We start from the raw sequence: 230,686 nt of genomic DNA, 5'->3' as shown, positions 1-230,686 counted from the left end.
CTGCCTGATACACCAAGGCGCCTAGTTCGCAGGCAAGTCTGGCTCTCATAGAGTTCAATTTGAACCCTGATCCCGCCCACAAAATTACGGCCATTGGCGCTAAGTGTCCCGTTGGCGTGTGGGCCACCCGTGGCGCTGGATAACGGCGCCAGGTGGTCCTCTGTGTTGCCTCCAAATTGCCCCGACTACAACGAGATGGCCACCCTCTCCGCCCCATAGCTGGTGCGGAAGGTGACGGCGTCTGTCGATACATCCAGCGCGCTAGGCTCGAACGCAGCGTGATCGATTTGGCCAACCCGTTGCTGCGCACTGAGTCGCTTACCTCGATCGCTTAAAAATGATGTTTCACAGATTCCGCTCATTTCAGCCGCTTCTTGAAAAAACACTTTGAACTGAAGCCTAAAACACTTTCGTGCGCATGCATTGCGCGGAGCGCTGGCAGGTGCTGCCTGGCCACTAAGAAAATAACCGCTTGACCTTGCCTCTCGGTTCTCGTTAACTTCACGCCACTTTCCTACCTTCCGGTAGGAAGTCAATCATGAGTTTGTTATGGAAAAGAGTCATTTCGGCAATCCTTCACTGAAGTTTGCCATTGCCTTGGGGGCCATCGCCGCACTGGGGCCCTCAGCCGTCGATATGTATTTGCCTAGCCTGCCCGAAATGGCGGTTGATTATTCGACCAGTGTTGCCAGCATTCAGCTGACGCTCACGGTCTTTTTATTGGCAATGGGGCTTGGACAATTGCTGTTCGGGCCGGTAGTCGACGCCTTGGGCCGTCGACGTCCACTGATAGCAGGCTTGTTGCTGTTCAGTTTGAGTGCGCTGGCTGCAGGAGCGGCACCAACCCTTGAGTGGCTACTCGTGGCACGATTTGCCCAAGGGATAGGCAGTGCTTTGACGTTGGTGGTCATCATGAGCATGGTGCGTGACGTCACTCAGGGCGTTCAGGCAGCAAAACTTTTTGGCCTGCTGCTGACCATTCAAGGTGTTGCTCCCATCATCGCCCCGGGGTTGGGTGGTTACATTGAGGCGCATTTCGGATGGCGGGCCGTCATGCTGGTACTGGCTGTTCTCGGTGCGCTGGTGGCGGTGAATTCGATGGCTTTTTTGCCTGAAACACTACCAATGCAAAAGCGCGAGCCATTGAATATGAGCCTTGCGATACGCACGTATGCGCGCCTCGCAAAAGACGGTCGTTTTCTAAGGCCAGCTTTAGCGCTGTCAGCCGTGTTCTTCTTTCTCTTTGCCTATGTGGGCGGCGCTACATTTGTTTATCAGAAGGAATACGGACTGCCTGCTGCCCAGTTCGGTACGCTGTTTGGCGCAACCGGCATCGCGATTCTCATAGGGGCCGTCGTGGCTACCAGACTGGTGGGCAAGTACGGTTTGGCCCGCATGGCAACGGCTGGAGCTTTTTGCATCTTTGCAGGTTCTGTCATGGCCTACGGCGCAGCAGTATCTGGTTCTAGTTTGTACTGGCTGGCTGCCGGTGTCGCGGTAGCACTGCTTGGATTGGGGATTGCAGAAACCTCACTGATGACGCTGGTGATGTCTTCGCAAACCACTGCCCTGGGTTCAACGGCTGCATTGCTCGGCGCGTTTCAGCTTGGCATCTCGGCCTTCGCCACACCGTTGACCGGTTGGGCGAGCAGCTATGGCGCCATTGCCTGGTGCGCATTCCTGTTAGTCTGCGCCGTTATGGTGGGTGCGCTGACCTGGGTCAGTGTGCGCGAAGGCAGGGCCGAGCACATCACCGCGTTAAATCACTGAATTAAAAGGTCATCCCGATGAAAGTGCTGAGTCCTTCCGCAAGCAGAATCTGTGATATCGCTCTGGTGCATTTCGCTGAGCGGGGATACGACGCCTCGTCGCTCAATGAAATCGCGGTCGTGGCAGGTATGCGCAAGCCCTCGTTATACGCGCACTTCAAGAGCAAGGATGATCTGTTCAACGCCGTGCTGAATCTGGCGCTGGCGACGGAGAGGCACTATATCGAAGAGATGTTTGCAAGCGTCCCGGCGAATGATGACGAGCCCGGCAAGCTGTACACGGACAATCTTTCAAACCGCTACGAGTCTTCCGCTGCCCTGCGTTTCCTGCTGCGAACGGCATTCTTTCCGCCTTCGGAGTTAAAGGCATCGGTGACAAGTGGCTTTGAAGCCTATCTGGACCGTCTTCGTGAACGCTTTGGCGCAAGCCTTGAGAACAGGTATCCAGCCCTGTCGGCGAACGAGATTTCAATGTTTCAGGATGCTTATATAGCGGTTGTCGACAGCCTTCATGTCGAGTTGATTTACTGTAGTGAAGGCACCTACTGTCGGCGTCTTACCGCTTTGTGGCGCATTCTTGGTGATTCGCTGTCTCTGGCTGTGGGGAAGGTGGCGCATGGATAAATCAACCATTCAAATTTTGCAAAAACATCTAAACGCTATCATCCGCCTTGCTCCCTTGCCCGCCTCCCGTGCTGCCTTTTTAATGAGAAACACACTCAGACAAGCACACTCTTTGCAGTACGGCCATCGCCTCTACGCATCAATGAAATAGCTCTGGCAAGATGGCGTATCAACGCGTGGCTCACTGGGGAAAGCTTGCGGGATGGGCGAACGATGATTCGCATTTCGGTACTGCTCATTGCCTCACATGCTAACGGGATCGCCTTGAACAACCCTGATGTCAGCTCGGAAACCAAGGGCAGTTCTGGCAGCACGGTACTGGCTATCCCTGCGCGGACCAGGTCCAGGATGACCTGTAGTGAGTTGGCGGTAACCACCGGCTCAATCGTAAACGGCTCATCCTTGCAAGCTTGAGTAACCAGCTCCCTAACGCGGTATTTGGGGCCAGGCAAAACCAACGGTGTATTGGCAAGATCTGTTAACGTCAGCACATGCTTTTTTGCCAACGGACTTTCCCTGGACACAATCGCACGGAGCGGCTGCTCGAACGCATACAAACTGCGGAGGGTGGCTGTGCTTGCTGGCGCAAAAGCAAGGCCAATGTGCGCTTCGTCATCTTGGATCATCCGCTGTACCTCAAAAGACGGCGCGATGATGATTTCGATATGAGCATCGGGGTATTGCTTGAAAAAGTTTTGCAGTTCCACGATTGCCTGGGAGCCCAGCAATCCTTCTCCGATGGCAATGATAGTCGTACCTAGAAAACGCCCTCGCAACTCGCTGAGCTGATCCAGCAACGCTTCATGCTGGCTAGCCCTGGCACGGTAATAATCAATCGCAACCTGCCCAGCCTCAGTCAGGCGAATCCGATGAGTGCCCTGCTCTACCAGATCAATGTCTAGTTCCGCCTCTAACTTGGCAATCTGTCGACTGATCGACGAGGGGGCAATGCCTAGCTCGTCAGCCGCTGCACGCATCGATCCGAGTTGATGGCTGAAGAAGAGATATTTGAGTTGTTGGTCCTGGAAGTCCAGTAGGACATTGGATCTCATTACTGTCACCGCTCATCAGGCTACTTTCTGTCCGACTAAGACGCATTTTGAATCCCGGACACGTCTCATCGCTTAGGTGGTTCACGTTTCTCTGCGCCAACCCTCCTGACCATCGAGACGCAGCACGGCCTTTTTGTCGAAGTTCTTGCATGCTCCCAACCAAGTAGGTACTGCCACCCCGTTTATACTCGCTGTCGGCCAAACCGTTATCGAAGTTCGTGCCGTCGCCGCAAATTAGAAAACCATCGCCGACCGTAACCCTCTGGCGGCCGAAGGACACGTCTGGGCCGTCTTTACGCAGTGCCTCGAACCGTTCGCCAGAGCGCAAGCCAGGCACTGATCACCACTGATTCCGTACTTGATATAACCTTCGCGCCTGGTAGACGAACCCTTAGACTTACTGCCGGAGTTCGAGTAGTTCTGCTGGCTGTTAAAGACACCGCACGTGGCTTCGAGGTTAGCGCTGAGGTGAGTATCTTCATCTGAGTAAAGTTCGTAGGCGCTGGTTTGTATGCTGCCAGCGATCAACGCTGCAAGAGTGGAAATACCGATGGCCAAGTTAATCGATTGAGCGTAGCGGGTAGGCGCTTACCAATGAACGCCTACCTTGCGCCCAGTTTTATTAGTCCATATCAGGCTCAAAAATACCCCGTTTCATATAAAATTTAACCCAGATAACGCTACAGATGGTGATGAACGAAAGCATGCCGCCAGTAATGGCATAAACAGAACTCGTCAACGCCGGCGAGGGGGAATTATTGATGGCCACATACAGTATGGCAACAATTGCAAAGATTTGCGGTAAAGGGAAGAACGGAGAGCGGTATGGACGTGGGTGATCCGGCATCCGCTTACGCAAGACAATCACATTCAGATGCGCAATCAAGTAGGCGATAAGGTAACTGGTGCTGGCCGCGATAACAAATAGGATGATCGAGTCAATATCAAGCGATAAGTAAGGAATAACTATCGAAATGCTCAGCACTACGGTGGCTACCCAAGGCACATTATAACGATTAACTTTTTTGAAAATGGGTAGCAACTGATTTTGTTCAGCCATCCCATGCATCATTCTTGGAACGGCTGCCAGTACAGTATTAACAGAACTGGAAGTCGCAGTAAGTGCAACAACGGCTGTAATCACCAAGCCGGTAGAGCTACCAAATACAGCCATGATAAAGTCAACATATGGCATTTTAGCACTAACCAAGGTTTCCGAGTCCATATAAAAGGTTATACCATAGCCAAACCCGACGAATAAGAAAAATATTACGAACAAGGAAAGATGCATGGAGCGAGGAACATTTTTATGTGGATCTTTTACCTCGCCTATCAGCGAGCAAATGTACTCTATGCCGACAAAACACCACATCGAGAGTGCAATGAATCCGATAAAACCGAAGTTAGTCACGCTAGCAAAACTCCAGTCAACCGGAGTACCCGCCAACTCTGGGTGTGGTTGTGCTGTTCCCGTGATAGCAACACATGACACCAGTGCAATTGCGCTCACCATGACTACAACAAGCAGGTTTTGTACTCGTGCAAATACGTCTGTCCCCATTAAATTAGTAATGGTAAGGCCGACCAGAATAAGTAGAGATATTGACTTAGTTGGCACGAAGCCAGGCAGCAATTTGGACACAATAATATCAATCATAAACATCTCAACCGGCACCGCCAGCACGGATACAACAATGTAACCGGCAAAAACGGCAACAATAGCTGGGACATGACCTAGTGCTTTTTGGGTATAGGTAGCCAGTGTTCCTTTTTGAGGAAACATCAGAGAAAGCTCGGCAAAACTCATCGCATTACATTGTGAAATTGCCAACGCTGCCACCATGGCAGCCAGAAATGTCATGGCACCAAAACCAACGCCCTGTGCCGTCGATATCATTGCGCCTTGAGCAACAACCAAGCCGATACAAATTGACATCATCGTGAGTAATCCGAACTTTTTGGATAGTTGCGGATTCGCACCAGCAGCCGTGAGATTGGAACTGGATATCTTCGTAGATTCGCTCATGTTTAGTGTCCATTTATTATTTAAGGGCCAATACTCGATTACTTCAGAGGCGATCAAACCGGTATGGAGCTGGGTCAACGAGTGGGGTCATATGGGTTACGAGGTCTGCTGCCAGTTGCCCAGCAGCGGGGCCGGTACCAAAACCATGACCTGAGAAGCCAGTGGCAATCGTCAGCCCAGGAATGGACTTAATATGGTCAATGACAGGGTTTGAGTCTGGGGTTATATCAATCTGCCCCGCCCAAGCTTCGCAAATGCTTGCGTTTTCAAAAATCGGCCAGGCCTTGCGAAGGTTGCTCAAGGCTTCCTGGATAAGGCTTTCGTTGACAGACGGGTCGAGTGTTCGAACGCGCTCAAACGGTGAGGTTTGGTCTGCACGCCAGCGGCGCTTTAGGGCAAGGTCCTGGAGGAAAGGTTTGCCTAAAGAAACGCGTAAAAAGGAACCTTGCCCACGAAGCAGACTGAGGTACCGGTGGCCAATTAATAAGTGATCCAAGGTTAGATTAGCGTCCAAGGCCGCGCGCTGGGTGATGATGTAACCACCCTCTATGTGTTTTCGAAATGAAAAATCAGGGCCTCCAACGGCAATATCAGTGGGACCCTCCATTGGGGTAGTGCGAAGCACGGAGCATGTGAGAGGAAGAGTTGGGTAACTAACTCCAACATTACCTAGAAAACGGCGAGACCAGGCGCCACCGGCTAATAGCACCTGATCACAGCGAATCTCACCGTGCTCGGTAACGACACCGCTAACTTTCCCACCCGTCGTTGATAGTGTTCTAACGGCACAGTGCTGAATTAAGACTGCCCCTTTTTCGATGGCTGCCTGTGCAAGCGCAGAGGTGGCCAGATGGGGCTCTGCTTTGCCGTCTGAAGGTGTGTAGAGAGCACCCGCCCACTCACCTTTGCCTCTAGGTACACGCTCATTAATCTCGCGTGCGCTAAGCATTTGGGAGTCTAAGGATAAAGACTCCACCGACTTCAACCAGCGTTCATGTAACGCTAAGTGCTCTTGATTTGCTGCAAGAAACATAATACCGGATTGCTGATAACCCACTTCGCGGCCAATGCGCTCAGGCATACCTGCCCATAAGCGATCTGCCGCCAGAGCTAATGGCACATCAGCTGCGTGCCGATTAGTCTTGCGCACCCATCCAAGATTTCGCGAGGATTGCTCGCCTGCAATATGCCCTTTTTCCAGGAGGACAACTGGAATATTTCGCTCGGCTAAGGTCAATGCCGCTGTCACACCAATAATGCCACCTCCGATAATGACGACAGTGGTGGATTTTGGTAATTGATCAGTAGTCCTCACTGACTCGAGAGTTTTCGTCATGACAATTTCCTGAGGTGCCCGCGAGAGTATCTGAAATGCTCAACCGTCGTTACTATAGTTCTACGTTAACTTTATTTAGATTTGACGTACCACGGTACGCTGTAACCTCCACCTCTACTTTGTATACGGTTGAGCCTAATGGTGGGCAAGTGATCGTCGTGGCCGGATTGATGCCTTTGAATTTCTGCGCGATGAATCCCATCACAGCATTTACATGCTCGGGTGATTGGACAAAGACACGAGACATCACGACGTCAGCCAGAAAAGAGCCCAGTGAAGCCAGGATCTTTTCAATAATCCGAAACACTTGCACAGCCTGCTCAACGGCATCCTCAGGAATTTCCTTAGTATCTGGATTACGCCCCGCAGTGAGAGATACATAAATCCAGTTATCTACCGCCACCGCTCGAGAGTAGCTGCCTAGCACTTAAAATTTTGAGCCGGTATTTACTTTTATAATATCTTTCATCATGAGAAACGCCTATGACATTAAATAATAAATTATATTTAACGAAGTACTGGCTCATCCCATAGATTAAGTTTTACCCCAATGCCTTTTTGAACTGCATTGCGGTAAATCACTGTCGCCCAAGCTACGTCCTCAACCGGCATACCGCCAACAGACAAAATGATGATTTCCTCATCGTTTTGGCGCGCGGGTGTTATGCCTGCACAGATGTCACCCAAGTCCTCCAGCGCATCGCGGGAAAGTTTTCCTTCCCCGACCAGATCCATAAATCGCATACCCACTAACGGGATCAGGTTATGGGCCGGCTTGGGTAGTTCTTCATACCACGCATCGTAAAGCCCTGTGTTATCAAGTACTTTGCGTACATCTGCTTGCTCCATGCCGTCGTCCAAACGGCAAAAGGCAGGCATCGCAAGGAAAGCACCCGGCTTAACCCACTCGCGCTTCACCAAGGGATACGTCGATGGATCGCCGACATCACCGGAGTTACAGTAAGTAATGATGTCAGCACCGCGGACTACGTCTTCAACTGTATCGACCACATTGACATTTCTGATTTGAGGAAACACTTCGTTAACCCACTTAACGAACCTATTTAAGTTGTTTTCTCCACGGCCTTTGATATTGATTGTGTCAATTTCTGGGCACGTCGACATAAATGCAGTGACCGATGTTTTGCCCATGACGCCCGGGCCTAACAAGCCAATAACTTTTGAATTTTTCCGCGCAAGGTGACGAGCGCCTACGCCAGGAACCGCCCCAGTTCGATAAGCCGACAACAGATTGGCTGACATATAAGCCAGTGGCGCGCCGGTATCGACATCGTTTAAAATGAACGTCAAAATTGAACGTGGTAAACCTTTTTCGCGATTCGCAACGTTAGAGCCGTACCATTTCACACCACAGGCCTGGAAGTCCCCGCCAAGGTAGGCGGGCATAGCCATTAAGCGACGATCAGGTGTAGGCTTCGGCATGTTGGGAAAGGGAGAATCTGCGGGAAATGTAATTTGTGAGCCATGAGAGTCATTATTAGCACCTGCCATGCGATAATCACCTTGCTGAAGCAGAATAAACATTTGCTCCATGGTGTTCACGCACTCAGCCATGTCCATCACTCCGGCTTTGATCATGTCCTGCTCGGAGAGATAAATGAAATCGATCTTGGCATTATGTTTTGACATAGTTTTTATCCGCAATATTATTATGTTGTAATTGGCATTAATTGAAAATCTGTTCGGATTTTCTTCCAGGCTTACGTCTAGGGGATGTGAGTCACATCTCCCGCACTTTATCGACGTGTCATCCACCCACTCAAAGACGCAAATTGCATTTCCAGTTTCGTAGTGCACCTGGTCATGCCAAGCGAGTAGCTATTCATATAAGGCTGACAGCCGCCTTCGCACTAGGCGGCCATTTTGTCGCTCAAGGAAATCTAAATCTTCCCCATCACTACCCACCCCTTCAGGATCAAGAAAAATTCTTAAACGGACTTGCTTTGAATTTTCCGGCTCAGGGCGATGAAAAATGACCCTGGCGTATTTAACGTCTCAAACAATCCTAAAGTTATTATTTGCCGGGATATTGAATTTTTGCGACATCAAATTGGTCATGCCCAGGCTTCAGCCTGCGTAGGATTGCCTGCTTGATCATCCGATCCCCTTCGACCATCAGCCGGGAGTTGCGCCGCAATCGAGAGCCCGTGACGGCTACTCGGCCCGCGTGGCCCAACACACCGTCATGAAGAACTGGATCCGATCGCACTGCAACTGACCAATGGGCCCACGTAAGCGCTTTGACTTCAGATGCCAAGCGAAGTTATGGGCAAGGTGATGCAGGACGCCATGGCGATGCGGTATGACGTTCAACCCTCAATTCAATAACCGTATTGCACTCAGCTCCCGCAACTGCCACGTATAAAGTCGATTCAAGAAATCAGTCGAGTTTCTTGCCTATAACATTACATTCAAGATAATCAAAAAAACCATGCACTGCACCTGCAACTTCTTTAAATTTTAATTCCATTAAAGGTATCCCGCCTCCCTTTATTTCTGCGCGGGACACGAAACAGGAATTACAATAAGCATCAACTACTACCTGAGCCCGAGAGTATGTTACAGGATCCTCTGTAGCTGCCAGAACCAACACCGGCGCCTTGACAAGGCCAACTCTATTTTCCATATCATATCTTGCAACTGCAAGATGCCCCTCTAAAGGAGTTACCCCAGGAGCAAGCGCATCTCGAATAAATCGATTTAACACATCAGTGTGCCCTGCTGGGTATAAATTCAAACGTTTTCGCCAAAGTTCCATGAGGTGTGAGCCATCCTCTCTCGTTTCAGCTACATCTACGTCCAGCGCCTCCATTGCTTCTCGAAACTCTGCATCAACAATATCACCAGCAGAAAGAACCACAGCGGTCACACGCTCTGGAGCGATAGCCGCCACCTCTGAAGCAACGAACATACCTGTGTGATGCCCAAGTATAGAAAACCTCTCTATATTTAACGCATTAACCAGTGCCAAAACACCTTGGGCATAGTGTTCAACCGTCTGTGGAGCAGCAAATTTTGCAGACTGCCCAAAACCGTACATATCCATAGCTATTGTACGCCAGCGAGTTGCCAACAGCGGTTGGACTTCAGCGAACTCATCCAGTGAGCGCGGTGTTTGATGCAATAAAATCATCACATCACCTGCACCCGACTCCGCGTAATGAAGTTGGCCCAGGTTCGTATCAATATAATTAAATATGCGCTGATCAGTGACGCCCTGAACAGAACAAGAACTTGAAATCGTCATATCGTTAACCGTTTTTATATTGAGACAACCATAAATCCGAGTCGGATTTCCCAAGAAAAGCTTCGTCAATTTGAAAATTTTCACGAACGTCTTCTGCATGTAGCGTAACAACTATGTTACGTCTGAAAACCAGTTGTAATCGATGCGTTACTGAATAGCGCCAATGCCACTTACACGATATATATCTTGAACAAGGCGCACTGAACTGGTGCGTGAACACCCACAATGGATCCTCGACCCCAGTATGGCTTTGTTACAGAACACCCCACTTGTAGAGCCTTTGTTGGTGCTGCGATGTGCCACCATCTGCCAGATAACCTTACCGCCATCATTTTCTGGAAGCTTTTCCAAACCAGTAGGCCTGACGGCCGCCTCCGCCCTTTACGACAGTGCGGCTCGTATCAAGCCAATCAAGCCCTTCCAGGGAGGCACTTGATCGAGCCCGATCAAGAACAACTCGTTACGGATCTGTTTGCGCCTGCCGGAGTGCTCGGCATCAACGAAGGTAACCTGCCTCACAGGAAGGCTCCGCTTTCAGGATCCTGATTGCTTGCCAAGATCAGGAATTTTTAGAGCCCCTTAGTGATCAAGCTTAGGCGCTGTAGCGATTTTTCGGCTGGAACAAACCTATAACTCTGATATTTTTAAGTATTGAATTTTCACGACATTTGCAAAATTTACTATCAACCAACATGGCACGATACCTGCTTGGACTCAGGTGATCATTTTAATAAGCAGGTGCAGGTTATGTCAGTATCTTCATTGGCTTGTCCCTATTTAAGCATGCACTCCCACCAACCATGGTTTGTGTTGCAAGCCGCTAAAGAATTTTCAGTTTCGATATCGGACAGTCCGTTAATTTCACACTTTTATAGTTTTGAAACAAAATTATCCTCGGCATTCATGCTGTCGGTTCCGGACGGCTGTATCGATATAATATTTGACTGTGATGACACCAATCCTTCTGTAAGCGTACATGGAACAATGCTGCAAGCCGGTTCTGTGGAATTTTGCAAGGGGCGCCGTTATGTTGGCGTGCGGTTTTCACCTGGCTTTGTTCCTGATTTTTTAAATCTTTCTGCGGAAGAGTTGATTGAAGGCTCTTTCGACCTTCTTGACGTTAGCGATAATGCCGAACGTGTCTTTGAGCAGGTAGTGCGTGAGAAAAGCTTTATAACGCAACTCACTTTTCTAAAGCAATTTTTCTTGACGAATACAGCTCCGCGAAAATCATTAAAGCTGACTCTTCCAGTCGTAAATATGATTTGCCAAGCCCAAGGGAATGTGTGTATTAAAAATCTGGAGTCGCTAACGGGCTATACCATTAGAACTTTACAGCGCTCATTTCACGATGATCTGGGAATGACACCAAAAATGTTCTGTCGCATCATTCGCTGCCAGTCCGCGATTTATAAAATTCATCATAATAATATTGGGTTTAGCGATTTAGCATTTGACTTGGGTTTTAGTGATCAACCTCATTTTTTAAGAGAATTCAAACGTTTGGTCAGTGTAACTCCGCTGGACTATAAAAACCGTATACTCAAGGAAAACTTTTTTAGCAGAATGCACTTCTATTAAAGCCATCTGCTTCGCGCAGTAGTTATTTCGCTCCGTTATGTATGCTGCGCTCCGCTCTCCTTCCGGAGCCAGCCCCGCCATGATGCGACCCGACGCAAAAGTCGAAAAAATGTACCCCTACCCCAAACCGGTGGACTTTTGAAAATCCATCGACGGCCTCGCTGCGCGGGTCGAAATGTTCCGACCGCTTGGGGACGCCGACTTTTTCAACAAAATCGGCCGATTGCTGCCCTTCGCGAAGGGCAGAGATCGGCCAAAGGCAGTCAGTCGGATGTTTCTACGAAGCTAGGCGCTTTGAGCCACGTAACACACAACGCGCTAACGAGTGAGTAGAGAGGACCACCAACAGCGAGCGCACGGCCCGCCGTTGCAGAAGTGCGACAGGGCTTATTTTTGCTGCACCACATTCCGGTCTAGGAAAAGGTGGATTTCGCCACTGATCTCGTTCAAGTGTGTTTCCAGCGCGAAGTGCCCGGTGTCGTAGAGATGTACCTCAGTTTTGGGAATATCACGCTTGAACGCGTTCGCTCCTGCCGGGAGAAAAAACGGATCGTTCTTTCCCCAAACAGCCAACATCGGCGGCTGATATTTGCGGAAATACGCCTGGAACTCGGGGTAGCGCTTCACGTTGGTAGCATAGTCTGCGAACAGGTCTAGCTGGATTTCATCGTTACCTGGTCGCGAAACGAACGCGTAATCCAAGGTGTATGTTTCAGGTGCGATACTGTCAGGGTCCGCTACGCCATGCGTGTATTGCCACTTGATTGATTCAGGTTTGAGCAGCTCGCGCAATGCGTTGCGGTTCTCGGCAGTGGGAGCGTTCCAGTAACGTTGAATAGGGTTCCAACCCTCGCTGAGGCCTTCAACGTAAGCGTTGCCGTTTTGGCTGATGATTGCGGTGATTCTATCGGGGTGTGCGACGGCCATCCGCCAGCCTACAGGCGCACCGTAGTCGAAAACTTGAAGCGCGTAGCGCTTCAGCGCAAGCGCTTCAGTAAACCCGTCCATGGTTTTGGCGATGTTGTCGAACGTGTATGAGTACTTCGCCCGATCAGGGCTGTCCGAGAATCCAAAACCCGGGAAGTCAGGGGCAATCACGTGGTAACGGTCCGCCAGCTTCGACATCAAGTCGCGATACATGAAGGATGAGGTAGGGAACCCATGAAGCAACACGATGGTTGGCGCCGATGGGTCGCCCGCTTCCCGATAGAAGATGCGGACCCCTTTTACCTCGACAAAATGGTGTTGGACGTCGCTTGCCCTTTGATGGCTAATGTCCGCCGCTTCGACTCCTGCGCTGACAAGCGCTGCACTGAGGGCCGTTGCCGCTAATAAACTTTTAATGCTCACGCAAATTCCTTGGACACTGAATGAAAAAGATAAGTGGTCTATCAGGCGGTGAGTTCATGGCTTGTCGAGCGTAAGGCGCACCCACTTGATAGGGCTATCTTGCCAGTTTCAATAAAAATGCATAATCCGATAATATCGGGAATCTCTCTACCAAATATTGGAACACTCCATGGACAGATTTGAGGCAATGAAGCTGCTCGTGGCTGCGATTGATGCTGGCAGCCTGACGGCGGCCGGCCGGCTAGCCGACATACCCCTTCCCACCATCAGCAGGAAAATTTCTGACCTGGAGATGCTGATAGGTAGCCGTTTATTGATTCGAACCACGCGCAGGCTCTCGTTGACCGATGCAGGGGTGGCTTATGTGGATGCGGCGCGCCGAATATTGGAGCAGTTGGAGGTGGCCGAACGCGAAGCTGCCGGAGAATTCATTGCCCCCAAAGGCGAGCTGGTCCTGACCGCGCCAATCATGTTCGGTCGGCTGCATGTGCTGCCGATCGTCAACGCGTTTTTAGGGGAGTTTTCCGAAATCAACATTCGGCTCTTGCTTTCAGATCGCAACGCGCACCTCGTTGACGACCACGTGGACATGGCGGTGCGCATCGGAACACTCGCTGATAGCGGCATGATCGCCACTCAGGTGGGGGCCATGAGAACTGTAATTTGTGCTAGTCCTAGGCTGCTGGAAGATTATGGAAGACCTGAATGTCCCGCAGATCTGCAGCATTTTCCAACCGTGCGACTTGACGCCCCTATGCCTTTTCAACACTCCAAACATGGCGTGGCGGAATTAACGAGGCGGATTACCCCGCGCTTATCGGTAACGACCGCTGAAGCCGCAGCACAGGCCGCCATTGATGGCGTTGGAGTCGTTCAGTTATTGCACTACCAAGTCGCGGAAGCGGTCAGCAAGGGACTGCTGGAGATTGTGCTGGATAAATATGAGCCTTTGTCGGCGCCTATCAACCTGATCCACATGTCACCTGGACACATGCCCCTGAAAATGAGGCGTTTTTTGGATTTTGCTGTTCCTCGGTTTCGTCAACGCCTGGATCAGTAAATTCAGCGATGGCGTGCGTCATCATTCAGATGGCATAAGACTTATATCGGGGATGTTGGCGCGAACACGCCGACGAAGTGGGCTAGAGGCCGAAAACCTCTAAGTTGGCAGCAATCGCGGGGATTCGTCATTTTTTCACAAGATAGTTAAGAACAAAATTAAGAGACTGGACCATCAACCACGATTACGATAACGACCAAAGCCGATTTGCCCCCAAGTTCCAGGAATTGTTCATGCCATTCATTGTTACCTGCGTTGTGTCCCTGTTTTTTTGGACTGTTGTTTCAGCAATCACAGGCGCTGCGGAGCCTTGGGACCTAGCTAGTTACTGGACCATCATCTATCCCGCCGCGCTAGTGTTGTCCGTGATCCTTGGAGCCGTTCTAAAAAGCTCACAGTGGTCCGCAGGCGGCATTGTAATGCTCTCTCAGATCCCCGTGGTTTTGGCGACTTCGGGTACATCCCCGTTGCTAGCTGCTGGTATCGTCATTGCGGCCTTTCTCTCAATTCCGGCGATAGCGCTGTCATGGCTCGCCGGCAAATTGCGCTCAGGTAAGAAAGGACGATGGACATCTGCGAAGAAATGAAGGCACCGTTCCAGGAGCACCCGCGACGAATACTGAATACACAATACAGATTGAGCCAGATAAAAAACGGCGGCAAGCTGGACAGTACGACGTAACCACCAACTCGCTCAAATACGACTTTGAGGTCATAACGACTAATGAGACCGCACATGGCCGAGAACTGTTGAGCGGCACCACCATGCCGCCCCATAAATGGGGCTCCAGAATGGTGGACACCTTCGTCCGGTCGTCCGGTGAACCTGTGAGGTTGCGTTGCGCGATTGCACTGATCCTGGCGCCTTGGCGAAAGGCGTCTGGCAACGTCACCTTCTCGACCCCTGCCGTTCACGTTAAATAGAAAGCATCGCCCTTAAGTCATCAGTTTTTTTGAACTCGCTGCGCTACATCTCAAAGCCACCGGCGCAAAAGTTGGGCTGCTTCACCCAGCACCACATCTTTGGCCTGCACCAAATAATAGCCCTTGCCAGTCTTTAGTAAAGATTCAAAGACAGGTACGAGAAAGCCTAGTTGTACGTCTTCTTCAACCAACCTAGGGCTGGTAAGCACTAAACCTTGATCGCGCCGGGCCGCGTCGATTGCCAGCTCAGACTGGTCAAATTTGAGGCTGCTGGAGAAGCTATCGGGGGACATGCCAACCGATGATAACCATTGAGACCAGTTGGCATGAGACGTCATGCGCGACGGAGAGCGCTTTAAGTAATTGCTTTAGGGAAATAAGCTTAACAGCCTTCGGTAGGAAGCTACTCATTAGCCTGCATCAGTTCCAGAGTGATATGATCTGGCCCGGTCACATATACAACTAGAGTTCCCTTGCGTGGGCCTGCGGGAATCGCTTGAGGCTTGCCTCTTACTTTCCAGCCTGCTTGCTCAATGCGTTCGAGTACGGCGTATATGTCTTGCACTCTCAATGCCAAATGCGCTGAACCAATCGCTGATGCCGTAGGTGGAGTGATACCGTGGCGGTCACCCTGCGAATATTCCAGCAACTCTACTCGGCTGCCATCCGGGCCTTTGACTATTGCCGTTCGCACGCTCGGATCGGCGGTGCCGGTTACTTGCAAAATGAATGATCCGCCCATTTCCGACTGACGCTCAAGAGTGAACCCAAGTCCAATTGTCCAGAAGCGAATGGCTTCTTCCAATGAACTGACTGCGAAGCCAATATGATCGACGGCATGCACCATGTGGTTAGAATTCATCAAATGATCCTTTAAAGATTCACGGGCCAAATAGGGAGGTGAGCTTGCGCATCCAGCTGTTACGGCCAAAACACAGAAAATAAATGTGTGAGAGGTACGCATAATCAGGCCAATCCAAGAGAAGCAACATTTGCGTTTTTTAGACATTGAGTATTCGTCTGACCGGTCTTATTCTCCATTAGGCATTCAGGATATGGCTACCTCAGATATGACATTGGATAACGTAAACCAGCCATGAATCGCGCGCTTATGCCACTGTTGGCGATAGAGCAACGCGACCGGGCGATCCGCGAAACGGCGCCCCACACTCATACGACAGGCCAACTAATCGCAAGCCTTGCCGGCCTGCTTTCCGTCAGCACTGACGGCGGCTCATGGGTAGTGCCAGCTACCCATGCCATTTGGATACCTCCCCGTGTCGCACACGCGATGATGTCACATGGCGCTTTTGCAGGAGCGATGGTCTATATCGCGGAGCAAGAGTGCGGATCCTGCATCAAATGCCATGCACATTTAGGGTCAGCAGTTTGCTGCGCGAAGCGGTAAGCCGCGCTGCATCGTGGGGACAACCACCCCGCAACGAAATGGAGTCGCGGGTTGCAGCAGTCATCTTGGATGAAATTGCTACCTCACCCGCTGAACCCATCGGTCTGACGCACCCCAATGACCCGCGCTTGAGGCGTATCACCGATGCGATACTTGCTCAGCTTGATGACAATAGATCACTTGAGGATTGGGCTGCTTGGTCAGGTATGGCACCTAGAACACTTGCCCGGCGTCTGGTCGCTGAAACCGGTTTTAGTTTTTCTGAATGGCGACAACGTGCGCGCACGTTGCGCGCTATTCAACTATTGGTCGAGGGGATGTCAGTGACGACAACGGCGATTGAGCTTGGCTACGAAAATATTAGTGCTTTCATTGCCATGTTCCGTCGGATAATGGGTGTTACGCCAGGACAATATGTGCGTGCGCAGACACTGATTAGCAAAGAGGCAATTTCTAGATCAAGTTGATGGGTGTAAGAACCGCTGTACCATCCAACCCGATCCTGCACGCTACAGGCTAGACCTTCAACCATGTGCCGGAACAGATGAAGAAAGAAATGCCAGCCACTTCAGGAGTCGCCAGAGCATCAGTTTTCTTTTAACTGGTGGGGCACTCACGCTGCACTCAGCTGGCGCTTGTAACTTCAACCGTGCTAGTTGCGTATTCCCCCCAATACCACCACAAGCACTCTACGAGCTGTTCGTTAGTGCATTGGCTCAGGCATAACGTTAGTGTACGCGAAGTCCATGCTTCGCCTAATTGTGCGGCGCCAAGTGCTAAGGTGCTTTTGTACAGAGCGCTGCGCGCACCACACGATAGCCTTGCGTACCCCGCAATGATGTCCATTGGGAAAAGAGAACAGATTTATTTCTCTGTTCTCAACGTCCGCTTCTGGCCGATTCTGTTGAAAAAGTAGGTTGTAGTGGTCAACTAATCCCGGACACGACGTTAAGTTTTTCCTCGGCCCGCGCTGGGGCCAACCCATCGTTGAATTGATGAGGCCTAATCCAGTTGTAGCGATGCATCAAAAAATGGCTGATATCGCGCTGTGCTTCCTGCGCAGTTCGATAGCCCACGGTCGGTATCCATTCTGTTTTCAAGCTGCGAAATACGCGCTCCATCGGTGCGTTATCCCAGCAGTTTCCTCGTCGGCTCATGCTCTGGCGCATGCGGTATCGCCACAACCGCTGGCGAAAGAGTCGGCTTGCATATTGCGATCCCTGGTCCGAGTGGAATAGCAGATCCGAAGGCCTGCCACGCTGCTCGTAAGCCATATCCAGCGCTTTGATCACCAGCTCAGCGTCTGGCTTTTCCGACAGCGCCCAGCCCACGATCCGACGCGTACAAAGATCCAGGACGACAGCCAGGTAATGCCACTTTCCTTGCGCCCAAATGTAGGTGATATCGCCGCACCAGACTTGATTGGGCGCTGGCACGTCGAACTCGCGGTTCAATGTGTTCGGGATATCCAGTCTTTCTACTGTTGCTCGTTTGTAGGCATGGGAGCCAGGTTGTTTGCTGACTAAATCAAGCTCGCGCATCAAGCTACGCACTTTGAATCGACCGAGTTGCTCACCGTCTTCACGCATCAGCGACAAGATGCTGCGACTGCCCGCAGAGCTGCGACTTTGCGAGAACAGCTCACTGACGCGACTTCGCAATCGAAGCCGTTCAACATCGGGCGTGCGGCGCCGCAGGCGCTGGGCGTAGTAACACGAGCGCGTGACGTCAAACACCTTGCACAGCCAATCAACCGGCTCATGTGCACTCAACTGGTCAATCAGCGCGAACGCTCGTGATCTTCCGACATCAAGAGCGCGGTAGCCTTTTTTAGTATTGATTTCTCTCGCTCAAGCCGAGCAATCCGGGCTTCCAGCTCCTGAATTTTTTGCTGTTCCGGAGTCAGAGCCTTGCTCTGCGGGGTGATGCCTTTATGTTCTTTCTGAATCTGGTCAACCCAGCGGCGCAATGCCGACTCACCAATGCCGAGTGAACGGCTGGCTTCGATGTAGCTGTAGTTTTGTTTGAGCACGAGGTCGGCAGCCTCGCGTTTGAATTCAGGAGTAAAGGAGCGGCGTTGTTTGGTCATCTGACACCTCGATCTGGCGAGCATTCTCGCCTAAATGGGTGTCCGGTTTCATTAGACCACTACAGTTCACTCCAGACGCGTGGCAACGCGCAGTACTTCTCGACGGTTCAAATTATCCTGAAAAGCTGCAGCTCGATAGGCTGAGCAACGTGGTACGCGCAGCCTTAAAAGCTCACCTGGCCGATCCAAACGCACCCTACGTGGTGTTCGAGGTAACCAAAATTGCCTCAGCGAGTGACACGAGTCATGAACCGTTGCTGCAACTGAGCCTCAGCCTGCTTCAGGCACCGGATCAGCCTGATGCCTTATTGATAGCGCTTGCAGAAGAACATCAACGCTAAACGCATACACACTCAGACTGCGCGCAGTCCTGCATCAATCCAACCCAACACCCACCGGGGAACCCTTTCCCGACGGGCAAGGCGTTCCTCCGCTTTCTCTCGAGGAAAATGCCATGCGTAATATCTACCAAGACGTGACAGATAAGATCGTTACCGCGTTAGGCCAAGGCATAGCCCCTTGGATCAAACCCTGGTCCTCAAGTGGCTCAGCCGACGTCCGTCAACACCAACCCTACCCCCTTAACGCCGTCACGCAGCGTCCCTATTCGGGCATCAATTTACCGCTGCTCTGGACCGAGGCTAGATTGCAGGGGTTCACTCAAGATCGCTGGCTGACTTTCAACCAAGCCAAAAAAGCCGGCGGGCACATCCGTAAGGGTGAGCACAGCACCCTGGCAGTGCTCTACAAACCGATGGAACGCGAGGAACAGACCGAATCAGGCCAACCCGTACTGGATGAAAACGGTCAGCCCAAGGTCGCTCACTTCGGCATTCTCAGGACACATTTTCTGTTCAACATCGAGCAAACGGAAAGGCTCGAAACGCTCAACGAAACTTTAATCGAGACGGAACCGAGCGATCCCTTCTTCCCCAACGCTGCTGCAGAAAGTTTGTTGCGAAGTTCGGGCGCAAATATCATTCATCGATTTTCCGACGAAGCCTTTTACCACCCGATCAGGGATCTCATCCAACTGCCGACAAAAGCGCAGTTTCACGATCAAGATGGATACTACGCCACCGCGCTTCACGAGCTGACGCACTGGACCGGACACTACTCTAGATTGCAGCGCGAAGGCGTAACCTCTCCGTGTCCATTTGGCTCGCCAGACTATGCATTTGAAGAGTTGATCGCCGAAATGGGGGCCGCTTTTTTATGTGCCTACGCCGGTATACGGGGAGAGCTTCGGCACGACGGCTATATCGACTACTGGCTCGGCCTGCTCAAGGCTGACAACCGCGCGATTTTCCGCGCCAGTGGCCAGGCCCGATGCGCTTCGGAGTATGTGCTCAACCTGGAGCAGCAACGGAAGCAGACGGTAATGGATGACTCGCGATGCATGAAAGATGGAGCTTGATCGTCACCTCACCGCTGCAAACGCTTCATAGGGTCCAACACGAGTTGGACCTTTTTTCTATGCCCAGAAAAATCCCCACACTGCGGAGCTCTGACGCAAAGAACATGAGGTAATCCCGTAACCGCAGTACACCGTTACGTATCCAGATTCTCAGCCAGGTAATCCACCAGCTCGAGCGGACTCCGACTGTCGATCACCTTGTAGATCAGATCGCGTTTGCTGCGCGGCAACTTCTTAACCACGCTCTTCGCCGAGGCCCTGACGGCTTCGTCTGTCCCATGGATACGTGCCGCGAGCAGCAGCACGAGCGTGGCGTCAGTGAGGTTCATGGCAAGGCCCGATAAAATTCGCACCGCAGTGTACCGACACTTTCCTTTTTCGTACCAGCACGCGCATCCAACAAAACGGCACCAGGACAAATCGATATTACGATTGCCGCACAAAGGGAAACACGTCAAAAGGACCAGTAAGGGTTGGAAGGGAATGGGAAATCAAGGGTAAGAGCCCTATCCGAAAAGGCTAAAAGGCCACTGACTCTGCCAGTTCCCGGGAGGACCATGATGCTCAGTCTGTTTCGGCACAAAAGGCAAAAGCCTCCTCCGCCACCAACCGTAAACGTCGCCGATGGGTACCTGCCCATCGAATCGTCCCAGAGCTTGTTAGCAGCCGAGCATCGCCGCCAGTTGCTTGATCGCATTTGGCAGTACACCGCCCTCTCCCATCCGCAATTCAGCCAGCTCTATTTAAATCCGATCCATCGCTACGCCGAGCTGGTCCAGCAGCTTCCAGCCAGCGAGACGCACCACCATGCTTATCTTGGCGGCATGCTAGACCATGGGTTGGAGCTGGTCGCTTGTAGTTTGAAATTGCGTCAGTCGTATCTGCTGCCGACCGGCGCCGCGCCCGAAGACCAAGCCGCCCAGACCGACGCTTGGTCCGCTGGCATCGCCTATGGCGCGTTGCTGCATGACATCGGCAAGATTGCCGTGGACCTGCTGGTCGAACGCCAGGATGGCCGTGTTTGGCATCCTTGGCAGGGTTCCTTGGATCAGCCGTATCGTTTTCGCTACCTCAAGGGTCGCGACTATCACCTGCACGGCGCGGCCGCAGGCTTGCTCTACATGCAGATTCTCGACCGCCCAATCCTCGATTGGCTCAGTGGATTTCCATCGCTCTGGGCTAGCCTGCTATATGTCCTGGCGGGGCAGTATGAACGTGCCGGCGTGCTCGGTGAGCTGGTGATGCAGGCAGACCGTGTTTCCACCGCACAGAACATCGGTGGCAACCCGAGCAAGGCGCTGCAAGCGCCGATTCATTCGCTGCAACATCACTTGATCAGCGGGCTGCGTCATCTGGTTCAGCACGAACTGAAACTCAACCAGCCAGGTGCCGCAGGATGGCTGACCCAGGACGCGCTCTGGCTGGTCAGCAAGACGGTCACAGACAAGCTGCGAGCCTATCTGCTGTCGCAATCGATTGAGGGCATTCCCTCGTCCAACCTCGCGGTGTTCGATGAGCTGCAATCGCATGGATTGGTGGAGTCCACGCCGGAAGGCAAAGCCATCTGGACCGCGCTCGTCGCACAGGGAAATTGGCAGCAGAGTTTCACCTTTCTGCGCCTTCAACCCGCACTGATTTGGGGAAACGAAGACCGGCCCAAAATTTTCAGCGGAACAGTGACCATGGTAGTCGATGACCACCCGACTGACGCTCCGGTATCACCACCAGTGCCCAAGGCAGGCGGAACAGGATCACATCAAAACCAATCGCTGGAAGATTCACTAGCGATGGATGCCGATTACCTCGGAACGTTGCTGAATATGTTCGAATTGGCAGAGCCCGAGACTCCTGAATCACCACCCGAAAGAGCTCTTGAAATCCGAAGCTCCCCTTCGGACAACCCCGGTCGGGCATTCCTGAAATGGGTCAAGGAAGGCATCCAGAGCCACAAGCTGATCATCAACGACAGCAAGGCTAAAATCCACACGGTGAGCGGCAGCGTGCTATTGGTCACACCAGGTCTCTTCCAACGCTATGTGCAGGAGTTTCCTGGTATCTCACAGGATTTCGATCAAGAGATTGAAGAATGGCGTTGGGTGCAGAAGCAGTTCGAAAAACTGAAGGTCCACAGGAAACGAGACGATGGCTTGAACATCTGGATCTGTCATGTCGAAGGTCCTCGGAAGAAAGCAAATCTTAAAGGTTATTTGCTCGAGACCCCGGCGTTGTTGTTCAATATTGTGCCGGCCGATAATCCTTTTCTTAAAATCGTAAATGCTTAGATTCCCATAGAAATCTATTGGATCCTACGACATTCTGCACCGCGAGTATTAGGACTGCCGAACTCATGGCCAGCCACAATACTGTGACGCCGTTGCAGTTTGAGAGACCGCACACTACAGCCTACACCGACGCGGTGAAATTATGACAGCGTGCCCCGGTTTGACACAGGGTCCGCCAGGGGGCTCCGTCTCTCTTCGCCCCCTTTCTATCTCATCCCTGAACCCGCAGATGATCACTAGTAAGGATGTTTGTCCACGCAGTCCTGAAGTCTCGCAACGCCTTGGATCGACTGGGCTCGCAAGCAGGCTGATCTCTTGGATCCTTTGCAGGGGAATCTGGCATTAATAACCACGTTGGACGTAGAGCTAGAAAGCTGGTTCAGTGGCTCACACTACGGACAGCCAGAGAAAGGTTGGTGGTCTGAGTAGTCGGCAACGATGTAGATCTCAGGAAACACGACTTTGAATGGCAACGTTTAGACAATTGGTCATCGCAAATTTCCCTACTGCTATGCTGTCCTCACACGGAGAATAACCAATGACCAATTCAGACCTGCTCCCTTCCCTGCTTTTCAAGATCAATCAAAACCAACTCGCCCTCGAAGCTGCCATCATGGAGCTAACACTTTGGGTAGAGCATCGCGGTTCTGCTGACGTCGCCGAGAATGTTCGCGGTGCGCTAGACACAATCAGCCAAAACGAAGAGTTCATCAGAATGACGCTCGCGGTACTTATGACCCCGGAGTGACCTCATATTAAGCTAACAGCGAGAATGGGCGTCATACTTTCAGCCGCAACAATCATCCTTATTGCAGCGATAAAACTAATACATTGAGCCACCACTAACAACAACCCTTCTCGCGAAGGGCGAATACTTCATGCAAGTCAAATCTAAATACCCACAAACTGTCACAACTAGCGAACCGCGATTCCCTCACTCACCTTCATGCCACTTAAGATACAGTCATTAGAGAAAGATATTAAAATGCTTGAAGTCAAATTGTTTTTCCCAACATAGGCCTCCGTAATTGGGGGTCTGCTCGCGTTCAATGAGTAACCACTAGGCGCTGGTCTAGCTATTTTCAATCGTTACCCGGTCAGGTAGCATAATGAAGCCAGATGCATGCAAACCTGATGAAGGCTTACGCGCCTTTGATTGTCAGGTATGATGTCGATAATCGACATGGATTGCTAGAGAAAAGAGGGGATAGGGATTGAACCAAAGGCTTACAAAAAATGCCTACATGGGCCTCCATTCTGACTCCAATGGCACGCCTCGCTCCTGCGTGTCACTTAATCGGTTCGAGAAACACACACGCAGTATTACCGTCTCCGGCTACCGATAATGCTGGAATCTCGGACAGCCCTAATCGCAGTTGAACTCCTGTACATCAGCATGAACGCCATAAAAAATTTACTTTTGAACAATACAGCGCTCAACACAGCTACCAACTTTTCGTCTGTGGCATATCTCCCACAAATACCTAACCATTTTGAGGCGTACAAATGAGCAGAAGACAAACTGCCGCACCTTTCCGGTATGAATTTGAGAAAGATGGTGCATTCGGTGTATTTAAAACCAACGGATCCGTCCCCATTGAATACTTCATGACATCTTTTAAGGTGGATGAACTATCCTATCTATCTTATGCAAAAGATGTGAACACTGACCTTAATTTTGATTATTTAATCCAGCGCGATATTGACGAAGATCGAGCAATCGCTGAAATTAGCCAATATCTAGCAAAAGAAGACGGAATCCAAAAAGATATTGTATTTTTACCTCCGCTACTCGTCGGCGTAGTTTTCGTAGACCAAGACAAACGTCTTGAGGACTACTACCCAAACTCCACTTACAGCTCGGGCAACGATGATTTAGGCAAGCTCCATATCCGTGAATGGCCGGGCGTACTAAAAGTTACCAATTACCATGTTGAGCAAGAAGACCCTCGGATCTTCTACTGCGGAGATGGAGATCACCCAGCAACTATCACGATAAATAACGCAAAGGTAGAAGTTAATATCACGCCTAACGGAATTAAAGGGGCTCGACTGGTAGTCATAGATGGCCAGCATCGACTATTTGCACTGAATGCGTTGCGTTCCAGTCATCGAGAATTAGTTAAAGACCTTACCCTGCCTATTTGTCTTGTATACCCTCCAAATTCCATTGAAAAAAACAACGACACACAACCTAAAGTACCAGAAGTACTTCGCCATCTTTTTGTTGATGTTAACTCCACTGTTGAGCGTGTCAGTGGGCACTTCCTCACCTTGCTTTCAGATCAAACCTTAGGTTCTATTATCTGTCGAGAATTTTGCAAAACAGTACTAGACCAGAAAAAAGGTGAGGGGCTCGGGCTTATCGAATGGAACACGAAAAACCACAAGCAATCATTGGAAATCTCTCGCGAGCACACATTAACAAGCATTGGGGTCATCAACAGCGCATTCGAGGAAATTTTCAAAACAAAAAATGGCGTTAAGCTATTAGCGGCAATTCTTGGGATTGACAGACAATCTAGTGATTTTGATTTTGACATTGATGAGTATGAAGAGATCCGTGGCGCACCGGAATACTTCCCTTGGCGTGATTTCCTTTCTCGCCATCGAGCCAAGCTTATACATTTGGTTAACGAGACCATCACGCCAGCTTTGATCGATATTTTTTTCAACACTCCATTCTATTCCGAATACTGCACTAAATTCAGAAATTACTTTATCGATCTCGAAGAAGAAACCAAGCGGGAGCGCCGAAACGAACAAGACGTATTCTCTCTTGTTAAAGGCCATATCCTTTTCAATGACATTCTTTTAAAACCCGGGCACGCAATGCATGCGAAGGTGAGAGAGGATTTGAAGTCCTTAGTGGACAGCACAATACCCGATTTTTCCCGCAAGGCCATATTCCAAAAAGCAATGATTGAGGCATGGTCATTACTCTGTGCAAAATTTATCGCCAATAATATCTCTATCTCGCGTGCTTCTTATTACGTGACTGTTTTTGTCGCAAACTCGTTCCCCAAAATCAGATTTATTTGATGAGCGTCACTTATACCTTCAAGATACAATATTTAGTGGCTCTCGCATAAAAGTAACTAAATCAGCAAAGCGCCAGATTGTTAGATTACTACTCTCGAACGCGGGCAAGGTAGTAGCTGAAAGCTCGAAAGAGGCACAAGTTATTTCTGAGCTTGCTAAAGAAGAGGTCGGAAGTTTTATCAATCAAATGCGCGAAGACAAGCGTAAAGTGTTTGAAAAATCTTACCGTACAAATTTTAACCTCCCTGCCTTTGAGCGCGAACGCTTGTACTCCGCTGAGCTCGATAAGCCGCGCCAGATGAAAGAATTTGGTGGTGACTCCTCAAGGACCGAATTTGACCGGGAGGTCGGACGATTAATATCTGAAAACCTTACCAACTCATTTGATGATCTGGCTCGCACCCTAAAGGCTAAGGACTTCATCTATTCGAAGAGCGAAGAGTTTGATGAAGAATTGTAATACGGTATATTTCTCCATACTGGATTGCGCTAACGCTGACGCAGCTCTAATCGAGCTGCTATGCGCCGCGACACTTGAGTATTCTGATTTTCTGATTATTTCAAATTCTCGCACCCTACTGATCGATACTGCTGAACAGATTTACAGTACTGTACAAATCCGGCCTCAAGGCTTGCTAGTACCTGCCGGTAGTGTGCTGGCAACGGCTGAGCACTTTCTAAAATATTCCTGTCGAGCAACATATACCGAAAGACGCTTTGTAAAATTTGATCCGTATACGGGACTTACCTCGGAATCCATCCAGTTCTGCTCTAAAGATCTGACAATAGACGCGCACAACCCTGTTTATCATTATAAAAATACAAATAAATTTCACCCTATTGTTAAGCATACGATTGAAACTGCCTGCGCGGAGCAAAATGAACTCAACCGCCATATCAGTCAACTGCTCACCAGGTGTAGCTTTTTGCCCGATTCTTTTTTAAAGAGCAAGAGTCTTGGCACTGATTTCGATGGATTACAACTACATGAACTTAAAGCTTTCACCGACATTTTAATTACACTAAAACCAAACCTCAGAGTTCTCAACACAGAAGTTGACGACCTTATACAGTACTGCAATACCTTGATGGCTGTGCGCCCAATAACTTCTACTGATTTATCCAACGCATACCCTACTGCCGCACTACAGAATGGCTTCCCTTGCGTCTACAAAGTAATCTCAATATTTCATTATTTGGCATACGAGCTTTCTCTTCGCCGCAAACTATACAACAAAGCATTTATGCATATTTTTAGAACTTACGAATGCTATGCTTCGGGCGCACTGTTTTTACGCAATGCAACAATTGCTAGCTACACAACGAAAAAAGGAACATTTCCCGACTCGTATATACTTGACGGGGACCGCGTATTTGGCTTTTCAAGCATTTATAAAGGGCTTGGAGTTCACTTCAATTTAACTCACAACTCAGATTACTCACTGTGCCAGCTCTATATTGACCTCCGCAACAAGTTTCATTACACACACGGTGATTTGAAACCAAGTCAGCACCTTACCCTCCAATTCGCACGAGCGATTATAAAGCAGATACTTAAAATTGAAAAATCTGAGGGTCAACTAAACTTTCGTTGGATAAAGGTTTATCGTCAGACCGCCCGTATGTTTCTGAATGATGATCATGCAAAAATTGCAAACGCTATCGTACGCCACCTTGGAATGCCGCCGCATACGTCCTTCTCAGAAGTGTGAAAAATCAATCCGTTCCACTCTCGGCTGAATACCAACGCTCAGTGAGCTTTGCACGAAGCCCCTTTGAAAACGTCCAAAGGACTCTAGAGCGATGAGATTTTTAGAGTTTGCACCTATCGAAGAAGAGAAATTCATTGATGGCACAGCTGTATGATCTCTCCGATGCGGCCAGGGATTTGGTGCGCATCTGCAAGGGGCCTCACGCCAAGTTGAACGGTCAACGGTGACGCCTGAACGATAGACCCCACGGCGTAGGTGCGACCCGCGCTCTGCAAGTGCCGGTAAAAAGGGAGCCTGAAGCGCCGCCAGTTCATGCATTCGAGCATAACCTGGGATGGCTCACGACGAAGATCCATATTTATTGGCATGTCGGATTGACAAGCCACCGACATCGCCTAAGCCCGATCGCTGCTGGAAGCGGTCTATATCCCCACCGCGCGCGAAGTCGCCCCAAAACTCACCGATGGCTGTCGGCAGACAGATTAAAGTGAACCGCCGCATCGTCACGCACTTCGATAAATCTCGCGAAAATTTATGCGGCGCAGGTCTAGCTGGCCTGTGCCAGTCGATGTTTTCGACAGTACCTTTCGTACGACGCGTAGACGTTATCAGGGAGGTAAATACCAAGGTTTTATTGCGTGTACGTTAAAAATATGCAAAATGACGTACTCACAGTAAAAACACGTTCTTAGCCATGAATATTTTCGTCCACTCCTTCCCATGCGTCAGGGGCATCCAGGCCGGACGGCCTTGCTACATTGCGATGTGCCCCATGCGTCTTGTGCCCAAAATATTCATTTTTAACGAGGAAAATGTGCCAGCCGATCTGCGCGCGCAGCGCACATTAAACCTCGCCAGAGTCCCAGAGATCTCAGCCTATTTGCTCGACAATCGCGACGATTACACTCTATCCGCGATCACGGCATCAGTGGATGGTGTTGTCCAATTCACCCCTGCTTCCGACACTGGTCTAGGGCAGAGCATCGGCACGCTTACAATACCAATGGAAGCTCCGATACTGATCAACGACGGTCAGCATCGCCGTGCAGCCATCGAGCAGGCGATTCGTGAGAACCCAGAGCTTGGCCACGACAACATCCCGGTCCTTTTCTTTATTGATGAAGGACTCAATCGCAGCCAGCAAATGTTCGCTGATCTCAACAAGCATGCCGTTCGTCCGAGCAATTCAATCAGCACCCTGTACGATCTCAGAGACCAGATTTCTGATTTGGCCAGGTATCTGGCAAAAAATGTAGAAGTCTTCTCCAGGATGACTGAGCTGGAGAAGTCCAGCCTCTCTCCTCGCAGCTCCAAGCTCTTTACCCTCAGCGCCATCAAGAATGCGTCCCGCGTCCTGTTGAAAAAGGGAAAAGGTGACCTCATCGCGCAAAACGAGAGAGAACTCGCGAAGTCTTTCTGGGAAGAGGTCTCTCTACAGATGCCCGATTGGATCAGGGCAAAAAACAAAGAGCTGTCGACGTCTGAACTGCGAGACAACTACATCCATGCCCACGGCGTGATGCTGCAAGCGATGGGGCTCGTCGGTGCTGAGCTGATTATCCGCAAAGAGTCCGAATGGAAAAAAACCATCAGTCAGTTGCGAGGCATCGACTGGTCCAGAGCCAATCCTGAATGGGAAGGCCGCGCCATGGTTCACGGCAGGATCTCCAAAGCCACAACGAACGTTGCACTCACCGCCAGTCTCATCAAGAAGAAGCTTGGTGTCCCGCTGTCCACGGTTGAACTAGAGTTAGAAAACAGGTTTCTTCAAAAATGAGTAATGATCAATTTCTCTATCCATCACACGATGACTTCGTCCAAGAAGCGATTATTGCTGGTAGACCATTAGCGGACGCTGTCCGCGAGCTTCAGAGCATTTACAAGGCTGATAATCGCCCTTGGGTAGTGGGGTTCAGCGGCGGCAAAGATTCGACCGTGATTCTTTCGCTCACTTACTACGCCTTGAAGATGTTGCCGCCTGAGGAACGCCATAAGCACGTGTACGTGGTCTCCTCCGACACTCGAGTGGAAACCCCTGTAGTCGTCGACATGATCCGCCAGGTGCTTGATTCGGTGAACGCTCAGGCGATTCAGGATCAGCTGCCCATGACAGCGCACTCTGTCACTCCTAAAGTCGGCGAGACGTTTTGGGCCAACCTCTTGGGTAAAGGCTACCCTGCCCCAACCAAAGCATTCCGCTGGTGTACTGAGCGGATGAAAATCGACCCTGTGAGCGAGTTCATCAAGGACAAGGTAGCTCGCTTCGGTGAAGTAGTGGTTGTGCTTGGCTCCAGACGAGAAGAAAGCTCCACGCGTGCCCAGGTAATCACACGCCACAAAATCGACGGTTCTGCATTGGGTCGACACACGACATTGCCCAATGCCTATACCTACATGCCTATTGAGCTGTGGCACGCGGATGACGTCTGGGAATACCTCATGAGCGCTGCTAGGCCATGGGGCGGCTCTAACCGAGTACTGTTTGAGCTCTACAAAGACTCCAATGCTGGAGAATGCCCACTCGTTATCGACACCAATACACCATCGTGCGGCAACTCGCGTTTCGGCTGCTGGACCTGCACAGTCGTGACACACGACAAAGCGATCGAGGGGCTCGTAGACAGCGGAGAGGACTGGATGCTACCGCTACTCCAGTTCCGTAACCAACTGCACGCCAGCTCCCTGCCCGAAAATAAAACTGAATTCCGTAATTATAAACGTCGTACCGGCAAAGTGACCTTCGCAAGAGGGGCTATCGATGACGACTCCAATGCCGCCACCAAGCACGTACCTGGTCCGTATTGGATGAAATATCGCCGTGAGTGGCTGAAGCTACTTTTGGAAATTGAGAAAGGCATACGTGAAACCGATCGCGAGATTGAGCTGATCGGTCGTGATGAGTTGCAAGTGATCCGCCAGCAGTGGCTGAAGGATCCAAATGAACCGGACTGGATTGATTCACTTCCTAAAATCTACGGTGAGGTTTACCCCGAAGATACGGTCGAATGGATCAAAAATGATGCCGGCGCGTTTACTGAACCTGATGCTGCCATTCTCAACGCACTCGAGGCTGAGCGCGGCGTTCCAGCAGTTCTGATCATGAAACTCATAGATACAGAGTTGTTGTTCTCCGGGCTCTCGCGCCGAAAAGGAATTCTGGACGAGCTGCAGAAAGTCCTGGAGCAAGACTGGGGTGGATTGGACGAAGCAATGGAACGACGCGCCATCCCTAAAGTTACCGACACGTACAAGACTGCTTTCGAATCTCTGAAAGCCGACCTAGATGGCTTGCTGCAATGATTATTGACTCCCTTTCAGTACTAGATTTCCGAGTGTTTAGCGGCGCCCATAACTTTGACCTGGCTCCCAAGATCAAAAGAGGCAAAAACGCGCCTATCGTTTTGTTTGGCGGCCTAAACGGCGGCGGCAAAACAACCATCCTGAGCGCGCTGAAGCTTGCCTTGTACGGTAAAGGTGTACTGGGCTCCGGCGCAACGGTTGCCGAGTACCATCAGTACCTCCGTGAATGCATACATAGAGCTCACAACAGCATCGCCAAGCCTACGCGTGCATCCGTTGAGCTGACCTTTCGCTATGCACAATACGGCGTTATATCGAGCTATCAACTGATACGCGATTGGTTTGTTGACCCTTCTGGGAAGGTAAAAGAAGGTCTGATCATTTCAAGGGACGGACAACCTCTGACCGAGCTTTCCTATGATCAGGCACAGGCGTTTCTCAACGAGCTGATCCCGATTGGCGTTTCCGAGCTGTTTTTCTTCGACGGTGAAAAAATCGCGAGCCTTGCCGAAGAAACATCCGGGGATGCGTTGCGAGAGTCGATCAACAAGCTTTTGGGCTTGGACCTAATCGATAGGTTGCACTCCGACCTCTCCGTTATCATCAGAGGGCGCTCGGTCAAAAAGGCTTCTGAAGATCGCAAGCAAAAAATTGCCAATGCAGAACGGGCGTATGATGATCTGAAGAAGCAGCTTGCAGAAATACGCGAAAAGCTTCTCCTCATGCGCGTGAATACTGTCGAGGCCAACAAAAACCTCAGCCACGTAGAGGCGAGCATCAATGCTCGGGGCGGCGCTTGGAGCGCCTCAAGGCAAGAGGAAACGGTTAATCTCGATTCGTTGGTTGGCGAAAAAAAGGCAATAGAACACACCCTGCATGACATGCTCAGCGGACTGCTGCCTTTTGCAATCACCCAAAGCCTCAACGAAAAGCTGCTTGCACAGCTAGACAATGAGCAGCGTGCGCAAAAAGCGCAGGTACTCTCCGAATACCTGCAACGTCAGCAAAGCAATTTTCTAGCAGAAGTTGAATCTACCTTTGCTATGACAAAGGAACAGCTCCCTGCCCTCCAGGATATTTTTCTTAGGACATTCGGCTCAGAAGTCGCGAGCAGCTTCCAGCACCAATCGCCAGTTCACGAGCTCTCCGACACTCAACGATTCAGCATCACTCATCGCCTACAGAACGATGTTGGCTCACTCCAACAACGAGCCGCTGGCTTGGTGATGACGCTTCAGGAAGCTGATAGCCAGATTGAATCCGCCCGGGAAAATATCGCTAGGGCACCTGACGAAAAAGTACTGATCCCACTGTTTAACGAACAGGGGCAGCTACAGGGACGGTTGTCCGCCCTAAAGGAGCAAAGATTCTGTAATGGTCGAGGAAGCTAAAGCCCTTCTCAACTGTTTGTCGATGGCCGCGCGCCAATTAGACGATCTCTACACTGAAATTGCTGAGTCCCAGGAAGAGGAGCGCCTGACCGGACTCGCACAAAACGCCAGAGATGTTCTTAAAGAGTTCTCTATACGCGCCCGAATTGAAAAACTCAAAGAACTTGAGTCGCAGTTTTACACCTCCTTCAATGGCCTTGCCCGCAAAGAAAATCGGAATCTCAGCATTCAGATTGATCCGAACTCCTTCGAGGTCGTTCTTATCGACGATGAAGGCGTAATACTCCGCAAGGAAGAGCTGTCGGCCGGCGAGAAGCAGATCTTTGCGATCTCTATTTTGGAAGCGTTGGCCCGGACTTCAGGGCGAAGCCTGCCAGTTGTGATCGACACGCCTCTTGGACGATTGGACTCGATTCATCGGAAAAAACTCGTAGAAAACTATTTCCCAAAAACGAGTCACCAAGTCATCATTCTCTCGACGGATACAGAAATTGACTACGCCTTTTATGAAGGCCTACAAGGAAGCATTTCGCACTCTTATCATCTTGTATACAGCCCAGAAACTCGCTCCACACAAGCAGAGGAAGGCTATTTCTGGCGGTGGGCACAAAACGCATGAATGTATTTCCGCATAAATTCAAAATATCCGCCTCGTCCACTGCGAAGATGAAGTACCTAAAATCAAAGACCGGGCTTACGCCTAATATTTTGAGTAGGTTTGCGATCGCACTTGCACTAGCTGACGAGAATGGTCTTGGCAATGCCAGTGTATCGGACTTGGATGGGCAAGAGTTCAATGCGCCGACCTTATTTGGTGAGCACTTGGATATCTACGAAGCGCTGCTCAGGCAGTTCACTTATCAAAGTTCCCTGGAGTGGGATCCCGTCAGACATGTCGCCTCTCTAATCGAGGTGGGTCTGCATAAAATGGGGCATGTACGTTCTCTGAAAGACGTAGCATTGCTGATAGCAAGCAAATAAAAAGAGCCCACCATCAGAGGTGGGCTCTACCGTTAACGAATCTGTATGGCGTTAATTTCAATTGAAAAGTACTAAGACTACATTCTAATGGTTGTTTTCCAAATATCTTTTATGATTCTGATTTTTTGACTATCGTGTTTACCCACTGCGTTTCACTTCGCCCAGCCAAATCTTTTGAAACCCATTGTTTAACAATCTGCGTATTCGCAATGAGCGAGAATAGGTCGGTAATTTCATCCATCTTATAAAAGCTGAACAACCTACCATCAGTGTTGCGTGCTTCGCCAACACCCTGCTTCAGCGAGAAGTACAAATGCCCACCAGTCTTGAGCGACCTCACGATTTTAGGCAAAGTGTCAAAAAATGCAGGCTTACACAGATGCATTAGGGACGCACAGGCCCAGATGCCGTCATATTCCTCTACAAATGCAATTTGCTCGGCAGCCAGATCAAATATCTTAGCGCCCGTCTTCAAACGTGCGCAATTAGCCATCGCAAGAGAAGGTTCTAAACCTTCCACGATAAAGCCCATTTCGAGAAAATGTTTTATATCTCGTCCGGTCCCACACCCCAAATCCAAAACTCTGCCTCCAGGAGGCAGCATGCTTTCAAATGACTTCCACTGCTCGCTCATGTCAATTGAGGAGCTAAATCTATCATATTCCTGATAGGTATCTTCATAGTACTTAAGCGTCGCAACATCAGGCACTAGTATTTTCAACTCCACTCCCGGCAGGTGCTTTCGCCTCTGACTCCCACTCTTCGATCTGCCTATTGATTTCATCATAATCTGCTTTGACCAATTCTTGAATCCTTCTCGGGAAGACAGCCGTATGGATCCGCGTAGAACCATCGGGATTTTCTTGCTCTGCTTGCTTGTATGCGTCAGTAAGCGCTGTGAGGTGAGCAAGGTATTTCCCCAGGCAACCACTCAACTCAGCGTTTTTAGGATTCGCGAGTCCAGAGGATTTTTCAATGAGCGCGGCCATTCGATCACCCACTGCAATAATAACAAAAACTTGAGGAAGCACGGCCTTGATATGTTGACCGAGATAGGGGAGCTCCTCAATAAGTCGCAACGGACGCTTATCAGTGCCTTCGTGAATAAACAACGTTAGCTTAACAACTCCCGGACTACTATCACTTTCAAACTTATAGCGAGACGGGTCAAACTTAGACAATTGTTCATGCAACTGAGTGCTTAACTCTTTGCTCTGAGCAAGGAGAACAAGTAACGGCCCATAAAATTCATTATTTTGTTTATTACGATACTCGAATAATTTTTGTCTAGCATCGAAAGAAAATTTCTCTTTTCGCTCACTTTCATTATGAGTCATCTGACGAGCTTGTAGAAAATAGTTTACCAACCCTGCAATCGCCACCCCCAAAACTCCAAATAATGCTGGATAAAGCCTCTCCCAGAAAGACTGCTTCAATGCGAATACTTGAGAGCTGATACTCGTTAAACTCTCATTAGCATCGTCTACTTTCTGGCTGACACGCAGAATTTTATCATTTTGGTCTAACACATATGCCGGGAATGCCACGCCAGCTACCGCCATAGGCAAAGCTGACTGAGGCACCGCTTCCGGCATAACCACCGCCTCCGAATCCGTAGAGCCTGCTGCAATCGCGCTCACGGACAAGGTGCTGAAACAGATTAGCAATAGCGTTACTGGGATCTGCCTCATGAGAGCCTCCTATAAGCTTGTAAGATGCTCTCGCATTTTGGGCACAACCGCAACAATTTATTGGACCAACACGCTGTAAGTATTGGAAGCACTACACAAGATCTGATTGGTTTTGCATATAACTATGTAAGCAGCTCTCGAGAGATGAGCTTTTGGCTTTTAGAGTTCAACTTAAGAAATCTTTTTTGCTTAGGCAACCATATCTATTATTTAGCACTGAGCCACCTAGATACAAATCCTCGGCAAGAATTTTTTATCAATGTATTTATTTCAACACTACCGAGCTCCACCCCTCAGATTATTATGTCATTTTATAAATCCCAACCCGCTGGCCTAATAAAAGGTGGCCACCGTCATAACCACCTCTGCAATCAGACACTAACGCCTTATTACCCCAAACCTTTTCAACTCAGGACAATACTTTAATGTGTATTCAAAAAACTCCACCGCCAACTGCAGAACGCCCTCATTACCCTTAAAACGGTAGCGATCCAACTGGAAAATTTTTCTCCAAGCTTATAAAGCACAACTTTTTGAACATTATCAATAAATACTGACGATTGAGGTAATGCTTACGCCGTCCCTAACCGGTCCTGTGTTAAAGGAAATGTTGTTTTCGCTAAACCGAGGGTACTCGCCAGACTCGATCAGCACTCTGGTCAAACAAGCAGAAATACAATCTTCATCCAACGATGATAATTGCAACTTTACTTACAAGTTTTGCCTTTTTATTTAGACTGTAAAAGCCTCTAGATCTAATTCTCCCATCTAGAGTGTTCGAGTGAGCAAAAAAAATGACACTGATTAAATCACGACCTACCGCCTCCTTTTTGTAAATCCCAGTTCTGCACACTCTCGTACTCACCCAGAGCAAGATCAAGTGCATAAGATGGAATAGAAATCATATCAACCTGAACTCCAAATCCTTTTTCAATCATCAATTCAACAATTGACTCTCCGTCAACGAGAATAATGGGGACCGCCCCACGCTTAATAGATGCAGACACAGCGCCTGATGAAAATGATGCTGTGGTGAAAAATAATCCCTGCTCAAAGTCTCCTTGAGCGGCCCCACGAAACCTATCTATTTCTGGACGTTGTATGTTGCCCTTAGTCCAACGCTTACACTGGAATGCAACATTTAAATTCGCCAATCCGACTTTCAACTTCCCGTGACCATCAATACCGCCATCACTGGATACTTTTGTGACGGCGGTATCATGAAACCCGTAGATATCCATTAACCTTTTCGCAAACAATTCAAACCCTGATGGCGACATCGACTTTAGATCATTCAGAATCTTCTTCTTAAATTCAACGATATATTTTTCATGCAAAAGCTGTAGCTCGCGCAGGCTCGCAGCGTGAGAGTCTGTATTGTTTTCGATCTTTGTTTGTTTCGGAAGCTGCTCCCTTGGTAAGCCAGGTAATCGTTCGGCCACTGGAATGTAACGATTCCCGTCAACGAGCACAAAATATTTGGTGGCAGAAGAACTAGGAAATACTATCCCTTCGCAGTGACGTCGAATTTGGCTACGAACAACATGACGGGGATTGTCGGCATGAAATGTATATAGGTCGGCGTGAACTATTGCATAATAAGCCTCATCAGCAGTCATAGGTGAGCCTTTCTTCATCATCACAAGACGAATAGCCTCTGTTATAGTCACTTATAACCCTCCAAAACTTCTCGCCATGTCCCTACACAAGATCCGCAGCCCATAGGGAAATCAACTAATTAGTCATCAAAAGACGCGCCAACCAAAAGCGATCGATAAATGTATGATAAATAACTGTAGCCTAAGTCCTCGCTCCTGAATGCGATATCTTTATTTTCTAGTTTGAAGTGAAACACTGGATAGCTTGACTCAAAAGCAACTTCTTCTAATTCGACCCAAAAACTTTCTGAAACAGCAATAATGTTTCCAACAAAATTAGAAGCAATTACGTCCTTGCTTCGAGCGGGGACAATGGCTTTATTGCGCCCCCCTGAGCCATCTGAAAACTCTACGGAATAAAACTTGGCTTTGGGAGGCTGTATGGCCTTATAAATAAGGCCGGATGTTTTAGAGACCGCATCTAACTCAGAGAAAAAACTATCTTTTATTCCAGACCTACTCAAAATTTTGATGTATTCACTTTCATCTATCACATCCCCGTACTCAGCCACTCCCGCCTTTACCGCTTTATTATACGCATCTCTCAACGCTCGCATTAGTGCAATAAGACCAACTGTTTTGTTTAAAGCGGAAGATTTATTCTCAACCCGCCAGCTTTCCGGCCATACTTTGGATGCTGCGGAGAAATAATTATACACATTGGCCGCTATAACCGAGTCATCTCCGTCTGCAAAATTTTTGCGGAAAGGTAGCCGGACAAAATCTGCATCTTCCATATCCGGAAGCTTCTTATCTTTCATTCCAAAGAATTTCTTCTTCCGCCCTAGCAAAATATCACGATCTAAACTAGGCTTCTTGGAAATTAGCTTTACCAAATTCTCGACAAATGCCGCCTGAGTAATTAGCTCGGTACTAACCCCAGGTGTTTTTAGCCCAAGTCTTTTTATACGCTGATAAAAAGGAGAACCCTTCTGCCCATTAAGCAAAGATGCTATCTGATGCGCTGACTTGGTAGGACTTCTTGCGAGAGCTAATGATTCAAGATCATATACTAAGCTACGATTTACTTTCGTCTGATTTTGGTTAACCATAGTAAAAACTTGAGCTTGCGTATGAAGATCAGCCTCTACAAAAATAGTAACTAACAGTTCGAAATCTTTCCTTTCACCGCTCGGCGAGCTATAACAAAAATCTGTTCCTTCGAACCCAGCTAGACGATGTTGTCCATCTAGAATTTTTGCTACGTTCCCCTTCTGATCATCATGATACTTGATGGATAATACATTCCCCTCTAAAGTCACATATTTTTCGCCAATAGCCACAATGATGGAGTTTGGAAAAGTCGCATCCACAGCAGTAATGTATTCTCCGATTTGTTTAACTCGAAAAGGACTTAATTCTCGCTGAATCCCAAGATAGGTATCCAAGCCTTCACCATCTTGCTCGTCCTCCAAACGTCTCACATCTGAGTACGATATGTCGTAGAGGTCCCGTGCTTTGAATACACTGCAATAAAAATCGCCTATTGGCTGAGAAACACGAATGCAACTCCCTTTGATCACATTCATTTCCCAGACTCCTTATTGATTAGATCGTTAAATCCGGCAAACAACTTCTGTTCTTGATCGCTTTGCACCTTACTAGGATCAATAAATGCTCTATAGCTAGGCCATATACTTGAGTACCACAGGAGGAGAGTTGCGATAACAATTGTATAGCCAAAGAAGGCTACACCATCTTCATGTACACTCATTTTGATCGGAATCAAAGTCTCTAACCGAACTGATACAAAAAGAAAAGCACCTGCTATTAGCGCATATAAAAATAGTAAGAACCGAATATCTTGCAGCATAGCTGGGCCGCTCTCTTTATATCGAATCAATATGTAAGGAGTCAAAAAAGCTGACGTATAAATAAACACCTCGCCGCTGCTGAAGTTTTTGGAAAGTGCGGATCCGAATTCAATCTCTGTCCACGTTGATGAAAGAGAGGAGCCGCACAATATTGGAAACAAAGAAAACAGAAGCGTAAAAAACAATTCTCTCGAAACCTTTGCAAACTGAACTAATATCTCCACAACCCCATCCTCAAATGAACAATCACGGCGTACAGGCTACAAGCTTGCAATCCTGCCAATACACACTTATAAAAATTTAAATTGCCTCGCCAGCACTTGGCTAGGCCTCTGCATGTACAGGCTTTGCACCTTAATAATCCGCATATTATCACTGTGCGCACAACTTTCTTAACCCGCCCGCATAAACAACAGGCACATTCCACGCATACTGCATCAACCTGGAAAACATGTTCTCTTCCGAGCCCTTTTTCGTGCTCCAGCTTCTAAGAAAATCTCGGTGCCCAAAAAAATAGAAGATGAAGCTTCGCTCTTGAGCACGCAACATTTAACCGTTTACGGTCAAGGATAAAGTTAAGATTCCCCTGAGTACGTACGCTGGAATAACAAACGATGTCCGCCTCACTTCCCTGAAACGCATCCACTGTATCAACAGCTATCGATAATTGACCAAGCTTCCCTTCCACCCATCCAATCTTGCGCAAGCTCGCACGCACACATTCTTTCTGCGCTCCATACGGCGTAATGACAGCCACCGAAATAGGCTTCGTTGTACGCTCTGCAAGATTAGCCAAAAAATGAGTTATCTCCTTAGCCTCTTCCCGATTTTCCTTGCTTTGCGAACCTTTCGGCTGAGATTGACGCCCTTTCACGTCGACCCAGTAAATCGATTTTTCGAGCACGTATCGCTCCTCGAAATACGCGTCATCTCGGCCATTGTGAAGCACACGTTTACCTTCACGCATGTAGAAGAGTTCTGCCACCAAATCCCCGATCGCCGGCGCCATTCGATACTGCAAACTCAAAGTCTCGCGGCACTGTGGCGGAAGGCGCTCAAACATCAATTCAAAAAAGCTGGTATCCAAGAAATTTTCACGTAGGAACCCAAGTTCTTCTGCGGCTTCATCCTCTCGGAGCAACGGAGCGATGCTTGGTGGAAGCTGGTAGTGATCGCCTACAAGAATCACCTTGTTTGATCGCAAGATTGGAATGAGGATTTCCGGGATGGTGGCCCTGCCAGCCTCATCAATGATTGCTACGTCGAACTGGAGTTGATCTATACCTCCCTTGTTCGTAGCCAAGCCTACACAGGTGGCACCGACCAGGTTGCGGTCGGCCAAGAGCGTAATAAAAAATTCGTCCTGGCTGGCGCGCGACTGTGAGGCTTGCTTGATCGAGGAAAGCCACATGTGGCACAACGCGGCTTCATTATCCGGTAGGCTGACGGCGCCGGCGATTGCGAGATCTTCGAGATCTGTAAGGTATTCACTGAATTGGCTGTCGAACCCTAGCGGTTTGATGACGCTACTCATCTTCTCAGGATTACCTATCCGAATAGTGCGAATCGCGTGGTCGAAGCCATCGGCATGCTCGGCTAGAAACTTCTTTAGGGCGTTGTCCACCGCAGAGTTTTGTTGCGACACCACTAGAATTCGGAGATCAGAGCGCTGACGGTAAAGCTGATACAAAATCTCAACAATAGCCGTTGTCTTACCAGCGCCAGGTGGTCCCTGAATTAACGCGACATTTCGCTCACTCAGCGCTAACTCCACCACTCGTTTCTGACTCTCATCCAGAGGCCCGGACCACGTTATGTCCCTACTCCGCTCTACCGGTTCGGCGAGATAGTGCTCTGGCGCAAGCAGGATGCTCTTGAGCGCCGGGTTAACCAGTTGATCGTTGAAAAAGTCTTCTAACGCTTGCGCCTGACGCTTGAGTGCAGCACTGGGTACAGTGACAACCAAACGCAGCATTGCATTTGGCTCTTCTGGCAACGAGAAAGCGCTCTCGATGCTAATACTGCTCTTAGTGCAAATGTACAAAGGACGCCGGCGGCGATCGCGGGAGACAACAGGCACAAACTCACAACGGTCCGCATCCCATAGCAAGAGTCGGACACAGTGGTCAGGATTAAGGAAGTTTTTATCTGACAGCACCTCGCGAAGCTTCTCGACTAGGCCTTCGAAAGCCTCGTGATCTGACGGCGGGAGACTGTCTCGTTGGAGTACAAGCACATCGTCTTCTTGAACAAGGAGCATGCTTGCTGAAAAATCCAGTACAGAAACTTCTTCCTGGCTGCGTTGATACGCGATGACCTGCTCCCAGCGCTGATAGAAACGACTGTGAGCCAAGCGCTCAGGTGAGTCTTTCATATCCATTGCAGTTTGAGAGCAGAAGCGAAGGAACTCTTCTACACCGCTTCGCCATCCAACCTGCGACATCGCCGCCAGCTTCTGATTAAGAAGCGTGAACCGAAATGGGGTATCGAGACCAATCTGCAGAGTCCCCGCCTGAGCAACCTGATGGACTTCGAGCAAGCTAAAACTGGTCGTCGGCGCGCACTCCACCCTCACTGAGGCTTTGCCCAGAGAAATCACTCCCGTCGCACCAGAGTAGCCGAGCAGTGTCCAAGGCTCGTCCTCTTCGAAAAACTGTTGGTCGGTCACACCCTCTAGATACTTCTCATCTACGGTCAAATAAAGCTGCTGATAGGACTGAACTCCACGAGCGCGATAGTTAAACTCGCTGACCTCTATATTGGTGCGTCCTTGCTCAAATGGATTACGTAGCAAACACAGATCGTACTGCGTCGGATGCACCAAGATCTTTTGGCCAGAGAGCAGTCGTACGCCAGGATGCTTAAGCTGGCTGACAGGAAGCGTGGCGCGCATCAGTCCATCAAACAACGTCCCAATCATCGATTGCTTCTGCTTTCGTTCAACAATGAAGGGTACGGGTTCACCGGTAATGATGTGGTTATAGTAGAGCGCGCCTCGGGCGACACAGCCATAGAAGGATCCATTGTCCCACTTGGTTGCAGACTTGATCAGTATGGGTATCTCATCGTTGAACGGCAGTGCTAACGCCTTTTGAGACACGTCGTCAGTACCGAACGAGATTCGATGCCCGAAGCGTGGGAGTGGCCTGCTAATTTCTTCCATCGCCACCAATACGAGCTTTCCTGGGTAAAGCCATTCCAGAGGAAGAAGCTTGTCTGCCGGGTCAAGCGCTAGCAGCAGCGCGTAATGTTCACCCACAAGCAAGGTGTCGACTTCATTCTCAGCGAATGTCAGATAGCGCTCGTACTCTTTCATGCGTACTACAGCATCTTCGACACGTGCGTACTCTCGACGAAGTGCTGACTTACGGTAGGGGCTGGAGGTCTTATCAGAAATTTCCCGGGCAACCATCTGCTCGAGCTTATTCAGCTCCTCTGGAATTCCAACTATCGCCTCGCGGTTTTCCCGGATAACTCTACGTAAAAGTTGAACGTGCTCAAGAACCATCTCCCGGTATTCTTCCCACGCCCTTTGCTCTTGACGTGCCTGAGCGGCAGCTGCCCGGCGTCGAATCTCGTCCGTACGGGCGTGCTCCTGCGCATGTTTTCGCTCTTCTTCCTCAGTCATGCTGTTAGCTAGCCAACTGAAGACTTTAGCAACCGCAAAAATCGCAACGCCAATACCGACAACGAGTGGAGCTGCCATAAACTTATTCCTGTCCGCCACCTAGCAACATGGCAGCGTTCTCTGCCGTGATTTTTCCAGACTCGAGCTGCTTGAGTACCCGGTCCTCTCTATCAGCCTTAGTCTCGAGCGTGGTCATTGCTACGTCGTACTGCTGATCGGCCTCTCGGCTCTGGTTTGAAAGCTCTTGCATTCTTGCCCAATGATCGCGCTTGTGTTGATCATCTTCGAGCTCGGCTTCTTTCAGCTGCTGCTCCCCAAGTAGAATTTGTCTCTGCCCTTCAATCACGGTCCGTTTGGTGACTTCTTCTTCTTTCTTGTAATCAACAAACGACTTGAATGCATCAATCGATGTGTTGGCCATCTGCATCGCTTGATTCACATTGAATCCACCTCCACCTTTTTTAGGAGCGGATTTGCCCGGAGTGGGCTTGGGGGGCGTAGGTTTGCGAGGTGCTTTCATGCGTTCTCTCCGATTGGGGTGAGCAGTAGTGCCAACGTCGCGTCAATGCACTGATCAAGGCATACCTGTAGGCCGATCAACTGCTGGAAATTACCTAGGTCCTGTCGTTCCTTTTGAAGCAGCACATGCACTCGTTTCAAGGTATCGAGTTGCTGGCGAACTTTCTTGAGGGTCAACAATTTTTGTTGATTGGAATGCTTCAACACCTGAGCTATTTGTTCCTTACGCCCAGAACGTTCGCGCTGCAGCTGTTGGAGTTGTTTTTCCCCAATACGCAGGTCTTGTGCGAGCGTTGCCTCGAGTGTTTTGTTGAATTCCCTCAGCTGTGCTGTGACCTCACGAGCCGCGCAGAAACGCAGGTAGCTGGCTGTCGCTTCGAGGACGGCGATTGCAGCGTCAACCCACACGGCAGTGGGATTCAGCTTCCCCAGTCCTCTTGCGCCTTGCGTGAGCAAAATGGTTCCGTAACGGCGAACCTGGGCGTCATCCACCATTTGCTCAGCCATATTGGCGAACACATCAACGACCTTCATTGATCATCCTCAATTGGATACACGCCATCTAAGTCCAGGCTTTCTTGAATCATTGCCCAGTTGAAGCCTAGATGCTGCCAACGTTCCTCTAGGGCATGGTGACGATTGAAAACCGATGAGACGTTTTCCTCAGCCAGCGCCAACTCTTGGAAGAGATGCTCAATGACTTGATCTTTGGTCGCTCGCTCGACGACTGGCCACACCCAGGAAGCTTTAGGATCATCAGTAAGCTCAAGCTCTCCTACTGACTCATCATCGTGTTCAACAAACGTGGTGAACCTGCAATGGTTAGCGGGGAGCAAACTGCTCAGATGTCCGGGCGCGCCTTCGGGCATATTGAATCGAGTCGAAAGGCAAAGGACTGGGCTAGCAAACGTGAAATCGTTGGGTCTCGCATGACGCAAAGAGTCAGTTTTGAGCTTTACTTCAATAGCACGGACGTCGTGTGATATTTCCGCTGCAACCCATACGGACAGAGCCCAATCTGACCTGACAAATTTCTGGTCTCGAAAACATTCGTTGAAACTCTCGAAAGCCACTGGCAGATACTGCTCTGGAACATCCCAGATTCGGTTTTTCTGCCGTTCACAATCCTCCCCCCAGTCACTACTCGGCCATAAACGTGGCTTACCTTCCCCACGATGCCATGGCCGAATCACAAACTCAGTTTCGTCATTAAGCTCTGACGTCTGCAGCGTGTGTACTCCGCAAAACGAGTGGCGTCTGTAGTCTCCGTCGAGCCAGAGGTATTTTGTTTGCGCATGCAGCAACCGCTTAGCCTTGAGAAGAGGCTTGGCGCGAGCGGTCAGATTGAAATTCTCCACCAACCCAAGCCCTTCGAGTCGGCGAATAATAGGATGCAGTTGCTGGGGATTGAGGGCTGTCCGTTCTAAAACCCACTCGATACCCCTGTCAGGCATCACATCGAGCGCTTCTAAAATCAAATGCGAAAAACCACCCAACTGGTCAAGTAGGCGGTGCTTGAGTGTTAGCTCATAAAGCCGAACTGGGACATGCACACGTAGACTGCCTTCAATGGCGCACGTGTATTGGCTATGGATCGTCAACCGTCGTACCTGACTATGCTCATGAGAACAATGACATTTTGACATCATGGTAACGCCGGTTGGCGTTCTTTGCAGCCCCAACAGCGATCAAATTTGCGCTATCAGCCAGATTAGCTGCAGATCACTACAGTTCTCGAATACGATCGAGTCGAGGGAGGCACCTCGCTGGATCGGGCGAAGTCGAGAAGCCATCTCCGCGTTCAGCCCGCCACGAAGAACCGCGTTGATCAGTAGGTGATCCCGCTTCTGCTATCTTGAAAGACTTCTTTCTCATGATATTTAAGGTAAGGCACAAGCTCCTTCGGGACAAAACGAAGCGGTATAGGCAGTCCTAAAGCCTCCCTGTGTTTTCCATCAAGACGTTTCGAAATGTGCATTTGGCCCAAGCTATCGAATGTAATTAGCCCTTTATCAAACAAAGCGTCTAAATTCGCAGACAATAGAAGGCCGTTGTGGCGGTCAAGGCGTTGTTTAGCAGTAGAGTCGATCCAAGGCTTCACATGTGAAGCACGAAGAATTTCCCTGCATGCCAACCCCGTTACCGAGCAAGCGCCGCCCCAAATCTGCATCAGGTCCTCACGAAACTTACCCTGTCCGCGTCGGGCATTAACTCGAGTAAGCACCTCTGTGATGGGCTCACTTCCCTCGGTGATGTCCTCGGCAGGCAATGGCTCGGAAGGAGCACATTGAATAGCGTCAATCAGGCGATCCCATTTTTCATGTCGCTGGGCTGCAGGTATGGCGTCCAGAATTCGTCCTACCGTCGGAAGATCCAGATCGGTGTAGGTACTGTACATTCCAAGCAATCTCTCCTTTCCCGTGATTATCCTTGGGTCCAGAGTAATTGGCTTTTCAAACCACCAGAAATAATCCTCTGGGCAGATCCAGTTTGGAATCCAGTGCAGGTCCTTCTCCCAAGCCTTCAGGAATTTCTTTTGGTTACCAGCGAACCGCTTTCGGACATTTTCAACATTCCAGGCGTCCTCCCAAAAGTCGCCCAGCGATAACTCGCGAACAATTTCTTCGCGCTGAGCAAGATGGTGGTCATCGAACAGACCGACTGCATTCCCTGCGATGCCCACTAGCTGTTGAATGCTGTCATGCGACGTAGTCAAAAACACGAATGTCTGCCCCGCGTTTTGGTCAATTGGTGCCGCGCCCACCCCCTCTGTATGAAACACTCGAAAACGATTCTTTCCACGCGAAAGGACCATTTTTGAAGAGTTATTCCACTCCTCATGGCCGTATCCGTTTGCTGCAGGGAAGCCACTTGTTCCAAGGACCCCGGAGGGCGCAAGGTACTGGTTTGTGTTCCAAAAGATAGGTTTCTGAATGAACAGCGCCATCTTCTTGCTCGTCCTTGTTCAATTGGTATCAATGGATCGTTTAGGTTTATCTTAAGGCGTTTTGCAGCACATCCTCAGGCGTACCGTGAACACACCTCACGAACTTCAGCATTAAGGACGAAAATGTCTACGTAATCTCACGCATCCCTGACTGCTGTGTCGTCGTCCTTAAGTCCTAGCAGACCGTTTCCGCGACCGTGTTTCATTTTGGATTGAACTCGTACACGACGCTTCCCTTCCCAACCGCCCGAAACGTTCCAGCACCTTTACTCGAGAAAGGATTGGCAAGGAGTGTAGGAGTCATCCGAGCGGGGTCTCCAACATTGGCGAGATATAGGATTCGGTACTTATGCTCGCTATCGCCACGATAGCGTTGTGCCGCAAAGATTTCGGTAGGACCCAGCTCGAATCTCAATGGATTTCCAGAACTCGCCTTAACCTCGTAGTAGTAAGTACGGCTCTTGGTCGCGACAATGAAGTCATAGCCCAAACTGTCCGAACCGCCGCTCGTGTTTAATACTGCATCGCGATAGCGGGATACCCATATGCTTTCGTCAACTGACTCTAGCTTGTGTCGGCGGCGAAGCCATTCGCGGGCCCATAGCTCTCCCATTAAACCTACCGCGAGCTTCTGCTCATCAGACATGCTCGTCTCGGAAAGCTTGGGCATACTTCCATTCCCACCACCGCCGGAAGTCCCGCTTGTCTTATAAAAGTCTATCGTTTGTAGCGTAGCCTCTTTCGATGAAACATGATTTAACGCGGGTGCTTGGGCTGCCGCCGCAACAACTGCAGCGGCGATGTCGATGTACCCCGCCGTGATCGCGGACATGGATACACCGTCAAACTCTACCTGCATGCGCCGACGTTGCTGTTCCAACCGAATATTCTTTGCCCGCTCCTCATTGCTAACCATGCTCTCCGCGGATAACCCCCAATACGTCAAATCCTTGCTTGCGGCTTTTCCAACAGGCCAGATACCAGCTTGGGACAACCACTGCACGATTTCACCATCATCCAATAAACGGAAGTCCAGCCAGCCACAATCACGCGCATGGGCGGTGCAGGTATCACGCGCCGCTTCTGGGGTACTCCATGTCTGGCGTACCAAGAGGGTTCCAGTGATTCCGCCAGCGCGAACCCAGGCCGACAGTATCGGTGCGTAATGAGTCAAAAAATTACGAAGTTTTGCGCCGTTGGACGCTCGACATTCAGTCAGAGTTAGGTCCATTGACGAATCCGAAGCGCTAGCAGGCATCGCTCCATCAATCCAGCTATCGATTTGGGTATCCATCACTGCTGCGGGTAATTCGTCATACGTTGTGAACCAAGTTGGCTGTGGAGCGATAGCAAGTACCCCTTCCCTAGCGGCAATGTATGCATCCAACCTCAGCTTCTTGTCGAATAAACCAAAGCTACGCTCTCGCAAGCGTTCGATTATGTTTGTCTGCTGTAGGCGCAAATGGCGCATCCAGGCCTCTCGATGCATATGCTCATTGCTGGCGAGCTCGTATTGGTCGCCAAGAACAGCAATGGCCTCATTGAGTTGGGCGATCGGAAGTAAGAACTCCACCTTGAGGTCGGACAAATCGGCCAGATGAATCATCCGAGCCTCAAGGTTCGCAAGCGGTATGCCAACCTCGAATGCCAACGCTTCAAATACCGCACGCAGATCTTCATCCTGAGGTTCGCTCTGTGTCGAAAGCTCTTGGAGGCGTGCCGTGGTTTGCGGTGACGCTTTACATGCTGAAAGCGGTATCGCGAGATGGAGCATTCCAATCAAATCACCACTTACGAGAAGCCGTGTTTGCCGGATTGCTTCCGGTTCCACCCCCAGAGCAGATGCCAAAATCGTATCATCGGGAGTTTCTTCGCCCCCATTCCGCATTGTGGAAGCAAGGCGCAACAAAGCAGCATCAAGACCATTTGCCAAATCTCGCGCCCCCAGAGCAACAGCCAACTGGGCTGATGCTCCTGCAACATGCTCTAGTGTCAAAGGTTCCTGCTCTGCTTGGATTATCAGTACGGGACCAGCCGCACGATTGAGAACAAGTGAACCACGCAGTGACAAAGGCATGGGTACCCATTTGTTGCCGTGGGCGATTTGAATTTTTTGCCCGCTAACCACCTCCAACGACAATGCCGCACGTCGAATTCGCCCAAGTGTTCTTTGGGTTGACTGCATGAATACACTGCTTTTGTGTTCTGCAACACACACAAGGAACTCGACAAACCATGACCCTATGACATCGCTCAGAAGACGACTTGGCGTACGGTCATCAAATCTGATGCCGTCGACGTAGACCTCAGCTGGCTCGTCAGAGATGAGTCGAAACCTTTGCGGAACACTGTTGTTCACCCAACCCCACACAGCTGCGGTGTCTCCCGGCACGAAGTCGAAAATAGGTTCTCCGACCTCCTCCAACAACTGCTTCTTTACCCCATCACGCTCATCATCGAAGTATGGCTCGATATCTTCTTCGATCGTCCTGGTGAGCACTCGAATTTCATTACCTATACGTACTGGCACAGAAGTGCCAGCCTCAGGTGTACCTTTCTTACGTGCGTGGATCCATAGGCGTCTAAACCACTCCTGAAACCGCCGCACGTCCCGAATATCGGAGATTCCCCCAGAAGCTGATTCGATGAGTGCGAGCAACGCACGCCCAGCATGCAACTCATTATTGAACAATCCAAACTTCGCTTCGCGTTGAAGCCATTCGAGCGATTGGGAGTCAATCGCTACCGCCACTTGGTGGGCCACGAACTCTACGAAGCGCGGGGGGCGCTCCTCTTCGCTGTTGAAATACCATGCATCTGAGGGTTTAACGAACCGTAACTTACCTCCCGGGTGAATCACCGGTAACCACTGAGCACCGGTTAGAAAGGCGATTAGGGGAGTTGATAGCCGGTGTACCTCTCCATTGCCGATCTCCGTCCGTACGGCGCGGAATGTACGGTGTTCGTCACTAAACGATCGCATAGCCAGCGCAACCTGTACTGCAAAGTCTCTCCTGACATCTGGCGGAAAGGACTCGCATTCACCCTGACCGGGAATACGCCAAGGCCGCATTTCTGCCCGGTAGTTGCGTGTAAAATACATTTGGGAACAGTCTTGCGTAATTTGCGCTTTCCAGTGGGAGCGCAACGTTTCGGTGATTCCTGGCAAATCGCGTGTGACGATTAATGGCAAAAGTGCGGGAAAGCCAATAGGATTGGCGGTGATGCTTTCACCGCCAATGGGGCGCAGGCAATCAACCACGCCACTGGCATTGAGAAAGCGAACCCATTCGGATTGGGTTCCATAACGAATTGGCCACGCAACGAATTCCGGCACCAAGCGAGCCAAAGAAACCTTCATATCGTCAGAGTCATCGGCAGTGATCCGTAGCAACGCTTGCAACTTGCTGCCATTCGGAACCTCCCAACCGGCGCCAAACATAGCTGTCTTTGCATCAACCCAGTCGTTGGCGGTCGGTACAAAGAAATCAGCCGAGCGCGTCTCCTTGTCGGAAAGCGACCGACCACTGCTCCATAATCTAAAGGCCCATTCGAGGGCCTGTTCTCGTGTACGGTCAGGAACGGATGAGCGAGTCACTCCGGCAAGGGTGCGAAGTACGTCTCGGGTGTCGTACTCGCGGGCCAGCTTACCGGCAATGAGGAAGGAACGGCCAGGTCGATGGCCGCCATCGTCCTTCAACCAGGGTATATCTCGGCTCAACAAGGCGAATCCCTTACGCAGCGTTGCGGGAAGTTGATCCAAAGGTAAAGCTCGCTTGCTGGCTTCATCGTCGACGTCTGCGTCGACAGACAGTACTGGCGCGAAATAGACATCCGCCGCCCGCCGGCTGCGGCCGGAGTTAGTGTTCGCAGGTAACTCACTGCTGATTAAGTCGCCACTGACGCTCAGCAGAAACTTTTTGCCGGAAAGATACGAAGCATGGTCCGCCATCACGGTAGACACTTCATCATAAAAATCAGCCCACTGCTCCGGGGCGGCGATCTGCTCATGCATTTTTACGGCGATTGCCTCAATCCAGCCCGAGATCACTTTGGCGGGAGGTTTAAAGTCAGACTGTCTAAGTCGTATATACAATCGATCCAATGCTGCTCTCTGCGACAGCGTGAGCGAATCGACTAATACCTTTCCGCCCCCAATCTCGCAAATTGCCTTAGTGGATAAACAGGCATTGCCGGGAGCTATCCATGAATACGTTTCCTTGGGCGATGCCCAAGAAATCGTTTCATCATTTCCACGTACAGGGAGAAACTCCCGATTCAAGATGCCTTGGCCGTCGTCGCCCATGCCGAGCTTCAACGCGGGTTGATACGCCTCGTCCCAACATAGAAGGCTGACGACCGCACTCGGCGCCTGCGCCCACCCACTCTTGACCATAAAGTCGATCAGTTGGCAGCTTAACCAGGCGGCCGTGCGCATAAAGAATTCGTTGAGGCCAATCGATACGTCGACAGTTCTTCGGTCCATCTTCGTGTAGAAGTTGGCATTGATGTAGCCGCAGAACGGTGCTTTGCCTTCCGCACCAAGCGGTAGGAAGCAATACAGCCTTCCCATCTCCAAGGGGGCACCTAGCGGGACCGCGATGCTGATCCTCGCGATACCGTCCCAATCCCTCCAACTTTCCGGTATCTCTTCCCTCTCAAGGCTTGCGTGCAACGCCTGCCTGAACAGCTGGTCATCGATGTCCCAATGAGCCGCGACAAACCTCGCATTGCCGAGGCAGAGCTTGGCCACAGTGATTGGCGAGTCCACCTTCAAGCCCTTGGGTATTACAGGCCAGGTCTCCTCTACCGACCGTTCCAGCACGAAAGGCTCGTTCATTCCAGAATCGATAGAAATACGTCCAACCCGATCCAAAAATAACTGAAGCGGTGTGGACAAGCTCATCAGTACGTCAATTTGCGCCCTTACGGATTGCAGCGCTTCTAGCGATTTCAAAGGTAAGCGGACAACGGTGGCAAAGCCTGCCTCGGCAAATCGTGTGACCTTGTCATCGGGCTCAGTGAGTACTGGTATATGCCAACAAGGTAGGTTGCTGGCCATCTCTTGAGAGGCATCGGCCGAGTGCACGTCCTTGTGTGCACGCAGATCATCAATGGTCGCAAACCGGAAGCACAATCCGTCGAAGGTGGCTCCTCCCCCTTCGCCACGAACCGAATAGATTTCGGGCCAACTGCACACCTGAAGCACACTTCGAAATCCCAGTCCCTTATTTCCGATACCGGCATTGACGGGTTTGCTACTCAGCGCAATGTTGGTGATAGCTTGCAAGTTTTTACCAGTAAAACCAGCACCACGATTAGCAACATACAGACAACCATGGCCCTCGGTAATGTCTAGAACTACGGCAATTTCACCATCTGTACGCGTTGGATCGTGAGCATCATGAGCATTCTGGATAAGTTCTACGAGAAAACGGTTGCCGTAGTCATCGGAGACGAACTGCGACATATTCCGTACGCTCTGATAGAGGCTGGGATCGTTGCGAGCAGCGAGGTAATTCGAGATACGTTGATTCATCAGCTTCGCGATTGATTCCGCAGGGCCGAGTTCTTGGTCTACTAACGGCATTTCAATACTTCCCGACATTCAACGTATACCTCCTTGTTATGGCACCGCTCACAGGTTTGTTGGGCCCAGCGTCTGTACCAGTCGTTCGCCAGTTTAGTAGCCCTAGCAGATTTTTAGGTCTTTATTTCAGCCAGTACAGAATCCTCAATTAACGTGATGTTTGGACCTGTACGCAAAGGGCAGCATATGAGATTCAGCAATCGGAATCTGGCGGCGTCAGTTGGCCTATTCCGAACATCTTGAATTGAGAGTTTGATATGTCGGCCCCCAAACAAGTTGTGGCGACATCACCATCTGGGCCGAGGGAAATGGCATTACCTAGCTGTCGTTCTGGATCTCTACCCACGCCGAATTGTGGGTAGGGCACTATCAAACAGCCGGGTGCGGATCTAGTCATCAAGGCGTTGGACATGGCTTGCGAGCAACGTTCTAGGCCTTAAGGGCTGCTGTTTGACTCAAATCAGGGCTGGCAATACGGCAGGCTGCCGCGCGCTCAGACTGAGAAAACTTAACATTATCTCCGGAATTAGTTGACCACTACACCCCATTTTTTTTGAGGTCCATTAGCCACCTTTGGCGTGATGCCATTCTGCTTTTTCCGGGCAACTCTCCACTCCCTCTCATTTGGGGGCTGACCCGAAAAAACAGGCAGCCCGACCCTTGTGTCGGTTTTTTATTGTGCGCTATCAACGCCCTATACGAGATCAACACAATTTCTAGGTCAGGTTTATACGTGTCGAGTCTGCATTATCCACCTCAACTATCCGCTCGACCGGATAGTGCTTTCCTGTAGCAAATATGAAGCGTGATTAGCTCAAAACGCAATGTTCAAGCGCTCGAAAAAGGCGGAAATTCCATTGAGAGCCAGTCGTTTTGTAGGGGTAAAAACGACAAAAAATAAAAAAGGGTCGCGAGATAAAATCTCGCAACCCTTTGAATTATATGGTCGGGACGGAGTGATTCGAACACTCGACCCCTAGCACCCCATACGTGGGATAGCTGAATTCCATGTTTATCCGCCAGCCGTACCTGCCGAACGCATAAAAAACCCGGCACGAGGCCGGGTGATTACCTGCCCCTCCGAAACGCAGCCCCCAAATGAGAGGGATGGAGAGCTGGCAAGAGAGTGCGGGAACGGGATACTGCCAAATGGTGCCTTCCTGCGCAATAGATTCCTCTAGCCGACCAGCTCCGAAACATCAGGCGACTTGTGTAGTCCCGCTAGATAGCCCCAAAGAAGCTGCGACATCCGTTATCACCGCACGAAACAGCTCCTCACCTTGGGCCCAGGGCACTGCAAACGATTCGTGCTGTCACGTCGAAATTCTCCAAAGTGAGCACATCGATTGGCGAACGCCCCTTCAGTCGCTCATGAGGCTCACAGACCGTCCGATAAAGCCTCCACCCATCGACATCCGGAAACCGCGCTAACGCAGCAAGTACCAACTTGTGCCGCAGTGGATCAAGCTGCCAATCTGGAATGCGCTGACCACGATTCCCCAGGCTCAGGGACAGCAGACGGCGAGCCTTGATATCACGGTTGATCTGATCTCGGGATTTGCCGGCCAATTTAGCGAAAACCAGTAACGGCAAATTACTAGCGGCCTCATAAATGGCAAGCATCTCGGCACGTTCTCGCTGGATGTCAGACACGTGAGATTGATGCGGCTTTTCAGTCGGGACCGGGTGAGGTACGACAGGCGACTGGTGCAACATAATAAGAGCTGGTTCGTCACTAACCGAAGCCTTGGGCACCGAGACGGTTGCCTTTGGAAAGGCTTCGTTATACTGAATGGGATTCGTGTTCACGTTTTCCAGCGACGGCAGCGAAGCGGCCCCCTCCAATCGGATGGTGAGCGGAGAGCTTGCCGCTTTCAGCTGGCCCTGCCCCCATAGATCCAGACGATTCGCCCAGTCCTGCATCATTGTCCGGCGCTGCTCGACATACTCCGCGTGATTGTAGGCCGCACTCACCTTGTCCGGATCAGCATGAGAAAGCTGAGCATCCACCCAAACCTTCGGATACCCGATCTCATTCAGCGCCGTCGAGATCGTCGCCCTCATGCCATGACCGGTGAGTTGATCGGCATACCCCATCCGACGTAACGCGCCATTCAGCGTATTCTCACTGATACGCTTGCTCAGGTCGCTTCGATGCGCAAACAAGTAGCGTTGCGCAGGGACCACCTGGTCCAGCAAGTGACGCACGATCTCCAGCGCCTGAACCGACAGCGGGACAATGTAGGGCGGTACATTTTGAATTTGCTTACCCGGCTTTCGCATCGCCAACTGGAGCTGTTTCACCACCTCCGCCGGTATGACCCACAAGCGCTTCTCCAGATCGAACTGGTCTGGTGTCGCCAGCCGCAATTCGCCCGTGCGGACACCGGTCAGCAACAACAACCGAAGGCCAAGCCGAGTTTGGTTGGCGCCACCGTAATTTCGAAGAGCAGCCATCAATGCCGGGAGCTCATCCATTCGGAGAAACGGATTGTGCGCTACAGGAGGTTTGGGAAGTGCGACCACATCAAGGTCTGAAGCCGGATTGTGTTCCAGCCCCTCGATCTTCACCAGCGCATAGCGGAACAATTGGTTGAACCAGGTCCGGCATTTTTCGGCGGTCGTTAAGGCTTTGCGCTGCTCGATCCTGCTCAGTAAATCCAGCAGATCGTGACGATTGATGTCGTAGATAGACCTCCCACCCAGTACGGGTAAGACGTCTTTGTTGAAGATTCGCAAGATCTGCGAGAGCGTGCTCTGGCGCCCTTCCTTCAGGCTTAGCCTGCGGAACTCCACCCACTGATTGAACACAGCATCGAAGGTGTGTTCCTTCGCAGCATGAACAGCAAGTCGCTGTTGTTTACGATGCTCGTAGGGGTTGATGCCTTGGGCAACTAAGGCGCGCGCCTCGTCACGTCGAGTGCGTGCTTCTTTGAGGGGGATTTGAGGGTAACAACCCAAGGACATGCGCTTCTGCTTGCCCGCCCAGTAATAACGGAAGAGCCAGACTTTTCCGCCTCTGGCCGTCACATTGAGCGTGAGACCATCACTGTCGCCGAGGGTGTAGTCATTACCGGTGATTCGGGCATGCCGAACTGTCATTTCTGAGAGTGCCATCGCGAGCTCCTGAACAGAGTCAGGGCCAGATGCTCATCTCGCTACACAATCTGCTCCAGCATTAAACCGATTCGGTGCTCGTCAGAATCCTGGACTCAATTCTGGACTTAAACGCACCGGATAGTGCTGGATTTCAGTGGTTCCCGCTGGAACGAAAAAGGGCCTAAAGGCCCTGATTTCAATCACTTACAGAATTCAGTGGAACTCTGTAGCGCAATATTTGGAGCGGGAAACGAGACTCGAACTCGCGACCCCGACCTTGGCAAGGTCGTGCTCTACCAACTGAGCTATTCCCGCTTGGTGATGCGCATTCTATAGAATCCAGCGCACCCGTCAAGCTCTTGATTCAAAAAAGTTTTATTTCTTTTCAACAGTGGTGCGCAGATGCGGCCAGGCGGCGCGCAGGTACTGGAGCATGGACCACAGGGTCAGGCCCGCAGCGACGAGCAGCAAGGCGTAGCCCAGCAGGACCCAGAAGGAGAAGTCAGACGGGTTGGCCAGCAGGATGACCAGCGCAAGCATTTGCGCGGCGGTTTTCCATTTACCCATGTTGGAGACGGCGACGTGGGCACGGGCGCCGATTTCGGCCATCCATTCGCGCAGGGCCGAGACGACGATCTCGCGGCCGATAATCACCGCAGCCGGCAGGGTCAGCCACAGGTTGCCGTGTTCCTGTACCAGCAGCACCAGGGCGACGGCCACCATGAGTTTATCGGCCACCGGATCGAGGAACGCGCCGAAGGGCGTGCTTTGCTCCAGGCGGCGGGCCAGGTAACCGTCAAGCCAGTCGGTGGCGGCCGCAAAGGCGAACACTGAACTGGAGGCCAGGTAGCTCCACTCGTACGGTAAATAGAACAGCAAAATAAAGATCGGGATGAGCAGGACGCGTAGAACGGTGATCAGATTAGGGATATTCATCGGCACAACTGGCTACGAGGTGGAAAGGCATTCTATTCGCTGTGCAGATTCGCATAAATCAACTCAGCAAGCTTTTTACTGATACCGGGTGCTTTGGCTATCTCGTCAATGCTGGCACGGGACAGCTCCTGCAAGCCACCAAAATGTTTAAGCAAGTCACGACGCCGTGTCGGGCCTACCCCCGCCACCCCTTCCAGGGTTGAGGTTCGCCGGGTTTTGCCGCGACGGGCACGGTGGCCGGTAATGGCGAAACGGTGGGCTTCGTCACGAATCTGTTGGATCAAATGCAGTGCCGGGGAGTCGCCCTTCAAAGTGAACTCATGGGCGGCATCATTCAAGTACAACGTCTCGAAACCAGCCTTGCGCGTGGCGCCCTTGGCCACGCCGAGCAGGATCAGGTCGGGCACCGCCAGTTCGTTGAGCACGTCACGGGCCATGGACAACTGGCCCTTGCCGCCATCCACCAGCAGGATATCCGGCAACTTGCCCTCGCCGTCCTTCAATTTGCTGAAGCGCCGCGTGAGTGCCTGATGCATGGCGGCGTAGTCATCGCCGGCGGTGACGCCTTCGATGTTGTAGCGCCGGTAGTCGGACTTGATCGGCCCTTCCGGCCCGAACACCACGCAGGAGGCTACGGTGGCCTCGCCGCTGGAATGGCTGATGTCGTAGCACTCCAGGCGCTGTGGCGGCTCGTCCAGGTTGAGCACTTCGGCAAGGGCATCAAAGCGTGCGGCGACGTGCTGTCGGTTGGCCAGGCGCGCGCTCAGGGCTTGCTCGGCGTTAGTGACGGCCAGTTGCTGCCAGCGGGCGCGGGTGCCACGCACGCGGTGGCTGATGTCCAATTCGCGGCCACGCAACTCGTGGATCGCTTCGATCAACGTGGGGAAGTCTTCATGCACCACGTTGACAATCAGCTCCGACGGCAGGTCGCGCTCGGGGCTGCTGACGTAGTACTGGCCGAGGAACGCGGCCATCACTTCAGCCACGTCTTCGTCGATACCGGTTTGCGGGAAGAAGTTCTTGCTGCCCAACACTCGCCCGCCGCGCACGCTGATCAGGTGCACACAGGCGCCACCTGGATTGACGAAGGCGGCGATCACGTCGACATCGCCGGTGCCGCCTTCCATGCTTTGCTGGTCCTGCACACGACGCAGTAGGGAGATCTGGTCGCGCAACTCAGCGGCCCGCTCGAAATCCAGGGTGCCGGCCGCCTCTTCCATGGCCGCGGAGAGCTCATCGGTCAGCGCATTGCTGCGTCCTTCGAGAAACATCACCGAATGGCGCACATCCTCGGCGTATTCCGCCGGCTCCACCAGGCCCACGCAAGGTGCCTTGCAGCGTTTGATCTGGTATTGCAGGCACGGCCGCGTGCGGTTCTTGTAGAAACTGTCTTCACACTGGCGCACAAAAAAGGTTTTTGCAACAGGCTCAGGCTTTCACGGATGGCCCCGGCGCTGGGATAAGGGCCAAAGTACTTGCCCTTCGCCTTCTTCGCACCACGGTGAATACTCAGCCGTGGGAAGTTGCCGTCGGATAAAAACACGTAGGGGTAGGATTTATCATCACGCAGCAGGATGTTGTAGGGCGGCCGCCACTCCTTGATCAGCGTCTGCTCAAGCAGTAGCGCTTCGGTTTCGTTGGCGGTGATGGTGGTTTCGACCTGAGCGATACGCGCCACCAGTGCGGCGGTTTTGGGCGCGAGACCGGTCTTGCGAAAGTAGCTCGCCAGGCGGTTTTTCAGGTTTTTGGCTTTGCCGACGTAAAGCAGGCGCGCCTCGCTGTCGAACATGCGGTACACGCCGGGGCGGCCACTGCAGGTTGAGAGGAAGGCACTCGGATCAAACGGCGTAGTCATGTCAGGCGCTGGCGTCCACCATGCCGTGGCGCACCGCGAGCAGGGTCAATTCAACATCACTGCTGATGGCGAGCTTCTCGAAAATGCGATAGCGGTAGGTGTTGACGGTCTTGGGCGACAGGCACAGCTTGTCGGAGATGGATTGGACTTTCTGGCAACCCACAATCATCAGGGCGATCTGGATTTCCCGCTCCGACAGCGCGTCGAATGGCGAGTCGCTGGTGGGTTGGAAAGACTTGATGGCCAATTGCTGGGCAATCTGCGGGCTGATATAGCGCTGGCCGGCGAACACCAGGCGAATGGCCTGCACCATCTCCGCCAAGCCTGCACCCTTGGTCAGGTAACCCGCAGCGCCCGCCTGTAGAAGACGGGTCGGGAACGGGTCTTCTTCGCACACGGTCACCACCACGACTTTGATATCCGGATGGCTGCGCAGCAATTTGGTCGTGGCACCAAGACCGCCGATCCCAGGCATCTTGACGTCCATTAACACCACATCGGGCTTCAACTCCCGGGCCTTGATCAGGGATTCCTCCCCCGACTCGGCCTGGCCGACTACTTGCAGGCCATCGATGTCAGCCAGCATTCGTGTAATGCCTGTACGAACGAGATCATGGTCATCGACTACTAGCACCCTAATCAAGCAGACACCTCGCGAAATGGTCTTATAGGTTGCTGAACACCTTAGCAAAAAACCAAGGCGCAGACCTAGCTGCAAGCGTCATATATATGGAGTTTGGGTAAGCGGCAGCCATCCGCCGGGAGGCAGACGGCTCAATTTGCTGGGCGAAGAGTCAGGAATCCTGGGCTTTCGGCTTGGCCTTTTCATTCACAGCAACGCAATGTTTGGCCAAGGTCGACGTCAGGCGACGGATCGCATCCTGGTCTTCCTTGAACATCGCACGGTAATCGCCGAGCACCTTTTCTTCGATCTGGCTCAGGTTTTCCAGTTGGATGGGCGTGGCCGTGCCGGTCAACACGTACAACACATCCACACCTCGTTCAGCGACGCGAGACAAATAGTCCGCTTTAGGCGCGCGCCCGCCACTTTCGTATTTCCCTTGTGCGTTGGCTTCAACGCCGCCGATCTCGCCGAAACTTTTTTGCGACAAGCCAAGTCGCTCTCTTTCTTGCCTCAAACGCGAACCGATTCCACTCATTTGGATGTATTATCCTGTCTGGCACACCCCAAGAGGTGACACACTCATCTCTTTATTAAACAAACTTGAACGGTTTTGAACTATGCCCGGAATCCGTACTGCCGCACAAGCCAAGGCCTGGCTGGAACATCAAGGAAAGTCAGTTCAAGCGTTCGCCCGTGAGCATGGCGTTGATCCGGCTACCACCTATCAAGTGCTCGCGGGGCGCAAAAAGGGACGGCGTGGAGAGGCCCATAAGGTCGCGGTCCTTCTGGGCATGAAAGAAGGGATCATCCTTGCTGAGGCTGATGGCCAAAACAATGATCAGGAAGTCGGCTCCTGAGAGCAGTATGCGCTTATTCGGCCTGTGCGCAGGGTTTAGCTTGAGCGGCAGACACGCTCCATTCGCCAGAAGTAGTCTTCTTCACCAACGTTACTGAACCCCATGCGCTCATAGAGCAGCTTCGCCGGGTTCGTCTTGAATACCGTCAGTCGCAACAGGCCAAGCGCCTGCGCCTTGAGCGCCATCTGCTGCAATACCCAGCTCCCTGCGCCACCCCCACGATACGCTTCGAGCATATGCAACTCGCGGATATACAGCGCGCGGCTGTCGCGGCTCAGGCTGACAAATCCCAAAACGACGTCGCCCCGGCAAATCAGCCAGTTTTCCCGACCGGCCCAGGCGGTATCGAAGCCATCGTTGGACCACCACAACCCGTACTCTACGTAGTAACGGGTCATGGCCTCGTGGGTCAGCGTTCGCGCAAAGGGCAGGTCCTGGTCCGTCGCAGCGCGTAGATAAAATGCCATTTACAGGGCGACCACTTCGCTGGCCCAACGCTCGCCATCGCGATGGGCGATCAGCAGCGCCTCACCCAGCCCTGGCACAGCGGCAAGCAAACCGCCATCGGTGCCCCAGATCGCACTGCGACCGGCACACGCCCAACCGCCCGACGGGCCGCCATGGTTGGCCATCAACACCAACAGGGCATGTTCAGCTGCATAGCCTCGGAGCAGCGCACTGTCCGTTGCGTACCCTCCCTCACTGATCAACACTCCGGCGGCATACACCGTAGCGCCCGCTTGCGCTGCAGCAAGCGGATGGCTGGCATGGGAAAAGTCTGCACACACTGCCAGTGCAACCTGCTCCCCCTCGAATTCAAGGGCCACACCGCCCTGCCCTGGGACAAACGCGGTCTCTTCGCCGTCGTGCAAATGCTGCTTGGTGTAGACCGCCAGGGAGCCATCCGCACCCAGTACCAGTGCAGCAATAAACACACCCGCCTCCGGCGCCAGTCGAATCGGCATCCCCACCACCGCCGTCAGTCGCAGTTCTTGCGCCATTTCGCGCAGGGGCGCCAGCACCCGGTCCTCTGGCGCAATCGCCAGTGCAGCGGCCAGCGCCGGCTCATAGCCTGTCAACGACAACTCCGGGAACACCAGCAGTTGCACACCCTCGGCCGCCGCCGCCCGCATACACGCCAAGTGGCGTTGGATATTGGCCCGCACATCGCCCGCAATGGAGATGGATTGAGCTGCAGCAACAGTGAAGGCAGTCATGGTCGCGTCCAAGCAATCGGTAACTAAGTATGACCAGCATATCGACACTCACCCCATAGCCGTAAGTCCCTTCACGCAATAGAAATTACTGATTGAATCTCCCCGCGTGCCTCTAGTAAGCTCCCCGCATCATTTGGAGACACACCATGTTGCAACTCACCCACACTCAGGTTTGCCCTGCCGCCAGCGCCCCGCGCTCGGTGTCGGCCAGCCGTGTGAACGGTTCGAGCGCAGCTGTCAGCTTTTATTTTGGGTATTGGTTTAGCCACTGGCGCGCCTGATACCTGAAATCGGCGCCCACCATTCAAGGGGTCGCCTGCCAGAGAAATCTAACCCCCGGTCGGCTCCCCGACCGGGGGTTTTGTTTTTCCAGGCCCCTGAACATTTTGTTTGATCAAGAACACTTAAAAGGACTCACGACATGAACTACGCCACCTATTACCGCTACGACACCTCCACTGCATGGCGATTTAGCCAGCTCCGCTCGGGACAGCCTGCCGCCTCCGATCGGTCACCTATTGGTGGCAAGCCAACACACCAGGCCAGTACGGCCAATTGTCGAACACCCCAGTAGGCCAAGCGCGCGGGAACAACCCGCCGCTTGCCCAGGAAGCCTTGAATATGAACTCGTCCATCGCCGCTCTGCCCGTTTCGAACCTGATCAGCGCCAATGAAGCCCTGACCCAGCGCCTGCCCAGCTCTCTTGAGCTCAAGCATCAGTTGCCCCTCAGCCCGTTCCTCAATGAACAGATCCACGCCCATCGCCAGGCCGTGCGCGCCATCCTCAAGGGTGAAGATTCACGCTTGCTGGTGATTGTCGGCCCGTGCTCGATCCACGACCCGGAATCGGCCATGGAATACGCTCGCAACCTGAAGAAACTGGCACTCGACGTCAGCGACCAGATGCTGCTGGTGATCCGCGCCTACGTCGAAAAACCGCGCACCACTATCGGCTGGAAAGGCCTGGCCTACGATCCGCACCTGGATGGCAGTGACGACATGGCCGCCGGCTTGACGCTGTCCCGCGAGCTCATGCGCGAAATGCTGCGCCTGGGCCTGCCGGTCGCCACCGAGCTGTTGCAGCCCATGGCCGCCGGCTACTTCGATGACCTGCTCAGTTGGGTCGCCATTGGCGCACGCACCACCGAATCGCAAATCCACCGCGAAATGGCCAGCGGCCTGGGCATGCCCGTGGGCTTCAAGAACGGCACCGACGGCGGCGTCTCAATCGCCTGTGACGCGATGCGCTCGGCGTCGCACCCGCACCGCCACTTCGGCGTCGACAGCCAGGGCCACCCGGCGATCATCCAGACCCCGGGCAACCCCGACACACATCTGGTGCTGCGCGGCGGTCACCGTGGGCCGAACTATGATGCAAAGAGCGTGGCGCAGATCAAGCAGGACCTGGCCACGTCCAAGGTCACGCCGCGGATCATGATCGACTGCAGCCATGCCAACAGCGGCAAAGACCCGTTGCGCCAACCGGCGGTGTTCAACGACGTGCTCGAACAACGCCTGCAAGGCGATACTTCGCTGATCGGCATGATGCTTGAGAGCCACCTGTTCGAAGGCTGCCAACCGTTGAGCCCCTCGATGAAATACGGCGTGTCGGTGACCGACGGCTGCCTGGGCTGGGCAGGTACCGAGCAGCTGTTGCGCAGTGCCGCCGAGCGCTTGCGGGCTCAGGGCTGATGGCCAGGGAAACCGAGCTTGAGCGCGGCCAGCGCTGGCTCAGCCCCAAGGCCATCGCACCGACGCGGGACTAAACCCCGGCCACGGGCCTGCGGGATAATTCCCGCAGCCACGGCAACACCCGCAGGCCCTTGGTGGCCTCGGGTGGGTCGATGATGTCCATGAAGTGTTCAAGGGTGACGTTGTCCGGCACGCCGGGCAGGCGTACCAGCACCGCCGGCGTTGCACCGGCAGGCTTGCCCAGGTCCAGATGGTCGTAGACCAGCACGTGGCGGACCTGGGGTTGCGGCTCACAGGCATTGACCGCCAAGCCCGCATTGATGATCAGCACATCAAAACGCTCAGCGGGGATGGCGGTGAGTATCTGGACTTCTTCAAAGGTTTGTACCGGGACAATCCGGTGGTACCCCAACTGGTTGAGCATTTTTTCGATGTGCAGTCGTTGCAGGTGCTGTTCATCGGCAATCAGGATAGACAGTGCTTTGTTCGGCATGGCAAACCCCTGGGCTGGCAGCGCTCGTCAGTAAGAGCCGATCATTTTCCAGACATATCCCGCAGACAAAATCAGCGATGTTCCCCCTTCGCGTAGGACTTATCCCAAAATCGCCAAATGGCTATCTACTGCCGTCAAGCCCGATTGCATTGCCGAAGCAGGCTGTGATGCACCTGCGCAATGGCCACGCCCAACGCCTCAACCGAAACGCCCAACGCCTCGGCATCCCGCCGTTCACATACACCCTCCAAGGCCTCGCAGCAAACCACCAGCCCCTCGGCCTTAACCATGCGCGCGCCGCCTTTTACCCGATGGGCCAAGTCATGCAGCTTGGCAAAGCTCACCGGGTTTTGCAGGGTCGGCAACAACGCGCCGTCCTCTTCCAGGCTGGCGAGCAAGGGCACCAGCAATTCGTCGAGCGCGGCCGTGTCCTCCCCGGTCAGCGCAATCAGCAGGCTTAAATCAATGACCGATTCAGCGGTGGCCGTGGCGGTCGTGCGCGATGCCAAGGCCAAGCGCAAGTCCTCAAGCCCGGTCGGTTTGAACAGACAGCCATCCATGCCCGCCTGGCGGCAGCGCTCAGCCTCCTCTGACTGGGCGTTGGCGGTAAAGCCCAGCAACAGGCAAGGAATCAGGCCGCGCTTGCGCTCTTGCGCGCGAATATCACGCGCCAACGCATAACCGTCCTTGAGGGGCATATTGCAATCGGTGATCACCCCATCAAACTGCCCGGCCTGCCACAGGGCAAGCCCTTGAATGCCGTCCTGCGCCGTGACGATGCGATGCCCCAGGAAACTCAATTGCCGCTCCAGCAACAGGCGGTTGGCGGGGTAGTCATCGACCACCAGGATGCTTAACGCACGAGCCGGCGGAAGAGACGGAACGGTCATGGCCGCCGGCGTTGCCGTGGTCAGCGCCAATGCCAACATCAGATCCACCCGCGTGCCCTTGCCCAGCACGCTGCTCAGGTGCAACTGGCCACCCATCATCTCGCACAGGTTGCGACTGATCACCAAACCAAGGCCTGAGCCGCTGCGCGCCGATTGTTCATTGTTGCTGCCCTGGATAAACGGATTGAACAAACGCTGCTGATCTTCAGCGCTTATGCCCATCCCGGTGTCTTCCACCCAGACCCGCAGGCTCAGATGGTCGTCGGACAATGCCGGTACGCCCTGGGCGCGCAGGCGTATCTGGCCGGTGGCGGTGAACTTGATCGCATTACCCAGCACATTGAAAATCACTTGTTTAAAGCGCAGCGGGTCGATCAACACCAGGCGGTCGATCAAGGGGTCCAATTCCACTTGCAGGACCAGCCCCTTGTCCCGCGCCAGCCCCTCGAACACTCGCGCCACCGAGGCCAGCAGCTCATGCACATTGGCCGCCTCCAGGCTCAGGGACAAGTGGCCGGATTCGATCCGCGCAATGTCGAGAATATCGCCGATCAACTCCAGCATGCTCCGGGACGCCACCGACGCCACCTCCAGCGCATCGCGGTCTGCGCGCCCTTGCTCGGCATTTTTCAGGGCCAGCTCAATCATGCCGATCACCGCGTTCATGGGCGTGCGGATCTCGTGGCTCATGGTCGCCAGGAAGGTCGTCTTGGCACGGTTTGCGGCGTCGGCCTCCTCCTTGGCCTCCTGCAACTGGCCCAACAAGCGCTGGCGCTCACTCACGTCCACCCAGCCGGCGATCATGCCCACCACTTTCTCGTCGCCATCGCGGTACGGCAACATCCACTGATAAATAGTCAGCACATCGCCATTAGGCACTTTGAGAATGCGGTCATGAATCTGCGGCTCGCCCTGTTCCATCAGACGCAAGTAGTCGGCATGGAACGACCGGGCCTGGGGCGGGTTGCCGGTATCGGTTTGCACCACGGTCTTGCCGATGACGTCTTCTAACTTGAAACCAAAGACGTCCAGGTAAGCGTTGTTGCAAGCCATCAATCGGCCCAGGCGATCACGCACGTAAATCGGGTGGGGCGTGCCGTCGATCAGCACGCTCATAAAGCGCATCTGGTCGCTCAAGGCCCGTTCGGCCTGGGCGCGCTTGCGGATCAGGTTACGCAGGTAAAGCACCCAGCCCAGGGTGATCAGCAGCAACAGTGCGGCCAAGCCAAAGCCCTGGATAATAACGTTGCGGTGACGCGTCCAGTAGCTGTCCTCGATGAGGATCTCGCTGCGCCAATGGTTGGTCAGTTCGTCCATCTCTTCGGGCGTTATGCTCAACAGTGCTTTGTCGAGGATCGAGTACAACTCCAATTGGCCGCGGTTGACACCAAACGCAATCCGCGCAGGCTCCGTACCCACCGTGCTGGTGATGCGCAGGCGGTCCCGATAGTTACGCGTAATCATGTAGCGTGCGCTGATCAGCGACAACAGCGCGGCCTCGGCCCGCCCTTTGGCAACCGACTCCAGGGCCTGCTCAGGATTCTCGACGTCGACAAACCCGATGTCTGGATAATCCCGGGCGATCTGCGCGGCAAGGCTATTGCTGCGAATGAGCGAAAGCCGTTTGCCAGCCATGTCTTCCAGGGTGATCAGGCGGTCATTGTCGGCACGCACCACCAGAACGTAGGGGTTGGACAGGTAAGGCCGGGTAAAGCGCATCTTGTCGGCACGCTCGACGCTCGGCGTGATCGCCGCCACCATATCTACCCGGCCGGCGTCCACATCATCCAGTTGCCGAGGCAGTGAACTGCCGCGTACCACCTCGAACTTCAACCCGGTGCGCAAGCTGATCTGCGACAGTACTTCGGCGCTCAGCCCTTCGAATTGCTCTTGTTCATTGAAGTACGACAGCGGTACCAATTTATCGAGCACAGCCACCCTCACCCAGGGGTGCTTCTCCAGCCAGCGCTGTTCGCTGTTACTCAAGCGCAGCCGCCCGGCCTCCAGGAAACCACTGCTGCCGGCGCTCCAGCGACGCAGGATTTCCATCTGTTGGTTGACCGGCACCACCGCCAGTGCGGCATTGAAAATATTCAACAGACGCGCATCGCCCTTGGCGAACGCGAAACCGAAGGGGTTGACCTCCAGCGCGGAAAAATCCGCCATGCGCACGTTGTTCAAATAGTTCTTGTTGATCAGGTAGCGAGTGCTGATGGCGTCGCCCAGGTAGACATCCGCCTGGCCGAATGCAACGGAGCCGATGGCTTCGAAGGTCGAGCCAAACAACTGCAACCGCGCTTTGGGATAAAACGCCTGGACAGTATTGGGCTGCATGTAGTGGTAGAGCATCGCAACGCGCTTGCCCGAAAGATCAGCTTTCAGCGCGTGATTTTCGCCGGCGCGGGTCACTAAGACGGGCTGATCGTTGGCGTAGGAGCGCGACAGCAGCAATTGCGGATCGGCTGCCTCATAACCGTTGGACGACCCCACGAAATCCACGGCACCGGTCTTGAGGGCTTCGATGACTTCGTCACGGGTATCGTATCGGCGCACCTCAATCGTGACATTCAGCGCCTGCCCGATCAGCGCGGCGTAATCGGCGGTAATGCCTTCCAGCTCGTTGCTGTTGCTCAGGTCAAAGGGCGCATAATCGGGCGCCGACACGCCCATCGACAGCGTGCGGCGCTGGCGTAGCCAACGCCAGTCAGCTTCGTCCAGCGTCAATGAAGGGTTTGCCAGGGTGGAATGCCCCAGCAGGCGCAGGCTCTGTGGTTCATCAAGGGCCACCGCCGCACCGGGCAACAGCCCCAGCAGCACGATGGCCATGCATTTCAGCCGCCGCGAAGTGGCCATTTCAGATCAAATGATTACGCTGGGCAAACTTGGACAGGTGTACCACCGACGACATGCGTAACTTCTCCTTAAGCCGCGTCTTGTAGGTACTGATGGTCTTGTGGCTCAACAGCATGTCCTCGGCGATATCCTTGTTACCCAGGCCCAAAGCCAGTTTTTGCAGCACAGTCAATTCGCGGTCGGACAACGCGTCCACCAACTCCTGCTCGGTAGATTGCAGATCATCGCGGCGCACCGAACTGGTAGGCAGGCTGGGGAAGCAACTGTAGCCGGAGCGGATCGCCCGGATTGCCTTTTGCAACTCATCGAGCTCTCCAGTCTTGGCGACAAACCCCATCGCTCCGGCGCGCATGCAGCGGGTGGAAAAAAACACCGCCAAGTACGAGGTCAGCACCAGGATCTTACAGGGCAGTTCCAGCGCCTTGATCCGACTGATCACCTCCAACCCGCCAAGCTTGGGCATTGCCAGGTCGAGGATGACCAGATCCGGCCGCTCTTCGCGTGCAACCTGCATGGCGTCGGCACCGTTACCCGCCTCGAAAATCGTATCGAAGCCTTCCTGCTTCAACAGATGCTTCACGGTGGCGCGTATAAAAGGATGATCGTCCACAATTAAAGCTTTATTGCTCATAAGACTCCCCTAGGAAGATCAGTACGCTTACATATCACGCGAGGCCCAACTACCTGTGAAAAGTAACAGTTCCGATAAACGGCACTGATTACGCTGCGCAACGCCTCAGGCAGTAAAAGCCCCTCATCTTGAAATCACAGTCACCACGTAACGCCGCACCTTGACTGCTGAGCAGGCGCAAGCGCGCAAACCTTAACAACGGCATGCCGTTTTGGATGAAGGGATAGTCTCGCGTAGTAGTAGGACTTTTCCTCGGCACAGTCAGCCTGCGCCCAGGCAGCTATTCGGTGGTACTGGGGCTCCAGAAGGCCTGTACCACCAAGGTTGATCTGGAGATCCGCGCCACCAGCGCATCCAGCTCGTCACCATCTACTGAGGTCACCGCCAATGTGGCTTCGATCTCCACTTCCTCGGTACCGAAGGGCCGCACATCGACATCGCTGGCCGGGTAGTTACAACGCGCCAACTCGGCTTCCAGCAATGCCAACACTGCGGTTTGCTGGGTCCGTCGCGCAATCACATAGAGGATGTTGGTGACCTCCGCCGACACCACATCCAGCGGTTGGCGGTTGATGTTATTGACGATGGGCCGCAGCAGGGTGTTGGCCGCCAGCACAAACAGCGTGCCCAGCAGCGCTTCAAGCACCAGATCGGCACCGGCGCATGCCCCTACCGCCGCCGACGCCCAGAGCGTGGCGGCGGTGTTGAGCCCGCGCACATTGCCTTCTTCACGCATGATCACGCCGGCCCCCAGAAAACCGATGCCCGACACCACGTAGGCGACCACGCGCACCGCGCCTTCCGCGCCACCGAGGCGGCTGGCCATGTCGACAAAAATCGCCGCGCCCACCGCCACCAGCACATTGGTGCGCAAGCCCGCCGTGCGCTGGCGGTACTGGCGTTCGAACCCGATCAGCCCGCCAAGGATAAACGCGGCGGTCAGGCTGACCAGGGTGTCGATGAGGGAGTCAAGGTTGATGTTGTTGATTGCTTGCATAAGCACTTTCCCTGTATGCCGCCGCCGACCCCTGCGGGGGCCGGGGGCATTTGAGCTGAGGTTGTTACTGCCAGCCGAATGTGCGGATGTAGTAGCCCTTCACGGCCTGGGTAAGCGCCATGTACGCCAGCAAAATCACCGGCAGGAACACGAAGTACAGCGACGGCAACGCCTGCAGTTTGAAGTAATGCGCCAGCGGCCCCATCGGCAGGAAAATCCCTACGACCATGATCACGCCGGTCATCACCATCAACGGCATCGCCGCACGGCTTTGCAGGAACGGGATTTTCGGGGTACGGATCATGTGCACGATCAGCGTCTGGGTCAGCAGCCCCACCACGAACCAGCCCGACTGGAACAGCGTCTGATGGTCTGGTGTGTTGGCATCGAACACGTACCACATGAGTGCGAACGTGGTGATGTCAAAGATCGAACTGATCGGCCCGAAAAACAGCATGAAACGGCCCACATCCCCAGGCTGCCAGCGTTGCGGCTTGGCCAGCATTTCGTCGTCGACGTTATCGAACGGAATCGCGATCTGGGAAATGTCATACAACAGGTTTTGCACCAGCAGGTGCATCGGCAGCATCGGCAAAAACGGGATAAACGCACTGGCCACCAACACCGAGAACACGTTGCCGAAGTTGGAACTGGCGGTCATCTTGATGTACTTGAGCATATTGGCGAAGGTGCGCCGGCCTTCCAGCACGCCCTCTTCCAGGATCATCAGGCTCTTTTCCAGCAGGATGATGTCGGCCGCCTCCTTGGCGATGTCCACCGCGCTGTCCACCGAAATACCGATATCGGCTGTGCGCAATGCCGGCGCATCGTTGATCCCGTCGCCCATAAAGCCCACCACATGCCCGTTGGCCTTGAGCAGGCGCACGATGCGTTCCTTGTGGCTGGGCGTCAATTTGGCGAACACATTGGTGACTTCAACGGCTTCTGCCAGTTCGGCGTCGGTCATGTCTTCGATGTCGTTGCCCATCAGCAGGCCCTGTTGCTCCAGGCCCACTTCGCGGCAGATCTTGGCGGTGACCAGCTCGTTGTCGCCGGTCAAGACCTTGACCGACACACCGTGGGCCTTGAGCGCCTTGAGTGCCGGCGCAGTGCTCTCCTTGGGTGGGTCGAGAAACGCCACGTAGCCAATCAATGTCAGGTTGTTTTCATCTGCCAGGCTGTAGGTGTCACGCCCCGGTGCCATCGGTTGCGCGGCCACGGCCACCACGCGCAGGCCTTCTTCGTTGAACGCCGCAGTCACTTGGCGAATGCGCGCCAGCAGTTCATCGGTGAGCGCCTCGCTGGTGTCGCCATGGCGCACGGTGTTGCACACCGACAGGATCTCTTCCACTGCGCCTTTGCAGATCAACAGGTGCGGCAAGCCTTGCTCGGCCACCACCACCGACATGCGCCGACGGTTGAAATCAAACGGGATCTCATCGACCTTGTGGAACGCCGTGCCCACCTTCAGCTCGCGATGCACCTCCACATGCTCCAGCACCGCCACGTCCAGCAGGTTCTTCAGGCCGGTCTGGTAGTAGCTGTTGAGGTAGGCCATTTCCAATACGTCGTCGGACTCTTCGCCCCACACATCCACATGGCGCGCCAGGAAAATTTTGTCCTGGGTCAGGGTGCCGGTCTTGTCGGTGCAAAGTACATCCATCGCACCGAAGTTCTGGATCGCGTCCAGGCGCTTGACGATGACCTTCTTGCGCGACAGAAACACCGCGCCCTTGGCCAGCGTCGACGTGACAATCATCGGCAGCATTTCCGGAGTCAGGCCCACCGCAATCGACAGCGCGAACAGCAGCGCTTCGGTCCAGTCACCCTTGGTGAACCCATTGATGAACAACACCAGCGGCGCCATCACGAACATAAAGCGGATCAGCAACCAACTGACCTTGTTCACGCCATGCTGGAACGACGTGGTCGCACGGTCGGTGGCCGTCACGCGTTGGGCCAGCGCGCCGAAATAAGTGCTGTTGCCGGTGGTGAGGATCACCGCCGTGGCCGCGCCGGACACCACGTTGGTGCCCATGAACAGAATGTTCTCCAGGTCCAGCGGATTACGCGTGTGGGCGTCCTGTTGCTGGGCGAACTTCTCCACCGGCATGGATTCGCCGGTCATCGCCGCCTGGCTCACAAACAGATCCTTGGCACTGAGCACGCGGCAGTCGGCGGGGATCATGTCGCCGGCCGACAGCACGATGAGGTCGCCTGGCACCAATTGTTTGATCGGCAATTCTAGGCGCTTGGCTTCATCGCGGCGCAGCACCGTGGCCGTGTTGCTGACCATGGCTTTGAGCGCATCGGCGGCCTTGTTCGACTTGGCCTCCTGCCAGAAACGCAACAGCGTCGACAGCACCACCATGGAGAAAATCACCGTAGCGGCCTTCATATCTTCGGTCAGCCAGGAAATCACCGCCAGCAACGTCAGCAGCAGGTTGAACGGGTTTTTGTAGCAGTGCCACAGGTGCACCCACCATGGCAGCGGCTGCTCGTGCTCGACCTCATTGAGGCCATGTTGCGCGCGCAGGGTCTCGGCTTCCTGAGTGTTCAGGCCCTCGATATGGCTGCCCAAGGTACCGAGCAATTGCACGCTGCTGCTGTTGGCCGCGACCACCAGGGTTTGCGCCAGGGTCGGCGGAACTTCGCGGCTGACGCTGGCATCGGTGACGGTCTCGAGCATGGCCAGGCGACGGAAATGCCGGGCGATGTGCCGGGTCCGCAGGAAACCGGCAAAGAACTCTTTCAACAGGGTGAGGTTCATGGTGTAACTCCTGCGCGAGGAAAAAACCGTCGTGCAGGTACCGCCCCTCCGCACCGCGCCTGTTACACAGGCACAGCCGGCTTGGCCCGCCCACCCTAAAAGGCAGGCGCGTCCGTCGCATCCCGAGGTTACCCAGGTGCTGGTCAGCGTCGATGAGAGGGAATCAAACAGCTGCCAGGACAGGCCGCTGCCGAGATGCCGCTTCTCGCTTTTTTGGCGAGACAACGGCATCGGATGAATGCGCGTTACCTTGCCAAGCCTGTGCCGGTTACCGAAACCGGCCGACTACTGTCACTCGAACAAGTACCCACTGAGGGTCTCCGCTATTGATGAAAACGCGCGAAGCTTACGCCCCGACCTCAGGAGAGTAAACCGTAGGAAAGTGTCCGAATGGTGAATAAGAAGATTCTTCAGGATGGGTTCAGGAACCGGCTTCTGGACACGCAGAAGATCAAACGTGCGGGCTTGTCCCGCTCACCACAACAGCCATTCGCCACAGATTCTTCGCTCACCGGCAATGGTGCACAGACCTATGCCCCTAGGGTGTGCCTGGTCGATCCCGTTCAACCAACGCCAGGTAGTCCTCAACCTTCCCACCCGCCAACGCCTTGACCTGAATCGACACCCTGTTCACCTGCCGCCCCATCCTAACCCCGTCACGCATGCGCACTGGCACATACCCAAGCCTGGGCCAGAAGCGCTCGGCCCTGGTGTTACCCACCACCACCGTCAACCGCAGCCATTGGGCGCCGCTTTTTGCCGCCCAACGCTCAAGGTCCGCATGCAGCCGCTGCGCAAGGCCAGTGCCGTGCCGGCGCGACTCCACCAGCAACAACCCGATATGCCATACCCCCTGCGCGAGCAGATCCGCCGCGATATTCACCACGGCGACCAAACGATTGTCAGCGTCGCGATAGCCCAGCCAGTACATCCGGCTGCAATGCCAGCCCGCCGGTAACTGCCCCTGCAATTCGTCATGCGCTTCGGTCGGCGTGGCAGGTTCGCCGTTGACCGCGATGAAGTATGCCGGCGCCTGCTCGAAAAAAATGCTGTAGCTCGGCTGCGTCGCCGGCAGTCAGCTCATCCACCCGAAGCCCCTCAACAGAGCACGTGATATCCATATCTGGCGTCTCTCTCAATCATCCCGCGTCAGCACTTCCAGCAACTCGATTTCAAAATGCAGATTGCTGTTGGGCGTGATATGCGCGCCCATCGACCGCTCGCCATAGGCCAAATGCGCTGGCACGAACAACGTGCGCACCCCGCCGACCTGCATGCCCATCAAGCCCTGGTCCCAGCCTTTAATGACGCGCCCGGTGCCGATCACACATTGGAACGGCTTGCCACGCGCCCAGGACGAGTCGAACACCGTGCCGTCTTCCAGCCTCCCGGTGTATTGGGTGGTGATCAGCGCGCCTTTGACCACGGCTTTGCCGGTGCCCAGGCGGGTGTCAATGATCTGCAGTTCGTCGTGGCTCATGGGGTTCTCGTTGAAGGCGTAAAGGCTGGGGTTTTCCCAGAATCGGTGGGGTTTGGCAAGTACAGCGCACAAGAACGTCCGGCGCAGAGGCAACGGCCTGCCGGGTGCTTGCATAGCGCGATCAGGGGCAGTTTCTCTGCACTATCCTGAAGCACGGATGTCGTATTCCCATGCGCCCAACCCCAAGGAGAACCCATGACTCAGGATGTGCTCGCCAAAGAAACCAACCGCCGCCAACTGCAGCAGATCATTTCCGGGTTGTCCGACGGGGTGATTCTGGCGGAGGTTGACCAGACCATCCTCTGGGCCAACGAAGCCGCGTTGAACATGCATGGGGTGGGTGACGTGATGGGCCTGGGCGCCAGCGGGCAGCAATATGTCGAGCGTTTCGCCCTGCGCTATCGCAACAACCATCCCGTGCAACCGGACAATTACCCGCTGGCCCGCGCAGCGGCGGGTGACGAGTTCAGCGACGTGGTGGTGGAAGTCACCCCCACCGCCGACCCGGACAAAACCTGGGTGCATCGTCTGCGCAGCCTGGTGATCAATGATTCTCGCGGCGAGCCGGAGTTGCTGGTGCTGATCCTCAGCGACGCCACCGAATGGGCCAGCGCCGAGCAGCGTTTCGAGAAAACCTTCAACGCCAACCCGGCGCCCGCGGTGATCTGCCGCTTGAGCGACCTGCGTTATATCAAGGTGAATCAGGGCTTTCTGGAAATGACCGGCTACAACCGCGACCAGGTCATCGGCAAATCGGTCTATGAGCTGGACGTATTGGAACAGGCCGAGCGCAAGGACCTGGCCATCCAGCGCCTGGGCGAAGGCTCGACCATCCCGCAGATGCAGGCGGAACTCAGACTGCCCGAAGGCGGCAGCAAACTGGTGATCGTGGCCGGCCAGCCGTTGGACATGAACGAAGAAGACTGCATGCTGTTTTCATTCATGGACCTGGAGCCGCGCCGCAAGGCAGAGATTGCCCTGCGCCAGAGCGAGGAGCGCTTCGCCAAGTCGTTCCGCCTCACGCCGGTTCCCACCCTGGTGTGCAACGCCGCCAACCGCCAGGTGGTGGACGTCAACGAAGCGTTCATGAGCATCACCGGCTATATCAGCGAAGAACTGATCGGCAAATCCATCGAAGACATCGACTTTATCGACAACGCCGCAGTGGGTTCGCAGCTGTTCGCCACCCTGGAAAAAGCCGGCAACCTCGACGGCCAGGACCTCAAGGTGCGTAAGAAGGGCCATGAGGTGATCGACTGCGTGGTGTCGGCCGACACGGTGATCATCCAGGACGTACCGTGCTACCTGTTGGTGCTGATGAATATTACCGAGCGCAAACGCTCGGAACTGGAGCTGGTGGCGGCGATCGAGGAAGTGATGCAGGACGCCTCCTGGTTCAGCCAGACCCTGATCGAAAAACTGGCCAACGCCAAGAGCGTCAACAGCCCCAATGCGCCCAACGTCAGCTACACCGACCTCACTGCCCGTGAGCGTGACGTGCTGGGCCTGATCTGCGAGGGGCTGGCCGACAAGGAGATCGCCTCGCGCCTGAAACTGGCGCCCAACACCGTGCGTAACCATGTGGCCACGGTGTACTCGAAGCTGGGGGTGCACAGCCGTAGTGCAGCCATCGTATGGGCCCGGGAACGCGGGCTGTTTGCGGGGGAATTACGGTTAAAAAACCAGCGTTGACAGTGCAAATGCACTAGTAGGGCTAGTGCGAATTCGCCTTATGGTGCTTGCGGGCAATCAATAACCTTTAAAGCATGAACCTATGCTTTGAAGGAACCCGAATGTTTACCCTCGCCCAACTGCGAAATTGCATCGAAGAAGGTTTGTCGCCCCTGACCTGCGAATTTACGCTGTGCCGGGATGCGTCCTTGACCCTCAAGGTCTACGACGCCGAAACCGGCCGGGTGGACCTGGTGGTCACCGGGATCAGCACCAACCGGCTGCAGACGCCGCAGGAAGTGGAAAAGATGGTTGAAGAGTTGCGCTACGAACTGCACAGCAACAACGTAGGCAAACTCACGCTGGAGGATTGGCCTTCAACGACGCCCCGATGAAATAGAACACCCCACCGCCGATGATAAAGGCACCCAGCATGTAGAACATGGAGTGCGCCGGCAGGCTGGCCAATACCAGCCCACACAACACCGGCCCCAATGCCGCGCCAAGGTTGGACAGATTCTGCGCCCCGTAGTACATGCCCCGCAGGTGGTCCGGGGCGATTCGGTCGATAAACATGTACTCGGCCGGGAACACGATAATCTCCCCTACCGTGAACACCGCCATCGCCAGCACCCACCACAGCACGCTGGTGGACAACGCAAAACCAATCAACCCCAGCATGAACATGCTCAAGCCGACAATCAGCCACTGGCTCAGATAACGATGGGAGATACGCTTGCCGATCAGGTATTGCAGGGCGATCACCAGCACGGCGTTGGTGGTGAGCACGGCACTGATCACGGTGTAGGTGTATTCGGCGGTGGTGGTGGTCACCAGGTATTGCGACAGGTATGCCGTGAACTGTCCGAACACCACCGCACTGAGCAGGCCGCCGAGGGTGAAGCACACCAGACGGTGGTCCTTGAGCAGCACACCGCCCACCGCCAGGAATGACACCGGTTTTTGTGCGACATCCACACGGGTCAGCGTGCGGTCGCCCCAATGCCAGTACAGCAGGAAGAACCCCGCCCCCAACAGCGCCGACAGCATAAATGGCAAGCTGATATCCAGCTTGGCCACCATCGCCCCGAAAAACGGCCCTACCGCATAACCGATATTGGTCAGGGTGTATTTGATGGAAAACACTTCGCTGCGTGCGTCTTCAGGCAACAGGCTGGCAAACCCGGCCTTTACCGCGATGTCGATGACCGCGTAGGCCAGGTTGATCAGAATCAGGCAGCTATAAAACGCCCAGATGGTCTGCGCCAGCAGCGTGCCGATAAACCCCAGCACAAACAGCAGGCTCATGCCGAGCAGCAAACGATAGTTGTTGATGCGGTCAACAAGAAAACCACCATAGACACTCAACAACGAACCGACGATCAGCGAACTGCCGATCACCAGGCCGACCTGGCTGATATCCAAGGCAAAGTGACGGGTGAGGTAGATCACCAGGTACGGAAACGTGATCGCTTTGGCCAGCGTCAGCAGCAACGTGGCACACAGCAACAGGTTTACGGTGCGAGGGTAATTTCTAAGGGTGGCAAGCATCCTGCTCTCATTCTTCCAGAGGTAACGCGACCATAGAGGCCGGTTACCTTAACGCAAGAACAGCGAAAAAGGAGGTCACTTTTTAACAGGCGTGATCTCCAGAATGGTGCCGTTGGTGGTTTTGAGCAGCACGTATTTATCGCCCACGCGGGCCCACTGGCTTTCTTCTTCCGGCTGTTTGAGGCCGCGTTTTTTCCAGTCGCTGATGGCCGACTCCTTGCGCATCAGAATATCCGGAGCACGGTCGCCCTCTTTTAAATCACGGGCGTTGATGTTGGAAGGCTGCACGGTTTCCTGGGGAGTATCACCGGCCTGCACCACAAAGCTGGCGGTGGACAGGCTGGCAGCGACTAAAACGCAGGCAAGCAGGGATTTGGACGTCATGCGGTACTCCTTCAATGAATGGCGCGTACCCAGGTTCCGACCGCAGGCGCGCGCAATCATTCACCGAATGAAATCGGCCTGGTATCGCGCGCTATGTTTGTGCCACTCCAGATTCCCTGCCACCCATGCCTTAAGCCCCATGAGGTAGCGTTGCAGCAGCGGGGTTGCGTCCGTCAATAGCGCACGCTCAACTGCTTCGTATTGATGCATCACGTCGTCATGGATATCGGCAATCCTGTTGATCGCTTCCTGAAGGGAGCAGTGGTGTTGTGCCGCCAGCAGATACGGCAGTTTGAACGTGCCAACCTCGTTCAGGTGCTCCTTGTAGGCCGAGTACAAATCGTTGACCAAGGTAGTAGCAAGGGACGCCAGGGCCGTGACACGGTGCACCTGCGGTTGCGAATACAGATTGGCCGGGACTTCATAACCGCCGACGGGGTCGATCAAGACCAGGCACGGCCAGAAGCTGTTGATATGCCGACTGGCAAGGTACTCGGCGACAGTCGGCCGGGTGCCATACACACGCCAGGCTCCCTCGGCGGCCATCGCTACAAACATTGCAATACTGATTTGGCGCACCCTGGCAACTTGGGACGGTGTGCAAAACTGGCTGACGCGCCGCATATACGCGCGCAGGCCAATCAGCACCGGATCGCAGTTGAGCTGAATGTCCAGTTGAGCATCAAAAGGCGCAGGCAGGTAAGCGGGGTCCATGGCGGCAATCGCAAACGATAAGCGCGGCGCGACTTGGCGGGGATCGCAGCCAAGTGAACGGTCGTCGCAATAATGGTCGTCGACGGCAAACAATGCCGCCAGGCATTGGCCCTGGAGCAGCAGCCGGTCGGGATCATCGGTATCCACATGGCACAACATGGCGTAGCGACCAAAATCCGAGGCGCGAATTTTGTCCCGTTTGCCGGGAAAAATACCGATATGTTCGATCCATTTCATAAGCCGCTCATTCACCTCCCGCCCCAATGCTTCGTCGATGCGGATGGGAGAGGGGCAATGAAGCGCCCGCACCGTAAAGGGCGGAATAACCGACGTTGGGTCAGCAGAACACTCGTTCATAGCAATATGCCTTTATCTTTGCGACTGGGCAGTACTGCTGACCCGACTGCGTGAAGGATGTGTATGAAAACTAGCGAATAACCTCTCGTTTCTCCATGGCGCGAATAGAACAATTGGCTCTATTAAGGTCAGCTCGAACAAACTGCGTGCGCCCGGCACGTCCGCCACCGTTCACCTGCTAACCTTGCGCCAGCCCTCTTCTCGAGTCTGACAATAATGAAAACCGCCCTGACCCGAACCAAACTCCTCGCCAGTTCCTTGGTGGTTATCGCCATACTCGGTGGCGCGACCTATTACCTGGTTGACCGTCACGTTGTCACAGGCTTGGTCAGCGGCCCCGACTACAGTGAAGAACAGCTCAATGAAGGGGCGGTGGACGACCTACATAGCCTGACACTGGAGCAAGCGAAAAAACGCCTGAACTACCTGGTGATGGATGCACGCGACAGCATCAACCAGATCGCAATGATCGAGAGCATGCGCCTGGAGATTTCGCCGGTAGCCGACACCGCCGCGTCGTCCGGCGAGAAAAAACAGCTGCGCTATGACGAGCCTTTCGTGCCCTTCCCCGCTGCCGAGCTGAAAACGGCGCTGGAAGCGCTCGCGCAGAAGATGCCTGTGTTCGAGCAGTTGTTCTTCGACAACCAGTCGGGGCTGAAACTGGATGTGGAGCCGATCCGCGAGGTGCTCAAGCGTGGCGCCCTGCCCGACCAGCGCGAGGAAGAACGTTATGCGGTACAAACCCTGTACTTTCGCGACGGGACGCAACAACACTTTGCCGCTGTTGGGGTCGACAACGCAGAGGAGCAGGACACGTCCAAAGTCGAACTCAAGGTCAATAAGCCGGTGGAGCGCGTCAGCGTCACTCTCACGTACCCGAGCTACCCCGGCGTCAAAAAAATCGTGCTGGACGCGAAACATCCGAAAGTCACCGGCGACGACGGTGAGGTCTACCAGTTGACTGCCCTGGCTGACGATCGCGCGTCCCTGCTGCTGGCCACCCCCAAGAACAAGAGCTACGTGATCGAGGGTCTCAGCGCCGACGGCAAGACGCTCTACAGCGGCGGTAACAGCAGCAACTCCTACCTACCGCCGAGCAAAAGGCCAACCTGCGCGCGTACTATGACGAACTGCTGCGCATGCAGGACAATTTCTCGCGCTATACCACCAGCGCCGCGCTGCAGGAACACCTGGAGCAATTCGTCAAAGGCCTGCCGGATAGCGCCGGCGCCCTGACCAACGTGCACGCCACCTACCAGTTCGAAGACACCCCGGCGAGCATCGTCATCTACCTGCTGGACCCCGCCCAACCGCAAACCCTGGCGCTGGAGATGCACAACAGCGTGCCGGCCCAGGCTCGCTATATCGCTTACGACAACGCCACGCAAAAAAGCGGCTTTATCGACAACCACGGGCAATGGGTGGTCAAGCCGCGCTTTGAGCGCATCGAGTACAGCCCGATGCCTGGTGTGTTCAACATGCAGGTGGGCCGCACACCGCAGAAAGATGGCTGGAGCCAGTTGCTGTTCAAATACTTTGCGTTCGTGCCCGGCGGGCATACGTTGAAGGAATTGCCGTTCGAGATTATCGAGAAACCTATCAACGCGGACCTGATGATCGTCGAACGCGAAACCAACGGCCCTTATGGCGTGTACGACGTGAAGAAACAGCAGGTGGTGGTGCCGATGAAATACGTCAATGTCGAGGTAGTCGGCGACCTGTTCATTGGCCGGCCCGGGCTGAAGACCTACGGGGGCGATTCGTCCTACGGCGTGTGGAACCTGGCCGGCAAGGAACTGCTGGCGCCGCGGTTCTCCAACATCGAAGTCATCGGTGACTTCCTCTACAGCACCTCCGATGACGGTCGCCAGAAAGACATCTACACCCTGCAACTGCAAAAGCTCAACCCACCCGGCAGCACGGCCATCGGGGCGTTTATCCAAGGCCAGCCGCAACTGCTGCAAGACCGCAAGAGCGGGAAGTACCGCTTCATCAACCCAGAAGGCAAAAGCGTGCCCATCAGCCTGCCCTATGACGAAGTCGAACCGTTCTCCAACGGCATGGCCGTGGTCAAAAAGGGTGAACACTACGGCGCGCTCGATCTCACCGGCAAGCTGCGCGTGCCCCTCAAATACACCCGACTCAACCCCTTCCAGAAAAACCTCGCCTCGGCGGAAATGGATGGTTTCAGGGGCCTGGTACTGATCGACAAAAACAACACCCTGGTGAAAAAGCTTGGCTCGTACACCACCTACAGCCTACCCACCAACAGCAACGACGCGACTTACAGCATCTGGGACGCGAAAAACGAAAACCGGGTGAATGTCTTCAATGCCGACGGGGAGCAGGTGGACAGCTACGAACGCGAGTAACCACCGCTGCGGTGAGGGAGCAAGCTCCCTCGCCACCCGGAGTCAACGACCTGGCTCGCCATTGCCAGCATGAAATTAATCCTGTATTTTTTCATGAAATTTTTAGACATAAATTTCATGACACCACAAGAAGAACTCGCTACCCTCGCGGCCTTGATCCACGATCTGCGCAAGCACAAGAAGCTGACCCTGGCCCAACTTGCCGAAAAAATCGAACGTTCGGTGGGCTTTGTGTCCCAGGTCGAACGTGGCCTGTCGCGCCCCACCGTGGCCGATCTCACCGCCATCAGCCACGCCCTTGATGTGCCCACCACGTATTTCTACAGCCAGCCCAAACCCAAGGCGGTCGACTGGATCACCCGCCCCAACGAGCGGCGCACGCTGTATTACGCCAACGGCATCACCGACATCCTGGTCTCCCCCAGCATGAACGGTGCCTTTTCCATGCTCGACAGCCTGCTGGCACCCGGCGCCAACAGCGGTGAACAGCCCATGAGCGACCGCGCCGAGCAAGCCGGTTTTGTGCTGGAGGGCGAGTTGACGCTGTGGGTGGAGGATGAGGCCGATGCGGTCACCCTCGGCCCTGGCGACAGTTTTCACCTGGCCAGTTTTGCGCATTGCCGCTATGCCAACCTGACCGACCTGCCCGCCCGCGTGCTGTGGGTCTACAACTAGGAGCAACACCCGTGAAAAGCCATTCCCCCGCGTTGCTCGCCGAAGTACGGACCTTTCGCCAGCAGCATCCCGACGTGCGTTATGTCGACCTGATCGCCCTGGATATACCCGGACACTTCTACGGCAAGCGTTACCCCATCGAGATGCTGGAAAAGGTCGCCGCCGGCAGCCCGTTGAAACTGCCGCAGAACGCAGTGCTGCTCGGGGCTCAGGGTGGCTTGTTCAACATCGGCGATTACTGCTTCAACGACGGTGACCCCGACGCCAACCGCCGCCTGGTGCCGGGAACGCTCAAGCCAGTGAGCTGGGAATCGCAACCCTTGGGGCAAATGTTGATCACCTCCGACGGCACCGAAGCGCCTATCGAATTCGAACCTCGGGAAGTGCTGGCCAAGGTGCTCGAGCGCCTGCGCCACAAAGGTATTCATCCGGTGGTCGCGTTTGAGCTGGAGTTCTACCTGTTCGACAAAAAACTCGACCACGGCCTGCCGCAGTTCGCCCGCGACCCACTGAGCGACGATGCCGATGACCAGCCCAACCTGCATATCGAACGGCTGTCGCGTTTCAGCGAGGTGCTCGATGACATGGCGCAGACAGCCAGGGACCAGGGCATCGACATCACGGTGATCACCGCCGAACTCGGCCCGGGCCAGTTCGAGATCAACTTCGGCCACCAGGACGACAGCCTGCGCGCCGCCGACTGGGCCGCACTGTTCTGCCGCAGCACCCGTGGCGTGGCGCTCAAGCAGGGTTACCGAGCCAGTTTCATGGCCAAGCCGTACCTGCAATTTCCGGGCAGTGGCATGCACGTGCATGTGAGTCTCTATGACGGTGCGGGCAATAACCTGCTGGCGGCCCACCAACAGCAACCGCTGCGCCATGCCGTGGCCGGATGCCTGGAATTGCTGCCGCACTGCATGCCGATCTTCGCGCCCAACCACAACGCCTTCCGCCGCCTGGGCGGCACCGTGAACGCCGCCACCCGCGCCTGCTGGGGGTTTGAAGACCGTGATGCGTGCGTTCGCATCCCCGAGTCCGACCCGCGTAACTTGCGTATCGAACATCGCCTGGCCAGTGCCGACGCGAACCCGTACCTGGTGCTGGCGGCGATCCTTGTTGGCCTGGAACATGGCCTTGAAGCCAGGCAGGAACCCATCGCGCCCCTGAACGAGGACCGCACCAGCGGCGCCGACTTCCCCGTGGAAATGCTCGACGCCGTGCGCGCCATGCAACATCAACCTGTGTTGCGCGATAAGCTTGGCGCCGAATTTGTCGACGTGTACTGCGAGAACAAACGCCAGGATCACCTGGCCTTTCAACAAGAAATCAATGCGCGCGAATACCGCTGGTTTCTCTGACGATGGCACTCCCATGACCGCCCACAGCGCCCCGGCTCTCAAGGAAGTCGTTAACGGCGTGCCACTTTCCCAGCCGGTTTTATCGGTCAGGCCTCGCCCAGCAACAGCTTTTGCTCGCGCGCGCACAACTCCACCACGTAATCCCACAACACGCGCAGGCGCACCGACTTGTGCAGCTCCCGGCGCGAACTGATCCAGTAGCTGCGCTGGATGCCCTCCTCGGGCAGCAATGCCACCAGGTCCGGGTCGCCGGCGGCCATGAAGCAGGGCAGCACCGCGATGCCCAACCCCGAGCGTGCCGCCTGTTGCTGGGCGATGACGCTGGTGCTGTGGAACACCACTTTGGGGTTCCGGCAGAAACTGCTGAGGAACTTCAATTCCTGGCTGAAGAGCAGGTCGTCCACATAATCAATCCACGAATGAGCCGCGAGATCTTCGCGCTTTTCAATCGGCGGATTGCGCTCCAGGTAGGCACGGCTGGCGTAAAGGGAGAGGCGGTAATCGGTAAGCTTGCGCGTGACCAGTTGATCGACGCTGGGGCGTTCGAGGTGGATGCTGATTTCCGCTTCGCGGTTGAGGATGCTCACAAAGCGCGGCACCGCCACCAGCTCCACTTCCAACCCCGGGTAGCGTTCGAACAGCCCACTCATGCGCCCGGCCAGAAACATCACACCCAGGCCTTCGGCCACGCCGAGGCGGATCTTGCCCAAGGGCGCGGCGCAATGGGTGAGTTCGTCTTCGGCCAACAGCGCGACGTTTTCCATGGCTTCGGCGTGTTTGAGCAGGGCTTCGCCGGAGGGGGTCAATTCGTAGCCTTGGGCGTGCTGCACGAACAACGCCGTGCCGAGGCTTTTTTCAATGGCCTCGATATGCCGCGCCACGGTGGCATGGGTGGTCTTCAAACGTTGCGCGGCGGTGAGCAGGCGGCCGCTGCGCTGCAACTCAAGAAAGAACCGCAGGTCATTCCAGTCGAACATGTCGCCTCCATTCCATCAGCCTGGGCAGCGCTGTTTAAAAACGCACAGCAGCTGGGTAAAAACTAACATTTTTAAGACGAAAACTAACAACTAGGATGGGGCCAATAAGAAAAACAAGCGAGACTCAGATGCCCATTGCAGCTGCTGAATATGATTACGTGGTAGTAGGCGCCGGCCCCGCAGGCTGCCTGCTGGCCAATCGACTGTCCGCCAACCCCGCCCACCGCGTGCTGCTGCTCGAAGCCGGTGGTCGCGACAATTACCCCTGGATCCATATCCCCGTCGGCTACCTGTTCTGCATCGGTAACCCGCGCACCGACTGGTGCTTCAAGACCGAAGCCCAGGAAGGCCTGCAAGGGCGTGCGCTGAGTTACCCACGGGGCAAAGTGCTGGGCGGCTGCTCGTCCATCAACGGCATGATTTATATGCGCGGCCAGGCCCGGGACTACGACGGCTGGGCGGCCGAAGGCAACTCCGGCTGGGCCTGGAAAGACGTGTTGCCGCTGTTCAAGCAAAGCGAAAACCACTTTGCCGGCAGCTCGGAGTTCCACAGCGACGGCGGTGAATGGCGGGTCGAGCAACAGCGATTATCGTGGCCGATCCTTGATGCCTTCCGTGAAGCGGCGGCGCAGAGCGGTATCGCGCCTATCAATGACTTCAACCAGGGCGACAACGAGGGCTGCGGCTACTTCCAGGTCAACCAGAAAGCCGGGGTGCGCTGGAACGCGGCAAGGCGTTTCTCAAGCCGATCCGCCAACGGCCCAACCTCACCGTGCTGACTGGCGTGGAAGTAGACCGCGTACTGCTGGAAAACGGCCGCGCCTCAGCCGTGGTCGGGCGCCAGCGAGGCCAGCAGGTGCAGTGGAAGGCGCGCAAGGAAATCGTACTCTGCGCCGGCGCCGTCGGTTCGCCAGGCATTCTGCAACGCTCGGGCATCGGCCCCGCCGGCGTGCTCAAGCCGCTGGGCATCGAGGTGCTGCACGACCTGCCCGGCGTCGGCGGTAACCTGCAGGACCACCTGCAACTGCGGCTGATCTACAAGCTGGAAAACGCCCGCACCCTGAACCAGATCGCCGGCTCCGTATGGGGCAAGATGGGCATGGGCCTGCGCTACCTGTATGACCGCAGCGGCCCGCTGTCGATGGCGCCCAGCCAGCTCGGTGCATTTGCCCGTTCCGGCCCGGAGCAGACCTCGGCCAACCTTGAATACCATGTGCAACCCCTGTCCCTGGAGCGTTTTGGCGAGCCGTTGCACGGGTTCCCGGCGTTCACCGCCTCGGTGTGTGACCTGCGCCCGCAGAGCCGTGGACGTATCGATATCCGTTCGGCCAACCCGGCGGATGCGCCGCTGATCCGGCCCAACTACCTCAGCCATCCCGAAGACCTGCGCGTGGCCGCCGATGCGATTCGCCTGACCCGACGCATCGTCGCCGCCCCGGCCCTGGGCCAGTTCAACCCGGTCGAATATCTACCGGGCGATTCACCGCAGACCGAAGCCCAACTGCACGAAGCCGCGGCGCGTATCGGCACGACAATCTTTCACCCGGTGGGCACCTGCCGCATGGGCAGCGACAAAGACGCGGTGGTCGATGCGCAATTGCGCGTGCATGGCATACCCGGCCTGCGCATCGCCGATGCCTCGATCATGCCGCGTATCACCTCCGGCAACACCTGTTCACCGACGCTGATGATCGCGGAGAAAGCCGCGCAACTGATCCTTTCGCCGCCTACAAGGAGCCTCGCCCCGGAGAAAGAACTGATTCATGCAATCTGAATAGCGGCGCCGTACCCGGCGCCGACAGTGGAACAACAATAAATAATCACTGTGAGGGCTACCCGATGTCAGAACACGCTCAAACCCTGGGCTCGACGCGCGACGCGAGCACCAGCAACGACTCCAAGAAAGTCATCTTCGCCTCGTCCCTGGGGACGGTGTTCGAGTGGTATGACTTTTCCTCTACGGCGCCCTGGCGGCGGTGATCAGCAAGCAATTCTTCGCCGGGGTCAACGACACCACGGCGTTTATCTTTGCCTTGATGGCCTTTGCGGCCGGCTTTGTGGTGCGCCCATTCGGCGCGTTGGTGTTCGGCCGCCTGGGCGACATGATCGGGCGCAAGTACACCTTCCTCGTCACCATCATCCTGATGGGCGTGGCGACCTTCTGTGTCGGACTGTTGCTCAATTACGCGAGCATCGGCATCGCAGCCCCGATCATCCTGATCGTGCTGCGCATGCTGCAAGGCCTGGCGCTGGGCGGCGAGTACGGCGGCGCGGCCACCTATGTGGCGGAACACGCGCCGGCCGGCAAGCGCGGCTTGCACACCAGCTGGATTCAATCCACCGCGACCATCGGCCTGCTGCTGTCGCTGCTGGTGGTGCTGGCCTGCCGTTACTTCACCGGTGACCAGTTCGAGGTGTGGGGCTGGCGGATTCCGTTCCTGTTCTCCATCGTGCTGCTGGGCATTTCCACCTGGATCCGCATGAGCCTGCATGAGTCGCCTGCGTTCCTGAAAATGAAAGAGGAAGGCAAGGCCAGCAAGGCGCCGATCCGTGAGTCGTTCGGCAAATGGGAAAACCTCAAGGTGGTGCTGATCGCGCTGTTCAGCATCAACGGCGGGCAAGCCGTGACCTTCTACGCGGCGCAGTTTTATGTGCTGTTCTTCCTCACGCAGTTCCTGAAGATGGACCCGGCGCTGGCCAACATGCTGCTGATCATCAGCGTGGTGATTGGTGCACCGTTCTTCATCTTGTTTGGCTGGCTGTCGGACAAAGTCGGGCGCAAGCCGGTGCTGATGCTCGGCCTGCTGCTGGCGACCGTGCTGTACTTCCCGATCTTCAAAAGCCTGGCGCACTACACCAACCCGGCGATGGACCAGGCCAGCCGCCAGGCGCCGATCACCGTGCTCGCCGACCCCGCCACCTGCACCTTCCAGTTCGACCCGGTGGGCAAGGCGCGTTTTGACAGCCCATGCGACAAGGTCAAGACCTTCCTGGTCAAACAAGGCCTGCCGTACAGCAGCGTCGCCGCACCTGCCGGCAGCCCGGTGCAGGTGAGCATCGGTGAGGTGCGCATCGACGGCTTTGACGAACAAGCCCTGCGTGGCGCCGTGACCCTGGCCGGCTACCCGAGTTCGGCGGATGTGGCGCAGGTCAACAAAGTGATGGTGGTGGTGCTGATCGTCGCACTGATCCTGATTGCGGCCATGTGCTACGGCCCGCTCGCGGCGTTGATGGTGGAGCTGTTCCCGACGCGTATCCGCTACACCTCGATGTCGCTGCCCTACCACATCGGTAACGGCTGGTTTGGCGGGTTCCTGCCGACCGTGTCGTTTGCGCTGGTGGTGTACACCGGGGATATCTTCTACGGCTTGTGGTACCCGGTGGTGATTACCGGGGTGAGCCTGATTGTGGGGTTGTTCTGCCTCAAAGAAACCCGGCATGTGGATATCGATAAGAACTGATTTGCCACACCGCGACCTCTGTGGGAGGGGAGCAAGCCCCCTCTCACATTAAAGTTCAACCAGCCACACACATTGCTGTACATCCATACAGATAATAGTTGCCGAATCGGCCTTGACTGCGCATCCTGCACAGCATCAACCCGATCTGATGTGACGACCATGCGGCTGTACCTCTGTGAAAAACCCTCCCAGGCCAAGGACATAGCGGCCGTGCTCGGTGCCAGCCGACGCGGCGACGGCTGCTGGCTGGGCAATGGGGTCACCGTCACCTGGTGCATCGGCCACCTGCTGGAAACCGCCCCGCCCGATGCCTACGACGCCAAGTACAAACGCTGGGTGCTGGCCGACCTGCCGATCGTCCCGGAAAAATGGAAAATGCAGGTCAAGCCCAAGACCGCCAGCCAGTTCAAGGCCGTCAAGCGCTTGCTGGGGGAGGCCCAGGAACTGGTGATCGCCACGGACGCCGACCGCGAGGGCGAGATGATCGCCCGCGAGCTGGTGGAGCACTGCCGCTATCGCGGGCCGATTCAGCGCCTGTGGCTGTCGGCGCTGGACGATGCCTCCATTCGCAAGGCCCTGGCGGCGCTCAAGCCCGGCGCGCAAACGTTCAGCCTGTATCACTCGGCCCTGGGCCGCTCGCGCGCCGACTGGCTGATCGGCATGAACATGAGTCGCTTGTTTACCCTGCTTGGGCGTCAGTCCGGCTATCAGGGCGTGTTGCCGGTGGGCCGGGTGCAAACGCCGACCTTACGCCTGGTGGTGGACCGCGACCGCAGCATCGCCGATTTCGTACCGGTGGCTTACTGGGCCATCGATGTGGACCTGCGCCACGCGCGCATGACCTTCACCGCGCAATGGCGCGCAGCCGAGGACGCCTGCGACGATCAAGGTCGCTGCCTCAACCCGCGACTGGCCCGCGAAGCCGCCGATGCAATGAGCAATGCCGCCAGCGCCCGGCTGCTGAAACTGCGCACCGAACGCATGCGTGAAGTGGCGCCCCTGCCCTTCGACCTGGGCACGCTGCAAGAGATCTGCTCCAAGAAGCTCGGCCTTGGCGCCCAGGAAACCCTGGACATCGCCCAGTCCCTCTATGAAACCCACAAGGTCATCACCTACCCGCGCAGTGACTGCGGCTACCTGCCCGTAAGCCAGCACAGCGAAGCGTCGAAGATCCTCGCCGCACTGGGCCGCGCCGATACGGCGGTGGCCGAACTCATGCCGCATGTCGATCCCCAGCGCCGCTCACGAGCCTGGAACGACGCCAAGGTCAGCGCCCACCACGGCATCATCCCCACCGGGGCCGGCAAGGAGGTGGGGGCAACTCAGTGGCAAGCATCGCGCGGTATACACGCTGATTCGCGCGCGGTACCTGGCGCAGTTCCTGCCCAACCATGAGTACGATCGCACCCAGGCGGATTTCGACTGTGCCGGGTTTGCGTTGCGAGCGGTGGGCAAGGTGGTGATCGAACCGGGCTGGAAGCGCGCCTTGCCCGAGGCCCTGGCGCCGATCAAGGGCCGCGAGGCACCGGCACCGCAAGCCTTGCCGACGCTGGTGCAGGGCCAGGATTATGCGGTAGCCAAGGTCAACCTCAAGGACCTGTGGACCCAACCGCCCAAGCCCTTTACCGAAGGCGACCTGATCAAGGCAATGAAAAACGTCGCCAAACTGGTGGAAGACCCCCTGCTCAAGCAGAAACTCAAGGACACCACCGGTATCGGTACCGAAGCTACTCGCGCCGGAATTATCCAGGGGCTGCTCGACCGTGGGTACTTGGTAAAAAACGGCAAGGCGCTGTCGGCCACCCCGGCGGCATTCAGCCTGATCGACGCGGTACCCCGCGCCATCGCCGACCCTGGCACCACCGCCATCTGGGAACAGGCGCTGGATATGGTGCAAAGCGGTGAAATGAGCCTGGAAGAGTTCGTCGCCAAGCAAGCGGCCTGGATGAGCAAGCAGGTGGCGCGCTGCAATGGCATGCGCATGACCATCACCGGCCCCGCCAGTCCGGCGGGCAAAGGCGCCACGCCATGGAAAAACAAGCGCAAAACCGCATCACGCAAAGCAGCGGCCAGCCCCAAGCGCGGTAAAAAACCGGTTATTGCAGGGTAAACGTACAAAAAAACCGGTAAATGACGTTTTTCGACGGGTTTAACGCCGCTTTAGATCTTGCCCCGACGCAGGCGGTCTAGGATTCTGTAGGTGACCCGCTGACGTCCCAATAACAACTCCGGAGTGGCTGCCATGAAAACCGTCGCACAATTGCTCAAAGCCAAGGACCAAAAAAACCAGGACGTCCACACCATCAAATGGGATCACACCGTGTTTGAAGCGCTGGTGCGCATGTCGGAGAAAAACGTCGGTGCCTTGCCGGTGGTCAAGGATGACGTGGTGGTGGGCATCATCAGCGAACGTGACTACGCGCGCAAAATCATGCTCAAGGGCCTGTCGTCGGTCACCACCAAGGTCCACGAAGTGATGAGTTCGCCAGTGATCACCGTCGATACCCATAAAAGTGTCGAAGAGTGCATGAACATCATGACCGACAGTCACCTGCGCCACCTGCCCGTGGTCGAAGACGGCAAACTGCTGGGCCTGCTCTCCATCGGTGACCTGGTCAAGGAAGCCATCGCGGAACAGGCTGACCTGATCAAGCAACTGGAGCAGTACATCCGCGGCGAATAGGAGAAACCATGCTCGATACCCTGGCACATCAGGAAGACCATCTCGATACCTTGTACCGAGCCATGGCCGATCGACGCTTTCTGGTGTTGACGGGGGCAGGCATCAGCACATCATCGGGAATCCCCGACTACCGCGACAGCGAAGGGGTGCGTCGAGGCAAGGCGCCGATGATGTACCAGGAATTCCTGGCCACCGCGCAAGCACGACGCCGTTACTGGGCGCGGGCGATGCTCGGCTGGCCGCGAGTACGCATCGCCCAGCCGAACAATGCCCATAGGGCGCTCGCGAACCTGCAACAGCGCCAGCGCATCACCGGCCTTGTTACCCAGAACGTCGACACCCTGCATGATCAAGCCGGCAGCCATGATGTGATCGAGTTGCACGGTAGCCTGCACCGCGTGCTTTGCCTGGATTGCGGGCAGTGCAGCCAGCGCGATGTGATCCAGCGAATGATGGAGCTTGATAACCCCTACCTGGCCGGCGTCGATGCCATGCAGGCACCCGATGGCGATACCCTGCTCGACCCGGCGTTTGAAGAGCGCTTCCAGGTCCCACACTGCCCCCACTGCGGCGGCCAACGCTTGAAGCCGGATGTGGTGTTTTTCGGCGAGAACGTCGCCCCACCGACGGCGGCGAAGGCAATGGCTGCAGTGGAGTGTGCAGAAGGACTGCTGGTGGTGGGCTCGTCGCTGATGGCTTATTCGGCGTTTCGCCTGTGCAAGGCCATGGTCGAGCAAGGCAAGCCGGTGATCGCTATCAACCTGGGCAAGACCCGTGGGGATGAACTGTTGCAGGTGAAAATCCAAGCCTCTTGCGAGGCGCTGTTGCCGCTGCTTGCAGAGCGACTCGGATAGGGCAAACAACACACGGCAATGAGGGGCTTGCGTGGAGTTTCCCCCTCGTTCAAGCGACCAACCGTTCCAAAAAATGACGCCAAGGTCACGTTTCCACGCATCCCACCGCCCCGCCTGAAATTTATGTAGTGCGCAAAAATAATCACTACATAACCGTTGACGTAACCTTTTTGTCCTTGCATGATCTAGACGTCTCCCGCATCGGGAGCGTTGGTAACAGATGTTTTGAAAGCGCTCGTCTGACCGCCGAGCTGTTTTTTCCGGATGTGCACTGCCCACAAGGCAGATTGATGAAGCTGACCGGTTCCGAAAGGAACGGGTACAAGAAGCTCAAAGGCTGCTTGTCTTCGTTATGAATGCATTGCGTAGCAGTTCATCAGCAAAACTACATGCATCAGGTTCAAGACCCTGCCCGTATTCGGCAGACCGTCACTGACGCCCGGCGTTTAACGCCGGAGACAACTAAGCAGTTTTAACGGAATCAACTGATAGATCGCCAACTGGTCAAGGGGCTTACACATGAATCTGAACAATCAACCTACTATCGATGAATTGGCTGAGATGTTCGCAGCGCAGAAAGATACACTCGACGATCATATTCTGTGGGTAGGAAAATCGGGCGAAGTGCAAATTGACTGCCTGGCGCCCCATACCGAAGAAGCCGAGTTTGACCGCAATCACCGTGAGCTGGCGGCGCGCCTGAAGATGTACCGCCGCGGCCAGGGTTATGTCGGCAAGAAGGCCGCAGCCGATCGCAACTTTATCGAGCAGGTATTCGACACACTTAACCATGCTTGGGACTCTTTCAAAGACAGCTCGCAAGTTAAAGTGATCGATCGTTACTACTAACTAAATCTCGACCTCAAGTGGGAGTTGGCTTGCCAACTCCCACTTGTGTTTGTTGGCACTTTTCAAAAAGTTGGAAACCTGCCTTGTTCCGCCTCACTGCGAAAAATATCGAATAACACCTGCGCCGCCGCCGACAGTTCATGCCCCGGCTTGGTCAACACGCCAATCGGTCGTTCGATCACCGGGCCATTCAATGTGATGCAATGGGCCCCCGCCTCCTCCATCTGCTGCGCGCATAACGCCGGCACGGCACTTACGCCCAGGCCGCTGGCAACCATCTTACCCACCGTTGCCAATTGATGGCTTTCCAGGGCCACGGGCAGTTTCATCTGCAAGGCACCCAAGTGCTCCTCCAGCATGACCCGCACGGTGGACGGCCGCTGCAAGGTGATGAAAGGCTGTTCCAGCAAGGTTTTCCAGGCGATCTCGTCACATTGCGCCAACGGCGAGTCACCCGGCACCACAGCGATGAAACGGTCCAGGTACAGCGGCGTAAACGCTAATGAAGACCCCTCTGCCGGCTCAAACGCAACGCCCAGCTCCACCTGGCGGTCGCGGACCATCTCCAGCACCTGCTCGTTGATCAGGTCATGCACCGTCACATTCACCTGAGGGTAACGCGCACGGAATATCTTCAGGATCGGCGGCAGTAAATTGCCTGCGAACGACGGCATCGCCGCCACCGTGACGCGCCCACGCTGCAAGGTAAAGCGCTGGCGCAGCTCATCTTCGGCATTGTCCCAGTCGGCAATCAATCGACGCGCCAACGGCAACAAGGATTCACCTTCGGGAGTCAGCGCCACGTTGCGGGTGTTACGGCTAAACAGGCGACCGCCCAGCCCTTCCTCCAGCCCCTTGATGGTCAGGCTCAGCGCCGACTGGGACAGGTGCAGGCGCTCGCAGGCAGCGGCAAAACTCAGGCTCTGGGCCACGGCTAGGAAGGCACGCATTTGTTTAACCGTCATGGCGCTGCTCCGAAAGGGATGGACTATGCTGTTTTCTAAATCAATCGACCTAAAAAAACAACTTAACAAATCAATGCGTCGGCGCAACACTCGGCTCATTGGCTGGCCCACACATAATAAATAGAGGTGCATGCACATGGCAGGTTTCGACAAACGCGTGGCGTCCTACGAGGAAGCACTGGCAGGCCTGGAAGACGGCATGACCGTGCTTGCCGGCGGTTTTGGCCTATGCGGCATTCCGGAAAACCTCATCAATGAGATCAAGCGCAAAGGCACCCGCGACCTGACAGTGGTTTCCAACAACTGCGGCGTCGACGGTTTTGGCCTGGGCGTGCTGCTGGAGCAAAAGCAGATCAGCAAAGTGATTGCCTCCTACGTGGGTGAAAACGCCCTGTTCGAGAAGCAATTGCTCAGCGGCGAAATCGAAGTAGTCCTCACCCCCCAAGGCACCCTGGCGGAAAAAATGCGCGCAGGCGGTGCCGGCATTCCGGCCTTCTTCACCGCCACCGGCGTCGGCACCCCCGTCGCCGAAGGTAAGGAAACCCGCGAATTCAACGGCCGCCCCTACCTGATGGAAGAGTCGATCACTGGCGACTTCGCCATCGTCAAAGGCTGGAAAGCCGACCACTTCGGCAACGTCATCTACCGCCACACCGCCCAGAACTTCAACCCACTGGCCGCCACCGCCGGCAAGATCACCGTGGTCGAAGTCGAGGAAATCGTCGAACCGGGCGAGCTGGACCCGGCGCAGATCCACACCCCTGGCATCTACGTCGACCGGATCATCTGCGGCACGTTCGAGAAGCGCATCGAACAGCGCACCGTGCGCAAATAATCTGCCCCCAGCCCGAACAATAAGGACGCATAACATGGCTCTTACCCGCGAACAAATGGCTCAACGCGTCGCCCGCGAAATGCAGGACGGCTTCTACGTCAACCTCGGCATCGGCATTCCGACCCTGGTGGCCAACTACATCCCCGAAGGCATGGAAGTGATGCTGCAATCGGAAAATGGCCTGCTCGGCATGGGTCCGTTTCCGACCGAAGAAACCATTGATGCGGACATGATCAACGCCGGCAAACAAACCGTGACCGCGCGTATCGGCGCGTCGATCTTCTCCTCCGCCGAGTCCTTCGCAATGATTCGCGGCGGCCATGTCGACCTCACCGTGCTCGGTGCGTTTGAAGTGGACGTGCACGGCAACATCGCCTCGTGGATGATCCCCGGCAAGCTGGTGAAAGGCATGGGCGGCGCCATGGACCTGGTGGCCGGCGCGGAAAATATCATCGTGATCATGACCCATGCCTCCAAGGACGGTGAATCCAAGTTGCTCAGCCAATGCAGCCTGCCGCTGACCGGTGCCAACTGCATCAAGCGGGTACTGACGGACCTTGCGTACCTGGAGATCGAAAATGGCGCTTTTGTCCTCAAGGAACGCGCACCTGGCGTCAGCGTTGAAGAGATTGTGAGCAAGACCGCCGGTAAACTGATCGTCCCGGACCACGTTCCAGAAATGCACTTCCAGTGAGGACAGATTCCATGCAAGACGTCGTGATTGTTGCTGCCACCCGCACCGCCGTGGGCAGCTTCCAGGGTTCGCTGGCGAATATTCCGGCACCGGAACTGGGCGCCGCCGTCATCCGTCGCCTGCTGGAACAGACCGGTCTGGACCCGGCCCAGGTCGACGAAGTGATCCTCGGCCAGGTGCTCACCGCAGGCAGCGGCCAGAACCCGGCGCGCCAGGCCTCGATCCTCGCCGGCCTGCCCCACGCCGTGCCGAGCCTGACCCTGAACAAAGTCTGCGGTTCGGGCCTCAAGGCGCTGCACCTCGGTGCCCAGGCGATCCGTTGCGGCGACGCCGACGTGATCATCGCCGGCGGCATGGAGAACATGAGCCTGGCACCGTACGTACTGCCCGCTGCGCGCACCGGTTTGCGCATGGGCCACGCCAAGATGGTCGACAGCATGATCACCGACGGCCTGTGGGATGCATTCAACGATTACCACATGGGCATCACCGCCGAAAACCTGGTGGACAAGTACGGCATCAGCCGCGAAGCACAGGATGCCTTTGCCGCCGCTTCTCAGCAAAAGGCCAGCGCGGCAATCGAAGCCGGACGCTTTGTCGACGAAATCACGCCGATCCTGATCCCGCAGCGCAAGGGCGACCCCGTAGCTTTCGCGGTGGACGAACAACCTCGCGCCGGTACCACCGCCGAATCGCTGGGCAAGCTCAAGCCGGCATTCAAGAAAGACGGCAGCGTAACCGCCGGCAACGCCTCCAGCCTCAATGACGGCGCGGCCGCCGTGTTGCTGATGAGCGCCGACAAAGCCAAGTCCCTGGGGCTGCCCGTCCTGGCCCGCATCGCCAGCTATGCCAACGCAGGCGTCGACCCGGCCATCATGGGCATCGGCCCGGTTTCGGCCACCCGTCGATGCCTGGACAAGGCCGGCTGGAAGCTCAGCGACCTGGACCTGATCGAAGCCAACGAAGCCTTCGCCGCGCAATCCCTGGCGGTGGGCAAAGAGCTGGAGTGGGATGCCGACAAGGTCAACGTCAATGGCGGCGCCATCGCCATCGGCCACCCGATCGGTGCCTCGGGCTGCCGCGTGCTGGTGACCCTGCTGCATGAAATGATCAAGCGCGATGCCAAGAAAGGCTTGGCAACGTTGTGTATCGGTGGCGGCCAAGGCGTCGCCCTGGCCCTTGAACGCAGCTGATTCAAAGAGCAACACTGGAAAGGCCCGGTTCCACGAAAACCGGGCCTTTCCTTTATCCGGTAGACCTGAAAAAACACCGTTCAAAGTGTGGGGGCTTGCTCCCTCCCACACCTGATCTTCGTTACCTGTGAGATTGAGGCACCGCAAACACCGCATTCGCCCGTGCCACCACCTTCTCCCCTACCTGCAGGCTCACCGTGGCAAACGCCATTTGGCGCCCGCGCTTGTGATGCTCCAACCGCACCACGACCCACTCCCCCACCTGCACCGCCCCCAGGTAATCCACGGTCATGCTCGCTGTAATCAATGGCAACGGCGGCTCGCTGGAAAACGCCATGGCGTAGCCCATGCCGATATCCGCCAGCGTCGCCAACACCCCGCCATGCACGGTGCCGCGCCCATTGGCATGGCGATTGTCGGCGCGCAGGCCGATTTCTAATCCCAGGCCTTCGCCCCGGCAGTATGCCGGGCCAAGCAGATCTAGCAGTGGGCTGCTGCGGGGCAACGAAACAAACCCTTCGGGCACAGTGTGAGTGATCATGATGCGTTCTTCCTTGATGTCAGGCTCAAGATGTACGCCTGCTCCCGAACCCCGGCCACCACCATCAGGCGTGCAAATCTTGCGCGATACTTTGCGTTAATCCGCCGGACCCGCTTTAATCGCCGCCAATTTCCCCCGCACATCTTAAGGATCCGCAATGCGCCATCTGGACGGCAACCCGCTTCGCGTCCCGCTATTGATCTTGCTGACCTGCCTGGCGCTGGGCGGCTGCTCGCCCAAGGAGCACTCCCGCGCCGCCGCCATCAATGGCGAACAAGGCCGGGCCGGCGCACAACTGGCCTACGAACACGAACTGACCTTGGCCCTGCCCGGCGCCCTGCTCGCGCCGCGCATGCAGGCTACCCGTGAGGCCTGCGAAACGGCGCGGTTCGGCGCCTGCAATATCCTGGGCATCACCGAAGACAGCAACGGCGGCGAGATCATCCTGCGCATCGCCCCCAACGGCGTAGAACCAATGGTCGCCCTGGCCGCTGAAGGCGGTAAGCTCGGCCAGCGCATCACGACCGCCGAGGATCTGGCCGACGCCGTCGACGATGTACGCCGCCGCAAGGACCGCCTGCAAACCCAGCAACAACGCCTCGATGAACTGGCCAAGCGCAAGGACATCACCGTCAGCGACCTGATCGCCCTGAGCAAGGAACAGGCCGGCATCGAAAATGATCTGCAAGCGCTGGCCCAGGTCGCGGCCGGCCAGCAACGTCGTCTCGACACCAACCGTGTCACCTTGAACTTCCGCTCCGCGGACGGCGCGAACCAATCGTCACGCTTGAGCCGGATGTTCAGCAACCTGGGTACGAATATGGTCGAAGGCACGGCTGACGCGCTGGAACGCGCCAGTTACATACTGCCCTTTGTAGTCCTGGCGTTCCCGGTGGTCTGGTTGTGGGTGTGGCTGTGGCGCAAGTTTGTGCGCCGCCGCACGTAGTCAGCGCTTCATACAGCGCTGATAGCGCTCATCGACGCGCTTGGCAAACCAGGCCGTGGTGAGGTTGCGGGTGATCTTCGGGCTCTTGAGCACAATGCCCGGCAGGATCGCCCGTGGCATCGGCGCGCCGTTGGCCTTGTCGGCCAGGGCAAACACGCGTTTGTAGAGGGTGGTGTCTTCAAAATCCAACCGCTCGCCCTGCTCCAGTTGGCTGCGAATGCTGGGGTTACGCATGTCCAGCCTGGCGCCCAGGGAACGTACCGCCAGTTCGGTGGTGCCGGGCAGCAATGAGCCATAACGGATCAAGTCGCCATCCAGCGCCAGCTCAGTGCCCGAAGCCCGGCTGACCGCCGCCTGGAACGCGGCATTGCGACTCGCGTACCAGCCGGCATTGAAGTCGGCGAAGCGGTACAGCGGCTGGTCGTAGTTCACCGGATAACCCAGCAAGTGGGCGATGCCGAAGTACATGCCGCCACGCCGGGTGAAAACCTCCCGACGAATCGTGCCGTCCACCGTGTAGGGATAACCCCGCGCCTGTTGCTGCGCAAAGTCGATGCTGACCTGCATCGGGCCGGCGGTATGCACCGGGTTGAAGCCGCCAAACAGGGTGTTGCCCAAGGGCACCATGCTGATGAAGTCATCGAAGATGCCGCTGAGGTCTTTCTCGGTGCGCGCCGCGTTCAAACGGTCGGCGTAGGACTTGCCGCTGGGCGACTTCAGCTGCAGCGCGCTGCGCACCACAAAGGCCGGCACATGCACCTTGCCGGCCCGGCGCAGGATTTCGTCCTGGGCAATCTTGCCCATGTTCGGCACGGGTGGGTCGACCTGAAACGTAGACTCCTGCTCGGTCACCGCCAGCACGGCGCAGATATTTTCGGTGCTGGGGTAGATCTTCTGGGTGTCGAAGGCGGTGTAGATGTCTTGGGCCCAGCCATTGCGGTCCGCCACCTTGGCCGGCAGCAAGCGCACGATCTGCGCCTTCACCTCGGCCTCGCTGCGCTCCGGCTGCTGCGGGCCGCGTGAAGTGGAACAACCGGCCAACACCAGCCAGGGGGTGAGGCACAGGATCAGGCGGCGTAGGGACATTGGGCTTCCTTGAAGGCGATGGGCCGGGCGTTGCGATATGGACCGGTAAGTCTGGCGTGGGTTCGCCAGGTTGCCGGGAACGTTCGGCCTGCGCCATCCCGCGCGGACACGCTTTTCCTCCGGTCGCACAGATACTGTGATTGACCCTACCGGTAACTTGAAGCTGTAGGACTGCTTAACCTGTAATCCAGCTCCTACGACGGCCCCCGCATTTACCCGAAGTTTTGGCGAAACCTCCTAGCCGTCCTGGCGAACAGCGCCGACTTCTTTACCTGACGAACCTCTCCAAAGTCTCTCGCCTGATCATTCAGTGCGAGGGACCGCCATGTACCTATCCGTTAATGCCCTGCCCACCAGGGCTGCCTCTTGATTCCGGTTATTGCCAGCTTCGTTCTGGCGCCCATGGATGCCGACGCGCCGGATGTTGAACGCGTCCTGCGTGACTTGCGTAATTGCCTGAACACCTTCGACGACTGGACCGAAAGCTTTTGGAGTGGCTCGGCGCTTGAGGTGGAGCAGGTTTTCAAAGTCGGCGAAGAGGTTGCGTTGATCGCGCCGGTCTCTTCCAGAAAACCCAGCACAGTGGTCGCCACGTGTGATGCTCAGGGGTCGATGACCCTGGTGCATCTGTTTGAAAGCACGCGCTTCGTGCCTATCGGCAACACGCCGGTAATGCTGCAGGCCATCGCCCGGGATGGCAGCCCGACGGGACCGCCCATCCATCGAACCATCGGCCCCGGCGGCACGCTTGAAATCCAGGAATGTACCCGCGACCAACAATACCAAATTACGTTTTATCCCGACGTTTCCACGGATCACGTCAAGGCGCTGTATGCCTCCTATCAATCGGTGATCGCCGGGCTGGAAACGGGCCTGCGCGATGAGTGGGCGAAGACCTTCAAGCCCCAGTGGGACGAGTTTGCCGACGCCCCGTCTTTGCAACGCAGCGCAATGCAAGGCGCGGCGTTTTCCAGCGGTTTGGCTCAGGCGCTCTACAACCTGTGGGACAACATCACGCAGGTGTATGAGCTGTTATCGGATCTACAGGCCAACAGCGAAAAGTTGTTGGCGTACATCTCTCAGGCCGACCTCGATGAACTGCTGACGCTCGGCAGCGACGCCATTGCCCACGCGTTGCTGGTGCTGAGTGATGAGCCGCTGTTGTTCATTTTTATCTCGGCGATGGTCAGCTGGATACGCCTGCTGCCGCCGCCGCAGATGTTCGAATTGCTCGGCGAGATCACCGGCGAGGTCTTGATCAATCTACTGCTGATGTGGGCGACGGCAGGCACGGGCGTGACGCTGCGCCTGGGTGCTCAGGCGCTGGGGGCCATCAAGTCCGCACGGGTGCGGGGGTTGTTGGAGCTGCTGGCCAGGCACCTTGTGAGGCCAGGGTTGGAACCGCATGTCGCAGCGGCCAGGCCATTACTGCTGGGCAGTGCGGCGACGCCGATCAAGACGATTCCAGTGGCGTCGTTGAAGGCTGGGGAACACGTGGTTTCGAACCCTGTGCCGGCGGTTCGCAGCAAGGCTCAGCGCACGGTGTTGGTTCGGCAGGAACCTGTCGATGATGTGCCTGTTTCGGGGAAAAATCCGAAGGGGGATGCGGCGGCGCCTTCGGACAAGACCGTCACCAACGGCTGCCCGGTGTCGATGGTCACCGGGGAAGAACTGCTCACCCTCACCGATGGCGTTTTAGACGGGATTTTGCCGTTTGAGTGGACCCGTTTGTACCGCACCAGCGCGGTGGAAGTGGATGTTGGGCTGGGGTTTGGTTGGAGTCATTCACTGGCGCAGCGGCTTTCTGTTTCGGGCGATTCGGTGGTGTGGACCGACCATGAAAACCGGTCGACTGAGTTTCCACTGCCGACTGTTGCGCGCCCGGCGATCACCAATAGCCTGGCCGAAGCGGCGATCTATTTGGGGGCTTCGCCGGATGAGTTAGTGCTGGCCCAGGCCTCGCGGTTTTATCACTTTCGTGACGGGGTGCTGGTCTCGATCAGCGATGCGTATGACAACCGCCTGCGGATTTCGCGGGATGTGGTGGGGCGTATTGCACGGTTGGATAACGGCGTGGGGCGCTCGCTGTGTTTGCGCTATGAGCTGGGCCGCATGGTGGCGGTGGATTACCAGGTTCAGCGGGCCAAGGGGTACGAGCCTTACGAATGGATCACGGAACAGAACGTTGTTTCCTACGCCTATGACGACGCGGGACGACTGCTTTCGGCGACCAACGCCGTCGGCGAAAGCGAGGTTTATCGGTACGACGAGCAGCACGTCATTCTGGAGCGGGGCTTGGCCGGCGGGGCGAGTTTCTTCTGGGAATGGGAACGCTCTGGCAAGGCGGCGCGGTGTGTCCGGCACTGGGCCAGTTTTTCGCAGATGGATACGCGGTATGTCTGGGAGGACAACGGCCGCGTGGTCGTGCATAACGCCGATGGCAGTCAGGAAGTGTATGTCCACGATGACCGCGCACGGCTGGTGCAGCGCATTGATCCGGACGGCGCTCAGCACTTCAAATCCTACGATGACAAGGGTCGACTGACGGTCGAGCAGGATCCGCTCGGGGCGGTGACGGCGTATCAGTACGACGATGCCGGACGCTTGGTGGCGGTGTTTCCGGGAGATGATGAACCGACGTCCTACGAGCATGACAATGGCTTCGTACGGGTGGTAAGACGTGGTGAAGCGGTCTGGAAGTACGAGCGTAACGACCAGGGCGACGTGACGCGTAGGACCGATCCCGATGGTGAGGTGACGGACTACAGCTACAACAAGTACGGGCAACTGACGGGGGTTTGGTATCCCGATCACAGTTGTCATCGCCTGGTGTGGAACGAACGCGGTCAGCTCATTGAAGAGCAACGGCCCAATGGCGACACCAAGCGCTATCGCTACGATGATCTGGGCCGCCAGATTGCCCGCGAGGATGAACAAGGCGGGCTGACCCAATACCAATGGGACAGCGTCGGCCGATTGATTCGCATCGTGTTGCCAGGCGGTGCCACGCGAGAATACAGCTACAACCCCTACGGAAAAATCACCGCCGAACGCGACGAACGCGGCCACGTCACCCGCTACGAATACGCCGATGGCCTGCACCTGATCAGCCGCCGCCTCAACGCCGACGGCACCCAGGTCAACTACCGCTACGACAACGCTCGGCTGTTGCTCACCGAAATCGAAAACGAAGTCGGCGAAACCTACCGGCTCAACTACCACCCCAACGGCCTGATCCAGCAGGAAGTTGGCTTCGACGGTCAACGCACCGCCTACGTCTACGACCTCAACGGCCACCTGCAGGAAAAAACCGAACACGGCGACGATGGCCGTCAGCTAGTTACCGTTTACCAGCGCGATCACGCCGGCCGCCTTGTACGAAAAACCCTGCCCGACGGCAACATGGTCGATTACGCCTACGACCGCCAAGGCAACCTCCTCAGCGTCGACGACGGCCACTGGGCGCTGGCGTACGAGTACGACGCCCAAAATCGCCTCACCGGTGAACATCAGGGTTGGGGCACCTTGCGCTATGGCTATGACGCGTGCGGCCAGCTGCAACACCTGCGCCTGCCGGACAACAACCGACTGGTTTTTAGTCACGGTAGAGGCGGCGACCTCGCTACCGTCGAACTCAACGGTGCACTACTGACTTCTCACCTCTTCAAATCCGGCCAAGAACACCAACGCCAACAAGGCCAACTCCTCAGCCACTACCACTACGACGACCAACACCGCCTGCACGCCCACACCATCACCCAACAGGAAAACCACCTCTACCAACGCCACTACGATTACGACAAATCAGGCAACCTCACCCGCCTGAACGACACCCGCAAGGGCGAACACCGCTACCGCTACGACCCACTAGCCCGCCTCACCCGCGCCGACCATTCGCAAGACCTGCACGAACGCTTCGGCCACACCCTAGCGGGCAATCTACTGATGCACGACCGCCCCGGCCCGGACATTGTGGCGGGCAATCGGTTGATGATTCAGGGCGACCGGCACTACGACTACGACGCCTTCGGCAACCTGATCCGTGAACGGCGTGGACGTGGGCATGCGTTAGTCACTGAATACCGCTACGACTGCCAGCATCGATTGATCGGCCTCACTCAACCAGACGGCCACACCGCGAGCTACCGCTACGACCCGTTTGGGCGACGCATCAGCAAAACCGTCGATGGCATAACGACCGAGTTTTTCTGGCAAGGCGACAAACTCATCGCCGAGCACCATGCGGATCGTCATCGAAGCTACCTCTACGAACCCGATAGTTTTAGGCCGCTCGCCCTGCTGGAAGGCTTCGGCCCACAAGACACCAAGCCCTACCATTACCAACTCGACCACCTCGGCACGCCGCAGGAACTCACAGCTCCTGATGGCGAAATCGTCTGGTCCGCCCACTACCGCGCCTACGGCCAAATCAGCCGACTCGACATCGGAAAAATCGACAACCCGCTGCGCTTCCAGGGCCAATACTTCGATTCGGAAAGCGGACTGCACTACAACCGCCATCGCTACTACAATCCGGATGTTGGTCGTTACCTGACGCCGGATCCGGTGAAGCTGGCGGGTGGGATCAATGCCTACCAATACGCGCCCAACCCTACGGCATGGGTGGATCCGCTAGGCTTGAGTAAATGTCCTGCGAATGATGGGTGTAAACCCACCAAGCACGCGACAAACCCGGCGGAAAACGTCAAAGTCAATGAGGGTGATGTAGAGGCACCCAAAGGCTTTGATACTAAACTATCCAGAAATGGAGCATTTAGAAGGGCGAAAGCGATTGGCGGGATTCCCAAACATCAACATCCTGAACGCACATATGGTGATCCCCTTACCGATCAAACTCGCCATACAAAAAGCCGGGTCTACGAATTCAAATTAAACGGCAAAATAGTTGAAATTCGCGAACATTCCTTAGGTCACAAAAAAGGCAATCACGGCCCACACTTCAATACCAAAACAATCGTCGATGACAAAAAAGCGCCACTCACAATTGGCGATGACTCCCACACATATTTCAAGAGATAAATTTATGAAAACAGCATTCATCCAAGAAATCGGCATCAGACCTTGGGACCAACTATACCCAACCAATGAATGCGCATACTCTACGATATCTTTGATAAGTCAAGATTATAAAAATGTTTGGACCTCATGGTGCGAACTCGCTTCACTACTAGTATTTGAATGGCCAAAAATCATAACTTGGTACACTTTTGGATTCCCACACGAAAGTAAAACTCAGGAATACCTGTCTTTAAGAGAGCATGCAAAATCTTCATCATCAATTGATATTCTTAAAAAAAACGATGCAACCTCCATTTACTCAGGAATAGAGTACCTTAACCCGATCCTGCATCAAATAGACCCTTCAAAACTCACCAGCTATCGATATTGCGTAACACTTATGCAGAAAAAAAATAGTGACATTGACGACTTGTGGCGCAGACTGAGCCATTTAGACCTTCTCTCAAAAACTGATGACTTCAAATTGATACTTTCAGACGAAAGCTCGCTAGCTTTTAGATTTTTCGATGCGGAAACACACGGAATCGCACAGCTCATATGTCATGTCGAGCATGCAGACAACATTATTGAAAAAATTCGCACTTTAAATATAGAGAGAATCGAAAAAAAAGATGTGTACGACTACCTCCATAGCTAGACAAAAACAGATTAAATAATTTAACACTGAAACTCATATAAAGCTGTTAAATAGGAAAAGCATCAATAAGAAAGCCTTTTCCAACAGAGCGGCGCGAATTAAAGACACCAAACAAAGCCACAGAAAAATATAGACGAACCACTACTGCCAAGACGATGAAGATCCAAACCCTGAAAAATTTGATAATCGAGTATTTAGCGCAAGTAAAAAAAGCGACAGACTTGCTTGAGCAATCATTTGGAACCAAAACATTCTTAGATTATGGCATTCAAAAAATATCCCGCAACAAGGTTCAGTCACAGAAGACGTAACCTACGAGCTGCATGGGATTGGTTGCAGTGTTTATCTATCTGAAATATGTGTCGACTTCGATCACGGCCCGGATGAACGGATCGATGGTTTTGGCTCTTGGAGGTTGTATATGTACGCATGCGAAGTGCCAAGCAAGTACAAGAAATACACTAATAGTGGGGCTGCGGCGCAGCCCAGCACGAGCAAGCTTGCTCACCACAAACGCTTGCTCACTAAAGGGTTAGCAAAGGCTTTAGATCCCCGCCAACGCCAAATCCATCGCAAAGTAGGTAAAAATCAAATCCGCACCCGCCCGTTTGATCGAGCCCAGGGTCTCGCGAACCACGCGGTCCTCATCAATCGCCCCCGCCTGGGCACCGAACTTGATCATCGCGTATTCACCGCTTACCTGATATGCCGCCACCGGCAGGCGTGAGGCTTCGCGGATGTCGCGGATGATGTCCAGATAGGCACCGGCCGGTTTGACCATCAGGGCGTCCGCGCCTTCCTGTTCGTCGAGCAGCGATTCGCGCACGGCTTCGCGGCGGTTCATCGGGTTCATCTGGTAGCTTTTGCGGTCGCCCTTGAGTGCGCTGCCGCCGGCTTCGCGGAAGGGGCCGTAGAGGGCCGACGCGAATTTGGTCGAGTAGGCCATGATCGGGATGTGGGTGAAACCGGCGTCGTCCAAGGCGCGGCGGATGGCCTGGACCTGGCCGTCCATGGCGGCAGACGGTGCGATCACGTCGGCACCGGCACGGGCGGCGGCCACGGCTTGTTTGCCGAGGTTGATCAGGGTCAAATCGTTGTCGACATGGGCACCGTGCATCACGCCGCAATGGCCATGGTCGGTGTATTCGCAGAAGCAGGTGTCGGACATCACGATCATTTCCGGCACGGCGTCCTTGATGATCGAGGACATGCGCGACACCAGCCCGCGTTCTTTCCAGGTGTCGCTGCCGTTGGCGTCCAGGTGGTGGGACACGCCAAAGGTCATCACCGACTTGATGCCGGCGCGGGCATAGCGCTCGATCTCGCCGGCCAGTTTTTCTCAGGGATGCGCTGCACGCCCGGCATGCTGGTGATCGGCACGAAGTCGTCGATTTCTTCTTCGACGAAAATCGGCAGCACCAGGTCGTTGAGGGCGAACTCGGTTTCCTGGAACAAACCACGCAGCTCCGGAGAGCGGCGCAGGCGGCGTGGGCGGGCTTGGGGGAACTGGCTGGTCATGGTTTTCCTGGGCAAGACAAAAAACTGTGGGCAAAAGCTTATGCCCCAGCCCCCCGTAGCACAAACGCCCAGGGGCCAACAGTGTATTGCGCGGCCCGTAATAATTCATTGATCTAGAGCTGTAGACGCCCTTCAATACACACCGCGACGGCACCACCGACCCAGATATTTTCCCCTTGGCGTTCAATGCGAATACGCCCCGCGCGCCCCAATACCGTGCCTTGGCTGACCACATAGTGCTCAGGCGCCAGTTCCTCACCCAGCAGCCATTGCGCAACGCCGGCATTCAGGCTACCGGTGGCGGGGTCTTCCGGGGCGCCGTCACCGGCGATAAACCCGCGCACTTCAAATTGCGCGTCCACGTCGTCGTGCGCCGGGTTGCAAGGGCCGATCACGCCTACCGCAAGGCCGAGCAATCGGGCGTAGTCAGGTTGCACGTCGAGTACCGCCTGGCGATCGGCCAGCATCACCGCCAGCCAACCAGCGCCGTTGTCCACCCATTGGCTGCGCACGATTGCCTGCGGCGCAAGGTTCAGCCCCTGGCGCACGCGCTCCAGCACGTCGTCTTGCACCGGGCCTGAGCGCAACAAGGGCGGCGCAATAAACGCCAGCTCGTCGCCTTGACGGCGGATATGCACCAGGCCGACTTCGCACTCCTGGATGATGACTTCGCCTTTGGGCACGCCGCCCGCTTTCAGCCACGCGTGGCAACTGCCCAGTGTCGGATGCCCGGCGAAGGGCAGTTCCTGCACAGTGGTGAAAATTCTTACCCGATAGTCAGCCCTTGGATCGCGCGGTGTCAGCAAAAACGTGGTTTCGCTGAGGTTGGTCCAATTGGCGAAGTCGGCCATCTGCTGGTCGCTGAGGCTGTCCGCCCCAAGCACCACCGCCAGCGGGTTGCCTTTGAGCGGTACGCTGCTGAAGACATCCAGTTGCTTGAAATCGAAGGTCGGCATGCTTCAGCTCGGAATATTCAGGCCACGGATCACCGCCGGTCGAGCGATAAACCCATCCAGCGCGCGCAGTACATTGGGGAAGTCGGCGATGCCCACCAGATCGCCCGATTCGTAGAAGCCGATCAGGTTGCGGATCCAGGGGAAAGTGGCGATATCGGCGATGCTGTAGTCATCGCCCATGATCCAGGTGCGCCCCAGCAGACGTTTTTCCAGCACTTGCAGCAGGCGGCGCGATTCGGCGGCGTAGCGGTCGCGCGGGCGTTTGTCTTCGTAGGCTTTGCCGGCAAATTTGTTGAAGAACCCCAGTTGGCCAAACATCGGACCGATGCCGCCCATCTGGAACATCAGCCACTGAATCGTTTCATAACGTGTCGCCGGATCTTCGGAGAGCAACTGGCTGGTTTTCTCGGCCAGGTAGATCAGGATCGCGCCGGACTCAAACAGCGCCAGCGGCCGGCCGGACGGGCCATTGGGGTCGATGATCGCGGGAATTTTGTTGTTGGGGTTCAGGGACAGAAACTCGGGGGACAACTGGTCCTGCGTGTCGAAGCTGACCTTGTGCGCCTCATAAGGCAGGCCCAATTCTTCAAGCATGATCGAAACCTTGACGCCGTTGGGCGTGGGTAGCGAGTACAGCTGCAGGCGCTCAGGGTGTTGGGCAGGCCATTTGCTGTGGATCGGAAAGTCAGCGAGTGAGTTCATCGGGCGGTCCCTGGGGCAGAAAGTACCCATCATAGTCATCTGGACGCTGTCCTGCATGGGTCATCAATACGCAATATCCGCTGGCTATTATCCCGCGAGGGCGAACCAATACGCCCTCGCGCACTCTTAAGAGCGCTCACGGTGAATGGAGGCACCTCGCTATTTCGACAGGGAACACCGCAAGACGCCCCCGGCGTCATCGGGGCCAGGCTTGTCCGCCTTAACGTGACGCACGAAGACTCGAACCGACCATGAAGATCAAGCCTCTGCGCCTTGTGCAACGCCTTAGCCACTACGCCTACATCATGCTGCCGCTGCTGCTGGTCAGCGGCGCCATGGTCGCCGCCCTCGACGCCCGTGAAAGCCGCGCCCAGCCCGTGGACGGCGTGCAAACCCTGGTATTCCTGCGCCACGGTGAAAAACCCGCCGGCGGCCTGGGCCAGCTCAATTGCCAGGGCCTGAACCGCGCAATGAACCTGGCGACGGTATTGCCGGAAAAATTCGGCAAGGCCGATTTCGTTTTCGCCGCCAACCCGACGCGCAATGTCGAGGAAGGTGAGCTGGACAACTCCTACAGCTACATTCGCCCCTTGATGACCATCAGCCCCAGCGCCATCAAGTTGGGCCTGCCGGTGAATATCAAGTTCTCGGCAAACGACACCAGCGACCTGGCTGATGAACTGGTCGAAGACAAATATCACAATGCCACCATCTACACGGCCTGGTCACACGGCTATCTGCCGGAGTTGATCAACAAAGTGGCAAGTGAAGCCTCCGGTGAAAAACACACCATCACCGACGACTGGTCCGGCAGCGACTACGACACCTTGTATGTACTGACACTGACCTGGCACAACGGCAAGGCCTCGCTGCTGAGCCGCAACTACAAACAAGGCTTGAACGACGGCGAACAGACCTGCCCGGAACCTACACAGGTGAGTGCTGACAGCTGAGAGCGTATGATGCGCCGCTATTGACTCATCTACGGATCATCACCATGTCCAACCCTGCCTCCATCCAGCCCGCCCGGGGCTGGTCATTCTGGTGCAAACCCGCGCTGTTCCTGCTGGTCGCCTGCGTCGGCCTCTACTACGTGAAATGGTCGCCCTACTACTTCAAAGCGTTTGTGGCGGCGGATAACCACAGCATCGGCGCCTCGATTCTCAATGATCAGCAAAGTTCGCCCCTGGCGGCGGCGCTGGCCTACGCCCAGGTTTACTTCCTGGCGATCTGGAAAGCGGCTGTGCTGGCGGTAATCCTCGGTTCCTTGCTGCAAGTGCTGATCCCCCGCGACTGGCTGCTGCGCCTGTTCGGCCGTGCCGGGCTGGGCTCGACCGTGCGTGGCGGGCTGTTCGCCTTGCCGGGCATGATGTGCAGTTGCTGCGCGGCACCGGTGGCGGCGGGCATGCGGCGCCAACAGGTCTCGGTGGGTGCGGCGCTGGCGTTCTGGATCGCCAACCCGGTGCTCAATCCAGCCACCCTGGTGTTCATGGGCTTTGTGCTGGGCTGGGGCTTTACCGCGTTGCGGCTGGTGGCGGGCATCGTGCTGGTGGTGGGCGTTTCGCTGGTGGCGCAGCGCATCGCACGCCCGGACCAAGTGCCGGAAGCGGCGCTGGATGCTGTGGCCGAAGTCAGCGCCGCAGAGTCCAAACCGTTCCTGACCCGCTGGTTGCGCACGCTGTGGCAACTGTTCTGGAGCACCATCCCTATCTACATCCTCGCGGTGCTGGTGCTGGGCGCGGCGCGGGTGTGGTTGTTCCCCCACGTGGACGGGGCCATGGCCAACAGCCTGGTATGGCTGGTGCCGCTGGCGATTGTCGGCACGCTGTTTGTGATTCCTACAGCAGCCGAGATCCCTATCGTACAAACCATGATGACCCTGGGCATGGGCGCCGGCCCGGCCGTGGCCTTGCTGATGACCCTGCCGAGCGTGAGCCTGCCGTCACTGCTGATGCTGCGCAAGGATTTCGATGCGCGGGTACTGGTGACGGTGGCCGGGTTGACCATGCTGGTGGGGGTGGTATGTGGGCTGATCGGCGCCGCTATCCTTTAATCAAGGCGCGCTCGCGCAGGTAAGCAATCACGGCGCCCTGCTCTCCCGCAAACTCGATACGTGCGCCTTTGCTTTCGCGCTGGAAGGCGTACATCGGGTCGTAGTACTCGCGCAATAACCCTTCGATCCAGCCGCGATGCAGCTCCACGGCGCCGCTGCGCGCCTGTTCCGCCAGGGCGTCCTGCATGATCGCGTGCAACCGCTGGAAGCGTTCGCCGCCCAAACGCTTGTGGATATTGGCCAGCTCTGGGTCAGGCGTTCGGCAAAAAACGCGTAGCCGTTTTCGCCAAACACCGCGATAAACTCGGCGCACAGGTTGATCACATAATCGCGCAGGATGCGCTCGACGCGCCCTTCAACGCTGTCTTCCAGCCATACCATCGCAAAGCCCTGCATGCCCTTGTGCAGTGGCAATGGCAGAGCGCAGCTGCCGATCATGCGGCTCTCGTCCTCGACCACGAAGCGTTCGATACCCGCCGCGCGTTTTTTCAGCAGGTCCACTGCCAGGCGGTTTTCGAAGTCGATGTTGGACGGCTGCGTCGTGGCACGCTTGCCGAAGCTGGAACCGCGATGGTTGGCGTGGCCTTCCAGGTCCAAGGCGTTGTTCAACTGGGTGAGCACCTCGGTCTTGCCGGTGCCGGTCATACCGCCCAGCAATACGAAGTCACACTGGGCCGTAGCCTGCTCGATGGTCTCCACCAGGAACGTACGCATGGCCTTGTAGCCACCGCCGACGCGCGGGTAGTCGATGCCGGCTTCGGTTTTCAGCCATTGCTGCACGATCTGCGAACGCAGCCCGCCGCGAAAGCAATACAGGTACCCGTTGGGGTTGGCCTGGGCAAACTGCGCCCACTGCTCGATACGTTCAGCCTTGGTGGCACCGGATACCAACTGATGCCCAAGCACGATGGCCGCTTGCTGGCCCTGCTGCTTGTAGCAGGTGCCGACCCGCCGACGCTCGTCATCGGTCATCAGCGGCAGGTTGACCACGCCGGGGAACGCGCCCTTGGTGAACTCGACCGGCGCACGGGTATCCATCATCGGCCGGTCGTTGAGGAAGATGTCGCGGTAATCGGTGATGTCAGCCATCAAGCCACCTCTACCGCGTTGCTCTGTCGCTCAACCAGTACGCCAATCGGCTCCAGGCTCAGGCCCAGTTCGGCGGCCACCGCCTGGAATTGCGCGTCGCCCTCCGGGGTGACGGCGATCAACAGGCCGCCGCTGGTCTGAGGGTCGCACAGCACACGTTTGTGCAACTCCTGCAAACGCCCCAGTTTGCTGGCGTAGCTGTCGAAGTTGCGCAAGGTGCCACCGGGTACGCAGCCTTGTTCCAGGTAGTACTCGACCCCTGGCAGGCGTGGGACTCTTTCATACTCGATACGCGCAGTCAGGCCGCTGCCGTCAGCCATTTCTACCAGGTGGCCCAACAGGCCGAAGCCGGTGACGTCGGTCATCGCGGTCACGCCAGGCAGTTTGCCGAAGCGGCTGCCCGGGGTGTTGAGGGTGCACATCCAGTCACGAGCCAGGCCGATATCCGCCTCGCGCAACTTGCCCTTCTTTTCGGCGGTGGTGAGGATGCCGATGCCCAAGGGCTTGGTCAGGTAAAGCTTGCAGCCTGCAGTGGCGGTGTCGTTGCGCTTCATATGGCGCTTTTGCACGATGCCGGTCACGGCCAGGCCGAAGATCGGCTCCGGCGTGTCGATCGAATGCCCGCCCGCCAGGGGGATACCGGCGGCGTCGCACACCGCGCGACCGCCACGGATCACTTCCCGGGCGATTTGCGGCGCCAGTACGTTCACTGGCCAGCCAAGAATGGCGATGGCCATCAAGGGGTCACCGCCCATGGCATAGATGTCGCTGATGGCGTTGGTGGCGGCGATACGGCCGAAATCGAAGGGATCATCGACAATCGGCATGAAAAAGTCGGTGGTGGAGACCACGCCGCGCTCGTCGTCGATGGCGTATACCGCTGCATCGTCGCGCGAAGCGTTGCCGACCCACAGGTTGGGATCAAGGTTCTGGGCGCCGCTGCCGGCGAGGATCACTTCCAGGACCTGTGGCGAAATCTTGCAGCCACATCCCGCGCCGTGGCTGTACTGGGTAAGGCGAATCGGCTCGTTCATGGTGGACCTCAAGCTATCAAGTGCGCCGATTCTACCAGACAGCAAAAAGCCGGCTGGGCTCTTGTGAGCACAGCCGGCCTGTTTGTTTCAGCGGTTACTGGCGGGCAGCGAGCAAACGCTTGTGGCGGTTGCGCCGTGCAATGTTCAAGCACTCGATGGCCGCCGAGAAGGCCATGGCCGCATACACGTAGCCTTTAGGCACATGGGCTCCGAAGCCTTCGGCGATCAGCGTCATGCCGATCATGATCAGGAAGCCCAGGGCCAGCATCACCACGGTCGGGTTGTCGTTGATGAACTTGGCCAACGGTTCAGCCGCCACCAGCATCACGATCACCGAGGTCACCACGGCAATGATCATGATCGGCAAGTGTTCGGTCATGCCTACCGCCGTGATGATGCTGTCGATGGAGAACACCAGGTCGAGCAGCAGGATCTGCCCGATGGCCGCCGCGAAACCGATGGCCACGGTGTTACCCACTGTGGCTTTCTCTTCGGGCTCCGGGTCCATGCTGTGATGGATTTCGGTGGTGGCCTTCCATACCAGGAACAAGCCGCCGGCGATCAGGATCATGTCCTTCCACGAGAACGCTTGGCCGAACACTTCAAACACCGGCGCCGTCAGTTGCACGATAAACGCGATGGTGCTCAACAGACCCAGGCGCAATATCAACGCCATGCTGATACCGATGCGCCGTGCCTTGGCCCGGTGCTGCTCGGGCAATTTGTTGGTGAGAATCGAGATAAAGATCAGGTTATCGATGCCCAGCACGATTTCCATGACGATCAAGGTAGCCAGTGCAACCCAGGCGGTCGGGCTGGCGGCCAGTTGTAAAAGGTAATCCATGGTTCAGTCCTGACGTTGTGCTGGGAAATTAGGCTTCTTTGCTGTTCGATTCAGACGCTTGTTCTTGCTGATCGTCCTTTTTTTGCGGCGTGATCAAGCCTTGCGTCGCTTCACTCAATGCCTGCTCGGCGGCCTTGTGGGTGTCATCGATGGCTTGCTTGGCCGACTCAGTGGCTTTGCCCAGCACCTGTTGCGCACTTTTCTCGACCTGGTCGCAACCGCTGGTCATCACCAATGAAAGCGCAAGCAACGACGCCGCGCCCAGGGAATTGAGTGTCATGTTGTATTCCTCGTTAGAACCATTGGGTCCAAATAGTGGCCCCGCGATAGCGAGGCATTCTATGCAGGCGAACACTTCAGGAAAATTCGTATTTTTTTCGCTTATACTTCGGTTTTTACGAAGTGACCGCACCCATGCTCAATTACCGACAGTTGCATTACTTCTGGGTTGTGGCCAAGACCGGCAGCATCGTGCGCGCCTGTGAGCAACTGAACCTCACCCCCCAGACCATCAGCGGGCAAATCAGCCTGCTGGAGCAAACCTTCGGTATCGCGCTGTTTCAACGGGTCGGCCGCCAGCTTGAACTCACCGAAGCCGGGCGCCAGGCCCTGCCCTACGCCGAGCAGATGTTCCAGACCGGCAATGAGTTGGAAGCCATGCTGCGCGCGCAACCCAATGAACAGCAGATTGTGTTTCGCGTCGGCGTCGCGGATGTGGTGCCCAAGTCCATCGTTTACCGGCTGATCGCACCGACCATGGAGTTGAGCGAGCCGATCCGTATCACCTGTCGCGAAGACAAACTCGAACGGTTATTGGCCGACCTGGCGATCCAGCGCCTGGACCTGGTGATTTCCGACAGCCCCATGCCAACGCACCTGGACATCAAGGGCTACAGCCAGAAGCTGGGCGAATGCGGCATCAGTTTTTTCGCCACCCAGGCACTGGCTGACCGCCATCGCGGCGATTTCCCACAATGCCTGCAAGGCGCGCCGTTGCTGATCCCAGGCGCAGAGACCGTGGTACGCAGCCGTTTGCAGCGCTGGTTCGCCGAGCAGCAGATCCAACCGAAAATCATCGGTGAATTCGACGACAGCGCCCTGATGCAAGCGTTTGGCCAATCCGGCAGCGGGATTTTTATCGCCCCCAGCGTGATTGCCGATGAAGTGGTGCGCCAGTACGGCGTGGCACTGATTGGCCAGACCGATGCGGTCACCGAGTCGTTCTATGCGATCTCGGTGGAGCGCAAGGTCAAGCATCCCGGCATTGTGGCGATTACCGAGGGCGCACGGCGCGAGTTGTTTACCGCCCTGCCCTGACCGGTCAGGCGCTGGACGCGACCGGTTGTCTGGCAGTCATCAACCATAGCGCCAGCAGGATCGACACCAGGATAAACCCGGATGCGGCAAACCCCAGGCTGCCCAGGCCAAAAGTGTCGATCACATGCCCGCCGACCAACGCCCCCAGACCAATGCCCAGGTTGCCCCCGGCAATGCTCAGCGACGCGGCAAAGGCCGGGGCATGGGGCGCGGCCTTCATCAGTCGCACATGGCTGACCAGAAACATCGCGGCCTGGGTCACGCCCCACACGGCCATTGCCGCCGCCAGGCCGGCGCTGGAGTGAATCGCCGGCACCAGCGCCACCATGCCCGCGATCATGAACCCGCAGAACACCATGGACGCAGCCCGGCCTGGGCGCGGGTGACCGAATGCCGCACAGGTCGGGCCGTTAGCAGCGGCATGCTAGACTCCGCGCCCTGTTTCTTACAGAACATTCCGCCCGTACTGCTGCGTCCTATTAAAAAAACTAGAGACAACTGTTTATGACTGCTGCCCCCACCCTGTTACAACGACTGATGCGCGTCAGCCTGGTCACCCAAATCGTCATCGGCCTGATCGCCGGGATTCTGCTGGCCCTGCTCCTGCCCGAGGCCGCCAGGGCTACCGGTTTTATTGGCAAGGTGTTTGTTACGGCGTTGAAAGCTGTGGCGCCGATCCTGGTGTTTGTGTTGGTGATGGCGTCGATTGCCAACCATAAGCACGGCCAGGAAACCCATATCAAACCGATTCTGTTCCTGTACTTGCTAGGCACCTTTGCCGCAGCCGTCGTGGCGGTGGTTGCCAGCATGTGGTTTCCGTCGTCGCTGGTACTCGCCAGCCATGACGTCACCGTCAGCGCGCCGGGCGGCATCGGCGAGGTGCTGCAAAGCCTGCTGCTGAGCGTGGTGGACAACCCGGTGAGCGCACTGATGAACGCCAACTTCATCGGCATCCTGGCCTGGGCCATCGGTATGGGCATCGCCATTCGCCATGCGGGCGCTGCCACCCGCACCGTGCTGGACGATTTGTCCAACGGCGTGACCCTGATCGTACGTGTGGTGATCCGCTTTGCGCCGCTGGGTATCTTCGGCCTGGTCGCGTCGACCCTGGCCACCTCCGGCTTCGGCGCGCTGCTCGGCTACGCGCACCTGCTGGTGGTACTGATCGGTTGCATGCTGTTCGTGGCACTGGTGGTCAACCCGGCGATCGTGTTCTGGAAGCTGCGTCGCAATCCCTACCCACTGGTGCTGATGTGCCTGCGTGAAAGCGGTATTACCGCGTTCTTCACCCGCAGTTCGGCGGCGAACATCCCGGTGAACCTGGCCTTGAGCAAGCGCCTGGGCCTGCATGAAGACACTTATTCAGTGTCGATTCCACTGGGGGCCACCATCAACATGGCCGGGGCCGCGATCACCATCACGGTATTGACGCTGGCGGCCGTGCACACCCTGGGCATCAGCGTTGACCTGCCCACCGCCGTGCTGCTGAGTGTGGTCGCCGCCGTTTGTGCCTGCGGCGCCTCGGGCGTGGCCGGCGGCTCGCTGCTGCTGATCCCCCTGGCCTGCAGCCTGTTCGGTATTCCAAGTGAAATCGCCATGCAGGTCGTGGCTGTCGGTTTCATCATCGGTGTGTTGCAGGATTCTGCGGAAACCGCACTCAACTCCTCCACCGACGTGCTGTTCACCGCTGCCGCGTGCCTGGGCAAGGAAGAACAACCGGCCTGAATAATCCCCCGATAAAAGCCCGGTACGTTCCCGCCAAGAAACGACCGGGCGTTTTGGTTTTACGGGCCGTCAGGCACTGGAACTTTCAACGCGAAACCCCTCAAGCGGCACGCCATACCTTTTCTTGCTTTTAGGATCGTATGCGAACCACTTACCCAGCACCTCGTCAAATTTTGCGGTGATTTTTGATGTATCGCCGAGGATGTAGGTGCCTACCGCAATACCCTCCTGTTTATCCTGATAAGCCCGATTTACACCGCGGTTGGTGGAGACTGCCTTCCAAGAAAAAGTGCCTTTGCCCAGCAATGACTGATGCAGTGGCAACCCCCTGCTGACAATTGCCTTGCCTCCCGCAAACGGATTGGCCGCACTGACGGCTGCGCGTGCCAGTATGCCGCCGGCCTTTTTCACCTGGCCCCCCAGGCCTGCAATTTTACCGGCGGCGAAATAGCCACCTAACGCAAAGCCAAAAACGTCGAAGCCCAAAAATGCGAGCCCGCCGCTGACGTCGCCTTTTTGGAAACGATCGATGGCCGATGCAAAAGGCACCAAGGCTCGGGTGACTGCCTGGATTTTTTCAAACTCCGTCACTTCACTGTCAAAGGTGGTAAAGCCCCTCGCCGCCTTGACCAGCTCATTGCGCTCGCCTGGTTTGAAGAGGTTATTGAGGACCGTATCAGCAATATATTGGGTCCTTGCAGAGTTGAAGGTCTGCACGAGCGCTGGAGATTCGTCCCGCGCTTTGCGTTGCTCAGCCTCAGCCCCCTGCGCCTTGATTTCCCGTATCGACTTGTTGCGCCCCAAATGCACCCACTCACCTTGTCGGCCTGGCTTAAGATCGGGCGACAGATCCGTTCGCTTACGCACAAACCCTTGCTGGGGATTCACCTCGTACACGGTTTTACGCCCTTGGTAGGTTGTCACGAACAGGAGCGAGCGGTTGTCGTCGGGCTGCCGACTCTCGTAGGAAAACTGTTCGACCCGGTTTGCAAAGTGGCTGGTACGCGTCACATCTTCTTCGGCATAGACACTCAATTCACCGTATTCCAAGGCTTTCTTATCACCCTCAGGCAGTAGCGACATTAAATGTTTGATCGCAACGTCCGCGCCCCCCTTAAGCCCGGCGTAGTAATCCGTGACGTTTTTTTCGAACACTTCGTTAATCGGCGCAAGACGGTAGAACGCCTCTGAAATTTGCTCAAAAGGGACGGTTGAGTCCTGCGAATACCAGCGTGTGTGTTTGGGCCTGTCGAGATAGAGGTCCAGCATCGAATAAGGTCCGAGCAAATCCCGTTCCCTCTCAGCAGGCATCAGTACTTTTTTTTCGAAGTCTATGTCGCCGTAGGCCTTGAAGTGCGCCTTTAGAGTTGCGAGCGCCAACTCTTTTCGGGTGGCTAACTGCTTACGGGACGCTTGCGAGGCTTTTTTCAACGTATCGAAGCGCTCACCGGCCAGGGCACTGGCACGTTCGATCTCTTCGGCCGAGTAATTATTGTCAGGCCGCTTCTCGATGGCACCGTCCGCCACCGCCCAATGGATCAACCCCTCCCGCCCAGCCAATGCCTCGACGTTTTTTTCTTCGGCAGAAATCGGACCAAGGTCGTCCTTGAGCAATTGCTCGTAGGATTTACCTGCCGTGGAGCCGGGGGCACGGTATTCGGCCTTGGCGACAATAGACTTCAGGCTGACCCAGGCAGGCGAGCCATAAGACACGTCATCCGGAATATCCTTGACCAGTAATTCGGGCGCATGGTGTGACAACAGCAGGTAGGCGGCAACCGGAGCATTTTTGCCGTAAGACCGACGCAGATGTTCAGTCAGACCATGAGCGACCACAGACAGTGGCTTACCCCAATGCTCACGTTGCGACAGGTCGAACCCAGCCAGCCTGTTCTTTTCTTCCGGGTGCCAGAACGCCTGCGGATTCAAGCCGATTCTGCAAAGCGGAGAGCGCCCACTCCTGCGCGCTGCCAGCCCCCTGAAACTGGGCTCGCAGCGCTTCACCCAGCGCCTGTGCGGCGGGGGTTTTCAACAGTTTCGTTATCGCATCGCGCGGATTTTGCAGATCCGCCTCGGACCAGTTGACGGTTTGACTCAGAAACCCGAACGCCGTTTGGCTCAACTTCAGCGACTTGAACTCGGGCAATTCAAATGTGTTGTAGTTAACCGCGTCGTAAATTCGCTGCTGTTGTGCCCGATCAAGCGGAATGGGCCACGACAACCCGCCGCCCAGATCACCGTGCGGCGGTCGGGAGACCTGACGACGGAACAGCACTTGGCCCATGTTTTTAAGTTCGGCCAGATCGACGGGGCGATCCCAACCTTGCCCCTCCATGAATTGTAAAAGGCTCACGGACTGCCCCGCCTTCGGCTGGTTATCCACGTGAAACCCGGAACGCGGGTCCAGCTTGAACGGTTGATTTCGCAAAAAGTCGCCAACCCCTCTGCATGGTCGTAGGGCGCGCGGCTTCGGCGCGAGTGAATAATCGCCTGCTCATCGAGATAGGCCGGTGCCTTGACTATCGCCGCCAGCAACGCATCCCTGAACCTGAGCAGGTCGCGTTTATCGGCAATAAGGCTTTTATGGGCGTTGAGTGCCTGTTCGGACCTCGCTTCTCCCGCACCCGCGGTCGCAAATCCGCCGTGCTGTTGCAGTTGCTGAGCACGCTGACCATCTTTGAGCGGGTCGTCGTGGAACGTTTCGCCATAGAACTGCGCCACCATGGAAACCGGCACACTGTCGGCATACACGGCCTTGCGCGTAATCCCGTTGGGCGCCAAAGCGTGAGCGGCAGTCAGAATCGCTTGGGATACCTGCGCCCACCCCGAGTCGTCATCGAGAGAGAACCTGCATTGCTCGCCGTTTTTATTCCACGCCTGCAGCTCCCCGGTTGAGGGACGGAGCGTCACCAAGGATAGGTGAAGTCCGTTCGCGTTAAACCATGTCAAAAAGTCTTTGTCTTCTAACGCCGCACGTAATTGCGCGCGCCACTGGCCGAAGCTGGAGTTAAGCGCAATGTCCGTGATGTCCCCAGCGCGCCAAGGAGGCAGTGTGCTTTCTTCGAGGGCCTTTGCGTATTTGGCCGCCAATTCACTGTTGCCCTGATCGCGTAATGAGGACCGATGGGCGCCCGCCTGCGTCGATGAGCCGTCTTGCGCCACCTCGCGCCGGCTGCGCGTCTTTGGCTCAAGTGGGTTATTCGGGGCTGGTTGCGGTAGGACACAAGCTTGCGAAGGTGCGGCAGCGGGCGCCGACTGGAGGGTATTTATCATTAAGCCTTTCGCCTCTAAAGCGTTAGATGAGTGAAGTGGGTACCTCCCTTGAGTGTGTCCGCTGACGCATCGGTTGCCCGCAATTGTGTAACGCCCTGCGAACAGCAGCAGGTCAAACACCCGCACACAAAAAAGCCCGGAATCGCCCATTCAAGGGCGGTTCCGGGCTTTTTCAGCGCCTGGGTTTAGAAAGCGCCCATGTAATCACGCTTGCCCACTTCCACGCCGTTGTGACGCAGCAAGGCGTAGGTGGTGGTGACATGGAAGAAGAACTGCGGCAGGCCGTAGGTCAGCAGGTAGGATTGGCCGCTGAAGCGCTTCTCTTTAGGCGTGCCCTGGCGGGTGATGATCTCGATGCCTTCCTTGCCGTCGATCTGTGCTGGCGTGATGGTATCGACGAATGCCAGGACCTTGGCGATCAGCGCTTGCAGCTCGGCGAAGGTCACTTCGTTGTCTTCGTATTTCGGCACTTCGATTTCAGCCAGGCGGGCGGATACGCCCTTGGCGAAGTCGACGGCGATCTGCACCTGGCGCACCAGAGGAAACATGTCGGGGAACAGGCGCGCTTGCAGCAAGGCGTCAGGGTCGATGTTCTTGGCGGTGGCGTGGGCTTCGGCTTTGTTCAGCACATCGCTCAGGGCGTTGAGCATTTGCTTGAAGACTGGGATGGAGGCGGCGTACAGGGAAATAGTCATGACAGTCTCATCGGTAATGGCAGGGTAGGAACCAGCGGCGATTATAGCCATGCCTGCCGCTTGTCTTTTATTTTTTCAGGATTAGGCTAGTGGGCTTCACAGCATAGGGAACGCGCGATGACCGCCGAGCACGACACCGACACCCCTGAGCCGTGCCTGAACAGCACGGAAATCCGCGTCCTGGGCTGCCTGATCGAAAAACAGGCGACCCATCCGGAAACCTACCCCCTGACCCTTAACGCGCTGGTGCTGGCCTGCAACCAGAAAACCAGCCGCGAGCCGGTGATGAACCTCAGCCAAGGCCAGGTTGGCCAAAGCCTGCGTGTACTCGAAGGCCAAGGCTTTACCCGCCTGGTGATGGGCAGCCGCGCCGATCGCTGGGAACATCGCGTGGACAAGGCACTGGAGCTGGTGCCGGCGCAGGTCATCCTGATTGGGCTGCTGTTTTTGCGCGGCCCGCAGACCGTCAACGAGCTGCTGACCCGCAGCGGGCGCATGCATGATTTCGAAGATGCCGAGCAAGTGGTTCATCAGCTCGAACGCCTGATCGCGCGCGGGCTGGCGCTGCTGGTACCGCGCCAGGCGGGGCAGCGGGAAGACCGCTACACCCATGCGCTGGGCGACCCGGCGGATATCGAGGCGATTATCGCGGCGCGAGGAAGCCCGGTGGAGCGCGGGGCTGGAGTGTCTGTGGACCGGATTGAAGAACTGGAAGCACGCATTGGGGCGCTGGAAGAACGCCTGGCGCAGTTGGAACAGGCGTAATACAGGCAAAATGGGCGGTGCGACGATTCGAATTGCTCCGATAGCGGTGTTTCAGACATATGAGCATTGACTGACCCTCTGCTATCGGGAGCAAGCCCCCTCCCACATTTGATCACCAGTGCCCTTCAGCTTCGGGCAAATGCCACGGCTTTTTCGAACTGTGCCTGGGTTGGTCGCACACCGGTGTAAAGCACAAACTGCTCCAGCGCCTGGATCGCAATCACTTCCAGCCCGGTAATCACCCGCTTGCCCTTAGCCCGCCCCCGCACAATCAACGGTGTTTCGGCGGGGATTGCCACCACATCGAACACTGTTTCGGCTTTATCGATAGCATCGGCCTCGAACGCCAACGCATCGGCCTCAGGCCCACCGGTCATGCCAATCGGTGTCACGTTGACCAACATCCGTGGGCGCAACCCGCCAAGGTCGGCCTGCCATTCATACCCCAGGTTCTGCGCCAATCGGCGCCCCGCCGCCTCGTTGCGCGCCACGATCACCCCGTTGGCATAACCGCCGTCACGCAAGGCACTCGCCACGGCCTTGGCCATGCCGCCGCTGCCGCGCAGGGCGAAGGTCGAGTCCTTGGGCACCGCATGCGTCTTGAGCAGTTGCTCGACCGCAATGTAATCCGTGTTATAGGCCTTGAGGTGGCCGTTGGTGTTGACGATGGTGTTCAGTGAGTCAATCGCTTGAACCGAAGCGTCGAGTTCGTCCACTAAGGCAATGGCAGCCTCTTTGAACGGCATGGACACCCCGCAACCCCGAACCCCCAAAGCCCGGATACCGCCGATCGCGCCGGGCAAATCCTGGCTGCTGAAGGCCTTATAGTAAAAATTCAGACCCAACTGTTCATACAGGTGGTTATGAAATCGCAGGCCGAAATTGCCAGGGCGGGCGGACAGCGACATGCACAGTTGGGTGTCCTTGTTGGGGTGCATCTGCATGGAAAACTCCTTTGAGTAAGCAAATCGGTACAGACCTTACACAACCTTTACTTAGCGGCTGTGCTGTTTTTCAGAAATACGTTGTCTTAAAAGTATCCCCGCGACGTTACTTGAGTCTATTGACTGCAGACCACAAGCGCAGGGGCTAATCGAGGAATGACCATGAATCGTAAAATCCCCAAGATCGCCTTGCTTATCGGTGCACTCGCCATGGCAGGCCAAGCCTCCGCCCACGGCGGTGGATGGGCGGGTCCGGCCGCCTTGGGTGCGTTGGTCGGCGCCGCCGTGGTGGGCTCCGTGGTTGCCAGCCAACCTCGTGAGGTGTACGTGCAACAGCCCGTGTATGTACAACCGCAGCCGGTGTACGCCGCGCCACCGCCGGTGTACTACGCCCCGCCACCACCGGTGTATGTACAACAGCAGGTCTATTACCGCCCGGCGCCGGTTTATTACGGCCCGCCACATGGCTACTACTATGGCCCTCCTCACGGCTACTACCGTCGCGGCTGGTAAACCCCTGGTGTCACGTGCGAAACAGGCCTCGCCCCCGTGCGAGGCCTTTTTTTGCGCGCAAAGTCCGGATTTATCGCGTCAAGGTCGCTATAAGGACAATGGTGCCGACGCCAATCCCACAGGATAAGGCCCAAAGTCTACTTGCTCGACAGGGGCCAGCGCTGTCATGTTTGTGTCACGCCGCACTCCCACTATCGATCCTGTCCACTCAATAACAACAAGGACGACTGACCATGCCCACACAAAACCCGCACCGCACCGCTGGCCTCTGCACGTCCAGCAAGGTTTACAGCGCACTCACCGAACTCAAGCACTTGGAAGGCCACCGCAGCGCGAAATTCCTGGCGTTGCTGGCAGAAAACCTGGTGCGCAAGGGCCTGCTCAACGAGCAGGAAGTGGTGAGCATGCTCGATCAGGTGGTCGACTGACACGTTGCGTTGATGTCGACTATCGAGCCAGGTGATTTTTCCTTGGCCGCCTGGCCTCGTAAGGTGACCTCCATAGCGATTGGAGGTATCTATGCCCACTGTTCAAATCATGTCTGTCATCGGCAGCGCCGTCCCCGCCCCGCTTCGCGCGTTGGGAGTGCTTGCCTGCTGGTACCTGGTAAGCGACGGCGAGGCCATCAGTGGCCCCCTCACGTCGCTGTCCGCCGCCGAAAAACAGCTGCAGCAAGCGTCGAGCTTCAGGCTTGACGCCTGAGACTCAAGGCAGTGGCAGCTTGACCCGCGGCTTGCTTTCGACAAACAGCGCCCAACTGGACATGAACAGCGCCGCCACCAGCGGCCCGATCACGAACCCGTTGAGGCCGAACACCGATAAACCGCCCAGGGTCGAGATCAGGATCAAGTAGTCCGGCATCTTGGTGTCTTTGCCCACCAGGATCGGACGCAGCACGTTATCCACCAGCCCGATCACAAACACGCCAAACAGGCCCAGCACCACGCCCTGCCAGATCGAACCGCTGAGCAGGAAGTACGCGGCCACCGGCCCCCACACCAGCCCAGCCCCCACCGCCGGCAGCAGCGACAGAAACGCCATCAACACCGCCCAGAGCAACGCGCTGGGAATGTCCAGGAACCAGAAGATCAAACCGCCCAGCGCGCCCTGGGTCACGGCTACCAGCACGTTGCCCTTGACCGTGGCGCGCACTACCCGGTTGAACTTGAGCTGTAGACGACGCTTCTGTGGTTCGGCCAGCGGTACCGCCGTGCGCACTTTGCGCACCAGTTCCGGGCCGTCGCGCAGCAGGAAGAACAGCAAATACAGCATGATGAAAAAGCTCACCAGGAAATCAAACGTCCCCTGGCCGAAGCTGAACGCCTGGGTGGCAAAGAACTGGCTGCCCTGCATCGCGCTCTTGACGATCTTCTCACGCAGCCCTTCCAGGTTGCCCATGCCAAAGCGGTCCAGCAGATGCTGGAAGTACGGCGGCAGAAAGTGCTTGAACTGCTCGATATAACCGGCCACGTCGAGCTTGCCGCTCTCGATGTTCTTGTAGAGCGTCGCGCCCTCTTGCACCAGCAAGGCGCTGGTGATGATCACCGGCAGAATCGCAATCACCAGGCACACCATCAAGGTGGTCAGGGACAACAGGTTGCGGTTCCAGCCGAGGCGTTGCTGCAGGCGGCGCTGCATCGGCGCAAAGATGATGCCCAGGATCACCGCCCAGAACACCGCGCCGTAAAACGGCAGCAATATCCAGATAAACGCGATAGTCACCAGGACCAGCAACAACAGCAGGGTCTTGAATTGCAGAGTGGTTTGATTCATGTCCGGTCCATGTCAGAAAGCTCGGCGCGCGTGCGCCCTGCTGCTTAGTCCGTTGCAAATCCTGTGAGTGCCATCTTTGTTGCGGTAAGCGTAGACCCAGATCAATAACCCCTTCGGCGCCGCCCGGTACCCTCGCGCCCTTTTGCGGTCCGATTTCCCATGCCTCTGCTCCTTAGCCCTGAACTGTTGGCCCCCGCCGGCACCCTGAAAAACATGCGCTACGCCTTCGCCTACGGTGCCGATGCGGTCTACGCCGGCCAGCCGCGCTACAGCTTGCGCGTGCGCAATAACGAGTTCGACCACGCCAACCTGGCCCTCGGCATCGACGAAGCCCATGCGCAAGGCAAGCGCTTTTACGTGGTGGTGAACATCGCGCCGCACAATGCCAAGCTCAAGACCTTTCTCAAAGACCTGGCCCCGGTGATCGCCATGGGCCCGGATGCGCTGATCATGTCCGACCCGGGGCTGATCATGCTGGTGCGCCGACACTTCCCACAGATGCCGATTCACTTGTCGGTACAGGCCAATACCGTGAACTGGGCCAGCGTCGAGTTCTGGCAGCAGCAAGGGATTTGCCGGGTGATCCTGTCGCGGGAGCTGTCCCTGGAAGAGATCGGCGAAATCCGCCAGCAGGTGCCGGCCATGGAGCTGGAGGTGTTTGTGCATGGCGCCTTGTGCATGGCCTATTCCGGCCGCTGCCTGCTGTCGGGCTATATGAACAAGCGCGACGCCAACCAAGGCAGTTGCACCAACGCCTGCCGCTGGAAATACCAGGCCACGCCGGCGGTGGAAAATACCACGGGGGAGATCGTCCAGGCGTATCAGCCGACCTTGGGGATTGGCACGCCGACCGACCAGGTGTTTGTGCTGCAGGAAGCCAACCGCCCCGACGAGCACATGCCCGCCTTCGAAGACGAGCACGGCACCTACATCATGAACGCCAAGGATTTGCGCGCGGTGCAGCATGTTGAGCGTTTGACCCACATGGGCGTGCATTCGCTGAAGATCGAAGGTCGCACCAAGTCGCACTTCTATTGCGCGCGCACCACCCAGGTGTATCGCCGGGCCATCGATGACGCCGTGGCCGGTCGCGCGTTCGACCGCAACTTGATGACAGACCTCGAATCCCTGGCCCAACGCGGCTACACCGAAGGCTTCCTGCGCCGCCATGTGCACGACGAGTACCAGAACTACCAGAACGGCAGCTCGGTGTCCGAGCGCCAGCAGTTTGTCGGCGAGTTAACCGGCGAGCGCCGGGGCGAATTGGCCGAGGTCAAGGTGAAGAACCGTTTTGCCGTGGGGGATCACCTGGAATTGATGACGCCCGCCGGCAACCTCCACTTTGACCTGGACACCTTGCACAACAGCAAGGGCCAAGCCATTGACGTGGCGCCGGGGGACGGGCACACGGTGTACGTGCACGTTCCGGCGCAGATGGACCTGCGTTTTGGCCTGCTGATGCGTGACGTGTAAACACTGTTGGGGCGAGCAAGCTTCCTCGCCACAGGGTCAGATCTTGAATTGCCCCACCAGTTGTCCGAGCCGCTGGCCAAGGTCGGCCAGGCTGCGCGAGGTCTGCGCGCTCAACTGCGTCTCATCGGCCACGTTGTCCACCGCCACGGCAATCTGATGCACGCTGCGGTTGATCTCTTCGGCGACGGCGGTCTGCTCTTCGGCGGCGCTGGCAATTTGCGCGTTCATCGAGTTGATGGTGCCGATCAACTGGGCCATGGTGTCCAGCGACGCCCCAGCTTGGTTGGCCTGGGCGGAGGTGCCGTCGCCGGCATCACTGGAGCGGCGCATCGCGTCCACGGCGGCCACCGTGCCGGTTTGCAGGCGGTCGATCATGCCCTGGATTTCCTGGGTGCTGGTCTGCGTGCGGCTGGCCAGGGCGCGCACTTCGTCGGCGACCACCGCAAAACCACGGCCGGCCTCCCCTGCCCGCGCGGCCTCGATCGCCGCGTTGAGGGCCAACAGGTTGGTCTGTTCGGCAATCGAACGGATCACGCTGAGCACACTGACAATCGATGACACATCCTGCTGCAAGCTGTCGAGGGACACGCCGCTGCTGCGGATGTCATTCACCAGCGCATGGATCTGCGCAATGCTGCCGTCCACCACGCGCTTGGCGGCCTGGCCTTCGGCGTCGGTCTGTTGTGCCGCCACGGAGGCGCCTTGCGCACTGCGCGCAACTTCCTGGGCCGCAGACGACATCTGGTTAATGGCGGTGGCCACTTGGTCGGTTTCGTGGCGCTGGCGCTCCATGGCCTGTTCGGAACGCTGGGCCTGGTCGGACACCTGGCTGACCAGCCCGGTCAGTTGCGCGGTCATGTCAGTGATCTGGCGTACCAGGCCGTGGATCTTGTCGACAAACCGGTTGAACGCCCCCGCGAGGTCGCCCAACTCATCCTGGCTGGTGATCGCCAGGCGGCGGGTCAAATCGCCCTCACCGGCGGCGATGTCATCCAGGTTGGCTTTCATCAAGTGCAACGGACGCAGGATGGTATTGGCCAGCACCATGCCCACGGCGGCAATCACCAGCAACACCACCACGGCCACGCCGAGGATGCTCAGCAACACACCCTCCATGCGTTTTTCCACCTTGGCTTCGACCACCGCCACCTGGGCTTCGATGCCATCGAGATTCACCGAGGTACCGATAACCATGTCCCATTTAGGCAGGTATTCGGTGTAGCCCATCTTGGGCACCAGTTCGGTCTGGCCAGGCTGGGTCGAGCTGTATTGCAGGTAGTGAGTGCCGTCCTTGCCGACCTTGACCAGGTCGCGGTTGACGTACACACCGTTGGGGTCGCGATTGTCCTTGAAGCTCTTGCCCACGCCGTCCGGGCTGTTGCCCTTGAACAGGCGAATGGTCTCGGAGTCGTAGCCGAAGAAGTAACCGTCCTTGCCGTAGCTGGTGTTGGAGAGCAACTTGACCACCTTCTGCCCGCGCCGCCGTATCACCGGGAGCGGCGGCGTCGTAGAGCGGTTTGACAGTGCTCATGGCCACTTCCACATAACTTTGCAGGGTGGCCTTGGCGTTGTTGAGCAGGCGCTCGCGGGTTTCAGCCACCTCGTTGCGTGCCTGGCCCTGGAGAATCCACACGGTGGTCAGGCTGATCACCAGGGCAAACAGCAACACCGGGACGACGGCGAGGGACAGGACTTTGGCCTTCAGACTCAGACGCATGACTTTTCTCTCTTATTAAGCGGCTTGAGAGGTTATCGGCCAATTACCCTGATTCTGTAGGACAACACGCATTTGTGGTCATGGGCGAGCAATGAGGTTACAGGGTCATGGCGGCCAACCAGCCAAATGCCAGCAACGGCAGGTTGTAGTGCAGGAAGGTCGGCACCACGGTGTCCCAGATATGGTGGTGCTGGCCGTCAATATTCAGCCCGGAGGTAGGGCCGAGGGTGGAGTCCGACGCCGGCGAGCCCGCATCGCCCAGCGCACCGGCCGTACCGACGATGCACACGATGGCCATCGGGCTGAAGCCCAGTTGCACGCACAGCGGCACAAAAATCGCGGCGAGGATCGGCACCGTGGAAAACGACGAGCCGATCCCCATGGTCACCAACAGGCCCACCAACAGCATCAGCAAGGCGCCGACACCACGGCTATGGCCGATAAACGCCGCCGAGGCTTGCACCAGCGAACGCACGTCACCGGTGGCCTTGAGCACTTCGGCAAACCCTGAGGCGGCGATCATGATGAAGCCGATCATGGCCATCATCTTCATGCCTTCGGTGAACAGGTCGTCGGTATCGCGCCAGCGCACGATGCCCGACACCGAGAAGATCAGGAACCCGGCAAGGGCGCCGATGATCATCGAGTCCAGCCACAGTTGAATGATGAACGCCGAAGCAATCGCCAGACCGGCCACCAGCAGGGTCAGCGGGTTGTACTGCACCGCCACTTGCTCGACCCGCTCGATTTTCTCCAGGTCGTACACGCGTTTTTTGCGGTAGCTGATAAACACCGCCACCAGCAGGCCGGCCACCATGCCCAAGGCCGGCAGGCTCATGGCGTGGGTCACGTTGACCTGGCTGATGTCCACGCCGCTGCCGGCGACGTTGGCCAGCAGGATCTGGTTGAGGAAGATATTGCCGAAGCCCACCGGCAGGAACATATAGGGGGTGATCAGGCCGAAGGTCATTACGCAGGCGATCAGGCGGCGGTCCAGTTGCAGTTTGGTCAGCACGTACAGCAGCGGCGGCACCAACAGCGGAATAAACGCGATGTGGATCGGCAGAATGTTCTGCGAGGCAATCGCAACCACCCACAACAGGCCGATCAACAGCCATTTGACGTGGCTGCCACCCGTGGCGTCCTGGCGGTCGACCAGCAACAGGGCCTTGTCCGCCAGCGCATGAGCCAGGCCGGACTTGGCAATAGCCACCGCGAAAGCGCCGAGCAGTGCGTAGGACAACGCCACGGTCGCGCCCCCACCCAAGCCGCCATTGAAGGCCTTGAGCGTGGCCTCGATGCCCAGGCCACCGGCCAGACCACCCACCAGGGCGCCGACAATAATGGCAATGACTACATGCACGCGGGACAGGCTGAGCACCAGCATGGTGCCGACCGCGGCGATGACTGCGTTAATCATGGTTACCTCAAGCAGAAACATAAAAGACAGGCATGCCCGCGCCCAGATGGCCATTGACTGGCAACCCGCTCGCAGGCTTTAAGGAGGTCTTATTAGAGGGCGCGCACTTTGCAGCAGGCGGGCGCGCATGTCAAAAAGCGGCGCCGCTTTCAGGTTTGGATTGATCGCTTGAATAAACAAAACTGTCGATCGCCACGGCTGAGCCAGGCGTTGAACCGTCTGGCGAATCCGCCGCAGGGCTTGAGGGAGCAATTTTGGATTGAATGCCTTTACACATCGTGGGAACGAAGACTTTTCCCACAGCTTGATGGGGGCATGTCAGGCGTGGCGCTTGGGCAGTTCGATCAGCACCTTGAGCCCACCCAATTTACTGTCCTGCAATTGCAACACGCCACCCCACACCTCGACGATATCCCGCACGATGCCCAACCCAAGCCCGTGGCCCTCAGTCTGCTCGTCCAGCCGCGCGCCACGACTGAACACCTGGTCCCGTTGGGCTTCGGGGATGCCGGGGCCGTCGTCTTCCACCGTCAGCAGGTAAACGTGCCCGGTATCGCTGACGCTCAGGCGAATTTCGGCGTCCGCCCACTTACAGGCGTTGTCCAGCAGGTTGCCGAGCAGCTCCAGCAGGTCTTCGCGGTCCCAAGGCAGATACAGGCCAGGGGCGGCGTGGTAGCTGAGGTCCAGGTGTTCGCCGTGGATCATGTTCAGGGTGGCGAGCAAGCCAGGCAGTTCTTTTTCGCAGTCGAACAATGCCCCCGGCAGGGTTTCGCCGGCCAGCCGTGCGCGGTTGAGTTCACGGTTGAGGCGTTGCTGCACTTGTTCCAGTTGGTCGCGCAGCAGTTGGCTCAGTTCGGGGCGGTCCTTGAGCGCCTCGCTTGACGCTGCGCTCAATAACACGGCCAACGGGGTTTTCAGCGCATGCCCCAGGTTACCCAGGGCATTGCGGGAGCGCTTGAGGCTGTCTTCGGTGTGGGCCAGCAGGTGGTTGATCTGCGCGACCAGCGGCTCCAGCTCCTGTGGCACCTGGGTGTCGAGTTGCGAGCGTTGGCCCTGTTGCAACTGAGCGATCTGGTTGCGTGCGTTTTCCAGCGGGCGCAGGGCGCGACGCACCGTGAGCCGTTGCAGGATCAACACCAACAGCAGCGCCGCCAGGCCCAGCACCAGGCCGATCTGACGCATCAGCTGGAAACTTTCCCGCACCGGTGTGTAATCCTGAGCCACGCTGATGGAAATCGAGTGGCCAAAGCGCTTGTAGTCCGAACGCAGCACCAGCAGTTGTTGGCCTTCGGGGCCCAGTTGCAGGTTGCCCTTGAGCCCGGCTTCGGGCAGTTGGGGCAATTCCTCGTCCCACAGCGAACGAGAACGCCAGTGCACATCGGCAAAGTCGATACGAAAGTAATGCCCGGAAAACGGCCGTTGATAGGCCGGCGACAGACGCTGCTCATCCAGCTGCACGCCGTTGGGCCCACGCACCAGCGCCACCAACAGGTTTTCCGCGTCGTTACGCAGCCCGGCTTCCAGGTAACGCTGCAAACCGGCCTCGAACAACCACAGGCTGGTTTGCGCCAGCACCACACCGACGACCACCATCACGCTGATCAGGCCCAGGCTCAGGCGTCGCTGAATCGACCTCATGCGGGGTTGGCGCCAAACCGGTAACCCTGGCCACGCCGGGTTTCGATCACGCCGCGGCCCAACTTGCGGCGCAGGTGGTTGACGTGGACTTCCAGCACATTGGAATCGCGTTCGGTCTCGCCATCATACAAATGCTCGGCCAGGTGGCTTTTCGACAGGATCTGCTCGGGGTGCAGCATGAAATAGCGCAGCAGGCGAAATTCCGCGGCGGTGAGCTGGATCTCTTCGCCGCCGCGCAACACGCATTGGCGGCCTTCATCCGGGTGCAGGCCGGCGGCTTGCAGGGTGGGTTGGTTGGCCTGGCCGTGGGACCGGCGCAACAGCGCCTGGATGCGCAGGTGCAGCTCTTCAGGGTGAAAGGGTTTGCTCAGGTAATCGTCGGCACCGGCCTTGAGCCCTTCGATACGCTCGGCCCAGGAGTCGCGGGCGGTGAGCACGAGCACCGGAGTGGCGAGCGCGGCGGCGCGCCATTGCGCCAGCACTTCGAGGCCAGGCAAACCGGGCAGGCCAAGGTCGAGGATGATCAGGTCATAGGGTTCGCTGCGGCCCTGGTAAGCGGCGTCGCGCCCGTCAGCCAACCAGTCCACGGCATAGCCCTGGCGCTGCAAGCCGGCCAGCAGTTCATCGGCCAGGGGTACATTGTCTTCTACCAGCAGCAGGCGCATCAGTCTTCCTCATCTTTAATCAGCGCACCGGTGGTAGCGTCAAGTTTGATCTCGCGCACCACACCCTCGGTGGTCACCAGCTCCACTTCATAAGCATATTGGCCGTGTTTTTCTCAAGCTCGGCCTCTAGCATACGGGAGCCCGGATAGCGCGCCATGGCCTGCTGCAACAGCTGCTCCAGCGGCAGGATCACGCCCTGCTGGCGCAACGCGAGGGCTTCGTCCTGGTTGAGGTCGCGGGCCTGCAAACTTGAGCAGAACACCACAAGCACCAGTGCCACCCGACTGCCGGTGCGTAAATTTACCTTCATTACGTATCCTGATGATTCTTGAGAACCTGCCCGGTGAGCGCGTCCAATTCAACGTCCCATTCGATACCGTTGCGATCTTGCAGCTCGACCTCATAAACGTACTTGCCGTAGGCCTCATCCAGGTCGGTGTCCAGCAGCGTAGAACCGGGGTGCAGGGCCAGGGCCGTGGCTTCCAGTTGGTCAAAGGCGACAATTGTAACAGTGCCGGGTACGACCAGTGGTTTGTCCGGGTCCACGGCTCCGGCCTGGGGCGCCGCACAGGCGATGATAACGGCGGCGACCAGAGCGGTGAGGCGTTTCATGATAAATCTCCGTTACGCGATGTTATTCCTACACACGCCACGGTAACGGCTGCAACTTAACTGAAACTGAATTGCCACCATGGCAATTGCGCGTAGGCCTTTTCCCACAACCCGCGAGATTTTCTATACTGCCCCCTCGCTTCAATCGAGACCGGTATGACAGCCATCCACATCAAGTTTCCCGCCCTGACCCTCAAGGCCGGCAAACGCGCCCTCGCGCGCATCCGCGAACAGGGCCTTGCGCCTGCCGACGTCGGCATTCTGCCCGGTGCGGCCGGTGGCCCCAAGGCGCTGGGTATCCAGGGTCTGGACCTGGCGCTGTTCGGCGACTGGCTGCCGCGCGCGCCACGGGAACGGGCGCTGATCGGTGCGTCCATCGGCTCCTGGCGCTTTGCCAGTGCCTGCCTGCCCGACCCGGTACAAGGCCTGTTGGACCTCGGCCGGCTGTACAACGAGCAGCGCTTTGCCAAAGGCGTGACCATGGCCGACGTCAGCCAGAGCTGCCGGCGCATGCTCGACGACCTGCTGGCCGGCCGCGATGCGCGGGTGCTGGACAACCCCGACTATCGCCTGAACATCATGGTAGTCAAAAGCCACGGCCTGCTCGCCGATGACCATCGCGGGCGCCTGGGCCTGGGCCTGTCCTCGGTGATCGCCGATAACCTGCGTGGCCGCGCGCGGCTGTCGCGGCATTTCGAACGGCTGATCATCCATGACCCGCGCCAGCCGCCACCGGTGCATCCGCTGCAGGATTTTCCGTCGCGCTTTGTCGAATTGGATGCAGGCAACCTGCGCCAGGCATTGCTGGCCTCCGGCTCGATCCCCATGGTGATGCAAGGCGTGCGCGACCTGCCTGGCGCCGGCAGCGGCACTTACCGCGACGGCGGCCTGCTGGACTACCACCTCGACCTGCCCTACCACGGCGACGATATTGTGCTGTACCCGCACTTCACCGACCGGGTCATCCCCGGCTGGTTCGACAAGGGCCTGCCGTGGCGACGCAGCAATCAACAGGGCTTGCAGGATGTGTTGCTGCTGGCGCCGTCCAGGGACTACTTGGCCCGCCTGCCCCACGGCAAACTGCCGGACCGCAGCGACTTCAAGCGCTTCGTGGGCGATGACGCGAGCCGCAACACATACTGGCAAACCGCGATGAGCGAGAGCCGGCGGCTGGGGGATGAGTTCCTACAGTTGGCCGATAACGGCGGGCTGGGCGAGCGCTTGCAGGCGCTTTGACCGAGCGGTATGCGCGGCGAGGGATCAAGCTGTTAAACTCGCCGGCTGCCAGATACCTGACCGAGCTGAAAATACTGTGGAAATCTTCAAGGAATTTACATTCGAATCCGCCCACCGCCTGCCGCACGTGCCGGACGGCCATAAATGCGGGCGCCTGCATGGGCATTCGTTCAAGGTGGCTATCCACCTGAGCGGCGACCTGGATCCCTATACCGGCTGGATTCGCGACTTCTCGGAGATCAAGGCGATTTTCAAGCCGCTCTATGAACGCCTCGACCACAACTACCTCAATGACATCCCCGGCCTGGAAAACCCGACCAGCGAAGTGCTGGCCAAGTGGATCTGGAACGAACTCAAACCCCTGTTGCCGGAACTCAGCGCAATTCGCATCCACGAGACCTGCACCAGTGGCTGTATTTATCGCGGCGAATAAGCCTGCGATGTGTGTAAAAAACCACCCTTGCGGTGGTTTTTTTCGGCCTGGATGATTTACCACGCAGCCACCGTTTGACTGATCCATTTTGTATCACCCCTGCACCGCTTTCGTGCCCGACTGGGCAGCGCGAACACTCCCTCCGGCATTTCTTGCCTGTTTGGCTATAAATACTGTGCACGCTGCACAACTCACACCGTGCGCCCGTCACTGCTGCTGATTTGGCACGGGCGGTGCAATAGGCCTGCGTCACTCATTCAGGGAGCACGGCACATGACGCAGCAAGAACCGGGCAACGATTACCCTTTAAGCGAAGTCCCCATGCATGCGCGCAAAGGCCTGGCATCCACCGCCATGGTGCTGCTGGGCTTTACGTTTTTTACCGCGACCATGTTTGCCGGCGGCAAGCTGGGGGTGGCGTTCAGCTTTATCGACATGCTCGGCGTGGTGGCCTTGGGCAACCTGCTGTTGGGTATTTACGCGGCGGGCCTGGGTTATATCGCGTTCAAGAGCGGCTTGAACTCCGTATTGATGGGGCGCTTGTGCTTTGGCGAAGTCGGCAGCAAGCTCAGTGACTTGATCCTCGGCTTCACCCAGATCGGCTGGTACGCCTGGGGCACCGCCACGGCTGCCGTGGTGCTGGGTAAGTACTTCGAACTGAGCCAGGGCAACGTACTGGTGTTGATGCTGGTGTTTGGCCTGGTATTTTGCGCCACGGCTTACGTGGGCTATCGCGGGCTGGAGATTCTTTCCTACATCGCGGTGCCAGCCATGGGGCTGCTGCTGTTTCTGTCGATGTGGGTCGCCACGGCCAAAGTCGGCGGTTGGGACGGCCTGCTCGCGGTGACGCCAACCGCTGAATTGGATTTGTCCACGGCGATCACCCTGGTGTTCGGCACCTTCGTCAGCGGCGCGACCCAGGCCACCAACTGGACGCGGTTTTCGCGCTCGGCCAGGGTCGCGGTGCTGGCCAGCCTGATCGGTTTCTTTATCGGCAACGGCCTGATGGTGCTGATCGGGGCCTACGGCGCCATCGTCTATCAACAACCGGATGTGGTCGAGGTGTTGCTGCTGCAAGGCTTTGCGCTGGCGGCGATGGCCATGTTGCTGCTCAATATCTGGAGTACCCAGGACAACACCATCTACAACTTCGCCGTGGCCGGCTGCAACCTGTTGCGCACCCAACGCCGCAAGACCGTGACCCTGGCCGGCGCGGTGATCGGCACCCTGCTGGCGCTGCTTGGCATGTACGACATGCTGGTGCCGTACCTGATCCTGCTGGGCACGGTGATACCACCGATTGGCGGGGTGATCATGGCCGACTTTTTCTACCGCTATCGTGGCCAATACCCGCGCCTGGCCGAGGCTCGCCTGCCGGCGTTCAACTGGCCGGGGCTGGCGGCCTATGCCGTGGGCACCGTGCTGGCATTCAACTCGCCCTGGGTCGCGCCGCTGGTAGGGATCGCAGCCGCGTCGCTTACCTACATCGTGCTGACGGCCGTACTACGTGTGCGTGCGCCATTGGCTGACGCTCAAGCATGAGCCTGACCGTCGCCGATGTGCTGGCCCTGCCTGGCCTTGAATCCATGCGCCTGCGCGCCGGCGAGGCAGGCCTGGACAACCCTGTGCGCTGGCCCTACGTGGCGGAAAACAGCGGGATCGCCGAGTGGGTGCTGGGCAGCGAGCTGGTGTTTGTCACCGGCATCAATCACCCACGGGATGAAGCGAACTTGCTGCAATTGCTGCAAGAAGCCTGTCAGCGCAAGGTGGCCGGGCTGGTGATTCTCACCGGGCCGGCGTATATCCAGGCGATACCCCAGCGGCTGCTGGATGCCGCGCACGCAGCGGGCATGCCGCTGATCGAGCAACCCTACTCGTTGAAAATGGTGCTGGTAACCCAAGCCATCGGCTCGGCGCTGATCCAGTTCGAGCAGTTGGGGCGTTCGCGCCATGATGTGTTGGAACGCTTGCTGACCGGTGACTTTCAATCCCTGGAAGTGCTGCTGCACAGGGCCGCGCAACTGGGTATGTCCCTCAACGGGCATTGGCAGGTGGTGCAATTGCAATTGGAGGGCAGCGAGTCGCTGTTTGCCCAGAACGATACACAACAGGTCGAAGCGCACCTGGCTCAGCAACACGACGGCATCAGTCGCCGCCTGCGTCAGTGGTCGGCGGGGTTGCCGTTATTGGGCCGGGCCGGGAATTGGACACTGCTGCTGCCGGCCCCCGACGCGGTTGCGGCCCTGGCTAACCGCCAACAATTGGCCACCTGGTTGAAGCCGCTGAACCTGCGCCTGGCGCCGCTTAAATTGTTTACCGGCCTCAGCGCCGCCGCGCACCCACCTGCGCGCCTGGCCCAGGCCCAGGATGAAGCGCGCCAGGCGTTGGCCGCCGCGCGGCGTTTCAGCGAACGCGCCGGGCTGTGCGTGTACGACGAACTGGGCGTGCTCAAGTTACTCAGCGGCGTGCGTGATCGCGCCCTGCTCGACCACTTTCTCAATGAACGCTTGGGCCCGTTATTGCGCCACGACTTGCACCATGGCCCCAGCCTGATGCCGACTCTGGAAGCCTGGTTTCACGAGAATGGTAACCTGATGGCCGCCGCCCAGCGCCTGGCCCTGCACCGCAACACTGTGACGCACCGCGTCCAGCGCATCGAAGCCCTGTGCGGGCTGACGCTGGATAACGCCTATGACCGCCTGGACATCGGCATCGCCCTGATGATCTGGCGGCTGTCTGCCTGATTGTTTTTAGCCAAGAGGAACTTGCCCATGCACATCATCAACGCCCGCCTGCGCAACCATGAAGGCCTGCATGATCTGCACCTGGAAAACGGCCGGATCGCCAGCATCACGCCACAAACCAGGGCGCCGATTTTAACCGCCGATGATGTGGACGCGGCCGGCAATCTGGTGATCCCGCCATTCGTCGAACCGCATATCCACCTCGATGCCACACTCACCGCCGGCGAACCGCGCTGGAACATGAGCGGCACACTGTTCGAAGGGATCGAGTGCTGGGGCGAACGCAAAGCCACCATCACCCAGCAAGACACCAAGACCCGCGCCAAGCAGACCATCCAGGCGCTTGCCGCCCACGGCATCCAACATGTACGCACGCATGTCGACGTCACCGACCCGGACCTTACGGCGCTCAAAGCCATGCTGCAAGTGCGTGAAGAAAGCACGCACCTGATCGACCTGCAAATCGTCGCGTTTCCCCAGGAAGGCATCGAGTCGTTCCACCATGGCCGCGAACTGATGGAAGAAGCCATTCGCCTGGGCGCCGACGTGATTGGTGGCATCCCTCACTTTGAATACACTCGCGACCAAGGCGTGAGTTCGGTGAAGTTCCTGATGGACCTGGCCGAACGCACCGGTTGCCTGGTGGACGTGCATTGCGACGAAACCGACGACCCGCACTCGCGCTTCCTCGAGGTGCTGGCCGAAGAGGCCCGAAGCCGCGACATGGGCGCCCTTGTCACCGCCAGCCACACCACGGCCATGGGTTCTTACGACAATGCTTATTGCGCCAAACTGTTCCGCCTGCTGGGACATTCCGGCATCAGCTTCGTGTCGTGCCCGACCGAAAGCATCCACCTGCAAGGCCGTTTCGACAGCTTCCCGAAACGCCGTGGCGTGACCCGCGTCAACGAGCTGCTCGAAGCCGGCATGAATGTTTGCTTCGGCCAGGACTCCATCGTCGATCCCTGGTACCCCCTGGGCAACGGCAACATCCTGCGGGTGCTCGAAGCCGGTTTACACATTTGCCATATGCTCGGCTACCGCAACCTGCAAAGCGCCCTCGACCTGGTGACCGATAACAGCGCCAAGGCGATGGCCCTGGGTGATCGTTATGGCCTGGAACCCGGACGGCCAGCCAATTTGCTGATCCTCTCGGCGCACAGCGACTACGAGGTGATTCGCAGCCAGGGCCTGCCGCTATACTCGATTCGCAACGGCAAAGTACTGATGAAACGCCAGCCGGCCCAGGTTGAGTTTATGTAACCACCGTGATCAGACGATGGAGTCGATATCCAACGTTTGTGCCCTGCCCCGATCGCTATCCGTCACGGGCGGAATGCTGGCGATTGGGGACAGTGCTCGGTTTTCACGATGGCTGAACCAACGCATGAGGCTCGGTTGCAAGTGCGCGGCGTGAGCATGGCTGCCGTAGACATCGCGCGCCCCAAGACGACGCCACCGCAGGCTTTGCAGGCGCTGGCGACTGAGGTGCAGGCGTTCGATTTCGGCATTCAACGGCTCATGATGTTCATAAGCCCGGTCATTGGCCGGTCGATGCCGAGTCAATTCTCGCCGCTTGTCTTGCAGTTGCTTGCGCATGGTCGCGAGGGCATGGTCGAGCAACTCAAACTCTCTTTCGGTCACCAGCGGGACGTTGCTGTCCAGGGTCTGTTGCCAGCGCCGCAATGTGGCCCAGGCAGCCGGGATGTAGCTGGCGGTCATGAAGTGCTGCTTGTATTGCACCAACTGCCTGATCAACCCGTCGCGCTCAGGCATATCGCCGCGCGCATGCAACGCCCGATTACGACCGGCCTCTTCAATGGACTCACATCCGGGCCTCCACAACACCGATGAATGCGTGCCATCCGGCAGCATGATCGGCATGAAATGCTGTTGTTCACCATGGTGTTGGTAGGGGTTGCCGCCGAAACGCACCAGGCCGGCGGCGAACAACAGGCCTCCGGCGGCGGGAGCGCTGAATAACGTGACGGCGCCAGGGATCCAGAGCTTGGCGGTGGTGTTCATCCAGGGCGCCGGGACGCTGGGAACGGGGTCGTTGTGGTTGACGATACGGTGGTGGACCAGAGCGGATGCGCCGACAGTGAATTCGGAGTCGACGGCACGGGGGGCGCCGTAGGTGTAGAGGAGGATGTTGTATTTAAGCCCCGGAGTACGACGTAGCCCTTCTGCCAATAACAGAGCAATGGCGCCGCCCAGGCTGTGGCCGCAGATGATTATTCGTTGGGCTCTGTGAAATTGGTTGAGGTATCGCTGCACAAAATCACGCATCGCCCGATAAGCCTGATAGAACCCTTCGTGAGCCTTACCGACGCCTTCGGCAAAAGGTGTCTGATGAGCGTTGGCGTCGCGCAATCCGTCACTGGGGCTGGCAGTACCACGCACGGCTATCAGGATGACCTCATCGTGGTGAGTAATGAACGCCTGGGTGTCGGTACCGTCTTTTTCGTCATCAAAGAAGTGCAGGCGCGAAGGGTATTCCTGTTGTTCCTCAAGCTCTGGACGATTTTGTGGATACAACTCGGGATCGAAGGGCAAAATTTCAAAACGCTTGGAGTAAGGAACGTCTTCGTAGAGCGGATAAAAACGCTGAGTTTGTTCAGGATCAATCCGCCAGGCCTCGTCGTACCCCGAAAGCTGTTCGGCAAAGAGATTTCCAACGCTCGGGTTCAGTGGAAAATGAACTTTATCCAAGGGCTTCTCTGGCGGCTCCTGGCCGAAATTGCAGTAACTCAATGCTGCGAATAATGCCAACTGATACAAGTTCAAGGCACAGAATTTGTCTTCAGTGGAAAGTAGCGGACGTAACGAACGCAGCGGCCGTACTTCCAGAGCGGTGTGGTTGTTGGGGAATAAGACGATGCCCGATAACGTTGACTGGGGTGGGCCGAAGCCCAGGTCGGCCAGCATTTTCAGGGCATGCCGTGGGGGCTGGTGAGTCCGGGGCGCGATGGGAGGCAAGTGTGCGACATGCCTGACCAGATCGCGTACTTCGACCTGATAGAACCGATTGGCCTGCTGTCGAGCGGGATTATTTTCAACGCGCCGACCATCCGTCACAGCAAATCGAGTTCTTTCTGCGCGAAACTGAAGTTCTGTAATAGGAAGCTTATAAGTGGAGCGCGTCATTAAGTACTCATAGGGTTGCTCTGCCCCTGAATAAAGATCGTCAAAAACCAGAACCACCGGGCCACAGTAACTATCCGTTAGTTTGGCAAAGCCGTCCCCATTCAAGCGTCCTTTATAGTGTTGCCCAACACTGTCGTAGAGGGTGTACGGCAGCCCCCCATATGAAGAGCCTGCTCCGAACTCATCAACCAAACAAAAACTGATCCAATGCCCTCGCAATGAGCAGGCAGGTTTTTTATCACTGAAAAAAGGTTGCTTCCGTGCGTCAAGCTTCATGAATTTCTCCTTTACTTGCAGGATGGATAAACCTCGCAGGTGCGACCATCCGGCATTTTTATAGGCTTAAAGTCGGTGATATTACCGTTGCAGAAAGCATACGGGTCTTCGAAGCTTTTCCCTTTGCAGCGCTTCCAACCATCCGGAACGGCTACCCAGTTATCGTCGATAGCGGGCGCCTCCTCATCAATTACCCTCAGCGCCATCCTGAGGGTTTTCCCCGCTAGCTGATCTCGTTGCGCCAAACCACCAATGGGTGTTTTTTGCAGTTGGCCCAAGGCGTCCAGCGAATTGCATTTAAGAAGTTTAATAATTACTTGCTGTGGCCCTGCAGTCCGAAATAACCACTGACACTGCCCAGGCAACTGCTGAACACCTGAATCTGGCATTTCCGATGAACGGATATCGGAGCGATCCAAAATTGCGATACTGCCCAGATCCCCGTCAATATCTGAATAGCGACTCCCCCACTTCGCATATACATCGAACTCCACCCCTCGCAATACCAACGGGCATCCATTGACAGTTTCCGTCAACGGCAGTTGATAACTCAGACGATGGGCCACTGGTGTGTAATCGGTAAAAAATACCTTGCGCTCAGGCCTCTTGCCTCGACGCTGTGGCAAGGTGCACGTTTCCCCGGTCGCTGGTCGGTAATTGGCGGCAGTTTTGAGTTTAAAATTCGCCGGCAAATCCACCTCCAACGTGAAGCTGTCAACCGGCCGCCCCACGCACCCAAAAAGCCCGGTGATACCCAGTGCAAACAGCACGCCTAAAACTTGTCTATTCATCCTTGTTCTCCATCAAACGCCACTGCCGCACCACTCGTTCGAAATGATAGAGGGTATACGGCAGCCCCCCTATATGAAGAGCCTGCTCCGAACTCATCAACCAAACAAAAACTGATCCAATGTTCTCGCAGTGAGCAGGCAGGTTTTTTATTACTGAAAAAAGGTTGCTTCCGTGGGTCAAGCTTCATGAGTTTTCTCCTTTTTACTTACAGGACGGATAAACCTCACAGGTGCGACCATCCGGCATTTTTATAGGCTTAAAGTCGGTCGTATTACCGTTGCAGTAAGCGTGCTGATCTTCGAAACTTTTCCCTTTACAGCGCTTCCAACCACCAGGAACGGCTACCCAGTTATCGTCGATAGCGGGCGCCTCCTCATCAATTACCCTCAGCACCATCCGGAGGGTTTTCCCCGCTAGCTGATCTCGCTGTGCAAGGCCACCCGCTCGCGTTTTTTGCGGCTGCCCTGCTGCGTCCAGCGAACGGCACTGCAAAATCTTCCTGATCCCCTGAAGGGGACCTACCGTTCGAAACAACCACTGACATTGACCCGGCAGCTCCTGCACACCTGATGCAGGCATCCCGGGCGTATCCAAGCGATCCCTGATGTAAATCCCCGCAATATCGCCTCCTACATCCGTATCCCGCTTCCCCCACTTCGCATAAAAATCAAACTCCACACTGCGCAATACCAGCGGACACCCGTCTACCGTTTCACTCAACGGCAGCTCATGACTCACTCTGCGGGGCGCAGGTTTATAGTCGGTAAAAAAGACTTTTCGTTCCGGTCTCATGCCTCGGCGCTGTGGCAAAACGCAGGTCTCTCCCGTCGCAGGGCGGTAGTTAGCGGCGGTTTTAAGTTCAAATTCCGCCGGCAAATCCACCTCCAACGTAAAGCTGTCAACCGGCCGCCCCACGCACCCAAATAGCCCCGTGATACCCAACGCAAACAGCGCGCCTAAAACTTGCCTATTCATCCTTTTTCTCCATCAAACGCCACTGCCGCACCACTCGGTCGAAATGATCTTCGGGGGTTTCGCCAACCTTTGGCTGCCAGCAAATCACACTGCTGCGCGTAGCCTCTTCCAACCTGCGTACGACTAAAAATTCCAATTGTTCGGGCCGGGTCCATTGCCAGGCGCGAGCCTGTTCCAACACGTGGGTCAACCAGACTTTGGGGTCTTGAGACTCGACCAGCACAACCAGGTCTTCACTGTGTTCAGCCAGCAGGTAGCGCAGGATATTGGCGTGCAGAATGGCGCCGGCGTTTGGGTTGGGCGTGTTCAGCCAAGGGGCGGGATCGGGCACCGGGTACTCGTCTGGAGCGGGATTATCGGCAGTGTGCCAGCGGTCTTCGTGCCAGTAGCACACGCTGAGCAATGGGCCGAGGAAGGCCGGCCGATGCTCCAATGGCAAATAAGCCACTGCACGTGCCAGCGTGCGATTGTCGTGAAAGCGGTACAGCGACTGGTTACCTGGCGACCCGAGCAGCATCCGGTTACGCCAGTGGCGAGTCACGGCCGTCAAGTCAGCGGTTGGCAGGCTGCCCAGCCAGCCCCAATTCGTTTCCGGCTGCGTTAACAGATCACGCAGCGCCGCTTCGTTCACCTGATCCAGCAGCAGGATCACCGGGCCCGCCATGACCATTTCCGCCAGCGGCGTTTGCGCGTAAACGTTGCAATACCCTGATAACTCGCGGGTGGCCATCATGGGTTGGCGTGCCGCGTTATCGCCCTCAAGCACCAGGCACAGCCAGCGTCCCGCCTGTTGTTGTTGGGCCATCCATTGGTTTGGAAGGTTGTTCATCAGGCTACCCTTTCACTGAGCTCGCACAGCCCTTCGCGGCAGCGCTCACAAACAGGGCAGAAGTCCGCGCCCAGTTGCCTGGCCAAGGTCATGATGGCGCCTTGTGCGGCGGCGACTTTCGGCCCCTCGACCGCCGATGGAACACTTGTTGATGAGGTTGCACACGGCGCACCGCCGAGGGTGATAGGGCGACTGCAAAAAATACCCCCCGCCTGGATAACCAGGTGCTCTCCACCGGCCATGAAGCTCAGTTGTGCGCCTGCGTCGATCACCAGCCGGGCACCGGCCTTGAGGTGAATCTGCTGGCCGGCTTCAACCTCCACGGTCTGCCCCACATACGTACGGCTGTCGCCCTGCACATCCAGGTGATCGTTAGCCCCCAGAACCACCGTGCGATCTCCGCTGACATGGCGATGCTCGTCGTTTTCCAGGTGAACCGTGCTCAAGCCGCGAATGATTTCCCGCCGCGCCCCCGCCACCTCCAGGCGGCTGTCATGGCCCACCTGTTGTTCCAAGTCTCGTTGGGCCCTCAAGTAGATGAGCTCTTCACCGTGGCGGTCTTCCAGGTACAACTCATTGCAACCATCGCCGCCCAAGGTGCTGCGGCTACGCAGGACGCTGCGGGTCTTGTGCTGCGGCAAGGGGTAGGTGGGAAGATGCGAGGCATTGGGTAGGCATCCGTTGATCAACGGTTGGTCCGGGTCGCCTTCCAGGAATGTCACCAACACTTCCATGCCCACCCGCGGGATCACCGTTGCGCCAAACCCGTCACCGGCCCAACTGGACGCCACCCGTATCCAGCAACTGCTTTTGTCATCGGACTTGTCCAGCCGGTCCCAGTGAAAGCGCACCTTGACCCGGCCATACGCGTCGCAATGCACCTCTTCACCGGCAGGCCCGGTTACCGTTGCGGTCTGGCTGCCATTGATGGTCGGCTTGGGGTGGTTGAGGGGCGGTCGATAGGTCGCGCGCCAGGGTGTCGCCTTGAAGCGATTGCGATACCCCTGGAACCCTTCAACCTCACCTGTCGCCTCCTCCAGCACCTGGGGCTGATACCCCTCGTGACGTACCGAGGTAATCAACCACAGGTCATTGCAGGATGGGTCCGGGTGATCGCGCAATTCCAGGAAATGCCCGCTGCGCAGCGCCGGGAGATCGCTTCTGCCCAATGCTCGATGGCGGTCGCTCTGATGGCGCTCGAGCCCCCTGCGAGCCAGGCGCCCGCCCCTTGCACGGCCCTTGAAACCTGCGGGGTAGTGGTAGTCTTCAAGAGGCTGTATCGAAGCGTCGCCTGCCGTGTCCTGCAAGCGCAGGGAAGGATGCTCGAAATCATGATCGCGTCGCACCGTTTGCCGGCTGCGCGTGGCCAGGCGCACATCGAAACGCTGGATAACCTGCGTTTCGGCCGCCGGCCCTCCGACAGGTGAGTAACGCTGCAAGGGCAAGCGGCGAAATACGGTCTGGTCATCGCCAAACACCAGTACATGCGCGTCGTCGCTGTGGCGGAAGTGGTAATGAATACCCTCCTCCGCGCACAGCCGTTGGATGAAATGCAGATCGGTTTCCGCGTATTGCACGCAAAACGTACGCGGCGGATAAACCACCGGGCCTAGTTCGAACACGTAGGCGTCGGCCAGGATGCCGTGGTGTTCAAGGACTGCCGCGATGATCTGGGGCACGCTGCGTTGCTGGAAAATCCGCTGGTCACGCCGATGAGCCAGGTTGGCCAGGCGCGGTGCCAGCGTCAGGCGATACCGGGTGAGTCGGCGCCCGGGGTCATCGCGGCCGATCGCGTAAACCTGCCCGTGCAGCCCCTCTGCCCCTTCGCCAAAATCGAGATAGGCGGGTTGATGAAGCAGTGCTTCCAGGTCCAGGCTGGGGTTCTCACTGAGCACCTGCACCTGAATGAAAAACGGTTGATCGATGACCTCGTGGCCTTTAAACGCAAGCACCTGAAAGTCTGTCTCTATTCCTGGAACGATAAAGTTGAAACGTGACGAAACAAACGCGTTAACCATCCGTTGTTACCCGCCATCTTTTTTATTGCTGAATTGAAATACTTCCCCTCGGCCATACAGCGAATGAATGACCGAGAAAAAGCACCTGAGCGCACTGAAGCTTAGCGATTTCAGGTAAAAATCGGCCGCTTAAAAATAAAAAAGAAGTTTCGTACAACGGAGATAGAAGTATCTTTTACAAAATAATAAAACGAGGCATTAACTAATTTTTAAATATAAGAAACACCCTACAAAAACTTACAACTAAATATCTAACTCATTACGAAACAGCTGACACCCAGCCAAGGTATCAGCCGCACATAAAACCTCATGCCTGACGGCGGGCAGTCCCGAACAGACTGACGTTTAGCAATGTGTCGGCCTGCGTATGCAAGCGCACCGGCGCGGTGCCACCTGGCATCACCACCGCAACTTCGCCGCCCTCGACCCAGCCCGCACGCCACGCTGCAACAGCCACTGCGCTGGCGCTGGTTCCGGAAGACGCGGTAGGCCCCTCTCCCCGTTCGAACACGCGTGCGACAACCCGGTTACCGGATTGCCTGGCGGCCCACTGCAAATTGATCCCGGCTGCACAAGGTTGGCCGGCTCCCGCCGGAGGCGCAAAGGCAATAGCCCGCAGTGGTTCGAACAGGGTTGGCTGGTGCATCTGCAGGTTCTCCGGCAATGCTGAAAGCTGTTCGACCAAGGTGACACAGTGAGGATTACCCACCCGCACAAACTGGCTGTGAGCCCAGTGCGGATTGATCGCCGCCAGCGCATTCACACGGTTCAGTTCGGTGCCGCCCAGAAAGGCTGGATCAACCTCTTGCGCGCCCACGGCAGACGGCCCGAACGCGGGCAAACCCAGGTCCAGCCAGAACCCGTCGACCTGCTCATATACCGCCGGTTCAATCCGAGTCGCCACCGGCGATGCCGCGTCGGCCTTGTCATGATGGACCCGCAGTTCACAGGCTGCAGTCATCAAACCCTGGTCGGTGAGCGCCTGGGCAAAAATCGTCAAACCGTTACCGCTGCGCTCGGCCAGGGTGCCGTCGGTGTTGACGATCAACAGGTCAAACGGCGGCTCGGTCTGAAAAGGCCCGACCAACAAACCATCACAGCGATGCACCTTGGCGCCGACCGGGCGCACCCCCCAACCGCATTCGGAGGCAATGGCCGACTCGGCCCACACGCTGCGGGCAGCTGCGGCCAGAGAAGCACTTTCGGGCACCTTGATGCCTCGGCTCCCTAGAAAGGCTGGGCTGACCACCCCATAAATGTTGCCTCGTGCGTCATAGAACAGGGTCATGGCGCTGCCCGCCTGAAAACTTTCATCGGTTCGTCCGTTCGGTTGCCTACATGGCGGCCAAGCAGCGTATTACACAACGCAGGGTTTGTGTGAAGCGGCCTGGAAGGTGGCAATCCACCGTAAGACCCCCGGGGTTCACCGACTCTCGCGGGGATTACGCACCTTCCAGAACGCCTCCTGCGAACTCGACCACCTCTATGTGATGCGCAAGGCCAATCGCGTTCCCGGTTTGTAAAAATAAAATTCATCGACAGTCATCCCAAGGGAACCCTGGCTCGCTCGCCAAGGCCTGATGTGCAAGGATGTCGCGCCGGACATCGTTCGTTGAACGCAAAACCAAGGACTTTTCATGACTGCCATTCCCACCTCAGCGCCCGTGGTTCCCGGGCGGCTGGAGCAAATGTCGACGCGTATCGCATTTTTCATCGCCGGCTTCGGCATTGCTGCCTGGGCCCCGCTGGTGCCGTATGCCAAAGCGCGTGCGCAACTGAATGAGGGCACGCTGGGCCTGCTGCTGTTGTGCCTGGGTGTAGGTTCGATCATCGCGATGCCCGCGGCAGGCGCATTGGCCTCACGTTACGGCTGCCGGCGTGTACTGACCGCCGGTACGATCATGATCTGCCTGGCCTTGCCGATGCTGGCGACGGTCAGTTCGGTTCCGTTGCTGATCGCCAGCTTGTTCCTGTTCGGCGCGGGCCTGGGCACGGTGGACTCCACAGTGAACTTGCAGGCGGTGATCGTTGAACGGGCCAGCGGCAAGACCATGATGTCGGGCTTCCACGGGTTGTTCAGCCTGGGCGGTATTGTCGGCGCGGCAGGGGTTGCCGGGTTGCTGGGGCTGGGCATGTCACCGTTGCAGGCAACCTTCGTCGTGATCATCGTCATGGCCGTTGCGCTGCTCAAGGCCGGGCCGCATTTGCTGCCCTACGGCAGTGAAAGTTCGGGCCCGGCGTTTGCGATTCCCCATGGCGTGGTGCTGTTTATAGGGTGCCTGTGTTTCATCGTGTTTTTGGCCGAAGGGGCGGTGTTGGACTGGAGCGCGGTGTTCCTCAGTGCCGAACGCGGGCTTGATGAGGCCTACGCAGGCCTCGGTTATGCGGCTTTTGCACTGACCATGACCGCAGGAAGGCTGACCGGTGACGCCATCGTGCGGCGCCTTGGCGCGACTCGGGTGATCGTGATCGGCGGTGCACTGGCAACTGCCGGCTTGTTACTGGCGACCTTGTTACCAGCGTGGGAAACCGCGCTGCTGGGTTATGCACTGGTTGGCGCCGGCTGCTCGAATATCGTGCCGGTGCTCTACACCGCCGTCGGCAAGCAAACCGTCATGCCGGAACATATTGCAGTGCCCGCCATCACCACCTTGGGGTATGCCGGAATTCTCGCAGGCCCCGCGGTGATCGGCTTTGTCGCCCACGGTAGCAGCCTGAGCACGGCCTTCGTACTGATCGCAGTGTTGCTGGCGGGTGTGGCCATCAGTGGCAAAATCCTCAGGGTGTAAGCCTGGCCATCAGCGCGCCTTGTGAGCCTCGTCCTGCTCCAGCCAGCGGTCGAGGCTTTTGTTGCTGAGCCAGCCGTCCTTTTGCGGTGGACCAAACAATCGACCCGCATTTGCACGCTCCAGTGCGGGGAGTAAACCGGGGCGCTCAAGAATGTTCTTTGCCGTGTAGACGCAGAACTCGCTGTATTTGGGCCTGGGCATACCGGTGGACGGGTCCAGCACCGGGGCGCCCTCTCGGTCAACAGCATAAGGGTCCTGCATGACGGCCTTGAGCGCGGCAATTTCGACGTACTGATGATGCTCGAAGAGAAACGTCCGATCGTGTGCCTTGTCTCTCAACTGCTCAAACTGACCTTGCAGCGCGTGGACCACCTGGGCGTTGCTGCTGGCATGAAACGGATCCTGGCTGAACACGTTTGGCGAGCTGTTGCCCTGCAGGGCTCGGGCCGCGGCCCTGAGACTGTCCCGTGTGATATCACCGTCGCGGCTCACGATTGCATCGTTGAGCCGCGGACGCTTGAGAATTTCGCAGACCACTTGGATCGTTCGATCCAGCGCTTCACTTTCACCCGTAGGTGCGGCGGTAATCCGTTGTAATGACGACTGGGTCAAACGCCCGTCGTTCAGGAACGGGTGCAGCAGGCCAAAGGCTTTTTCAAGGGCCGTGGTCAATTGGTTGTCGGTGGACGTTGCACCCGGCGGGGAAAGATTGGCCCGCTCAGCAGGCAAGTTCTGCAACGCCCGGTGGTGCAGCACCGACAAGGTCCCGCGCAGCAGCCGCGGCCTGCGTGGTTCGAAGGCCGGGCGCTCAGGGCCGTCGTCGAGCCAGGTTTCAGTGGCGGTGACCGGTGCTGGCGCCGTGGGTCGTAACGCTGGCCCGTCGAGGGCCAGGGGTCGAACGTGAGGTAATGCACCCTCGATTGTCATGGGTTTCTCTCCAACTTTTCCGATACATACCTGCCCGATGATCGCCACCGCGGCGGCCAAAAAAATCGAATGGACTCCACCCAGGCAAGCCCCTCATAAGTGGTTGGGTGGGGACGCCGGTTCCAGATGATCGACGGATACCCATGACAGCATGTAAAAACGTGGCGAGCAGGTCAGGTGGCTGCCACTGTCAGCGACGCCACCAGGCCGTGAGGCTGCTGATCAGCCCGGTGTGTTTGGGTGGCCGCCCATCGTCACTTGCCATGTGTTCAATGGCGAGCATGGCCCGGGAAAAGTCATCCGCGACAGGTGCCTGGAATTTGCGTTGGCCCTCGAAGGTCTTCATTCGTCGGGCTTCGACGGTATGCACATTCGACACGATCGGTAGCTCCTGTTCAGCACGGTCAATGGTGGACACAACCGGTTCGGCAATGTGGGCACCGCGAAAGCATTCATGGCAGCCGTGCTGGGAATGAAACGAGGTTGAAGTCATTGCTTGGCCCTCACTCGGGATCTGGAACGCGACCGACTGATCAAAGCCGATGGATATCACCTATGTGGCGAACCGGCGTAAGCAGTTCCTGACACAACAAAGGCAGGCGCCGCCCTGGGGTTGCGGCGCCTGGGTTGCGGTCAGCGAGACAGCAACAGAAGCGCTTTGCGGCTGATTCGACCGTCATTATCACGCCCGGCGAGGTTGTCCATGGTTTTCAAGACATCACCGCGTCTGAGGATTTCCCGGGCCAACTGGATCAGGTGACTCTTGGGCGAGTCGCCCGTCAGGCTCTGGCCCGCCAGCGCTCGCAGATCGCTGAGTTTCAGGTCTCGCCCCCACCCCCTGCCCTTCAAGGCATCGAAATGTTCAAGCATCTCCTGGGCCAGTTGCTTGTCTGAGTTGTATTTGAAGAAGTTCGTGTCGCTGATGACCATGCCCAGTTTTTGCCGGTTGATCAGGCCATCCAACGCCCCCGTGGAGCGATGCCGGTCAATGGCATCCACCAGCTCCGGGCGCCGCAGCAACTCTTTGGCCAAGCGGATGTTCTGATTCATGACGGGGTCATGTGACCAGCCTTTTTTGGCCATTTCGCGAATGCTGTTGACGCTGACATAACCGGCGTTCCCGCGATCCTTGAAGGCGTCGAAGTTGTCCAGCAACTGCTGGGCCAACTGCTCTCTGCTCTTGTTTGCGTACCCAGGATCAATGCCGTACGAGGGCGACGGGTAAGGCCTGCCGCCAACCGGATGTGGCCTGGCGGGGGCGCAATCACCCGGCATCGGCCTGGGTGGCGCACTGCCGCAACCCGGATGCACAGGCGGGCGCTGCCCACCCCACCATTGGCTCATCCAATGGCTGAATTGATGCATAACGCTCGTCGGCGCAGGAGTGCCGTGAGGATGTGCGCTGTGACCGGCATGGCCGTGATGCAGTGCCGGCGCTGGATGCCTGCCGAATACCGGGCCGCTCGGATTTGCCAGAGGGGAGAAGCTGACGTTTGCGGCGTGTTGACCATTGAAGGACAACGTGGACAACCCAGGACGGCTGGCTTTGGCCTCGGGCTGTGCAGTGGCGTTGGCCTGCACACGCTCAGGGGGCAAGGGGTTGGATACAGGTGTATCGAGAGACGATACCGACATGGCTTTCTCCATTACAGTGGGCGCGATTTTCAGCTACCCCTGTGTGGCGTTTGTGTCGGAATCGGTTCCTGATCCCACGCTGATACGCGGTGTGGGGCTGTAGGAAACAGGCAAAAAAAATCGCAGCCCGTTGTGGCGCTGCGATTTTCCCAAGGGTTATAGGTCAGAAGCCTACGCTGGCCTGTACAAAGAACGTACGAGGCTCGCCCAGGTACAACCCGGCGTTGTTGTCGCTGGAACGGGTGTAGTGCTGCTGGTCAAATAGGTTTTTCACCCCTACCCCAACCTTCAGATTCGATAGCTGCTGGCCAAAGTCATAGCCACTGCGCACGTTGACGGAGACATACCCCTGGATATCACCGAACTGGCCGTCCGCCGTGCCTTGGGTGACGTAGGTGCTGGTGGTGCCCGGCGCCCGCTGGCCGGATTGGGCGTATACATCCAGGTTATGGGTCCAATGATTGACGTCGTAGCGCACGCCCAGGGTCGCCACTTCACGCGAATACAGCGGCAGGTCGCGGCCTTTAAATGGCACATCGCCTTCGGCCGTGGCCTTGGTATAGGTGAAGCCGGCATTGGTGGTCAGGCCGTCGAGGCGTGGGTCCAGGTTCGACAAATCATAGTGTGCCGACGCTTCGATACCGGTGTGCTTGGTGGCACCGAGGTTGGTCCAGCCCACGTCGTTGCTGACGTATTGCAGCTCATCCGAGAAGTCGATGTAGAAGAAGGTCAGTTCACCGCCCCACACGCTGTCGTTATAGCGGGTGCCGACCTCGTAGGTCTTGGCTTTTTCCGGGTTCAGGCCGTTGGCGGTCTGGTCGCCGGTGCCGCCCTGCCCCAACTGGAAGTATTGCAGGCTGCCAAACGAGGTCTCGTAGTTGGCGAACAGTTTCCAGGCGTCGGACAGGTGATACATGACGCTCAAGGCCGGCAACGGTTCGTTGTTGTGAATCTCGCGGTGTTTTTCCTGGGTACGGGTGCCGTTCAAGGCGACCACGGGGCGGTCATGCCATTCGGTGCGGATATCTTCGAAGCGGATGCCGGGGGTGATGGTCCACTTGCCGATGTCCACTTTGTTATCGATATAGAACGCGTTGGCCTCGGTGCCGCCCGTGCGATCCTGATACACATGGCCGTCGCTCTGACCGCCTGGTGTCGGCACGTTGTTGACCAGGTTCAGGCTGGTGGCCTGCTCGTGCATGCCTTCTTTGAGGTAGCGATAACCGACGCTGACTTCCTGGGTGCTGGGGCCTACGTCAAATACATGGGACACGCGCGGCTCGATGCCGAAGGTGTAATAGGTACGCGGGTAGGAGCCGAGGGTTTTGCCGTCGCGGTTGGCGATGTTGCTGCCACGGAAGCTGTCGGAGTAATAGGTCAGCACTTCAGCCTGGGTCCGGTCGTCGATCTGGCGGATGTACTTGAAGGACACGTCTTTGCGGCGGCCGCTGAAGTTGTCCCAGTCGCGCACCGATTGGTACGGGTTGGCGTCGAACTGCCGCTGTGTCAAGCCACCCGGCATGTCGGCGCTGGCGTCGTAGTAGTGCACGTTCAGCGAAAAATCGTCTTGATCGGTCGGCGCCCAGTGGGTCTTGAAGATCACGTCGTCTATATCGTTGGCGTTGTTGCTGTTGCGGTAGCCATTGCCATTGACCCCGGAGTACAGCAGCGCCACGCCGATGCCGTTGTCTGCGGTGCCACCGATAAAGGCGTTGTCGACATGCTTCCAGCCACCGTGGGCGGAGGTTTGCAGCGTGGTGCCGACTTCACCGGAAAATTTCTCGGGGATCGCGCGAGTGACGAAGTTGATCACACCCCCGACGTTTTGTGGCCCGTAACGCACGGAACCGGCTCCACGCACCACGTCGATGCTGTCCAGGTTGCCCGCGGAAATCGGCGCCATCGACAGTTGCGGTTGGCCATACGGCGCAAACGCAGCCGGCACGCCGTCGATCAATACGGTTGAGCGTGGCGACAAGCGAGACGTCAGCCCGCGTACACCGACATTGAGCGAAATATCGCTGCCACCGGTACCGTTGGACTCTTGCACCTGCACGCCAGGCACGCGGCGCAGCACGTCGCCGACGTTCATCGCGCCCTGCTCCACCATGGCTTCGCGGCGGATCACCGTGCGTGCGCCGGGGTGGTTCTGCACCAGCTCGGCGTTGGCATCGCCGAGCCAGTCGCCCACCACTTTGATGTCGGTGGCCCCCAACTCCAGGGGCGAGCCGACGTCACCGCTGCCACTGCTCAGTGGGCGCAAGGTCACGGAGCCGGCGTCGATCTGGTAATCCAGGCCACTGCCTTGCAGCAATTGGTGCAAGGCTTGTTCGGGTGAAAGATTGCCGTCTACCGCAGGCGCCTGTTTGCCCGCAACCATGTCCGGGCTGAAGAACACTTGCAGGGATGTCTGTTGGCCCAGTTGGCTCAGTGCCGCGCCGAGGGGTTGGGCCTGGATATGGATAACGTCGCCAGCAAAGGCGCAAGGCATCGCGGCACTGACCGCAAGGGCCAGGGCCAGCGGGACCCAGCAAGCGATTTTATTGTTGTGAACGGCAGTTTTTTTCACGTTGAGCCTAGTCCTGTGAGCGCAAAAGTAAGCGGCTGTTAATGCAAACCAGTTGCAGTTGCAGGAGAAGACGAAGAGCTCGGAAAAAACCTGAATGTCAGCGTGAAATTATTTCCTGGCTGCCATCCGGCAGTGCTCGCACCGCGACAGGCAGGATGTGCGGCAAGGCCTTGAGCAAGGCGTCGGTGTCGTTGGCCTTGAATACGCTGGTTAACCGCAGGTTGCCCACGCCAGGCGTACTGACCCGCAGGGGTTGCTCGCGATAACGCGACACCTCACGCGCCACGTCCGCCAGCCTTGCGTTGGTGAACACCAGCTTGCCGCTACGCCAGGCTGTCAGTTCCTCGGTATTTACCGTGTAGGCCCCCGCCACCAAGCCTTTTGCGTCCACTTGCGTGCCCAGGCCCGCCGTCAGTGTGACCACGTCGTATGGCGAACGGCCCTGTACCTTCACCGTACCCGTTTCGACCGCCACGCGGGTCTGGTCTTCATCGCGGCGCACATCGAAGCGTGTGCCGGTCACGGTTACCTGTCCGGTCCCGGCGGCGACCACAAAAGGTCGGCTGGTGTCATGTTCGACGCTGAACAGCGCTTCGCCCTGTTTGAGTTCCACAGTGCGCCGGGCTTTTTCGTAATGCACCGTGACCACGCTGCGACTGTTCAAATCCATCACCGAGCCATCGGGCAACGCCACCTGGCGATGCTCGCCCAGGCGCGTGCTGAATTCGGCGCTGTACGGCTTGGGGTGTTCGAGCCCGCTGAACAGGCCCAACCCCAGCGCCACGGCAACTAAGCTGGCCGCGACGGCATAACGCAACGCCGCACGGCGTTTGGGGCGCTCGGCCGGGGCTTCGCACAACGCCTGCAAACGGGCCTTAGGCAGCAGGTCAGCGGCACGCCACATGCCTTGCAACACGTCGAACTCGTATTGGTTCTGGGGCTGCTCCGCACGCCAGGCGTCGAAGCGCTGGCGCTCGTCGGGGCTCAGCTCGCCCTCTTGCAGGCGTACAAACCACTGCGCGGCTTCGTCGCGGGCACGGCTATCCATCATGGAAGGTCCTGTTTCAGAGCGAGCTTGGGTCATGGGGCCATCGCGTCCAAGCGATCACGCAGATGCCGCAGGGTGCGGATCATATACTTTTCCACCATATTCTTGGACAAACCCAGGCGTTCGGCGATTTCCTGCTGAGTGAGGCCCTCGATTTTCTGCCAGATAAACACCTTGCGACAGGTGAGCGGCAACTCGGCCAACGCCCTTTCAACGGAGTCTGCCAGTTGGATCGCATGCATGAACTGCTCGGGGTCGCCACTATTAAGCGGGCTCTGGTCAAGGGCCTCCAGCGCAATTGCCTCGCGCCGGTCTTCGCGGCGGTAGGCGTCCACCGCGATATTTCGCGCGGTCTGGTGCAGATAGGCGCGCGGTTGCACCACTTCGGTGGAGGCGGACTCGAGCACCCGCACGAAGGTGTCATGGGCAATGTCTTCGGCCTGCTGGCGGTTTTTCAGGCGGCGCGTCCAGGTCCCGATCAACTCTTCGTAGTGCTCGAAAAAGCCTGTTCTGCGGGGCGGCTGGGGGATCATTGCGGGAGGCACCGGGGAGGCGGGCGTGAATAGTAATGCTTCCTATTAAGTGGGGCAATTGCTACCCGTCGAGCCCGCCCCGGTGATGTAACTACAACGCCTGTTTAAGGCGACTCAACTTCTCCCGGCTACCACACACACTCATCTGGCACCATTTGCGCAGCTTGTTCTTGGAGCTATCGAGGAAGATCCAATCGCAGTCGGTGGCGGTGCAGATCTTGAGTTCGCGAAGGTCGCCCGACACCAGCAATTGCGTCGCATCGATTGCCAGGCGCCCGATCAGCAGGGCCGTCAGTTCCTGGGCATTGGTACAAGGTTTCCATGCCCAGGCCGGCATGCCGTTCACCGAGTGCAGCACGCGCCAGGTGACGCCTTGCTGGAAGGTCAGGTTGATCTGCTGCAAGACCTCAGCGGGCGCGGCCTGGCCCAGGGACAACGGATGAAACACCGCGTACAGGCACTCCCTGAACGCAATCACGGCATCCAGGTCCGGCTGGTACGAGATGGGCGAGTCAAACACCATTGAGCTGTAGGCATCGAACTCCTGGGCAGAGACCAGCGAGGCATGCTGGGCCCATTCAAAGAAGAACTGAAAGCTGGTGAGGCGTTCTTCCATCACCTTGAGTGCAGTGCCAGGGCGCCGGCCATTGGTGGTATTGATAAAGTCCAATACCCGGGCCCCGCCAACCAAACGAATCGATTTTGCAGTGCCGGTGAAATGCGTCATGCCTGCTCCTGAAAAACGCGGTAATGCTGCGATGACGCACATTACCTTGTTTTACGCACGTGCAGACACTGGCGGCCTACCCAACATGAACACCATCATGCATTGCACGAACAGCAACAGGGCAACCACCCAGTACACGCTGGAGAACGAACCGGTCAGGTCCTTGGAGAGCCCACCCAGAAAGTTGCCGCACACCCCGCCCAAGCCAATCAATACGTTGGCGATACCAAAGGCCTGGGTCAGACGGCTGACCGGTACGATCTGGCCGATATAGCTGGGGACCAGCCCGAAGATGGGATAGAACGCCAGGGCAAACAAAAACGCTGCCACGTAGAACAAAGGGAGGCTGTTGCAACCGAACACCACTGCGGCGGCCAGGCCGGCGCTTAAAAAACACATCGCCAGCGACGCCCGCACCCCGACCTTGTCGGCAATCCACCCCACCAGAAAGCCCGAGGCCATGCCCACCGCGCCAATGGTGGTCCAGATAAAACCGGCGTCCTGCACCGACACCCCCAATTCATCACGCAGGTACGGCGCCAGGTAGGTCTGGAATGGCAACAACGCCATGCCATTGAGAAAGGCGATGGCCCAGGTCAGGTACAACGAGCGGCTCAGCCAGGGCGTGCGGTTGTCCAAGGTTACCGAGCCCTCCCGCGACGGACCGCCCGTTCCCATCGTGCGCAACAGGTACCAGGCCAGCGCACACAGGCCCAGCGATATCAGGCCCGCCGTCAGCCAGATAGAACGCCAGCCGCCCTGCAAGGTCAGGAACGACACAAGCAAGCCGTTAATAAACACGCCGTAGCTGGTGCCACTGGAAATCAGCCCCATGACACGCGAGCGATTACCGGGGCTGAAGCCCTTGGCCACGATCTCCGCCAGCGGGATGTACACCGAGGCAGAACAGCCCCCGAGCAAAATCAACAGCGCACCGGACAGCCAGACATTATTGCTGACGCTCAGACCCAGCAGCGCGAGGGACGTGATCAGCGTCGACACCAGGCTGATTTTCCAGCCCTCGACATAACGGCTGATCACGCTGGTCACCGATGAAAACAACAGGAAGCCGATCTGCGCGCCACCGGTGATCAGGCCTACGGTGGTGTAGCCAAAACCGATGTCGCGGCGCATATCCACCACGAGATTGGCGAACAGGTAAACGCCAAAGCCGTAGGTGCTGGCCACGAAACCGGTCAACACCACCGCCAGCACCACACTGTCCACTGGGCGGGCGCTGCTCTGGGGCAGAGTGGTCATGCCGTTTTCCTCGCCGTGTGGATGACAAAATCACACTGCATCATGTCGTAGTCAGGCTGAAAATCACCGTAACTGCGATGCTCCGAAAACCCCGACGCAAGCACCTCGGTCTTTAACTCGCCCGGTAACAGCGGATACACCTGCAGCCGGTATTCTTCTGCGTTATCAAAGGAGTAGATGAACTCACACAGATCGGCATGCACCTCGCCCAAACTGACCGACGCATGCGTGCCGCAATAATAGTAATTACCGCTGGATTTGAATTGACCGGCCCGTATGGCGAAGAAGTTGCGTTGGTCGACAACCAACAAGCCACCCGGCTTGAGCAATGCCCTGAACTTTTCCAGCACATTGCGCCGGGCTTGGGCCTCAAACACATGGCACAGCGAGCTGCCCAGGCAAACCACCGCATCGAACTGCCCCAGTTCTTGTGGATCCAGGGAAAGCCAGTCCCGGTAATGGGATTGGATCTGCAACCCATGCATTCTGAAATTCGCCCGAGCCTTGGTCAGCATCGTGCTGCTGCCATCCGTGGCGACCACATCCAAGCCCGCCCGTTTAAGCTGCACCGCATGAAAACCACTGCCCGTGGAGACGTCGATCACCGACTTCACGCCGTGCCCCTTGAGCAAGTCCTCAAAGAAACCGTTCTCCCCGGCCTTTCTTTTTTCCCAGTCGATCAAATCATCCCAGCGCTCCACGAAACTCTTGGAATATTGCGCGGAGTAACTGGCGACTGCGTTGTGCTTGTGGCGAGATAACTGACTCATTACACACCTACCAGGTTGAATGCTGAAAAGACTGGTACTTGCTCGCCAACTCGTGGGCGAACTCGGCTGACTGCTCGATGGACATGGTTTTTTTGGAGTACCCGAGCATCGCCTGCATCACCGCCATGCAGTGCGGGTTGAACGTGACCGAACCATCGCAATGGATCTCGTCGATGCCATCGTGGCTCTGGCAGATGCTATTGATGCGCACGGCCTCATCCTGCGGGCAGGCGTCAGAGAACTGCACCTTGATCTGCCCGTTGTGCAGCCACACCGGATAGCCGCCTGGAAGCCCCAGCGGGCCGGGCGCATGCACCAGCACAGGCGTGGCTGAGCACAACCCTTCGATCACCGTGACGGCCGAGCACGCGGTGAGGAACTGCCCATCGACCCCACCCAAGCGGCGGAAGTCGGTTTTGACCGTGGAGAAAATCGCCTCGGCCGGCAGGCGTGCCGCCTCCGGGCGGCCTCGCTGCTCATACAACAAGCGATAACTGGCACGCGGCGGCAAACCACCGCGCGGTACGTAATGGCTGAAATAGTGCTGGGCATACAGCTGCACCTGCACATCGGCAGGCGCACACTCCAATCGCCGTGCAATGGCAAAACGTACTGCAGGAATCAGGTTAGCCACGTTGCCCACGCCGATATCCGGCGCCAGGCCGAGCCTGGCCAGAATCGGATTGACCGCATCCGGGAATGCCGCGTTGATTGTCGTGGTCACGATGCCGGAGGCTTTCACTGCCTGCATCACGTACTGCATCAACGTGAGGTGCATGGGCAGCCAAGGGCCGAACTGGGCCTGATCGAGCTGCTCGAACACGCGCTTGGGCAAGCCGGTGATGACCCGCCAGGACTGCAATGACGCGCAGTTGACCAGCATATCCGGCGCCTCTTCACGCAGGATCCGCGTCACCTTGTTCACATCCGTCAGGTCGGCGATCACCGGTTTGATCGCAATGTCGTGCCCCAATTGCGCACACGACAGCGCCACCAGGTTGCACAGGCGCAGGGTCGATTCCTCGTTGCGCCCCAGCACCACGAATTCGAAGGCATTTTTGGGCCCGAGGATCTTCAGGATTTGCAGGCACAGGTTGCCCGCGCCCACCAGCAGCAGTTTTTTCTTGGGGGTCTGCGGGTTCATCGTGGGTAGGCTCCGTTGTCCACCGGGATAACCCTGCCGCTGATATGGCGCATGGCATCGCCCACCAACAACAAAATCACCTCGGCGACGCCGCCCGGCAGGATGGGGTCCTTGAGAATCTCCTGGCGCGCATATTCGTTGCGCCGGTAGGCGGGGATGGTGTCGTAGATGGCGGTGTCGTGGATCAGCGCGGGCGACACCGCGTTCACCCGCACGAACGGCGCAAAATTCCAGGCATTGGCTTTGGTCAGGCCGATCACCGCCGCCTTGGTGGCCCCGTACAACGCATCGCAACTGCCCACTTCGCCGGCGACCGAGGCGATATTGACGATACTGCGCGCCGCTTCGTGGCGCATTTCCCGCTCGGCAAAGTCTTTGGAGAGATAGACCAGCGCCTTGAGGTTTACATTGAGGATCTCGTCAACTTCGTCATCAGAGTAGTGATAGACACTTTTGCCGTGATAAATCCCGGCATTATTGACCAAGCCATAAATAGTGTCGTGGCGTTCGTACAGCGCTGGAATAAAACCTTTGATCACCGCGCTATCCGAAAAGTCGGCGACGTGTGTCTCTAATACTTGCGAGCCGTGAATACGTTGCAAGGCATTTAGCCCTTCGCCGTCCTTGTCGACGCCAATGACGAAATAACCTTGTTGAATGGCCTTTTCCAAGGTCGCCCGCCCAATTCCATTGGCCGCCCCGGTAATAATCAACTTTTTCATAAAACAATCCTTATCGACAAAATGCATTCATGCGCGCGTAAAAGGGGCGATGGTATTCGTACAGGTCTTTAAGTTTGGGAGAACGTTCGAGCATATCCATATCCACCTGTTGTGGATCCGAGCAAACAATGCGCTCGCTGTTTTCCGCCGCCACATGCCAACGCCTCCAGGTTTTCCATTGTGGCGGGCACTCACGCTTCCACGTCATGGCATGGGGCAGGAACTCTATGTGCAAGTAGTCGCACAATGAGCGAATTATTCGCTCGGGCTCGGCGGCAAGATCATCGGCGTTAATCACATAAGGCACGTTGCCCGTGAGTTCGGTCACGACACAAAATATCTCGTATAAGGCTTTATGCCCAATGGCTTGCAACGGCATATCGGGGTGAACCCGATAATGGGAAACAATGCTGCTGGCCGGTTCACGGATAATAAAAATATTGTGTTGTTGCGCCAGGAACTCGCGATCAACTTTCAGATCATCCAGGCAGTGGTAGCACATGTCTTTGTGGAACACATTGCCACGCCCTTTAGCCTCAAGCAGTTGCGCTTTGATGCCCTGATACGTGGTGGGCGCGCTGTGGTCCCACTCATCCGACGGGATCGCCGACGCCTCGGAAAACGCCATGTGCGCGAAGGGCTCGTGAAACACTTCGAAATCCCCGCGCTCAATAAACACCCGCTCCAATACCGTGGAGCGTGAGCGCGGGTGTGCCCATAACCCGACCATTTTGTTCATGCCAACACCCCGTATTCGGCGGCCAGGACGGCATTGAGCGAGCGGCTGAACGGCTTTGCCACGGGGCACAGGCGCACGCAGTAATCGGTCAGACGCCGGTGCGCGCTGTTGGCTTCGTTGCAGGCGTTGATAAACGCTTCGTGGTTGCCGAAGTCGTAGGGGTCGATGCCGTCGCGCCAATAGGCTTCGCAGAAGTACGGAATACGGATGAGTTTTGCCAACGTCTCGGGCGGCGCCTGCCAGGGTTCGCTGGCGGGGACCACGGGTTTGCCGTGGCTTTCACGTTCGATCAGAAACTCCACCACATCCGGGGTCAGCGTGTAGCAGGTGGCTGTCAGCCCGGTTTTTTCCAGGTGCCAGCAGTGCTTGTGACCACGCGCGTCGACATCGACCTTGATGCTGGAAAGCAGGGTCTTGACCGGCACTTTCGACGCAGCCACCAAGGTTTGTATCTGCTGGTAAATCAACAGTTCGGCCCACCGCAGCTCCTCCGGCCCCAGCACCAGGCCGCGTTCCGCGGCCTGCAACGTGAACTCAGGCTGACAGGCGAAACGCCCGATCATAAAGGTGATCACGTACTTGCAACGGCGGGTGTCGATACCCTGGCTATGCGCCATGGCGATGCCCCGTTCTATCGCCTGGAGACCGGCCTGGAACTGCGAGACGGTAAAGCAGAACGTGACGTTGACAGAAACGCCCTGGGCCACCAGTTGCTCGACCGTCGCGACTCCCTCCAGGCTGCCGGGTACTTTGACCATGACATTCGCGGCCAGGCGATGCAGTTCCAAGCCACGGGTGGTCATGCGCTCGCTGCAGCGCACGTCCGAGGGGTCGACCTGCGCACTGATCCAGCCGTCGGCCTGAGCTGAATGCACCCACAGCGGTGTGAGTGCCGCAGCCCCTTCGAGGATCACCTCGTTGTAGAGCTTTTTGCGCAACTCGGCAGGCGTCAGGCTGGCCAGGCTGAAGCGCGAGGACCAGTATTCGCGCTTATCCAGGAGCGCCGCCGTCACCAACCGAGGGTTGGTGGTGACGCTGCTGAACCCTCTGGGCTGCGAAATATCATCCGGCATCAATTGCTCGATATGCGCCAGTGCGGCCGGGTATTTATCCAACAAATGTTTTTTATAAGGCGCGTAGATCACCGGCGATGAATCCCACCACACCTCGGAACATTGATCGTTATGTTTAAGACGTTCCAGATAACCCTGTGTGCCCACAATGCGTGCTCCTTGAGTGGGTGGATCAAATAATAGTCAGTAGTTCACGCATATCGGCAAACGGTAACGCCCCCGCCTCGGCCAACTTCGCATGCCGATGCACCGGGCCAAAACCCAGGACTTTTATATTGGCCGCGCGCGCGGCTTGAATACCGGTCACACTGTCTTCAATCACCCGCGCATCGGCGACCGCCACGTTGTAAGTTGCACAGGCGGTCAAAAACACTAACGGGTCGGGCTTCCAACGTCCCAATTCATAACAACTGAATATTCGCCCTTCGAAATAAGGAAGCAGCCCCACCAGTTGCAAACAATGTTCTATCTTCTTGCGCGGCGCGCTGGAGGCGACACAGTAGGGAATCGTCAGTTGCTCCAATACCTCCAGGATGCCATCGGTCGCTTTCAACTCAAGCGTCAAAGCGGCCAATGCCTGCGCCCGAAAATCTTCTTCGAACTCACCACTCAAACCAATATTCAATAACTGCTCGGCTTCACGTAAACACTCGGCAATCCTGCGCCCACGGAAGTGTTCAATAAAATACGCACTTTCCAGTGTCTTGCCGTCATGCACGTGAGCATTAAGCAGGGAGATCAATACAGACAGGGTGATTTCTTCACTTTGAACGAGTACGCCGTCGCAATCGAAGATCACTAACTTAGGCAACCGTGTTGCCCCCTGCTCTGGTAGTTCCCCTATAACTGCCGATAAACACATAGGCATCTCTTATAGGTGACTCCGCATGACTTCCGAACTACCAGCGGAGCGGGTTGAGGTGTGCCTATAAGACACGCGGGTAAAAATCCTGTCAAACGCTTTTGAGCGGTTTTTTAGTATCTTATGGTTATTTTTTATAGTTCTTTTATTCCATTTACCACCATGGTTGTAGTCGTCAAAATCACAGCGCTGAACTTCCATCGCGCAGCGCCAGTCAGCTGACTGAACTCACGAATTAAAAGGCTGGGTGGCAATGCATATCTCGCTGGAGCAACAAGTGGCCTTGGTGACGGGCGCCAGTTCAGGCATCGGCGCCGGCGCGGCCAAGGCCCTGGCTCAGGCCGGCGCGGCCGTGGTGCTCAATTACAACCGCCAGGCAGCGCCGGCTGAAGCCCTCGCGGCGCAGATCAACGCCAATGGCGGCCGGGCGATTGCAATCGGCGCCGACGTGTCCCAGGAAGCCGATGTAGAGCGGCTGTTTGCCAAGACGCTTGAGGCGTTTGGCCACCTGGACATCCTGGTGGCCAACTCCGGCATGCAAAAGGACGCCGCCGTGGTCGACATGACCCTTGACGACTGGAACAGCGTGATCGGCGTCAACCTCACCGGTCAGTTCCTCTGCGCCCGGGCCGCCGTGCGCATTTTCAAGCGCCAGGGCATCCGCGAAGGCGTGTCACGGGCCGCCGGCAAGATCATCCACATGAGCTCGGTGCATCAACTGATCCCATGGGCCGGGCATGTGAATTACGCCGCGTCCAAAGGCGGTGTGGACATGCTGATGCGCACCCTCGCTCAGGAAGTCAGCGCACAGCGCATCCGCATCAACGGTATCGCGCCCGGGGCCATTCGCACGGCGATCAACCGGGCAGCCACCGAGGGTGCCGCGCAGCAAGAACTGCTGAAGCTGATTCCCTATGGCCGCGTCGGCGATGTGCAAGACGTGGCCAATGCGGTGGTGTGGCTGGCCAGCGATGCGTCCGATTATGTGGTCGGCAGCACCCTGTTCATCGATGGCGGCATGAGCCTTTATCCGGAGTTTCGTGACAATGGTTGAGTTGAAGAACGAACCCCAAAGTGCCATCGACGCTCACGGCATCATCGGCGACATGCGCAGCGCCGCGCTGGTCAACGATACAGGCAGCATCGACTTTTTCTGCTGGCCGGAATTCGACAGCCCGTCGATCTTTTGCGCGCTGCTCGACACCCCGGACGCGGGCATTTTCCAGCTGACTCCGGACCTGCCCAACGCCCGCCGCGAGCAAATCTACCTACCCGACACCAACGTGCTTCAAACCCGCTGGCTGAGCGATGAGGCCGTGGTGGAAATCACCGACCTGTTGGCCATCAGCGAAGACGTCGACGACCTGCCTCTGCTGATTCGGCGGGTGCGCGTGGTCAGCGGCACGGCCCATTTTCACCTGCGCTGCGCCGTGTGCCATGACTATGCACGCGCGGCCACCCACGCCAGCCTCGATCACGCCGCGGTGTGCTTCAACGCCGAGGGCCAGCCCGGCTTGCGCTTGTCCAGCAGCCAGCCGCTGCGGATCGAGGATAACGCCGCCGTGGCCCGCTTTACCCTGGGCCAGGAAGAAGACGCCGCGTTTGTTCTCGGCGGCCAGGACGATGGCCGGGTCGACAGCCGCTGCACCGACCTGGCGCTGGCCCACACATTGAAGTTCTGGCGCGCCTGGATCGCCCAATCGAACTACCGCGGGCGCTGGCGTGAAATGGTCAACCGTTCGGCCCTGGCGCTCAAGCTGCTGACCTCGCGCAAGCACGGCGCGATCATCGCTGCGGCGACGTTCAGCCTGCCCGAATCACCCGGCGGCGAACGCAACTGGGACTACCGCTATACCTGGATCCGCGACGCCTCGTTTACCGTCTACGCCTTTATGCGCCTGGGCTTTGTCGACGAGGCCAATGCGTATATGCGCTGGCTCAGGGGCCGGGTCAGCGACTGCCGCGGCCAACCGCTCAAGATCAACATCCTCTACGGTATCGACGGCCGTCGGGAGCTGCCCGAAATACACCTGGAGCACCTCAGCGGTCACGGGGGCGCCAGGCCGGTGCGCATCGGCAACGAGGCGGTCGACCAGATCCAGCTGGATATTTATGGCGAGTTGATGGACGCGGTGTACTTGGTCAACAAGTACGGCGAGGCCATTTCCCATGAGGGCTGGAAGCACGTGGTGGAAGTCGTCGACCAGGTCTGCGAAATCTGGAACCAGCAGGACGTGGGCATCTGGGAAATGCGGGGCGAGCAGCATCACTTCCTGCACTCGCGGCTGATGTGCTGGGTGGCACTTGACCGCGCGATCCGCCTGGCGTCCAAGCGCTCACTGCCGGCGCCGTTCGCGCGGTGGGACCAGACCCGTCAAGCGATCTACGCTGACATCTGGAGCAACTTCTGGAACGAAGAACGCGGGCATTTTGTGCAGCATATCGGCGGCACCGCACTCGACGGTTCGATGTTGCTGATGCCGCTGGTGCGCTTCGTCGCGGCCACCGACCCGCGCTGGTTGAGCACGCTGGAGGCGATTCAGAAAAGCCTGGTGCGCGACGGCATGGTGTACCGATACCGTAACGACGACAGCCAGATCGACGGCCTGCAAGGCACCGAAGGTGCATTCGCCGCGTGCTCGTTCTGGTACGTCGAATGCCTGGCCCGCGCCGGGCAGGTGGAGAAAGCTCATCTGGAGTTCGAGCAGCTGTTGCGCTATGCCAACCCATTGGGGTTGTATGCCGAAGAGTTCGACAGCCAGGCGCGGCATTTGGGCAATACGCCGCAAGCGTTGAGTCATCTGGCGTTGATCAGTGCGGCAACGTTTCTGGATCGCAAATTGAGTGGGGAGAAAACCGTGTGGCAACCCTGAAAAACGTACGAACCCGCATGCTCGACATCGCCTACGAGACCCACGGGCCTGACGACGGTGAACCGGTGATCCTGCTGCATGGTTTTCCCTACGACCCTCGCAGCTACGACGCGATCGCGCCCGTGCTTGGCGAGCGAGGCTACCGGGTGCTGGTGCCCTACCTGCGCGGGTATGGACCCACGCGGTTTATCGATGACCGGGTGATGCGCTCCGGACAACAGGCGGCGCTGGCCAAGGATCTGCTGGACTTCATGGATGAGTTGGCCATCACGCAAGCGACGTTGGCCGGCTACGACTGGGGCGGGCGCGCCGCGTGTATCGTTGCCGCGCTATGGCCGGAACGCGTGCGCGGCTTGGTGACGGGGGATGGCTACAACATTCAGGACATTGCCAAGTCGCTCAAGCCGCGGCCGCCGGAGACGGAACATCGGTTGTGGTACCAATACTACTTCCACACCCCGCGTGGCGTGGACGGTTTGACCGCCAACCGGCGCGCGCTGTGCAAGCTGTTGTGGTCGTTGTGGTCGCCCTCATGGGCCGAGGGACCGCTGCTGTATGACCAGACCGCGCCTTCGTTCGACAACCCGGATTTTGTCGAGGTGGTGATTCACTCTTACCGCCACCGTTTCATGTATGCACCCGGCGACCCGGCGCTGGCGTTCATCGAAGAGAAACTCGCAGAACAACCGCCGATTTCGGTGCCGAGCATTGCCTTGTTCGGCGCAGATGACGGCGTGGGCCCGCCGTCGCAACAGGACGAGGATGTGGGGCTTTTCAGCGGCTTTTACCGGCGCCGGGTGCTGCCCGGCGTGGGCCACAATATCCCGCAGGAAGCGCCGCAAGCCACCCTCGACGCGCTGCTGGAGCTGCTTGCCTACGACACCGGCGAAAAGCGTTCGCGATAAGCCTGGGGCGTCACCGACAAGGCCCGCAGGAAACTGCGGCGCAGTGTTTCTTCGCAGCCAAAACCGCATTGCACGGCGATGCGCTTGATTGACGCGTTGCTGTCGGCCAGTTGTCGACGAGCCGTTTCGACGCGGATCAGCTCGACGGCACGCGCCGGGGTCTGACCGGTCTCGGCGCGGTAATGGCGCACAAAACTGCGCTCACTCATGCCGACCTGGGCGGCCAGGGTTGCGATGTTCAGGTCCAGGGTGAGGTTTTCGGCCATCCATGCATGGAGTTCGGCAAAGCGGCTGTCGCTTTTTTGCAGGGACAGCGTGACGCTGAACTGCGACTGCCCGCCAGGGCGCTTGAGAAACACTACCAGGTGCCGCGCCACCTCCAGCGCGACCGCGCCGCCGAGGTCTTCTTCCACCAGGGCCAGGCACAGGTCGATGCCGGCGGTCACACCGGCCGAGGTCCACACGGCGCCCTGCCGGATAAAGATCGGGTTGGGCTCGACCGTCAGCGCGGGAAACTTGCGCGCCAACTCTTCGCAGCGCGTCCAGTGGGTGGCCACGCGGCAACCGTCGAGCACGCCGCTGGCGGCCAGCAGAAACGCGCCCGTACACACCGACGTCATGCGCCGGGTGTGCCGGGCTTTTTCGCGTACCCAGTCGACCAGCGCGAGGTCTTCGGCGGCGCCGTATACCCCCCAGCCGCCAGCGATCACCAGGGTGTCGCAAGGCGCCTCGGCGGCGGGCAGCGGCTCGGCGACCAACGCCAGCCCGGCGGAAGTCATCACCGGTTCGGTTTGCGCGGCAATCACCGAGACGGCGTACGGCAACGGCAAGTTGCGCTGCCGGGCCAAGTCGTTGGCGGAGGCAAAGACCTGCAACGGCCCGGTCACATCAAGCACTTGGGCGTTATCAAAAGCGAGGACATGGACGATTCTGGGCATGATTGGCATGATTTGTGGGTCCAATGGCGTATTCGCCAAAGCCTAGGCCTCTAGAGTGAAGCCGTCCACCCCTTTATCGGAGCAGCATTGATGACCTTGCAGATCGGCTTTGTAGTGTTTCCCGGCATCCAGCAACTGGACCTGACCGGCCCCTATGACGTACTGGGCTCGCTGCCGGATGTGAAACTTCACTTGGTGTGGAAAGACCTCGCGCCGGTCGTTTCCAGCACCGGGTTGGCGTTCACCCCGACCACGACGTATGCCGAATGCCCGAGTCTGGATGTGCTCTGCGTGCCAGGCGGCGCAGGCGTCGGCGCGTTGATGGAAGACCCGCACACGCTGGACTTCCTCAAGGCACAGGCGCAGACCGCGCGCTACGTGACGTCGGTGTGCACCGGTTCGCTGGTCCTCGGCGCGGCGGGTTTGCTGCGCGGTCGCAAGGCCACCACCCACTGGGCCTACCACGACATGCTCGCCCCGCTCGGCGCCATCCCGGTGCAGGAGCGCGTGGTGCGCGACGGTAACCTGTTTACCGGTGGCGGCATCACCGCAGGTATCGATTTTGCGCTGGTCCTGGCGGCAGAGTTGTACAGCGAAGCGGCGGCGCAATTGGTGCAGTTGCAGATCGAATATGCGCCGGCGCCGCCGTTCGATGCCGGCAGCCCGCACACGGCACCGGCGCATGTGCTGGAAGAAGCGAAGAAACGCACGGTGGAATCGCGCAGGGTGCGCGGTGAGATCACGGCGCGGGCGGCTGCGCGGTTAGGGTGAGCCCACTCCCTGGCGATCTCAAGACTGATGGCGAGCACGCCTGCTCGCCTATATCAATTGGGACGGGACATCACGGCCAAGCGCACGGCCAGTAGCATCAGCACGGTCGCCAGGCCCCATTGCTGAAGCCGTGCGCTCTTTGAACGCCGCGCAAAAAGCCGGCTGAGCGCCCCGCCAAAAACCCCCAACAGTGCATGAAACACAACGGCGATCAAGGTCAACACGCCGCCAAGCAGCATCAGTTGCGTGGCGATGGGGCCTGCCTCGGGCCTGACAAACTGTGGCAGGAACACCACAAAAAACAGTAACGCCTTGGGGTTGAGCAAACTGTTGAACATGGCCTGCCAGCATACCCGGCCCAGCGGTATGAGGCTGACGCGAGCCGTGTCCAGGCCCGGGCTTTTCTGCAACGTCTTGAACACCAGCCACAGCAGGTAGATCACCCCGGCATACCGGATGACATCAAACGAGGGTGGCCAACTGGCGACCAGCGCCGTTACCCCGGTGGCAGTCAATGCCGTCAGCAGCAGGTCCGCCACACCGATACCCAAGGCCGACGCCACCCCGCCTCGCCAGCCGTGGGTCACACCATGGCTGATCACAAAGGCCATATTCGGCCCCGGCGATAACAACAGCAGAAACACCGCACCGGAAAAAACCGCCAGGGTCGCAAGGTCGATCATGCTCAAACACTCGTCCGGGAAAACCCGCAGATTACTGCGCGGGCAGGCATCAAACAAAAAATTGTGCTGGATACATTGCCCACCACAAATGCCTGCGCCAGCGATTGCCCATTGCCATCCACCGCGCATAGAATGCGAAACATTATCAATTAAAACTGCTGCGCCAGGATGCCCATGTCGAGCGATCACCCACTGGACCATGCCGCCATCGGTCAGCTGTACCATGCCCATCATTCCTGGCTGCGCGGCTGGCTGAACCGCCGCACCGGTTGCCGGGAACATGCCGCCGACCTGGCTCAGGAAACCTTCGTGCGCCTGCTCAAGGCGCGCAAGCAGCAGACCTTGCAGCAGCCACGTGCGTACCTGAGCAGCATCGCGCGCAGCTTGATGATCGACCACTACCGGCGCCGTGAACTGGAGCGCGCCTACCTTGAAAGCCTCGCGCATTTCCCTGAAGTCGACGTGCCGTCGGAAGAAACCCGGTGGCTGATTCTCGACAGCCTGGAACGTATCGACCGCCTGCTCGACCAGCTCAAGCCACGTGCGCGCGAGGCGTTCCTGCTGGCGCAACTGGACGGTTTGACCTGCGCACAGATCGCCGCGCGGCTGGGCGTGTCCAAGGCCACCGTGGAGCGCGACCTGTCCAAGGCGTTGCACGCCTGCTATCGGTTGCACTATGCCGAACTGTGACCCGCGCCTGCTCGACCAGGCTATCGAGTGGATGATCAGGCTGCGCTTCAACGTCGCCGACGACGCGAGCACCGCTGCGTTCGAGCGTTGGCTGCACACCAGCGCCGAACACCAGCAGGTGTGGCAACGTGTGGCGACGATGAATGATGATTTCAAGCAACTGCCGGCGCAGGTCGGGCGCCACGCCCTGCGTGGTGCGCGCCAACGCATCAGCCGCCGTGAAGGCTTGAAACTGCTGGGGCTGGTGGCCGGTGCGGCGGGGTTGACCTGGCTCGGTCGCGACTACACACCGTTGCCGGCCTTGATGGCCGATTACCGCACCGCTACCGGCGAACGACGCTGGGTGGCATTGGACGATGGCAGCAGTGTCCAGCTCAACAGCGCGAGCGCCATTGATACAGCGTTCAATCAAGAGCGGCGCCTGGTGCAGTTGCGTCAGGGGGAAATACGCGTGGACACCGCCGCCGACAGCCGGCCGTTCTGGGTCAGCACCCGCGATGGCCACCTGCGCGCCCTCGACACGCGTTTGCTGGTGCGCGAAGACGACCAGGGCACGCTGCTCGCCGTGCAACAGGGCAGCGTGACGCTGTTTGCCGACAGCCATGGCGCCAGCGCGCGGCAAGTGATCAACCCTGGCGAACAAGTGATGTTCGACCGCAACGGCATCCGCCCTCCCATCGCCAACGGCCTTGACCCCTGGGCCTGGAGCGATGGCGTGATCAGCGCCCAGAATATGCGCCTGGATGACTTTCTTGCTGAGCTGGGCCGTTATCGAAATGGCTTGCTGCGCTGCAGTGAAGCAGTGGCCGGCCTGCGCGTATCGGGTACATACCAATTGGACGACACCGATCAAGTGCTGATCCTGGTGGCGCAATCGCTCAAGGTCGATGTCACCTTCCGCAGCCGATATTGGGTGACCGTTTCGGCCCGCGTATAAAACGCTAAAAATAAATGAGGTGAATTCGCATCTCCACTCGACCTGTAAGGAAAGGCCGATCAACAGGCCGGTTCTGTTCACTTCCTTCAGGAGCATCCCGCGGTCATGCAAGCGTTCCCCTCCCAACGTTCCTCCCTCAAGCGCGCGGTGCAGGCCGCCTTGCTCGGCGCCTGCCTGGGCGGCGGCGCCGCGCCGTTGGCCGTGATGGCCGACACCGCGAGCAGTGATACCCAGGCCCGCGACTGGAGCATCGCCGCCGGCTCGCTCGCCGGTGCGCTGGACCAGTTCGCGCGCCAGGCGGGCATCAGCCTGTCGTACGACGCCACCAGCATCGCCGGCAAGACCAGCCCAGGCCTGCGCGGCAGCTTCGACCGCGAGCAGGCACTCGGCCAATTGTTACGCGGCCAAGGGCTGCAAGCCCAGCGCCAGAGCAACAGCACCTGGTTGCTGTTGCCGCAGGTGGCGGACAGCGGCGCCCTCAACCTGGGCGCCACAATGGTCACTGGCGAGCGTCTCGGCGCCACCACCGATGGCACCGGTTCCTACACCACGGGCGCAGTGACCATCGGCAAAGGCCAGCATAGCCTGCGGGAAACACCGCAATCGGTCAGTGTGTTGACCCGCCAATTGATGGACGACCAGCACCTCACCACCATCGACGACATCATGGAACGCACGCCGGGGATCACCACTTATGAATCGCCTATGGGCGGCAAATATTTCTATTCCCGTGGTTTCAAGATGCTCGGCCAGTACCAGTACGACGGCGTACCGCTGGACATGGGCAAGGACTTCGTACAGGCCGATAGCTTCAGCGCCAACATGGCGATCTACGACCGCGTGGAAGTGCTCAAAGGCGCGGCCGGGATGCTCAAGGGCGCGGGTACCGCCAGCGGCGCGGTGAACTTCGTGCGCAAGCGGCCCCAGGCCAAGCCCACTACCAGCCTGTCGCTGTCCGCCGGCACCTGGGACAACTACCGCACCGAGGTCGACACCGGCGGCCCGTTGAATGACAGCGGCACCGTGCGTGGCCGTGCGGCCGTCAGCCAGCAGACTCGCGGCTCTTACATGGATATTGCCAAGCGCCAGGACCGGGCATTCTACGGCGCGCTGGATATCGACCTGAGCCCCGACACCACGCTGGGCGTCGGCGCCAGCTACGAAGACGTCGATGCCACCCCCTGCTGGGGCGGCCTGCCGCGCTACGCCGACGGCAAAAGCGCCAAGCTCAGTCGCTCCACGTGCCTGGGCCAAGCCTGGAACGATTGGCAGAGTCAGCGCACCACGTTTTTTGCCGACCTGACCCACGCGTTCAACGACGACTGGAAACTCAAGGTATCGGCAGTCCACAGCCGCAACCTGCAAGACACCAAATATGCCGCCAGCGAAGGCACCATCAACTATGGCAACCCGGCGCCCACGGCCGGCTCCTATGCCGCGCTGATGGACTACGATCACAAAGACTTCGGCCTTGACGCCTACCTTGACGGCAAGTTCGAAGCCTTCGGCCTGGAGCACGAACTGATCCTTGGCGCCAACGGCAGCCGGGGTACGCAGGACGACATGTATGCGATCCAGAGCCTGCCTTCGCGCCAGAGCATCTACCAACCTGACCATCACTTCACGGAACCGGCCGACAGTACCTTCTGGCCAAACATGTATCGCGGCGGTACGGTGAAGGAAACCGCCACCCAATACGGCACCTACGCCACCTTGCGCCTGCGCCTGGCCGAACCGTTGATGCTGATCGTGGGTAGCCGCGTAAGCTGGTACGAGAATCGGCGCACGTCCAACAACCTGGCCTGGGGAGAATGGGCGGTACAGGATGCGCGTACTCGGGAAACCGGCGAAGTCACGCCGTTCGCAGCGCTGATCTACGACCTTGACGAACACCTGTCGGTGTACGCCAGCTATGCCGATATCTTCCAACCGCAAAGCTCCTACGCTACCGTCGACGGCGCCGCGCTCAAGCCGAAAATCGGCGATAACTACGAGCTGGGCATCAAGGGCGAATGGTACGACGGGCGCCTCAACGGCTCCCTGGCGCTATTCCGTGCCGTGGAAAAAAACGGCGCCGAATCGGACTACATCGCCCAATGCGCGACATCCGTCGATGGCTTTTGCTACACCGATAAAGGCAAAGTGCGCGCCCAAGGCGTGGAGGCCGAAATCAGCGGTGAGGTACTTGAGCGCCTGCAACTGTTCGGCGGCTACACCTACACGCAGACCAAGGCGCTGAATACCATCGACGTGGCGAAAGAAGGCGGTGTTTCCAACACGTATGTGCCGCGCCACATGCTGCGCCTGTGGGGCGATTACCAGCTCGACGGCGCGCTGTCGAAATGGAGCGTGGGCACCGGCGTAAATGCCCAGAGCAGCAACTACCGCGTGCAGACCATCAAGCTCGAACAGGCCGGTTACGCAACGTGGAACGCGCGCCTGGCCTACCGCATGGACGACACCTGGACCGTGGCGCTCAACGGCAACAACCTGTTCGATAAAACCTATTACAACACCGTCGGCACCGCCTCCTGGGGCAACTTTTATGGAGAACCACGTAACTTTACGGTGAGTTTGAAAGGCAACTTCTGATCCAGCGAAAACCTGTGGCAGGGCGCGCAATGCGCCCTGCTCGCCTGTCAGCGCTATCAGTCATCCAGTGGTTGCGGCGCAGCTTTGCCGCCCGGCTTGGCCGGCTTGACGGGTTTTGCACCCTTGGCCGGAGCGGGCTCGACCGGCGCGGGTTCAGCAGCGGCAGCCGCTTCTTTCTCCGCCATGGGCATCTGATCAATCGCGCTGAAGAACTCCTTGAGCTCGAGGGTATCCGGTGGCACGGTCTTCTCGAGTTTTTTCTCGCCGTCCTTGCCGATCAGGATCACCTTGGTACCACTGCCGACACCGAGTTTGAGGGCGCGAATCAGCGCATTGGTTTCCGGCGGTGTCAGCTTTTTGCTGTCCTTGGGGTCCTTGGCGAACTTCTCACCTTCGGCACCGATGCTGCCGAACTTCACGGTGTAGAACACCATGCTGCGCTCTTCAAAGGACTGTTTGGTCGCAGGTTCTTCCAGCTGTTTTTTCAGCGTCGTCAACGTGGGGTTACCCGCATCGAGTTCCACTACCACCAGCGGGCGGGCCTTGCCCATGTCCTGCTTCAGCGGATTATCATCAGCAGCCAACAGCGGCCCCGTAAAAGCCATCAAGGTAGCCAGGGTCAGCGACCGGATGAGCATGCGCACCTCCTTTGAATTCCATGCAGGGTTCTTGAGTTTCATGTCTGCGACAGCCAAATTCAAGGATGATTCCTACACAACTTTAAGAAAGCGTAGGTCAGGGCGCCCACTACGCAAGGGGCGCGGGGCACGGCGGTGATTGTTTCCTCTGATTGCGGAAACATTACAAGACCTCCCACTGCGGCCAATGCCGTGCAAATACGGGCGCCACGATAGGGTCGGCATCCACCTGCGACAGGGTTTTGGCAAAGGCTGGCGCCACGGCGCTCAACGCCTCCCGCGCCTCATCCCAGCGCGACACCGCTGCCGCCATGATGCCCAAGGCATTCGGCTGACCGCTGGCGGCAAACAATTGCCCGGCGAACTGATCGGCAAATACCACCCTGGCTTGGTGCAGGTAACGGCGCGTGCCCGAGGCCAACCGCGCCTTCATGCAAGAGCCAGACTTGTCCGTGCCATCGAGCGTGTACATGGGCGTTCCTCCGGATAATCATCACCAATGACAACAATGCTGCGCCTTGGCATCACGACGCAAGCGTTCTAGAACAAGCCCATTTGCCCCCCGACCAGCGTGCCAAAGTCGTCATTCACGAACGGCAGGATCGCATCGGCCACCGGCTGCAATTGGCGGGTGACGTAGTGGTCGTAGTCGATGGGTGCTTGGCGCACTTCCAGGGGTTCGGGGCCGTTGACGCTGATCACATAGCTGATCCAGCCACCACGTTGGTACTGGCGCGGGCGCCCCAGTCGATCGTTATATTCATCGGCCAGGCGTGCAGCGCGCACATGAGGCGGCACGTTGCGTTCGTAGTCGTTTAATTGGCGGCGCAGGCGCTTGCGGTAGATCAGCAGCTCGTCGAATTCACCGCTCAGGGTTCGACGCACATAGTCGCGGATGTAGTCCTGGTGGGGCTGGCGGTGGAAGATGCGCTGGTAGAGTTCCTGCTGGAATCGCCGGGCCAGGGGCGACCAGTCACTGCGCACGGCTTCCAGGCCTTTGTAGATCATTTCTTCGCTGCCATCGGCACGGGTGACCAGCCCGGCGTAGCGTTTTTTGCTGCCCTCCTCCGCGCCACGAATGGTGGGCATGAGAAAGCGTGTGAAGTGGGTTTCGTATTGAAGTTCCAGGGCACTTTGCAGGCCGAACGCCGTTTGCAGGTGCTCACGCCACCAGTCGTTGACGTGCTTGACCAACGCCTGGCCGATGCGGCTGGCGTCTTCCTGGGAATGGGCGCTGCCGAGCCAGACGAAAGTGGAGTCGGTATCACCGTAGATCACTTCATGGCCCTGGGCTTCAACCAATTGGCGAGTCTGGCGCATGATCTGGTGGCCGCGCATCGTGATCGACGATGCCAGACGTGTATCGAAAAACCGGCAACCGCTGGAACCGAGTACGCCGTAGAAGGCGTTCATGATGATTTTCAGGGCTTGGGACAGCGGCGCGTTGTGTTCGCGCTTGGCCACTTCACGGCCTTCGGACACCCCCGCGACGATGGACGGCAGGCAGTGTCGCGTGCGGGAAAAGCGTGCACCACGAAAGCCTTCCACCGAGTCGCTGTCATCGGGGTGCTTGAGGCCTTCGATCAGGCCAACCGGGTCGATCAGGAAGCTGCGGATGATCGACGGGTAAAGGCTTTGTAATCGAGCACCAGCACAGATTCGTAGAGGCCGGGGCGTGAGTCCATGACAAACCCGCCTGGGCTGGCCTCGGGAGGTTTGTCGCCCAGGTTGGGGGCGACGAAGCCCTGGCGGTGCATCAGCGGCATGTACAAGTGGGTGAACGCAGCAACCGAGCCACCGTTGCGGTCGGCCGGCAGGCCGGTGACGCTGGCCCGCTCCAACAGGAACTTAAGCAGGTCGGTCTTTTCGAAAATGCGCGTGACCAGCTCGCAGTCCTTGAGGTTGTAACGCGCCAGGGCGGGCTTGTCCTCGGCGAACATGCGGTTGATTTCATCCATGCGCTGATACGGTGTGGAGATGTCCTTGCCTTCACCGAGTAGAGTCTGCGCGACGTTTTCCAGGCTGAAGGATTCGAAGCTCCAAGTGGCCGAACGCAGCGCCTCGATACCGTCAATGATCAAACGCCCCGCCGCTGCCGCGAAATAATGGTTGCGGCTGCCATGCTCGCGCCAGGCCATCGGCTCGTCACCACGCCCGAGCATGAGCGGCACCTTGAGACGTTGGGCATGTTCATGCAGCACCCGCAGGTCAAATTGCACCACGTTCCAGCCGATGATCGCATCGGGGTCAAAGGTGGCGAGCCATTGGTTGAGGCGTTCGAGCAATTGGGCGCGGGTATCGCAGTAGTCGAGCTTGAAATCTACCGCGGTGGTTTGGTTGGGTGGGCCGAGCATGTAGACCTGGCGCTCACCGCAGCCTTCGAGCGCAATGGAATACAAGTCGCCCTGGGCAGTGGTTTCAATGTCCAGGGAGACCAGTTTGAGCGGAGGGCGGTATTCGGGGGCGGGTTTCATCTGCGCATCGCATAGGGTGCCCGCCGCATCAGGCGTACCACCAAACCAAACCGGAGCGGTGATGAAGCGCTCCATCATGTAGCGCTCCGGCGGGCGCACGTCAGCTTCGTAAACGTCGACACCGGCGGCACGCAGGCGCTTTTCCACATCCATCAACTGACGGTGCTGGCGGGTGTACAGGCCCAGAACCGGACGGTGATGGAAATCGCACAACTGCAGCGGGCGCAACTCGATATCGCGCTCGCCCTTGAGCAGCCAATCGAGCGGTTTGCGATGAGCCTCGGGGATAAACATCACCGAGGTCTGCACAGGTAGGCGGATGTACCGTGGCCCCTGGTCGGTGGCCAGCCAGAAACTGACCTCCGTGCCCGCCGGGGTGTCGCGCCAATGCCGGGTCAGGACAAACCCCTGCTGTAAATCCACCGTGCCGCACCTCAAGAATCGCTTTCAGGCAGTGATTCTACGCGGCATCTGCCCAAACGCGGCGGGTAAACCGCAAACTGCAAAATTTGTTGCATGTCGTTGTACGTCCAAAGCGGTCAGCTCTGGTGCGTACCGCCTTCAAAAAAGAAGCGTGCTTGAGCGTTGGGGATAACACGGATGGGCATCAGTGATGATGCCCACTTTGTGGGTCGCGCCTTGGGGCTTCGTTCAGATAGTTTTCGATATTGCCCATTTGTTCATCCCAGCCACGTGAGTTCATCTTAAATGCCTTTTTCCGACGAGCTTCAGGCACCCTGTCGAAACCCGACTCCATCACCCGTAGCAGAATGCCCGGCGCGCGGTCCTCAATTGTGAACTCAACCAAGGTCGGGGTTTCGATGTCGTAGTCGACGCCCTCCTCCACCGCGAAGGGATGCCACCGGAAAGAGAACAGTGTTTGCGGCAGGATGCGTTCGATTTTGACCTTCCAGATTACGTGCTCGTAACCGGGGTAAGTAATCGGCGCCTCAATGGTATCTCCCGCGACAAAGGTTTTGCCCTTGAGAGCAATGCCGAACCAGGTGCCGAATTGCTCGGCGTTGGTCAGTGCTTCCCATACTTGTTTACGTGAAGCCTTGAGCAGGACTTTTCGCTCTATGCGATCTAATACGTGCATAAGTCACCTCCTTCATTGACAGTAGGCGACATCAAATAATGCGCAACCTGAGGTTGTAAGCAATGATGATGCCCCGTCCTTGAACCGGCAATACGTTATGACTGACCCATTGAATGGAAGTTGCTTCTGCAAAGGCGTGCACTACCAGATAAGCCGCCTGGATATGCTCATCAGCCACTGCCACTGTTCCACTTGCCGCAAAGTACATGCGGCGCCATTTGTCGCAACCGCCGGGGTGATGCGTGAACATTTTCGCTGGACGCAGGGGGAGGAGTTGTTGTCGTCATTTGAATCTTCCCCTGGAAAATTCAGGCATTTCTGCTCGCGTTGCGGCTCACATCTGATGGCGGAACGTGGGCATCAGCCCCATGTGATTGTGCGGGTGGCGACGCTGGATGATGATCCAGGCGTCAAGCCTACCTCGCACATCTGGACGGCACACGATGTGCCATGGCTTGCCCATGAAGGCATCGAGCACTGGGGCGAGGGGCAGGTATGACTTAAACGTGCGGATCCCCTGGGGCTTTTGCCGGCGTCGCGTATTGCGGCTTCAGGTGGCCTTCCTGGTCAAGTAACCAGGCGTCCATGATCTGCCGTACCACGGGCCCGGCGACACGACCACCGGCTTCGCCGTTTTCGATCATCACCGAGATCACGATCTTCGGATGCTCAGCGGGTGCGAAACCCACGAACAGGGCATTATCGCGATGGCGTTCCAGCGTCTTCTCACGGTTGTAGCGCTCGCCCTGCTTGATCGCCACCACCTGCGCGGTACCGCTCTTGCCGGCGATGCGGTATTGCGCACCTTGCGCTGCCGCCCGTGCAATTCCACGGGGGTCATGCATGACCAATTGCATACCGTGGTTGACCTGCTCCCAGTCATGCGGGTCCTTCAGGACAACGTTCGGCATGGGGTTTTCGTCCACCGGTGGCTCGCCGTTGATGGTCTTCGCCAGATGCGGTCGGTTCCACACGCCTTTATTGGCGATCAGTGCGGTGGCCTGGGCCAGTTGCAACGGCGTAACCTGCATGTAGCCCTGGCCGATGCCAAGGATCACCGTTTCGCCCGGGAACCAGGGCTGACGACGCGTGGCACGTTTCCAGGCCTGGGATGGCATCAAACCAGCCGATTCCTCGAACATATCCAGGGACACTTTCTGGCCAAGACCGAATTCGGCCAAGTAGTCGTGCAAGCGATCAATGCCCAGTTTGTGGGCTAGGTCATAAAAGTAGGTATCGTTGGAACGCATGATGGCGGCGTCCATATCCACCCAACCGTCGCCGCTGTGATTCCAATTGCGGTATTTATGGTCAAAGTCGGGCAGTTGATAGTATCCGGGGTCGAACACGCGTGTCTGGGCGGTGACTACACCGCTGTCGAGCCCGGCAATGGCCACCTCTGGCTTGATGGTCGAGCCCGGTGCGTACAGGCCTCTAAGGACACGATTGAACAGCGGTCGGTCAATGGAGTCATGCAATGCAGCATATTCCTTGAAGCTGATGCCAGTGACGAAGAGGTTGGGGTCGAAACTCGGCTTGCTGACCATGGCCAGCACTTCGCCGGTCTGTGGGTCGAGGGCGACCACCGAGCCACGGCGATCACCCAGGGCTTGCTCGGCCGCTTCCTGAAGTTTTACGTCAAGACTCAAGACAATGTTTTTACCAGGGGTCGGGTCTGTGTGTTTGAGCACCCGCAGTACCCGACCTTGGGCATTGGTTTCGACCTCTTCATAACCCACATGGCCGTGCAACTCGGACTCGTAGAAACGCTCGATGCCGGTCTTGCCGATGGATTGCGTGCCACGATACTCCACTGAATCGAGAGCCTTGGATTCTTTCTCATTGATCCGTCCTACATAGCCGATCGAGTGAGCAAAGTGAGCGCCCATTGGGTAGTGACGGACGAATTGCGGTTCGACATCCACGCCTGGTAGACGGAATTCGTTCACCGCCAGCAATGCGATTTGCTCCTCTGTCAACTCATAAAATAACGTCACTGGGACGAAGGGATGGCGTGCCTGCTTCAAGGCCTTGTCAAATATGGCGCGGTCTTCGACGGGCAGGTGCAGCAAGTTGACGATGGCGTCGAGCTCACCTTTGAGATCGGTGGTGCGCTCCCGGGTGATGGTCAGATTGTAACTAGGGCGGTTGTCGGCCAGTACTACGCCGTTGCGGTCGTAGATCAGCCCACGCGTCGGCGTGATGGGCAACACGTGTACACGGTTGTTTTCGGAAATCGTGGAGTGATAATCGAACTGCACCACTTGCAGAAAATACATGCGCCCTACCAACGCGCAAGTGATGCTGACCACCAACAGCGCGCAGGCAAGAAGGCGCTTATTGACCAGGCGGTTCTCTTTTTCGTGATCTTTGATCGGTATCGGCTCAGGCATTTCTACAGCATCTCTTTGAAGAAGGTCGACGCCGCATCCTGCGGATAAAAATCAGTCCTTGTGAAAATGTGCTGCACCATACCAAAAATGCAGAAACACTTTGCATCGTTTTCCCCCAATGGCATGTTGAAAAATCTTTTTTGTCAGGATGGTTGCACGAGCTTCTTGCACTTTCCGAGCGCCCAAAACAAAACCCCATCTGCTTTCGCAAATGGGGTTTCGGAATTTAATCTTGACGATGACCTACTCTCACATGGGGAAACCCCACACTACCATCGGCGATGCATCGTTTCACTACTGAGTTCGGGATGGGATCAGGTGGTTCCAATGCTCTATGGTCGTCAAGAAATTCGGGTACTGACTCGTGACCAGATGGCCTCGCTTCAGCAAATTGGGTATGTGACAGCAGTCGGTGTTTTGTGAGTTACAAACTTTCGGTTCGTTTCGTCTTCACACACCGCAATCTGATGCTCTTTCGAGTAGTCAAATTGCTTGGGTGTTATATGGTCAAGCCTCACGGGCAATTAGTATTGGTTAGCTCAACGCCTCACAGCGCTTACACACCCAACCTATCAACGTCGTAGTCTTCGACGGCCCTTCAGGGAACTCAAGGTTCCAGTGAGATCTCATCTTGAGGCTAGTTTCCCGCTTAGATGCTTTCAGCGGTTATCTATTCCGAACATAGCTACCCGGCAATGCCACTGGCGTGACAACCGGAACACCAGAGGTTCGTCCACTCCGGTCCTCTCGTACTAGGAGCAGCCCCTCTCAAATCTCAAACGTCCACGGCAGATAGGGACCGAACTGTCTCACGACGTTCTAAACCCAGCTCGCGTACCACTTTAAATGGCGAACAGCCATACCCTTGGGACCGGCTTCAGCCCCAGGATGTGATGAGCCGACATCGAGGTGCCAAACACCGCCGTCGATATGAACTCTTGGGCGGTATCAGCCTGTTATCCCCGGAGTACCTTTTATCCGTTGAGCGATGGCCCTTCCATACAGAACCACCGGATCACTAAGACCTACTTTCGTACCTGCTCGACGTGTCTGTCTCGCAGTCAAGCGCGCTTTTGCCTTTATACTCTACGACCGATTTCCGACCGGTCTGAGCGCACCTTCGTACTCCTCCGTTACTCTTTAGGAGGAGACCGCCCCAGTCAAACTACCCACCATACACTGTCCTCGATCCGGATAACGGACCTGAGTTAGAACCTCAAAGTTGCCAGGGTGGTATTTCAAGGTTGGCTCCACGCAGACTGGCGTCCACGCTTCAAAGCCTCCCACCTATCCTACACAAGCAAATTCAAAGTCCAGTGCAAAGCTATAGTAAAGGTTCACGGGGTCTTTCCGTCTAGCCGCGGATACACTGCATCTTCACAGCGATTTCAATTTCACTGAGTCTCGGGTGGAGACAGCGCCGCCATCGTTACGCCATTCGTGCAGGTCGGAACTTACCCGACAAGGAATTTCGCTACCTTAGGACCGTTATAGTTACGGCCGCCGTTTACCGGGGCTTCGATCAAGAGCTTCGCGTTAGCTAACCCCATCAATTAACCTTCCGGCACCGGGCAGGCGTCACACCCTATACGTCCACTTTCGTGTTTGCAGAGTGCTGTGTTTTTAATAAACAGTCGCAGCGGCCTGGTATCTTCGACCGGCATGGGCTTACGGAGCAAGTCCTTCACCCTCACCGGCGCACCTTCTCCCGAAGTTACGGTGCCATTTTGCCTAGTTCCTTCACCCGAGTTCTCTCAAGCGCCTTGGTATTCTCTACCCAACCACCTGTGTCGGTTTGGGGTACGGTTCCTGGTTACCTGAAGCTTAGAAGCTTTTCTTGGAAGCATGGCATCAACCACTTCGCTAACTAAAAGTTAGCTCGTCATCAGCTCTCGGCCTTAGAATCCCGGATTTACCTAAGATTCCAGCCTACCACCTTAAACTTGGACAACCAACGCCAAGCTGGCCTAGCCTTCTCCGTCCCTCCATCGCAATAACCAGAAGTACAGGAATATTAACCTGTTTTCCATCGACTACGCTTTTCAGCCTCGCCTTAGGGACCGACTAACCCTGCGTCGATTAACGTTGCGCAGGAAACCTTGGTCTTTCGGCGTGGGTGTTTTTCACACCCATTGTCGTTACTCATGTCAGCATTCGCACTTCTGATACCTCCAGCAAGCTTCTCAACTCACCTTCACAGGCTTACAGAACGCTCCTCTACCGCATCACTTACGTGATACCCGTAGCTTCGGTGTATGGTTTGAGCCCCGTTACATCTTCCGCGCAGGCCGACTCGACTAGTGAGCTATTACGCTTTCTTTAAAGGGTGGCTGCTTCTAAGCCAACCTCCTAGCTGTCTAAGCCTTCCCACATCGTTTCCCACTTAACCATAACTTTGGGACCTTAGCTGACGGTCTGGGTTGTTTCCCTTTTCACGACGGACGTTAGCACCCGCCGTGTGTCTCCCATGCTCGGCACTTGTAGGTATTCGGAGTTTGCATCGGTTTGGTAAGTCGGGATGACCCCCTAGCCGAAACAGTGCTCTACCCCCTACAGTGATACATGAGGCGCTACCTAAATAGCTTTCGAGGAGAACCAGCTATCTCCGAGCTTGATTAGCCTTTCACTCCGATCCACAGGTCATCCGCTAACTTTTCAACGGTAGTCGGTTCGGTCCTCCAGTTAGTGTTACCCAACCTTCAACCTGCCCATGGATAGATCGCCCGGTTTCGGGTCTATTCCCAGCGACTAGACGCCCTATTAAGACTCGCTTTCGCTACGCCTCCCCTATTCGGTTAAGCTCGCCACTGAAAATAAGTCGCTGACCCATTATACAAAAGGTACGCAGTCACCCAACAAAGTGGGCTCCCACTGCTTGTACGCATACGGTTTCAGGATCTATTTCACTCCCCTCTCCGGGGTTCTTTTCGCCTTTCCCTCACGGTACTAGTTCACTATCGGTCAGTCAGTAGTATTTAGCCTTGGAGGATGGTCCCCCCATATTCAGACAAAGTTTCTCGTGCTCCGTCCTACTCGATTTCATGACTAAGAGACTTTCGCGTACAGGGCTATCACCCACTATGGCCGCACTTTCCAGAGCGTTCCGCTAATCTCAAAGCCACTTAAGGGCTAGTCCCCGTTCGCTCGCCACTACTAAGGGAATCTCGGTTGATTTCTTTTCCTCAGGGTACTTAGATGTTTCAGTTCCCCTGGTTCGCCTCTTGCACCTATGTATTCAGTACAAGATAACCATCTTATGATGGCTGGGTTCCCCCATTCAGACATCTCCGGATCAAAGTCTGTTTGCCGACTCCCCGAAGCTTTTCGCAGGCTACCACGTCTTTCATCGCCTCTGACTGCCAAGGCATCCACCGTATGCGCTTCTTCACTTGACCATATAACCCCAAGCAATCTGGTTATACTGTGAAGACGACATTCGCCGAAAATCTGTAATCACTCACAAATTTTACCTTAGCCTGATCCGTTACCAGTGAAAGTAACGTTCAGTCTATCTTTCTATCACATACCCAAATTTTTAAAGAACGATCTAATCAAAGACTAGAAATCAACATTCACCATCGCCAGGATGGAATGCTCATTTCTAAGCTTTCATACGTCAGAAGCAGTAGTGGTGGAGCCAAACGGGATCGAACCGTTGACCTCCTGCGTGCAAGGCAGGCGCTCTCCCAGCTGAGCTATGGCCCCATATTTCTACAGGCGTTTCCCACACAAAATTGGTGGGTCTGGGCAGATTCGAACTGCCGACCTCACCCTTATCAGGGGTGCGCTCTAACCAACTGAGCTACAGACCCAATTTCGGGCTGCTTCTTATCGTCTTCTTCAATGAATCAAGCAATTCGTGTGGGAACTTATGGAGCAGCTGATGTCGTCGATTAAGGAGGTGATCCAGCCGCAGGTTCCCCTACGGCTACCTTGTTACGACTTCACCCCAGTCATGAATCACACCGTGGTAACCGTCCTCCCGAAGGTTAGACTAGCTACTTCTGGTGCAACCCACTCCCATGGTGTGACGGGCGGTGTGTACAAGGCCCGGGAACGTATTCACCGCGACATTCTGATTCGCGATTACTAGCGATTCCGACTTCACGCAGTCGAGTTGCAGACTGCGATCCGGACTACGATCGGTTTTATGGGATTAGCTCCACCTCGCGGCTTGGCAACCCTCTGTACCGACCATTGTAGCACGTGTGTAGCCCAGGCCGTAAGGGCCATGATGACTTGACGTCATCCCCACCTTCCTCCGGTTTGTCACCGGCAGTCTCCTTAGAGTGCCCACCATGACGTGCTGGTAACTAAGGACAAGGGTTGCGCTCGTTACGGGACTTAACCCAACATCTCACGACACGAGCTGACGACAGCCATGCAGCACCTGTCTCAATGTTCCCGAAGGCACCAATCTATCTCTAGAAAGTTCATTGGATGTCAAGGCCTGGTAAGGTTCTTCGCGTTGCTTCGAATTAAACCACATGCTCCACCGCTTGTGCGGGCCCCCGTCAATTCATTTGAGTTTTAACCTTGCGGCCGTACTCCCCAGGCGGTCAACTTAATGCGTTAGCTGCGCCACTAAGAGCTCAAGGCTCCCAACGGCTAGTTGACATCGTTTACGGCGTGGACTACCAGGGTATCTAATCCTGTTTGCTCCCCACGCTTTCGCACCTCAGTGTCAGTATCAGTCCAGGTGGTCGCCTTCGCCACTGGTGTTCCTTCCTATATCTACGCATTTCACCGCTACACAGGAAATTCCACCACCCTCTACCATACTCTAGTCAGTCAGTTTTGAATGCAGTTCCCAGGTTGAGCCCGGGGATTTCACATCCAACTTAACAAACCACCTACGCGCGCTTTACGCCCAGTAATTCCGATTAACGCTTGCACCCTCTGTATTACCGCGGCTGCTGGCACAGAGTTAGCCGGTGCTTATTCTGTCGGTAACGTCAAAACAATCACGTATTAGGTAACTGCCCTTCCTCCCAACTTAAAGTGCTTTACAATCCGAAGACCTTCTTCACACACGCGGCATGGCTGGATCAGGCTTTCGCCCATTGTCCAATATTCCCCACTGCTGCCTCCCGTAGGAGTCTGGACCGTGTCTCAGTTCCAGTGTGACTGATCATCCTCTCAGACCAGTTACGGATCGTCGCCTTGGTGAGCCATTACCTCACCAACTAGCTAATCCGACCTAGGCTCATCTGATAGCGCAAGGCCCGAAGGTCCCCTGCTTTCTCCCGTAGGACGTATGCGGTATTAGCGTCCGTTTCCGAACGTTATCCCCCACTACCAGGCAGATTCCTAGGCATTACTCACCCGTCCGCCGCTCTCAAGAGAAGCAAGCTTCTCTCTACCGCTCGACTTGCATGTGTTAGGCCTGCCGCCAGCGTTCAATCTGAGCCATGATCAAACTCTTCAGTTCAAACATCTTTGGGTTTTAAGAAACCCTAAACTTGGCTCAGCAATCGTTGGTTACATCTTTGATTTCTCGCGGAGTAACTTGTGATGCTGATAATCTTGTTGACTATCAGTCTGACTCCACAAGCACCCACACGAATTGCTTGATTCAGTTGTTAAAGAGCGGTTGGTTAAGAGCTTTCGTCTCAACCGAGGCGCGCATTCTACAGCAGCCTCATTTGCTGTCAAGCGGTTATTTTCAGAAGCTTTCGAAGATTTCTTCAACAACTTCAACCACTTGCGCTTCCGATCTCTCGTCAGCGGGAGGCGAATTCTACAGCGTTACACGCTGCTGTCAACACCTCTTTTTCAACTTCCTTTTGGCTTCGATGAACTGAAGCAACTTGCTGCCGAAAACTGCGTAACTCATTGTTTACCAAGGAGTTTTCCGTTTCGACTGCGCCGGAAGTGGGGCGAATTATAGGCTTCCAGAATCTGCGGTCAAGCGTTAATTTTGTTTTTCTATCAGACAGCCTTAAATCCTAAGAACGTTCTATCTATATAAAAAACCCAACCCTAATATTGAGCAATATATTGCTCAATTTAAAACAGTTAAGCATCATAACGCCCTCTGCTACTCACTCATGATCCGGATCTCCCCCAATGACCACCTCCCCCCGCAGCCTGGCTTCGGCATTGTTCCCAGTCGGACTGCTGCTGATCGCCATGGCCTCCATTCAGTCCGGCGCCTCGCTGGCCAAGAGCATGTTCCCTATTGTCGGCGCACAAGGCACTACAACCCTGCGTTTGATTTTTGCCAGTGTGATCATGCTGCTCATCTTGCGCCCATGGCGCGCCAGCCTGACAGCCAAGTCCCTGCGCACCGTGATCATTTACGGGATGGCATTGGGCGGCATGAACTTCCTCTTCTATATGTCCTTGCGCAGCGTCCCACTAGGTATCGCAGTCGCCCTTGAATTCACTGGGCCACTCGCGGTAGCCATCTACGCGTCGCGACGAGCAATAGACTTCTTGTGGATTGGCCTCGCGATCATCGGCCTGCTCCTGTTGATTCCCCTAGGGGAAGCCAGCAGCGGCATCGACTTGCTCGGAGCGGCCTATGCCTTAAGCGCAGGCGTTTGCTGGGCCCTCTACATTCTGTTCGGACAGAAGGCCGGTAACGACAACGGCGTCCAGACCGCCGCCCTCGGCGTAATGATCGCCGCACTGTTTGTGGCACCTATCGGTATAGTGCACGCCGGCAGTGCGTTGCTGACGCCCGCGTTGATCCCGGTCGCCATCGGCGTCGCCATACTGTCCACCGCCCTGCCCTACACCTTGGAGATGGTGGCACTGACGCGCTTGCCCGCGCGTACTTTCGGCACCCTTATGAGCATTGAGCCGGCATTCGGCGCACTCTCTGGCCTGCTCTTCCTGCAGGAACACCTGTCCCTGGCGCAATGGCTGGCTATAACGTGCATCATCATGGCCTCGGTAGGTGCGACGCTGACGATGCGCAATGAGACAAAGCCGCTGGTACCGGTGGACTGAATCATCTTTGAAGGTCGCTCTAGTATTTGCCGCCCATTTAGGCCATGTTTAGCCTGCAAACGAATGTCATTCATGGAGATTTTCGACAAGGACAGCGCGAACGCTACACTCGAGAGCGAGTAAAGCCTGCTTCAAGCAATGCGAAGCGGCTATTAAGGATAGGAATGAAGCGAATTTTGATGCTGTTAATCGTCGTGGCCATTGCAGGTTGTGCCGCGACGACCAAGACAGAAGTAAAGCGGGGCAAAAAAGGACTGCACATCAACTGTTCCGGCCTGTCTTCCTCCTGGGACCAGTGCTACACGAGTGCAACCAACTCTTGCGGCGCCAAGGGCTACCGAGTTATCGCTAAGTCCGGTGACAATTCAGAGGAACCAGGGGACTACCCCTTCGGCCTCAACCCAGCGGGCTATACCAGCCGCAGCATGATCGTCATTTGCAGATAGTCGACCGAGCAGTCCACTCGCGACTGCTCCGTCGCCCCACCGCGCAAACCCGTCTACTTAATCGCATAGCGCCGTTTCCAGCGCTGGGCGTTTGCTGTCGTGCCTGAACTGCAACCGATCAAATAGCCGCCGTACGCGTCTGCAACCATTGCAACCCAGCACCATTAAGCAATGGACTCAGCCGTTCACGCACTTCGGCATGGTAGGCATTGAACCACTCACGCTCATCCTGTGTGAGCAACGAAGTTTCCAGGCAACGGGTGTCGATCGGGCACAACGTCAAGGTTTCAAACTTAAGGAACTCACCAAATTCGGTCTTGCCCGCTTCGCGGTTCAATACCAGGTTCTCGATACGTACCCCCCAACGACCAGGACGGTAAGTACCGGGCTCGATCGACGTAATCATCCCCGGCTGCATCGCGGTTTGCGGGGCAGCGACGGCCTGATAGGCAATCACCTGCGGACCCTCGTGCACATTAAGGAAATAACCTACGCCGTGCCCAGTACCGTGGCCGTAATCCACGCCTTCGGCCCAGATTGGCGCGCGAGCAATGGAGTCCAGCAGCGGCGACAGAATCCCTTTGGGAAAATGGGCCCGGGACAGTGCTATGACGCCCTTCAACACACGTGTGCAGTCACGCTTCTGTTCTTCACTCGGCGTACCGACGGGCACCATCCGCGTGATATCCGTCGTACCGCCCAGATACTGGCCACCCGAGTCAATCAGCAGCAACCCGTCGCCTTCGATCACGGCGTGTTCTTCTTCGGTTGCATGGTAATGCGGCATTGCCCCATTGGCGTTGAACGCTGCAATGGTGTTGAAACTCAGTGATACATAACCAGGGCGGCGAGTACGCGCAGCCGTGAGATGTTCGTCAATGGTCAGTTCAGTGATGCGCTCACGCCCCAGCGCGCTGTCCAGCCAGGCGAAGAATTCGCACAAGGCCGCGCCGTCCTGTTCCATGGCCTGTCGGATATGTTCCGCATCCGCCAAACTCTTGCGGGATTTGGCCAGCGTGGTCGGGTTAAGCCCTTCGATCAGCTTGACGCCGCCCACCAGGTTTTCCAGCAAGCCCGCGGTGACACGGGCCGGGTCAACCTGCAAGCTTGCACCCGATGGGACCTCGCGCAGGGCAGCCGCCACTTTGCTGTAGTCACATAGCGTTACGCCGTCCTGTTCAAGCACAGCGCGCAACTCGGCATTGACCTTGTCTAGTGCCACAAACAACGTCGCCTGCTGCTGATTGATCAGCGCGAACGACACAAACACCGGGTTAAACGAAACATCGCCGCCACGCAGGTTGAACAGCCAGGCGATGTCATCCAGGGTGGCGATGAAATGCCAGTCGGCCCCCTTCTCTTGCAAACTGGCGCGCAGTGCGGCGAGTTTTTCACCACGGCTGACGGTTGCCTGCGGCGGCAGATGCTCATAGATCGGTTGGTTCGGCAGCGCCGGGCGGCCTTGCCAGACTTCATCGAGCAAATCGATATCGGTGCGCAGTCGCGCGCCGCGCTCCGCCAGCTTACCGCTCAAGGTGCGCGCCGAAGCCACCGCCATTACGGCGCCGTCCACCGCCACCACGCCGCCTTCCGGGGTGTGCTCGGCCAGCCACTCCAGTGGCCCAGGCTGGCCCGGTTGCAGCTTCACCAACTCGATGCCACTGCCCTTGAGTTCCTTGGTTGCCTGCTCCCAGTAACGGCTATCGGCCCACACACCGGCGAAATCCGCAGTGACAATCAACGTCCCCACCGAGCCATGGAAACCCGACAACCATTGGCGCCCTTGCCAGTAACCCGGTAAATACTCGGACAGGTGGGGATCAGCCGATGGCACCAGCAAGGCATGAATGCCCTCGCGACTCATCAGTTCACGGATGCGCGCCAAGCGCTGGGGAACCGTTCCATGGGTCAAAGGCTGCGTACTCATTGTGTCTCCTGTAAACACTCATAATTATTGTAGAAATCAGACGGCCCAGAACGCCGGTGCACTGGCGAGCGCGGCCTTGATCAGTTGCACGGCCTGATCGATGTCCTGCTCGGTGGTAAACCGGCCCAGGCTCAAGCGAATGGTCCGGCCAGCGCTGCGCGCGTCGTGGCCCAGGGCAAGCAGCACGTGGGATGGCGCATTGCTCGCGGAGTTGCACGCCGATGTCGCGGAAAACGCCATACCCACGCTCAATGCCGCAGAATTGAATTCACCTTCGCTGAAGGTCAGGCTCAGGGTATGGGGGATACGCTGCGTGGCGCTGCCATTAAGGCGCACACCGGCAACCGACGCCAACTGATCCAACAGGCGCTGACGCAACCCGACAATCAGTGCTTTCTCCTCGGCAAACGACTGCGCCGCCAAAGCAAACGCCTTGCCCATACCGGCAATCTGATGGGTCGCCAAAGTCCCGGAGCGCAGACCGCCCTCGTGACCACCACCATGAATCTGCGCCAACACTTTCTGCTGCGCCCGCGCCCCGACATACAACGCACCGATCCCCTTGGGGCCATACAGCTTGTGCGCCGAAAACGACATCAAATCCACTGGCCATTGCGCTAGGTCGATAGCCACTTTGCCCGCCCCTTGCGCCGCATCCACATGCAACAGTGCGCCGTGCTCACGTACGCGCGCGCCAATGGCGGGGATGTCGTTCAGGGTGCCCAGTTCGTTATTCACCAGCATCAAGGAGACCAGGAAAGTGTCGTCACGCAACGCTTCACTGACGGCTTCGGCACTGATCAGCCCATCGGCGTCCGGCACCAGGTAGGTCACGGCCACGCCGCTCTCCTGCAACTGTCGCGCGGTGTCCAGGGTGGCCTTGTGTTCAATCTGGCTGGTGATGATGTGCCCGCCCGCAACGCCGCGCGCCTGGGCGACACCCTTGATAGCGAGGTTGTTGGATTCAGTCGCGCCAGAAGTCCACACAATCTGTTCAGGCTGGGCGCCCACCAACTCGGCCACCTGCAGCCGTGCCAGTTCAACCGTTTGCCGGGCCGCCTGGCCAAACGCATGGGAACTGGACGCGGGGTTACCAAAATTGGCGTTGAAGCCCAGGCACTCGACCATTACCTGGATGACCCGCTCATCCGCCGGGGTGGTGGCGGCATAGTCGAAATACAACGGACGTTTATTCATGACGTAAAGACTCGCAGAGCAGGTTCCCGAGAGCAGCGTCTCAGGGGCATCGACCAGAAACAGAGGTCGTCAGGTTTACCCGATCGAATGCCGTTAAAGAAGGACCACTTTATGTAAATGTGCGTAGGAACGCTCCTGAAATTCAGCTTAACAGGCTGAAGTAACGCCAGGGCAAACAAAAAAGCCCGAGGTTCCTTAGGGGAAACCTCGGGCTTTTTGCCGCTGAGCACCGGCTCAACTGGGACGACCATGCAATGTCACGCTACGTTCGGCGTTCATTTCACCCTGGCGATCAAAACCAAAGGGCTTCTGTGGCTGGCCAGTCAGTGCAGCTCGCTGCTGTTGATATTCATCAAACGATAAGCCGCGACGGCTCAGTGCTTCGAGAGCCAGTTGCCTGGTTTCTTCAGCCGTGTAAGGACGCAACTCGGGCGAAGGATGGGTCGCACACCCGGCGAGGACAGCGGTGACAAACAATAAGGAAACGGCGAGAAATCGGTTCATGGCGTTGGCCTGCAAAGGAGGTTTCGAGTCAATGAACACAGGCTACTCGCGGCCCGTCCCGGTGAAAAATCACCTCACGTGATAGTCGCTATCAACCGCCAAGGCACCTTCAATAGTCCGCCGCATTTATATCTTTATGATCTATAAATATGTAAATGCATTAATTTACGGAATAACAATAAGCCTCTATAAATGGCTTCACAGCACAGCGGCACTGTTCGCCGAGCAACTGTTGCCCAGGCAACAGCCCTTCAACAAATCAGCAGGCAGACAACAGCAGCATTTTTCAGCAGTGAGCCCGCAGCCCCCGCCAATCAAGGCCTGCACTCGTTGGTACAGCTCTTGCTCAACACCTTGCACCTCACCTGCTTTGAACCACTGTTGAAAAGGAACTGTTCATGACGCGTCCCCTGAATGTCGTTGCCCTCTCCGGCGGAACCTGGCGTCCGTCCCGCACCCTGGTACTGACCCAGGCCATGCTGGTCGAACTGGCCAATCTGTTGCCGATCCAGACCACGCTGATCGAGCTGGGCGACATTGCCCGACCATTGGGCGGTGCGCTGTCCCGAGACGAACTGCCCGCCGACGTCGAAGCGCAACTGCTGGCCATCGAACAGGCCGACCTGCTGATCGTCGCCGCGCCGGTCTATCGCGGGTCCTACCCCGGCCTGCTCAAGCACTTGTTCGACCTGATCGGTCTCAACGCACTGATCAACACACCGGTATTGCTCGCAGCCACAGGCGGCAGCGAACGCCACGCCCTGGTTCTCGATCACCAGCTAAGGCCGTTGTTCAGTTTCTTCCAGGCGCTGACCTTGCCGATCGGCGTGTACGCCACCGAGGCCGACTTCACCGACTACCAAATAACCAGCGAGCCCCTGAAGGGCCGGATACGCCTTGCGGCAGAACGCGCAGCGCCTTTATTTGCAGCGCACTCATCCTCTCTGCTGAAAATCGCTTAAGGATTGGTCATGGATGTTTTCTGGTTTTTACCGACACATGGCGACGGCCATTACTTGGGCACCACCCAAGGTGCACGGCCCGTTACCCTCAATTACCTGAAACAAGTCGCCCAGGCGGCTGACAGCCTGGGTTATCACGGCGTGTTGATTCCTACCGGACGCTCGTGCGAAGACTCCTGGGTCATCGCCTCGGCGCTGGTACCACTGACAGAACGCCTGCGCTACCTGGTGGCGATTCGTCCAGGCATCATCTCGCCCACGGTTTCCGCGCGCATGGCCGCCACTCTGGATCGCCTGTCCAACGGCCGCTTGCTGATCAATGTCGTCACCGGCGGTGACCCCGACGAGAACCGTGGCGACGGCAGCTTCCTCGACCACAGCGAACGCTACGAAGTCTCCGACGAGTTCCTGAAGATCTGGCGCCGCGTTTTGCAGGGCGAATCGGTGGATTTCGAAGGCAAACACCTGCGCGTACAGAACGCCAAGGCGCTGTACCCTCCGGTGCAAAAACCTTACCCACCGCTGTACTTCGGCGGTTCGTCCGACGCCGCCCATGACCTCGCCGCCGAACAGGTGGACGTCTACCTGACCTGGGGCGAGCCCCCCGCCGCCGTCGCGGAAAAACTCGCGGATGTGCGTGAACGCGCCGCTCGTCACGGGCGTACGGTGAAGTTCGGCATTCGCCTGCATGTAATCGTGCGCGAAACCGAAGAGGACGCATGGAAAGCCGCCGAAAAACTGATAGAGCACATCAGCGACGAAACCATCGCCGCCGCGCAAAAATCCTTCTCGCGTTTTGATTCCGAAGGCCAGCGCCGCATGGCGGCCCTGCATGATGGGCGCCGCGACAACCTGGAAATCGCCCCCAACCTGTGGGCCGGGGTCGGGCTGGTGCGCGGCGGCGCGGGCACCGCGCTGGTGGGCAGCCCGCAACAAGTGGCCGCGCGCATCAAGGAATACGCCGACCTGGGCATCGAGAGCTTCATCTTCTCCGGCTACCCGCATCTGGAAGAGGCCTACCGCTTTGCCGAGCTGGTGTTCCCGCTGCTGCCGGAACCTTACGCCAGCCTCGCCGGGCGTGGCATCACCAACCTCACTGGCCCGTTCGGCGAAATGATTGCCAACGATGTGTTGCCGACGACCAAGGCCTGAGTTCAGTGAGATCGGCTCTAAGTGGGGCGAACAAGCCCGCTCCACATTCAGCCTCATTGCCACATAGACATTTGAGGAACACCGCGTGACAGCCAAACCTCACAGCGTCCTGCCATCCCCGATGCAGACCGCCAAACTGCTGGCCGCCGAGTTCGCCCTCAGCGCCGTCGAACGCGACGAGCGCGGTGGCACCCCCAAGGCCGAACGCGATGCCCTGCGCCACAGCGGCCTGCTGGCCCTGAGCATTCCCACCCAATATGGCGGCCTCGGCGCGCGCTGGAGCGAAACCCTGGGCATCGTGCGCGAATTAGCCAAGGTCGACAGTTCCATCGCCCATGTCTTCGGCTTCCACCACCTGATGCTCGCCACCGTGCGCCTGTTTTCGCGCCCCGACCAATGGCAACCCTGGTTCGAACAAACCGCACGCAAAAACTGGTTCTGGGGCAACGCCCTCAACCCCTTGGATACGCGCACCGTGGTCAAAGACTTCGGTGGCTGGCGCGAATTCTCGGGCAAGAAGAGTTTCTGCTCCGGCGCCAGCGACTCGGAAATGCTGATCGCCTCGGCGGTCGACGAAAACGCCGGCGGCAAGCTGCTCATCGCCGCCATCCCCAGCGGGCGCAGCGGCATCACCTTACACAATGACTGGAACAATATCGGCCAGCGCCAGACCGACAGCGGCAGCGCCAGCTTTGAGCGGGTACGCGTCGAAGAGTCGGAGTTACTGCTCGACCCAGGCCCACTGAGCACACCCTTCGCCTGCTTGCGTCCGTTGATCGCCCAACTGACGTTCACACATATGTTTCTCGGCATTGCCGAAGGTGCTTTTGACGAAGCACGCAATTACACCCTCACCGAAACCCGGGCCTGGCACAAATCATCAGCCGAAGACGTGCGCCAGGACCCTTACGTGCTGCACCACTACGGCGAGTTCTGGGTCGCATTGGAAGGCGTGCGCCTTTTGGTGGAACGTGCCGCCGGGTTGCTGGACCAAGCGTGGGCCAAAGGCCCAACTCTAAGCGAACACGAACGCGGCCAACTGGCGATTGCCATCGCTACCGCCAAGGTCGCCGCCACACGCCAGGGCCTGGACCTGTGCAGCCGCCTGTTTGAAGTCACCGGCGCGCGCTCCACCCATGCCTCCCTGCGCCTGGACCGTCACTGGCGCAACCTGCGGACACAAACCCTGCACGACCCGGTGGACTACAAACTCCACGAACTCGGGGACTGGGCGTTAAACCAGGCCCTGCCGACTCCAACGTTCTACTCATAAGAAGAGGTGCCCATGCAGCTTTTAACCTTACCGCCCTCGCCCGCCCTCGCGACGTCGATCCGCGCCACCGCCCAGGTTTTCGAAGACCCGAAATCCCAGGCGCTGCTCGACCATATCCAGCAAGTGGCGCCCAGCGAAGCCAGCGTGCTGATCATCGGCGAAACCGGCACCGGTAAAGAGCTGGTGGCGCGCCACATTCATAACCTCAGCGCGCGGCGTAACCGGCCGTTCGTGGCAGTGAACTGCGGCGCGTTCTCTGAATCACTGGTGGAAGCCGAACTGTTCGGCCATGAAAAAGGCGCCTTCACCGGCGCCCTCAGCGCCAAGGCCGGCTGGTTCGAAGAGGCCGACGGCGGCACCCTGTTCCTGGACGAAATCGGTGATTTACCGATGGCGATCCAGGTCAAATTGTTGCGCGTATTACAGGAACGCGAAGTGGTGCGCCTGGGTTCGCGCAAGAGCATTCCTATTGATGTGCGCGTACTGGCCGCGACCAATGTGCAACTGGAAAAAGCCATCAATGCCGGGCACTTTCGCGAGGACCTCTATTACCGTCTCGATGTCGTCAGCCTGGAACTCAGCCCGTTGCGCGACCGCCCCGGCGATATCCTGCCGCTGACCCGGCACTTTATCGAAGCCTACAGCCAGCGCCTGGGCTATGGCCCGATCACCATCAGCCGCGAGGCCGAGCACAAGCTCAAAAGCTACAGTTGGCCGGGCAATATCCGCGAGCTGGAGAACGTGATTCACCACACCTTGCTGATCTGCCGCAACGGCGTGATCGAACGCGACGACTTGCGCCTGTCGAACATGCGCATCGAGCGCCAGGATGACGGCCAGCACACTGCCGACAATAGCGCCGAGGCCTTATTGGAGCGCGCCTTCAAAAAACTCTTCGAAGAACAGGCCGGCGCGCTGCATGAAAAGGTCGAGGACGCGCTGCTGCGCGCGGCCTATCGCTTCAGTCATTACAACCAGGTGCACACCGCCAACCTGCTGGGCCTGAGCCGTAATGTCACGCGCACGCGCCTGATCAAAATTGGCGAACTGGCGGTGAACAAACGCCGCCCCGGGGAAAATATCCAAGGTGAGCGGATGCTGCACCTATCCATATAGGCGGCAGTGCAAGGCGTTGTCATGACTGCGCTCAAAGCTGCGCAGCACCTGGAACGAACCAAAGGTCACGGCCGTGGCCTGATGGGCGCGTATCAGCGTCCAGAAATCTTCGTCGCCCTGCTCAAAACGCTTGAACGCCGCCTCACCGTCCGCGCGGGACTGCCATTGCAAATAGTTGAGCACCCGCCGCCCGTCGTCGCTGACCTGCACACTCGCACTCAAGAATCCGACATGGCCCTGGGCCAGGCGCTCGCTCTGGGTGGATAAGGCCGCCACCAACGCGCCTTGTTGCTGGGGTTCGATATGAAACTCGATCAGTTGAGTGAAACTGCAATTCCTCTCCAATACCTGCATGAAAACTCCCCTCTTGCTGTAGGCAGAATCTTGCGATTCGATGCCACGCAGGGTAAAACCTCCAGTTAAGTCAAGGTCAAGCGTTTAATCGGAGCTTTATGGTCGCCAAGGAACTCACCGTTGGCCAATTGGCTGCACGCAGCGGCGTAGCGGTCACGGCCCTGCACTTTTACGAAACCAAGGGGCTGATCACCAGTCGGCGCAACGCCGGTAATCAACGGCGCTATCCGCGGGATGTATTGCGCCGCGTCGTGGTGATCAAGATCGCGCAGCGCTTGGGCATTCCGCTCGCCACCATCGGCGAAGCGCTGCAGGCGCTGCCCGATGGCCGCACGCCCACCGCCAAAGACTGGGAGCGTCTGTCGGCGCAGTGGCGCGAAGACTTGGATGAGCGCATCAACAAGCTGTTGCTGCTACGCGACAAGCTCAACGGCTGCATCGGTTGCGGGTGTTTGTCGCTGGAGGCCTGCCCGCTGCGCAACCAGGACGATCAACTGGGTGAACGTGGGCCGGGAGCGCAATTGCTCGAGCCCAGCTAAGTCTTCTTGTCGGGAGCCACGGAGCCCTTGATTGGCGTGGCCTATAGTGAAAAAGCCACCCCTTCGCAAAGCCAATCAAGGAGAACGCTATGAACGTTAAACCTATCCCCGAGGGCTATCACGGCATCACGCCCTACCTGGGCATCGACAAAGCCTCCGATGCCATCGAGTTTTACAAAAAGGCCTTTGACGCCACCCAAGTCATGCGCCTGGACATGCCCGACGGCAAGGTCGGCCACGCCGAGCTGCGCATTGGCGGCTCGCCGATCATGCTGGGTTCGCCTTGCGATGAAATGGCCCTGCGCAATCCGGCAGAACACACCAGTGTCGGCTTGCATCTGTATGTGGAAGACGTCGACGCGCAGTTCAAAAAAGCTGTCGCTGCCGGTGCCACGGTGGTGTCCGAACCCAAGGACCAGTTCTATGGCGACCGCTCCGCGAGTGTGACGGATCCTTACGGCCATCTCTGGTTCCTGGCCACCCATAAGGAAGACCTTACCGAGCAGCAGATTCACGAGCGTGCCAAAAAGATGTTCCAGCAGAGCTGACCACCCACATGGGAGCTTGCTGCGGCGAGGGCCCCGCCCTTTCTGCGCAGCAGGCTCCCTTTCTAGAGGGCCGCCATCTTCGCGAAAGCCCCCCATCTCCTTGATCCCAGCCGCTGAAACATTTTATTTCATTTAAGGCTTAGGGATTTCTCATTCTCATCCGTCTTAACTTAGATACAGCCTGTCGCGTAAGCAAAAGCTACGACTGGCCTTTTCCGGGCCTCCATCGCCCCCCTCCGATCAAGACCCTCATTCACATGTCGAAGAAGTCACGCTCAAAACTCTGGTTTCTGGTACATAGCTGGCTGGCGTTGCCCATCTGGTTCTTTGTACTGATCGTCTGCGTCACCGGGACCCTGGCGGTGGTCAGCCAGGAAATCGTCTGGCTGGCCAACCCGGACATCCGCGCAAGCAAGCCTTCGGATGATGCCGAACCGCTGAGCTACGACCAGGTCATCCGCGCCATCAAGCGCGCCGAGCCTGAAGTGATCGTGCAGTCTCTCAGCCGTCCGGACGAGTCGCACTTTGCCCTGAGTGTCGACCTCAGCTACCCCGACGGTCGCTCGGTAGAGGTCTACGTCAACCCGTACACCGGGGCGATCCAGGGCATCAGCCCCTCGTTCGATTTCCGGCAGTTCACCCGCGCGCTCCACGGCTGGTGGCTGGTACCGTTCACCAATGGCTACAGTTGGGGCTGGTACCTGGTGTCACTGCTCGGCTTGCCGATGCTGGCGTCGCTGGTTACCGGGCTGGTGGTGTACAAGCGCTTCTGGAAAGGGTTTCTCAAGCCGACCCTGCGCATCCGGCACGGGGCGCGGATCTTCTGGGGGGATTTTCACCGCCTCAGTGGTATCTGGTCCATTTGGTTTATCGCGGTGATCTCCATCACCGGTACCTGGTTTTTGATCCAGGCGATGTTGGGCGATAACCAGATATCAATCTCCAGCGAACCCATTGTCCCCGTGATCGCGCGGGAGAACGTACCTGGTTCGGCGCCCGGCGTGCCGGCCCCCATGATTCCCCTGGATGACGCCATCAAGATCGCGACCCAGCGCATCCCAGGCCTGGAAGCGAGTTTCGTCAGCCTTCCCCTCAACGCCTACAGCCACCTGCAGATCGGCGGGCGGGGCTGGTACCCGCTGATGTACCAGACCGCCCAACTCAACCCCTATAACGGCGAAATCGCTGTCTCGCACCTGCTGTCCGACCGCACCGCGCTCGAGTTCGTCACCGAATCCATGCGCCCGCTGCACACCGGCGACTTCGGCGGGCTGTGGGTCAAGCTCATCTGGGCATTCTTCGGCCTCGTGCTGAGCATGATGGTCTTGAGCGGCCTGCTGATCTGGACCAAGCGCACGGCCCTGGCCACGCTCAACGCCCTCAAGCGCGAAACCAAGCAACAGCGCAAGCCCCTGTCCATTCCAGCGATGCAGGCTGAAACGTCGGAGGCCAAGCCATGAGCAAGGTCGCCGTCGCTAAACCGTCCTCACCGCTGCGCACCTCTGGCTCAAGTGGCGCTTCCACATCAATATATTGCTGCTGCTGGTCCCTTTGGGCTTCATGCCCAAGTACTTCGCCGATGCCGCACTGTTTCGCGGCGACACCGGCATTGGCGAGCGCGTGGCCGGTGACGTGCAGGTCGGTCCCTGGAGCCTGACCCTCGCCGAGTTCCGCAATGAAGGCCCGCGCCCGGACCCTGCCGGTCCCATGAAGGCCTTCAACGCCGCCTTGTGCGGCACCTGCGCCGATCAGGTCAAGGCCACGTACCTGCGCATCGGCAAACCGCGCAGCCTGCGCGCCGCCGGCGTGATCTTCTTCGGCACGCCGTACCGCATGGGTGCCGCCTTGCCGATACCGGAACGCACCCCCGCCGACGCCGAACTGTGGGTCACCATGGAAGGCTGGGACGGCAGCATGCACCAGGGTTCCATCCCGCTGAGCCAGGCCTCGCCTGCCACCATCGCCTGGCTGAACAAGCAAGGAGTTAAACCATGACATTCAAGCGCCTGACACGTGCCGGTGCCGCGCTATTGCTGTGTGCCGGTTTGAGCAACACCGCCCTGGCCCACAACCCGATGTGCGAGTGCAAGGAAATCCCCGGCGAACAGATCCAGTGCAAAGGCGGCTTCTCCGATGGCAGCGGCGCACCGGGGGTGACCCTGGATGTGATCGGCTACGACGAAACGATCCTGGTGCCCGGCAAGCTCGGCGAGGATTCCACCCTGACATTCAAGAAACCGTCGGCCGAATTCTATGTGCTGTTTGATGCCGGCCCCGGCCACGTCGTGGAAATCGACCAAGCGGATATCCAGCCACAATGAGTACCACACAGGTTGTACGACCCGCCGGGGCCGGCCACGAAACCCTCTACGTCCTGCTGCTGTGCCTGATCATCCTCGCGGTGGCCGGCACCGTGGTGGCGATGCACGGTGAGCCCCGGGAAGTCGCCGCGCTACCCAGCCACCAGTTGGACGCACGCCGTGACCTGAACGCCGCTGAACAAGGAATCTACGCAGACCTGCGGGTAACCCTGGACGAAATCCATCTGCTGCAAGAAGAGCAAAGCGCGCTGCCGACGCCTGAACAACTGGCCGAAGAAGGCTTCGCGCCCTTCGCTCAGGATGCCAGTTCGGTCAGCCGTGGCGACCATCGTTGGCGGTTGCTGGCGCCTTCGGCGTATGTGGGCTTGAGCCAGGCGCCGAGCACCAGCGGTTCACTGCTGATGCGCGTGCAGGGCACCGAGCCGGATATCTGGCTCAACCGCCGCCAGGACCTCCCCGCCCCTTCCGACCTCACTGACCAGGCGCTGATCGCGGCGGGCTGGCAGCAAGTGGTCGCGCAATTCGATGCCGGCGTTACCCGCCAGCACCGTCACTGAACGAGAAGACCGATTGCCCATGTCTATTTCATCTCCCTTGTTGCGTCTGTTGCTGGTCAGCCTGTTCAGCCTGATGCTTGCTCCCCTGGCTAATGCCGAGGCCGCCAAACGCCTGCGTATCGGCATCACCCTGCACCCTTACTACAGCTATGTGACCAATATCGTTGGCGACAAGGCCGACGTGGTGCCGCTGATTCCGGCCGGTTTCAACCCCCATGCCTACGAGCCGCGCGCCGAAGACATCAAGCGCATCGGCACCCTGGACGTGATCGTGCTCAACGGCGTTGGCCATGACGACTTCGCCGACCGCATGATCGCCACCAGCGAGCGCCCGGACATCCCGGTGATCGAAGCCAACGCCAACGTGCCACTGCTGGCCGCTACCGGTAATGCCGCGCGCGGTGCGGGCAAGGTGGTCAACCCGCACACCTTCCTGTCGATCAGTGCATCGATTGCCCAGGTCAACAACATTGCCCGCGAGTTGGGCAAACTCGACCCGGACAACGCCAAGACCTACACCCAGAACGCGCGCGCCTACGGCAAGCGCCTGCGCCAGATGCGCGCCGATGCCCTGGCCAAGCTCACCAGCGCGCCCAACCCGGACCTGCGCGTGGCCACCGTACATGCGGCCTACGACTACCTGCTGCGTGAGTTCGGCCTGGAAGTCACAGCTGTGGTCGAACCGGCGCACGGTATCGAGCCGAGCCCCAGCCAGTTGAAAAAGACGATCGACGAACTGCGCGCCCTGGACGTAAAGGTGATCTTTTCGGAGATGGATTTCCCGTCCACTTACGTCGACACCATCCAGCGCGAATCCGGGGTCAAGCTGTACCCGCTGTCGCATATTTCCTACGGCGAATACAGCGCTGAAAAGTACGAAGTGGAGATGACCGGCAACCTCAACACGGTGGTCCGCGCGATTCAGGAGTCGGGCGCATGACGGCGGCTGAGCAACTCAAGATGGCCTGCGTCGGCCCGACCGTTGAGTTCGACAAGGTATCCCTGACGCTGGGCCGCACCGTAATTCTCGATAGTGTGTGTTTCCAGGTGCAGCCGGGCAGCATCCACGCCCTGGTCGGCCCCAACGGCGGCGGTAAAAGCTCGCTGATCAAGACCCTGTTGGGGCAAACGCCGCACCAGGGGCGTTTGAGCCTGGAATGGCCGACCACGCCCGGCACCATCGGTTATGTGCCCCAGGCACTGGAATTTGACCGTGGCTTGCCGATGACCGTGGACGACTTCATGGCTGCCATGTGCCAGCGGCGTCCGGCGTTTCTGGGTTTGTCCAAACATTACGCCGCCGCGATTGGCGAAGCCCTGGAACGGGTCGGCATGCAGGACAAACGCAAGCGGCGCATGGGCGCGTTGTCCGGCGGCGAGCGACAGCGTGTATTACTGGCCCAAGGCCTTATCCCCGCACCGCACTTGCTGGTACTGGATGAACCGATGTCGGCCCTCGATGAGGCGGGCATCCAGGTCTTCGAGCGGCTGCTCAATGACTGGCGCCTGGCCGGGATCACCGTACTGTGGATCGAACACGACCTGGAAGCCGTCGGCCGCCTGGCTGACCGTGTCACCGGCCTCAACCGCCGCGTGCTGTTCGACGCCACCCCCAAACAGGCACTGACCCCGGAGCGCCTGCTGAGCCTGTTTTCCACCCACCCTCGGAGCCCGGCGCAATGAGTTATGAAGCATTTCGCCTGATGGTCCAGGGCTGGGCTTCCTCCGGCTACCTGCCGGAGGCGCTGGCCTACGGCTTTGTGGTCAACGCCCTGCTCGCCGGCCTGCTGATCGGCCCGGTGTTGGGCGGCCTGGGCACGTTGGTGGTAGTCAAGCGCTTTGCGTTCTTCTCCGAAGCGGTCGGCCATGCCGCACTGACCGGCGTGGCCGTGGGCATTCTGCTCGGCGAGCCCTATACCGGCCCCTACGGCAGCCTGTTCGGCTACTGCCTGCTGTTCGGCATCCTGCTCAACTACCTGCGCAACCGCACCGGCCTGGCGCCGGACACCTTGATCGGCGTGTTCCTGTCGGTTTCCCTGGCGTTGGGCGCGAGCCTACTGCTGATCCTGGCGGGCAAGATCAACGTGCATATCCTGGAAAACGTGTTGTTCGGCTCAGTGTTGACCGTCAACGGCAATGACCTGCTGGTGCTGGCCATTGTCGGTTCACTGGTGATGGCCCTGGCGCTGCCGCTGTACAACCGCATCATGCTGGCCAGCTTCAACCCGCAGCTGGCGGCGGTGCGCGGCGTGGCGGTGAAGACACTCGATTACCTGTTCGTGATCCTTGTGACACTGATCACCGTGGCTGCGGTCAAGGTCATCGGCGCGATCCTGGTGGGCGCCCTGCTGGTGATTCCCGCGGCAGCGGCGCGGCTGTTGAACCAGTCGCTCAAAGGCTTCTTCTGGGTCTCGGTGGTGATCGCCACCGTCAGCACCCTATGCGGGATCCTGTTACCGATCATCTTCGACCTGCCCATCCCCTCCGGCGCGGCGATCATTCTGATGGCCGGTATCGCTTTCGCCCTCGCCGCCATTGCGCGCGGTACCGTGCCCAGCCTTAAAGGGAACCTTGGATAATGCGCTCTGTTCTTCAGCCTCTGGCCCTCGCCATCGCCTGTTTAGCCACTACGCCATTGATGGCCGCCCCGCCCGCCAAACCGGCTGCGCACGCCGCTAAACCCGTCAAAGTGCTGGCCTCGCTGCCAATCACCTATGGCCTGGCCGAGGTACTGCTCGAGGGCACCGACGTGCAACTGGAGCGCGCGGCACCGGCCAACCTGCCTGGCTCACGCCAGGTGTCGTACTTCACCGGGCGTGGCGCGCCGGCATTGAACGCGCTGGCCCAGGATGCCGACGCCGCCATCGGCCTGCGCTCGCTGTGGGCGGATGACCCGCTGTACCCGGTGGCTCGGCGCAGCAACATCCGCATCGTCGAAGTCGACGCCGCGCGCCCGGTGGATGGCGGCTTGCCTGGGATCGCGGTGCAGCCCGGCGTTGCCGACGGTTTGAACAGCCAGCCCTGGCAATCGAGCAACAACCTGGGGCGCATGGCCGACGTCATGGCTGCCGACCTGAGCCGCCTGGCACCGGGTGCCAAGGCGAAAATCGACGCCAACCTGGCCGTACTCAAGCAACGCCTGCTCAAGCTCACCGCCGACAGCGAAGCGCGACTGGCCAAGGCGGACAACCTGAGCGTGGTCAACTTGAGCGATCACTTCGCATACCTGCTCAGCAGCCTGAACCTGGAGCTGGTCAGCACCGACGCACGGCCGGATGCCGATTGGACGCCTCAAGCGCTGCAAAAACTCAGCGCCGAGCTGAAGGCCAACAACGTCGCGGTCGTGCTGCATCATCGCCAGCCCAGTGAGGCAGTGAAAACCGCCATCACCGAAGGCGGCTCGACATTGTTGGTACTGAATGTCGACGGCGCCGATCCGGTATCAGAGCTGGAAACCAATGTGGATCAGGTGATCAAGGCGCTGACCCCATGACATCCACGCCCACATGGATCGCATCATGCCGCCAGAACTCCAGGTCGCAATCGATCAACCGCTGATGCTGGTCGTAATTGACCCGGGCGATACGCAAGCCCGGGCTGCCCACCGACACGCGTAATGCGGCGGCGGCTTCCACCGGCAGTGAAGTCGGAACAATCTCGAAACGCACCCGCCCGTAATGCAAGTTGTACTTGCGGGCGTACAACTCGGTCATCGACTGATTAAGGTCGCACTCAAGAATCCCCGGAAAATACTGCGGGTTCAGATAGTGCTCCACGTACAACACCAAACGCCCGTCTATCCGCCGGCCCCGGCAGATCTGGATCACACTGGACAGCGCCGGCAGTTGCAACCACGCACACACCGCCGCCGACGCAGGTTGCAACCGCGCAGAAATCACTTCGGTCGAGGCCACGCGCCCCTGGTCATTGACCATGGCGTGAAAGTGGCTGCGCTGCATCAGGTTGTAGGCCAGCCGGGGCGGCGAAACGAACCAGCCACGGCGCTCCTCGCGATAAATCTGGCCTTGGGCCTCCAGTTGTAACAAGGCTTCACGCACGGTGATTCGAGTGGTACCAAACAACTCGCTGAGCTTGCGCTCGGCGGGCAATTTGCTTGCAGGCGGCAACAGGCCGTGGTCGATCTGCTCTTGCAGCGCCAGGCCGATGGAGGTTACCGCCTTGATTGCCTCATCGCGCATCAACGTTACCTATCTGGACTAGACCAGCACCGTTCAGGTGCATAAAACGCTCCGCAATCGGGCTCTTGTGGCTGCGTGCAAGCGTAGGCATTACAGATGACCGACAGATGACAGCCCACCGCAAGTACATGTCGCACGTCTTGCAATACATCGGCCAAGTCCAGCGCCTGCGGGCGCTTGAGCATGGTCTACGCTGAACCTGCGTTGAGCGACACCCGCACGATAAAAACGACATCGACATGAAACTGTCATCCATCGAGCCTAAATTGGCTCAGGTATTGCTGACCTAGACCAACACCACCGCAAACGTTCATAAAAACGCCGCGTTGAAAACGCCCAAAGGAGCTTCGGATGAAACAGCTTTTCCTGGCATCACTGTTAGGCTCGACCATTGCCATGTGCACCGCCGCCATGGCTGCTGATACCGATCTAAAAACCTTGGAAGCCGCCGCGAAAGCGGAAGGCGCCGTCAACAGCGTCGGCATGCCCGATGACTGGGCCAATTGGAAAGGCACCTGGGAAGACCTGGCCAAGAACTACGGCCTCAAGCATATGGATACCGACATGAGCTCGGCCCAAGAAATCGCCAAGTTCAAAGCCGAGAAAGACAACGCCAGCGCTGATATCGGCGACGTCGGCGCAGCCTTCGGCCCGATTGCGGTAAAGCAGGAAGTCACCCAGCCGTACAAGCCTTCCACTTGGGCTTCGGTACCGGATTGGGCAAAAGACAAAGACGGCCACTGGGCCCTGGCCTACACCGGCACCATCGCGTTTATCGTCAACAAGAAACTGCTGCATGGTTCCGACGTACCAACCAGTTGGGCGGACCTGCAAACCGGCAAGTACAAAGTATCCGTGGGTGACGTAAGCACCGCGGCCCAGGCGTCCAACGCTGTACTGGCTGCCGCCATTGCCAACAAAGGCGACGAGAAAAACATCGCCCCCGGCCTGCAGTTTTTTACCAAGATCGCTCAGCAAGGTCGCCTCGGCCTGTCCAACCCCACCATCGCCACCATGGAAAAAGGCGAAGTCGAAGTGGGCATTGTCTGGGACTTCAACGGCCTGAGCTACAAAGCCAAGATGGCCAACCCGGATGACTACGTGGTGTTGATCCCGTCTGACGGCTCGGTGAAATCCGGCTACACCACCATCATCAACAAACACGCCAAGCACCCGAACGCGGCCAAGCTGACCCGCGAGTACATCTTCAGCGATGCCGGCCAGCTCAACCTGGCCAAGGGCAATGCGCGTCCGATACGTGCCGAAACCGACCTGAAACTGCCGGCCGAAATCGCCAAGAACCTGATCCCGGGCGAGCAGTACACCAAGGCCAACCCGCAGCCGATCAAGGATGCCGATGCCTGGGAAGCGACGTCCAAAAAACTGCCTCAATTGTGGAACGAGCAGGTCATCGTAGAGATGAAGTAAGGGATCCATCCCACATTGGACCGCCACTGGCGTTCCAATGTGGGAGGGGCAAGCCCCCTCCCACATTTTTGCCCCCCGTTCCTCCAGAGGCATTGAGCCAAGTCAATCGTTGCGGAGCGTCGCCGCCCATGAAACACCCAGTCATCCTTGTCGTGCTCGACGGCCTTAACTTCGAGGTTGCCAGGCATACCATGGGGCACTTGCAGGCCTATGTCGGCGCAGGACGCGCAGCCCTCTACACACTGGAATGTGAATTGCCCTCGCTGTCGCGCCCGCTATACGAATGCATCCTGACCGGCGTGCCACCGATCCAGAGCGGCATCGTGCATAACAACGTCTCGCGCCTGTCCAACCAGCGCAGTATTTTCCATTACGCCACCGACGCGGGTCTTACCACGGCGGCAGCGGCTTACCATTGGGTCAGCGAGTTGTACAACCGCACGCCCTTTCTCGCCGCCCGTGATCGTCATACCGACGACAAGGCGCTGGCGATCCAGCACGGACATTTCTACTGGAATGACCACTACCCGGATTCCCACCTGTTCGCCGACGCCGAAAGCCTGCGGCTCAAGCACGCGCCGGACTTGCTGGTGGTGCACCCGATGAACATCGACGACGCCGGCCACAAGCACGGCCTCGACACCGCGCAATACCGCAACAGTGCCCGCTCGGCCGACATCATCCTGGCCGATTACCTGCAAGGCTGGCTCGACGTCGGCTACCAAGTGCTGGTGACCGCAGACCACGGCATGAACAACGACCGCTCCCACAACGGCCTGTTGCCGGAGGAGCGCGAAGTGCCGCTGTTTGTGCTCGGCGATGCTTTCAGCCTGGATACCAAGGCCGCACCCAAACAGACCGATCTGTGCGGCACCATCTGCCAACTATTGGGCGTGCCCCACGACAAAGCTGTGTGCCGGGAGCTATTGAAGTGAATGCCATGACTCGCGGCAAATGGCTGGCGCTGCTCTGCCTGGTGCCTTTCGCGCTGTTCTTTATCGTGTTCGAAATCGCACCGCTGGTATGGGTGCTGATCAACAGCCTGCAAACCGAAGAGGCCGGCTGGAGCCTGGAAAACTTCACGCGCATCTTCAGCTCGAAGTTCTACCTGCAAGCGATCCAGTTCAGCCTGGAGATCAGCTTTTACTCCAGCATCTTCGGCATCATCATCGCCACCCTCGGCAGTTATTCGTTGCGCCGTGTGGATTCGCCGCTGCGCAACTTCGTCACCGCCTTCGCCAACATGACCAGCAATTTCGCCGGCGTACCCCTGGCCTTCGCGTTCATCATTTTGCTGGGATTCAACGGCAGCATCACCATCATGCTCAAACAGGCGGGGATCATTCAGGATTTCAACCTGTACTCCAAGACGGGCCTGATCATTCTCTACACCTACTTCCAGATCCCCCTCGGCGTACTGCTGCTGTATCCGGCGTTCGATGCATTGCGCGAAGACTGGCGTGAGTCGGCGTCCCTGCTCGGCGCCAATGGCTGGCAGTTCTGGCGGCATATCGGCTTACCGGTGCTGACGCCCGCGCTGCTGGGTACTTTCGTGATTCTGCTGGCCAACGCCCTGGGCGCCTACGCCACCGTGTATGCATTGACCACCGGCAACTTCAACGTGCTGCCGATTCGTATTGCGGGGCTGGTTTCCGGCGATGTATCGCTGGACCCGAACATGGCCAGCGCGCTGGCCGTGGTGCTGGTGGCGCTGATGACGGTGGTCACGGTGGTTCATCAACTGCTGCTCAAGAGGAGCTACCATGTCTCGCGCTGAAGCCGGCCCGGCCTCCCTCTACCACCGGGTGGTGGTGACGCTGTTGTTTGTGATTCTGGTGTTGCCGCTGGTAGGCACCTTTGTCTACTCCATCGCCAGCAGTTGGTCGGCGACCATTCTACCGGCGGGCTTTACCCTGAAATGGTATGTGCAACTGTGGAGCGACCCGCGCTTCTTGATGGCCTTCGGTCAGTCATTGCTGGTGTGCGTGGGCGCGCTGATCCTGTCGGTGGTGCTGATTCTGCCGCTGTTGTTCGTGGTGCATTACCACTTCCCCAAGCTCGACGCGCTGATGAACATTCTGATCCTGCTGCCCTTCGCGGTGCCGCCGGTGGTGTCGTCGGTGGGCCTGCTGCAACTCTACGGTTCAGGCCCCTTGGCGATGGTGGGCACGCCGTGGATCCTGATCGGTTGCTACTTCACCGTGGCGCTGCCGTTCATGTACCGGGCGATCACCAACAACCTGCAAGCGATCAACCTGCGCGACCTGATGGACGCCTCGCAACTGCTGGGCGCGAGCACCTGGCAAGCGGCGATCTTCGTCGTGCTGCCCAACCTGCGCAAAGGCCTGATGGTGGCGCTGCTGCTGTCGTTCTCGTTCCTGTTCGGTGAGTTCGTGTTCGCCAACATTTTGGTGGGTACCCGCTACGAGACCCTGCAGGTGTACCTCAACAACATGCGCAACAGCAGCGGCCACTTCACCAGTGCCGTGGTCATTTCCTATTTCTTCTTTGTGCTGGTGCTGACCTGGGCCGCCAATACCTTGAACAAGGACAAAAGCCAATGAGCTTCGTCAGCGTCCAACATTTGCAAAAGAGCTACGCCGGTACGCCGGTGTTCAGCGATATCAACTGCGAGATCGCCAAGGGCGAGTTCGTCACCCTGCTCGGCCCGTCCGGTTGCGGCAAATCGACCCTGCTGCGCTGCATCGCCGGGCTGACCTCGGTGGATAGCGGCAGCATCCTGCTGGACGGCCAGGACATCGTGCCGCTGAGCCCGCAAAAACGACATATCGGCATGGTGTTCCAGAGCTACGCGCTGTTCCCCAACATGACCGTGGAACAAAACGTCGCCTTCGGCCTGCGCATGCAAAAGGTCAACGCCGACGACAGCCACCAACGCGTACAGCAAGTGCTGCAACTGGTGGAACTCAAGGATCTGGCCGGGCGCTATCCGCACCAGATGTCCGGCGGCCAGTGCCAGCGCGTGGCCCTGGCCCGCTCCCTGGTAACCCGCCCTCGCCTGTTGCTGCTGGATGAACCGCTGTCGGCGCTTGACGCGCGCATTCGCAAGCACCTGCGCGAACAGATCCGCCAGATTCAGCGCGAACTGGGCTTGACCACGATTTTCGTGACCCATGACCAGGAAGAAGCCCTGACCATGTCCGACCGCATCTTCCTGATGAACCAGGGCAAGATCGTACAGAGCGGCGATGCCGAAACACTCTACACCGCGCCGGTCGATGTGTTCGCCGCCGGGTTCATCGGCAACTACAACCTGCTCGATGCCGACAAGGCCAGCCGGTTGCTGCAACGCCCAATCAGTGGGCGCATCGCGATTCGCCCCGAAGCTATCGAGTTGAGCCGCAGCGGCGAGCTGGATGCGCTGGTGCGCAGTCATAGCCTTTTGGGCAATGTGATCCGCTACCGCATCGAAGCGCGTGGCGTGGAGCTGGTGGTGGACGTGCTCAACCGCTCGGCCGATGACCTGCACCCGGACGGCCAGCGCCTGGCACTTTCCATCGACCCCAGTGCGCTGTGTGAAGTAGCCTGATGCAACGATTGATTGAGAGAGCGTAAAGGATGGCATTGGTAATTTTTGATCTGGACGACACCCTGATCCACGGCGACTGCGCCACCCTGTGGAGCGAGCAGATGGGCCGCCTGGGCTGGGTCGACCCTGAGTCGTTCATGCGCAGGAACAACGAACTGATGGACGCCTACAGCCGGGGCGAGTTGGCGATGGAAGACTTCATGGATTTCAGCCTGGAGCCAATGATCGGCCGTACGCCGGAGGAAATCGAACACCTGGTGGAGCCATGGGTCGAGGACATCATCGAACCGCTGATCTACAGCGACGCGACCAAAACCATCGCCCGCCATCGCGCCAACGGTGACCGTATTCTGGTGATCTCCGCCTCGGGCACGCACCTGGTGAAACCGATTGCGGCGCGCATCGGCATCGATGAGGTGCTGGGGATTGAACTGGAGATCAGCCATGGCGTGTACAGCGGCCGTACGGTGGGTGTACTGACCTACCGCGAAGGCAAGATCACGCGTTTGCTGGACTGGCTGGAACAGGAAGGTGAGACGTTGGAGGGTGCGTATTTCTACTCGGATTCGCGCAATGATCTGCCGTTGTTATTGAAGGTCGATTACCCGCACGTAGTGAACCCAGACCCGGTGTTGCGCGAACATGCCGAGAAGGCCGATTGGCCAATCTATCACTGGACCTGATTCAACAGAGATCCAAATGTGGGAGGGGCGGTGCGACGATTCGACTTGCCCCCGATGGCGGTGGATCAGTGAAAAATGTTTCATCTGACACACCGCCATCGGGGGCAAGCCCCTCCCACATTGACCCTATTCCAATCCGGAATCAGGTGAAGCTTTCGTCAATCACCAACACCAACTTCCCGGCAACCCGGTTGGTCGCCAGTTCGGCAAACGCCGCCTCGGCATCCTTGATCGCAAAGGTCCTGGCCAGTTGCGGGCTCAGGCGCCCTTCGGCGAACAACGGCCACACGTGCTGGCTCAGGTCACTGAACAGGTCGGCCTTGAACTGGTCATCGCGGCTGCGCAGGGTCGAGCCCAGCAACTGAATGCGCTTGCCCAGCACCTGCGCCAGGTCCAACTGCGCCTCACGGCCCCCCATCAAACCAATCAACACCCAACGCCCATCCAGGGCCAGCAGCTTGAGGTCCAGCGCCGCATAGTCGCCGCCCACCGGGTCGAGAATCACATCGAACGGCCCGAAGTCGCGCAGCCCTTCGATCCCGTCGGTGCGCACCACGCCGCCCTGGGCGCCCAGCTTCTCACAGTACGCCAGACGTTCCGCCGACCCCACACTGACCCAGCATGGGCTGCCAAACGCCTTGCACAGCTGGATCGCCGCCGAGCCCACGCCGCTGGCGCCAGCATGCAGCAGCGCCTTCTCCCCGGGCTTGAGCCCCGCCAATTGGAACAAATTCAGCCACGCGGTGCTGTACACCTCAGGCAATCCCGCCGCTTCGATCAGCGACAAGCCTTCCGGTACCGGCAACACATGCCGTGCATCCACCACCACTTCTTCGGCCATACCGCCACCGGCGAGCAGCGCACACACGCGATCGCCCACTTGCCAGGACGAGCCCGCCCCCACTTCGCTGATCACTCCGGAACACTCCAGGCCCAACACTTGGCTGGCGCCGGGTGGCGGCGGATAGAACCCCGCACGTTGCAATAAATCGGCGCGATTAAGGCCGGCCGCCGCTACACGAATGCGAACTTGGCCTACATCACATGTAGGACTTGGTTCGTCCAACCACTCCACATGACCTTCAACGCCTTGCAATGCTTTCACAGTGCCTCCATAGTGAGTCTGGACTGAGCCCGTAGCAGTAGCGCCGGGCTTTTTGCATTATGCGACCGGCCCCTATGGAACCGGCAACTTCAAAGACGGCCTAATATGCGTTATCAATTGCCCCCGCGTCGAATCAGCATGAAGCATCTGTTCCCCAGCACCGCCCTCGCTTTTTTCATTGGTCTCGGCTTCGCGTCGATGTCGACCAATACGTTCGCAGCCAACAGCTGGGACAACCTTCAGCCGGATCGCGATGAGGTGATTGCCAGCCTCAACGTCGTCGAGTTGCTCAAGCGTCATCACTACAGCAAGCCGCCACTGGATGACGCTCGCTCGGTGATCATCTACGACAGCTACCTCAAGTTGCTGGACCCGTCGCGCAGCTACTTCCTGGCCAGCGATATCGCTGAGTTCGACAAGTGGAAAACCCAGTTCGACGACTTCCTCAAGAGCGGCGACCTGCAGCCCGGCTTTACCATCTACAAGCGTTACCTGGACCGTGTCAAAGCGCGTCTGGACTTCGCCCTGGCTGAGCTGAACAAAGGCGTCGACAAGCTCGACTTCACCCAGAAGGAATCCCTTCTGGTGGACCGCAAGGACGCCCCTTGGCTCACCAGCACCGCCGCACTCGACGACTTATGGCGCAAACGCGTCAAGGACGAAGTGCTGCGCCTGAAGATCGCCGGCAAAGAGCCCAAGGCCATCCAGGAGTTGTTGACCAAGCGCTACAAGAATCAGCTCGCGCGTCTGGACCAGACCCGCGCCGAAGATATCTTCCAGGCCTACATCAACACCTTTGCGATGTCCTACGACCCGCACACTAATTATCTGTCGCCAGATAACGCGGAAAATTTCGATATCAACATGAGCCTGTCGCTGGAAGGTATTGGTGCCGTCCTGCAAAGCGACAATGACCAGGTCAAAATCGTGCGTCTGGTGCCGGCAGGTCCAGCCGACAAGACCAAGCAGGTCGCCCCTGCCGACAAGATCATCGGCGTGGCCCAGGCCGACAAAGAGATGGTCGATGTGGTCGGCTGGCGCCTCGACGAAGTGGTCAAGCTGATCCGTGGGCCAAAAGGCAGCGTGGTGCGTCTGGAGGTTATCCCGCACACCAACGCGCCGAACGACCAGACGAGCAAGATCGTATCCATCACCCGTGAAGCGGTGAAGCTCGAAGACCAGGCCGTGCAGAAGAAAGTCCTCAACCTCAAGCAGGATGGCAAGGACTACAAGCTGGGCGTCATTGAGATTCCGGCGTTCTACCTGGACTTCAAGGCCTTCCGTGCCGGCGATCCGGACTACAAGTCCACCACCCGTGACGTTAAGAAAATCCTCACAGAGTTGCAGAAGGAAAAAGTCGACGGCGTGGTCATCGACCTGCGTAACAACGGCGGCGGTTCCCTGCAGGAAGCCACCGAGCTGACCAGCCTGTTTATCGACAAGGGCCCGACCGTGTTGGTACGCAATGCAGACGGCCGTGTCGACGTGCTCGAAGACGAGAACCCGGGAGCCTTCTACAAAGGGCCGATGGCGTTGCTGGTCAACCGTCTCTCGGCCTCGGCGTCGGAGATTTTCGCCGGTGCCATGCAGGACTATCACCGCGCAATGATCATCGGCGGCCAGACCTTCGGCAAAGGTACCGTGCAGACCATCCAGCCGCTCAACCATGGCGAGCTCAAGCTGACACTGGCCAAGTTCTACCGGGTTTCCGGGCAGAGCACCCAGCATCAGGGCGTACTGCCGGACATCGATTTCCCGTCGATTATCGACACCAAGGAAATCGGCGAAAGCGCCCTGCCGGAAGCCATGCCTTGGGACACCATCCGTCCTGCGATCAAGCCTGCTTCGGACCCGTTCAAGCCGTTCCTGGCGCAGTTGAAGGCTGACCACGACACCCGCTCCGCCAAGGATGCCGAGTTTGTGTTCATCCGCGACAAGCTGGCCCTGGCCAAGAAGCTGATGGAAGAAAAAACCGTCAGCCTCAACGAAGTGGACCGTCGTAAGCAGCACACCGACATCGAGAATCAGCAGCTTGTGCTGGAGAACATCCGCCGCAAGGCCAAGGGTGAAGACCCACTCAAGGAACTGAAGAAAGAAGACGAAGACGCGCTGCCAACCGAGGCGGATAAAACCAAGCCGGAAGACGACGCTTACCTGGCCGAGACAGGCCGGATCCTGCTGGATTACCTGAAGATCAGTAAACAGGTGGCCAAGCAGTAAATGATGGCAATTTAATGTGACCGCTCTGCGGAGTGTCATCAAATAGACATCATTCTGTCGTGAAATGAAGGACCCCAGGCGCAACGCCTGGGGTCCTTTTTTTCGATCGAGATCGCCATGACCATGAACGAACAGCTGAATGCACTGGGCTCTATCCTGGCTCAAGGCAGTTTGCACAGCCTGTTCCAACCGATCATCTGCCTGTCCGAACGGCGCGTTCTTGGCTACGAAGCCCTCAGCCGTGGCCCCTCCAACAGCCCGCTGCACTCCCCTGTCGCCTTGTTCTCGGTGGCCAGCCAGGCCGGGCGTCTCAGTGAACTGGAAATGGCCTGTCGCCTGAGTGCATGCCGACGTTTCAGCGAACAAAAGTTACCAGGCAAGCTGTTCCTGAATATCTCCCCGCAATCCCTGATGGAAACGGCGCACCAACCGGGGCGCACCCTGCAACTGCTGCGCGACTTCGGCATCCCGCCGAGTCAGGTAGTGATCGAACTCACCGAGCAAACCCCCACCGACGATTTCGACCTGCTGCAAACCGCCCTGCATCATTACCGCAACATGGGCTTTTCGATTGCCCTGGATGACCTGGGCGCTGGCTATTCGAGCCTGCGGTTATGGTCGGAGTTGCGCCCGGATTACGTGAAAATCGACCGACACTTTATCGATGGCATTCATCAGGATGCACTCAAGCGCGAGTTTGTCGGTTCGATCTTGCAAATCGCCAAGGCGTCCCGTGCCCAGGTGATTGCCGAGGGCATCGAGTTAGCTGAAGAACTGGCGGTGTTGACGGAAATGGGCGTGGACCTGGTCCAGGGTTACCTGCTCTGTCGTCCGCAGGAACAGCCGCCGCAGGAAGCGCGCCTGATGCTGCCCAAGCCAGACCAAAATATCGCAACCCTCAGCGAGGAAGGCAGCGACCTCAGCGCTCTGCTCAATGAACAACCGGCGGTGGACCAGGACACCGCCACGGCGCAAGTGCTGGAAGCGTTCCGCCGCCAGGCCAACCTCAACTCGCTGGCGGTGCTGGATGGGCGCGGCCACCCGGTGGGCATCGTCCATCGGCATTCGCTGTCCGACGCACTGCTCAAGCCGTTCGCCACCGACCTGTTTGCGCGCAAGCCCATCAGCCGTTTAATGAGCACCGACTTTTTGGCGGTAGAACTGAGCCAGTCGCTGCAACAGGTCAGCCGCCTGCTCACCAGCCGCGCGCGGCAACGCATCGAAGAAGACTTCATCATCACGCTCAATGGCGACTACTTGGGTCTGGGGCGGGTGATCGATGTACTCAAGCTGATCACCGAGTTGAAGATCCAGCAGGCACGCTATGCCAACCCGCTGACTCTGCTGCCCGGCAATGTACCGATCCAGCAATGCCTCACACGGCTGTTGCAACAGCAACGGGAGTCGGTGATCTGCTACGTGGATATCGACAGCTTCAAGCCGTTCAACGACATCTATGGCTACGGGCGAGGGGATGAGGTGTTGCTGTGCCTGGCCCAATGCCTGAATGACCGGGTGGACCCCAGCCGCGATTTCGTCGGGCACATCGGCGGCGATGACTTTTTGCTGGTGCTGGGGCCGCAGGACTGGCGCAAGCGACTCAATCAACTGCTGGACGACTTCCACACCCAATGCCGGCGCTTCTATCGCGCCGAGCACCTCGACGCCGGCTGTTTTGTCGCGTTGAACCGTCAAGGCGTGCGCCAGGAGTTTGCATTGCTGTCGCTGTCGATTGGGGTGGTGCATTTGTATCCACAGGCCTGTGGACAACTCGATGCCAGCCAGTTGGCAGAGCTGGCGTCGCAGGCCAAGCATCACGCCAAGGATGTGGCCGGTTACAGCATCCATGTGATCGACAGCATGGACACGCTGCCCCAAGCCCTTTAAGCCTCGGCAGACTCCGGGTATTGGTACTCAAACACCCGCACCACTTCCGAAGCGTGCCAGGAGGCGGCGGCGACGCCATCGGACGGCCCACTGAAGCGCCCCAGGCGCTCCACGCATTCGAAGAACCCGGTGCGCGGCAGGCGGCTGGCGCCCTGGCTGATCACCAGAGAGCTGCGCAACGGCTGCTCGGCCTTGGCGTCCAGCGCCGCCAAGTGTTCCAGGGCCGCGGCCAGGGTTTGCATCGCCGGCGTCGGAAATTGCAGGCGTTCAAGCAGCGCGCGGTACGTCAGCAGATGCCGCTGGCGGCGCGCCTGATCCAGTTCATTGAGTAAACCATCCCAATGTTGACGGCTGATACGTAGGCTCAAGATTCATCCCTCCAACCTGCAACGCCCAATTCCCAGGCCAGGCTGCGGCGGATCGCTGCATCCGGCTGACGTTCACCACTTTCGATCAATCCGAGATACGAAGGGCTGATGCCCACGGTGCGAGCCAGGGTTTCGATAGCCAGGCCCTTGGCTTCACGCAATTGGCGCAGGTCCGCCAGCGGGCGCAGCTCCCGGTCGGGTGCGGCGTGTACAGGAGGAGAAGGAGTGTGCGTCGGTTGTTGCTGACCGGCAGCTTTTAGCAGCGCCTGGTACTGATCCCATGGCAGCACCGCGTATTCGGGCTCGCCATTGCGTGAAATTATCTGAATATCCATGACTGCCCCGTAGGATAACAACACTTACCAAGTAAGCCCTTTCCTTAGGAGTGTAATCCTAACAGCCACAAAGGTCGCAGGGGGATAGCCGAGTCGTCAGTTTTTTTGCGGGTTTTCCTTGGCCAGCAAGGCTGGCGTGGCAGGCAGCCGCTCTACAACAGCAAGCTTTTCCGGGCGCAGGGCGTCTCGCCAGGCACGAAAAGCACTGAGTTCGCCCTCCAGAGTTTTCATGATCCAGGCCAGTACAGCAATGTCATCGAGCATGCCGAACATGGGGATGAAGTCCGGGATCGCATCAATCGGGCTCAGGAAGTACATCAGCCCCGCCACCACCGAGATCAGCGCCTTGGGGCTGATCGCCCGGTACTCGCCCCGCCAGTACGCCAGGCAGAGGGACTGCAGCAATTTGAAATCATCCTTGAGCTTGCCCAGGCGATTGCCCTGGTTCGAACTCTTGGCGGCCACGGCGAACAACAGGGTCGGCAAGCGCCCACGGCCCAGCAAGCGTGCGGCCATGGGCAGGAAACGGGTGAAATTGAAGGGTGGTTTCATCTGTCACTCCAGTTCCATCAAACAGAAAGGTTATCCACACAAATTGTGGATAACCTTGTGAACAGAGCCTTTTTAAATGCCTGAAAGCCACGGACTACAAGGCTTCCAGTCAGATCGGGCGTTTTTTGCGCACATGAAAAAAACCCAAGATTTCATTGACTTGGCGAAGGCGTGCGGCTAGCCGCACTTGAGTCTTATATCAGACTGTTACCCACTACGGACGTTCGTTCGGATTTGCAGCGGCGCCCCATGTGGGAGCAAGCGCCCTCACCCATGTGGATCGATGCATGCCGCAGAAACAACAACGCCCCGTCGAGACGGGGCGTTGTGTGTTCAGGCGCCGATTACTTCTTGGCGGCAGGTGCAGCAGGTGCGTCAGCCTTGGCTGGGTCCTTGATGGCCAGCAGCTCCAAGTCGAATACCAGCACGGAGTTGGCTGGAATCGCCGGGCTCGGGCTCTGGGCGCCATAAGCCAGGTCGGACGGGATGTACAACTCGACCTTTTCGCCCACGTGCATCAGTTGCAGGCCTTCAACCCAACCCGGGATCACGCCGCTGACCGGCAGGTCAATCGGGCTGCCGCGATCCACGGAGCTGTCGAACGTGGTGCCGTTGGTGAGCTTGCCGGTGTAGTGAACAGTCACCACGTCAGTCGGCTTAGGCTGTGCGCCGTCGGCCTTCTTGATGATCTTGTACTGCAGACCGGAAGCGGTAGTGACTACGCCGTCTTTCTTGGCATTGTCTTCGAGGAATTTCTTGCCGGCGGCTGCCGACTCTTCGCTCATCTTGGTCATGCGTTCTTCAGCACGTTTTTGCAGTGCGGCAAACGCTTCAACCAGTTCGTCGTCCTTGAGCTTCTGCTCTTTCTTGCCGACAGCATCTTCGATGCCCTGGGCTACTGCTTTGGAGTCCAGGTCATCCATGCCTTCTTGGGCAAGGCTTTTGCCCATGTTCAGGCCGATGCCGTAGGAAGCTTTCTGCGCCGGGGTTTTCAGCTCTACGCTGGTCTGCGAATCACAACCCGCAAGTACCAGGCTAACCAGGGCCACCGCCGCCGCCAACCGATGCTGTTTCATGCTATTTCCTTGTTCATGCGCCAATAGGGCATTCGAATAAAGTCGCGAGCTTATCAGGCGGCCACGACCAATGGCTACCGGCATGTGAGCAGGAAACTTCCGATAAGTTCACGTGTTTAAAAGCATTTTCATTCATGATGGGGCCCCGCGAAGGATCGTGGGATCGCCTACTACCGGACTCAGGGTCACTTGCCGCATGTGTGGCGTAGTGGCATAACAACACGACTCCTCGACAAGACCGAGACAAGGATAGCCATCTTGCGCATTTTTCGCCGTGTATTACTCCTGTTACTTGCCGCGCTGGGCCTGATCCTGGCCGTGGTGCTCTATTACACCGTCAACCCCAGGCTGCCGGACTATGTGCCCGTGGAACAGGTGCACTACCAGGATCAATGGAGTGCCGCCGACCGTCAGACGTATTACTTCACGCCTCAGGGCACCCAGGTCAAGGGCCTGCATTACGACTGGTTCACCGCCCTGGAACTGCCGTTCTCCGAGCGACGTTTTGCCACGCCCGACTACCTGGCGCGTTTCGGCTTCCTGGTCGACCCCAAACAAGTGCCCTCCGCGCAAAACCCCGGCAACCTGCCGGTAGGTTTCGCCCGGCACAAAAATGCCGGCAGCAACGTTGAATACCTGGATATCACCTGCGCCGCCTGCCACACCGGCGAGCTGCATTTCAAAGGTCAGGCAGTGCGTATCGACGGCGGTTCGGCGCAACATGTGCTGCCTTCCAGCGTGCCGACCTTGCGCGGTGGCAGCTTCGGCCAGGCCTTGGTCGCCAGCCTCGCCGCCACGTATTACAACCCATGGAAATTCGAGCGTTTCGCCCGCCAGGTCTTGGGTGACCGTTACGACGCCGAGCACAGTCAACTGCGCCAGGACTTCAAGCAGTCGTTGAACTCGTTCATCAAAGTCGCCTGGAACGACACGCACCGCGGCCTCTACCCCACCGAAGAAGGCCCTGGCCGTACCGACGCCTTCGGCCGCATCGCCAACGCCAGCTTTGGCGACGCCATTACGCCGGACAACTACCGCGTCGCCAATGCGCCAGTAGACTACCCGCAGTTGTGGGATATCTGGACCTTCGACTGGGTGCAATGGAACGGTTCGGCCCAGCAACCCATGGCCCGCAATATCGGCGAAGCCCTGGGCGTGGGCGCCACCCTGACCTTTTTCGACAGCGCCGGCCAGCCGCTACAAGGGGATGCCCGCTACCCATCGAGCGTGCGCGTGCGCGACCTCAACCTGATCGAAGAAACCCTGCAACGCCTCAAGCCACCGACTTGGCCCGAGGACGTGTTCGGCGCTGTCGACAAGCCTCTCGCCGCCCAAGGCCGTGCGCTGTTCACCGAGAACTGCGCCGGCTGCCACGTACCCAGCGTCACCCAAGAAGGTGGCCGCCCGGTGCAGCACCTGAAGATGCTGCCCGTGGATTACATCGGCACCGACCCCGGCACCGCCAGTAATATTGCCGACCAACGCTACGACCTCAGCGCCCTGCAATGGGACCCGGCGGAGCTGGCCAAGCTCAATGTCCAACTGCACCCGACACCGACCGAGCCGCTGGACCTGAAAAAAATGTCGGTCGCCAAGGGCCTGGCCTACGTCACCGCCTTCGTTGAAGACCATGCCTACCGCGCCGCCGGCGCAACCCCCGCCGAACGCCCACGCCTGGACGGCTATGGCCTGCCCATCGGCGTGCGCGAGTTGCGTGCCTACAAAGCCCGCCCGCTGGCCGGCGTGTGGGCCACCTCGCCGTTCCTGCATAACGGCTCGGTGCCAACGATCTACCAGTTGCTTTCGCCCCAGGACGAGCGCAGCACCACCTTCTATAAAGGCACCTTCAATTACGACCCGCGTCACCTGGGCTTTGAGACCGGCGCGTTCAAGAATGCCTTCCTGTTCGATACCAAAATTACCGGCAACCACAACAGCGGCCACGAATTCCGGGCTGGCGAGCGTGGCAAAGGCGTGATCGGCCGCGGCTTGCTGCCGCAGGAACGCTGGGCGCTGCTGGAATACCTCAAAGTGCTGGGCGGCCCGCTGGAGCAACAATTGCCATGATGATCCGATCTCGATATGACCAACCGTCCCTGCTCGCCCGCCTGTGGCTGCGCCTGGGTGCGTTTCTCGGCAAGACCCTGTTGTGGCTGGTGGGCCTGGGCCTGCTTGGCTGGCTGGCGGCCACCGCCTGGTACGCCTGGCAACACAGCGGGCCAGTGTCGCCGGATGAACAGGTCCCGGCGGGTGAAGCAGCGATGACCCAGGGCATCATTCAGACCGCGGTGCGCATCGTCGACCAACACCGCGAAGGCACCCGCTACCTGCGCGATGCACACGCCAAGGCGCATGGTTGCGTGAAGGCCGAGGTCAGCGTGCTGGCCGACCTTGACCCGGCACTGCGCCAGGGCGTGTTCGCCGAGCCTGGCAAAACCTGGCAGGCGATGATGCGGCTGTCCAACGGCAACGCCTACCCGCAATTCGACAGCATTCGCGATGCCCGCGGCATGGCGATCAAGCTGCTCGACGTGCCGGGCAAACAGCTGCTCGCCGACCAGCAAACCCGTGCCGAACAGGACTTCGTGATGTTCAGCCATCCGAACTTTTTTGTCAGCGATGTGGCGGAATATGCGCAAAACATTGGTGCCCAGGCCGATGGCAAGAAAGTCCTGGCATTCTTCCCCAACGTCGACCCGCGCAGCTGGCAGGTGCGCCACCTGTTTATCGCGCTGGCGACCCTGGCACCCGCTCCGGCCAGCCCCACGCAGACCACTTATTTCTCGGTCTCGCCCTACAAGTTCGGCGCGGCCAACGCCAAGTTCCGCGTCGCCCCCGACCCGCAAAGCTGCCCTGAATATGTATTGCCTAAACAGAATCAGGACCTGCCGAACTTCTTGCGCAGAGCCCTGAGCCAGCAGCTTTCCACCGACCGCGTACCGGCGTGCTTCGTGTTGCAGATCCAGCGGCAGAACCCGCAGAAATTCATGCCGATCGAAGACACCAGCATCGAATGGAAGGAAAGCGACGCGCCCTATGAAACCGTGGCCAAGGTAAAGATCCCGGCACAAGACTTTGATACCCCGCAACTGAACCTGGCCTGCGACAATCAATCGTTCAATCCGTGGTTTGGTGTAGAAGAGCACCGCCCGATCGGCGGCATCAACCGTTTGCGCAAGGCCGTTTACGAGGCTGTCAGCGACTACCGCCATAGCCGCAACGCGCCGTAAAGGATAAAGGTGGAATCAAGCAGGAGGCGGCTCTATAGCCGCCCTCCTCCCACGCCACCGTACTTACGGGCTCGGGGGCATGTTTAACCGGTCGCCATAAACGCTGGCTTGCTCAGTAACGAGCATGCCCGCATGAATGCTTGCGGCATCAATGATGGCATTAAAATATCAAGTAAGCGCTTGTTTGAATTTTCGTATGTGATTTCTTGAAATCCTCTCGTCCTTGGTCAATCTTATAGGCCTGCTCATTCATGGATGAAGCCGTCATGCCAGCCAAACAAGCGAACCGTAGTTGCGAAAAATTCAATAAAATCTACGAGCCTGCTACGGAAGCGGAGCCCGCATATAGGGTGTCTACTTTTTCGGAACGGTTATGCCCTAAGTGCAAACAACAGTACTCACTAGAGTATGTCAGCAGTGCATTACGCGTTAATGTGGAAAAGTTATGCATGTTAGCGAACAAGAGAAACGGTTGACCTGATTTATACACGAACGTATGGACTTTTTGCGGTAGTGCATTCATTCGGGTGGAGGGGGAATGTAGGGCTTCGGGTTAAATGGCACAGTGCCAGACGGCCGCCACCTCACGTTTTCAAGCCCATAGCGCTCTGCCATCGGTTTGCTGATGCGTTTGAGCTTGTCATTACGTGACCTCGGAATGATGCCTATCCCCGCATCGCAACAAGCCCAGTGCCAAGCCTCTGCATTATTCATAACTTCGCTTCTTATAATGAAGGACCGGGGTGTGTGATGAAGTTCATACTCGATGATATATAAATAGCTTGTCATGTTTGCTCCTTCTGAATTTTTTGTTATCTCGTCAGAAGGAAGGTTCAGATTTTTTCCTGTACAAATCATACCGCTTCGTACAAGTTTCCCCCTTGCCGGCTTATTACGCCGTTGGTCGGCATCGCACAAAAGAAAATAAACTTGCGAAGCGTTTTATGTTTCTCACTACTGAGTCTGTGCACTCATGCAGTCTCTAAAACTCCTGTCTTGCCCGCACTCTGCGGGCTTTTTTAATGTGGGTTTAGTCCGACGGAGTTGGTCGATGTGTGCCATTCACCAATGACGTCAATCGATCCTTTTTCTGCCTTTGCGCATAGGCAGCTTTGGCTCAAGCCTCAACCCGCACAAATCTTCTAAACTTCCTGTTCAAAAGCGCGGTAATTTAGCCGCCCGCACCGTTCAAAACTGACCCCTACCTCTGGAGCCTTCCGTGGATAAACGCAACTGGATTGAGCTGTCCCAGGATGCCGATACCGGGATTGAATCGATTCGCGCCCATTTTCAGGGGCATGCCTACGATCCGCACTGGCATGACAGTTTTCTGATTGGGGTCACCGAACAGGGGGTACAGCAGTTCAATTGCCGACGCGTTCGCCATCTCAGTACACCGGGCAAGGTATTCATGCTGGAGCCGGGGGAAATCCACGACGGACATGCGCCGACCGAGGAAGGGTTTACCTATTCCATGCTGTACCTTGACCCGCACTGGCTTGAACGGGAGCTGCATGCGTTGTTCGAGCACGCGCCGGCCAATAGTCAGCCGGGCTTTGCCGACACCCTGAGCCAGGAACCGGGCCTGGCCGCTGCCGTTTATCAAGCCTTCCACGTGCTTCACGGGGGTGATTTGCGCATCGTGCGCCAGAACGCCATCGATACCTTGTTAGGGTCGCTCACTTGCCACCTTGATTGGCGCAAGCGGCGGGTGTTTGATCCGCGCCTGCCGTTGGTGGCCCAGGTGGCGCGTGACTATCTGCATGCCCATGTCTACGAGGACATCGGGCTGGATGATCTGGCGCAAGCCTGTGGGGTTGATCGCTTTCGCCTGACGCGGGCCTTCAAGGCAGCCTTTGGGCTGGCGCCTCATGCTTATCTGATCCAGTTGCGCCTAGCCAAGGCGCGGCAGCTACTGGCGCGGGGCGAGTCACCGGCGCAGGTGGCCAGTGCTCTCGGGTTCTCCGATCAAAGCCATCTGGGGCGCTGGTTCCGCCGTGCTTACCAGCTCACACCAGCGGACTACCGCAAGCGCTGCTCAAACCTTCCAGACTGAATCCAGCTGACCCGCGACCATGGCCTCCCATCTGATCAAGGAGTCCATGCCATGTTTTTTTCGCTGTTCTTTTCTGCCCCTTCGACGCGTCCACTGGGAGCCTGAGCCATGGAATCGTTGTTGCCGTTCCTGCTGTTTGCGATCGTTGCCTCGATCACCCCGGGGCCGACCAATATTCTGGTGCTGAGCCACAGTTCGAGGTGGGGGCTGGGCGCCACACTGCCGATCATTTTTGGCGCATGCATCGCGGCGGCGCTGATTGTGTTTGTCGTCGGGTTCGGCGTGGGCGAGACGTTGCTGCGGTTTCCGCGCGTGCAGCAGGCGATGGCCTGGGCCGGGGTGCTGTGGTTGACTTGGCTGGCCTGGCAGATTTTCAAAGCGCGCCGCCGTCGCTGAACCCGACTAACCCACGCGACGAGGGCCTGAGCGTGTTCGGTGCCGCGACCCTGCAATTGCTCAACCCAAAAGTCTGGATGATGGCAGTGGCGGTGGCGAGCGTGTTTGTCGGTGGCGGCGACAAGACCACGCGGCTGGGGGGGGGGGGTGGTGTTGTCGCTGGTGTTCCTGTTGGTCTCCTTGCCGTGCATGACCCTGTGGGCATTGCTCGGGGTGGCGAGCGCGCGGCTTTTGGTTCGCCACAGGCGTTCAAGCGCGCGAACTATGCACTGGCTTTTTTGCTGCTGGTGTCGGCCTGGCTGACGGTGCTGGCGTAGAGGTCACTGAAATAACGTACTTAAATGTGTACTTAAAACCCGTGGCTGGAGATGGATCGCAGCGCAATGCTGCAGACGAAAAAAAGCCCGCTCAATGAGCGGGCTTTCTGTGGTGACCTGGCGTTCAGCGTTCCAGGTTACCGAATATGGCGCAGCGGACGGGACTCGAACCCGCGACCCCCGGCGTGACAGGCCGGTATTCTAACCGACTGAACTACCGCTGCGCGTAACACATGAAGCGAATGGTGGGTGATGACGGGATCGAACCGCCGACCCTCTGCTTGTAAGGCAGATGCTCTCCCAGCTGAGCTAATCACCCTTCGTTTCGGTGTGGGCGGCATAATACAGCAAAAATCTGCAATGTCTTGATTTAAATGCAATTTATTTTAAATATTTTCTGGATAGCACCACAGCCCCCGTAAATACGGGTGTTTGCCCTCAATCCTGGCGCTTTGCGCCGAATGTAGATGCCGTCTACGTGCTGAACGAAGCCGAGGTAGACAGAACCGGCCCGGCCGCAGCGATTGGCTTCAAGCCACGGGACAACTGCCCGCCCTCCCTTTTGTCGTCTTTGGAGCATAAACCCGTTTCCGGGACTTGCACTGCCGGTATTATGGTATACCATCAGACGCATAGACACCCAAACCCCTCTACGGAGCAGCTCATGAGTTTCGAAATCCGCAAGATCGTCAGCTATGTCGAAGAAACCTTTATCGAAGGCGGCAAGGCTACTGACAAGCCTGTGACTATGGTCGGGCTGGCCGTAGTGATGAAAAACCCTTGGCTGGGCCGCGGGTTCGTTGAAGACCTGAAACCGGAAATCCGCGCCAACTGTTCCGACCTCGGTGCGCTGATGGTCGAACGCCTGGTGAACATCATCGGCGGTGCCGAAAAGATCGAAGCCTACGGCAAGGCCGCGGTAGTCGGTGCCGACGGCGAAATCGAGCATGCTTCGGCGGTGATCCACACCCTGCGCTTCGGTAATCACTACCGCGAAGCCGTTAAAGCCAAAAGCTACCTGAGCTTCACTAACAAGCGCGGCGGCCCGGGCACTTCGATCCGAGATCCCGATGATGCACAAGGACGATGAAGGCCTGCGTTCGCACTACATCACGCTGGAAATGCAGATTGAAGATGCCCCGCGTGCCGACGAAATCGTGGTGGTTCTGGGCTGCGCCGATGGCGGCCGCCTGCACCCACGCATCGGCAACCGTTATATCGATCTGGAAGAGCTGGCGGCCGAGAACGCTCAGTAATCCAGGTTAGTCACCAAAACAAGAAAGGCATGCAGGAGCGCTCCATGATTCGGCTCACCGCTGAACGCACCCCGGCTGGCACCAGTTACCTGGCGACCGGCCAAGGCCAGCCCGTGGTTTTGATCCACGGCGTGGGCCTGAACAAAGAAATGTGGGGCGGCCAGGTTGTCGGCCTAGCCACGAAGTACCGTGTGATTGCCTACGATATGCTTAGCCATGGCGCCAGCCCGCGCCCGGAAAGCGGCACGCCTCTGCTCGGCTATGCCGATCAGTTGCTGGAGCTGCTCGACCACCTGCAATTGCCCCAGGCGACCGTGATCGGCTTTTCCATGGGCGGGTTGGTCGCGCGGGCTTTTGCCTTGCATTACGCGCAACGCCTGCAAGGCCTGGTGGTGCTCAACAGCGTGTTCAATCGCAGCCCCGAACAGCGTGCCGGCGTCATCGCACGCACCGCTCAAGCGGCCGAGCACGGACCGGATGCCAACGCCGAAGCCGCCCTGTCGCGCTGGTTCAGCCGTGAATATCAGGCGGCCAATCCGGCGCAGATTGCGGCCTTGCGCCAAACCCTGGCAAACAACGACCCTCAGGGTTACCTGACCACCTATAAGCTGTTCGCGACCCAGGACATGTACCGCGCCGACGATCTAGGCAGCATTCAGGTGCCGACACTGATCGCCACCGGTGAGTTGGACCCGGGTTCGACGGCGCAAATGGCCGAGCAATTGGCCGCACGCATTCCCGGCGCGACCGTTGCCGTGCTCGCCGAGCAGCGGCATATGATGCCCGTAGAATCACCGCGCCTGGTCAACCAGCTGCTGCTGGAGTTTCTCGACACCGCGCACTCCCGACAAAACCAAATAAAGGGGATCGTTGCATGACACTCGCACGCTTCCAGATGTGCATCGGCGGTGAATGGGTCGATGCCCTGTCCGGCAAGACCTTTGAAAGCCTCAACCCGGCGCTGGCCCAGCCTTGGGCCGAATTGCCCGACGCCGACGAAGCCGATGTCGAGCGCGCCGTGCAGGCCGCGCAAACCGCTTTCGACAGCTCGGCATGGCGTGGCTTGACCGCCACCGCTCGTGGCAAATTGCTGCGACGCCTGGGCGACCTGATCGCCGAAAACAAAGAACAACTGGCGCAGCTGGAAAGCCGCGACAACGGCAAGCTGATTCGCGAAACCCGTGGCCAGGTCAGCTATCTGCCGGAGTTCTTCCACTACACCGCAGGCCTGGCGGACAAGCTCGAAGGCGGCACTCTGCCGCTGGACAAGCCGGACCTGTTTGCCTACACCGTGCACGAAGCCATGGGTGTGGTCGCCGCAATCATTCCGTGGAACAGCCCGCTGTACCTGACCGCGATTAAACTCGCCCCGGCCCTCGCGGCGGGCAATACGATCGTGATCAAGCCGTCGGAACACGCCTCGGCGACCATCCTTGAACTGGCGCGCCTGGCGCTGCAAGCCGGCATCCCACCGGGCGTCGTCAACGTAGTGACCGGCTACGGCCCGAGCACCGGCGCCGCCCTCACCCGCCACCCGCTGGTGCGCAAGATCGCCTTTACCGGCGGCGCCGCCACGGCACGGCATGTGGTGCGCAGCAGCGCCGAGAACTTCGCCAAGCTGTCCCTGGAACTGGGCGGTAAATCACCGAACATCATCTTTGCCGACGCCGACCTCGACAGCGCCATCAACGGCGCGATCGCCGGGATCTATGCCGCCTCCGGGCAGAGCTGCGTCTCGGGCTCGCGCTTGCTGGTTCAGGATGAAATCTACGACGAATTCGTCGAGCGCCTGGTGGAGCGCGCCCAACGCATTCGCATCGGTAACCCTCAAGACGACGCCAGCGAGATGGGCCCCATGGCCACCGCGCAGCAACTGGCCGTGGTCGAAGGCCTGGTAGCGGTGGCCATCGCCGAAGGCGCGCGCCTGCGCACCGGCGGCAAACGCCCGCAGAACCTCGGCGAAGGCTGGTTCTACGAGCCGACCTTGTTCGAGTGCGACCGCAATTCGATGAAGATCATGCAGGAAGAAGTCTTCGGCCCGGTGGCCTCAGTCATCCGCTTCAAGGATGAAGCCCAAGCGCTGGCCATTGCCAACGACTCGCAGTTCGGCCTCGCCGCCGGTATCTGGACCCGCGACCTGGGGCGTGCCCATCGCCTGGCCCGGGACGTTCGTTCGGGGATTATCTGGGTCAACACCTACCGCGCCGTCTCGGCCATGGCGCCGATCGGCGGTTTCAAGAACAGCGGCTATGGACGCGAGAGCGGCATCGATTCGGTGCTGGCCTACACCGAGCTGAAAACGGTGTGGATCAACCTCTCTCAGGCCCCCATGCCTGATCCCTTCGTGATGCGCTAGGAGCCCTGAAAAATGATCGAACCCGGCATTTACAAAGACGTCATGAGCTCGTTCCCATCCGGGGTCACGGTGGTGACCACCCTGAACCAGGACGGTGAGATCGTCGGCATCACCGCCAGCGCCTTCAGTGCGCTGTCGATTGATCCGGCACTGGTGCTGTTCTGCCCCAACTATGCCTCGGACACGTACCCGATTCTGCGTGACAGCAAGCAGTTCGCGATTCATCTGCTATCGGCCGACCAGACTGCCGAAGCCTATGCGTTTGCGGGCAAAGGCAAGGACAAGGCCAAAGGCATCGAGTGGCACTTGAGCGATCTGGGCAACCCGCTGCTGCACAACGCCACGGCGATCATCGAGTGCGAACTGTGGCGTGAATACGACGGCGGCGATCACGCGATCATCGTCGGCGCGGTGAAGAACCTGATTCTGCCCCAGCAACCGGTCACGCCGATGATCTATCACAAAGGCAAGCTGGGCCCGCTACCCACGCTGGCCTGACGATGACATGGGGGCTGCGTCTACCCGCTCAAATACACCTGGATGGGCGGGTTCGATGACTTTGGGAGCACACAGCAATGAACAACGAAAAATATGAAAAAGGCCTGAAAATTCGCACTCAGGTGCTGGGTGAGGCTTACGTGAACCGCTCCATCGAGCAAGCCGACGACTTCACCCGGCCGCTTCAGGAGATGGTCACCGAGTACTGCTGGGGCCACGTCTGGGGGCGTGAGGGTTTGTCGCTTAAAGAGCGCAGCATGATAAACTTGGCAATGATTTCGGCCCTCAATCGGCCTCACGAACTCAAGCTGCATGTACGCGGCGCCTTGCGTAACGGGCTGAGTCGTGAACAAATACGCGAAATTCTGCTTCAGGTCGGTATTTATTGCGGCGTTCCCGCTGCCGTAGACAGTTTCCGGCTCGCCCGTGAAGCGTTCGCCGAAGCCGATGCCAAGGCCTCCAGTTAACCCTTGGCTGTTGTGATGACCTGAGCACGATGATCCTGATCGACGTGCTCTTTTTGCATGGACAGCCACACTCAGAGCGGACCCCATGAAACGCCTGCCACTCGACGACAGCTTCAAGGTCAATCGCAACCCCGTTACCCTGCGCGAAATCGTGCTGGATAAACTGCGAAGCGCCATCATGAACTTCCAGCTCTTGCCGGGAGATCGTCTGGTTGAACGCGATCTGTGCGATCGCCTGGGCGTCAGCCGCACGTCCGTACGAGAAGCCTTGCGTCATCTGGAATCCGAAGGTCTGGTGGAATTTGCCGACGCCAAGGGCCCACGGGTGGCGATCATTACCCTGGCCGATGCCGTGGATATCTATGAGCTGCGTTGCGTGCTCGAAGGCCTGATCGTCCAGCTGTTCACCCTGCGTGCCAAGGCCAAGGACATCAAGGCCCTGGAAAAAGCCCTCGAGGAAAACCGCAAGGCCCTCAAGGAAGGTGAACTGCAACAGGTGATCGATTCGGTTCAAGGTTTCTACGACGTCCTGCTCGAAGGCTCCGGCAATCATGTCGCGGCCACTCAACTGCGTCAGTTGCAGGCACGGATCAGTTACTTGCGGGCGACATCGGTGTCCCAGCAAAACCGCCGTGGCGCGAGCAATCAGGAAATGGAACGCATGGTCGAAGCGATCAAGAGCGGCGATCCCCTGGCCGCCCACCAGGCTTGTGTCGACCACGTGCGCGCCGCCGCGACTGTCGCGCTCGATTACCTCAAGCGCAAACAGGAAGAGACCGGAAAAATCCCCGAGATCACCCTGCCCATCGCGCTCAAAGAACCTCGCATAGGTCGCTAAGCATGTTCAGCCCGAGCTTTTGTCCAAAGTGCGGCGGCGGTGACCTCGGTTACCAGCTACCACCGGGCGATACGCACGAGCGTCTGATGTGCCGCGGCTGCGACTACATCCATTACGTCAATCCGAAAATCATCGCCGGCTGCATCATCGAGCAGGACGGCAAGTACCTGTTGTGCCAACGCGCGATCCCGCCGCGTCCGGGCACTTGGACGCTGCCGGCGGGCTTCATGGAAGGTGGCGAGACCACCGAGCAGGCAGCACTGCGTGAAGTCTGGGAAGAGAGCGGCGTGCGCGCGGAAATTCTCTCGCCCTACTCGATCTTCAGCGTGCCGAAGATCAGCGAGGTGTACATCATCTTCCGCGCCATCGCGCTGGAAATCACCGGCCAGTACGGGCCGGAAACCCTCGACTACCAATTCTTCGCGCCCGAGGACATTCCTTGGGACAGCATCTATTACCCGGCAATCCGGCAGATCCTCGAACGCTATATCGAGGAGAGCCAGGCCGGGGTCTACGGCATCTACATCGGCAACGACGATACCGGCAAGATCCACTTCATTCGCTGACATCTACTGGGGCGTCACGCCCTCGACAATGATCACCTCAGCCCGGGCCACGCCCTCACGGTGACGTTTCGCCTCCTGATAGGGCTCGCTGTGGTAACAGGCCAGCGCCTGCTCGTAGGAATCGAACTCGATGACCACGCTGCGTTGCGGTGTCGACCGGCCTTCCATCGCTTCACTGCGCCCACCGCGAGCCAACATCCGCCCGCCATATAAAGCGAACGCCGCCGGAGCGCGCTGGGTGTATTGGCTGTAGTGATCGGGGTCGGTGACATCCACGTGAGCAATCCAGTACGCCTTCATAGTGACCTCTTGGTTTATTTTGTATTATGGTATACCAATAAATATACCCACCAATCACTGAGAGTTCCAGCATGGCCTTCAACAGCATCGAAGAAATCATCGAAGATTACCGGCAAGGCAAGATGGTGCTACTGGTCGATGACGAGGACCGGGAAAACGAAGGCGATCTGCTGCTCGCCGCCGACCGCTGCACCGCCGAGGCCATCAGCTTCATGGCTCGTGAAGCGCGGGGATTGATTTGCCTGACCCTGACCGATGCGCACTGCCAGCGCCTTGGCCTGGAGCAAATGGTGCCGAGCAATGGCAGCGTGTTCAGCACCGCGTTCACGGTTTCCATCGAGGCCGCCGTGGGCGTGACCACCGGTATTTCCGCCGCCGATCGGGCGCGTACCGTGGCCGCCGCCGTAGCGGCCCATGCAGGCCCAACGGACATTGTGCAGCCCGGCCATGTCTTCCCGCTACGCGCCAAGGAAGGCGGCGTGCTGACCCGCGCCGGCCACACCGAAGCGGGTTGCGACCTCGCTCGCCTGGCCGGTTTCACGCCCGCCTCGGTGATCGTTGAAGTGATGAACGACGACGGCACCATGGCCCGCCGCCCGGATCTGGAAGTGTTCGCCCGCAAACATGCCATCAAGATCGGCACCATCGCCGACCTGATCCACTATCGCCTCAGCACCGAACACACCGTGGTGCGCATCGGCGAACGCGAGCTGCCGACGGTGCATGGCACCTTCCGCCTGATCACCTTCGAGGACCGCATCGAAGGTGGCGTGCACATGGCGATGGTCATGGGTGACATTCGTCGAACAGAACCCACCCTGGTGCGGGTGCATGTGATCGATCCGCTGCGCGATCTGGTCGGTGCGCAGTACAGCGGCCCGTCCAACTGGACGCTGTGGGCCGCACTGCAACGGGTGGCCGAAGAGGGTCGTGGCGTGGTGGTCGTCTTAGCCAATCACGAATCATCCCAGGCGCTGCTCGAACGCGTCCCTCAACTCACCCAACCGCCAAAACAATTCAGCCGCTCACAATCGCGCATCTATTCTGAAGTAGGGACTGGGGCGCAAATTCTTCAGGAGCTTGGCGTGGGCAAATTGCGTCATCTCGGCCCACCGTTGAAATACGCAGGTTTGACCGGCTACGACCTGGAAGTGGTCGAGAGCATCCCTTTCACCGAATGAGTCCGGGGTTGGCCCCGTTCTACGCAAGTCACTCATAAAGGGCCTGACGGCAAAAAAACCGCTTTTGCGCTGATAGCCGGTACGGCAAAGTGCTTGCACAAAGTTTGGAATACCATAATATGATATTCCATAGGCCAGCTGCTCGTCATTGACCAGATGGACCTACTGCTCCCGATAGGCGGGCACTCGAAGCCCCGCTCATAAACACAACAATGAGGGCGTGAAAATGGTGTTGAACAAACGTGCGACCGCAGTTCTTTTGGCGGGACTGCTGAGTGTGACCAGCCAGGCATTGCTGGCGGCTGAAAGCGTCAACTTCGTGAGTTGGGGCGGCAGCACCCAGGATGCGCAGAAACAGGCCTGGGCCGACCCGTTCAGCAAGGCCAGCGGCATCACCGTGGTGCAGGACGGCCCGACCGACTACGGCAAACTCAAGGCCATGGTTGAAAGTGGCAACGTGCAATGGGACGTGGTCGATGTCGAAGCCGACTTCGCCCTGCGCGCTGCCGCCGAAGGCTTGCTCGAGCCCCTCGATTTCAAAGTCATTCAGCGCGACAAGATCGACCCGCGCTTCGTCAGCGATCACGGCGTCGGCTCGTTTTTCTTCTCCTTCGTCCTCGGCTACAACGAAGGTAAGCTCGGCGCCGGCAAGCCTCAGGATTGGTCCGCGCTGTTCGACACCAAGACCTACCCCGGCAAACGCGCCCTCTATAAATGGCCAAGCCCCGGCGTGCTCGAACTCGCCCTGCTGGCCGACGGCGTGCCTGCCGACAAGCTGTATCCGCTGGACCTGGACCGCGCCTTCAAGAAACTCGACACCATCAAGAAAGACATCGTCTGGTGGGGCGGCGGCGCGCAGTCGCAGCAACTGCTGGCCTCCGGTGAAGCAAGCATGGGCCAGTTCTGGAACGGCCGGATTCATGCCCTGCAAGAAGACGGCGCCCCGGTCGGCGTAAGCTGGAAGCAGAACCTGGTCATGGCCGACATCCTGGTCATTCCCAAGGGTTCAAAAAACAAGGACGCGGCGATGAAGTTCCTGGCCAACGCCAGCAGCGCCAAGGGCCAGGCGGACTTCTCCAACCTGACCGCCTACGCTCCGGTCAACGTCGACAGCGTGCAGCGCCTGGACTCGGTGCTGGCGCCTAACCTGCCGACCGCTTACGCAAAGGATCAGATCACGCTTGATTTCGCGTACTGGGCCAAGAACGGTCCGGCCATCGCGACACGGTGGAACGAATGGCTGGTCAAATGAAAATGACGGCCACTGCGTCCCGTCCCTCCACTGCCACCGGGAGCGCGACCAGCGCTGCCGGTTCGGCCCACGGCAAGGCCAGCGCAATAGCGCAAGCCCCGTCCTTCAAACAACGCTGGCGTGGCGCCGGCAATCTGTTGCCGGCGCTGCTGTTCCTCGGCCTGTTCTTTCTCGCGCCGTTGATTGGCCTGTTGTTGCGCGGCGTGCTGGAACCGACCCCGGGCTTTGGCAACTATGAACAACTGTTCGCCAACTCGGCGTACGCAAGGGTGCTGCTCAACACCTTTTCGGTGGCTGGGTTGGTGACGATCTTCAGTCTGTTGCTGGGCTTTCCGCTGGCCTGGGCGATCACGCTGGTGCCACGCGGCTGGGGACGCTGGATCCTCAACATCGTGCTGTTGTCGATGTGGACCAGCCTGCTCGCCCGCACCTATTCGTGGCTGGTGCTGCTGCAAGCCTCGGGGGTGATCAACAAGACCTTGATGGCGCTAGGCATCATCGATCAGCCGCTGGAGATGGTGCATAACCTCACCGGCGTGGTGATCGGCATGAGCTACATCATGATCCCGTTCATCGTGCTGCCGTTGCAGGCGACCATGCAGGCCATCGACCCGATGATCCTGCAGGCCGGCTCCATCTGCGGCGCCAGCCCGTGGACCAACTTCTTCCGGGTGTTCCTGCCGCTGTGCCGGCCGGGCCTGGCGTCCGGCGGGTTGATGGTGTTCGTGATGTCGCTCGGTTACTACGTCACCCCGGCGTTGCTCGGCGGTGCGCAGAACATGATGCTGCCCGAGTTCATCATTCAGCAGGTGCAGTCGTTCCTCAACTGGGGCCTGGCCAGTGCCGGCGCCGCGTTGCTGATCGCGATCACGCTGGTGCTGTTCTACTTCTACCTGAAGCTCCAGCCGGAATCCCCGGTTGGCGCCAGCAATGCGAGGTAAGTCGTCATGCTCCTGACCCCCAATGCCATGAGCCGGCGCATGCGCTTCGGCCTGTATGCGACTACCGGGCTGATTGGTCTGTTCCTGCTGCTGCCGATTGTGTTCATCGTGCTGCTGTCGTTCGGATCGTCGCAATGGCTGGTGTTCCCGCCGCCGGGCTGGACGTTGAAATGGTACGGCCAGTTCTTCTCCAATGCCGACTGGATGAACGCGGCAATGGCCAGCCTCAAGGTCGCGGTGTTGACCACCTTTTTCGCCGTGGCCCTGGGCCTGCCGACAGCGTTCGCCCTGGTGCGTGGCCGCTTCCCCGGCCGCGAAATGCTCTACGGCCTGTTCACCCTGCCGATGATCGTGCCGCTTGTGATCATCGCGGTGGCGGTGTACGCGCTGTTCCTGAAACTGGGTTACACCGGCACCCTGTTCGCGTTCGTGGTCAGCCACGTCATCGTCGCGCTGCCGTTCACCATCATCTCGATTATCAATTCGCTGAAGCTGTTCGATCAGTCGATCGAGGATGCGGCGGTGATCTGCGGCGCCTCGCGCCTGCAAGCGGTGTTCAAGGTGACCTTTGCGGCGATCCGTCCGGGCATGGTGGCCGGCGCCCTCTTCGCCTTTCTCGTCTCGTGGGACGAAGTGGTGCTGAGCGTGATGATGGCCAGCCCGACCCTGCAAACCCTTCCCGTGAAAATGTGGACCACCCTGCGCCAGGACCTGACGCCCGTGATCGCCGTCGCCTCGACGCTGCTGATCGGCCTCTCGGTATTGGTCATGGTGATCGCCGCCGCTCTGCGCCGGCGCAACGAAATCAGCGCCTGAGCGCCAGGAGTACGACATGAGTGCAGTGATCAAAAATTCCGCCCAGCACCACGACACACCGCTGGTCAGCCTGCGCAACCTGAACAAGTACTACGGCGACTTTGCCGCCGTGGACGACATCTCGCTGGACATCAAGGACGGTGAATTCCTGACTTTCCTCGGCTCCAGCGGCTCGGGCAAAAGCACCACGCTGTCGATGCTCGCCGGCTTCGAAACCCCGAGCAGCGGCGAAATCCTGGTCAACAGCCAGTCGCTGGTGAACGTGCCGCCGCACAAGCGCGACATCGGTATGGTGTTCCAGCGCTACTCGCTGTTCCCGCACCTGTCGGTACGCGACAACATCGCGTTCCCGTTGGCCATCCGCAAACTGGCCGCCGCCGAACGCGAGCGCCGGGTGGATGCAATGCTTAAACTGGTGCAGCTCGAGCAGTTCGCCCATCGCCGCCCTTCGCAACTGTCCGGTGGCCAGCAGCAACGGGTCGCCATTGCCCGTGCGCTGGTTTACGAACCACGCATCCTGCTGATGGACGAACCGCTCGGTGCCCTGGACAAGAAACTGCGCGAAGACCTGCAAGATGAACTGCGCCAGCTGCATCGGCGCCTGGGCATCACCATCGTCTACGTGACCCACGACCAGGAAGAAGCCATGCGTTTGTCCCAGCGCATCGCGATCTTCAGTCACGGCAAAATCGTTGGCTTGGGCAGTGGCTATGACCTTTACCAAAATCCGCCAAATGCCTTCGTTGCCTCGTTCCTCGGCAACTCGAACTTTCTCAAACTCAAAGCCCAGGGCAATGCGGTCGCTTCGTTTGAAGGTCAGTCTCTGTCGATTCGCCTGAGCGCAGGGCTGCAGACCGATCAAGATGTTTTGCTGATGGTACGACCGGAGAAAGCGTTGGCCTTGAGTGCCGAGCAGGCCACGCAGGAACCGTTGGCGGCGGGCTGGAATGAAGTGTCGGCCAAGGTCGTGGAGGTGCTGTTTCTGGGTGAAAGCCAGACTTGCAGCGTGGTCACTGGCGGTGGCACGTCGATGACGGTCAAGGCACTCTCCGCTGCGGGCATGCCGCTCAAGGCCGGCGATCCGGTGTTGGTACGTTGGGCCACCGCCGATGCATGCGTTTATACCGAATGGGCCGAGAGCGATCTGAACAAGGCTGCTGGCGCTCATTGATCCTCAAGCGGCCCATGCCAGTGGGCCGCGCGTTATCGGTCACCCTTGGGCCGCTGCAACGTCGGGTTGCAGCGGCCTTTTTTTATCTCACTCTCCCCTCTGCCTGACTCTTTTGCTTTTAAGAACAAAGGTCCCGGATCGCCACGAACACAGCACTCGAACTCGGTACCAATCAACTGTGCGCCTTCAACTCCCCCTCTGTTTGCCATCCAAGCGAAAATGCCCGGCACAGGCCGGGCATTTCACACATACAGAACACGAGTTTGATTAATCGGCATAACCGAATCTGGAAGCTTTGCGCGCGTGCACTTGGCTGCGGGTAGCCAGGCAGTAATACAACGGGCAAGTCACCACCAACCCCACCAGCCACGACAGATCAGCCCCTTGCACCCAATTGGCATACGGCCCGACATACAACGACGTATTGGCAAACGGCAACTGCACAATAATCCCGATGAAATACGCAACGATCGCATGCAGGTCGAAACCGCCGCGGGTGAAGAAGTCCGCGGGCAAGTCATGAGCGAAGACGTATAGGAAGCCGGCGAGCAAGGCACTGCCCATGACCCAGCTGCCAATGCGATTGAGGGTGTGAATGAAGCGGTAACCGATCACCCCGATCGCGGTGGCGCTCAAGGCGCCGATGAGGATGCTCGCCGGCACCGGAACCGAAGGCACGATACCGACAATGGACTTGCCGGCCAGCACGATATTGGAGATGAAAAAGCCGATGTAGATAATCGCCGCAAAGCACACGATCAGCAGCGCACCATAACGGCCGAACTGGCCGCGGCTCTGGACCATCTGCGCAATCCCCATGCGCGGACCTTGCGCCGACGCCAGGGCAATCACCAGACCGCCGACCATATGCCCGAGCGCGATCGCCAGCAGCCCCCAGAACAGGTCGAGGTGGAACACCTGAACCACCATGGCACCGGTCACGATGGGCAACGGCGCGATGTTGGTACTGAACCATAAAGTGAAAAGGTCGCGGGCCTTCCCGTGGCGTTCCGCGAGTGGAACGTAATCGACCGTGTGATTCTCGATGAGGGGGGTCTTGCCGGGACATCTGGGACATGTGCATGAACTCTAGTTTGTCTGATCTTATAGTTGTACGAAGCCAAACCGGGGAGCTCTTTGGCCACCCCTCAGATGCAAACCATATTATGGTATTCCAAACTTTTAACAAAGCTGACCCGATGTTTTAGAACCCATCTGAGCCGCAACCTTAAAGCGACAGCGCGTGTTCAATCGGGCTAAAAGCCCAGTAAACATTAGCTAAAAGACCAAAGGCGTACGTTTATTGGGTCCAAAAAAAGCCCTTGCAAAGCATGTATTACGGTATACCATAAGACTACAAACACATAAAAACCGCCAGAGGACCCTCCCATGATCGATGCCGCCATCTACAAACAAGTGATGGGTTCGTTTCCTTCCGGGGTGACGGTGATCACCACGCTGGATGACGATGGCCAAATCGTCGGCCTGACCGCCAGCGCCTTCAGCTCTCTGTCCATGGACCCGGCCCTGGTGCTGTTCTGCCCCAACTACAGCTCCGATTCCTATCCAGTACTCATCAAGAACAAACGCTTTGCCATTCACGTCCTGTCCGGCGGCCAGCAGAGCGAAGCCTATGCCTTCGCGCGCAAAGGCAAAGACAAGGCGCAAGGCATCGAATGGACGTTGAGCGAACTGGGCAACCCGATTCTGGCTAACGCCACGGCGGTGATCGAATGCGAGCTGTGGCGCGAATATGAAGGGGGCGACCACGCAATCATGGTCGGCGCGGTGAAGAACCTGATCGTGCCCCAGCACAACGCCGGGCCACTGGTGTATTGCCACGGCAAAATGGGCGCCCTGCCTGCCGTCGCCTGATCCCGACGTATTTTGCGCATAGTGCGAATTTCGATTATTCAATAAGCCGCCAGCCGACTCCCGATCGACAGGCCAACAACAAAAGATCCGAGGTAAGCGTCATGAAGTTTTCCCTGTTCGTGCACATGGAACGTTGGGACGAAAGTGTCAGCCACCGTCAGCTGTTCGACGACTTGACCGAACTGACCCTGATGGCCGAAGCGGGTGGTTTCAGCACCGTCTGGATCGGCGAACACCACGCCATGGAATA

190 protein-coding genes, 5 tRNA genes, 3 rRNA genes and 23 pseudogenes are annotated in these 230,686 nt (G+C 57.6%); 109 read left to right on the top strand and 112 right to left on the bottom strand.

From position 1 onward, the window contains the following. Positions 1–227 precede the first annotated feature (227 nt). The 3 genes and pseudogenes from AB4O25_RS01105 to AB4O25_RS01095 form a co-directional block, all read left to right on the top strand. Positions 228–476, top strand: a pseudogene (locus AB4O25_RS01105) (hypothetical protein); the annotation flags it as partial. Positions 477–549: 73 nt separating this feature from the next. Continuing rightward, positions 550–1,770, top strand: coding sequence for a multidrug effflux MFS transporter (locus AB4O25_RS01100; protein WP_460150303.1), 1,221 nt, complete (start codon positions 550–552; stop codon positions 1,768–1,770). Positions 1,771–1,787: 17 nt separating this feature from the next. Then, entirely contained in the window at positions 1,788–2,393 is a 606-nt protein-coding gene (locus AB4O25_RS01095; protein ID WP_065876906.1) for a TetR/AcrR family transcriptional regulator, read from the top strand. A gap of 95 nt (positions 2,394–2,488) precedes the next feature. Here AB4O25_RS01095 and AB4O25_RS01090 read toward each other — a convergent pair whose 3' ends face one another. From AB4O25_RS01090 to AB4O25_RS01070, 5 genes are all read right to left on the bottom strand, one after another. Continuing rightward, positions 2,489–3,445 carry a LysR family transcriptional regulator gene (locus AB4O25_RS01090; protein ID WP_083221603.1) on the bottom strand — a complete coding sequence of 319 codons (957 nt, stop codon included), beginning with the start codon at positions 3,443–3,445 and terminating at the stop codon, positions 2,489–2,491. 622 nt (positions 3,446–4,067) lie between these two features. Then, positions 4,068–5,471 carry an APC family permease gene (locus AB4O25_RS01085; RefSeq protein WP_065876905.1) on the bottom strand — a complete coding sequence of 468 codons (1,404 nt, stop codon included), beginning with the start codon at positions 5,469–5,471 and terminating at the stop codon, positions 4,068–4,070. A 43-nt stretch (positions 5,472–5,514) separates the two neighbouring features. Continuing rightward, positions 5,515–6,807: an NAD(P)/FAD-dependent oxidoreductase gene (locus tag AB4O25_RS01080; protein WP_056858391.1), complete on the bottom strand. Its 1,293-nt coding sequence runs from the start codon at positions 6,805–6,807 to the stop codon at positions 5,515–5,517. Positions 6,808–6,859: 52 nt separating this feature from the next. Continuing rightward, the gene (locus AB4O25_RS01075; RefSeq protein ID WP_256095395.1) at positions 6,860–7,234 is read right to left on the bottom strand and encodes a Rid family hydrolase; all 375 of its coding nucleotides are present in this window, start codon (positions 7,232–7,234) and stop codon (positions 6,860–6,862) included. Between the two features lie 80 nt (positions 7,235–7,314). Beyond that, positions 7,315–8,457, bottom strand: a complete 1,143-nt coding sequence (locus AB4O25_RS01070; RefSeq protein WP_065873529.1) for a tyramine oxidase subunit B — start codon at positions 8,455–8,457, stop codon at positions 7,315–7,317. A gap of 384 nt (positions 8,458–8,841) precedes the next feature. Between AB4O25_RS01070 and AB4O25_RS01065 the strand changes: the two are divergent. Together AB4O25_RS01065 and AB4O25_RS01060 are read left to right on the top strand one after the other, a co-directional pair. Further along, positions 8,842–9,004 (top strand): annotated as a pseudogene (locus AB4O25_RS01065) (helix-turn-helix domain-containing protein); the annotation flags it as partial. A gap of 2 nt (positions 9,005–9,006) precedes the next feature. After that, positions 9,007–9,156 (top strand): annotated as a pseudogene (locus AB4O25_RS01060) (IS30 family transposase); the annotation flags it as partial. A gap of 52 nt (positions 9,157–9,208) precedes the next feature. On the opposite strand, the gene AB4O25_RS01055 reads toward AB4O25_RS01060, so the two are convergent. Together AB4O25_RS01055 and AB4O25_RS01050 are read right to left on the bottom strand one after the other, a co-directional pair. Beyond that, a complete protein-coding gene (locus tag AB4O25_RS01055; RefSeq protein ID WP_175404177.1) occupies positions 9,209–10,159 on the bottom strand; it encodes an alpha/beta fold hydrolase in 951 nt (316 codons plus the stop codon). A 292-nt stretch (positions 10,160–10,451) separates the two neighbouring features. Then, a pseudogene (locus AB4O25_RS01050) lies at positions 10,452–10,594 on the bottom strand (IS5/IS1182 family transposase); the annotation flags it as partial. Positions 10,595–10,822: 228 nt separating this feature from the next. Here AB4O25_RS01050 and AB4O25_RS01045 point away from each other — a divergent pair. Next, positions 10,823–11,656: a helix-turn-helix domain-containing protein gene (locus tag AB4O25_RS01045; RefSeq protein WP_065876904.1), complete on the top strand. Its 834-nt coding sequence runs from the start codon at positions 10,823–10,825 to the stop codon at positions 11,654–11,656. 387 nt (positions 11,657–12,043) lie between these two features. On the opposite strand, the gene AB4O25_RS01040 is transcribed toward AB4O25_RS01045, so the two are convergent. Then, entirely contained in the window at positions 12,044–13,006 is a 963-nt protein-coding gene (locus AB4O25_RS01040) for an alpha/beta fold hydrolase (RefSeq protein WP_065876903.1), read from the bottom strand. A 169-nt stretch (positions 13,007–13,175) separates the two neighbouring features. Between AB4O25_RS01040 and AB4O25_RS01035 the strand changes: the two genes are divergently transcribed. Continuing rightward, entirely contained in the window at positions 13,176–14,066 is an 891-nt protein-coding gene (locus AB4O25_RS01035) for a LysR family transcriptional regulator (protein WP_065876902.1), read from the top strand. A 233-nt stretch (positions 14,067–14,299) separates the two neighbouring features. Beyond that, positions 14,300–14,653 carry a hypothetical protein gene (locus AB4O25_RS01030; protein ID WP_065876901.1) on the top strand — a complete coding sequence of 118 codons (354 nt, stop codon included), beginning with the start codon at positions 14,300–14,302 and terminating at the stop codon, positions 14,651–14,653. A gap of 387 nt (positions 14,654–15,040) precedes the next feature. On the opposite strand, the gene AB4O25_RS01025 is transcribed toward AB4O25_RS01030, so the two are convergent. Both AB4O25_RS01025 and AB4O25_RS01020 read right to left on the bottom strand, forming a co-directional pair. Then, a complete protein-coding gene (locus tag AB4O25_RS01025) occupies positions 15,041–15,283 on the bottom strand; it encodes a type 2 periplasmic-binding domain-containing protein (RefSeq protein ID WP_460150299.1) in 243 nt (80 codons plus the stop codon). 110 nt (positions 15,284–15,393) lie between these two features. Beyond that, entirely contained in the window at positions 15,394–15,999 is a 606-nt protein-coding gene (locus AB4O25_RS01020; protein WP_240035891.1) for a VOC family protein, read from the bottom strand. Between the two features lie 87 nt (positions 16,000–16,086). On the opposite strand from AB4O25_RS01020, the gene AB4O25_RS01015 reads away from it, so the two are divergent. Together AB4O25_RS01015 and AB4O25_RS01010 are read left to right on the top strand one after the other, a co-directional pair. Beyond that, positions 16,087–16,398, top strand: coding sequence for an AraC family ligand binding domain-containing protein (locus AB4O25_RS01015; protein ID WP_460150297.1), 312 nt, complete (start codon positions 16,087–16,089; stop codon positions 16,396–16,398). Beyond that, positions 16,380–16,865: a helix-turn-helix domain-containing protein gene (locus tag AB4O25_RS01010; protein ID WP_240035892.1), complete on the top strand. Its 486-nt coding sequence runs from the start codon at positions 16,380–16,382 to the stop codon at positions 16,863–16,865. Before AB4O25_RS01015 ends, AB4O25_RS01010 begins: the two co-directional genes overlap by 19 nt. A gap of 459 nt (positions 16,866–17,324) precedes the next feature. On the opposite strand, the gene AB4O25_RS01005 is transcribed toward AB4O25_RS01010, so the two are convergent. Beyond that, positions 17,325–18,487, bottom strand: a protein-coding gene (locus tag AB4O25_RS01005) for an IS3 family transposase (RefSeq protein ID WP_139129458.1) whose coding sequence is annotated in 2 segments (ribosomal slippage) — positions 17,325–18,232 and positions 18,232–18,487 — 1,164 coding nt in all. Because the reading frame shifts where the segments join, the coding sequence is not laid out codon by codon here. A 38-nt stretch (positions 18,488–18,525) separates the two neighbouring features. Between AB4O25_RS01005 and AB4O25_RS01000 the strand changes: the two genes are divergently transcribed. Then, positions 18,526–18,828 (top strand): hypothetical protein, encoded by a 303-nt coding sequence (locus AB4O25_RS01000; protein ID WP_460150295.1) that lies wholly within the window; start codon positions 18,526–18,528, stop codon positions 18,826–18,828. A gap of 113 nt (positions 18,829–18,941) precedes the next feature. Next, positions 18,942–19,904 carry an ArdC family protein gene (locus AB4O25_RS00995; RefSeq protein WP_460150294.1) on the top strand — a complete coding sequence of 321 codons (963 nt, stop codon included), beginning with the start codon at positions 18,942–18,944 and terminating at the stop codon, positions 19,902–19,904. A gap of 134 nt (positions 19,905–20,038) precedes the next feature. Here the strand turns inward: AB4O25_RS00995 and AB4O25_RS00990 are convergent, their stop codons facing one another. After that, entirely contained in the window at positions 20,039–20,233 is a 195-nt protein-coding gene (locus AB4O25_RS00990) for a DUF7740 domain-containing protein (protein ID WP_025214500.1), read from the bottom strand. 231 nt (positions 20,234–20,464) lie between these two features. Between AB4O25_RS00990 and mobH the strand changes: the two genes are divergently transcribed. From mobH to AB4O25_RS00940, 10 genes are all read left to right on the top strand, one after another. Then, positions 20,465–22,186 carry a MobH family relaxase gene (gene mobH / locus AB4O25_RS00985; RefSeq protein ID WP_058545070.1) on the top strand — a complete coding sequence of 574 codons (1,722 nt, stop codon included), beginning with the start codon at positions 20,465–20,467 and terminating at the stop codon, positions 22,184–22,186. A 538-nt stretch (positions 22,187–22,724) separates the two neighbouring features. Continuing rightward, positions 22,725–22,934: a hypothetical protein gene (locus AB4O25_RS00980; protein WP_058545069.1), complete on the top strand. Its 210-nt coding sequence runs from the start codon at positions 22,725–22,727 to the stop codon at positions 22,932–22,934. A gap of 758 nt (positions 22,935–23,692) precedes the next feature. Continuing rightward, positions 23,693–25,228, top strand: coding sequence for a ParB N-terminal domain-containing protein (locus tag AB4O25_RS00975; RefSeq protein ID WP_460150291.1), 1,536 nt, complete (start codon positions 23,693–23,695; stop codon positions 25,226–25,228). Then, positions 25,191–25,688 carry a hypothetical protein gene (locus tag AB4O25_RS00970; RefSeq protein ID WP_460150290.1) on the top strand — a complete coding sequence of 166 codons (498 nt, stop codon included), beginning with the start codon at positions 25,191–25,193 and terminating at the stop codon, positions 25,686–25,688. Before AB4O25_RS00975 ends, AB4O25_RS00970 begins: the two co-directional genes overlap by 38 nt. After that, positions 25,675–26,940 carry a hypothetical protein gene (locus tag AB4O25_RS00965; RefSeq protein WP_460150288.1) on the top strand — a complete coding sequence of 422 codons (1,266 nt, stop codon included), beginning with the start codon at positions 25,675–25,677 and terminating at the stop codon, positions 26,938–26,940. The genes AB4O25_RS00970 and AB4O25_RS00965 overlap by 14 nt, the downstream gene beginning before the upstream one ends. Positions 26,941–27,634: 694 nt before the next feature. After that, positions 27,635–28,717, top strand: coding sequence for a DNA sulfur modification protein DndB (gene dndB, locus AB4O25_RS00960; protein WP_058545066.1), 1,083 nt, complete (start codon positions 27,635–27,637; stop codon positions 28,715–28,717). Beyond that, positions 28,714–30,240 (top strand): DNA phosphorothioation system sulfurtransferase DndC, encoded by a 1,527-nt coding sequence (dndC, locus tag AB4O25_RS00955; protein ID WP_460150286.1) that lies wholly within the window; start codon positions 28,714–28,716, stop codon positions 30,238–30,240. Before dndB ends, dndC begins: the two co-directional genes overlap by 4 nt. Continuing rightward, complete coding sequence (gene dndD / locus AB4O25_RS00950) at positions 30,237–31,631, top strand: DNA sulfur modification protein DndD (RefSeq protein ID WP_460150284.1); 1,395 nt, start codon at positions 30,237–30,239, stop codon at positions 31,629–31,631. The genes dndC and dndD overlap by 4 nt, the downstream gene beginning before the upstream one ends. Then, a complete protein-coding gene (locus tag AB4O25_RS00945) occupies positions 31,615–32,250 on the top strand; it encodes a hypothetical protein (protein ID WP_460150283.1) in 636 nt (211 codons plus the stop codon). The genes dndD and AB4O25_RS00945 overlap by 17 nt, the downstream gene beginning before the upstream one ends. Further along, on the top strand, positions 32,247–32,612 hold the full coding sequence (locus tag AB4O25_RS00940) for a DndE family protein (protein WP_058545063.1): 366 nt from the start codon (positions 32,247–32,249) through the stop codon (positions 32,610–32,612). The genes AB4O25_RS00945 and AB4O25_RS00940 overlap by 4 nt, the downstream gene beginning before the upstream one ends. A 109-nt stretch (positions 32,613–32,721) precedes the next feature. Here AB4O25_RS00940 and AB4O25_RS00935 read toward each other — a convergent pair whose 3' ends face one another. The 11 genes from AB4O25_RS00935 to AB4O25_RS00885 form a co-directional block, all read right to left on the bottom strand. After that, a complete protein-coding gene (locus AB4O25_RS00935; protein WP_196764436.1) occupies positions 32,722–33,333 on the bottom strand; it encodes a class I SAM-dependent methyltransferase in 612 nt (203 codons plus the stop codon). Then, entirely contained in the window at positions 33,314–34,303 is a 990-nt protein-coding gene (locus tag AB4O25_RS00930) for a hypothetical protein (protein ID WP_058545061.1), read from the bottom strand. Before AB4O25_RS00930 ends, AB4O25_RS00935 begins: the two co-directional genes overlap by 20 nt. Positions 34,304–35,112: 809 nt before the next feature. After that, the gene (locus AB4O25_RS00925; protein ID WP_081264379.1) at positions 35,113–35,973 is read right to left on the bottom strand and encodes a restriction endonuclease; all 861 of its coding nucleotides are present in this window, start codon (positions 35,971–35,973) and stop codon (positions 35,113–35,115) included. A 68-nt stretch (positions 35,974–36,041) separates the two neighbouring features. Then, positions 36,042–37,490 (bottom strand): DGQHR domain-containing protein, encoded by a 1,449-nt coding sequence (locus tag AB4O25_RS00920; protein ID WP_058545059.1) that lies wholly within the window; start codon positions 37,488–37,490, stop codon positions 36,042–36,044. Beyond that, a complete protein-coding gene (locus AB4O25_RS00915; RefSeq protein WP_155742051.1) occupies positions 37,487–37,999 on the bottom strand; it encodes a hypothetical protein in 513 nt (170 codons plus the stop codon). Before AB4O25_RS00915 ends, AB4O25_RS00920 begins: the two co-directional genes overlap by 4 nt. Before the next feature lie 263 nt (positions 38,000–38,262). Further along, on the bottom strand, positions 38,263–41,481 hold the full coding sequence (locus AB4O25_RS00910; RefSeq protein ID WP_460150280.1) for an AAA domain-containing protein: 3,219 nt from the start codon (positions 41,479–41,481) through the stop codon (positions 38,263–38,265). A gap of 4 nt (positions 41,482–41,485) precedes the next feature. Continuing rightward, positions 41,486–41,923 (bottom strand): hypothetical protein, encoded by a 438-nt coding sequence (locus AB4O25_RS00905; protein ID WP_155742050.1) that lies wholly within the window; start codon positions 41,921–41,923, stop codon positions 41,486–41,488. Next, positions 41,920–42,456 carry a hypothetical protein gene (locus AB4O25_RS00900; protein ID WP_058545055.1) on the bottom strand — a complete coding sequence of 179 codons (537 nt, stop codon included), beginning with the start codon at positions 42,454–42,456 and terminating at the stop codon, positions 41,920–41,922. The genes AB4O25_RS00905 and AB4O25_RS00900 overlap by 4 nt, the downstream gene beginning before the upstream one ends. Further along, a complete protein-coding gene (locus AB4O25_RS00895) occupies positions 42,453–43,523 on the bottom strand; it encodes a hypothetical protein (RefSeq protein WP_155742049.1) in 1,071 nt (356 codons plus the stop codon). The genes AB4O25_RS00900 and AB4O25_RS00895 overlap by 4 nt, the downstream gene beginning before the upstream one ends. A 227-nt stretch (positions 43,524–43,750) precedes the next feature. After that, entirely contained in the window at positions 43,751–44,869 is a 1,119-nt protein-coding gene (locus tag AB4O25_RS00890) for an HNH endonuclease (protein ID WP_058545053.1), read from the bottom strand. 202 nt (positions 44,870–45,071) lie between these two features. Continuing rightward, a complete protein-coding gene (locus AB4O25_RS00885) occupies positions 45,072–50,477 on the bottom strand; it encodes an ATP-binding protein (RefSeq protein WP_460150277.1) in 5,406 nt (1,801 codons plus the stop codon). Positions 50,478–50,727: 250 nt separating this feature from the next. Here AB4O25_RS00885 and AB4O25_RS00880 point away from each other — a divergent pair. After that, positions 50,728–50,896 (top strand): annotated as a pseudogene (locus AB4O25_RS00880) (DDE-type integrase/transposase/recombinase); the annotation flags it as partial. A gap of 838 nt (positions 50,897–51,734) precedes the next feature. Here AB4O25_RS00880 and AB4O25_RS00875 read toward each other — a convergent pair. The 6 genes and pseudogenes from AB4O25_RS00875 to AB4O25_RS00850 all read right to left on the bottom strand — a co-directional run bounded on the left by AB4O25_RS00875 (position 51,735) and on the right by AB4O25_RS00850 (position 57,509). Continuing rightward, the gene (locus AB4O25_RS00875) at positions 51,735–53,576 is read right to left on the bottom strand and encodes a tyrosine-type recombinase/integrase (protein WP_058545051.1); all 1,842 of its coding nucleotides are present in this window, start codon (positions 53,574–53,576) and stop codon (positions 51,735–51,737) included. 221 nt (positions 53,577–53,797) lie between these two features. After that, a tRNA-Gly gene (locus AB4O25_RS00870) sits at positions 53,798–53,873 on the bottom strand. A gap of 60 nt (positions 53,874–53,933) precedes the next feature. Continuing rightward, positions 53,934–54,494, bottom strand: a complete 561-nt coding sequence (pgsA, locus tag AB4O25_RS00865) for a CDP-diacylglycerol--glycerol-3-phosphate 3-phosphatidyltransferase (RefSeq protein WP_017530524.1) — start codon at positions 54,492–54,494, stop codon at positions 53,934–53,936. A gap of 32 nt (positions 54,495–54,526) precedes the next feature. Then, positions 54,527–56,349 (bottom strand): annotated as a pseudogene (uvrC, locus tag AB4O25_RS00860) (excinuclease ABC subunit UvrC). 1 nt (position 56,350) lies between these two features. Then, positions 56,351–56,992, bottom strand: coding sequence for a response regulator transcription factor GacA (gene gacA / locus AB4O25_RS00855; RefSeq protein ID WP_017530522.1), 642 nt, complete (start codon positions 56,990–56,992; stop codon positions 56,351–56,353). Positions 56,993–57,143: 151 nt separating this feature from the next. Beyond that, positions 57,144–57,509 carry a helix-turn-helix domain-containing protein gene (locus AB4O25_RS00850; protein ID WP_017530521.1) on the bottom strand — a complete coding sequence of 122 codons (366 nt, stop codon included), beginning with the start codon at positions 57,507–57,509 and terminating at the stop codon, positions 57,144–57,146. Between the two features lie 82 nt (positions 57,510–57,591). Between AB4O25_RS00850 and AB4O25_RS00845 the strand changes: the two genes are divergently transcribed. After that, the gene (locus tag AB4O25_RS00845; RefSeq protein ID WP_017530520.1) at positions 57,592–57,831 is read left to right on the top strand and encodes a DNA-binding protein; all 240 of its coding nucleotides are present in this window, start codon (positions 57,592–57,594) and stop codon (positions 57,829–57,831) included. Between the two features lie 35 nt (positions 57,832–57,866). On the opposite strand, the gene AB4O25_RS00840 is transcribed toward AB4O25_RS00845, so the two are convergent. Continuing rightward, a complete protein-coding gene (locus AB4O25_RS00840) occupies positions 57,867–58,298 on the bottom strand; it encodes a GNAT family N-acetyltransferase (RefSeq protein WP_017530519.1) in 432 nt (143 codons plus the stop codon). After that, positions 58,299–59,048, bottom strand: a complete 750-nt coding sequence (locus AB4O25_RS00835; protein WP_460150276.1) for a carbon-nitrogen hydrolase family protein — start codon at positions 59,046–59,048, stop codon at positions 58,299–58,301. It abuts the gene before it with no gap. A gap of 621 nt (positions 59,049–59,669) precedes the next feature. Here AB4O25_RS00835 and AB4O25_RS00830 point away from each other — a divergent pair. Further along, the gene (locus tag AB4O25_RS00830; RefSeq protein WP_065878637.1) at positions 59,670–60,740 is read left to right on the top strand and encodes a 3-deoxy-7-phosphoheptulonate synthase; all 1,071 of its coding nucleotides are present in this window, start codon (positions 59,670–59,672) and stop codon (positions 60,738–60,740) included. A gap of 70 nt (positions 60,741–60,810) precedes the next feature. On the opposite strand, the gene AB4O25_RS00825 is transcribed toward AB4O25_RS00830, so the two are convergent. The 7 genes and pseudogenes from AB4O25_RS00825 to AB4O25_RS00795 form a co-directional block, all read right to left on the bottom strand. Next, positions 60,811–61,233, bottom strand: a complete 423-nt coding sequence (locus tag AB4O25_RS00825; RefSeq protein ID WP_065878639.1) for an ANTAR domain-containing protein — start codon at positions 61,231–61,233, stop codon at positions 60,811–60,813. Positions 61,234–61,367: 134 nt separating this feature from the next. Next, complete coding sequence (locus AB4O25_RS00820) at positions 61,368–64,976, bottom strand: transporter substrate-binding domain-containing protein (protein WP_460150274.1); 3,609 nt, start codon at positions 64,974–64,976, stop codon at positions 61,368–61,370. 1 nt (position 64,977) lies between these two features. Further along, complete coding sequence (locus AB4O25_RS00815) at positions 64,978–65,607, bottom strand: response regulator transcription factor (RefSeq protein ID WP_017530514.1); 630 nt, start codon at positions 65,605–65,607, stop codon at positions 64,978–64,980. Between the two features lie 280 nt (positions 65,608–65,887). Continuing rightward, positions 65,888–66,604 (bottom strand): MgtC/SapB family protein, encoded by a 717-nt coding sequence (locus AB4O25_RS00810; RefSeq protein WP_017530513.1) that lies wholly within the window; start codon positions 66,602–66,604, stop codon positions 65,888–65,890. A 64-nt stretch (positions 66,605–66,668) separates the two neighbouring features. Further along, positions 66,669–69,374 (bottom strand): magnesium-translocating P-type ATPase, encoded by a 2,706-nt coding sequence (gene mgtA, locus AB4O25_RS00805; RefSeq protein ID WP_460150273.1) that lies wholly within the window; start codon positions 69,372–69,374, stop codon positions 66,669–66,671. 538 nt (positions 69,375–69,912) lie between these two features. Then, positions 69,913–70,495: pseudogene (locus AB4O25_RS00800) on the bottom strand (GNAT family N-acetyltransferase). Between the two features lie 14 nt (positions 70,496–70,509). Next, positions 70,510–70,854, bottom strand: coding sequence for an FKBP-type peptidyl-prolyl cis-trans isomerase (locus AB4O25_RS00795; RefSeq protein WP_017530509.1), 345 nt, complete (start codon positions 70,852–70,854; stop codon positions 70,510–70,512). Positions 70,855–71,049: 195 nt separating this feature from the next. On the opposite strand from AB4O25_RS00795, the gene AB4O25_RS00790 reads away from it, so the two are divergent. Next, on the top strand, positions 71,050–72,546 hold the full coding sequence (locus AB4O25_RS00790) for a PAS domain S-box protein (protein WP_223496319.1): 1,497 nt from the start codon (positions 71,050–71,052) through the stop codon (positions 72,544–72,546). Between the two features lie 101 nt (positions 72,547–72,647). Beyond that, on the top strand, positions 72,648–72,920 hold the full coding sequence (locus AB4O25_RS00785) for a DUF1652 domain-containing protein (RefSeq protein ID WP_017530507.1): 273 nt from the start codon (positions 72,648–72,650) through the stop codon (positions 72,918–72,920). On the opposite strand, the gene AB4O25_RS00780 is transcribed toward AB4O25_RS00785, so the two are convergent. From AB4O25_RS00780 to AB4O25_RS00770, 3 genes are all read right to left on the bottom strand, one after another. Then, entirely contained in the window at positions 72,883–74,076 is a 1,194-nt protein-coding gene (locus tag AB4O25_RS00780; protein ID WP_065878656.1) for an MFS transporter, read from the bottom strand. The two genes, AB4O25_RS00785 and AB4O25_RS00780, sit on opposite strands and share 38 nt — an antisense overlap. Positions 74,077–74,151: 75 nt before the next feature. Further along, on the bottom strand, positions 74,152–74,460 hold the full coding sequence (locus tag AB4O25_RS00775; protein ID WP_017530505.1) for an RcnB family protein: 309 nt from the start codon (positions 74,458–74,460) through the stop codon (positions 74,152–74,154). 60 nt (positions 74,461–74,520) lie between these two features. Beyond that, positions 74,521–75,531 carry a terpene synthase family protein gene (locus AB4O25_RS00770; RefSeq protein WP_065878661.1) on the bottom strand — a complete coding sequence of 337 codons (1,011 nt, stop codon included), beginning with the start codon at positions 75,529–75,531 and terminating at the stop codon, positions 74,521–74,523. A 216-nt stretch (positions 75,532–75,747) separates the two neighbouring features. Between AB4O25_RS00770 and AB4O25_RS00765 the strand changes: the two genes are divergently transcribed. The 4 genes from AB4O25_RS00765 to AB4O25_RS00750 all read left to right on the top strand — a co-directional run bounded on the left by AB4O25_RS00765 (position 75,748) and on the right by AB4O25_RS00750 (position 79,936). Beyond that, the gene (locus AB4O25_RS00765) at positions 75,748–76,767 is read left to right on the top strand and encodes a hypothetical protein (RefSeq protein ID WP_460150271.1); all 1,020 of its coding nucleotides are present in this window, start codon (positions 75,748–75,750) and stop codon (positions 76,765–76,767) included. Next, on the top strand, positions 76,671–77,903 hold the full coding sequence (locus AB4O25_RS00760; RefSeq protein ID WP_460150269.1) for a WG repeat-containing protein: 1,233 nt from the start codon (positions 76,671–76,673) through the stop codon (positions 77,901–77,903). The genes AB4O25_RS00765 and AB4O25_RS00760 overlap by 97 nt, the downstream gene beginning before the upstream one ends. 117 nt (positions 77,904–78,020) lie before the next feature. Continuing rightward, the gene (locus tag AB4O25_RS00755; protein ID WP_017530503.1) at positions 78,021–78,578 is read left to right on the top strand and encodes a helix-turn-helix domain-containing protein; all 558 of its coding nucleotides are present in this window, start codon (positions 78,021–78,023) and stop codon (positions 78,576–78,578) included. Between the two features lie 11 nt (positions 78,579–78,589). Further along, entirely contained in the window at positions 78,590–79,936 is a 1,347-nt protein-coding gene (locus AB4O25_RS00750) for a glutamine synthetase family protein (RefSeq protein ID WP_116079642.1), read from the top strand. 86 nt (positions 79,937–80,022) lie between these two features. Here the strand turns inward: AB4O25_RS00750 and AB4O25_RS00745 are convergent, their stop codons facing one another. Next, complete coding sequence (locus tag AB4O25_RS00745) at positions 80,023–80,913, bottom strand: LysR family transcriptional regulator (RefSeq protein ID WP_017530501.1); 891 nt, start codon at positions 80,911–80,913, stop codon at positions 80,023–80,025. A 128-nt stretch (positions 80,914–81,041) separates the two neighbouring features. Between AB4O25_RS00745 and AB4O25_RS00740 the strand changes: the two are divergent. The 6 genes and pseudogenes from AB4O25_RS00740 (at position 81,042) to AB4O25_RS00715 (ending at position 88,760) form a co-directional block, all read left to right on the top strand. Continuing rightward, positions 81,042–82,687, top strand: a pseudogene (locus AB4O25_RS00740) (GMC family oxidoreductase). Between the two features lie 65 nt (positions 82,688–82,752). After that, positions 82,753–84,374, top strand: a pseudogene (locus AB4O25_RS00735) (MFS transporter). Positions 84,375–84,533: 159 nt separating this feature from the next. Further along, positions 84,534–86,484, top strand: a pseudogene (locus AB4O25_RS00730) (DNA topoisomerase III). A gap of 132 nt (positions 86,485–86,616) precedes the next feature. Next, positions 86,617–87,057, top strand: a complete 441-nt coding sequence (locus AB4O25_RS00725) for a CBS domain-containing protein (RefSeq protein ID WP_065878672.1) — start codon at positions 86,617–86,619, stop codon at positions 87,055–87,057. An 8-nt stretch (positions 87,058–87,065) separates the two neighbouring features. After that, positions 87,066–87,911 carry an NAD-dependent protein deacetylase gene (locus AB4O25_RS00720; protein WP_460150267.1) on the top strand — a complete coding sequence of 282 codons (846 nt, stop codon included), beginning with the start codon at positions 87,066–87,068 and terminating at the stop codon, positions 87,909–87,911. Positions 87,912–88,430: 519 nt separating this feature from the next. Further along, positions 88,431–88,760 carry a hypothetical protein gene (locus tag AB4O25_RS00715; protein WP_017530495.1) on the top strand — a complete coding sequence of 110 codons (330 nt, stop codon included), beginning with the start codon at positions 88,431–88,433 and terminating at the stop codon, positions 88,758–88,760. A gap of 62 nt (positions 88,761–88,822) precedes the next feature. On the opposite strand, the gene AB4O25_RS00710 is transcribed toward AB4O25_RS00715, so the two are convergent. Beyond that, positions 88,823–89,725, bottom strand: a complete 903-nt coding sequence (locus tag AB4O25_RS00710) for a LysR family transcriptional regulator (RefSeq protein WP_017530494.1) — start codon at positions 89,723–89,725, stop codon at positions 88,823–88,825. Between the two features lie 136 nt (positions 89,726–89,861). Between AB4O25_RS00710 and AB4O25_RS00705 the strand changes: the two genes are divergently transcribed. Genes AB4O25_RS00705 through AB4O25_RS00695 form a run of 3 tightly spaced genes read left to right on the top strand, consistent with a single transcriptional unit; the run spans position 89,862 to position 92,447 of the window. Continuing rightward, a complete protein-coding gene (locus AB4O25_RS00705; protein ID WP_003173073.1) occupies positions 89,862–90,560 on the top strand; it encodes a CoA transferase subunit A in 699 nt (232 codons plus the stop codon). 34 nt (positions 90,561–90,594) lie between these two features. After that, positions 90,595–91,254, top strand: coding sequence for a CoA transferase subunit B (locus AB4O25_RS00700; protein ID WP_032886654.1), 660 nt, complete (start codon positions 90,595–90,597; stop codon positions 91,252–91,254). A gap of 11 nt (positions 91,255–91,265) precedes the next feature. Then, positions 91,266–92,447, top strand: a complete 1,182-nt coding sequence (locus tag AB4O25_RS00695; protein ID WP_116079637.1) for an acetyl-CoA C-acetyltransferase — start codon at positions 91,266–91,268, stop codon at positions 92,445–92,447. A gap of 121 nt (positions 92,448–92,568) precedes the next feature. Here AB4O25_RS00695 and AB4O25_RS00690 read toward each other — a convergent pair whose 3' ends face one another. Beyond that, positions 92,569–92,988 (bottom strand): PaaI family thioesterase, encoded by a 420-nt coding sequence (locus tag AB4O25_RS00690; protein ID WP_068934572.1) that lies wholly within the window; start codon positions 92,986–92,988, stop codon positions 92,569–92,571. 157 nt (positions 92,989–93,145) lie between these two features. Here AB4O25_RS00690 and AB4O25_RS00685 point away from each other — a divergent pair, with 157 nt between their 5' ends. Next, positions 93,146–93,934, top strand: a complete 789-nt coding sequence (locus AB4O25_RS00685; RefSeq protein WP_460150266.1) for a DUF4349 domain-containing protein — start codon at positions 93,146–93,148, stop codon at positions 93,932–93,934. On the opposite strand, the gene AB4O25_RS00680 is transcribed toward AB4O25_RS00685, so the two are convergent. After that, on the bottom strand, positions 93,935–95,020 hold the full coding sequence (locus tag AB4O25_RS00680; RefSeq protein WP_460060685.1) for a DUF1615 domain-containing protein: 1,086 nt from the start codon (positions 95,018–95,020) through the stop codon (positions 93,935–93,937). It lies immediately after the preceding gene. A gap of 366 nt (positions 95,021–95,386) precedes the next feature. Between AB4O25_RS00680 and AB4O25_RS00675 the strand changes: the two genes are divergently transcribed. From AB4O25_RS00675 to AB4O25_RS00665, 3 genes and pseudogenes are all read left to right on the top strand, one after another. Next, on the top strand, positions 95,387–100,060 hold the full coding sequence (locus AB4O25_RS00675) for an RHS repeat-associated core domain-containing protein (RefSeq protein ID WP_460150264.1): 4,674 nt from the start codon (positions 95,387–95,389) through the stop codon (positions 100,058–100,060). A gap of 4 nt (positions 100,061–100,064) precedes the next feature. Beyond that, positions 100,065–100,697: a hypothetical protein gene (locus AB4O25_RS00670; protein WP_460060691.1), complete on the top strand. Its 633-nt coding sequence runs from the start codon at positions 100,065–100,067 to the stop codon at positions 100,695–100,697. Positions 100,698–100,929: 232 nt separating this feature from the next. Beyond that, positions 100,930–101,106: pseudogene (locus AB4O25_RS00665) on the top strand (DUF6896 domain-containing protein); the annotation flags it as partial. A gap of 135 nt (positions 101,107–101,241) precedes the next feature. Here the strand turns inward: AB4O25_RS00665 and hemB are convergent. From hemB to AB4O25_RS00650, 3 genes and pseudogenes are all read right to left on the bottom strand, one after another. After that, positions 101,242–102,215, bottom strand: a pseudogene (hemB, locus tag AB4O25_RS00660) (porphobilinogen synthase). A 113-nt stretch (positions 102,216–102,328) separates the two neighbouring features. Beyond that, positions 102,329–103,171: a PhzF family phenazine biosynthesis protein gene (locus AB4O25_RS00655; RefSeq protein ID WP_068931632.1), complete on the bottom strand. Its 843-nt coding sequence runs from the start codon at positions 103,169–103,171 to the stop codon at positions 102,329–102,331. 3 nt (positions 103,172–103,174) lie between these two features. Then, on the bottom strand, positions 103,175–103,873 hold the full coding sequence (locus tag AB4O25_RS00650) for a glutathione S-transferase N-terminal domain-containing protein (RefSeq protein ID WP_017526772.1): 699 nt from the start codon (positions 103,871–103,873) through the stop codon (positions 103,175–103,177). 251 nt (positions 103,874–104,124) lie between these two features. On the opposite strand from AB4O25_RS00650, the gene AB4O25_RS00645 reads away from it, so the two are divergent. Further along, positions 104,125–104,826 carry a hypothetical protein gene (locus AB4O25_RS00645; protein ID WP_017526771.1) on the top strand — a complete coding sequence of 234 codons (702 nt, stop codon included), beginning with the start codon at positions 104,125–104,127 and terminating at the stop codon, positions 104,824–104,826. Positions 104,827–104,870: 44 nt separating this feature from the next. Next, positions 104,871–105,926, top strand: coding sequence for a permease (locus AB4O25_RS00640; protein ID WP_068931631.1), 1,056 nt, complete (start codon positions 104,871–104,873; stop codon positions 105,924–105,926). Here AB4O25_RS00640 and mnmH read toward each other — a convergent pair. The 4 genes and pseudogenes from mnmH to AB4O25_RS00620 form a co-directional block, all read right to left on the bottom strand. Continuing rightward, positions 105,916–107,018: pseudogene (gene mnmH / locus AB4O25_RS00635) on the bottom strand (tRNA 2-selenouridine(34) synthase MnmH). The gene AB4O25_RS00640 and the pseudogene mnmH overlap by 11 nt on opposite strands. Beyond that, complete coding sequence (selD, locus tag AB4O25_RS00630) at positions 107,015–108,049, bottom strand: selenide, water dikinase SelD (protein ID WP_017526768.1); 1,035 nt, start codon at positions 108,047–108,049, stop codon at positions 107,015–107,017. Before selD ends, mnmH begins: the two are co-directional and overlap by 4 nt. Positions 108,050–108,143: 94 nt before the next feature. Next, the gene (locus tag AB4O25_RS00625) at positions 108,144–108,893 is read right to left on the bottom strand and encodes a TerC family protein (RefSeq protein ID WP_017526767.1); all 750 of its coding nucleotides are present in this window, start codon (positions 108,891–108,893) and stop codon (positions 108,144–108,146) included. A 28-nt stretch (positions 108,894–108,921) separates the two neighbouring features. Then, on the bottom strand, positions 108,922–109,173 hold the full coding sequence (locus AB4O25_RS00620) for a hypothetical protein (RefSeq protein WP_017526766.1): 252 nt from the start codon (positions 109,171–109,173) through the stop codon (positions 108,922–108,924). A gap of 134 nt (positions 109,174–109,307) precedes the next feature. Between AB4O25_RS00620 and nhaR the strand changes: the two genes are divergently transcribed. Continuing rightward, on the top strand, positions 109,308–110,210 hold the full coding sequence (nhaR, locus tag AB4O25_RS00615) for a transcriptional activator NhaR (RefSeq protein WP_017526765.1): 903 nt from the start codon (positions 109,308–109,310) through the stop codon (positions 110,208–110,210). A 4-nt stretch (positions 110,211–110,214) separates the two neighbouring features. Here nhaR and AB4O25_RS00610 read toward each other — a convergent pair. Next, a pseudogene (locus AB4O25_RS00610) lies at positions 110,215–110,574 on the bottom strand (MFS transporter); the annotation flags it as partial. A gap of 140 nt (positions 110,575–110,714) precedes the next feature. Between AB4O25_RS00610 and sstT the strand changes: the two are divergent. Then, positions 110,715–111,935 (top strand): serine/threonine transporter SstT, encoded by a 1,221-nt coding sequence (gene sstT / locus AB4O25_RS00605; protein WP_017526763.1) that lies wholly within the window; start codon positions 110,715–110,717, stop codon positions 111,933–111,935. 69 nt (positions 111,936–112,004) lie between these two features. Here the strand turns inward: sstT and AB4O25_RS00600 are convergent, their stop codons facing one another. From AB4O25_RS00600 to AB4O25_RS00585, 4 genes are all read right to left on the bottom strand, one after another. Next, complete coding sequence (locus tag AB4O25_RS00600) at positions 112,005–113,864, bottom strand: hypothetical protein (protein ID WP_460150262.1); 1,860 nt, start codon at positions 113,862–113,864, stop codon at positions 112,005–112,007. Then, the gene (locus AB4O25_RS00595; protein ID WP_460150260.1) at positions 113,794–114,288 is read right to left on the bottom strand and encodes a hypothetical protein; all 495 of its coding nucleotides are present in this window, start codon (positions 114,286–114,288) and stop codon (positions 113,794–113,796) included. Before AB4O25_RS00595 ends, AB4O25_RS00600 begins: the two co-directional genes overlap by 71 nt. Further along, positions 114,285–115,097: a hypothetical protein gene (locus AB4O25_RS00590; protein ID WP_460150258.1), complete on the bottom strand. Its 813-nt coding sequence runs from the start codon at positions 115,095–115,097 to the stop codon at positions 114,285–114,287. The genes AB4O25_RS00595 and AB4O25_RS00590 overlap by 4 nt, the downstream gene beginning before the upstream one ends. A gap of 296 nt (positions 115,098–115,393) precedes the next feature. Beyond that, the gene (locus AB4O25_RS00585) at positions 115,394–115,903 is read right to left on the bottom strand and encodes a DUF1993 domain-containing protein (protein WP_248081260.1); all 510 of its coding nucleotides are present in this window, start codon (positions 115,901–115,903) and stop codon (positions 115,394–115,396) included. A 117-nt stretch (positions 115,904–116,020) separates the two neighbouring features. Here AB4O25_RS00585 and AB4O25_RS00580 point away from each other — a divergent pair, with 117 nt between their 5' ends. Next, on the top strand, positions 116,021–116,668 hold the full coding sequence (locus AB4O25_RS00580) for a YceH family protein (RefSeq protein WP_460150256.1): 648 nt from the start codon (positions 116,021–116,023) through the stop codon (positions 116,666–116,668). Between the two features lie 125 nt (positions 116,669–116,793). Here the strand turns inward: AB4O25_RS00580 and AB4O25_RS00575 are convergent, their stop codons facing one another. Next, on the bottom strand, positions 116,794–117,612 hold the full coding sequence (locus AB4O25_RS00575) for a shikimate 5-dehydrogenase (protein WP_065876540.1): 819 nt from the start codon (positions 117,610–117,612) through the stop codon (positions 116,794–116,796). 156 nt (positions 117,613–117,768) lie between these two features. On the opposite strand from AB4O25_RS00575, the gene AB4O25_RS00570 reads away from it, so the two are divergent. The 3 genes from AB4O25_RS00570 to AB4O25_RS00560 all read left to right on the top strand — a co-directional run bounded on the left by AB4O25_RS00570 (position 117,769) and on the right by AB4O25_RS00560 (position 118,827). Next, complete coding sequence (locus AB4O25_RS00570; protein WP_017526758.1) at positions 117,769–118,125, top strand: hypothetical protein; 357 nt, start codon at positions 117,769–117,771, stop codon at positions 118,123–118,125. A gap of 233 nt (positions 118,126–118,358) precedes the next feature. Next, entirely contained in the window at positions 118,359–118,553 is a 195-nt protein-coding gene (locus tag AB4O25_RS00565; protein ID WP_003173044.1) for a hypothetical protein, read from the top strand. 91 nt (positions 118,554–118,644) lie between these two features. Continuing rightward, entirely contained in the window at positions 118,645–118,827 is a 183-nt protein-coding gene (locus AB4O25_RS00560) for a hypothetical protein (RefSeq protein ID WP_017526757.1), read from the top strand. Between the two features lie 3 nt (positions 118,828–118,830). On the opposite strand, the gene AB4O25_RS00555 is transcribed toward AB4O25_RS00560, so the two are convergent. Then, on the bottom strand, positions 118,831–119,898 hold the full coding sequence (locus tag AB4O25_RS00555; protein ID WP_017526756.1) for an AI-2E family transporter: 1,068 nt from the start codon (positions 119,896–119,898) through the stop codon (positions 118,831–118,833). A gap of 159 nt (positions 119,899–120,057) precedes the next feature. Between AB4O25_RS00555 and trhP the strand changes: the two genes are divergently transcribed. Next, on the top strand, positions 120,058–121,371 hold the full coding sequence (gene trhP, locus AB4O25_RS00550; protein WP_017526755.1) for a prephenate-dependent tRNA uridine(34) hydroxylase TrhP: 1,314 nt from the start codon (positions 120,058–120,060) through the stop codon (positions 121,369–121,371). 36 nt (positions 121,372–121,407) lie between these two features. On the opposite strand, the pseudogene AB4O25_RS00545 reads toward trhP, so the two are convergent. From AB4O25_RS00545 to AB4O25_RS00520, 6 genes and pseudogenes are all read right to left on the bottom strand, one after another. After that, positions 121,408–123,088, bottom strand: a pseudogene (locus AB4O25_RS00545) (methyl-accepting chemotaxis protein). 97 nt (positions 123,089–123,185) lie between these two features. Then, positions 123,186–124,505, bottom strand: coding sequence for a Na+/H+ antiporter family protein (locus tag AB4O25_RS00540; RefSeq protein ID WP_161979905.1), 1,320 nt, complete (start codon positions 124,503–124,505; stop codon positions 123,186–123,188). 321 nt (positions 124,506–124,826) lie between these two features. Then, positions 124,827–126,146 carry a sensor histidine kinase gene (locus AB4O25_RS00535; protein ID WP_460150254.1) on the bottom strand — a complete coding sequence of 440 codons (1,320 nt, stop codon included), beginning with the start codon at positions 126,144–126,146 and terminating at the stop codon, positions 124,827–124,829. Next, positions 126,143–126,811, bottom strand: a complete 669-nt coding sequence (locus AB4O25_RS00530) for a response regulator transcription factor (RefSeq protein WP_460150252.1) — start codon at positions 126,809–126,811, stop codon at positions 126,143–126,145. Before AB4O25_RS00530 ends, AB4O25_RS00535 begins: the two co-directional genes overlap by 4 nt. Next, positions 126,811–127,121, bottom strand: a pseudogene (locus AB4O25_RS00525) (PepSY domain-containing protein). The gene AB4O25_RS00530 and the pseudogene AB4O25_RS00525 overlap by 1 nt, the downstream one beginning before the upstream one ends. Further along, positions 127,121–127,423 (bottom strand): PepSY domain-containing protein, encoded by a 303-nt coding sequence (locus tag AB4O25_RS00520; RefSeq protein ID WP_017526749.1) that lies wholly within the window; start codon positions 127,421–127,423, stop codon positions 127,121–127,123. The pseudogene AB4O25_RS00525 and the gene AB4O25_RS00520 overlap by 1 nt, the downstream one beginning before the upstream one ends. Positions 127,424–127,579: 156 nt before the next feature. Here AB4O25_RS00520 and AB4O25_RS00515 point away from each other — a divergent pair, with 156 nt between their 5' ends. The 5 genes from AB4O25_RS00515 to codA all read left to right on the top strand — a co-directional run bounded on the left by AB4O25_RS00515 (position 127,580) and on the right by codA (position 133,099). Then, positions 127,580–128,659 carry a patatin-like phospholipase domain-containing protein gene (locus AB4O25_RS00515; RefSeq protein WP_116079845.1) on the top strand — a complete coding sequence of 360 codons (1,080 nt, stop codon included), beginning with the start codon at positions 127,580–127,582 and terminating at the stop codon, positions 128,657–128,659. Positions 128,660–128,735: 76 nt separating this feature from the next. Continuing rightward, entirely contained in the window at positions 128,736–129,092 is a 357-nt protein-coding gene (gene queD, locus AB4O25_RS00510; RefSeq protein ID WP_017526747.1) for a 6-carboxytetrahydropterin synthase QueD, read from the top strand. Positions 129,093–129,365: 273 nt separating this feature from the next. After that, positions 129,366–130,634, top strand: coding sequence for a cytosine permease (gene codB / locus AB4O25_RS00505; RefSeq protein WP_017526746.1), 1,269 nt, complete (start codon positions 129,366–129,368; stop codon positions 130,632–130,634). Beyond that, positions 130,631–131,836, top strand: a complete 1,206-nt coding sequence (locus AB4O25_RS00500) for a PucR family transcriptional regulator (protein WP_017526745.1) — start codon at positions 130,631–130,633, stop codon at positions 131,834–131,836. Before codB ends, AB4O25_RS00500 begins: the two co-directional genes overlap by 4 nt. Before the next feature lie 27 nt (positions 131,837–131,863). Next, positions 131,864–133,099: a cytosine deaminase gene (codA, locus tag AB4O25_RS00495; RefSeq protein ID WP_017526744.1), complete on the top strand. Its 1,236-nt coding sequence runs from the start codon at positions 131,864–131,866 to the stop codon at positions 133,097–133,099. A gap of 9 nt (positions 133,100–133,108) precedes the next feature. Here codA and AB4O25_RS00490 read toward each other — a convergent pair whose 3' ends face one another. The 6 genes from AB4O25_RS00490 to AB4O25_RS00465 form a co-directional block, all read right to left on the bottom strand. Further along, complete coding sequence (locus AB4O25_RS00490; protein ID WP_460150250.1) at positions 133,109–135,259, bottom strand: lipase family protein; 2,151 nt, start codon at positions 135,257–135,259, stop codon at positions 133,109–133,111. A gap of 11 nt (positions 135,260–135,270) precedes the next feature. After that, positions 135,271–136,050 (bottom strand): hypothetical protein, encoded by a 780-nt coding sequence (locus tag AB4O25_RS00485; RefSeq protein WP_460150248.1) that lies wholly within the window; start codon positions 136,048–136,050, stop codon positions 135,271–135,273. A gap of 202 nt (positions 136,051–136,252) precedes the next feature. Next, complete coding sequence (locus AB4O25_RS00480; protein WP_460150247.1) at positions 136,253–137,026, bottom strand: hypothetical protein; 774 nt, start codon at positions 137,024–137,026, stop codon at positions 136,253–136,255. Then, the gene (locus AB4O25_RS00475; protein ID WP_460150245.1) at positions 137,019–137,855 is read right to left on the bottom strand and encodes a DUF4123 domain-containing protein; all 837 of its coding nucleotides are present in this window, start codon (positions 137,853–137,855) and stop codon (positions 137,019–137,021) included. The genes AB4O25_RS00480 and AB4O25_RS00475 overlap by 8 nt, the downstream gene beginning before the upstream one ends. Then, positions 137,855–139,873 carry a type VI secretion system tip protein TssI/VgrG gene (tssI, locus tag AB4O25_RS00470; RefSeq protein ID WP_368949680.1) on the bottom strand — a complete coding sequence of 673 codons (2,019 nt, stop codon included), beginning with the start codon at positions 139,871–139,873 and terminating at the stop codon, positions 137,855–137,857. Before tssI ends, AB4O25_RS00475 begins: the two co-directional genes overlap by 1 nt. Before the next feature lie 307 nt (positions 139,874–140,180). Further along, on the bottom strand, positions 140,181–141,161 hold the full coding sequence (locus AB4O25_RS00465) for a diaminopimelate epimerase (RefSeq protein WP_460150243.1): 981 nt from the start codon (positions 141,159–141,161) through the stop codon (positions 140,181–140,183). A gap of 349 nt (positions 141,162–141,510) precedes the next feature. Here AB4O25_RS00465 and AB4O25_RS00460 point away from each other — a divergent pair, with 349 nt between their 5' ends. Beyond that, the gene (locus AB4O25_RS00460) at positions 141,511–142,662 is read left to right on the top strand and encodes an MFS transporter (RefSeq protein ID WP_017526738.1); all 1,152 of its coding nucleotides are present in this window, start codon (positions 141,511–141,513) and stop codon (positions 142,660–142,662) included. Between the two features lie 9 nt (positions 142,663–142,671). On the opposite strand, the gene AB4O25_RS00455 is transcribed toward AB4O25_RS00460, so the two are convergent. The 14 genes from AB4O25_RS00455 to AB4O25_RS00390 form a co-directional block, all read right to left on the bottom strand. Beyond that, positions 142,672–143,637 carry a type III secretion protein gene (locus AB4O25_RS00455; protein ID WP_460150242.1) on the bottom strand — a complete coding sequence of 322 codons (966 nt, stop codon included), beginning with the start codon at positions 143,635–143,637 and terminating at the stop codon, positions 142,672–142,674. Positions 143,638–143,779: 142 nt separating this feature from the next. Then, on the bottom strand, positions 143,780–144,082 hold the full coding sequence (locus tag AB4O25_RS00450) for a hypothetical protein (protein ID WP_032883370.1): 303 nt from the start codon (positions 144,080–144,082) through the stop codon (positions 143,780–143,782). A 140-nt stretch (positions 144,083–144,222) separates the two neighbouring features. Then, the gene (locus AB4O25_RS00445; RefSeq protein ID WP_460150240.1) at positions 144,223–145,224 is read right to left on the bottom strand and encodes a type III secretion effector protein; all 1,002 of its coding nucleotides are present in this window, start codon (positions 145,222–145,224) and stop codon (positions 144,223–144,225) included. 163 nt (positions 145,225–145,387) lie between these two features. After that, positions 145,388–147,793, bottom strand: coding sequence for a TonB-dependent siderophore receptor (locus AB4O25_RS00440; RefSeq protein WP_223496895.1), 2,406 nt, complete (start codon positions 147,791–147,793; stop codon positions 145,388–145,390). A gap of 97 nt (positions 147,794–147,890) precedes the next feature. Further along, entirely contained in the window at positions 147,891–148,844 is a 954-nt protein-coding gene (locus tag AB4O25_RS00435; protein ID WP_116079849.1) for a FecR family protein, read from the bottom strand. Positions 148,845–148,873: 29 nt separating this feature from the next. Continuing rightward, positions 148,874–149,374, bottom strand: a complete 501-nt coding sequence (locus tag AB4O25_RS00430) for a sigma-70 family RNA polymerase sigma factor (RefSeq protein ID WP_065876526.1) — start codon at positions 149,372–149,374, stop codon at positions 148,874–148,876. A 91-nt stretch (positions 149,375–149,465) separates the two neighbouring features. Next, complete coding sequence (locus tag AB4O25_RS00425) at positions 149,466–150,101, bottom strand: CGNR zinc finger domain-containing protein (RefSeq protein ID WP_017526731.1); 636 nt, start codon at positions 150,099–150,101, stop codon at positions 149,466–149,468. 51 nt (positions 150,102–150,152) lie between these two features. Further along, complete coding sequence (locus AB4O25_RS00420) at positions 150,153–151,361, bottom strand: MFS transporter (RefSeq protein WP_017526730.1); 1,209 nt, start codon at positions 151,359–151,361, stop codon at positions 150,153–150,155. After that, positions 151,358–152,131, bottom strand: a complete 774-nt coding sequence (locus AB4O25_RS00415; RefSeq protein WP_065876525.1) for a class I SAM-dependent methyltransferase — start codon at positions 152,129–152,131, stop codon at positions 151,358–151,360. Before AB4O25_RS00415 ends, AB4O25_RS00420 begins: the two co-directional genes overlap by 4 nt. A gap of 7 nt (positions 152,132–152,138) precedes the next feature. Then, positions 152,139–153,275: a Rossmann-fold NAD(P)-binding domain-containing protein gene (locus tag AB4O25_RS00410; RefSeq protein ID WP_065876524.1), complete on the bottom strand. Its 1,137-nt coding sequence runs from the start codon at positions 153,273–153,275 to the stop codon at positions 152,139–152,141. Further along, positions 153,272–153,997, bottom strand: a complete 726-nt coding sequence (locus AB4O25_RS00405; protein ID WP_017526727.1) for an SDR family NAD(P)-dependent oxidoreductase — start codon at positions 153,995–153,997, stop codon at positions 153,272–153,274. The genes AB4O25_RS00410 and AB4O25_RS00405 overlap by 4 nt, the downstream gene beginning before the upstream one ends. Before the next feature lie 10 nt (positions 153,998–154,007). Continuing rightward, a complete protein-coding gene (locus AB4O25_RS00400) occupies positions 154,008–154,736 on the bottom strand; it encodes a sulfotransferase-like domain-containing protein (protein ID WP_026067171.1) in 729 nt (242 codons plus the stop codon). After that, positions 154,733–155,956, bottom strand: a complete 1,224-nt coding sequence (locus AB4O25_RS00395) for a transaldolase family protein (protein WP_116079850.1) — start codon at positions 155,954–155,956, stop codon at positions 154,733–154,735. The genes AB4O25_RS00400 and AB4O25_RS00395 overlap by 4 nt, the downstream gene beginning before the upstream one ends. Before the next feature lie 25 nt (positions 155,957–155,981). Continuing rightward, positions 155,982–156,671: an HAD family hydrolase gene (locus AB4O25_RS00390; protein WP_017526724.1), complete on the bottom strand. Its 690-nt coding sequence runs from the start codon at positions 156,669–156,671 to the stop codon at positions 155,982–155,984. 253 nt (positions 156,672–156,924) lie between these two features. On the opposite strand from AB4O25_RS00390, the gene AB4O25_RS00385 reads away from it, so the two are divergent. The 3 genes from AB4O25_RS00385 to AB4O25_RS00375 are packed head-to-tail and all read left to right on the top strand — an operon-like array spanning position 156,925 to position 160,449. Then, the gene (locus AB4O25_RS00385) at positions 156,925–157,725 is read left to right on the top strand and encodes a glucose 1-dehydrogenase (protein ID WP_068931622.1); all 801 of its coding nucleotides are present in this window, start codon (positions 156,925–156,927) and stop codon (positions 157,723–157,725) included. Continuing rightward, complete coding sequence (locus tag AB4O25_RS00380) at positions 157,718–159,544, top strand: glycoside hydrolase family 15 protein (RefSeq protein WP_017526722.1); 1,827 nt, start codon at positions 157,718–157,720, stop codon at positions 159,542–159,544. Before AB4O25_RS00385 ends, AB4O25_RS00380 begins: the two co-directional genes overlap by 8 nt. Before the next feature lie 17 nt (positions 159,545–159,561). Beyond that, positions 159,562–160,449 (top strand): alpha/beta fold hydrolase, encoded by an 888-nt coding sequence (locus AB4O25_RS00375; RefSeq protein ID WP_050553982.1) that lies wholly within the window; start codon positions 159,562–159,564, stop codon positions 160,447–160,449. Here the strand turns inward: AB4O25_RS00375 and AB4O25_RS00370 are convergent. After that, the gene (locus AB4O25_RS00370; protein WP_026067170.1) at positions 160,419–161,387 is read right to left on the bottom strand and encodes a GlxA family transcriptional regulator; all 969 of its coding nucleotides are present in this window, start codon (positions 161,385–161,387) and stop codon (positions 160,419–160,421) included. The genes AB4O25_RS00375 and AB4O25_RS00370 overlap by 31 nt on opposite strands. 90 nt (positions 161,388–161,477) lie before the next feature. Between AB4O25_RS00370 and AB4O25_RS00365 the strand changes: the two genes are divergently transcribed. Continuing rightward, positions 161,478–162,158: a DJ-1/PfpI family protein gene (locus AB4O25_RS00365; protein WP_368949846.1), complete on the top strand. Its 681-nt coding sequence runs from the start codon at positions 161,478–161,480 to the stop codon at positions 162,156–162,158. Positions 162,159–162,211: 53 nt separating this feature from the next. Here the strand turns inward: AB4O25_RS00365 and AB4O25_RS00360 are convergent, their stop codons facing one another. Continuing rightward, entirely contained in the window at positions 162,212–162,841 is a 630-nt protein-coding gene (locus tag AB4O25_RS00360) for a LysE family translocator (protein WP_017526718.1), read from the bottom strand. 174 nt (positions 162,842–163,015) lie between these two features. Here AB4O25_RS00360 and AB4O25_RS00355 point away from each other — a divergent pair, with 174 nt between their 5' ends. The 3 genes from AB4O25_RS00355 (at position 163,016) to AB4O25_RS00345 (ending at position 167,060) form a co-directional block, all read left to right on the top strand. After that, the gene (locus AB4O25_RS00355; protein ID WP_460150238.1) at positions 163,016–163,531 is read left to right on the top strand and encodes a sigma-70 family RNA polymerase sigma factor; all 516 of its coding nucleotides are present in this window, start codon (positions 163,016–163,018) and stop codon (positions 163,529–163,531) included. Next, positions 163,518–164,468, top strand: a complete 951-nt coding sequence (locus AB4O25_RS00350; RefSeq protein WP_135196976.1) for a FecR domain-containing protein — start codon at positions 163,518–163,520, stop codon at positions 164,466–164,468. The genes AB4O25_RS00355 and AB4O25_RS00350 overlap by 14 nt, the downstream gene beginning before the upstream one ends. Before the next feature lie 105 nt (positions 164,469–164,573). Continuing rightward, entirely contained in the window at positions 164,574–167,060 is a 2,487-nt protein-coding gene (locus AB4O25_RS00345) for a TonB-dependent siderophore receptor (RefSeq protein ID WP_017526715.1), read from the top strand. 56 nt (positions 167,061–167,116) lie between these two features. On the opposite strand, the gene AB4O25_RS00340 is transcribed toward AB4O25_RS00345, so the two are convergent. From AB4O25_RS00340 to AB4O25_RS00325, 4 genes and pseudogenes are all read right to left on the bottom strand, one after another. Beyond that, a complete protein-coding gene (locus AB4O25_RS00340) occupies positions 167,117–167,698 on the bottom strand; it encodes a DUF4174 domain-containing protein (RefSeq protein ID WP_017526714.1) in 582 nt (193 codons plus the stop codon). 163 nt (positions 167,699–167,861) lie between these two features. Then, positions 167,862–168,119: pseudogene (locus tag AB4O25_RS00335) on the bottom strand (glutathione S-transferase); the annotation flags it as partial. 119 nt (positions 168,120–168,238) lie between these two features. Continuing rightward, a pseudogene (locus AB4O25_RS00330) lies at positions 168,239–170,595 on the bottom strand (DNA polymerase II). A 184-nt stretch (positions 170,596–170,779) separates the two neighbouring features. Next, entirely contained in the window at positions 170,780–171,271 is a 492-nt protein-coding gene (locus AB4O25_RS00325) for an SRPBCC family protein (RefSeq protein WP_017530701.1), read from the bottom strand. A gap of 97 nt (positions 171,272–171,368) precedes the next feature. Between AB4O25_RS00325 and AB4O25_RS00320 the strand changes: the two genes are divergently transcribed. Then, entirely contained in the window at positions 171,369–171,770 is a 402-nt protein-coding gene (locus tag AB4O25_RS00320; RefSeq protein WP_032883631.1) for a GFA family protein, read from the top strand. 1 nt (position 171,771) lies between these two features. Here AB4O25_RS00320 and mrdA read toward each other — a convergent pair whose 3' ends face one another. From mrdA to AB4O25_RS00290, 6 genes are all read right to left on the bottom strand, one after another. Further along, the gene (gene mrdA / locus AB4O25_RS00315) at positions 171,772–173,664 is read right to left on the bottom strand and encodes a penicillin-binding protein 2 (RefSeq protein ID WP_017530702.1); all 1,893 of its coding nucleotides are present in this window, start codon (positions 173,662–173,664) and stop codon (positions 171,772–171,774) included. A 230-nt stretch (positions 173,665–173,894) separates the two neighbouring features. After that, a 5S ribosomal RNA gene (gene rrf / locus AB4O25_RS00310) occupies positions 173,895–174,010 on the bottom strand. A 157-nt stretch (positions 174,011–174,167) separates the two neighbouring features. After that, positions 174,168–177,059: ribosomal RNA gene (locus AB4O25_RS00305) — 23S ribosomal RNA — on the bottom strand. 234 nt (positions 177,060–177,293) lie between these two features. Beyond that, positions 177,294–177,369 (bottom strand) — tRNA-Ala (locus AB4O25_RS00300). Between the two features lie 30 nt (positions 177,370–177,399). Further along, positions 177,400–177,476: transfer RNA gene (locus tag AB4O25_RS00295), tRNA-Ile, on the bottom strand. Positions 177,477–177,558: 82 nt separating this feature from the next. Beyond that, a 16S ribosomal RNA gene (locus AB4O25_RS00290) occupies positions 177,559–179,095 on the bottom strand. Together the 16S, 23S and 5S rRNA genes with 2 tRNA genes alongside form the textbook arrangement of a ribosomal RNA operon. Positions 179,096–179,733: 638 nt before the next feature. Between AB4O25_RS00290 and rhtA the strand changes: the two genes are divergently transcribed. Both rhtA and AB4O25_RS00280 read left to right on the top strand, forming a co-directional pair. Continuing rightward, positions 179,734–180,621 carry a threonine/homoserine exporter RhtA gene (gene rhtA, locus AB4O25_RS00285; protein WP_017530373.1) on the top strand — a complete coding sequence of 296 codons (888 nt, stop codon included), beginning with the start codon at positions 179,734–179,736 and terminating at the stop codon, positions 180,619–180,621. 164 nt (positions 180,622–180,785) lie between these two features. Then, positions 180,786–181,067 (top strand): hypothetical protein, encoded by a 282-nt coding sequence (locus tag AB4O25_RS00280; protein ID WP_017530372.1) that lies wholly within the window; start codon positions 180,786–180,788, stop codon positions 181,065–181,067. Positions 181,068–181,185: 118 nt separating this feature from the next. Here the strand turns inward: AB4O25_RS00280 and AB4O25_RS00275 are convergent, their stop codons facing one another. The 3 genes from AB4O25_RS00275 to AB4O25_RS00265 form a co-directional block, all read right to left on the bottom strand. Beyond that, positions 181,186–182,994: an aminopeptidase P family protein gene (locus tag AB4O25_RS00275; RefSeq protein ID WP_116079469.1), complete on the bottom strand. Its 1,809-nt coding sequence runs from the start codon at positions 182,992–182,994 to the stop codon at positions 181,186–181,188. Between the two features lie 36 nt (positions 182,995–183,030). After that, positions 183,031–184,191: a cysteine desulfurase family protein gene (locus AB4O25_RS00270; RefSeq protein WP_460150236.1), complete on the bottom strand. Its 1,161-nt coding sequence runs from the start codon at positions 184,189–184,191 to the stop codon at positions 183,031–183,033. Between the two features lie 234 nt (positions 184,192–184,425). Next, a complete protein-coding gene (locus AB4O25_RS00265; RefSeq protein ID WP_026067463.1) occupies positions 184,426–184,695 on the bottom strand; it encodes a hypothetical protein in 270 nt (89 codons plus the stop codon). Positions 184,696–185,093: 398 nt separating this feature from the next. Between AB4O25_RS00265 and msuE the strand changes: the two genes are divergently transcribed. The 4 genes from msuE to AB4O25_RS00245 all read left to right on the top strand — a co-directional run bounded on the left by msuE (position 185,094) and on the right by AB4O25_RS00245 (position 189,198). Next, on the top strand, positions 185,094–185,657 hold the full coding sequence (msuE, locus tag AB4O25_RS00260; protein ID WP_065876946.1) for an FMN reductase: 564 nt from the start codon (positions 185,094–185,096) through the stop codon (positions 185,655–185,657). 9 nt (positions 185,658–185,666) lie between these two features. Next, the gene (gene ssuD, locus AB4O25_RS00255; protein ID WP_017530367.1) at positions 185,667–186,809 is read left to right on the top strand and encodes an FMNH2-dependent alkanesulfonate monooxygenase; all 1,143 of its coding nucleotides are present in this window, start codon (positions 185,667–185,669) and stop codon (positions 186,807–186,809) included. Between the two features lie 121 nt (positions 186,810–186,930). Continuing rightward, positions 186,931–188,082 (top strand): acyl-CoA dehydrogenase family protein, encoded by a 1,152-nt coding sequence (locus AB4O25_RS00250; protein ID WP_175404178.1) that lies wholly within the window; start codon positions 186,931–186,933, stop codon positions 188,080–188,082. Positions 188,083–188,094: 12 nt separating this feature from the next. Beyond that, on the top strand, positions 188,095–189,198 hold the full coding sequence (locus AB4O25_RS00245) for a sigma-54 interaction domain-containing protein (RefSeq protein WP_017530365.1): 1,104 nt from the start codon (positions 188,095–188,097) through the stop codon (positions 189,196–189,198). Here AB4O25_RS00245 and AB4O25_RS00240 read toward each other — a convergent pair. Further along, entirely contained in the window at positions 189,187–189,552 is a 366-nt protein-coding gene (locus AB4O25_RS00240) for an antibiotic biosynthesis monooxygenase (RefSeq protein WP_017530364.1), read from the bottom strand. The genes AB4O25_RS00245 and AB4O25_RS00240 overlap by 12 nt on opposite strands. A gap of 98 nt (positions 189,553–189,650) precedes the next feature. Between AB4O25_RS00240 and soxR the strand changes: the two genes are divergently transcribed. The 10 genes and pseudogenes from soxR (at position 189,651) to AB4O25_RS00190 (ending at position 197,010) form a co-directional block, all read left to right on the top strand. After that, the gene (gene soxR / locus AB4O25_RS00235; RefSeq protein WP_017530363.1) at positions 189,651–190,091 is read left to right on the top strand and encodes a redox-sensitive transcriptional activator SoxR; all 441 of its coding nucleotides are present in this window, start codon (positions 189,651–189,653) and stop codon (positions 190,089–190,091) included. A gap of 89 nt (positions 190,092–190,180) precedes the next feature. Further along, complete coding sequence (locus tag AB4O25_RS00230) at positions 190,181–190,639, top strand: VOC family protein (RefSeq protein WP_017530362.1); 459 nt, start codon at positions 190,181–190,183, stop codon at positions 190,637–190,639. A 257-nt stretch (positions 190,640–190,896) separates the two neighbouring features. Then, the gene (locus tag AB4O25_RS00225) at positions 190,897–192,099 is read left to right on the top strand and encodes a PepSY-associated TM helix domain-containing protein (RefSeq protein ID WP_017530361.1); all 1,203 of its coding nucleotides are present in this window, start codon (positions 190,897–190,899) and stop codon (positions 192,097–192,099) included. After that, positions 192,096–192,634 (top strand): annotated as a pseudogene (locus AB4O25_RS00220) (thiamine pyrophosphate-binding protein). The gene AB4O25_RS00225 and the pseudogene AB4O25_RS00220 overlap by 4 nt, the downstream one beginning before the upstream one ends. Then, positions 192,631–192,960: a hypothetical protein gene (locus AB4O25_RS00215; protein WP_065876944.1), complete on the top strand. Its 330-nt coding sequence runs from the start codon at positions 192,631–192,633 to the stop codon at positions 192,958–192,960. The pseudogene AB4O25_RS00220 and the gene AB4O25_RS00215 overlap by 4 nt, the downstream one beginning before the upstream one ends. After that, complete coding sequence (locus AB4O25_RS00210; protein WP_017530358.1) at positions 192,957–193,517, top strand: DUF6162 family protein; 561 nt, start codon at positions 192,957–192,959, stop codon at positions 193,515–193,517. The genes AB4O25_RS00215 and AB4O25_RS00210 overlap by 4 nt, the downstream gene beginning before the upstream one ends. 19 nt (positions 193,518–193,536) lie before the next feature. After that, the gene (locus tag AB4O25_RS00205) at positions 193,537–194,457 is read left to right on the top strand and encodes a metal ABC transporter substrate-binding protein (RefSeq protein WP_017530357.1); all 921 of its coding nucleotides are present in this window, start codon (positions 193,537–193,539) and stop codon (positions 194,455–194,457) included. After that, on the top strand, positions 194,454–195,200 hold the full coding sequence (locus AB4O25_RS00200; RefSeq protein WP_017530356.1) for a metal ABC transporter ATP-binding protein: 747 nt from the start codon (positions 194,454–194,456) through the stop codon (positions 195,198–195,200). The genes AB4O25_RS00205 and AB4O25_RS00200 overlap by 4 nt, the downstream gene beginning before the upstream one ends. Continuing rightward, positions 195,197–196,096 carry a metal ABC transporter permease gene (locus AB4O25_RS00195; RefSeq protein ID WP_460150235.1) on the top strand — a complete coding sequence of 300 codons (900 nt, stop codon included), beginning with the start codon at positions 195,197–195,199 and terminating at the stop codon, positions 196,094–196,096. The genes AB4O25_RS00200 and AB4O25_RS00195 overlap by 4 nt, the downstream gene beginning before the upstream one ends. Further along, positions 196,096–197,010, top strand: a complete 915-nt coding sequence (locus AB4O25_RS00190; protein ID WP_460150233.1) for a metal ABC transporter solute-binding protein, Zn/Mn family — start codon at positions 196,096–196,098, stop codon at positions 197,008–197,010. Before AB4O25_RS00195 ends, AB4O25_RS00190 begins: the two co-directional genes overlap by 1 nt. Here the strand turns inward: AB4O25_RS00190 and AB4O25_RS00185 are convergent. After that, entirely contained in the window at positions 196,991–197,716 is a 726-nt protein-coding gene (locus AB4O25_RS00185) for a UTRA domain-containing protein (RefSeq protein ID WP_017530353.1), read from the bottom strand. The genes AB4O25_RS00190 and AB4O25_RS00185 overlap by 20 nt on opposite strands. 351 nt (positions 197,717–198,067) lie before the next feature. On the opposite strand from AB4O25_RS00185, the gene AB4O25_RS00180 reads away from it, so the two are divergent. The 6 genes from AB4O25_RS00180 (at position 198,068) to AB4O25_RS00155 (ending at position 203,377) form a co-directional block, all read left to right on the top strand. Further along, positions 198,068–199,144 carry an ABC transporter substrate-binding protein gene (locus AB4O25_RS00180; RefSeq protein WP_017530352.1) on the top strand — a complete coding sequence of 359 codons (1,077 nt, stop codon included), beginning with the start codon at positions 198,068–198,070 and terminating at the stop codon, positions 199,142–199,144. Positions 199,145–199,272: 128 nt separating this feature from the next. Further along, entirely contained in the window at positions 199,273–200,079 is an 807-nt protein-coding gene (locus AB4O25_RS00175; RefSeq protein WP_068932395.1) for an alkaline phosphatase family protein, read from the top strand. Between the two features lie 5 nt (positions 200,080–200,084). Beyond that, entirely contained in the window at positions 200,085–200,921 is an 837-nt protein-coding gene (locus AB4O25_RS00170) for an ABC transporter permease (RefSeq protein ID WP_017530350.1), read from the top strand. Then, positions 200,908–201,708, top strand: a complete 801-nt coding sequence (locus tag AB4O25_RS00165) for an ABC transporter permease (RefSeq protein WP_017530349.1) — start codon at positions 200,908–200,910, stop codon at positions 201,706–201,708. Before AB4O25_RS00170 ends, AB4O25_RS00165 begins: the two co-directional genes overlap by 14 nt. Continuing rightward, positions 201,705–202,694, top strand: coding sequence for an ABC transporter ATP-binding protein (locus AB4O25_RS00160; protein ID WP_017530348.1), 990 nt, complete (start codon positions 201,705–201,707; stop codon positions 202,692–202,694). Before AB4O25_RS00165 ends, AB4O25_RS00160 begins: the two co-directional genes overlap by 4 nt. Positions 202,695–202,723: 29 nt before the next feature. Beyond that, positions 202,724–203,377, top strand: a complete 654-nt coding sequence (locus tag AB4O25_RS00155) for an HAD family hydrolase (protein ID WP_065876941.1) — start codon at positions 202,724–202,726, stop codon at positions 203,375–203,377. Between the two features lie 142 nt (positions 203,378–203,519). Here AB4O25_RS00155 and AB4O25_RS00150 read toward each other — a convergent pair whose 3' ends face one another. Beyond that, positions 203,520–204,482 carry a zinc-binding dehydrogenase gene (locus AB4O25_RS00150; protein ID WP_065876940.1) on the bottom strand — a complete coding sequence of 321 codons (963 nt, stop codon included), beginning with the start codon at positions 204,480–204,482 and terminating at the stop codon, positions 203,520–203,522. 138 nt (positions 204,483–204,620) lie between these two features. On the opposite strand from AB4O25_RS00150, the gene AB4O25_RS00145 reads away from it, so the two are divergent. Both AB4O25_RS00145 and AB4O25_RS00140 read left to right on the top strand, forming a co-directional pair. Continuing rightward, the gene (locus AB4O25_RS00145) at positions 204,621–206,702 is read left to right on the top strand and encodes a carboxy terminal-processing peptidase (protein WP_223271462.1); all 2,082 of its coding nucleotides are present in this window, start codon (positions 204,621–204,623) and stop codon (positions 206,700–206,702) included. Between the two features lie 117 nt (positions 206,703–206,819). After that, positions 206,820–208,589 (top strand): bifunctional diguanylate cyclase/phosphodiesterase, encoded by a 1,770-nt coding sequence (locus tag AB4O25_RS00140; RefSeq protein ID WP_017530345.1) that lies wholly within the window; start codon positions 206,820–206,822, stop codon positions 208,587–208,589. Here AB4O25_RS00140 and AB4O25_RS00135 read toward each other — a convergent pair. The 4 genes from AB4O25_RS00135 to AB4O25_RS00120 all read right to left on the bottom strand — a co-directional run bounded on the left by AB4O25_RS00135 (position 208,586) and on the right by AB4O25_RS00120 (position 210,920). Further along, a complete protein-coding gene (locus AB4O25_RS00135; RefSeq protein WP_017530344.1) occupies positions 208,586–208,957 on the bottom strand; it encodes a hypothetical protein in 372 nt (123 codons plus the stop codon). The two genes, AB4O25_RS00140 and AB4O25_RS00135, sit on opposite strands and share 4 nt — an antisense overlap. After that, entirely contained in the window at positions 208,954–209,292 is a 339-nt protein-coding gene (locus tag AB4O25_RS00130; protein ID WP_460150232.1) for a helix-turn-helix domain-containing protein, read from the bottom strand. The genes AB4O25_RS00135 and AB4O25_RS00130 overlap by 4 nt, the downstream gene beginning before the upstream one ends. A gap of 96 nt (positions 209,293–209,388) precedes the next feature. Next, on the bottom strand, positions 209,389–209,844 hold the full coding sequence (locus AB4O25_RS00125; protein WP_017530342.1) for a YkvA family protein: 456 nt from the start codon (positions 209,842–209,844) through the stop codon (positions 209,389–209,391). A gap of 344 nt (positions 209,845–210,188) precedes the next feature. Further along, positions 210,189–210,920 carry an FKBP-type peptidyl-prolyl cis-trans isomerase gene (locus tag AB4O25_RS00120; RefSeq protein ID WP_003172938.1) on the bottom strand — a complete coding sequence of 244 codons (732 nt, stop codon included), beginning with the start codon at positions 210,918–210,920 and terminating at the stop codon, positions 210,189–210,191. Between the two features lie 258 nt (positions 210,921–211,178). On the opposite strand from AB4O25_RS00120, the gene AB4O25_RS00115 reads away from it, so the two are divergent. Then, positions 211,179–212,987, top strand: coding sequence for a di-heme-cytochrome C peroxidase (locus AB4O25_RS00115; RefSeq protein ID WP_460150230.1), 1,809 nt, complete (start codon positions 211,179–211,181; stop codon positions 212,985–212,987). Beyond that, positions 212,984–214,150 carry a catalase family protein gene (locus AB4O25_RS00110; RefSeq protein ID WP_065876936.1) on the top strand — a complete coding sequence of 389 codons (1,167 nt, stop codon included), beginning with the start codon at positions 212,984–212,986 and terminating at the stop codon, positions 214,148–214,150. The genes AB4O25_RS00115 and AB4O25_RS00110 overlap by 4 nt, the downstream gene beginning before the upstream one ends. Before the next feature lie 519 nt (positions 214,151–214,669). On the opposite strand, the gene AB4O25_RS00105 is transcribed toward AB4O25_RS00110, so the two are convergent. Further along, positions 214,670–214,939, bottom strand: a complete 270-nt coding sequence (locus AB4O25_RS00105) for a DUF6555 family protein (RefSeq protein ID WP_017530339.1) — start codon at positions 214,937–214,939, stop codon at positions 214,670–214,672. A gap of 430 nt (positions 214,940–215,369) precedes the next feature. Here AB4O25_RS00105 and AB4O25_RS00100 point away from each other — a divergent pair, with 430 nt between their 5' ends. Continuing rightward, complete coding sequence (locus AB4O25_RS00100) at positions 215,370–216,206, top strand: AraC family transcriptional regulator (RefSeq protein WP_017530338.1); 837 nt, start codon at positions 215,370–215,372, stop codon at positions 216,204–216,206. A 108-nt stretch (positions 216,207–216,314) separates the two neighbouring features. Then, positions 216,315–216,919: pseudogene (locus AB4O25_RS00095) on the top strand (LysE family translocator). A 147-nt stretch (positions 216,920–217,066) separates the two neighbouring features. On the opposite strand, the gene AB4O25_RS00090 reads toward AB4O25_RS00095, so the two are convergent. Together AB4O25_RS00090 and AB4O25_RS00085 are read right to left on the bottom strand one after the other, a co-directional pair. Further along, positions 217,067–217,143, bottom strand: a tRNA-Asp gene (locus AB4O25_RS00090). Between the two features lie 19 nt (positions 217,144–217,162). Continuing rightward, positions 217,163–217,238, bottom strand: a tRNA-Val gene (locus tag AB4O25_RS00085). A 345-nt stretch (positions 217,239–217,583) separates the two neighbouring features. Here AB4O25_RS00085 and AB4O25_RS00080 point away from each other — a divergent pair. The 7 genes and pseudogenes from AB4O25_RS00080 to AB4O25_RS00050 all read left to right on the top strand — a co-directional run bounded on the left by AB4O25_RS00080 (position 217,584) and on the right by AB4O25_RS00050 (position 222,900). Next, positions 217,584–218,175: pseudogene (locus tag AB4O25_RS00080) on the top strand (amino acid synthesis family protein). 44 nt (positions 218,176–218,219) lie between these two features. Next, positions 218,220–219,053, top strand: coding sequence for an alpha/beta fold hydrolase (locus AB4O25_RS00075; RefSeq protein WP_460150228.1), 834 nt, complete (start codon positions 218,220–218,222; stop codon positions 219,051–219,053). After that, positions 219,050–220,531 carry an aldehyde dehydrogenase gene (locus AB4O25_RS00070; RefSeq protein WP_065876933.1) on the top strand — a complete coding sequence of 494 codons (1,482 nt, stop codon included), beginning with the start codon at positions 219,050–219,052 and terminating at the stop codon, positions 220,529–220,531. The genes AB4O25_RS00075 and AB4O25_RS00070 overlap by 4 nt, the downstream gene beginning before the upstream one ends. Before the next feature lie 12 nt (positions 220,532–220,543). After that, a complete protein-coding gene (locus AB4O25_RS00065) occupies positions 220,544–221,029 on the top strand; it encodes a flavin reductase family protein (RefSeq protein WP_017530560.1) in 486 nt (161 codons plus the stop codon). A gap of 77 nt (positions 221,030–221,106) precedes the next feature. After that, on the top strand, positions 221,107–221,496 hold the full coding sequence (locus AB4O25_RS00060; RefSeq protein WP_223496493.1) for a carboxymuconolactone decarboxylase family protein: 390 nt from the start codon (positions 221,107–221,109) through the stop codon (positions 221,494–221,496). 85 nt (positions 221,497–221,581) lie between these two features. Next, complete coding sequence (locus AB4O25_RS00055; RefSeq protein WP_017530562.1) at positions 221,582–222,334, top strand: GntR family transcriptional regulator; 753 nt, start codon at positions 221,582–221,584, stop codon at positions 222,332–222,334. Between the two features lie 2 nt (positions 222,335–222,336). Continuing rightward, positions 222,337–222,900, top strand: coding sequence for an NUDIX hydrolase (locus AB4O25_RS00050; RefSeq protein WP_460150226.1), 564 nt, complete (start codon positions 222,337–222,339; stop codon positions 222,898–222,900). A 3-nt stretch (positions 222,901–222,903) separates the two neighbouring features. Here AB4O25_RS00050 and AB4O25_RS00045 read toward each other — a convergent pair whose 3' ends face one another. Then, positions 222,904–223,200: a DUF1330 domain-containing protein gene (locus AB4O25_RS00045; protein WP_017530564.1), complete on the bottom strand. Its 297-nt coding sequence runs from the start codon at positions 223,198–223,200 to the stop codon at positions 222,904–222,906. Positions 223,201–223,271: 71 nt separating this feature from the next. Here AB4O25_RS00045 and ribBA point away from each other — a divergent pair, with 71 nt between their 5' ends. From ribBA to AB4O25_RS00020, 5 genes are all read left to right on the top strand, one after another. Then, entirely contained in the window at positions 223,272–224,381 is a 1,110-nt protein-coding gene (gene ribBA, locus AB4O25_RS00040; RefSeq protein ID WP_137220337.1) for a bifunctional 3,4-dihydroxy-2-butanone-4-phosphate synthase/GTP cyclohydrolase II, read from the top strand. Positions 224,382–224,607: 226 nt separating this feature from the next. After that, a complete protein-coding gene (locus AB4O25_RS00035) occupies positions 224,608–225,633 on the top strand; it encodes an ABC transporter substrate-binding protein (RefSeq protein ID WP_017530566.1) in 1,026 nt (341 codons plus the stop codon). Beyond that, positions 225,630–226,574 (top strand): ABC transporter permease, encoded by a 945-nt coding sequence (locus AB4O25_RS00030; RefSeq protein ID WP_017530567.1) that lies wholly within the window; start codon positions 225,630–225,632, stop codon positions 226,572–226,574. Before AB4O25_RS00035 ends, AB4O25_RS00030 begins: the two co-directional genes overlap by 4 nt. Before the next feature lie 6 nt (positions 226,575–226,580). After that, on the top strand, positions 226,581–227,390 hold the full coding sequence (locus tag AB4O25_RS00025; RefSeq protein WP_026067478.1) for an ABC transporter permease: 810 nt from the start codon (positions 226,581–226,583) through the stop codon (positions 227,388–227,390). A gap of 16 nt (positions 227,391–227,406) precedes the next feature. Next, positions 227,407–228,561: an ABC transporter ATP-binding protein gene (locus AB4O25_RS00020; RefSeq protein ID WP_017530569.1), complete on the top strand. Its 1,155-nt coding sequence runs from the start codon at positions 227,407–227,409 to the stop codon at positions 228,559–228,561. A gap of 267 nt (positions 228,562–228,828) precedes the next feature. On the opposite strand, the pseudogene AB4O25_RS00015 reads toward AB4O25_RS00020, so the two are convergent. Then, positions 228,829–229,639, bottom strand: a pseudogene (locus AB4O25_RS00015) (purine-cytosine permease family protein). Positions 229,640–229,950: 311 nt separating this feature from the next. Here AB4O25_RS00015 and AB4O25_RS00010 point away from each other — a divergent pair. Both AB4O25_RS00010 and AB4O25_RS00005 read left to right on the top strand, forming a co-directional pair. Further along, a complete protein-coding gene (locus AB4O25_RS00010; RefSeq protein ID WP_017530571.1) occupies positions 229,951–230,436 on the top strand; it encodes a flavin reductase family protein in 486 nt (161 codons plus the stop codon). Positions 230,437–230,537: 101 nt separating this feature from the next. Next, positions 230,538–230,686, top strand: a pseudogene (locus AB4O25_RS00005) (LLM class flavin-dependent oxidoreductase); the annotation flags it as partial.

This window comes from Pseudomonas sp. S3_A03 (assembly GCF_054668275.1).
The sequence above is the reverse complement of the archived record's forward strand: the minus strand, read 5'-3'. Positions and strand labels throughout refer to the sequence as shown.

What these genes read in the sequence shown, in the direction of transcription:
- mrdA (WP_017530702.1), bottom strand. Translation starts at nt 173,664, where the DNA reads ATGCCTGAGCCGATACCGATCAAAGATCACGAAAAAGAGAACCGCCTG.
- AB4O25_RS00820 (WP_460150274.1), bottom strand. Translation starts at nt 64,976, where the DNA reads ATGGCCACTTCGCGGCGGCTGAAATGCATGGCCATCGTGCTGCTGGGG.
- AB4O25_RS00240 (WP_017530364.1), bottom strand. Translation starts at nt 189,552, where the DNA reads ATGCAGGTATTGGAGAGGAATTGCAGTTTCACTCAACTGATCGAGTTT.
- AB4O25_RS00975 (WP_460150291.1), top strand. Translation starts at nt 23,693, where the DNA reads ATGAGCAGAAGACAAACTGCCGCACCTTTCCGGTATGAATTTGAGAAA.
- tssI (WP_368949680.1), bottom strand. Translation starts at nt 139,873, where the DNA reads ATGGTTAACGCGTTTGTTTCGTCACGTTTCAACTTTATCGTTCCAGGA.
- AB4O25_RS01090 (WP_083221603.1), bottom strand. Translation starts at nt 3,445, where the DNA reads ATGAGATCCAATGTCCTACTGGACTTCCAGGACCAACAACTCAAATAT.
- AB4O25_RS00690 (WP_068934572.1), bottom strand. Translation starts at nt 92,988, where the DNA reads ATGATCACTCACACTGTGCCCGAAGGGTTTGTTTCGTTGCCCCGCAGC.
- AB4O25_RS00715 (WP_017530495.1), top strand. Translation starts at nt 88,431, where the DNA reads ATGAATCTGAACAATCAACCTACTATCGATGAATTGGCTGAGATGTTC.
- mgtA (WP_460150273.1), bottom strand. Translation starts at nt 69,374, where the DNA reads ATGAACCTCACCCTGTTGAAAGAGTTCTTTGCCGGTTTCCTGCGGACC.
- AB4O25_RS00050 (WP_460150226.1), top strand. Translation starts at nt 222,337, where the DNA reads ATGTTCAGCCCGAGCTTTTGTCCAAAGTGCGGCGGCGGTGACCTCGGT.
- nhaR (WP_017526765.1), top strand. Translation starts at nt 109,308, where the DNA reads ATGCTCAATTACCGACAGTTGCATTACTTCTGGGTTGTGGCCAAGACC.
- AB4O25_RS00065 (WP_017530560.1), top strand. Translation starts at nt 220,544, where the DNA reads ATGATCGAACCCGGCATTTACAAAGACGTCATGAGCTCGTTCCCATCC.
- AB4O25_RS00445 (WP_460150240.1), bottom strand. Translation starts at nt 145,224, where the DNA reads ATGTCGGTATCGTCTCTCGATACACCTGTATCCAACCCCTTGCCCCCT.
- AB4O25_RS00785 (WP_017530507.1), top strand. Translation starts at nt 72,648, where the DNA reads ATGTTTACCCTCGCCCAACTGCGAAATTGCATCGAAGAAGGTTTGTCG.
- AB4O25_RS00890 (WP_058545053.1), bottom strand. Translation starts at nt 44,869, where the DNA reads ATGGCGCTGTTCATTCAGAAACCTATCTTTTGGAACACAAACCAGTAC.
- AB4O25_RS00070 (WP_065876933.1), top strand. Translation starts at nt 219,050, where the DNA reads ATGACACTCGCACGCTTCCAGATGTGCATCGGCGGTGAATGGGTCGAT.
- AB4O25_RS00250 (WP_175404178.1), top strand. Translation starts at nt 186,931, where the DNA reads ATGCAGACCGCCAAACTGCTGGCCGCCGAGTTCGCCCTCAGCGCCGTC.
- AB4O25_RS00940 (WP_058545063.1), top strand. Translation starts at nt 32,247, where the DNA reads ATGAATGTATTTCCGCATAAATTCAAAATATCCGCCTCGTCCACTGCG.
- AB4O25_RS00370 (WP_026067170.1), bottom strand. Translation starts at nt 161,387, where the DNA reads ATGCCCAGAATCGTCCATGTCCTCGCTTTTGATAACGCCCAAGTGCTT.
- rhtA (WP_017530373.1), top strand. Translation starts at nt 179,734, where the DNA reads ATGACCACCTCCCCCCGCAGCCTGGCTTCGGCATTGTTCCCAGTCGGA.
- AB4O25_RS00045 (WP_017530564.1), bottom strand. Translation starts at nt 223,200, where the DNA reads ATGAAGGCGTACTGGATTGCTCACGTGGATGTCACCGACCCCGATCAC.
- AB4O25_RS00790 (WP_223496319.1), top strand. Translation starts at nt 71,050, where the DNA reads ATGACTCAGGATGTGCTCGCCAAAGAAACCAACCGCCGCCAACTGCAG.
- AB4O25_RS00585 (WP_248081260.1), bottom strand. Translation starts at nt 115,903, where the DNA reads ATGACTATTTCCCTGTACGCCGCCTCCATCCCAGTCTTCAAGCAAATG.
- AB4O25_RS00755 (WP_017530503.1), top strand. Translation starts at nt 78,021, where the DNA reads ATGACACCACAAGAAGAACTCGCTACCCTCGCGGCCTTGATCCACGAT.
- AB4O25_RS00840 (WP_017530519.1), bottom strand. Translation starts at nt 58,298, where the DNA reads ATGGCATTTTATCTACGCGCTGCGACGGACCAGGACCTGCCCTTTGCG.
- AB4O25_RS00185 (WP_017530353.1), bottom strand. Translation starts at nt 197,716, where the DNA reads ATGCGCGATGAGGCAATCAAGGCGGTAACCTCCATCGGCCTGGCGCTG.
- dndD (WP_460150284.1), top strand. Translation starts at nt 30,237, where the DNA reads ATGATTATTGACTCCCTTTCAGTACTAGATTTCCGAGTGTTTAGCGGC.
- AB4O25_RS00575 (WP_065876540.1), bottom strand. Translation starts at nt 117,612, where the DNA reads ATGCAGATGCACCCCAACAAGGACACCCAACTGTGCATGTCGCTGTCC.
- AB4O25_RS01025 (WP_460150299.1), bottom strand. Translation starts at nt 15,283, where the DNA reads ATGTCCCCCGATAGCTTCTCCAGCAGCCTCAAATTTGACCAGTCTGAG.
- AB4O25_RS00475 (WP_460150245.1), bottom strand. Translation starts at nt 137,855, where the DNA reads ATGAACAACCTTCCAAACCAATGGATGGCCCAACAACAACAGGCGGGA.
- AB4O25_RS01095 (WP_065876906.1), top strand. Translation starts at nt 1,788, where the DNA reads ATGAAAGTGCTGAGTCCTTCCGCAAGCAGAATCTGTGATATCGCTCTG.
- AB4O25_RS00650 (WP_017526772.1), bottom strand. Translation starts at nt 103,873, where the DNA reads ATGAACTCACTCGCTGACTTTCCGATCCACAGCAAATGGCCTGCCCAA.
- AB4O25_RS00555 (WP_017526756.1), bottom strand. Translation starts at nt 119,898, where the DNA reads ATGAATCAAACCACTCTGCAATTCAAGACCCTGCTGTTGTTGCTGGTC.
- AB4O25_RS00035 (WP_017530566.1), top strand. Translation starts at nt 224,608, where the DNA reads ATGGTGTTGAACAAACGTGCGACCGCAGTTCTTTTGGCGGGACTGCTG.
- AB4O25_RS00270 (WP_460150236.1), bottom strand. Translation starts at nt 184,191, where the DNA reads ATGAATAAACGTCCGTTGTATTTCGACTATGCCGCCACCACCCCGGCG.
- AB4O25_RS00345 (WP_017526715.1), top strand. Translation starts at nt 164,574, where the DNA reads ATGCAAGCGTTCCCCTCCCAACGTTCCTCCCTCAAGCGCGCGGTGCAG.
- AB4O25_RS01030 (WP_065876901.1), top strand. Translation starts at nt 14,300, where the DNA reads ATGCCATTCATTGTTACCTGCGTTGTGTCCCTGTTTTTTTGGACTGTT.
- pgsA (WP_017530524.1), bottom strand. Translation starts at nt 54,494, where the DNA reads ATGAATATCCCTAATCTGATCACCGTTCTACGCGTCCTGCTCATCCCG.
- AB4O25_RS00830 (WP_065878637.1), top strand. Translation starts at nt 59,670, where the DNA reads ATGAACTCGTCCATCGCCGCTCTGCCCGTTTCGAACCTGATCAGCGCC.
- AB4O25_RS00910 (WP_460150280.1), bottom strand. Translation starts at nt 41,481, where the DNA reads ATGGCAGCTCCACTCGTTGTCGGTATTGGCGTTGCGATTTTTGCGGTT.
- AB4O25_RS00645 (WP_017526771.1), top strand. Translation starts at nt 104,125, where the DNA reads ATGAAGATCAAGCCTCTGCGCCTTGTGCAACGCCTTAGCCACTACGCC.
- soxR (WP_017530363.1), top strand. Translation starts at nt 189,651, where the DNA reads ATGGTCGCCAAGGAACTCACCGTTGGCCAATTGGCTGCACGCAGCGGC.
- AB4O25_RS00765 (WP_460150271.1), top strand. Translation starts at nt 75,748, where the DNA reads ATGAAAACCGCCCTGACCCGAACCAAACTCCTCGCCAGTTCCTTGGTG.
- AB4O25_RS00980 (WP_058545069.1), top strand. Translation starts at nt 22,725, where the DNA reads ATGACCAATTCAGACCTGCTCCCTTCCCTGCTTTTCAAGATCAATCAA.
- AB4O25_RS00990 (WP_025214500.1), bottom strand. Translation starts at nt 20,233, where the DNA reads ATGAACCTCACTGACGCCACGCTCGTGCTGCTGCTCGCGGCACGTATC.
- AB4O25_RS00480 (WP_460150247.1), bottom strand. Translation starts at nt 137,026, where the DNA reads ATGAATAGGCAAGTTTTAGGCGCGCTGTTTGCGTTGGGTATCACGGGG.
- AB4O25_RS00570 (WP_017526758.1), top strand. Translation starts at nt 117,769, where the DNA reads ATGACCATGAATCGTAAAATCCCCAAGATCGCCTTGCTTATCGGTGCA.
- AB4O25_RS00720 (WP_460150267.1), top strand. Translation starts at nt 87,066, where the DNA reads ATGCTCGATACCCTGGCACATCAGGAAGACCATCTCGATACCTTGTAC.
- AB4O25_RS00655 (WP_068931632.1), bottom strand. Translation starts at nt 103,171, where the DNA reads ATGCCGACCTTCGATTTCAAGCAACTGGATGTCTTCAGCAGCGTACCG.
- AB4O25_RS00825 (WP_065878639.1), bottom strand. Translation starts at nt 61,233, where the DNA reads ATGCCGAACAAAGCACTGTCTATCCTGATTGCCGATGAACAGCACCTG.
- AB4O25_RS00125 (WP_017530342.1), bottom strand. Translation starts at nt 209,844, where the DNA reads ATGAAACCACCCTTCAATTTCACCCGTTTCCTGCCCATGGCCGCACGC.
- AB4O25_RS00010 (WP_017530571.1), top strand. Translation starts at nt 229,951, where the DNA reads ATGATCGATGCCGCCATCTACAAACAAGTGATGGGTTCGTTTCCTTCC.
- AB4O25_RS00760 (WP_460150269.1), top strand. Translation starts at nt 76,671, where the DNA reads ATGCAGGACAATTTCTCGCGCTATACCACCAGCGCCGCGCTGCAGGAA.
- AB4O25_RS00685 (WP_460150266.1), top strand. Translation starts at nt 93,146, where the DNA reads ATGCGCCATCTGGACGGCAACCCGCTTCGCGTCCCGCTATTGATCTTG.
- AB4O25_RS00355 (WP_460150238.1), top strand. Translation starts at nt 163,016, where the DNA reads ATGTCGAGCGATCACCCACTGGACCATGCCGCCATCGGTCAGCTGTAC.
- AB4O25_RS00195 (WP_460150235.1), top strand. Translation starts at nt 195,197, where the DNA reads ATGAGTTATGAAGCATTTCGCCTGATGGTCCAGGGCTGGGCTTCCTCC.
- AB4O25_RS00120 (WP_003172938.1), bottom strand. Translation starts at nt 210,920, where the DNA reads ATGAAACAGCATCGGTTGGCGGCGGCGGTGGCCCTGGTTAGCCTGGTA.
- ribBA (WP_137220337.1), top strand. Translation starts at nt 223,272, where the DNA reads ATGGCCTTCAACAGCATCGAAGAAATCATCGAAGATTACCGGCAAGGC.
- AB4O25_RS00780 (WP_065878656.1), bottom strand. Translation starts at nt 74,076, where the DNA reads ATGCTTGCCACCCTTAGAAATTACCCTCGCACCGTAAACCTGTTGCTG.
- AB4O25_RS00620 (WP_017526766.1), bottom strand. Translation starts at nt 109,173, where the DNA reads ATGACACTCAATTCCCTGGGCGCGGCGTCGTTGCTTGCGCTTTCATTG.
- AB4O25_RS00700 (WP_032886654.1), top strand. Translation starts at nt 90,595, where the DNA reads ATGGCTCTTACCCGCGAACAAATGGCTCAACGCGTCGCCCGCGAAATG.
- AB4O25_RS00535 (WP_460150254.1), bottom strand. Translation starts at nt 126,146, where the DNA reads ATGAGGTCGATTCAGCGACGCCTGAGCCTGGGCCTGATCAGCGTGATG.
- AB4O25_RS00025 (WP_026067478.1), top strand. Translation starts at nt 226,581, where the DNA reads ATGCTCCTGACCCCCAATGCCATGAGCCGGCGCATGCGCTTCGGCCTG.
- codB (WP_017526746.1), top strand. Translation starts at nt 129,366, where the DNA reads ATGACGCAGCAAGAACCGGGCAACGATTACCCTTTAAGCGAAGTCCCC.
- ssuD (WP_017530367.1), top strand. Translation starts at nt 185,667, where the DNA reads ATGGATGTTTTCTGGTTTTTACCGACACATGGCGACGGCCATTACTTG.
- AB4O25_RS00430 (WP_065876526.1), bottom strand. Translation starts at nt 149,374, where the DNA reads ATGATCCCCCAGCCGCCCCGCAGAACAGGCTTTTTCGAGCACTACGAA.
- AB4O25_RS01035 (WP_065876902.1), top strand. Translation starts at nt 13,176, where the DNA reads ATGGACAGATTTGAGGCAATGAAGCTGCTCGTGGCTGCGATTGATGCT.
- AB4O25_RS00530 (WP_460150252.1), bottom strand. Translation starts at nt 126,811, where the DNA reads ATGCGCCTGCTGCTGGTAGAAGACAATGTACCCCTGGCCGATGAACTG.
- AB4O25_RS00850 (WP_017530521.1), bottom strand. Translation starts at nt 57,509, where the DNA reads ATGAGTGGAATCGGTTCGCGTTTGAGGCAAGAAAGAGAGCGACTTGGC.
- AB4O25_RS00725 (WP_065878672.1), top strand. Translation starts at nt 86,617, where the DNA reads ATGAAAACCGTCGCACAATTGCTCAAAGCCAAGGACCAAAAAAACCAG.
- AB4O25_RS00190 (WP_460150233.1), top strand. Translation starts at nt 196,096, where the DNA reads ATGCGCTCTGTTCTTCAGCCTCTGGCCCTCGCCATCGCCTGTTTAGCC.
- AB4O25_RS00500 (WP_017526745.1), top strand. Translation starts at nt 130,631, where the DNA reads ATGAGCCTGACCGTCGCCGATGTGCTGGCCCTGCCTGGCCTTGAATCC.
- selD (WP_017526768.1), bottom strand. Translation starts at nt 108,049, where the DNA reads ATGAACGAGCCGATTCGCCTTACCCAGTACAGCCACGGCGCGGGATGT.
- AB4O25_RS00245 (WP_017530365.1), top strand. Translation starts at nt 188,095, where the DNA reads ATGCAGCTTTTAACCTTACCGCCCTCGCCCGCCCTCGCGACGTCGATC.
- AB4O25_RS00745 (WP_017530501.1), bottom strand. Translation starts at nt 80,913, where the DNA reads ATGTTCGACTGGAATGACCTGCGGTTCTTTCTTGAGTTGCAGCGCAGC.
- AB4O25_RS00160 (WP_017530348.1), top strand. Translation starts at nt 201,705, where the DNA reads ATGAGCTTCGTCAGCGTCCAACATTTGCAAAAGAGCTACGCCGGTACG.
- AB4O25_RS00420 (WP_017526730.1), bottom strand. Translation starts at nt 151,361, where the DNA reads ATGACCACTCTGCCCCAGAGCAGCGCCCGCCCAGTGGACAGTGTGGTG.
- sstT (WP_017526763.1), top strand. Translation starts at nt 110,715, where the DNA reads ATGACTGCTGCCCCCACCCTGTTACAACGACTGATGCGCGTCAGCCTG.
- AB4O25_RS00210 (WP_017530358.1), top strand. Translation starts at nt 192,957, where the DNA reads ATGAGTACCACACAGGTTGTACGACCCGCCGGGGCCGGCCACGAAACC.
- AB4O25_RS00175 (WP_068932395.1), top strand. Translation starts at nt 199,273, where the DNA reads ATGAAACACCCAGTCATCCTTGTCGTGCTCGACGGCCTTAACTTCGAG.
- AB4O25_RS00670 (WP_460060691.1), top strand. Translation starts at nt 100,065, where the DNA reads ATGAAAACAGCATTCATCCAAGAAATCGGCATCAGACCTTGGGACCAA.
- AB4O25_RS00695 (WP_116079637.1), top strand. Translation starts at nt 91,266, where the DNA reads ATGCAAGACGTCGTGATTGTTGCTGCCACCCGCACCGCCGTGGGCAGC.
- AB4O25_RS00340 (WP_017526714.1), bottom strand. Translation starts at nt 167,698, where the DNA reads ATGCTCATCCGGTCGCTGACCCTGGCTACCTTGATGGCTTTTACGGGG.
- AB4O25_RS00795 (WP_017530509.1), bottom strand. Translation starts at nt 70,854, where the DNA reads ATGAGCCACGACGAACTGCAGATCATTGACACCCGCCTGGGCACCGGC.
- AB4O25_RS00625 (WP_017526767.1), bottom strand. Translation starts at nt 108,893, where the DNA reads ATGGATTACCTTTTACAACTGGCCGCCAGCCCGACCGCCTGGGTTGCA.
- AB4O25_RS00560 (WP_017526757.1), top strand. Translation starts at nt 118,645, where the DNA reads ATGCCCACTGTTCAAATCATGTCTGTCATCGGCAGCGCCGTCCCCGCC.
- AB4O25_RS00405 (WP_017526727.1), bottom strand. Translation starts at nt 153,997, where the DNA reads ATGAAAAAGTTGATTATTACCGGGGCGGCCAATGGAATTGGGCGGGCG.
- AB4O25_RS00055 (WP_017530562.1), top strand. Translation starts at nt 221,582, where the DNA reads ATGAAACGCCTGCCACTCGACGACAGCTTCAAGGTCAATCGCAACCCC.
- AB4O25_RS00110 (WP_065876936.1), top strand. Translation starts at nt 212,984, where the DNA reads ATGATGATCCGATCTCGATATGACCAACCGTCCCTGCTCGCCCGCCTG.
- AB4O25_RS00130 (WP_460150232.1), bottom strand. Translation starts at nt 209,292, where the DNA reads ATGGATATTCAGATAATTTCACGCAATGGCGAGCCCGAATACGCGGTG.
- dndB (WP_058545066.1), top strand. Translation starts at nt 27,635, where the DNA reads ATGAATATTTTCGTCCACTCCTTCCCATGCGTCAGGGGCATCCAGGCC.
- AB4O25_RS00060 (WP_223496493.1), top strand. Translation starts at nt 221,107, where the DNA reads ATGAACAACGAAAAATATGAAAAAGGCCTGAAAATTCGCACTCAGGTG.
- AB4O25_RS00490 (WP_460150250.1), bottom strand. Translation starts at nt 135,259, where the DNA reads ATGAAGCTTGACGCACGGAAGCAACCTTTTTTCAGTGATAAAAAACCT.
- AB4O25_RS00365 (WP_368949846.1), top strand. Translation starts at nt 161,478, where the DNA reads ATGACCTTGCAGATCGGCTTTGTAGTGTTTCCCGGCATCCAGCAACTG.
- AB4O25_RS00640 (WP_068931631.1), top strand. Translation starts at nt 104,871, where the DNA reads ATGTCCAACCCTGCCTCCATCCAGCCCGCCCGGGGCTGGTCATTCTGG.
- AB4O25_RS00205 (WP_017530357.1), top strand. Translation starts at nt 193,537, where the DNA reads ATGTCTATTTCATCTCCCTTGTTGCGTCTGTTGCTGGTCAGCCTGTTC.
- AB4O25_RS00225 (WP_017530361.1), top strand. Translation starts at nt 190,897, where the DNA reads ATGTCGAAGAAGTCACGCTCAAAACTCTGGTTTCTGGTACATAGCTGG.
- AB4O25_RS00275 (WP_116079469.1), bottom strand. Translation starts at nt 182,994, where the DNA reads ATGAGTACGCAGCCTTTGACCCATGGAACGGTTCCCCAGCGCTTGGCG.
- AB4O25_RS00380 (WP_017526722.1), top strand. Translation starts at nt 157,718, where the DNA reads ATGGTTGAGTTGAAGAACGAACCCCAAAGTGCCATCGACGCTCACGGC.
- AB4O25_RS00580 (WP_460150256.1), top strand. Translation starts at nt 116,021, where the DNA reads ATGACCGCCGAGCACGACACCGACACCCCTGAGCCGTGCCTGAACAGC.
- AB4O25_RS00920 (WP_058545059.1), bottom strand. Translation starts at nt 37,490, where the DNA reads ATGAATGTGATCAAAGGGAGTTGCATTCGTGTTTCTCAGCCAATAGGC.
- AB4O25_RS00775 (WP_017530505.1), bottom strand. Translation starts at nt 74,460, where the DNA reads ATGACGTCCAAATCCCTGCTTGCCTGCGTTTTAGTCGCTGCCAGCCTG.
- AB4O25_RS00155 (WP_065876941.1), top strand. Translation starts at nt 202,724, where the DNA reads ATGGCATTGGTAATTTTTGATCTGGACGACACCCTGATCCACGGCGAC.
- AB4O25_RS00435 (WP_116079849.1), bottom strand. Translation starts at nt 148,844, where the DNA reads ATGATGGATAGCCGTGCCCGCGACGAAGCCGCGCAGTGGTTTGTACGC.
- mobH (WP_058545070.1), top strand. Translation starts at nt 20,465, where the DNA reads ATGCTCAGTCTGTTTCGGCACAAAAGGCAAAAGCCTCCTCCGCCACCA.
- AB4O25_RS00215 (WP_065876944.1), top strand. Translation starts at nt 192,631, where the DNA reads ATGACATTCAAGCGCCTGACACGTGCCGGTGCCGCGCTATTGCTGTGT.
- AB4O25_RS00705 (WP_003173073.1), top strand. Translation starts at nt 89,862, where the DNA reads ATGGCAGGTTTCGACAAACGCGTGGCGTCCTACGAGGAAGCACTGGCA.
- AB4O25_RS01085 (WP_065876905.1), bottom strand. Translation starts at nt 5,471, where the DNA reads ATGAGCGAATCTACGAAGATATCCAGTTCCAATCTCACGGCTGCTGGT.
- AB4O25_RS01070 (WP_065873529.1), bottom strand. Translation starts at nt 8,457, where the DNA reads ATGTCAAAACATAATGCCAAGATCGATTTCATTTATCTCTCCGAGCAG.
- AB4O25_RS00385 (WP_068931622.1), top strand. Translation starts at nt 156,925, where the DNA reads ATGCATATCTCGCTGGAGCAACAAGTGGCCTTGGTGACGGGCGCCAGT.
- msuE (WP_065876946.1), top strand. Translation starts at nt 185,094, where the DNA reads ATGACGCGTCCCCTGAATGTCGTTGCCCTCTCCGGCGGAACCTGGCGT.
- AB4O25_RS00905 (WP_155742050.1), bottom strand. Translation starts at nt 41,923, where the DNA reads ATGAAAGCACCTCGCAAACCTACGCCCCCCAAGCCCACTCCGGGCAAA.
- AB4O25_RS00030 (WP_017530567.1), top strand. Translation starts at nt 225,630, where the DNA reads ATGAAAATGACGGCCACTGCGTCCCGTCCCTCCACTGCCACCGGGAGC.
- AB4O25_RS00075 (WP_460150228.1), top strand. Translation starts at nt 218,220, where the DNA reads ATGATTCGGCTCACCGCTGAACGCACCCCGGCTGGCACCAGTTACCTG.
- AB4O25_RS00230 (WP_017530362.1), top strand. Translation starts at nt 190,181, where the DNA reads ATGAACGTTAAACCTATCCCCGAGGGCTATCACGGCATCACGCCCTAC.
- AB4O25_RS00425 (WP_017526731.1), bottom strand. Translation starts at nt 150,101, where the DNA reads ATGACGCATTTCACCGGCACTGCAAAATCGATTCGTTTGGTTGGCGGG.
- AB4O25_RS00465 (WP_460150243.1), bottom strand. Translation starts at nt 141,161, where the DNA reads ATGACCCTGTTCTATGACGCACGAGGCAACATTTATGGGGTGGTCAGC.
- trhP (WP_017526755.1), top strand. Translation starts at nt 120,058, where the DNA reads ATGCCTCTGCTCCTTAGCCCTGAACTGTTGGCCCCCGCCGGCACCCTG.
- AB4O25_RS00945 (WP_460150283.1), top strand. Translation starts at nt 31,615, where the DNA reads ATGGTCGAGGAAGCTAAAGCCCTTCTCAACTGTTTGTCGATGGCCGCG.
- AB4O25_RS01020 (WP_240035891.1), bottom strand. Translation starts at nt 15,999, where the DNA reads ATGTCTAAAAAACGCAAATGTTGCTTCTCTTGGATTGGCCTGATTATG.
- AB4O25_RS00350 (WP_135196976.1), top strand. Translation starts at nt 163,518, where the DNA reads ATGCCGAACTGTGACCCGCGCCTGCTCGACCAGGCTATCGAGTGGATG.
- AB4O25_RS00265 (WP_026067463.1), bottom strand. Translation starts at nt 184,695, where the DNA reads ATGAACCGATTTCTCGCCGTTTCCTTATTGTTTGTCACCGCTGTCCTC.
- AB4O25_RS00410 (WP_065876524.1), bottom strand. Translation starts at nt 153,275, where the DNA reads ATGAACCCGCAGACCCCCAAGAAAAAACTGCTGCTGGTGGGCGCGGGC.
- AB4O25_RS00390 (WP_017526724.1), bottom strand. Translation starts at nt 156,671, where the DNA reads ATGTGTTTATCGGCAGTTATAGGGGAACTACCAGAGCAGGGGGCAACA.
- AB4O25_RS01100 (WP_460150303.1), top strand. Translation starts at nt 550, where the DNA reads ATGGAAAAGAGTCATTTCGGCAATCCTTCACTGAAGTTTGCCATTGCC.
- AB4O25_RS00885 (WP_460150277.1), bottom strand. Translation starts at nt 50,477, where the DNA reads ATGTCGGGAAGTATTGAAATGCCGTTAGTAGACCAAGAACTCGGCCCT.
- AB4O25_RS00145 (WP_223271462.1), top strand. Translation starts at nt 204,621, where the DNA reads ATGAAGCATCTGTTCCCCAGCACCGCCCTCGCTTTTTTCATTGGTCTC.
- AB4O25_RS00360 (WP_017526718.1), bottom strand. Translation starts at nt 162,841, where the DNA reads ATGATCGACCTTGCGACCCTGGCGGTTTTTTCCGGTGCGGTGTTTCTG.
- AB4O25_RS00415 (WP_065876525.1), bottom strand. Translation starts at nt 152,131, where the DNA reads ATGAGTCAGTTATCTCGCCACAAGCACAACGCAGTCGCCAGTTACTCC.
- AB4O25_RS00105 (WP_017530339.1), bottom strand. Translation starts at nt 214,939, where the DNA reads ATGACAAGCTATTTATATATCATCGAGTATGAACTTCATCACACACCC.
- AB4O25_RS00375 (WP_050553982.1), top strand. Translation starts at nt 159,562, where the DNA reads ATGCTCGACATCGCCTACGAGACCCACGGGCCTGACGACGGTGAACCG.
- AB4O25_RS00875 (WP_058545051.1), bottom strand. Translation starts at nt 53,576, where the DNA reads ATGGCACTCTCAGAAATGACAGTTCGGCATGCCCGAATCACCGGTAAT.
- AB4O25_RS00965 (WP_460150288.1), top strand. Translation starts at nt 25,675, where the DNA reads ATGAAGAATTGTAATACGGTATATTTCTCCATACTGGATTGCGCTAAC.
- AB4O25_RS00815 (WP_017530514.1), bottom strand. Translation starts at nt 65,607, where the DNA reads ATGAGCAATAAAGCTTTAATTGTGGACGATCATCCTTTTATACGCGCC.
- AB4O25_RS01015 (WP_460150297.1), top strand. Translation starts at nt 16,087, where the DNA reads ATGAATCGCGCGCTTATGCCACTGTTGGCGATAGAGCAACGCGACCGG.
- AB4O25_RS00845 (WP_017530520.1), top strand. Translation starts at nt 57,592, where the DNA reads ATGCCCGGAATCCGTACTGCCGCACAAGCCAAGGCCTGGCTGGAACAT.
- AB4O25_RS00515 (WP_116079845.1), top strand. Translation starts at nt 127,580, where the DNA reads ATGACAGCCATCCACATCAAGTTTCCCGCCCTGACCCTCAAGGCCGGC.
- AB4O25_RS00520 (WP_017526749.1), bottom strand. Translation starts at nt 127,423, where the DNA reads ATGAAACGCCTCACCGCTCTGGTCGCCGCCGTTATCATCGCCTGTGCG.
- AB4O25_RS00485 (WP_460150248.1), bottom strand. Translation starts at nt 136,050, where the DNA reads ATGAATAGACAAGTTTTAGGCGTGCTGTTTGCACTGGGTATCACCGGG.
- AB4O25_RS00565 (WP_003173044.1), top strand. Translation starts at nt 118,359, where the DNA reads ATGCCCACACAAAACCCGCACCGCACCGCTGGCCTCTGCACGTCCAGC.
- AB4O25_RS00320 (WP_032883631.1), top strand. Translation starts at nt 171,369, where the DNA reads ATGACTGACCCATTGAATGGAAGTTGCTTCTGCAAAGGCGTGCACTAC.
- AB4O25_RS00710 (WP_017530494.1), bottom strand. Translation starts at nt 89,725, where the DNA reads ATGACGGTTAAACAAATGCGTGCCTTCCTAGCCGTGGCCCAGAGCCTG.
- AB4O25_RS00450 (WP_032883370.1), bottom strand. Translation starts at nt 144,082, where the DNA reads ATGACTTCAACCTCGTTTCATTCCCAGCACGGCTGCCATGAATGCTTT.
- AB4O25_RS01045 (WP_065876904.1), top strand. Translation starts at nt 10,823, where the DNA reads ATGTCAGTATCTTCATTGGCTTGTCCCTATTTAAGCATGCACTCCCAC.
- AB4O25_RS00810 (WP_017530513.1), bottom strand. Translation starts at nt 66,604, where the DNA reads ATGCAAGCAATCAACAACATCAACCTTGACTCCCTCATCGACACCCTG.
- AB4O25_RS00170 (WP_017530350.1), top strand. Translation starts at nt 200,085, where the DNA reads ATGACTCGCGGCAAATGGCTGGCGCTGCTCTGCCTGGTGCCTTTCGCG.
- AB4O25_RS00770 (WP_065878661.1), bottom strand. Translation starts at nt 75,531, where the DNA reads ATGAACGAGTGTTCTGCTGACCCAACGTCGGTTATTCCGCCCTTTACG.
- AB4O25_RS00900 (WP_058545055.1), bottom strand. Translation starts at nt 42,456, where the DNA reads ATGAAGGTCGTTGATGTGTTCGCCAATATGGCTGAGCAAATGGTGGAT.
- AB4O25_RS00180 (WP_017530352.1), top strand. Translation starts at nt 198,068, where the DNA reads ATGAAACAGCTTTTCCTGGCATCACTGTTAGGCTCGACCATTGCCATG.
- AB4O25_RS00460 (WP_017526738.1), top strand. Translation starts at nt 141,511, where the DNA reads ATGACTGCCATTCCCACCTCAGCGCCCGTGGTTCCCGGGCGGCTGGAG.
- dndC (WP_460150286.1), top strand. Translation starts at nt 28,714, where the DNA reads ATGAGTAATGATCAATTTCTCTATCCATCACACGATGACTTCGTCCAA.
- AB4O25_RS00325 (WP_017530701.1), bottom strand. Translation starts at nt 171,271, where the DNA reads ATGCACGTATTAGATCGCATAGAGCGAAAAGTCCTGCTCAAGGCTTCA.
- AB4O25_RS00930 (WP_058545061.1), bottom strand. Translation starts at nt 34,303, where the DNA reads ATGAGGCAGATCCCAGTAACGCTATTGCTAATCTGTTTCAGCACCTTG.
- AB4O25_RS00680 (WP_460060685.1), bottom strand. Translation starts at nt 95,020, where the DNA reads ATGTCCCTACGCCGCCTGATCCTGTGCCTCACCCCCTGGCTGGTGTTG.
- codA (WP_017526744.1), top strand. Translation starts at nt 131,864, where the DNA reads ATGCACATCATCAACGCCCGCCTGCGCAACCATGAAGGCCTGCATGAT.
- AB4O25_RS00200 (WP_017530356.1), top strand. Translation starts at nt 194,454, where the DNA reads ATGACGGCGGCTGAGCAACTCAAGATGGCCTGCGTCGGCCCGACCGTT.
- AB4O25_RS00280 (WP_017530372.1), top strand. Translation starts at nt 180,786, where the DNA reads ATGAAGCGAATTTTGATGCTGTTAATCGTCGTGGCCATTGCAGGTTGT.
- AB4O25_RS01080 (WP_056858391.1), bottom strand. Translation starts at nt 6,807, where the DNA reads ATGACGAAAACTCTCGAGTCAGTGAGGACTACTGATCAATTACCAAAA.
- AB4O25_RS00165 (WP_017530349.1), top strand. Translation starts at nt 200,908, where the DNA reads ATGTCTCGCGCTGAAGCCGGCCCGGCCTCCCTCTACCACCGGGTGGTG.
- AB4O25_RS00995 (WP_460150294.1), top strand. Translation starts at nt 18,942, where the DNA reads ATGCGTAATATCTACCAAGACGTGACAGATAAGATCGTTACCGCGTTA.
- AB4O25_RS00400 (WP_026067171.1), bottom strand. Translation starts at nt 154,736, where the DNA reads ATGAACAAAATGGTCGGGTTATGGGCACACCCGCGCTCACGCTCCACG.
- AB4O25_RS00020 (WP_017530569.1), top strand. Translation starts at nt 227,407, where the DNA reads ATGAGTGCAGTGATCAAAAATTCCGCCCAGCACCACGACACACCGCTG.
- AB4O25_RS00140 (WP_017530345.1), top strand. Translation starts at nt 206,820, where the DNA reads ATGACCATGAACGAACAGCTGAATGCACTGGGCTCTATCCTGGCTCAA.
- AB4O25_RS00835 (WP_460150276.1), bottom strand. Translation starts at nt 59,048, where the DNA reads ATGACTGCCTTCACTGTTGCTGCAGCTCAATCCATCTCCATTGCGGGC.